The sequence below is a fragment of the Enterococcus malodoratus genome (assembly GCF_027659535.1).
Lineage (GTDB): Bacteria > Bacillota > Bacilli > Lactobacillales > Enterococcaceae > Enterococcus_A > Enterococcus_A malodoratus.
On record NZ_JAQDPG010000001.1, the window covers coordinates 1 to 230,686 of the forward strand.

Sequence of the window (230,686 nt, forward strand, 5' to 3'; positions counted from 1 at the left end):
AACGAATAAGGATGCCAGTTCAACTTTTGGCAGTTCGTTCAGTGATAAGCTCAAAAAAAAGGTTGAAGTAAATAAAAGTGACCGATACTAGTAGAATGGTATACGGCATGAGAATGAGAATAAAATCTATTTTTTGTTTTTTGAAAAATAGATACTTAAAAACGAATAAGGAGGAGCCGGTTTGAACAAAAAAACAATCGGTTGGGTGTTATTAGGACTGGTTGTGTTTGGCGCAGTAAGTTTTGCCAGCTACCACATCTATCAAGAAAAAGTGATCCAGTCAGAGAAAGAGAACAAGAAAGTCCTGAATGATCGTCTTACGGATCTTTATGAGGATCAAAAGTCGGGCTATTTTAAAGCGGATATCTCGGCGGAGGCTTTTGATGACTTAGCCTCTGAGGTGAAGAATCAACGGGGAGAAAGCCAAACATTAGAAGACATTGATCAAGCCAAAAAGAATTTTGAAATTCAAGTTGGGCTGAATGATCTGTTTGAAAGCGACGTATTAAACGGGTTAGACTTGTCTGCTCGCCCTATTTTAAAAGATCCTGAGGAGAACAAGATTAAGGCGTTGAAGGAAGAGTTGGGTGAAAGTCCTGCGAAGGATAAGGACTGGGGCCAAGATATCAGCATGCTTTTGGGCATAGCAGAGACACAATCAAAAGATTTCGCTAATGCTGAGAGTGATGTGACGAATTTAGTAAATAAAGGAACTAGTTTGACCTTAACCGACTATTTGGCAGGGGTTAAAACATTGGCGGTCTTGCCAGATGGTAAATTTAAAGGACAGTTGTTGGATAAATTGGCTCCGGTCAAAAACCAGCTAGCAAACGAAAATGATAGTTTTGCTTCACAGATTCAGCAGAGTGATGCTTCAATGGCAGCGGCAGAAAAGAGTTATCAGGAGCGCCAAGCCAAAGCATTATCAGAACGTAACAAAGAACTAACAGAGTTGAAAAAAGATTTAGCTGAAAAACAGGAGACATATGACTCCTATAAAGAGATATTGGATTCTATTGATAATAGTGAGAAGGACGAATCTTCCCGTAAAAAAGCGGAGTCTGATTCTCGTTCACGTGAATCGGATTCTTCACGATCATCTAGTTCATCAAGCTCTAGTTCATCTTCATCCGATGAACATCACCCAGATGACAATTAAAAAAAGAGCAACGATTTTTTATGAAAAATCGTTGCTCTTTTTTAATGTCATTTTTTCACTGGAGGAGGCTTGATAGTCTTCAAAAAGCGGAAAAATCTGTGTGCGCTTCTTGATATCAAGTTTAATAAAAATATTGTGTACGTGGGTCTTGACTGTTCCAAGAGAAAGGAAGAGCTGATCGGCGATTTCTTGATTGGTTCGATGGAACATCAGCAGTTCAAAAACTTCAGTTTCCCTTTGCGTGAATTGGTGAGCATGACAAAATCTTTGAATCATGATTGATTCTTCTTGCTCTTCAGGGCTTTCCTCTTCAGAAATTTGCCGCTCTTTTAAAAAGAAGTGGAAGAGCAGCAGGCAAACGGTAATAGAAAAAATGTCTTCAGAGATGCTCCGATTATATATTTTGGTCGTTAAAGAGCTGTATTGGTCAACATTGAAGATTACAAAGCTATCCTCTAGGACGATCAGAATACTAAACAGAAAATTGATGATCGCTAATTTTTTTAGATAGCCTTTATTTAAATCGGGCAACTCTTTTTTAGTTCCTCGCCAACAATAAAAGCCCAAATAAAGGAGAAAAATTTGATTTCCTAAATAATAGAGCCAAACTTTGAAGGCTGAATTTTCTAATAATGGAATAGAGACCATCCAAACGGCTAAAGCAATGAGCAGGCCATAGTGGAACGGTTTGAGTTTTTCTTTACGCAGTTCGGCAATGATGGAAGCGGAGAAGAAGGCATTTCCCATAAAGATGATGGTCTTAACCGCAGGGGCACTCATAAATGCTTGGTCATAACTTTGGGCAAAGGAATTGATGAATTCGGTCATATAAATAATGATGTTGTCAAAAATGAAGAAGGCTAGATAGAAACTGATCAGCAGAAACACTTTGTTTTTTTCTTTTAGATAGGAATTTATAGCAAACGCCATGGTGATGGAATAAAGAATGATCAAAAGAATATTGTAAACGAAGATAGCTATCATATTGAATCCCCTTTCATTTTAGAATCAAGATTCCTGTTTTTCACTCTAAGTATAACACCATTTATTCCCTCTTCGTTCCAAAATACGCTAAACTTTTCCCTAAACTTTTCTAAACCCTTGAAAAATAAAAGGTTTACATCTAAAAATAAACCATCTATGTAATGGTGAATTACGCAAATGATAGCGTTTACATCCTTTAGCTTATCGTAAACTAGAGCTTTTTATCCTAAGGTAAAGATGCAAAAGCAAACAAATTACTTAGGAGGCGTCAACATGACAAAAAGAGATTTCATTACAACAGAAAATTACACACGGGAGGAGATTCAATACATCGTCGATTTATCATTGAAAATCAAAGCTTCTATTAAGAACGGTTTTTATCCGCCATTATTAAAAGATAAAGTGTTAGGCATGATCTTCCAGCAATCTTCTACTAGAACACGGGTTTCATTTGAAACAGCGATGACGCAATTAGGCGGACACGCAGAATATTTGGCACCTGGTCAAATCCAATTAGGCGGACACGAAACAATTGAAGATACAAGTCGTGTACTATCTCGTTTAGTCGATATCTTGATGGCACGGGTTGAACGTCACCACAGTGTGTATGACTTATCCAACAACGCAACCATTCCAGTTATCAACGGCATGTCAGATTTTAACCATCCAACGCAAGAATTAGGCGATCTTTGTACAATGATCGAACATCTGCCGGAAGGCAAGAAAATCGAAGACTGTAAAGTTTCCTTCATTGGTGATGCGACACAAGTATGTTTCTCATTAGGTTTAGTCGCAACAAAAATGGGTATGGAATTTGTACAATTCGGTCCTGAAGGGTTCCAATTAAACGATGATCATCGTGCAAGATTAGATGCGATCTGTAAAGATTCAGGCGGTTCATATACGGTTTCTGATCAAATCGAATCAATCGAAGGCTCAGACTTTGTTTACACTGATGTTTGGTACGGATTGTATGAAGCCGAATTATCAGAGGAAGAACGCATGAGCACTTTCTATCCGAAATACCAAGTAAATGACGAATTGATGAAACGTGCCGGAGCCAATGCGAAATTCATGCACTGCCTGCCTGCAAGCCGTGGTGAAGAAGTAACAGATGAAGTAATGGATGGACCAAACTCGATTTGTTTCGATGAAGCAGAAAATCGTTTGACATCGATTCGCGGCCTATTAGTTTACTTGATGCACGATTATGCAGAGAAGAATCCAATCGATGAAAAGAAAAAAGCAGAAGCAAAAGCAGATTTGGAAGTCTTTTTAGGCAAAGCGCTATAGACCCCAGAGGTGAGGACGGAAATGATCTGCTGCAATAAAACCAATCAGGATTATTTCCATTCGGGGGTTGAGGCAATCCTCAATCCCTGTTTCCCTTGTACCGGAAAGGAAGAAAACAATGGGAGAAAAAAAGAAGAAGTTTAGTTTGATGAGTGCAATATTATCCGTTATCTGTGTCGTGTTCGTGGCAGAGGCAGCGGCGCCGGTTGCGGCGATTGGAAATTCACAATTTTTTTGGTGGATCTTCCTGCTGATCGCGTTCCTTTTGCCATACGGCTTAATGTCTTCAGAATTAGGCACAACATATATTGGCGATGGCGGGATCTATGACTGGGTGACACAGGCCTTTGGACATCGCTGGGGGTCACGTGTTTCGTGGTACTACTGGATCAATTATCCGTTATGGTTGGCTTCGCTGGCAGTTGTTTGTCCCGATCTGTTAACAACGATCACAGGGGTTGAATTCTCAACATTACCAGCTATTTTGATTGAATTAGTGTTTATTTGGGTAATTGTTTGGATCAGTTTTTATCCAGTCAGTGACAGTGTATGGATTCTAAATGGTGCGGCTGTCATTAAAATGATCTTGGCCATTTTGATCGGCGGATTAGGTGTTTACACCGCTGTTACGAAAGGTGTAGCTAATGAGTTTACCTTGTCATCGATGCTGCCAAGTTTAGATTTAAATAGTTTATCCTTTATTTCGGTTATCATTTTTAACTTATTAGGTTTCGAAGTTATTTGTACTTTCGCGGATGATATGGAAAATCCTAAGAAACAAATTCCACAATCGATCATTGTCGGCGGTATCGTAATCGCGGCAATCTACATCTTCTCAGCATTCGGGATCGGTGTAGCGATTCCAACGGATCAAATCAGTACCGGAAGCGGACTGATGGACAGCTTTAAACTATTGACTGGTTCAACTGGCGGCTGGTTTATTATCTTGATGGCGTTCTTGTTCTTGCTGACATTATTCGGCAACATGATTTCTTGGTCGCTTGGTGTGAACAATACGGCCTGCTATGCGGCTGAAAATGGCGATATGCCGAAATTTTTCGCAAAACGCGGCGGGAAATACGAAATGCCGATTGGGGCCGCGATTATGAATGGGATCGTTGCGACTGTCGTCGTAGTGATTGCGCCGATTTTACCAAATCAGGATTTATTCTGGGCGTTCTTCTCATTGAACCTAGTAATGTTCTTAATGTCTTATGTACCAGTATTCCCAGCTTTCTACAAATTAAGAAAAATCGATCCAGATACACCACGACCATTCAAAGTTGGCGGAAGCGATGCTTTCTTGAAAGTTTTGGTTGCGCTGCCAATGATTATGATCGTCATTTCATTGATCTTTACAGCATTACCGTTGCAGTTTGACCCTGCGACACTAAGTGAACAACTGCCGATCACGATCGGAGCTGTCGTCTTCACCGTATTTGGTGAAGGGATTATATGGGTGAAAAAAATCAAAAAAGAGGGAGTAATTTATCATGGCGAAAAGAATTGAAAAGACAACACCGAAACAAGACGGATTTAGAATGCCCGGCGAGTACGAACCACAAGAGAAAGTTTGGATGATTTGGCCTGAACGTCCAGATAACTGGCGCGATGGCGGGAAACCAGCACAAGAAGCTTTCACTGAGGTTGCTAAAGCGATCAGCAAATTTACACCAATGAATGTGGTAGTTTCACAACAACAATTCCAAAACTGTCGTCGTCAATTACCAGAAGATATCACTGTTTATGAAATGTCGAATGACGATGCTTGGATTCGCGATTGCGGCCCAAGTTTTGTGATCAATGATAAAGGCGAATTACGCGGAAATGACTGGGGCTTCAACGCTTGGGGCGGTCTTGTTGACGGATTGTATTTCCCATGGGATCAAGACGATTTAGTCGCACAGAAAATTTGTGAGATTGAACATGTAGATTCTTATCGCACGGATGATTTTATTTTAGAAGGCGGATCTTTCCACGTTGATGGAGAAGGCACTGTTTTAGTAACAGAAATGTGCTTGTTAAGTGAAGGGCGCAATCCTCACATGACAAAAGAAGAAATCGAACAAAAATTATGCGATTACTTGAATTGTGAAAAAGTCCTTTGGTTAGGCGATGGGATTGATCCAGAAGAAACGAATGGACACGTGGATGATGTGGCATGTTTCGTTCGACCTGGTGAGGTTGCATGTATCTATACAGAAGATAAAGACAGCCCATTCTATGAAGCGGCTCAAGATGCGTACAAACGTTTAAATGAAATGACGGATGCGAAAGGCCGTAAACTAAAAGTTCATAAAATTTGCTGCCCGATCGAAAATGTAACGATCGACGGCAACTTCAAGATCGACTACGTGGAAGGAACGATGCCGCGGGAAGATGGCGATATTTGTATCGCTTCATACATGAACTTCTTGATTACGAATAACGGTGTGATCGTTCCGCAATATGGCGATAAGAATGATGCATTAGCGCTTGAACAATTAGAAATGATTTTCCCAGATAGAGAAATTGTGGGTGTTAATACTGTAGAAATCGTCTACGGTGGCGGAAATATTCACTGTATCACACAACAACAACCACAAAGATAGGAGACGCTCATGTCAAAAATCGTTATCGCATTAGGCGGAAATGCTTTGGGCAATTCCGCGAATGAACAGTTAACTAAAGCCGAATTAGCGGCGAAATCAATTGCGGATTTAATTACTGCGGGGCATCATGTTGTGATCGCTCACGGAAATGGACCGCAAGTTGGGAAGATTCGTTTAGCGTTTGAAGAAACTAGCCAAACACCAGAAGATACCATGCCGTTTCCAGAGTGTACGGCAATGAGTCAAGGCTATATTGGGTATCACTTGCAGCAAGCCATTGATGAAGAATTGGTAGCCCGCGGCTTGGGGGATATCCCAGTTGTCTCGATGTTGACACAAGTCGTGGTTGATCCTGCTGATCCGGCATTTGCCAACCCAACGAAACCAATCGGCGGGTATTACAGCGAAGAAGAAGCGAAAAAATTGATGGCCGAAAGTGATGATGTATACGTAGAAGATGCAGGACGCGGCTGGCGACGGGTAGTGCCATCACCAAAACCGGTCGATATCTACGAAAAAATCAGTTTAAAAACCTTAGTCGATGCGGGGCAAGTCGTAATCGCCTGTGGTGGAGGAGGTATCCCGGTAATTTATGAAGGGACCCATTATAAAGGGGTCGATGCTGTAATCGATAAGGATTTTGCCGCAGCAAAAATGGCGGCACTGATCGATGCGGATGTCTTCATTATCTTAACGGCGGTTGATCATGTCTTTGTTAACTTTGGCACGCCAGAGCAAAAAGCCTTGGAAACAACAACGGTAGCGGATATGCAAAAATATATCGAAGAGAAACAATTCGCACCCGGCAGCATGCTGCCGAAAGTCGAGGCCGCAATGGATTTCGCTGAATCAAAGGCAGGCCGACAAGCCATCATTGCCTCATTGGAACAAGCGTCAGAAGCAGTTAAAGGCACTAGCGGAACAATCGTACAAATGTAATTGCGTATCCCCAGATATTTGGCAAAAAACCAAATATCTGGGGATTTTTGTGTTGTTTAAAGGAGTACAATAAAAGTAAAAAGGGAAGTGAAAGGAGTCATGAAAAATCAAACAGTTGAAAAGCTCTGGAATGTCATGATTTGTTTAGGATTGGGCGGCTTAGTTCTCTTGTTCTCTGTACTTTTTTCAATGTTTTTGTGGGCGGCTCAAGGAAACAATAGTCATAATTGCTCAGTCATCGAAATCTTTGCGATGTGTTTTTTCAGTCTGTTTGCTTCATTTGTGATGCTGCGGCTTTCCGAAAGTTTAAAGTTATTCTCTTTTGATTTGAAGTTTTTTTCAAAGAAAAATGGACGAATACTGTTTCTCTGTACGCTTTTAATGTTGACACTTTTATTTGCCGAAATAGTTCTCATGAATCAACACCTGATCAGTGATAAGACCATGAATCCACTTGCAGCTCAAGTTTTTACGAATGTACCGCCGCTGATCATGGTGCTCTTCTCCTTTGTTTTTGCCCCAATTATGGAAGAGGTCGTTTTTCGCGGTGGAATCATTGGTTTGGTTTTCAATGATCATTTGCTGTTAGGTGTCTGCATGTCCAGTCTGATTTATTGTTTGCTCGTGCGGCCGGAAAATATTTTTGATTGGCTGCTATGTTTTGCCACGAATGCTGTTTTGGGGATTTCCTATGCAAAAACAAAACGACTAGAGGTACCGATTATTATTAAAATGATTGCTGTTTTATTTATCGCACTATCTATTTAAGTTGTAGAAGGAGAAGGTATGAGAGAGAAAACAAGTGAAGGTTTATCGAATATTTTGACTATGTTGGTTTTGGCGGGAACCTATTTGCTGCTGTATACGGTGTTGATTTTTCTGATTCAGAGTTCTTATAATCCAGCAACAAAAGATTTTTCAGGCTCATCAAGTTTATTGATCTGTCTTTTCGGAGCGGGTAGTTCCATTGTATTATTACGGCAATTAAAAAAATCGGAGGTGCTATTATATAATCCAGCTTTTTCTGTGAAGAAAACGATCAGCGTCATTGTTTTGGGGTGTCTAGTGAAACTATTATTTATTTTAGGCATGGCTACACTTATAACAAAAAATAGTGAATCTATGGCTTCTAGTGAACAAACGCTCAGTCAAATGATGCAAGGCCTGCCCTTTGCAGTATCGATTTTTATTTTTTGCGTGTGCACGCCAATCATGGAGGAAGTTGTTTTTCGCGGAGGTATTATGAGCGTGGTCTTTAAGAATCGGCTCATTATAGGAATCATTGTTTCGAGTTTGATCTTTGCATCGTTTCACTTGCCGCAAAATCTTTTTGAATGGATTCTTTATATAGGTGCTGGTTTGATCCTAGGATTGTCCTATGGAAAAACGAATCAACTTTTCATACCGTTTGCGATTCATTTTTTTACCAATCTTTTCTCGAGCTATATCTAGAGTGAGTAAAAATATATCCCTTCATTGCGTCGAGAGGTTAGCGCAATGAAGGGATATGAATGATGAATTAGTCAATTTCTGCCAAAAGCTTTGCACTATCACGTTCAATCAAACTCCGCATACTTTCTTTGTATTGGCTCAAATCCAGGTTGGCCAACTTCGTTTTGATCGTTGGAACTAATTCCGGCTTCGCTTGGGCTAAATGAGCCAAGTAGGGGATACATTGGCGAACGACGGGTGCTTTTGAGTCATCTAGGACTGCCAGAATTTCTTCAAGATGGGTCTCAATAAATTTCTGTGAATCCCAGCGAGCATTGATCATAAAAAATTTGAAAGTGCGTCCGCGTCCGCAAGAACGGCTTGTGTTGAGTGCAGGCAAGAATGACGCTAAATCATCGGCATAAATAGGTGCGGTGCTGGCTTCGACTTCCAATTGCTTGAAAGCGGTCATCGCTTCTTTGGTATCTTTTGCAGTCAATAATTCGAATAAATCTTCCATATTTTCACTCCTCAATACTTAGTTGTTTTGTCCCATTTTCTATAGCAAAACAGTCGTCAATTGACGACTGTTTTTTAATCTTTTTCTTCAAGCTGCTTCTTCAGATCATTGATTCGTTTATCTAAATCTTTGCTTTGATTTTTCGTATCGTCGATTTGATCTTTGACCGTGTTTATTGCAGAATCGCGAGCGGCCTTTTCGTGAGCGTACTCGGCTTCTTTATTCCGATAAACATTGGTATATTGATCGGAAAGTGTACCGCCAGAAGGTTCGACCTGCTGAACTAAGGCGAAGACTTGCTGTGCATATTGGTCGAATGTCTGCCAATTGTCTTGCGTATCGGTCACGATGAGTTCGAATTGACTCAGCGTATCGATTCGTTCAGAGATCAATTGATTGCTGAAGGTAGAAGCTTCTTCCACCATCGGCGTGTTTAATTTCGCCGCAGTCAGCTCATTGGCTTTTTGCTTAGCTAATGTGTCAATGCTTGCCGTAGCTGTTTGCAAAGCATTTTTTCGCGTTGCCAAAACTTGTTTTGTTTGGCTGGAGCGGGTGACTAATTGTCCGCCGGCTTTTTGTACGGAAGACGGCATTTGGAAATCGACATCTTCTTTGCCGTTGTTTAACAGATCCATTGTTTGTTTGAATATTTCTTTGGTTGCTTGCCCGACACTGGCATTATCCTGCGGTTGCGGCGTGTCATCACCGGCCCAAACTGCCACCGTATAATACGGTGTGGCACCGACTGTCCACAAATCTTTCGCTTCATCAGTCGTCCCAGTTTTGACTGCCCAATATTGATTGTGAGCCAAACTTAAGCCCGCGGCGGTTCCGTCCGCATTTTGATGAACAGCCTTCATGGTATCAATTGTTAAATAAGCAGCATCATCGCTGTAAACCTTTTGCTGAGCCAGATCGTTTTGAGTGAAAATTTCCTGGCCATTATCTTTACGCTTGATGGTTTGAATGTTCAAAGGTGTTCGATAGTTCCCTTGATTCACTAAGGTAGCGATCCCGCTGGCCATTTCCTGCGTAGTTGCCCCATAAGTCATCCCGCCGACCGCGATGATTGGATTATCATCCGCAACATCTAGTCCGGTAAATTGCATTTGGGCCAAGGGCTGATAAATCGGCTCTTTCAATTCATCCCGATTCTCGCTAGCCAATTTGTACGCCACGACGTTAGATGAAATCGCCAAAGCATTGCGTAAGGTCAAATTGCCTTTTGATCCATTATAGACATTATTCGGATACGTATTGTTTGGCCGATCATCTGAGACGGCACTGGATTCTAATAAGCCGCGTTCATAAGCGGGAGCATAGGATACCAGCGGTTTGATCGCCGAACCGGGTTGTCGATAGGAAAGAAAGGCCCGATTATAGTGATTGCCTTCTTCGCCGCGACCGCCGACACTTGCGACAACATCGCCGGTTTGATTATCGATGACTGTTAAGGCTGCCTGTTTAGTATAGAAATTATTTTCGCCTCCGCGGTCTTGCCAAGAATTCATTACGTTGCTGAGAATTCCCTGCAATTGATCATGCAATCCAGGATCGATGTTCGTGCTGATCTGATACCCCCCAGAAAGGATTCGTTGATACACTTTGTTATAAGCGGTGGTGTATTCTTCGTTATAACGATCTTCTTCTTCTTTCGTATCAAACTGATATTGGAAACGGAAATCCTGTTGCCCCATCAAAATTTTGGTTGTTGAATCGACCGCTAAGGCCACTTCGTTGTTGTCTAATTGATTATTGAGAGCGTTGCTATGAACCTCGGCATTAAAATCATCCTTCACAGCTTTGTCATATTGTTCTTTCGTAATATATCCCTGCGCGTTCATTTCTTTTAGGATCAATTTGGCACGTTTTAACGCATTTTTTTTGTTGGTCGTTGGATCGAAAATCCCGGGATTATTGGTAATACCAACAAGGGTAGCCTTTTCTAGAAGACTCGTATCGTTGATCGATTTACCAAAATACACTTTGGCCGCGGCATTGATTCCGTAAGCTCCGTGACCGAAATAAACATTGTTCAAATAGTATTCTAAGATTTGATGTTTAGTGAATTTCTTTTCTAAAGATTGTGCCATAACCATTTCTTCGATTTTACGAGAGATCGAAACTTCTGGTGTCAGGTAAATATTTTTAACTAACTGCTGAGTGATAGTAGACGCTCCGCGGACGCCGCGTCCGGTAGCAGCATTCAGCGCCACAGTCAGTAATCCCTGGGTATCCACACCATGATGCTCATAAAATCGCTTATCTTCTATTGAAGTTAACGCCTGCGAAACCAACGGGTCCATCTTGTCATAAGTCAGATAGTCGCGTTCCTGCGTTTTAAGCTCCTTGATGACTTGACCATTTTTATCTAAAATCGTCGTTGGATGGTATTGCTTGAAGTCGCTCTCTTGTATTTTTGCGGCATGTTCTTCACCCGCATCAATCGCTGCTGTCACTTCTTTGCCATATTTTTGGAAGAAGAAAATAGAACCTGCAATTACAAGTAAAAGGATAGCCGCAAGAATACTTAGAGAGATTTTGGTAGACTTCGCCAATTTTCCTCTGGGTGTTTTGACTCGCGAAACTTTTTCCTTATTTTCTTTTTTTCTTTGATGTCGTTCTTGTCTCTTTGCCATTATCGCCTGTCCTTATAAAATCATTTCTTCTAGTGTAATAGAAAATCATCAGAATAACTATCATATTCATATTTTTCCAAGAAAAAATTTAGATTATTTCATAAAAATAGGCAGATATTCACTAGAAATACTTGACGCTCGCTTAATTAGTCGCCACAATAAGGAGGAGACGAGGTGACCTATGAACACATCAAAAAAATGGTTGATCTTTTGGGGCGTGCTGGCGGCTTTATTTGTCGGGACTTTCGGCATCGTTTTAAGCGGGAATTTTCCCCAATTCACGATTCCCTTCAGCGTTTTCGCTAGTGATGATAAAGGCAAGAAAAAAGAAGAATTGCCAAAATTAAAGACACTAGCTTTAAGAGATGTCAATGATCAAACATTATTGGAAGAACAAACTGAAAAAACAGAGGCCTTAAACAAGGCATTTGCGGACAATAACAGCTTTTCCAGTTCCCAAGCGATGGCAGAGGCGATCGAAAAAATATACGGCTCTGCTAAAGACAGTAAAAATATTTTTAATCTCTATCGAAAAATCTATCCGATGATCAGTTCAGATGAGAGTGGTTTTGTCAGTGTGAATCTGATTGGTTTTGGCCAACGGCTAGTGAATGACCAGCCGATGATGACTCAACGGCAAGTCTGGAGCTTCACGGATACGGGTGGGACAAGACATGATTACACTATAAGCTTGCGGTTTAATGACAAAGAGTTGAATGAATTGAAGGCTGAAGATGGCAGCGACGTGAAATCTGTAATTACAAAGGATGATACGTACCTTGATAAATCAGCCGATTTCGAGACGGCTTGGACAGAATTAGTTCGTCGAGGCACGGATACCCAATTGTATCGCCAAATGAAGAAGGCCGGGATGGATAGTAACCAAACGGAGTTCAAGGCGTTGGAAAAAAGTATCAATATGACAGATCCAAGCGGGTTCTTTGAACTATTCAAGGATACTCGGGGAGATATAGCACACGCATATCTATCTGGTTTTTATCATACAAATACACCGAATGATGGACAGTCGGATTATTATTTCCGTGTGCCAACGTCAGAAAAGGCTGTTGCGGAGTTTGTCGTTGTTTATGACCGTCTGCAGCAAAAGATTGTATCAATCAATCGACAATAAAGGATTAGTAAAAATAATAATTATATAAGAAAAGGATCATCAACTTTTTGATGATCTTTTTTTTGTTCAAAAATTGATCGGGTATTAAAAAAAGGCCGCTTGGTTTATAATGTATCGTGGATTTTCGCAGAAGATACTGCCAATTAATTTATTAAAAAAATTATAAAATATATGGTATTTAGCAAATTCTTTTTGTCATAATCCAAATATATTTTTTATTTTTTGATGAAATATGGATATATATCACAATAATTGTTATATTCGATGTAACAGGAAAATACCTGTAAGATCACATTTCTTAGAGGCGGGGAAAGATTGAGAGAGCAATTCCTGTAATCAGACATACCGATGTGTATGTACGTGATGGGGGGTGGTATATGGGACGCTACTTCTGTTTTTGGCCAAAAACAATCTCCAAAAATAAACGACTACTATCTTTCGAGGTAGTAGTCTCAATAATTAGGGTAGGTTTATTTGTTGTGCATTTTTTGCACTTGGGTGAGAGCAGAAAAGGAGAAAGAAATGAAAAGAAAGAGTTTAATGAAAAAGTTAAAAGGGATCATGTCGTTGGTAACGTTATTGATCATGACTGTTTCTTCGTTAGGGGTGCCAGCTGAAGTATTTGCGGCAAATGACAATGTACCAGGAAATCTGACGGTTAAGCATGATGAAAATCATCAAACAACAGAGCTTCGGTTTGATAAAGTAGAAAATGCTGAAAGTTACAAAGTTTATCGGTCGGAAACGGAAGATGGAAAGTTTGAACATATTCAAACGTTGAAGGGCGACGAAACATATTCACTTGATCCGTACACAGAACTCAAAACAGACGGCACAATCAAGGCTGATTTTCTTTACTACTATAAAGTCTCAGCTGTTGTCGAGGGTAAGGAACAAGATGCAGCTGGACCAATAGCCAATCAAGATGTTGTTACAAAAACAAGTGAAGCGCCAACAGTTCCAACAGCAGCAAGCGAAGCGGCTACTGAGGAAACAACGGAAGAAGCAGCTGAAGAAGCAGCCGAAGAAGCGGCGGCCGTGCAAACTTATGGGTCATCGAAACATAAAACAGGATGCGATGGCAAACATAGCGGCCGTACTTGTAACAATAATTCTGGCAAACATGATGAACATTGCGACAAGAACCATAAGAACGGCAGAAGATGCAACTCGAACAACTGGAAACATGGCGACAACTGTGATAAAAACCACAGCGGCAAAAACTGTAACGAAAACAAATGGCAGCATGGTTCAGATTGTGATGAAAAACATAGTGGTCATGGTTGTAACCATAACTGGAAACACCATGAAGACTGCGACAAAAAACATAGCGGCAAACATTGCAACCAAAACAACTACAAAGAAAAATGGGATGCAGTGAAGAATGTTTGTGTGACTGAAACACAACACCATTGGTTAAAACTTAGCTGGGAATCAAAAGGCAGCAATGCTGAATATAAGATTTTCCGTGCAACCAACAAATGTAACGATTACAATTCTGGAAACTTCAAAGAAATCGCTACAGTAACTGGAAAAACAACGTATAACGATATCAAGTTGAACCACAACACCACGTATTGCTACAAAGTGATGGTGAAACGTCCAAAAGTTTGTCCATATACGATTGAAACAGTTGGCAGTTCAAACATCGGCAAATTTACTACTTGCGGAACAACATTGAACCCAAGTATTAAAGCAGCGGCTGTTTCTGAAAGAGCCATCAAAGTAACATGGACAAATACGAAGAGTGATAATGCGTCAACACGCTACGCAACTAGCTACACATTGTACCGCAGCACAACGAACAACATTAACAACGCGACTGCGATCAATGTGAACGGTAAACAAGACGGTTCAGAAATGTCATACACTGACGATTGCTTGAACCAATGTACAACTTATTATTACTGGGTGAAGGCAAATTATGGTCAATGGAGTAGCTGGGTTAGTCCTCAATGGGGACCAAGCTGTGCCACAACACTTAAGAAAAAGGAAATTGGTAAAGGATTGAATGGCTGTATTAAAAATGTTCTTAAATGCGGCTGTATTCCAACTCGTTACTATGGAGCACAAATTTTCTTAGGTACTCAAAATCCAAATTCATTAGACTACACGAAAGTGCGTGTTTACCGCAGAACTAGCAGTGGTGGTTACGGCTCTGCCTACAAGACTATTGATGTTCGTTATGCGAGATATATGAACGGCGCTTTTGGAAAAGGATATTATCTTGATTACTCGTTAAGTCAAGTTTGCCTATCAAGAGGAACCTATTACTTCGCGATTCAAGCAGTTGGTTCAGATTGCGGAAAAGAAATCACCGGACCAATGAAAGAAATCGGCTGTGTTACTGTGAGATGGTAAATAGATAAAACGTGTATCAATTTAGGGTCGGGGGTTAAAAAGTGTTTTAAGTAGGAAAGAAATCCGTTTTTGGTGAACTTTCCAAATAGCAAGAAACGTCCAAAAAAAGTGTTAGGGGAGGGGGCCCCTAACACTTTTTTCATGTCTTTTGCTTAATCGATAAATACTGCTTCGTGTCCAGTATAGGGCAAAAATTTCTCAAATAAATCGGCCGTCTTTAATTTCATATAGTTCGTTACAGAACCCGAACTGCAGCCATACCATTCGCGTTCAGCGACGGATTTATCAAAGACTAATTGAATCTCATGTTCAGGGTCCTTTAACAGCCCAAAGATTGTTGCGGCTCCCGGGATGACGCCAAGCCGTTCCTTTAGTAAGTCGGCTGAGGCAAACGATACACGAGGGATTTCCATTTTTTTACCAAACTCTTTTGTGACAAATTTGAAATCAGCCGGTGTAATGTACAGATAGAACTTGGTCTTCTTTTGATTACACAAGAAAATCGTTTTTACTACTTCAATTCCTAAACGGTTATCGATGTCGATACAGTCTTCCATCGTTAACGCTTCACCGGTAGCAACTTGATAAAAAGGGATCTCCAACTTTGCTAACGTCTCATAAGTCTTTTCCTCTAACTCAGAACCAAATTCAGCTGGCGGGGTAGTATGCATTTCACTAACGTAAACCATAGCGGCCTCCTCTTTGCTTGTAATAAATACTACGATACCCGTTTTTGCGCAACATCTCAACTGTATTTTGTTTATTTTGACGATTGTGCCAAATCTTTTTTTACAAGCTTTTCAAGAATTGCTTCGATATCGTTGTAGTCGGTATTCGTGATGTTCGAGCGAATAATAACGACCTCTTGACTATCATGTAAAAAATTCTTGCAGGTTGGAGAGGTTCCAATGATCAGCTGGGCATCTCGCGGATTTTCAACAAAAGTTAAATGGTAGCGATTCTTAAAATTCAAATTGATTTTCTCTTTAATAAAAATACTGAAAAGCTCGCTGCTTTCAGAGAAAGCATAGACAGAAATTTCGGGCAGACAATTTTCTAAGGAGAAGAGGGTGACGCAAGTTAAAAATGAATACAGTCGTAATTGTCTGCGATTGTATTCAGGAACGGCTTGTGTGAAGTCCTGCCAAAACGCCTCAAAGCGGCGGAAATAGTAAGGAAATTGAGTTCGTACCTTATGTAAAGCGATGCTGCGGCTAAGCTGTTCGACCATGGGATCGTTCAAGCGGAAGAAAGCCAATGCTGCGTAATGTTGTTTTACTTTTCGAGTTACAAACTTTTGCTCGGGGCCATTCAGCGGCCTGAAATGAATGGAGAAATAATCTATCCAGCGAGAAACAGCTTGATTAAAAAAAAGTTCCCTAGAGCCGTTTTTCGGCTGCAGTTCAAAATCATTCAAGAGCGAACTGTAGATGGCATAAAGAAAGAACCTCCATTCCTTCACATCCCAGGTTTTCAAGAATTCCGGTTTTTTCGGATATTTGAAACGGCCAAGCAATTCCTTTTCAGCGCTATTAAACGCTAGTACGCCTTTTTTACTAAGTGATTGATTCGTGATCAATAGCCAAAAACTGAGCATTTCCAAATTAGTTGGATTGTTCATAAGTTTTAAGTAGTCTTCTATTTGTTGAGCCAGCAGAAAATAATTGTCCGTATTGATCCAATCTATTTGCGCGAATTGATGGTACAGGCCGCGAACAAATATATAGTAGAAACGGCGAATATCAACTTCGCGTCCCTTTAAACTAATTTTGGCCGAACAGGAAATATACAGATCATAATCTGAAAGCTCTTGATTGATTTCTTTGATTTTACGTCGTAATTTTGATTCGCTGATATTATTGTCCATGCAAAACTGAATCGCAGAAATTTTCCGTTTTGCTAAAATCGAGCGGATTATTTCACAGGCGAGGTCATGCTGGTACAAATAGCTTGTCAAGGATTGGAGATTTGTCGAGAAACGGTCCAATTGGATGCCGCGACCATTATTCATACGAAGTTTCAACGAATAGTCTTTTCCTGTATAAAGATCGTCAATAATTGCTTGTAATTCCTTGCAATTCACACGAATCGTACCAAGACTGGCGTAACCAATTTGTTCCTGTAATTCCTTCAAAGAAATGGGCATTTGTAAGCCATCTAAAATCTCAATGATTTGAATCTTTAGCACCGTGTTTCTATCCATTCCTAGCATGAATAATTCCTCCCATTCTTATTTAATAAAAAATAACCACACTGACTTATATAATAGATTAGAATATCATTTAATACAAATAATAACCTAATAAATGGTAAAAAATAAAGCTTTTACCTAAAAAAAGCATAAAAAGCGCCTCTTTTTAAAAATTACCTATGTTATATTTTACTTTTCAAATCTAGATAAAGATTTTGAAAAGAAATTTCCGATAAAAATGATACTTTTTTTTATATATGACGAAATCTGTTCGAAATGAGATTAATGAGAAAAAGCTAATTTTTCAGCTATTCATTGTGATAATAGTTAAATAGGGTGGAAGGCGTTAAAGGATGGATCAAATGAATGAAAAAGATTGAAATAGGTGAAAGAATGAGCTACATAAAAAGCTTTCTTAAATAAATTGAAAAAAATGGTTTATTTAGTGATTTATATCACTTGATTGTTGATCTTCCTGCTCTTTTTATTCAACAAAAAAGGAATTCTCCGCAAATTTTAATGAAAGCGGTCGTTTCCTCTTTCATTCTAAGGTATAATATATCTAAAAGGAGACGGCAATGAGAATCTCAGAAATGAAAAATATTGGTGTGGTAAATGAAGAAAAATTGGCACAAGTAGGGGTCGTTACGCCAGAGGAGCTGCGAGAACTTGGGACAGAGGCAGCTTTTTTGAAAATCCGCCATTTGGTGGATGACGGGGCATGCTTGCATTTGTTATATGGTTTAGAAGGAGCGATTCAAGACATCCCTAAACGTGAATTGACGGAACGGCGAAAAGCGGAGCTGCGTTCATTTTTCAAACAATTGGATTAGAGTTGTTTGACTTTGCTTGCTGACAAATTTTTTTCACGTTACACTACATACAAAAAGGAGAGTGGCTTTTTGTATCTAATGGCATTAGTAGTATTTATTATTTTGGTGGGCGCCTATAATATTTTTATCAATCTTGCCCGTCGCAAGAAGAAAAATGTGACGCCGCTAATGGTGAATATCCAAGTAACGTTGAATTTAGTACTGATTGTCGCAGGTTTGCTTTACTTGATTTTTGGATAGAAAAAAGAGGAAGACAGCAGTCATTCCTCTTTTTTTAACGAATTGAAACAATCTGAGCACCAAACGGCATTAATGCCAGACGAGCAAGCTTCAAGGATTGCGCGGCAAACGGAATACCGACAATCGTGATGCAGAGTAAGACGGCGCTTGCTAAATGACCAAGTGCTAACGGTACACCAGAGACAATCAACCAAATAATATTGACAATGAAATTTACACCCGTTGTATGGTAGACGACATCTTTGCCGAACGGGGCAAAACTTAGACTGGCAAATTTGAAACACTGCAAACCGATTGGGATGCCGATGATTGTGATACACCATAAGATTCCCGCAAGACACCAAGTCAATCCGCCAATCAGGCCGCCAAAGATGAACCAGATGATATTACCTAAGCAAGACATATTTCATCCCTCCCATTTACTAATAGTGTACCATCTTTTTATAAATACACATCCAACTTAGGATGGATTTACATAGCGAAGAACGATTTACATAAAAACTTTTTTAGAAAGGGGTCTATTCGATTGAAGAAATTTGAAATTCTTTCTGTTGATCAAAATACAGTATTGAGAGGCTATCATTGGCCTTGCGAGAACCCGTGGGCGGTTCTGCAAGTGACTCACGGTATGGCAGAACACCTATTACGATACGAGGGACTTGCCGATTATTTAAATAAGCAAAAAATTGCGGTGATTGGCCATGATCATCTAGGCCATGGTGCTTCTGTCCAAGAAAATCCGCAGGGCTATTTTCATGATGAAAGAACAAAACATGGACTGGTTCAAGATTTGTATCAAGTAACAAAATGGGGAAAGACCGCTTATCCTGATCTGCCATTCTTCATTTTAGGTCATAGCATGGGATCATTTGTCTTGCGCAATTATTTATACGAGTACGGTGAGGCGATCGATGGCGCTATTTTAGTTGGAACCGGGCAGCAGCCTGTTTGGCTGACCCGTTTCGGTCAACAAGCAGCAAAAATACTAAGCAAAATTCAAGGAGAGAAGCACCCCAGCAAGCTGATCGACCAATTGGCTTTCGGCAATATGAATCGCAAGATCAGCAATAAACGAACCGATAAAGATTGGCTGAGCAGCTTAACTGAAGAAGTCGATGCTTATTTAGCAGATCCGAACTGCGGATTTCTCTTTACGTTAAGCGGCTATCATGAGCTTTTTTCATTGATCATCCGCTCTCAGCAACCGGAATTACTACAGAAGGTACCTAAAAATTTGCCTTTACTATTTTTGTCTGGCAAGGAAGATCCAGTCGGTGAATTTGGTAAAGGGGTGATGAAAGCGGCGAAATCTTATCAAGCTGCTGGAGTAAAAAAAGTGACGATTCAACTCTACGAAAATGCGCGGCATGAGCTGCTGAATGAAACCCAAAAACTTACAGTTTTTCATGATATTTGCAAATGGATGGAAAATATTTCTGGAAAATGATATCATTGTAAAAATTTTAGGTAATTGAGGGATCATATGAAAGCAGAATTTTTGATTGATTATTGCCACCAAGGTGATTGGGAACCGCAAGGCGGACAACGCCAATCACCCATTGATATCCAAACATCTCAAACTGAAACCAATGATACTCTTGCAAATATAGAAGTAAATTTTTCGGAAACAACGGCTACTTTTTTTAATAATGGACAAAACCTGCAACTACTAGCTGCCGGACAAGCTAGCTTTAACAACCGCTTGTTTAATTTTGTCCAAATGCATTTTCACGCGGATTCAGAGCACCGCTTAAATGGGGCGATTTTTCCGTTAGAAGGACATTTTCTTTTTCAATCACCCAGCGGACAGCTGGGAGTGATCGGCGTGTTTTATCAGGTGGGAGAGTTTAACCCCGATTTCGAACACGTGCTGAATCAATATGATCAAGGAAAGGGAGAGGGAAACTTCTCCGTTGAGGGATTGATTCCAAAAGACAAAAGCTATTATCACTATATAGGTTCTTTGACGACGCCTCCGCTGACAGAAGGGGTCGAATGGTATGTGATGCAAACTGTTTTGGAAGTATCGGCAGAGCAGGTTCTGCGTTTTATTGCTATTCATGGGAGAAATAGTCGGAAATGTCAGTTGATAAATGACCGAAAGGTATTAAGCTATAAAGAATAAAGTCGTTGCCGGATTGACTTCTGGCAACGACTTTTTTGTTAAAAATTAAGCGAGATATTCTTTAAGGATGAAGGCAACGCCGGATTCTTCGTTTGATTTTGTCAGCTGATCGGCAATTTTCTTTACAGCCGGTGCGGCATTTTCCATTGCGATACTGTTTCCGCTGAGTGTAAGCATTTCTAAATCGTTCTCCTGGTCGCCAAAAGCTAAAACGTCTGATAGCTCTATCGATAAATGGCTAGTTAAAAAGTTTAGTGCCGCGCCTTTATTGACTCCTTCAGCCATGACCTCCAGCCAATATTTATCAGAGTAGGAGCTATTGATTTGCTTTCTTTCCAGCTGTGCGCGCAATTTGACTAACTTACTAGTATCTTTGTCTGTAAAAGCCAGCTTGAAATAGCTGATCGCTTCTTTTTCAAGCTCTTCCCACAGGTCGTCTGCTTTTGATTCTTTTAGATTGAATTGCGCATAGTAGGGACTGTTGACTTCGTTTTTATCCTGTGCGAAGGAAATTCGGTCATCTTGGGTCGCACGGCTGGCTACGACCGTGACCTCTGTTTTCATTGCAAGGGAAAGTGCAGTTTTCACTGTATCTGGCAGGATCGTATAGCTTTTCAAGACTTCTTTGATTTCGCCATTTTCGATTTTCGCAACATAGGCGCCATTAGAAGCTAAGGTATAACCGCTAAGATTCAGTGTTTCGAAAACTTCCTTCGCCGATTGGATAGACCGTCCAGTCGCTAGAGCAACCGTGCCTCCTTGACGATCAAATTCTTTTAATGCCCAAGCATTTTCTTCAGAAACACGACCTTCTTTATTTAACAAGGTACCATCAAGATCTACTGCTACCAATTTCATCTATATCCGTCCTTTTTTATTCGTCTACTATAAGGGTAGTTCAATTTTCAGAAAATGAACAATCAAACGCTCATGTGATTACAAGTTCAAACTTAAAGCAATAAACAATATGAAAACTTTATAAAAAATTAACAAATAGCGAAAAACCTTCAAATGATGGGAGTTTTTACTATTTTTTTGAGTAAATAATAAGGCTCACAAAGCATTAATTTTGCTAAATCACTGCGAGGGGACTAAGCTATATTTTGAAACATGTGTTATTAAAATAAAAAATATTAGATAGGAGTGAAGGTTATATGTTCTCGAAAATTGAGGAAATTCCCGTGGTCACAGCAGCTGATGAAAATTATGCTCCTTATCTGAGTGTGATGATCTCAACATTGCTGGACAGAACTTCAAGGAAAACCCCGATACGCTTCATTATTATTGACGATGATCTTTCGGTCCAAAGTAAGGAGAAATTAATCCAAACAGCGCACAAGCATTCTGATTCCGCTGTTATTCAATTCGTAAAAGTCGATGAGGAGGTATATGAGGACTTTCTTGTAAGCGACCATATTACGACGACTGCATATTTCAGAATTTCAATGCCGAAGATCTTGGCTAAAAAGAATTATCGAAAGATTCTATATATTGATTCAGACACGTTGATCCTCGACGATATTCAAAAACTTTATCAACAGGATTTAGCTGGAAAAACGATTGGAGCGATCATTGATCCTGGACAAACAGAAGCCTTAGAGAGGCTAGGCGTCGAGTCCGATGACTATTACTTCAATTCTGGGGTCATGGTAATCGATGTCGAACGTTGGAATCAGCAGCAAATCACTGAAAAGACGATTGATTATTTGAAAAATAATGGCGATAAAATCATTTATCACGACCAAGATGCCTTGAACGCAGTACTTTATGAACAGTGGCACCCGTTCCATCCTAGGTGGAACATGCAATCATCGCTGATCTTTGATAAGCATCCCGCACCAACACAGCAATATGAGGAGCTGTATAAAGCGGGGCGGAAAGACCCGGCAGTTGTCCATTTTACAGGACATGATAAGCCTTGGAATACGTTAGAAGGGCATCCTTATCAAAAATTGTATATGGATTTACTAAACGACAGTATTTTTATGAAGACGGTGAATGTAAAATGAAAAAAGAAAAAATTACGGTAGTATCAAGTTGCAACGACGCATTTGCTGAACATGTATCCGCACTTTTTGTTTCGGTTTTAGAAAATACGGATCATTCAACAGCAATCTTTGATTTTTATGTGATTGACGATGAAATCAGTATTGCGAACAAACGCTTGATGAGAGAAACGATCAATGAATATGCGGCAACACTGCACTTTTTAACGATCGATAAAAAATATTTTGCCGATGCGGTAGAAAGCGACCGCATCCCAGAAACGGCCTATTATCGCATTGCGATCCCGGAATTATTCAGAGATCAGGATCTTGAAAGAATTCTTTACTTAGACTGTGACATGATCGCCTTGGCGGATATTTCTGAGTTGTGGCGAATTGATTTGAGCGAGTATGTTTTGGCGGCGGTAGAAGATGCCGGTTTCCATCAACGCTTGGAGAAAATGGATATCGCATGTGCGTCAACGAAGTATTTCAACTCTGGCTTTATGCTGATCAATATGAAAAAATGGCTGGACGAGGACGTTACCAATCGAGTATTGCGTTTTATCCATGATAATCCTGAAAAACTAAAATTCCACGATCAGGATGCCTTGAATGCGATTTTGCATGATCAATGGCTGCAGCTTCATCCTAAATGGAATGCGCAAAGTTATATCATGAAGCGAGAAGTGGAGCATCCAGATCCTGAAGGTGAAAAAGAATATTTCGAAACCCGCCGAGATCCTAAGATCATCCACTACTCAGGCCATATCAAACCATGGAGTCCCGAGTTCACCTCATCGATAAAAAAATACTATGAAGAATATGAAGAGATGACCGCCTTCACCGATGATGATGAGGAAAAAGGCTCCGCAAAATTATCATCAACCCAAAAGTTAGGCTAATCGATTTTTAGAAAACCAATTAAGGAGTGTATTCAATGAAATCTATGATAAAAAGCAAGTGGGATCAACCTAAAGGGCATTTCCACCCGCAACGCAAAACGAACAAAAAGAATGAGCCGCAAAAAAACAGTGCGGTTCGCTCACTGATGTTCAAGATTCTATCAGTCTTTGTGATTGGTTTTATCACGAAGAAAATCAATAATCGAAAAAATAAATAATTACTTAGCTGCTGCTAGTTGAAGCAGCACAAAAGCCTTAGGGATTCAGTGTCCTTAAGGCTTTTTTTGTGTGAAAAATTTTATGGACGGCCCCACCGATCTCTGGGGCGATGTCTGACTTGCGGTTCAAGCTCATTGATCAATTTCGTTAGAATATGGTCAAACTGCTCCTTTTCTTCATGAGTCAAAGCTTCTAGTACCACGGGTTGGAAATCATCGCTCTGCTGGGCCGCGATCTTTCCGCGAGGAGTCAAATGAATGTTCATCACCCGCTTGTCTTCCAATGATTTCTCTCGAGTAATGTATTCTTTCTTCTCCAATTTACGAATCATCTCAGAGGCAGACTGCGGACGCATATCTAAGCGGCTGACTAGATCCTTTTGGGAAATGGTTCCGTGTTCGCGAATAATAGATAAAATTTGTCCCTGACCACGATTTCGATTTTCAAATTTGAAAGGACCACGAGAATTCTCCCGGAAAAATTGCATGAATAGACTGCTTAATTCAAAATATTTTTGGGTCACAGTCAAGTTTAGTTCTTTTTCATCCATTGAGTTATAACTCCTATTCATCTAATAGAAAAAATGGTTTAGCATGTCACCCATCATTTTATCAGGTTACCGAAATAAATTAAAGATTTTCCTTTATGGGCCATCGCTTTTGAAAATGGATAGATGGTATGATAATAAAAAAGCGTTTTTAAATGAGGTGGGAAGCAAGATGACCAGTGATAAACAGGTGCAGGTGCAAAAAGTGGGTAAGGGTTTATTGCAAGGATACTATTTAAAAAATAGAATAAGGAACTCGGCAGGAGCGATCCTTGTTTTTGGCGGTTCAGAAGGCGGCTGCAATTATCAAAAAGCCGAGTGGTTGGCTCACCAAGGCTATGAGGTCTTAGCGCTTTATCTTTTTGGCAAACCGTATCTGCCGGATGAATTGAAAAAAGTCCCGTTAGAAATTTTCGAAGCAGCTTTGTCTTTTATTCGCGAGTCATTTAGCTGTTCGACGTCCATTACGGTTATAGGAGAGTCAAAAGGGGCGGAATTCTCATTGCTGCTGGCGAGTAAATATAGTGATTCCATTGATAAAGTTGTTGGTATTGTCCCAAGCAGTTTCGTGTTTTACGGTTTGGGAGAAATGGATAATGAGGTCTCATCGTGGACGCAAGCAGGTGTGGAAATTCCGTATATTTCATTAGCGGCCATTCGAAAAGGTGTTCACTTGGCGACAATCAAACCTTTCTTGCGCTATTTTTATGGCACGTTACGAAAAAAGCCGATCGCTTTTCGGACGCTTTACCAAGCCTGTGTACAATTGAGTGATCACGGAGAGGAAGCTCGCATTAAGGTAGAAAATTTTCAGGGAGACGTTTTATTGATTGCCGGGAAAGAAGATCAGCTTTGGCATTCAGATAAAATGGCGATGGAGATAGCTGAACATAGAGGACAGTTAAGAACAAAGGTGATCATTTATGAAAAAGCCGGCCATTCAATTGGCGGACCGTATCAAACGAGTCAGCTTATTCTTGGTGGCAATGAGGAACAGAGTAAACGGTGCTACGAGCCCATGATGCAGGCAATTCAGTCATTTTGTCAAAATAGTTAATAAAAAGTTTGTCCTATCGATTGCCGGTAGGACTTTTTTTGCAAGAAAAGTCGAATTAAGGTGTAAAGTGAAAGCCGAATTTTTGACAGAAAGTTCCTTCTCTTCATACAATGTGACCAACGTGAAACGCAGTAACCGTTTTCCGTTGCGTATTTCTCAGAAACATTTTTTGCTAAAAATATTGGACTATGAGGAGGAAGAAACAATGACAGAAAGAATTTCATTAGAACAAGCAGCGATTGAATTTAGTGAGGCAAATGCCCCGCACCCGAGAATATATGAACTGCCGCCTGAAGAAGGCCGGGCTTTGCTGGAGCAGGTACAGGAATCGCCTGTGGCAAAGCTGGCGGTTCAGATAGAAGATCAAACAATCAGTACGGGCCAATGGGGCGAGATCAATGTTCGATTTATCCGTCCTGAGGGAGCTGTTGGACCTTTACCCGTCATTTTCTATATTCACGGGGCCGGCTGGGTCTTCGGCAGCGCAAAAACACATGACAAGCTGGTTCGCGAGTTAGCCGTTCGAACCAATTCGATCGTTGTTTTTCCAGAATACAGCCGTTCGCCGGAAGCGAAATACCCTACCGCCATTGAACAGAATTTTGCGATTTTGCAGCAGCTGCCGAATTTAGCAGCGGAGAAAAACATGGATATTGACCGTTTGACTGTGTCCGGTGATTCAGTCGGTGGAAACATGGCGACAGTCATGACGATCATGACAAAACAGCGCGGCGGCGTTCCCATCAAACAGCAGGTTTTATACTATCCAGTGACCGATGCAAACTTTGAGACCGATTCTTACAATCAGTTTGCGGAAGATTACTTCTTGACCAAAGAAGGGATGCAATGGTTCTGGGATCAATACACGAAGGATAGAGGCGAACGGGCAGAAATCACCGCTTCACCGCTCCGAGCATCACTTGAGGAGTTGTCTGGATTGCCGCCAGCTATGATTTTAAACGGCGAGGCAGATGTCTTAAGAGACGAAGGTGAGGCCTACGCTAGAAGATTACGCGAAGCGGGCGTAGAAGTGGCTCAAGTTCGTTTTCAAGGGATGATTCATGACTTCGTAATGGTCAATTCGCTGGATCAAACCAACGCGGCACGCGCGGCGATGACCTTATCGACTGAGTGGATCAAGCAAAAAAATAAATAATACAGCCTAAACTCCTTTCATTAATTTGGAAGGAGTTCTTTTATCGTCTATTTTTTTCTTTTAAACGACTTTATTGATTGAGTCTTTGTCTATATAGGTTTTCAGCACTATATGGGGAGTGGCGGCGAGCTCTCCAATCCGGATTTTTCTGGATATATTTCCTTCATGGTAAGCTGATTTTATCAATTGATAAAAATACAATTGAGCGTTTAGTTTGGGGGAATAAGAATGATTTCATGGGTAAAAATATTTGGTGTTGCGGCGGTCTCATTTTTAGCATTGGATGCTTTTTGGTTATTGATTATCGCTAGAAAAATGTATCAGCAATATTTAGGAAATTTAATGGGGCAGACTAAGTTTGCACCTGCAGCAATTTTTTATGTACTTTATTTGATTGGACTGCTCTTTTTCGTAATTAATCCAGCTTTGGAAAAAAGCAGTTTGTTTTATGCGATTGCGGCTGGCGGATTTTTAGGACTGTTGTGTTATGGAACGTACGATCTGACCAATTTGGCAACTATTGGGAAATGGCCGGTTTTTGTGACGGTAGTGGATCTAATTTGGGGAACATTTGTAACTGCGGCAGTATCCGGGATCACGGTATTCGTCGCGCAGCATTTCAATTGGAGGTAGGCCGTTATGGAGATGAGTCAGCAAACGCAGCGAATTGATCCGAAAGAATTGCTTTTTGCTTTTCAGCAAGGAGCAATTCAATTAATCAATCAAAAGCAATTATTAAATCAGATCAATGTCTTTCCCGTATCGGATGGCGACACGGGCAGTAATCTGGCTTCTCTGATGCAAACGATTTTGGAAGAGACAACAGAAGAAAGTCATTCTGTCGTGGAGGTTTTTGAAAAAGTAGCAGATGCTTCTTTATTGGGTGCACGAGGAAATTCCGGGATCATCTTTGCCCAATATTTCAATGGCATTTACAATCATCTACTGCAGCTGGAGGAAAAAGGCTCCGTTCAAAGTTTTATCGAAAGTGTTAAATCGGCCATCAATGAAGCCTACCAAGCAATCGAACAACCCGTCGAAGGAACGATTATCACAGTGATTCGTTCGTGGGCGGAAGCGTTGGATGATAGTGAGCAATTATTTAGTTTAGAACTTTTGCTGCCTAATGCGTTAGACAAGGCCAAATTAGCTCTAGAAAATACGACCAATCAATTAAAAGTTTTAAAAAAGAATCAGGTCGTTGATGCCGGAGCAAAAGGGTTCTATTTATTTATTGAAGGCTTTACCGAAGCCTTTGTAACCAAACGAACGGCGCTTCATTTAGTCCAAGATTCTGCGGAGTCTGTCAAAATCGAACGATCGGAACAGGAGCATATCCATACAACAGAACCAACTTACCGTTATTGCACGGAGATTTTGCTTGATCAAGTAGCCCTGTCAAAAAGTGAGCTTCAGCAGAAATTACGACCATTTGGCGATTCGCTGATTGTTGCTGTCAATCGAGGAAAAGCCCGTATTCATATCCATTCGAATCAACCGGATGAAGTTTTAAAGTATTTGAGCGGTGTCGGACAACCGATCCAGCAAAAAGCGGATGATATGCTGCTGCAATACCAAGTGAATAAACAGCGAAAAGCGTCGATTGCTTTAGTGACTGACTCGATCGCAGATATTCCAGCAGACTATTTATTGGAAAATCAAATTCACGTATTACCGATGAATATTTTAATGGGGGATACCAGCTATATTGATAAAATCACCTTGCAAACCAAGCAATTTTTCGATTTAGACCGGCAAACGGATGGACGTGCGACCAGCTCGCAGCCCACGCTAAAAACAGTCGAAAATCTGTTTTCATTTCTGGAGACACGTTACGAAGCGATCCTAGTGATCACAGTAGCGGGAAAACTGAGCGGGACCTATTATACGGTCAAAGAAGCGGCGAAACGCAACCGTACGATCCCAATCGAGGTTATTGATTCCAGACAAAATTCAGCGGCGCAAGGTTTATTGGTCATGAACGCGAATGAATGGATTCAAGCAGGGGTACCCTTTACGGAAATCGCATCGCGCGTTGTCGAAAAACGCGAGCAACTGAAAATTTTGGTCAGTGTCGATGATTTAGATCCGATGATTCAATCCGGACGAATCCCGCAGTTTGTCGGCAAAGTCGCTAAGCGGGTTAATTTGAAACCAATCGTCAGTCTGGATGACTTTGGTGAAGGAAAATTAAGTAATTTCGCATTCAGCCGCAGCGGAAATGAAAAGAAAATCTTCCGCGAGCTATCGAAGGTGAACGAACAGCATACAATCAAACGGTACGTAATCATTCATGCCAATAATGAGGAAAAAGCCAAATTGTGGGGCAGAAAACTGCGCGAACAATTAGCGCTGTCACCAAGCTATATCACGGATAGTTCGACCGTGATCGCGATGAGTGCGGGCGCTGGCAGTGTTGCAGTGGCTTACGAATTGGAAGGAGAGGAGTAGCAATGATCGTTTGGACAATTTTATTACTACTATTTGTGTATTTCACAGCGCTATTCTTTCTCGCGCAAAAGCTTCATAATAATTCCATCGTAGATATGGCTTGGGGGCTCGGTTTTGTGATCGTTGCAGTCACCGGCTATCTCTTGATGCCGGAGAAAACGATGGCGGCAACCTTCGTTTTGCTTCTCGTGACTATTTGGGGACTTAGATTATTTTTCCATTTAGCGAAACGAAATATCGGCAAGCCCGAGGACTATCGTTACGTCAATATGCGAAAACGCTGGGGCAACCATTTTGCGAAATTGAAGGCCTATCTGAATGTCTTTGTTTTACAAGGTGTGCTTCTGAGTATCGTTGCGTTGCCGATTTTCTTTGTTACCACCGGGTCGGAAAAAGCGTTCCACTGGTGGAACTGGCTAGGCGTGATCGTGTGGCTGGTCGGCTTTGGTTTTGAAACGATTGGCGATTATCAGCTGACAGTCTTTAAACGACAGGCTGAAAAAGGCGAGCTGTTAACAACTGGGTTATGGTCGTTGACCAGACATCCGAATTATTTCGGTGAAGCATTGAGCTGGTGGGGGATCTTTTTGATCAGCTTGAATGAAATGCGAAATTTTTGGGGCATCATCGGTCCGATCGTGATCACATTATTGCTGCTATTTGTTTCGGGCGTACCATTATTAGAAAAGAAGAACAAAGAAAAGCCCGGTTATCGCTCATACGCGAAGCAAACACCGAAGTTTGTGCCCTTTATTGGGAAAAAGGGACTGTAGTTTTAGCTTCATGAATGAAAATAGTAAAAACGGTAATCGGATTTCTAGTTAGAAACCCGATTACCGTTTTTTGTTACATTAATGATTTGTCTGATATCTAACCAATGAGGTTCTAAAAAAGCCCTCGGCAATATAATACTTATTTTGCGCCAAGATTTTGCCATTAGTTGAATAGAGGTCCTCAGTCATTAAAACCAGCTTTTCTCCTTCAGCAAAGTTTCGTCTAAAACTATCTGGTTTTCTGGAAGAGATACTGATCGTCAGCTTTGAGTTAGCAACTTCATGATAAATATCCTTCTCTAAAAACTGAATGATCTGCTGCTTGTCCTCCAAATCCAAATTGAATTTTTCGACTGTTTCAGGCAGTAAAATAGAGAAAATATTCGCGATGTTTAAATCATCATCCATTTGATACCAAACATTCAAGGTGAAGTAGGAAATGTCCTTCACTTCAAACAGTTTATCGGTAAAAACGCTGCTGGGATTTTTAAAATAATAGGCATCTTTTTGCGAAATTTGTTCGATTGGAACCGTCAAGCTATCTAGAATCGGACAGCCTAACGAACGAATTCCTTGATCGCTTTTTTGTGTTTCTGAAAGATTAACAAAATGCCCTTGTCCGTGAACACTGCTGATCACGCCATCTTCTTTTAACAAAGATAGAGCGGTTCGAAGTGTCACCCGGCTGACGTTAAAATCATTAGTCAGTTTTTCTTCTGAAGGCAATTTGGAACCTGGCGCAAACTGGGATCGTTTGATCATCAGTAAAATTTGATTATAAACTTGCACATATTTTGGCGTACGATGCATCTTTTTCACCATTCCTCGTAAATAAATATAGTTGCATTGTAACACAATCCTTATTTACATATTCTTATCGGATAAGTAAATTCCAGAAAGTTCCCGAATTGTTCACGGCCGGGCATGCGATATTTTCTACTTGGAATAAAATTCAAGCTAGTCAGCAGATGCTGCATGGGGCTATTAGAATTATTTGTACTTATTTTTAATTGATCTACTTGTTTTTCGCTTTCGGCCTGCTGAATAATATCTGTTAAAATGAAGCGGGCGATGCCACTTCGCTGATAATGCGAACTGACAACTAAGCGTTGAATAAATGCCGTGTGGTCAGTCTTTTGAACAGTTACACAGGCTTCGCAATGACTTCCATAAACCCATAATTGTTTTTTCTCAATGTCTTGCAAAATGACGTTCTTATTAGGATATGAGTCATCCCATTGGTTGATTCCCTGCGCATTCATTTGCTGTTTTCCGTCATTGATAAGAGCCAGAATAGTTGCTGCCTCATTGCTAGTCGCGATCCTTTTAATATGAAACATTTCTTCTATTGAAATAGAATCAGCGATAAGACTAAGGATAGCACGACACCGAAAATCATTGGAACCGAAGTTCTGCGAACAATTTGCATAGGAGACAGCTTGGTCGTTCCAGCCACAATTAAGATAACTGCTGCGACAGGAGAGACGGCCCGCAATAAATTACCAGAAAGCTGCATTGGAATCGATAAAGCGATCGGATCAATCCCCGCGGCTTTGGAAAGCGGAATCATTAATGGAATCATCGCAAATAATAAAGCTGTTCCACTTCCGCTAAGCAAGACGATCACGGCTGTAAAGGCGACCATAATAACTGGTAGAAGAATTCCCGCGCCGCTGATGTTTTCCATTGTCTTTTGAACCAATTCGATAATTCCAATCGATGTAAGACCTTGTACAAATACCTGAGCAGAGACTAAAAGAGCAACAATACTCATCACACCGCCCATGCCATCAAAGAAGTAGCTAGTTTCTTTGAGAACAGAATTTACTGAACGGCGAGTCATGAATTCAACGAGTACAGCGATGATAAAGCTGATTAGGCTGACTACTTGAACACTGATATTTAGCGTAGTGCCCAGAACGATATTTAAGACAAAGACGATCAGTAATAGAATGATCGGCAGCAAAGGCAAGATGCCGTAGACAAAGGCTTGAATACCAGAATAAGAAGTTTGCGTATCCACTTTTGTTTCAGCAGGATCGTTTGCTGCGATTTCTTCTGCATAACTCAAGGTTTCTTTTTGTTTCGTATCTTCACGCTTCTGCCAGAAATAATGAACGAGCGCGATAGCTAGCAAGGTAGGGATCGAAACGATCGCGTGACTTTTAAAAACATAGTCGGTCACGTTGATATTTAATAATGAAGCAATGGCGACATTATCAGATCCTAAAGGTGTAGGGACGATCGTAGCGGATGTTCCGATAATCGCCGCCGCACTTAGGCGCGACATTCCCGCTGTACGTAGAACAGGATAAAGTGTTGCTAACAAAATAATTGCTAAATTAGAAGCACTTGGAATTACTAAGGATAATAAATTCCCAATCAAGAAAACGATCGGAATTAAAATGTAAATCGATTTTATTTTGGCGATTGGTTTCGTCAAAGCTTGTACTGTTACTTTGTTCGCACCGATGTGATTCATGTAGGCACTGTAACCGCCTAAGATCAGAATGACAAAACCGGGGCCAACCAAAGTATTCGTAAATTGATCAACGATTACTTGGAAGGGATCAAGTAAAAGCGCGCCAGTTGTTTCGCTTATTTCAAGTTTTCTTCCCATTAATAGGGCGATATACATCAAGACAACACCCAAAATCAGCAAAGTCATCTTTATATCATTTTTCTTTAACAGCATATAAACCAAAATTCCAACTGCCAATATACCAACAACACAGGTCAATACAACGTTCATCTTTTTTCATCCACACTTTCTTTACAAAGTTTTTGCAATTGACTCTACAAACCATTTTTCAAACTGCTCGGGATCTACGCTGATAGCTACCTCAGCGTTCGCCGGCAGCTTCAAGTATCCTTTAAGATCGATTAGTGACGCGCCGGCGGTCAAATCTCCGGTTGTTTCTATCTCAACTCTGGTATTTACGATTTCGAACATTTCTGGGTTTAGAACTAAACCGATTGCTAGGGCATCATACATACTTAAGCCTGTCGCGAAACTGCCGCCGCGATATTTTGAGAATAGCTGGTAGAACATATCGCCGATTTTACCAAGCTCTTTAATTTTTTCAGAGACTTCAGGCATGACTTTCACTTGTCGGCCGACTTCCATAGGAGCGACCTGAATAGCGAGACCGCTATCAAAAACCATCTTGGCAGCTTCAGGATCGGCGGCGAAGTTGAATTCTGATAAAACGCCATAATTGCCTCTGCCTAAACTACCGCCCATAACAACGATCTGTTCAATTTTTTCCAAATCTTGCGGGTATAAATGAATAAACAAGGCGATATCCGTCAATGGACCAATCCCGATTAGAGTTGTTTTGCCTTCAGTTTGATTGACCACTTCATGCATAGCGGCTACAGCGGTTAACGATTGCTCGGTGGAAATCGTTGGTTCTGGGAATGAATAGCCGTCCATCCCAGTCTTTCCATGAACTTCGCTGGCGTTGATCGATTTTCTTAGAAGTGGGCGACGGCTTCCTAGAACAACACGAGGAGCTTTTCCATAAAGCGTTAACAATTTTTCCGTATTTGCTTTTGTATTTTCTAAACTAACGTTGCCGAAGATCGGGCAGATCAGCTTGACGTCAAGCTGTTCACTAAAAAGTGCCAAAGCAATGGCGACGGCATCATCGATTCCTGGGTCGGTACTAATAATTACTGATTTTTTATTCATAGCATTCACTCTTTCTTTGTTAGATTGAAACGTTTCCAAAGAAATAATACAACATAGTATCTTTTAAGTCAACGTTGTATTAAAAATAAAACAACGTTGACTATTAATGGATTTATTAGAATGCGAATTTGGCTGTTGTTCTTATCGATAAAAATGGTTTTAGTTCGCAGAGGGATGGTGAACTAAGCCCTTGGGCGGATGGTTATCTTCACGATTTCATGTATAGTAAGGTTGAACCACAAACCGATTCGTGAAGGGAAGGATGAAAAATGCTTTTTTTATGGTGTCTGATTATTGTTTTAGCATTGCTAATCATTTATCTTTTTCTGCCAGGCGGTCCTGCTTGGAAAAACTATCTCGCGGATGTCGAAAATTCCTTTCAACACGAGCAGACTGCTGAGAAAACGCAAACGATTACGGAAGAAGCAATCACAGAAATACCGCAATTATTGAAAAAATATTTAAGGAAAAACGGTTATGTCAATCAACCGATGATGCGCAATATGTACGTCCGTTTTGCAAATACGAAGTTTAGGATGGCGGCGGATAAAGCTCCGATAGCGATTAATTTTTGCCAAGTAAATTTTGTTAATCGACCGGATCGCTACGCTTTTTTGAAGGCCCGGATGTTTGGTTTACCTGTTCAGGTCAGAGACAGTGTTCAGGATGGCCGCGGGGCGATGATCGGTGTAATTGCCAAACACTTCCAATTGTTTCACTCAACTGGACCTGAGCTGGATCAGGGGCAATTGATCACAGCTTTGGCCGATGCCGTTTTTATGCCGAGTTTGTTTTTACAAGACTATGTCGCATGGCGCACGTTGGATGATCGTACGATTGAGGGAACGATTACTTGGAATGCTGTGAGTGCCAAGGGTCGTTTTACTTTTGATGATTCAGGAGATGTCATTCGTTTTGATACTGAGGATCGCTATATGGATGAAAACGGAAAAGGCACGTCCTTGGTTCCCTGGTTTGTCCTTTACGAAAATTACGAAAGCGATCAAGCGTATCGCAGACCCGGATGTGTCAGCGTCAATTGGAAGCTGCCTCAAGGAATCGATAATTATTTTGTGAGTGATAAGATTACAGTGAACTATTCCGTTGATTTAGAGGATATAAAATAAGTGATAATACCGATCCCGCTAATCATGTATACTGAGTTTATAAATTGAAAGCAAAACTATAATAGTGGAGGGTGGAATTCATGAAAACGAAAAAGCAAAAAGAGCTGGTGGCGTCATTTTTGGTAACGCTAGGAGATGATGATCAGTCCTTGTTCCGTGAGATCATTCTTTATTTATCCGAGCTTGGTTATCATCCGAAAAAAGAGCGGTCGCAACTCTCATTCAAACATGCCTTGCATAATAAGCAGATAGTAAAAATGGGAGTCAGAGGCAAGAAAGAACCAGCCCCCTTTTTCGCTTTAAGGTTTTCTGCCTGCAAAGGGTATTCCCAAAGATTTGCGGAGGTTGTCAGATCCTCTATCATCAAATTCCCTAGCAGAGGTTCCAAATGCATGAGTGGAGACTGTGACTATTGTGCCGGTGAGCCGGATACACACATTTATACATACGCATTTTCTGACGGGGAAAAGAAAACGCATTGCGGCGCCTATTCACTTGAGATACCAAGTATCGCCGCTGAGGATTTAGAGGAGATAAAAAAACTCATTAAAGAAGAGCATGAGTATTTATTAAAACACGAAGCTAGTGCATAATGGCAATACTCATTGTCGACAAAAAAATACAGCCGCGGCTGTATTTTTTTGTTTGGTTTCATGAACGAAATTCATTCACGAAACAGTTTTAATGTCCTTTATGCTTTTCACGTTTCTTGGCTTGCTTCTGCTGAAAACGAGCTTCGGCATAGTCGGCTTTTTTTTGACGCTTTTGCGCTTTGTTCGCCGTTTTTGCCTGTTCACGTAATTCACTGATCGCAAGCTGGGCTTTCGTGGAAACGACCGGCTGCCGTTTTTCACGATTGATCAATCGCTGGATACGCTTCGGATTCATTTTCTTTTCAGATTTTCGCTCCGCAGCGACAGTACCGGATTGTTCCAATAAACGCGGCAAACAATTGGCAATGAATTCTAAAACATCCGCATCTTTTGGTTCAGCCCCAAAAACATAACGGATCACTTGGTAATGGCCGTCGGATTCAGCTTCCACCAAGCCACACCAAAAACTGCCATCGAAGTAAATCGTCAACTTCATGATGACACCTCCCTTGAATTTTATTTCAAGCAATGGACAACCCGGGAGGGCAGGTTACTGACATTTTCATGCGGCGGACTACCAACCGCCATGTGTTTTTGTGCTTGATTTAAGTGTACTATTTCTAATCAGAAAATCAATGGCAACCTGTGCGAAGGGGATAGTGGTTGATCAGGGTGATTTTTTGAAGTTGAGAAGCGGAAAGTGTTCAATAATATCCTGCCTAAAGCAGTTCATAATTATTACTGAAAAAGATAAAAAATATCAGATAATCATATTTTTACTTCTCGGAGAAATAATTGAGTCAATAATGGATTGTATATATTTGCTTGTTATAAGTTCCCTCAATATGAATAGTTTTTCGGCTTAAACAAAGGGTTTTGGAGGTTTTTAAGGCTCTGTTTAAAACTTCCATCGTTATAAAAATGAAGTATTTCACTACATTTTAAATGCTATTTTTTAATACTTTTTAAAAATTAGATTAACAAGGGATGATAAGTGCTGTATCGTAATATGTGTAGATAACAGAACGTATTTAAAAAAATGAATTTGTAGAAGGGTGATTATTAAAATGATTAAATTATATGGTTCGGCTAGTTGTAATTCGTGCAGGAAAGCGAAAGCATGGTTGGAAGAACAAGGGCTGACATTTGAAGAAAGAAATATTATTACTGATCCGTTAACGAAAAGAGAACTGAAAGAAATTCTTGCTTTGACTGAAACAGGTACGGAAGAAATCATCGCGACACGTTCAAAAGTTTATAACAAATTTTCTTTTGATTTCAATGATTTGTCTTTCAATGAGTTGGTAGAAGTGATTCAAGAGAACCCTAGTTTGTTAAAACGTCCGATCGTAATGAATGAAACTAAGTTACAAATCGGATTTAATGAAGATGAGATTCATCAATTTATTCCGCGTGAAGTCCGCAAGTTAAATTCGAAGCGCATGACAGAAACTTTGTTTTATATGGATTTGGAAAATCAAAGATTCGCTTAAAATAAGCGGATATCACTTGGAGCAACGTAGTCAAAAGGGATGAGTAATATTGAATAGTCGGCTGCACCACCACCTGTAACCGATGCGTTACGAGTGGTGGTGTCTTTTTTCACTAGCATTTCATCGCTGGAAATTGGGAGAGGAATTCTGGTGTTTGTGCTGAAAGGGGCTTATGGATGACATGACGACGGATTTTGAACAGAGAGCAATTGAGATCATGGTGCAGGCAGGAATCAGCAGGGCGCACATCCAGCTGCAAAAGAAAAATGTTTTTCAAGCTGCATCGGTAGAGAATTATTATGACAAAGTAGAGGACAGCGAGAAGCTCTGCGAAAACATTCCTGTAGAGAAAATTCTTGCGATAAAAACAACTTGGCCCATCGAAGGGAAATCCGTTTATGATCTCTTTATGGGGAGAGTGAATGAGGAAATAGATGCTGAAAAGATCAATCAAAGTTTGAAATCACTAGAAGAAAATGGTTTGGCGTTTCAACAAGCCTTTTATTCTGGGGAGTTTGATCCGCCAATTAACTTTAATTACTATAAAGCAGATGATTGTTATATTCTTCAGCAAGAGGGGCTTCATCGAACAATCGCGGCGAAGATGTTTAACGCTCCGGAAATGTCAGGTCTGGTTACCTCATACGAGCTGAATGAGGAAAAAAAGAAGCAATATGACGATTATATTTCGTTGAAGGAAATCTTGCGTTTAACAGATATCAAAGGCTTGACCCTTGATTTATTTCAAGATAAAAAGGACAAATAAAAGACAACTGCCTCCGTCTAGCGCAATAGAGGCAGTTGTCTTTTTGTGTAACTACATATATCCCTCAGCTTCTTTTCTAGTTAGCCAGAAATGAATGCCGCCCGTGGAATCGGCCCAGCGATTGGGATTAAAATTTTCAGCAACCACATATTCACCCGTCCGATAAATAAAATCACTGTCTACATAAGACACCGCTTCATCGTAAGGCTCGTTCGTATACATATCCTTAATAGACAGGACCTTCGCTTTATCGCAGCGGCAGCAAGAATTGGTCGCGGAAGTTCTGCGAGCATCGGCCGGAATTAATAACTGAACGATCCGGAAATCAAAACACTTTTTATACCCGATAAAAGGACCTTCAGCAGGACAATAAAGATCGAAAAACTTTGTCCGATCATCATGAATAATATCTGTTAAATCGGCGTGCTCCAGCATAGCAAAAAATAAATTCGCCCCAGAAATATCAGCCCCGCGCAAACTGCATCCTTGAAAATCGGTTCCTTGTAAAGACGCATCCCTCAAAATGGCCTCAGAAAAATCACAATCAATACATAGGCAGTTGCTTAAGTTCGCACCGGTCAGATCCGCATTGGAAAAATCTACATGTTCAAAGGTCATGTCATGAAAATTGGCCTGTTGCAGCTTGCGAAATGAGTAATCATGCTCTTTTAGTGTGGCAGTCACGGGAATCCCGTCCTTTCTCAAAGGTCTTTTCTATTATCATTTTAGCATTCTAAAGTCGAAGAAACTATCGCTTATAAATTGATCCAATAAACTTGCACCATTTTTCCATCGACATGGGTAAATTCTCTTTCTAAAGTACCGCCGTTTTTCTGAATCATTTGGGCTGAAGGGCTATTTTCTTTGTAGCAGGCGACCATTGCTTTTTCTAACCCAAGCGTTTGACAATAGGCTAATCCCAGACGCAAGATTTCTGTCGCGTATCCTTTTCGCCGCTCGGATGGACGTACGCCGCAGCCGATGTGACCGCCAAACGCTTGTAAAAAGTCGTTCAATTCATGGCGAATATCGATCGTACCAAGGATTTTTTGATCGCTTTTGCGAATAGCCAGCAGAGTAGTGGAGACTACCCAATCGGAACTTACTGTGGTTTTGTCAGATTGTTTGGCTAAATGCTCTAACCAGGCATCGTAGGATTCCATTTCTATAAGCAGCGAAGAACCGTGTAAAAAGTTTTCGCCATTGGAAAAATGTTCCTCTATGTAGTCAAGAACAGCCGCTTCATGTTTTTTGGCGGGATGGACCAATTGAATTGTTTCCATGAGTTTCTCCTTTTTAATCACTAAGTCTCTTATTGCTAGTGTAGCATGATTGACTTGAATGAAATAGCATAAAAACAGCTTGACCTTCACCTGAAGTTGAATGTTAGGATAATGAAAAGGAGGCGATGAGATGTGGACGATTAAGGAGTTTTCTCAATTGACCGGCGTTTCTCCAGTGGCGTTGCGCTATTATGACAAAGAAAAGATTTTACCCTCTAAACGTTTAGCGAATGGGTATCGTTCGTATGATCAAACGGATTTATTGATAGTAAAAAATTTGGTGGTATTAAAATATGCGGGTTTTTCATTAGAAGACATCAAAACGATGACCTCTTTGTATCACGAGCCGGAAGGGCAGGCGTGCAACGATCAAGCAAATGAAGTGTTAACGCGCAATTTGCAGGAAATGAAGGAGCGGATCAAGCTGTTCAATCAGATTATCGAAGTCGTTGAAGGGATCATGCCACTGTTTGAAAATCACGAATTGTATAAGCTAAATCAGAGCGAACTTAATCAAAGTATTGATCAGATTTTTGATCAAATTTCGACAGGAAAAGGGACGATCACATGAAGAAGAAGGTGAAAATCATGCTGCTGATTGGGTTGGTAGTCTTCGTTTTATTAGGCGGGTACAGGCTGTTTTATTATCAACGGGTTCTGAATTATAAACAGGCTGTTCAGGCGATTCATTTCACGGAACCTGATTTGACTGAGGTGGAAGATGGCGAGTATATTGGTGAGCACGATGTGGATTTTATTCGTGCTAAGGTGAAGGTCAGTGTAAAGGATCAACGTTTCACAGCAATCAAAATGCTAGAGCATTATAATGATCGTGGGGAAAAAGCGGATGCTCTACCAGAAAAAATGCTGGAGCAGCAAAAGATTTCGGTCGATGCCGTTTCGGGGGCCACAAACTCGAGCAAGGTGATTCAAAAAGCAGTTGAAAAAGCATTGATAAAAGAGTAAAAAAGATCGAATCCTTCTCGTTTAAGACAAGAGGATTCGATCTTTTTAGTCATCAATATAAAAGCCGACGACGTTGTACCAATGTCGGTCGTCGTAACTTGTGCGATAGCGGTCAGCAGAGAAGCCTGATAAGGCATAGCCTAACATCATCAAGATAACACCACAACCAATCAGATAGGTAGCGACTTTTGGTAATAAAAGTTTGGATTTCATACCTGGACCACCTTTCTTTGGAAAATGTTTCTGCGAATGATACGCATCAAGCTGCGATGCATGTTCATGAAGACTGCGCTGAATTTATAGGTCAGCCACATGCACAAAAGACCGAAGCCGAATAGGAACATTCCCGCACCAAGTTGTGTTACACCCATAAAGAATGAATCGAATAGGACAAATGGACTGGTGAATGCCGCAGCAACACCGCCAATAATTGTACCGCCAGCCAAACATGCTCCTGTAAATGGAATACACCAGATTACGATATCGATACTCAACAAAACGAGGAAGGCGGCTAGTGCCAAACTACCCCATAACGGGAATCCAAGAACTAAAAGGCTGATCCATAGCCAGTTAAAGCGCCGAGGAACCTTTACTTCCGTTGGGATGCCCGCAGCTTCATAAGCCAGCTGCTTAGGGTCCCCTAATTTTTTGACGGCCGCTCTTTCAGAATAGCCATCCTCCATCAAGTCTAAAATCATTTCATCATAATATTCAATCAAGCGATGGACTTCGCTAGGTCTGACTTCATAGGCTAAATAATTGCTTAACTCCTTGATAAACTCCACTCGATTCATTCTTCAACACTCCTTCTGATATAATTGTGAACCGCTTCTACATCGTTCCATTCTTGTAAAAATTTCTGAATACTGGCAAATCCTAAATCTGTTAAGTGGTAGTATTTTCGCAAGCGACCATTGTGGACTTTCGAATAGGTAGCCACCTTCTTATTTGTCTCTAACCGTTTTAAGATCGGGTAAAGCGTTGATTCGGTAATCGCGATACGTGGATGGATTTCTTTGACGATTTGATAGCCATAGGAGTCAACATCTACTAGCGAGGCCAATACACAATACTCAATCAAACCCTTTTTCAATTGACTATCCATCAACAACACCTCTTTATACGTTATACTATACATTACATAGTATAGAGGAACTATAGGACTTTAGGCCTATTTTCAAATTAATTAAATAAAATCAGCAAGACCAAATGAAGCCCAGCGATTATCCCAGCAGAATAAATTATCAACAAAGAAATAAAACCGGTAAGCTGATTATTCGGATGTTTTCTAAACAGGAAATGTAGAACCAAATGACCGATCAAAAAAATATCAATTACATAAAAGAGGGCTGTATTCGCGGACAGAAGCAGGAAAAATAAAAGGGCATACAGAAGAATATGAGGCAGAGTGAAGACCCAATAAGCCGTTTGTTCAGGCAAGTTTCTTATGCCAATGAACAGCATCCATTCTTTATGACGGACGGCATCCATTTCATGAGTCAGTAATAGCGCCAATTCGATAGCGAAAAGCAGGGTTAAAAAGATATTCATGGATTTCTCCTTTTTATTAATGGTGTGCCTCCTTTCATTTTAGAGGACATGGTGCATGTTGAAAAGGGTGTACGGGTTAAAATAGAATGTCGCAGGAAATAAAAAATCTCCTTTTAATTGATGGTAAACTATAAATAGAAGGAATTTAATCATGCCGATTATTTTAGTGGAAGAAAGAGGGAGTCGATTCAATGACAGAGATATTTTTAGTAGAAGACGATCAGGTGATCGCCAAAAATTTAATCATCTTACTTCAAGCGGAGGGCTTCGTTGTTACGCATGCCGCCAATATGAATGACGCGTTCGCAAAGGTGCGTGAAAATAAATTTGACCTGGCCTTGGTTGACGTTTCTTTACCCGATGGCAATGGCTTCACGGTTTGTACAGAGATCAAAGCGTTGCAGGAGATTCCGGTCATCTTTTTAACGGCTTCTGCTGATGAATCTAGCGTGGTCACTGGGCTGACGATGGGGGCGGATGATTATATTACCAAACCGTTTCGTCCTAGAGAATTGGTCGCGCGGATCAAAAACGCCTTACGAAAAAGTGGACAGGTACAAAACGCTTTTGAGGTTTTAGGACTGAATGTGGACAGTACAAGCGGGAGCGTGCGAAAAAATGGCAGTGACGTTTTTCTTTCGGCTTTAGAATATCGTTTATTGCTGGTTTTTGTGAATAATCCGAAAAGTATACTGACTCGAGAACGATTATTGGATGAATTATGGGACGCGGCTGGCGAATTTGTCAATGACAATACGTTAACGGTCTATATCAAGCGACTGCGGGAGAAAATTGAGGATGAGCCGGCAAAACCGCAAATTATTCAGACCGTTCGCGGGATAGGCTATCGATTAGGAGGTAGTAATGTTTAGAAATCAAGAGATCCGCAGGCTAGTTTGCGTTTTTGTTGCGGTTTCGCTTATTTTTACAATCATCGGATTTTACTTGAGTTTGCCTTCGGGTATCCTCGTTTTATGTGCCAGTCTGATTTTTGGCGGTATCTTTTTTCTTTCAACGAAAGCACGCTATGAACGAATCGCTCAAATTTCTGATCAAATTGATCTGGTCTTACATAATGAAGAGCATTTATTTATTGAAGAATTGAAGGAGGGCGAGCTGTCGATTTTACAAAGTGAAATCGCAAAAATGACGCTGCGGATTCGCGAGCAGAATGCGGCCTTGCGGAAGGAAAAAGAAAATCTGGCGGATTCGTTAGCGGATATTGCCCACCAGCTGCGGACACCACTAACCTCGGTCAATCTCATCTTGTCTTTAGCGGCTGAGAGCACGGATGAAAGAGAACGTAATATGAGTCTCCGCGAAGTGGAAGCATTGCTTTTACGCATGGATGGCTTAATTACTGCTCTGTTGAAGTTATCTCGTTTGGATGCGGATGTCGTGCAGTTTCAAAATGAGCCGATCAATCTTTTAGCATTGGTCGACGCGGCACTGCAGCCATTTTCCGCTTCTCTTGATTTACATGAAATTCAGACAACGATGGTCATTTCTTCAGACATAACGATTCAAGGTGATTTTATTTGGCTGTCAGAAGCGCTGCAAAATATTTTTAAAAATTGTATCGAGAGTATCGGAAAACAGGGAAAGATCGATATCCAGGGAGTCGAGAATCCCTTATTCATCGAAATCACCATTCATGATACTGGCAAAGGATTCGAAACGGCGGATTTGCATCATGTCTTTGAGCGCTTTTACCGTGGGGAAAATGGCAGTTCAACAGGATTTGGCATCGGGATGTCGCTTAGCCAGTCGATTATTCGGCGCCAAGGCGGGACGCTCGTTGCTAAAAATCATCCAGAGGGCGGTGCGCTTTTTGTCATTCGTTTTCCAAAGTGACGGATCTCTCACTTAGAAGTCACCGTGCTGAAAGGTGAATGTTCTATTCTATAAGTGAACCATAGGGAAGGGGGCTCATAGTATGGAGCTGTTGAAAATCGAACACCTCAGCAAGGTTTATGGCAAAGGGGAGAATCAAGTCGTCGCGCTGGATGATGTGTCGTTGACGATCGAAAAGGGTGAATTTACCGCGATCATCGGCGCGTCGGGTTCTGGGAAATCGACGCTGCTGCATATGATCGGCGGAGTGGATATACCTACCAGTGGAAAAGTATATCTGGATGGACAAGATGTGTATGCGCAGAACAATGAAAAACTAGCGATTTTTCGCCGGCGCCAAGTTGGACTGATCTATCAATTTCACAATTTGATTCCAACGCTAAATGTGGTGGAAAATATCACGCTGCCGGTCTTGATGGACAGGCGTAAAGTGAATCAAGGACGTCTAACTGAATTATTGGAGCTTTTAGGCTTGAGTCAACGAAAGGAGCATTTGCCGAATCAGTTATCCGGCGGGCAGCAGCAGCGGGTTTCAGTTGGTCGGGCACTAATGAATGCACCAGCGGTTTTATTGGCGGATGAACCAACGGGCAGTTTAGATAGTAAAAATGGACACGAAATTATCAATTTGCTGAAATTGAGCAATCGAAAATATGGTCAAACGCTAATCGTTGTGACCCATGATGAGGAGATCGCGCTGCAGGCGGATCGGATCATCGGAATATCCGATGGCCGAGTGACTCGTGACGAGAGGATGATGCAATCATGAACATCTTCAATAAAGTCACACTGCAAAATTTGAAGAAGAATCGCACGCGGACATTGGTGACGATCATCGGTGTTATCCTGTCGACTGCTATGATTACGGCAGTCGCGACGTTCGCTATCTCGCTTCAACAGTATATGGTAAAGGGCTCGGCGCAAAAATACGGAGATTGGCATGTGGAGTTTTTAGCAGCGGATTCGAATTTTGCGAAACAACAAGCACAGAATAAGGCTGTCTTAAAGACAACGTCATTCGCCGATATTGGTTATAGCAAGTTGGCCGGCGGTAAGAATCCAAATAAGCCCTATTTGTTTGTGGCGGGATTCGATCAAACGACCTTTGATACATTACCAATAAAACTGCTTTCCGGCAGATTGCCGAAAAACGGTCATGAGGTAGTGATCCCAGCCCACGTTGCGGCTAACGGCGGAGTGAAATATTCAATCGGAGAAACACTTTCTTTGTCACTTGGGGAACGAGTGTCAGGCAATAAACAACTCAATCAACATGATCCTTACGAAAATCCGAAAAAAAAGCAAGAAACGTTGAGAGAGACGAATCAGAAATCGTATAAAATCGTGGGTATTTGCGAACGACCGGGCTTTGAAGAAAAGACGGCGCCAGGCTATACCTTGCTGACGATCGCAGATCAAGCTGAGAAACGAGGACGACTCAGTGTTTTTGTCACGCTTAAAAATCCGCGAAAAGCTCGTTCCTACGCTAACAGTATCGCCAAGAATCAATCATACACACTTAATGATGATGTTTTACGTTTTATGGGAGCTTCGGATGATCGGGTTTTCAACCTATTACTCTATTCGATCGGGGCCATTTTAGTTGCATTGATCATGTTAGGTTCAGTTTTTCTGATTTACAATTCTTTTACGATCTCATTAAATGAACGGATGCGGCAGTTTGGAATTTTGGCATCGGTTGGCGCAACGCCCAAGCAGCTGCGAAACTCTGTCCTGTTTGAAGGATTTTGTATCGGAGCGGTAGGGATTCCAGTGGGATTATTTGTGGGGATCGGAAGTATAAAAATTGTGATCGCCCTTGTTGCGAAAAATTTCAACAATATTTTATATGCAGATATTCCGCTGGTTTTATCGCTGTCCATTCCTGTGTTGCTTGCGGCGGCCGTCATCAGTCTGATTACGATTATGATTTCAGCGTATATTCCGGCTAGAAAAGCGGCCAATACACCAGTGATGGAAAGTATTCGTCAATCCAACGAAGTGAAGGTATCGGCGCATGAAATCAAGCTAACAAAGTTTTCTGAAGGGCTTCTTGGATTAGAGGGCATGCTGGCTTTAAAAAATTTCAAGCGCAACAAGAAACGTTACCGAACAATTATCTTATCCTTAGCCTTGAGTGTCGTTCTCTTTGTATCGGCACGGGCGTTTGGAAACAACTTGCAGCAATCGGCCAAACAAATGGTGGTCGATTCGGACTATGATATTATTTTGACAAGTTCCGAAATGAAGGAGAGCGAAATGTTTCACCTTTATGATAAGCTTCAAAACGTTACGGGCATTACGGAAAGCTCCTACCAAGCCATTGCCTCCTATACCAGTCCAATAAAAACGAGTGATTTTTCGCCTCGTTATCGTCAATCGGAAAATGATTTAACAATGGAACAGACTACGCGGGCGGTGGATGTTCAATTTATCGAAGACAAAGAATACCTGAAATTTATCAAGGAGCAGAATTTTTTGCCCGTCAAGGAATACACAGGTGACGGGAGCAAACTAATCGCGGTTGCTAAGAAAAGAATCGAGCAGGAAAAAGGCAAAAGCGAACTGATTGATTTGTTTGCGAAAGATAGCATGGAATTATCGATAATTCCAGAAATCGATGGCAAACCTGCACCAAGCCAGCAGAAAACGGTCTCGGTCAAATTTGCCGATACTTATCCATTAGATACGCTGCCGCGGCAACCTGCTGCAAAACAGCCTTACGTGTTTATGCTGATTGCGCCATATGCCATGAAGGCTAAGTTTTCTCCTGCCGGGATTGAGCAAACGATGGGACTAACTTTTCTGTCAAAACAGCCCGCGCGTTCAACGGCGACTATAAGAAAAATCATTGAACAGGAGGGAGTTACAGCCTCCTATGATCTCTACAATCTCCATGAAATATTTGAACAAAATCGCAATACTATTTTTGTGGTGAATATTTTCAGCTATGTTTTTGTCGCGATGATCTCATTGATTGCGATCGCGAATGTATTTAACACAATTTCGACCAATATTCAGTTGCGGCGGCGAGAACTGGCGATGCTGCGCTCGGTGGGAATGACTGATCGTGAGTTTAATAAAATGATGATGATCGAATGTGCCTTTTACGGTTCGCGTTCATTGTTGTGGGGCGTACCAATCGCGGGCATTATTTCGTGGCTGATTTATAAAGGGATGACAAAGGGTGGTGCGGAAATCGCGTTCCAATTTCCTTGGAGCAGTATTTTGATCAGCATCCTAGGCGTATTCTTAATTGTAGTAATCACAATGCTTTATGCAGTAAACAAGATCAAAAAAGAAAATATTATTGACGCGCTGCGGGATGATTTGACCTGATAGACGCAATAAAAAAATCAAGTGTGATAGCCGCACTTGAATTTTTTTTGCTTTAAAAACAAACCAGATATACTCGGATTATCTATGCCGCAGGTTGTTAATCTTCATTCGCCGGATCATTTCTGTGGTAATTTGTTCTACGATGTTGATCGTTGTTTTGGGTGATCGTTGGCTTCTTGGAATATCGATTTGATAGATTTGCGCCACACGGCCAGGATTTGAGTCCATTAAGACGACACGATCGGAAAGCTGAACAGCCTGTTGGACATCATGAGTGATCATGACAATCGACTTCGTGGCAATTTGATTGCCAAGCCAAATTTTCAATAGATCATTGGATAATTGACTAGAGGTAATGATGTCCAGTGCTGAGAAAGGTTCATCCAGCAATAACAGGCTAGGCTCAATGGCCAAGGCACGGGCGAAGCCGACTCGCTGCTTCATGCCGCCGGAGAGCTCGCGGGGATAAGCCTTCTCAAAGCCGGTGAGTCCAATCATGTCGATCAGATTACTTACACGTTTTCCCATTTGCTCACGTGAGATATCGTCGCGATTTTCCAGTCCAAAGCTGATATTCTTTTCTACAGTTAACCATGGAAATAAGGCGAAATGCTGGAATACCATGCTGATGTTGGCGTCTGGTTCGGTAATGGTTTTATTTTCAAATGTAATTTCGCCTTTGGTTGGTTGAAGCAGTCCGGCAATACTTCTTAGCAGGGTTGATTTTCCTGTCCCTGATTGTCCGATAATACTCAGAAATTCGTTGTTTTTAACGGTCAAGTCGACATTTTCCAGTACCTTTAAATGTTCCTTATGTCCTTCAATTTCAAATTCTTTGCAGACTGATTTGACGTTTAATAATTCGTTATTTTCCATTCTTCTATTTTGTATAGCTGAAGCAATCGGCTTCAACCTACTTCTCCTTTCGTTTGAACGCTTATTAAATTTTGATGCGTTTTAATAATGAAATTTTTCTTTAGCCACTCGATATAGGGGCTGCCAGATGAAGGCAATGCAGAGGCCTACCATAAAGCACATCGCCAATGTTCCAAGAGCAGACTTGTCTTTGATGCCGTCATTGACGGAAATATAGTGGCCCAATCCTGTGACATCGATCGATTTCTTTCCCCATTGAATACTTTCAGCCGCAATGTCGGCATTCCAAGCAGCTCCAGCAGCATTGATAATCGCAGTGATGATGTAGGGCAAAATGGAGGGAATAAGGTATTTTACCCACCATTGCCATTTAGATAATTTAAAAATTTTCGTGACATCTCGAATATCGTCCGGGATCGCTAAGTAACCAGCGATAACATTGAAGAAGTAGTACCATTGACAGCCAACCATAATCAAGGGCAACAGCCACCATTCCAATCTATTGAAGCCCATGCTGATAAAAATAACGATAAAGGGCGTGTAGACATTAGATGGAATCGATCCTAGGATTTGACCGATTGGCTGAACAAAGTTTAAGCGGCGATTGTCACTCGCTACCCAAATCGCTAAAGGCGTAAAGATCAATCCGGCAACAATCATCGCCAATGTAACCCGTAAAGTAGTATACAGCGTCAATTTCGGGATCATCCCAAAATCTTGATGGGGCAAGAAATGATAGAGCTTGATGGCATAAACGATCACTAAGATGGCCAGACCGACGTACCACAGAGTTTTAAAGAAATTACGAAACCTCGCCACTAGCTTATAGAGCCGATCCAGCTTTAAGAAATACCAAATTTTCGGCAGTTTATAGATCCAAAAGTGACTGAAGGCCGAGAAAAAACGGGAGCAGCGTTTGGTTAATGTCGCCTCTTTGAGCACTCGATAAATAATAGATTTTGGCGGAACAGAGCTTTCGACATCGGTCTCATACTTAAAATAATAGGTTGCGCGAACTAACGGCTGAAAGACTAAGAAGTTGAGAATCACAACATTCAGCAGCAGTGCCAAGACAGCCCATAGACAGGCCTTAAAATCGGCACGATCCAATGCAATCTGAATGTACGAGCCGATTCCAGGTAAGAAAAGTGTCGTGTCTTTCGGAATAGCCACGGAGGCCTGCTCACTGGCGACTAAGGCGAACCAAGCCGCTGTTTGAGAAATAATCACGTTCCACAGCAGTCCTGGAATCGCGTAAACAAACTCTAAGCGCCAAAATTTTTCCCAAGGGTTGTATTTGAATTGATCCGTGACATTGGACAAGTCAGAGGGGATGACCTCCATGATTTGGTAGAGGGTCAACATAATATTCCAAGCTTGTCCGGTGAAAATCGCAAAGATCGCGACACATTCCGCGCCTAGTACGTTTCCGGGGAAAAGCCCCAACAGCCAAGCGGTGGTGAAGGTCAAGAAGCCCAGCAGCGGCACGGATTCTAAAAAGTTGACCATGGGCAAAATGATTCGTCGAGCAGTTTTGTATCTCACTGCCAGTACGCCGAACACAAATGAAAAGAGAAAGGACCAAAACATCCCGACAATCATTCGAAACATTGTCCGAATGGAAAAGTAAACTAAGTTCGAAGCAGCAAGAAAATCGTGGGTTTTACTTGCTGTTGCTAAAAAGTCTTCTGAGGGCAGTGAATGGAGCGGTCGATTCATTTTTATCAAAGAGAAGATCAAGATGAATGCAAACAACACTACGATCACTAAGAATGTAAGATTTCCGATCCCTTTCTTTAGTGTGCTGTTTTCTTTGGATGGTGCGCGTAAAACGTTCAATGGAAAAACCTCCTAAAAAATCATATTAAGGAGGTCGCCGAATAAACAGTTTTATCAGGAAATCACGTTAATTGAGCTTTGGCTTTCTGAGACGTAAGAAAAGATCTTCTAGTTATCTTAGGAAAGCCTTAATTCGACAATCCCTGCTTTACTCGTTACTGTCTCTCGACATTTCCGAGCGATAACCTATGTTCTTCAGAGTAACCTCACCTAATATGATTTTTATTTTATTGTGCACACCCATCATACTCGTGAAGGGGGAGAAAGCAATTGCCTTAAAGCGGCCGGCTGATTTCTCGAAAGGGAGAGTCAGTATAAATAAAGGCTTTCTGCGACTTTTCGCTTTTTGGATAATCGCTTTCCAGATTATTGGAACGGGCAGCTATTGATGCGTTCAATCAATGATCCTGTTTTTCGTTCAAAAAGTTATTAAAAAAATATCAATCAATCGTTAATCGCTGTTAAAGAACTTCTGTTATCAAATGTTTTTCCTTGATTATTTGGGGTGAGTAAGAGCAAAATTAGGTTGACCTAAAATATTGCGTGCTTGGAAGTGAAAAAAATGTCAATTGAAAAATTAGAGTATTTCTACCTTATCGCTAAATACAACAGCCTTTCTAAAGCTTCTCAGGAGCTGTATGTAGGCATTTCCTCATTAAGTTCGGCACTGAAAAGTCTTGAAAATGAACTTGGCTACGATTTATTTCTTCGCCATGGGAAGAAATTGGTATTAAGTGAAGAGGGAGAAAAAATCCTGCCGTTTGTTAAACGGATTATTGAGGAGGCCAAGAAAATTCATTTTCCGCTCTATCAAATGATTGATCGGCCTTCCTTTAAAGTAGGAATCAGCGAATCAGTTTTGATATTCGAAGCGGGGGAGTGTGCTTGCAGGGATGAATCCTACACAATCAACTATATTAATGCGGCTCCGCTAGAGCTGTTTAATCAGTTAAAGCAAAAGGAAGTCGATCTGGTAATCACCAGCAGTGTGGTGGAGGACCCACAATTTGAACGAACGTCTTTGATCCGTTCAAAAATGGTCTTGGCCGCCAATGCCTCCCTAGTGAAAAATGAACTGAAGCAGGCAACCGCCGAAGATTTAGAAAAAATGCCTTTTATTGTCTTAACAGATCATTTAGGGCATCGGCAGCTAACTCAACGAACAGCGAACTTTTTCAATATTGCACCTGATTATCTTTATTGCCATGACAGCTTAGGGATTCATAAATGGCTGAAGGAGAAAAAAGGGGTTTTTGTGATCCATGCGATTGAAAAGGAGCTGTTAGCCAGCGAGTCGATTCATTTTCTGGCTTTACCTAGCGCCTTAAGCCTGGAATTCTATTTATATAAAAATAAAACCAGTCATCATGCTTTTGATATTGAGGCGGTCGAAAATGACCTAAAACGGATTTTCAAAGAGATAGAAATTAAAGGGAATGGCCGACCGGCCCTAAGCAGCCAATAATTTTAAACAATAAAAACAGCGTATGAGTGTCTCCGTCAGAGAACTTATACGCTGTTTTCGTCGTTATCAAGGGACAAACCCATTTTTAGTTTTAACAGTAGGCAGCGCACCGGTTTCTGTATTATCTGGTGTGCCGATGTAGGTATTGCCGTTGAGGGAGGTAGATTCCTTGTCTTCGGCCGCTTCATCTTGAACAGAGTAGTCGCTTTGATAGAGATAGTCGCCGTCGGTATGGAAGACAAAACCTTTTTTGTCTTGTTCATTTTTTTTGTCAATCCCGAGACTCACTCTCAGTTCGTGGCTTACATAATCGATGCTATCTGGATACAGCTCCACCATGCTGCGACCTTGGTTGCTGAAGGTTCGCCAATCAAAAGTGAGACGCTGCTTTTCGTAGTCACTGTAAACCAAGCCGTTTTTCATCAGCGCCAGCAGCTGATCGGTGGTAATGTCTGTTTGGATATTGTTATTAAAGGAATCAATGATACCTGTAAGATTTTTGACGGCTTCTTTGGATTTTAATTTATTTCCGACGGATTGGATGATTTCCTGCTGGCGGAATCCGCGCATGATATCGTTATCGCTGTGGCGTTCCCGCGCATAAGACAGGGCCTTTGTCCCGTCGACATGTTGTTTTCCTTCGTCAAAGTGAATCGCGCCCGGGCCGTCCTTCGTCACACCGTCAAAAGAATGCTGGACATCAATATCGATTCCGCCGATCGCATCAATGAACTTAATGAAGGATAAGAAATTGAACACGCAATAATGATCAATCGGAATGTTCAATAATTTTTCTACCGTATTGATAGAAGCGGTCGGTCCGTCAAAGGTGTACGCCGCCTCAATCCGCTGGTTGCCGTGATAATTTTTTGAATCAATCGGCACAAAGCTGTCTCGAGGCAGACTGCAGAAGGTAATCTTTTTGGTCTTATTATTGAGCGTGACGACCATCATGGCGTCAGTCCGCGTGGTACCCAGCTTTCTTTCGATCGTATTGTCCAAACCCATGATCAAAAAGGCTTCAGTATCCTTTTTGTTCTTAGTGTGATACTCATTTTTTATAGGATGATAGCCGTTATCCAGCGTTTTCCTTAAATGCTGGTTGGCGAGTAAAAAATAGGCGGAAACAGAAATGGTGCACATTAAAATCGCTGTGAGACAAAGTAAAATAATCTTTTGCGCTCGTTTCATGATAAGACTTCCTTTCGATATAAAACGGATTTGTATTAACAAAAAGGATAGCCCTCTTACATACAATAAGAAGGCTATCCTTTCGTGTCCTCTCATCGTCTGAGTTTTAGCACTATACAACGTAAAGAAGATCCTTAGCTATATTTAGAAAAGCCTTAATTCGACAGTTCCTGTTTTACACATTGGCATCTTTCGATGTTTCTGCGCAATAGCATATGTTTGTATAGAAGCCTCACCTAACAAGGTATTTGCTGCTGTTAACTGAGTATATAATAACGGTATTGGATAAAAGAAAATAGTTGGATACTTTTTCTTAACAATATATTTAAAATTGAAATTACTAAACAAACATTGTTGAATAGGCGAAAAGGCTTTACGAAAAAAACGAAAAGAGCGTATTAAAAGAACGCTTTTCATATTTTTGTTTTTTAAAAATAACTATTTTAAGGTAATTGAAGCTGCTACTGACCCAATAAGTAGTAAGGCCAGAAAAGAAACGAGGGGACATTAGGGAAAAATTTTATGATTGAGAAAGGAACATTCTGACATAACACTTTCAGTTCAAAAAAAGTCAAAGCTGGGGTCTTTTAGGCACCACTGCTTATTGCGAAAAAAGGTTATCTGCGATATTTTAGGTTTGCCTAAAATAATTATAAGAGCTTTTTTTGAAAGAAGGAATTTGATTGAATGATCCGCATCCAAACAAAAGAAAGGTGACGCACACGAAGCATCACTTAGTAGAATATGCAAACGGACCGTCACTGGAAGAAATCAACGGAACTATCGAGGTTCCCAAAAATATGGGCTTCTGGAAAACTCTATTCGCTTATTCAGGCCCTGGGGCATTAGTTGCCGTTGGCTATATGGACCCGGGAAATTGGTCAACCTCGATTACCGGGGGACAGAATTTTCAATACCTGCTGATGTCGATCATCCTCATGTCTAGTTTGATCGCCATGCTGCTGCAATATATGTCAGCCAAATTAGGAATCGTGTCTCAAATGGATTTGGCTCAGGCGATTCGAGCGAGAACCAGCAAATCATTGGGCGTCGTTCTGTGGATTTTAACGGAGCTGGCGATCATGGCAACGGATATCGCTGAAGTAATCGGGGGAGCCATCGCTCTTTACCTTTTGTTCCATATTCCCTTATTCATCGCGGTGTTCATTACCGTTTTTGATGTCCTGCTGCTGCTTTTATTGACTAAAATCGGATTTAGAAAAATCGAAGCAATCGTCGTAGCATTGATTGTCGTCATTTTTATTATTTTCGCCTATCAAGTAGCACTGTCAAAACCGGCTTGGAACGAGGTTATCAAAGGACTGGTGCCAAGTGCTGAGGCATTTTCAACGAGTCACCCCGTCGCTGGACAAACACCCTTGACCGGCGCATTGGGAATTATCGGAGCAACCGTGATGCCGCACAATCTTTACTTGCATTCTTCGATAGTACAAAGTCGAAAAATCAATCACAACGATCCGGAAGATATTGCGCGGACCTTGCGCTTTTCAAAATGGGATTCGAATATTCAGTTGACAATGGCCTTTTTTGTCAATTCTCTGCTCTTAATTATGGGAGTGGCGGTTTTCAAAACAGGCAGTGTCGCAGACCCGTCATTTTTCGGTCTGTTCAAGGCTTTATCAGATCCTACTGTAATGAACAACTCCATCTTGGCCCACGTAGCAAGTTCAGGTATTTTGTCGATTCTTTTCGCGATTGCTTTATTGGCTTCGGGACAAAATTCAACGATTACCGGGACACTTACGGGGCAAATCATTATGGAAGGCTTCGTTCATATGCGGGTGCCAATCTGGTTGCGGCGGTTGGTCACCCGACTCCTGTCAGTTATCCCTGTATTGATCTGTGTGTTGATGACCAGTGGGAAAAGCGACGTAGAGGAGCATATCGCGATCAATAATTTGATGAACAACTCGCAAGTCTTTCTGGCTTTTGCCTTGCCATTCTCGATGCTGCCGCTGCTGATGTTTACCGATAGTCGGATTGAGATGGGCGAGCGTTTCAAAAACTCTTGGCTGATAAAACTCTTGGGCTGGCTCTCAGTTTTAGGCCTGATCTTTTTGAATATGAAGGGCTTGCCGAATCAAATTGAAGGATTCTTTGGCGATGCAGCGACGACGAGCCAGCTTCAATTCGCTGATAATCTGTCGTATGGAATCATTGTCCTGGTTCTGCTCGTTCTAATTTGGACCATTATTGAGCTGTACAAGGGAGACAAACGCTATGCCCAGCAACTGAAAACGACTAGAGCAGAAGGGAAGAGTGAAGATGAATTTTAAGAAAATTATGGTTGGTGTAGACGATAGTCCAGATGCACTAAAGGCATTTCGTTATGCCATCCAAGAGGCGCGTCAGGCGATGGCTGAATTGATTATTGTTTCTATATTAGAGGAAAAAAATATCAATGTGTATCAATCCTTGGATAAGAATTATTGGGAAAAGGAAATGAATGAGTTGAGAGAGCGAAGCGAGAAGTACAAACAGGAAGCGCTCGCCTCTGGGGTCGTTCGTGTTACCACAATCGTCAATGAAGGCAATCCGGGGGAATTGATTGTCAATAAATTTATTCCGATAAACCAGCCAGATCTGCTGGTCATCGGAGCGAAATCGACGAGCAGAATAAGAGATTTTTTCGGAAGCCAAGCTGCTTATATGGCGAGATACGCCAAAATATCGACGATTATTATCCGCTGATTTTTAAAAAAGATTCGCCTGTCAGAGCTGACGGGCGAATCTTTTTCGTTTCTATTAACGCGGATCAATTACTTTTAATGCTTTCTCTGGGACTTGGTCACGCCGGATTTCTTCATAGGTTTCAATGTGAGCCCCTTTATTAATGAGCTTCAAGTAACGATTAGTCTGGAGTTCGGACATCCCGTCAAATTGCACGGTTCGTGTTTTGCCGTCCTTGTTTGCCGCAATTTGCTGATAGCTGGCAGCCCCATGGATATCCACCGATTGGGGCTTCGTTGTTTTCACATAGATTTCGCTTTTCGGAACTAAAGGATTAAGTTGATCCAAAACCCCGGCGACCTCACTGGTTGAATGTTTAGAATAAAGCATGGTACCGAATAATAAAATGAGGGCTCCGATAAGGACACCAAGTATTTTTTTGATCATAACTCTTTTTCTTCCTTTCACCTTTGATACCTTTAGCTTACCAATGATGAAGGTATCAAAAATCGGGCGAGGGACCTATCTGCGACTAACAAAACTGTCACACAGTCGGCGGCGGAGATTGAAGAAACTGCCGGGAGTGAGTATACTTATACAATAGTAGGAAAGTCATTTATAGGCAGACAAGTCAGACAGGTGCAATCGGTGTTGCAGGCGATGGAACAAGTGATTATAGGAGGAAATTATGAAATTTTTTCTAGACACAGCGAATATTGAAGAAATCGAACGAATCAATCAGCTTGGCTTAGTGGATGGTGTAACGACAAATCCCACGATTATCGCAAAAGAGGGCAAAGATTTTGAATCCGTTATCAAAGAAATTTGTGCGTTGGTAGATGGGCCGGTCAGTGCAGAAGTCACCTCGTTAGATAGTGATGGGATGATTCGTGAAGCGCGGGAGATCAATCAATGGGCCGCCAATATCGTGGTGAAGATCCCGATGACAGAGGCCGGACTAAAAGCCGTTCACACAATTTCTAAAGAAGGAATCAAAACCAATGTCACCTTGATTTTTTCGGTAGCTCAAGGGTTGATGGCCGCAAAAGCTGGGGCGACGTATGTCAGTCCGTTCTTAGGGCGGCTGGATGATATTGCCTCTGACGGGATTCAATTGGTGAGTGATCTAAGAGAAATTTTTGATATCTATGACTTTAAAACTGAAATCATTGCGGCAAGTGTTCGCAATCTTGGGCATGTCGAAGCCTCTGCATTAGCGGGTTCAGATATCGCTACGATCCCAGGAAATCTATTCGAGAAATTATGGAGCCATCCATTGACGACGAATGGGATCGCCCAATTCGAAGCCGATTGGCATGCCTACCAAGCAAAACAATAAAAAATCAGTGAGCAGATTTTTGCTCACTGATTTTTTTTATTTTTTACGATTTCGACGAACCATGATAAAGGCAATTAGAGCTAAGATAATGACGCCAGCCACCGTTAACCAGGTTCTTCTTTGTTCACCGGTTTTTGGTAGGAAGCTAGAACCGCTGTTGTCTTTTTTATCGTTTTTAGCCGGGGCGTTGTTCTCAGCGCTTTTTGTCGTTGAGGCTGTTGATTCTTCGGTTGTCGAAGTATCTGTTGTACTTGAACTTGTCGTTCCAGCCCGAACAGCATCATCTTTCGCATACCGCGCGATCCAAGCAATAATCCCAGGGAAAAAGTTTCCTTGCGTTCCAATCATTTGTTCTTGAAGCGGTGAAATGTGTTTTAGGACATTTGTTAACTCCTGATTGCTCATTTGACGAATCGGCATAAAGGAGCTATTGCTAGGGTACAGTGCCGCTAAGTATGCCTGCAAGCTGTCAAGTTGATCAATCATTTCAAGAGCATTGGTGTAATTATTTGGATTGTAATTTAAAATATTTTCGATTTTACTCCAAGATAGCGTGTTGTCTTTATAAAGTGCCTGTAAGATTCGAGCATAACCGCCGACATCCAAGCCGTAGGTATCTGCGCTGATTCGTTGGCACAAATTCATTGCATTCAATAATTGCTGGTCAGAATAACCGTCAACTTCGCTTGATGAAATTAAACTTTTCATTGATTCGTCTTTCAACATTTCGCGAATTTTTTCAGGATCTTGCTCGTTGCCGACAGGATCGTTACTCTTTTTCACGCCAGTCTCTTTTTCAATTTGCTCAACCGTTTTATCTTTGGCTTTCTGAATATCTTTAACTTCGCTGTTATCAGCAGGCGCGGCTGAGGTTGATTCAGTAGTCACACTAGAGTCAACAGTTCCGTTGTCACTGCTTGCTTCAACGGGAGTCGTCTGTTCGGTTGCGGCTACAGGGGAATTCTCTGCTGGAGCCGAATTCTCAGTTTCAGCATTCGCGCTGATGGGGAATAGAATGAATAGCGATAAAGCAAATAGTAATTTTTTCAAAAATCTCACTCCTTAGTCAATGTTGTGAATGTCCTTCATGCCGTGTCTCATCCAACGAGATCTTTCAAACAATTTGTCGATAAGAACTTTTTATACCTCCAATTATTTCAAGCTGCAATGAGTTAAACAGGCAATTTAATCTTTTCGTAACATTATTGTAACATAAGAAATGTATCTGTAAAGTATTAATGTGAATTTTTTTTCAAATTTATTTTGCGGCGCGATATCCGGCTTTTTTTGCTTCATCAATTGTCTTGAACCACGCTCTTGGATTCGTAGTATTGTCGTAATATTTGCTGCCGGGCAAGTGGTAGACACCGCTTTTTGAACCCTTGATCAATCCTTTGCCGGAGCTATCAACGTATTCTTTCTCGGGAGAAGCAGTCGAGGACGTTAATGAAGTTGATGATTGCGACTTAGTGCCGATCGTACTAGTGCCGTCCGCATAATTTAAGTTGACGCCTTCTTGCACATTAAAAATGTAGACATTGAAATGAATATCGTCGTTGCCGATAGATTGAGCCATCATGTGGACGCCACGAGCTAACAGTTCATCGCCGCGAAAAACAGGAACGACAGAATAGCGAACGTAATTTTTATTACTTTTTTCTAAATAGTATTTGATATCCATTTCAAACCGCAGCATCTCCGGACTGTTCAATTGCCGAGTTCCAGTGATCAAGTTTTTCCAATTGGCATTTTGTCCGGTTAATTGATACCCGATCAGGTGAGAACGATTGAAGAGATATTGGCCGTTGATTTTTTTATTGTGCCAACCTGTCGGCGTGACGCTGGAAATCTCGCCGCGTTTCTCAGTGGGCATCAATTTTTTATTTAGTAAAGCTTCCGCATCAGTCGCTCGATTCAAATGATCCAAGTCGCCGAATTTTTCCCAAGGACCATTCGCAGTGGAAAGGTCCTCTTTAGAAAAAGTCGGTTTATTTTGATTGATCTCGATCGTCTGAGTATCTTCATAGTTAAGCTGAGCCAAATCCTGCTGTGCTGAAACGACTTGCGATTGTGTTTGTGTCGTTGCTGGTGTGGTCGTTTTTGGTTCTTGAAGATGATCTTTTACGCCGTAGACAGCGAAACTAGCTGCCGCAATCACGATTGCAGCAACTAGTTTAGTTTTTTTTGACAAGGGGAATTGCTCCTATTCTTTCAAGTTATTCGGGCGCGCCGATGATCTTGATGTATTCATCAGGATTCATAATTTCAAAATGTTTCGCAACTAATTGATTGCGCTTGTTGCGGCGACCTTCAATATGAATCATATATTTGTTTTCCGGTAAGCGAAAAACATAACCGGAAAGATAACGATCTTTGATCAAAACTTCGGTCTTCGTTTCGCCATCGCTCATAATCAGTAAAGACATCATGATCGGCTTTTCTTGCAGTAAAATCGTTTTTTCTAGTAAGCCGCGATATTCTTCCAAAAAATCACATCCTTTTAAAAATCTATAGGTCAATTTTAGCATTTTTAAGCAATTAATGCTCTGATAAAGAAATCGCGCTTAAATCTGTTACTTTTAATTATGATTTAAAAATGTAAAACTAATTATTACAATGGCTGCTAGCTGGAACAGTTCATTTCAAATTTTTTGAAATGAACTGTTCTTTTTCATGACGATTGTGATGCCTTATACTAAATTCAGGAGGAAAGCTTATGGATAATCGATTATCAAATTTATATACTTTGCTAGCAAAACAAGGAAAAACCGTTGAAATCAATCAGTTGGCCAAACGATTTCACGTGAGTACTCGAACGATTTATAACGACATCAATAAATTAAATGAAACACTAAGTTCGGTTTCCGAGAAGACAATCATCATTGATAAAGCGCGTGTTGAGTACAGCGTTGATAGTCCGGTAGATATCGAGAAACTATTGCTCAATAATAGTGATTTTGTCAGCAGTGATAAGCAGATCAGGCGGATTCGCGTTTTAGAGTCTATCTTACTTTCAGCGGGTATTTTTAGTTCTGAAGATTTGCTGCAACGGACATTGGTTTCTAAAAATACCTTATTGAGTGATTTGCAGAAGATTAAAAAGAAACTTGAGGAAAACGGAATCGAACTTGAAACACTCCCATTCCGGGGGTATCGAGTGATTGGCGATGAAATCATTATTCGCAATCTGCTGGCCGCAACACTTGAACAAGATCCGTTACTATTTGAAACGGAGCACTTTGAGCGGGAGCAACAATTATTGGGCGATATTGAAGCATTCATTGAAAAAATTTGTGATCGATTGGGTATTCAATTAAGTGATGAAGCTTTTCAAAAAGTACTAATCCATTTCTGGATTACGAAGAAACGAATCGAATTGGGAGAGACGCTTTCGACAATTAGTGAAAAGGACTTTTTGAGTAAAGAAGAACAGACTTTATTTGACTATCGGAGGGAATTGGTTGAACTTTTTGGCCAACCTGTCAGTTCAACCGAACAGATTTATTTAGCCAATAAATTGTCCGAAGCCTCGATCACAAAATATCAGGAGTTGATTTCTGATAAGTGGGTAACCTTCAATCTGCTAGTTGAAACGTTTATTACCGCAGTGAATAGTGAGTTGCCTGAGTTAGATTTCAAAGGGGATCAGAAATTGTATGAGGGACTGATCAATCATTTGCGGCCAGCTTATAAACGAACGTTGGCGAAAGAATCGTTAGAAAATCCAATGTACGATTATGTGTTAGATCATTACTGTGACTTGCATTTGATTATTCGTAAACAGATTTCGTCGATAGAAAAAATGTTGGAGATCACGTTTTCGGATCATGAGATTAGTTTCTTTACGCTATTTTTCGCCGCTTCGTTGGAACGCAAAAAGTTTTATGTACCTCATAAAACCAAAATAGTTATCATTTGTCATGCCGGAATCAGCACGTCGGAAATATTAAAAAGCAAAATCAAAAATATTTTTAACGTTGACGTCATTGGAACTTTTGGGGCTAAGGAAGGAGTCAAATGGCTGACGGATCACAAAGTTGATTTAGTGATTACTACGATTTCTTTAGAGATCAAAAGTGTCCCGTTTGTTCAAGTGAATCCTTATTTATCTGAGGAAGACATCAGCATTATCAGCGGCTTTATTAAACCCGTTTTCCATGAGGTTGAGGTTGGAAAATTGTTGGAAATAGTCAAGCAGTATGCGGTGCTGAGTCCGCAGCAGGTACAAAGTCTCTCGAAGGAATTTACGAATTATCTTAATCTCAAATCAAGTGAAAATATAACAAGGGAGTATCAGCCTATGCTTAAAGAAGTATTGACAGAGGAATTAATTGACCTGCATTATCGTGCTGAGAATCGTGATGAAGCAGTTAGAAGAAGCGGAGAATTACTAGTAAAAAATAATTTAGCAACAGACGCTTATATTGAGGGCATGATAAAGAATGTTGAAGTTAATGGCACTTATATTGTGATTGCGCCTGGGATCGCCATGCCGCACGCGCGTCCAGAAGAAGGCGCTTTGGCTATCGGTTTTAGCGTCGTCACTTTGGCAGAACCTGTAGTATTCGGGCACCCTAAGAACGATCCGGTGAAGATCGTGATTGGTTTATGTGCGGTGGATCATCAGACCCATCTGAAGGCCTTAGCGGAACTAGTGGAGATATTATCCCATGAAGAAAATGTCGAACGTTTCTTGAAGGCTAAAGAAGCAAAAGAAATCTTAGCGATGGTTAAAGGAGGAAATGAATCATGATAAAAATTGTAACCGTTTGTGGCGCCGGTGTCGGCAGCAGTATGATGATGCGTTTGTTTACCCAGCAAATTTTGGATGCCGAGAGTGTCGAGGCCACGGTTGATGCAGCCGATATTGGTTCGGTGGATCCTAATAGTTATGATATTTTGATTACCACTTCGGATTTTGCCGATACTTTACGGGACTCAACGGCTAAAATCATCCGAATCGATAACATGATGGATAAAGAGTATCTGAGGGAGCAGCTGTTGAGGACGATAAATGAATAGGGGGGCTTAAAAAATGTCGGTCTTTTTATATATTGTAAATAATGTACTGAGTCAAGCAGTGTTTATTATTGGGATGGTAGTGATCGTCGGGATGGTCGCTCAAAAGAAGAGCTGGGATCAAATTTTACCTAGCACACTCAAAACAATGATCGGCTTTACTATGATCAATGTCGGAGGGCAAACATTGGGCGGGGCCTTGCTGCCGCTGCAACAAATGATCTCGAAAATTTTTAATATGAAAGCTTTCTCTTCAAATATTGGTGCCGCTCAAGCTGAAAGTTTTGCGGATATCGGAACAGAAATGGCGTTGATTTTTGCTTTCGGCTTTCTGATCAATCTTTTGCTGGCCCGGTTTACCCGCTTTAAGTATGTACATTTATCTGCGCATGTCTCTTTCTTCTTTGCGGGATTGATTGCGGCCTTATTAAAATTTAATACGACGTTACCGTTTACTGGTATTGTTGCTGTCGGCGCGATTATGTTAGGGCTGTACATGACCTTTAGTTGTGCGTATGTGGCTGTTTGCATGAAAGGGGTCAAAGGCGGGGAAGGATTTACCTTAGCGCATTCTAGTTCTTCTGGTTTATTAGTAGCTACTTTATTGGCTAAGCTATTCGGAAATAAAGAAAATGATCTGGAAGAAATGGAAATTCCTAAGAAGCTGAATTTTCTAAGAGAGATGACGATTGCTTTGACCTTAGTTATGACTGTTCTATTCTTGATCGTCAGTCTCTTTGCAACGCCTAGCTGGACGATGGAAAACATTACGGGTGGCCAAGATATTATTGTCTTTTCTTTATTACGAGGTGTTGAATTCGGGATGTGGATTACCGTCATCATCACAGGTGTACGTATGATGCTTTCTGAAATTATTCCAGCTTTCCACGGAATCGCCAATAAGATTATTCCTAACTCTAAGCCGGGGCTGGATATTCCCTTGCTGTTTCCTAGTTATCCTACTTCAGTGATCGTCGGCTTTTTATGCAGTTTAGTCGCTGGTTTAACCGGAATGTTGATTTTAGGAGCAATAAATTATCCAGTGGTTGTCTTTCCGGCGTTAATTCCTACTTTCTTTACAGGAGCTGCGACAGCGATTTTCGGCAATGCTCATGGAGGACGCAGAGGAGCAATTTTAGGTTCTTTAGCAAATGGATTCATTTTGATTTTTGGTCAAGCGTTCTTGCTTCCGATGGTCGGCAGTTATGCACCGATTATGCGAATCTTAAGTGAGACAGATTATACCGTCTATGGGCCAATTCTAGGATGGATTCTGCAATTACTTGGAGGTGCTTAATGAAAAATTTAGTCTTATATTTAACCATCAATTATCCGACGCGCCAAACTTTTTTTGAAATTTTAGATGTCGTTGAAGAATTTAAAATCGGCTATGTTGAGATTGGGATTCCGGTTGCTGATCCTTATTTAGATGGCGCCATTGTTAGAGAGTCGCAAGAGAAAGTTTTTCCAGATTTAACTATGGAAGAAATCACATCGGTGTTAACTGAAATACGCGAATGCTATTCATTCAAAATAATCTTGATGACTTATAACGAAGGGGTGGAATCTTTCAAATTGGAGCAGCTTTCTCAAAGTACTTATGATGCAATTTTATGTGTAGATAAAAAATTAGATACGGAGAAATATCCGGGACTGGTCCATACGTTTAGTAAACAGTTGGATAAGACGGCGGTAGCCTCACAATTATCGCAAAGCTCCCAATTCATTTATCTAGTTTCTGGTGAAGGGAAGACCGGCGAGTTTGATCAGCTGCCGAATGACTATATTGAATTGCTGCCATATGTCAAAAAGAATACCGACCTGCCAGTATTTGTCGGGTTTGGTGTTAAAGATCCTGAAGATATCGCCAGCATTTTAGCGAACGGGGCAGATGGCGCGATAATCGGATCTGAGTTTATAAAACGCTTTAATCAGGGCGGAATAGCTAATTTAAAGGCTTATTTAACTGAAATACGTACAGTTTATTAAGAATACGCGAGTCAAAAGCCATCAGAAATCGGTCTGATGGCTTTTGACATGCTCTACATTGGACAAAAATCATTGGAAAGCTGCTGAAGCTCTGCATAAAGTTGTGAAATATGATAGCCGTCAGCTGCCGCATGACTGATTTGAATGGTAAATGGCAGCATGAGTCGTCCATTGATAGACTGATATTTTCCCCAAGTAATAATTGGCTCCAAATTGGGGCGCTCATTGTACATTTGCAGACTAAAATCTTTATAGTACATCCAAGGAATGCAGGAAATATAAAATAAATTGCGGGGGGTGTTGCTCCAATCAATTCCGGCAGTGTCGCGGTTTGCTTCAATGTCACCAACGGCATTTTTATAAAATGTGGCGAAAGAGGGATCATAGGCCGTATAAAGGTTGTGAAAAGAATGATCTTCGTCGTGAAACATCGTGTATGATGGTGACACATTTTGCCAGATTCCAGCATTTCCCTGTTCGTCATAGCCCATCTTAAATTCGTCAAATTTATTTACGGCAGCGGATACCAAATGAATAAATGACGCATAAAAACGAAGCTGTTTTTCTTTGCATTGGACGACGACATTTGTGACATCAATATCCGCAGTCAATGTGATGGTATTTTTGACATTGTGAGTGAAATGCTCATAGGCTTGCTTGCGATTCCAATCAGTTAGATCCTCAATTTTTCTGAATTCCATAGTTTGATGCTCCTGTTCTTGATTTTCCTTGATTATACCAGAGCAAAATATCTTTAGGATAAACGCAGTAAAAGAGGTGTATTTTTGGGCGAATAAAGAAATCGCTCACGAAATTTGATATGATAAAAGAAAAAAGCAGGTGAGAGTGCATGGGAGCTTGGAATCCATGGCGAGGCTGCCGCCGCGTCAGCGAAGGATGCAAATATTGTTTTATTCATGAAGGGGACAAAAAGCGCGCTGTCGATACAAATAAGATCGAAAAAACAGCCCAGTTTGATGCACCGATCAGAAAAACGAAGAATGGCTATAAAATGAAGGGCGGCCAAAGAGTTTTCGTTTGCTTTTCTAGTGATTTCTTAGTCGAAGAGGCAGACCCGTGGCGGGATGAGTGCTGGCAAATGATTAAAGAGCGCAGCGATTTGAACTTTATGTTTTTGACTAAGCGAATCGAACGATTGATGGATTGTGTGCCGGAGAATTGGGGCGATGGCTATGAGAATGTCACGATCGGTGTCTCGGTAGAAAATCAAGCCAGAGCGGATCAGCGGTTATCCTTACTACAAAAATTGCCGATTAAGCATAAAACGATTGCCTGCCAGCCTTTGCTTGAAGAAATAACGATCCGTGATTATCTGACGGATATTGAAGTGGTCGTAGCCGGCGGGGAGTATCATAAAAATGCTCGGTCATTAAACTACGATTGGATGTTGAAATTACGTGAAGAAGCAATTTCTAAAGGTGTTGCCTTTGAATTCCGTCAATGCGGCACCCATTTTATTAAGGACGATCAAGAATATCAACTGAGCTATCGGCAATTGTTTTCGCAAGCCAAAAAGGCGGGAATCAATTGGTATCCGGACAAATAAAAAGCAGAAATCCTATCATCAGGGATTTCTTTTTTTTGTTTCGGCTGGTAAAAATGATTCCAATTATTGAGATATAGCGGATGAAAGTCAATTTCTCAATTGACAAGACCAAAAACGATTGCTAAACTTATAAAAACCGACCGTTGGTTTTTTATTTAGGAGGTATAAAAATGCCGAGAAAAAATAATCCAAAACAAACAATCGAAAATATTGTTTCTGTTTCTTCAAAACTATTTATCGAAAAAGGATACGATAAGACCAGTATGCAAGATATTGTGAATGCTTTGGGGATGTCAAAAGGGGCCATTTTTTATCACTTTGATTCTAAAGAAGCGATTTTTAATGCAGTGATGGAGAAGGAATTTGAGCGTGTGGCAGAAACAGTCAGCGGATGGCTGATGGACATGCAGGGACTAACAGCTAAAGAAAAACTTAGCCGTTTACTCAAACTAAATTTAACTGATGAAACAGTTAATGAGTCCAGCACGATGATTGCCAGTGTTGCAGGCAGTCCCCAAGTCATACTAGGATCTATTCAAAACAGCCTAGAAAAATTAGCACCCATAATTGCAGCTGTTATACGTGAAGGGATAGAAGATGGAAGTATTACCACAGAGTTTCCGGATGAATGTGCGGATGTATTTTTACTGATGCTCAATTTCTGGTGTGATACGGACGTATTTCCCGGTGATAGTGAGGTAGTTGTAAAACGTTTTCGCTTTTTACAGCACATGATGAAACAATTGGGTGTTGATATCGTAGAAGATGAAATCATTGAAGCAGTTGCAAGTTTTTATCAAAAGGGCTCTATGTAGTAGACTGATTCAGGTTCAATAAAGCTGAAATTGACTAAGTTTTTTACTCAGCTTTTGAAGAATAGATACATTGAACCATTATCTTAAGGAGGGATTCTATCATGTTGATTCTATTAATAATTGCCGGAGTCATTGCTGTCGTAGTTTTATTTTTAGCTGTATTGACGGTTGTTCATCAAACGCGCTCATCGTCGGAGTATGAGCGATTGGAAGCACCTGGCGAAGTTGTGGAAGTGGCTGGGCAAAAGATGCATGTCTATTTAGAAGGCGAACACGCAAATGAAAACGCGCCATTGTTAGTCTTTCTAGTGGGAAGCAGCGATCCATTTCCGGTTTTTACTTTCCGTCCATTGTATTCAAAGCTTTCGAAAACCCACAGAATCGCGTTAGTAGAGAGGCCTGGGTTTGGCTATTCTGAGGAAACCGATCAACCGCGAGATGTTGATAGGATTCTTTCGGAAACTCGTACAGCGTTAAGTCTTGTCGGGGAAGGTGATCGGCAATATATTCTGCTTCCTCATTCGGCAGCAGGATTGGAGGCTCTTTATTGGGCACACAGATACCCCGATGAAATCGCCGGTATTCTAGGATTAGATATGGCTGTTCCCCAAGCCGTTTCAGCTAGCAAAATCAATCCATTCGTACTTAAACTGGTAAAGCTTTTAGCATTTATTGGAGTGCACCGATTATCGGGTGTCGCCATGATGAATGGGATAGTGGACTTATCGGCCATTGAAAAAGATCTGTCTGTTCATGACAAGGAACAAATGAAGCTGTTGTTTAACACAACAATGTATAAAAATGTCGACAAAGAAACACCGGAATATCTCAAGGCTGCTCAGCTTATAGAGGAACAAGGTATTTTAAATAAACCGATGATTTTATTCTATTCAGGTAAATTCGAAATGATGGGAAGCAAGCCGGGATCTTGGCTAAAGCATAAAAAGCAATTCGCACTTGAACATAATGTCCCATTGATTCACATAGATGCCGGTCATTTATTGATGTCTGAAAAGCCTGAGCTTATCGCCCAACAAGCCTATGATTTTATGGCCGCTTTGTGAGGCGAAAAACGAACCGTTTGCGAGAGAATCGAATAAAAAAACCTTTCGATCGAATAGGCTGCGAATCACGAGCTTAATTGATCAAAAGGTTTTTTCTTTAGTGATTTAAAACGCATCATTTACAGAAGGAAGAGTTATTCCGACAAATCTTCTTCCATTTCCTTAGTAGCAAGTGCGACGCGTTTATTACCTTTGTAGAGTTCGACAATCGTCCAAACGAGCAAAGCAAGAACAGCGGCGATTAATACATAAGCAATCGTATCTGCCGTGATGATTTCCGCAGCGGAAGGGGTGTCACCGAAGAATCCTTCGACTTGACTAGGTAATCCGATCAAGTTCAGATAAGTCAATCCGATAACGGATACCCAACCTAGGAGTTGAACGAACCATTTGTTCTTAAAGCGTTCCCCCATTTCCGCCGAGCTGTTCGTCATCATTAATAACGGCAGCATAGAGAACGGTAAGGCGAAAGCTAGGAAAACTTGCGAATTGTTCATTAAATTGTTCAATGCTTCATGTTCTTCAACCACGGTACTGCCGCGAGTTAACAGCACACAGATTAATACGGGAACGACTGAGATCAGCCGAGTGACTAAACGACGCAACCAGATTGGCATCCGCATATGAACGAAGCCTTCCATAATAACTTGTCCAGTCAAGGTACCAGTGATTGTTGAATTTTGACCAGAAGCTAGAAGTGCGACTGCGAATAAGGTTGATAACGCGCCAGTCTTAGCGACACTTCCTAAAATACCGTTACTCAAAGTATCAGGATTAGATAATGCTTCATACAATCCGAAGAATGACGGATCTTTGACGGTTCCTGTTTTGAAGACCGCCACACCCATGATCAAAAGCAAAGCATTGACTAGAAAGGCTAATGACAATTGGATGTTTGAATCCCAAGTTGTGAAACGAACCGCACTTGCGACTTCTTCTTCATCGTCATGATCGATGGCACGTGTTTGTGAAACGGCTGAATGCAAGTAAAGGTTATGGGGCATTACGGTTGCTCCGATAATACCAAGAGCTCCAGTCAATGGTGTTTGTCCGCCAATCGCAGGAGAGTCGGCGAAGGTTTCATGAGTTGGAACGAAACCTTTCAACACATTGCCCCAATCGGGATTGGACAGGGCTACTTGATAAATAAAGACGAAGAGAATCACGAAAATCAAACATACCACGATGGCTTCGATTTTTCGAAACCCGACTTTTGTTAACAGCAGCAGTAAGAATACGTCAAAGACCGTGATGAAAACGGCGATGACTAGTGGAATGTTAAACAATAAATACAGCGCGATGGCTGCCCCGATAACTTCCGCAATATCGGTTGCCATGATAGCCAATTCGGTCAAGATCCAAAGGACGATTCCTAATGATCGGCTGGTTCTCGCACGGATTGCTTGGGCCAAGTCCATTCGAGTGACGATTCCTAGTTTAGCAGCCATGTATTGCAGCAGCATCGCTACCAAACTAGAAAGCAAAATGACCGACATCAATAGATATTGGAAATTTTGACCACCAGTGATAGAAGTTGACCAGTTACCTGGGTCCATATAGCCGACAGCGACTAACGCTCCCGGTCCTGAATAGGCGAGGAGTGTTCGCCAGAAACTTTTTCCTTTCGGTACTTTGATCGTACCGTTGACTTCCTCTAATGAAAGTCCGTTTGTATGTTCTAAAAGGGGATGATTTTTTGTACTCAAGACGCTCCCACCTTTCTCTAAACTTTTCTACGATGCAATAATACACCCAAAATCAGGAAAAGAAAAGAAAAAGATTCGGTATGCCTAAAATTAATTAAAAGCATATTTCTTTGGCATAAATCAGTTTTAATTTACACTTAAAAGAAGAATATGAGGTGAGAATATGACAGATTGGCATACTCAATTAGATGGCACCTGGGAAATAAAAGGGACGAACTTTCCAATGTGGCTGACCGATAAAAGAAAAAATCCCCGAATCACGTATAAACGAACCGAGAAAAATGCGGTGGAATTACTTGATTTAGTTGAATACGAAGCGAATGGCAAAACAAAACAAATCAAAGGCATCGATCGCTTAGTTGCGGAGCAATTTGTTTGGCGCGGTTTAGGAATTTTGAAGCTTTTAAGCAGCCGCTGGAAGGTCGTGACGGTGAAGGGCGATGTATTAGTGATTCGTTTTGAAAAATCGTTGGTGACACCGGCCGGAGTGGACGTATTAGTCAAAAAAGGTGCGGTGATCCCAAATTTACAGCAGCGAATACAGGAACATTACAAAAGTTTTGGACTGACTTTACAAGAAAGAAACGAGCTTCAATGGAGCTAAAGCAAAAAGGCCTCTCGAATGAGAAGCCTTTTTCGTTTGTTCTTATAAGCCTGTAGCTCTAGACTGACTTTCGTACCAAAGCTCTTGTGGTGAGTAGCTGTCTTTACCGAATAGCAGAACCGTACCATCCTCCAGAATCTCGATGTCAGTGCCTAGCCACATTATTGTCGGACCACCGCCAATTAATAAGCGGCGTTTGCCTCGGCCTTTGGTTAATGAATAGGCATCTAGGTAATCATTCAGATAATGTGATTTCAAGTAACGTATATCGCCATTGTCAAAGGTGATGATCAGAATATTGGCGGCATTTTCGACTTTCACCGCTTTTGGAACGTCTCCTTCTGGATAACTTGGTTTAGAATCGGTCTCTTTCTTTTTCATGGTATTTTCTCCTTTTTTAGAAAAGAGTGCGTGAAGAAATGACGGCTTGGAATTTCCCAGCAGCTTATCTGTTGAGATCTGGAAAAATTCACTTAGCTGCAGCAGCGTATCCAAATCGGGATAACTTTTATTAAGCTCCCACTTAGAAACAGTTTGGGGAGTGACATGCAGGTGGTCCGCCAATTGCTTTTGCGACATTTCCTTTGCTTGTCTCAATTCTTTTAATTTGGTTCCGATCTCTACCATAAGTTTACCCTCCGAGTCATTTGATAAGCAATAAACTGTTGATTGAAAGGGCGAAAAAGCCACTCAACCAACAGTTGAGTCCGTGATTGACTAATTAAATACTATCATAAGCCCATTTATTAGTGATAGAGCGAGTAAAAAAACCTTCATTTTATTCAAAAAATTTTATTAATCAAACAACGAAAGTTTTTTTATTTTTTAATTATAGATTTAAATAAAAATAAATTCTTCCTGTCGATGGGATAATACGTAGCATGCTCATTTGTGAAAGCGCTATTTCGGGTGATTTGTAAAATGTTTGCAAATGATTTACAGTGTAGGCGTAAAGCTAGAGAGGAGGAAGCAAGACGAAAAAGCAATTATTCACGCCACAGCAATTATTTCACTTGAAAAGAAAAACGTTGGAAAAAAGAATCACCAATTTTTATCAGGAAACAGAAAATGGGGACATGGCCATCAAGTATTTGATAGCGCTGCAAGTTCGGGATGAGTTAGGGACGGAGGACTTTCGCTGGATGCTGAAGGATTTGGCGCGCCATGTATTTTTGAAGACCAAGGCTACACGGACGCTGCGCCGCTATTTTAACTATTTCAAGGATTATTTTACTGCTCAGGAATGGCGGAAGATGGTTGCTCGTTTGCTTTCTTCGAAGAACTGGTTGGCAGAAAAAATAGCCAAATTAGGAACGAAAATCACTGGAATGACTGCACAAATCTTTAACAGCGCAGTTCAAACGTCAGAAGGAGCTGTGATCGGTGAACAGTTTTTTGCTGGAAATCAATTGCTTGAATCTCCGCCAAATCAAATAAAAGCTCCAACAGAGCCGCCGAAAAAAAGGCGCTGGCGACTGTTGGAGCGATTAGGCATGGTTCATTCGAGTTAATTTATTTGATTATTGGCTGATCTCAATAACACGATCGGTCCAATCTTGATAGAAGCCCTCTTCATGGGAAACCACGATAACCGTACCAGCGAAATTCGCTAGGCTTTCACGCAAACTATCTTTTGTGGCTTGATCAATATGGTTGGTCGGTTCATCGAGAATCAGGAAGTTGCCTTTTTGCATCGTCAATTGGCAAAGCTTGACTTTGGTTTGCTCGCCACCGCTTAGGGTACTCAAGGGTTCTTGAGCTAACTGATTCGGCAGGCCAGCTTTCGCCAAATGCTTGCGCAATTCTTTGACCGTTTCTTTCGGAAAATGCTCGCTTAGATATTGTAATGGGGTTTGGTAAGGATTTTCCCATTGCAGATCTTGCTCGAAATAATTGATCTTAGTATTGGCCGGAAAATGAAATTCCCCGTCAATTTTCGGAATTGCTTCGATCAATGTTTTCAGCAGCGTTGATTTACCGATACCGTTGAATCCGCGAATCGCGACTTTTTCGCCATAACGCAGCGTCATATTGATGGGCGGCAATAAGGGTCTTTGATAGCCGATCTCGAGATCGGTCGTTTCAAGCGCCAAAGTTGTCACGATCGGTGCATAAGGAAACTCAAAGTGTGCGATCGCGTTAGAAGAAGGCGGCGTCAAACGTTCGACTTTGTCTAATTGTTTTTGCCGGCTTTTTGCCATGGTTGAACGAGAACCAGCTTTGTATTTGCGGATATATGCTTCGGTTTTTTCGATCTGCTTTTTTTGTGACGCGTACTGTTTCATGTACGTTTCTTGGAATTGTTCTTTTTGTTTTAAGGCTTTTGTTAAATTCCCAGTGTATTTGGTTAATTTACCAAATTCAATATCGGCAATATGGGTCGTGATCTGATTTAAAAAATCGCGATCATGGGAAATTACTACAAAGGTGCCGTTAAAATCTTGTAAAAACTGGCTTAACCAAGCGACATGCTCGTCATCTAAGTGGTTGGTCGGTTCGTCAAGAATCAAGACGTCTGGTTTTTCCAGCAATAATTTTGCCAGAATCAGTTTTGAGCGTTGTCCGCCGCTCAAATCTTCCAATGGTGTGTCCATCCCTAAGACATCCAAGCCTAAGCCGCTGCTCATTTCAGCAATCAAGGTATCGATCTGATAAAAATCGCCTTGGTCCAACTCGGTTTGCAAGCGACCGGCTTTTTCCAGCAGTTTATCGTTCATAGATTCGCTGTATTCCATGTAAAGTTCACCGATTTGCGCCTCTTTGGCAAAATCCGCTGCATAAGCGGTTTTCAAAAAATCCTTGATGGATAAGGTTGGATCGACTTCAACATATTGATCCAAATAACCGACATGGATATTTTTTTGCCATGCGATGGTGCCTTCATCAGGTAATTGTTCCCCCGTAATGATTTTGATCAAGGTACTTTTTCCGGCCCCGTTCTGTCCAATCAGCCCTAGATGTTCCCCTTTATTCAAATGCAATTCTAAATCTTCATACAAAATCTTATCGCCAAATTGTTGAGCGATACCTGTTAAATCTAAGATACTCATGTTTCTCCTACTTTCTTACTCAATTTCTCATCATCTAATAAAAGCAGGGGATAGTCAAGCAAAAAAGAGCCCTTTTTAAGGACTCCGTGAATTTTATAGCTGGGCAGAAAATAAATAGATGAGGATATCAGAAACAACATCGATCATTTGCCCAAAGAATTCGACTGCCCACTGGATCAGACCGCCAAAAAATTGCATCATCATTTCAACCATTTTTCCCGCTCCTTTTTCTCTTTTGTTTTGCCAAAACTGGAAGACTTACTTATTGAATAGATTAGATAACCAATCAATCGGATAAAGTGACATATGTAATGTTATGTGAGCCAACAAATAACTTACTGCGAAGAATGGAAATAACAATTTTTTCATGATTTTTCAACCTCCGTATTTTTCGTTGCTTTAGTATAACTTGAAAGGAGAGGGAAGAAACATTGATTTAGCTTATAGGCAACGAACAAATATGTAAGTTGAGCACACAAAAAAGCCCCTGCTTTCGATTCGTCAGCAGAGGCTTTTAATTATAGGCTTCATTCATTGAGATGTGCGCTCCTTAGGCAGGTTTTTTTAAATCATAGATCGCTTGTTCAATGGTGATTCCAGTTCCTTGTTGGCCGGTAACAGTAGAGTAAACGATAAAGATGTTTTCTTCTAAGTCAAATGTTACGCGGTATGGTTTTTCTTGTTCAAAAAAAGTCATCAGTAATCCTCCTTTCATTTAATAACAGACTTACAAATAAAATTATAACACATTAAAATGAAATAATAAAACAAATTTCCATTCATAAAATATTTTAATTATTTAAAATTTGGACCACAATAAGTAATGCAATCATGCCGAAAAAAAAGACTACAGCAGATTTTGCTGTAATCTTTCTTATTATTTCGCGGGTGATTGATTCAGAGTTGCTGTTTTTTGTTCATTTTCATTCTCTAAGTTGTAAGCTACCGTATCCGCGCGATGCTCAGGGGTTGGGTTAAGGTTGCCGCGATCCTTGAAGAATTTGGTTAAGGCCGGCCAAGCGTAACAAATGGTCATAAGAATCGCCATCATGCCGACCATACTCCACGTGATGCTGTAGCCCTTCGCTGATTCCCCCGTTAAATCGCCAGAGAAAATCGGAACGAGATTATTATTTAAAAAGTGCATGGCGACGACTGTCCAAATGTTGTCGGTTTTCATATAGGCGTAAGCATAAAAAATCCCTAAAGTCAGACAAACAACGACTTGATTAGTCACTGAGATAAGGCCATCCGCCGGAGAAGTATAAAAGAAAAAGTTCAGCGGCAAGTGCCAAAGGCCCCACAATACGTCGAGAATCAAAACACCTTTAAGTGATCCGTAGCGCTTTTGCAAAATTGGCTGGAAAAAGTAGCGCCAGCCATATTCCTCCCCAAAGTATGGGACGAAGAGCGGAATGTAGGAAACTAAGGTGGACAATAGGGCGATCCAAACCGCTGATTTAGTGAATATCTCCAACATCCCCGAAAAGTTCCCCTCAGCAGCATACGCGACGACCATCCGAGCGGTATACAAAATCACGTAAAGGGCGACCATCCAAACCGTGGCCTTCCAATTTTTACGGCTCAGGCCATAGGCTGCGCGCCGATCTTTTTTGGCAATGAGCAGGCAGAGCCATAATAGCAGTCCGCCAACGATCATCAATAATCCTGACAGTTGCGGAAGGGCTTCGCTATTAGAAAATAGACTGAAAAGACTGATGCCGATCATCATGGCCGTTTGCAGAAGATAGCAGATAAAAAAAGGTTTAGGGATCAGCTTATGATTGCTGTTGCTGAGCAGCAGGGCGATCATCGCACCAGCAGCGGGATAGTACATGTGAGCCATTGAAAAAAGATCCAGATTTTTATTATTGCTGTACCCATACCACATAAACAACCCCATAATAACAGGCAGACCAAAGGCGATCATAGAAAAGATTGCCAGCTGCTTTTTTTCATTTCGTTCCTTCATATACATTGTTTCACTCCTCAATAAAATAGTTTCGGTCTTGTATAAAAAAGTTTACAAGAAAAAACCGACCATTGGGACAGGTCGTCCTAAATGGTCGGTTTATCATCCTAAAGAAACTTATACGGATTCGAAAATGGCCAGCTCCTGAATAAATTCGCCATTTTGCTGTTTGGTTTCGCTTAAAATATTGTTGTATTTCTGAACAACTTCTTGATAGATCGATAACCCTAGCCCGCGATAGGGTCCTTTGGTGGAAAAACCGCGATTTCTGATTTTGGCGAGATTGACCTTTTCGGTACAAGGATTTTTGACAACTAAGGTAAGCTTGTCCGTTTCTTTTATTAAAAGAATATCGATTCGGCGGTTCACTGCTTCTTTTTCGACCGCCTCGACAGCATTATCTAAAAGAATACCAATGCAGCGGAGAAAATCAGAAATCGACATTTTTATTTCATCCACCGATTCGGCGACTTCCAAGTTGAAGAGAATATCATGCTGTTTGGCTAAGATCATTTTTGAAAGCAAGAGCCCTTTAAGCTCAGGGGAAGAAATGCTGGCCAATTGGCTGCTCCATTTCATTTCTTCTTGAATCCCTTCATCCAAATTCAAAAGGGACTTTTCAATGTATGTCTGAATTTTTTCGTTGTCTCCATCTTTGGCATGCAGGTAGAGACCTGTGATCAAATTTTTATAATCGTGCTGAACTCCTCGCAGCTCAAACTGAATTTTTTCAAGCTGCTTCATATAGGATTGCTGCTGAAGAAGCAACAGTTGGGATTGTTCTAGTTCCAGTGTTTTACTCAGGTATCTTGAATAGAACACAAAAAGCAGCAGGCACAATAAAAAACCGGCAGTAACAATGACCAGCAGCATCATATTCCAATTATTCGATCCTCTTTCATGATGAAGCAGGAAATAGAAAGATAAGTCAATCATTGCAGCCAGCCAAAATATTTTTAGACTGAGTGAGCGGTTTTCAAGGATATCATTCAAGCCAGCGAGAAAGCGGGTCCGAAGCATGAAAAAAAGCAGGGCAAAAAGAAAGACATTATTGGTCAGATAAATCAATAAAGAAATCCAGAGACTGGAGAACGGGATCAGATCGCCGTGCCCCATTGCTAGAATAATAAAGACGATTACTAAGGAAACAACCACTTCAACGACAATACTAATGTGCATTATCAGCATCGCAAGCACCATGGTTTTATAGAGCGCAATATTTTTTACGTACAATCGAATAACTAGAGACAGGGCAACGATAAAAAGAAAACCCTCGGCCGCAAAGAAAAGGACGCGATGCGTGAGCAACAGGCTTGATTCTCTGAGTTTAAATTGAATAAAGACTTGTAGAACAATTAGCAGACCCAACAGGATGAAACTGGCCGGCAGCAAACGTTTCATCTTCACGTGACCGGTGAGTACTTTAAAAATAAAAAATAGAGCAATGATATCGTTTAACAGCAAGGGCAGGGCGAGAAAAGGAAACGATTTAAGATAATCAATCAGTTCAACCATCAGGCACCTCCTTTTTGTTCACTCAGACGTATGTTGACATCATTTATCTTGTTTCTAGAGAGTAAAACAGTATTGCCATTGGTCAATTGCACCAGCTTTTCCTTTTTAACAATACCGGCAATATAGTCGCAATTGACGAGATAAGAACGATGGGTCCGAATAAATTTCTCCCCCAGCTGTTCCTGAATATCCGCCAGTTTACCATAAAATTCAATAAAGGCTTCCTCAGTAACCAGGTTCAACACATGTTTCTTAGCAGAAGTCTCAAAGTAAATGATCTCCGCCAGCGGAACATAGGAACTATCGTTCATGCGCTGGACAGAGAAAAATTCTTTTTCCGCGCGTCGATCCTGTTTACAGCGATTGTTGATCTCCGCTAAACTCAGAGCTATCCGTTCCAGCAGGTGCTGGCTGTCGTCCTTTGCGATATAGTCCATCGCTTCTACTCGGTACTTGAAGGTTTCGCTTAATAGCTCGGTATGTGTCGTGATATAAACGATAAAGCCTCGGGTATCGAGCTGGCGGATCTGTTTTCCCAACTCAAAGCCATTCAATTTTTCATCCTGCAATTCCACATCAAGAAAATAAATTCCTTGTGTCGGATTAGCCGAAAGCTTGTTCAGCAATTTTTCCGGCTGAGTGGCTGCTAGGGTGACTTCAAAATCGTATTCTTCAAACATACAGATGTCCGTGATTTTTTTTCGTAAAAAGTCCAACATCCCTTGATCATCTTCGCAGATGTGAATAGGTATCATAATCGGCTCGCTTTCTTAACGGGTAAACGTGACACTTACAATGATACACTACTTCAAACGGCATAAATATTCTTTTTAAGGAACTATTTTTTTGCGATTTGACGAAATTCATTTACGGTAACCACTTACTAGAGGATATACCTATTTTAATCCTGCTATACTATAGAAGAAAAGTGTTTTTGGGGAGGTAAAATACATGCGGCGTAAAATAATTGAACAATTCGTTGAAGCGATCAATCAGCAGAATGTTCCGCAGCTGATTGAAATGATGGCAGAGGATTTTCAATTTATTGATACGTATGGGAAGAGCGAAAATAAAGAAGCGATGAAGAGCGGGTGGTCAGGTTATTTTGAATGGTTCCCGGATTATCAAATCGAGATTGAAGAATACCTGGCTAATGAGTCATGTGCGGTACTGATTGGGAGGGCGAGCGGCTCTTATTTAGGACAAGCAGAAAAACAGTGGGCACTTCCCGCTGCTTGGAAAGTAGTTGCAGCAGATCAGCAAATAAAAATCTGGCAGGTCTTTTGCGACTCAAAAAAACAATTGGATTCAATGAAGTGAATAAAATCAGGAACGAAAGGAATCCACTCTTCGTTCCTGATTTCTTTTTATAAAGAGGTTGCCGCAGGTACTCGAAACTTTGGATAGATGATCAAAAAAGCAAGATAGCTGATCGATAGAAGAGAAACGGCCCACAAATTTTGCGCCAACGATCCGGGCGCTGATAGTGAGGCGAAAATATTAAACAAAGCGTGAAAAGTGATGACGGTATAAATGGATTTTGTTGAATAATACAAAAGCGAGAAGACGCCGCCCAGCAATAACGCGTTAATGATTTGCAGAACAACTAGGGCTGGAGCAGCCTCAGGATTCAAACCGCTGGCGATATGCAGAATACCAAATACGATACTGGAAAAGCAGATGTAAACCTTCGGATCGCGTCCCTTTAAATAGTAGAAAAAGATGCTGCGAAAAAGAGTTTCTTCAACAAAGCCCACTAAAATCATTTGCAGAACAATCAGTAAAAGTGTCGAAACGGACAATGAGAAATTAATACCGCAAAAAAGCGGTTGAATCAGAACGATCAAAGCGATGAAGGCGATCAATTTTTTAGTTGCGTTTCCGTTAGTGAAGCCGAATTGTTTTAAGGTTGGATCTTTTTTCTTCATATAGAAAATCAGGAAAAGCGCAAAAAGCAGGAAGGCCGCGATTTGAAACAGAATTGTGCCATTTTCACTTACGCCAAGGATGACGCTTGCTGCTGAAAAAAGACTGATGATGAGGGTTAGGCTGATTGCCAAACCGATTAATTTAAGTGCTGTTTTAAACATAGTTTATTCCTCCAAGAGTTCGTTTTTTAAAATATAGCATGGGCAGGCCAGCAAAATACCGTTATAATTCCTGTATACAGGAATTTACGAATCGGAGGATGCAATGTACAGCGAAATAATTAAACAAATTCGAAAGGCCAAAGGTTTTACCCAAAAAGAGGTCTATACGGGGATTGTATCAAAAACCTTTTACAGTGATTTCGAAGCAGGAAAATATTCAGTGGAAATCACTAAATTTGAAGCGTTTCTCACTAATCTGGGAATCACATATGAAGAGTTTGAGTATTTCAAAAATCAAAGCCAAACGAACGATGCGGCATTTTCGCAAAATACAATCGATCAACTTTATAAAAATGGGAAGTTTGAGGAACTGTACGATCTCTATGAAGAATACTGCCGTGACTCAAACAAAGAGTTACGATATTTAGCTATTCAGGCCTATCTTTTAGTGCTGATTACCAACACAAATTTTTATAAATTTTCACGAGCACCGTTTAGTGAAATCGTCTCTGAACTTGAAAATGCCAAAATGTGGACCTTAAAAGAAATCAAATTGAGCAAATTGGTGCTGTTGTCACTTTCTGAAAAGGAGCGAGACAAAGCGGCGGAAATCTACAAACGAATCATGCATGAATTGGAAAAATACGCGGACTTAAATCTAAAAATTTATTATGAAGAAATAGGGGATCTGCATTTCAATCGTGTCCAAAGTTTATTGATCATCAATGACATTGAAGCGGCACAAGCCGCCTTAACTACCTATAAAGAAATCGTCCAAGCGTCCGACGATCTGTATTTGCTGATCCAACTGAAATTTATCGAAAATTTGGTTCAATTGTATCTAGCTTTTCCAGAATATCAGCCAAAAATGAAGGCTTTATTGGCGCAATTGAGTGAGACACCGACCTCGGAAACTCATTTCTATACGATTATTTTTCAGATTCATCAAGAAAAGGCCAAAAGTTACTATGAACGGTATAAAATTTAGCTAAATACAAAAAGACCGCAGCGTGATTGCTGCGGTCTTTCGTATAAGCTTTCGCCCCTGCCAAGGAAGCTTAGTATAGCATTAAACGGGCTGATTGTGAAAGATCAATTGCATCGCGCGTCTTAATGGGAAGAACACGAGGCTGACGATCAAAATGGTCGAAAAGATATTGATCACAGTCGCAGGCATGGTTGCGATCGCCGCGAAGAAGGCCGGTTTCAGTTGAGCACCGGCGATCATTCCCATGACGGTCACTTTGATCACGGACATGATAAATTTGGCGATGCCGGCAAAGATTCCGATCACGATAATTTGGTAAACACGGCTGGGTTTGCGTTTGAAAATAGCAAAGGCAGCATAAGCGGCCGCGCCGACCACAAAACTCTCAATTAGAAAATAGGGGGCCTCGCTAGCAAAGCCGTTCATGATATCAAAAATGAAAAAGCCGATCCCGCCAGCCAGCGATCCTTGCCAATAGCCAATCAATAAAACTGCTAAAAGAACCACCGAGTTCCCGAAATGAATAAAGGCTCCCGTCGGTAAAGGAATCTTGATCATCGTGCCAATAAAAGTCAATGCGGCAAATAAGGCAATCAATACTAAGTTTTGAATTCGTTTATCACTGTTCATCTGAATACTCCAATCGTTTTTCTCCGTGAGTGTAGGCACCATGCCAAACATGACCTACATAAGGATTGATTTGTTCCCCCATCGCAATCGCGGCCTGAACAAAATCAATCGCCAGTTTGATAGCCCGTTCAATTGGGTAGCCTTTGGCAATCGCTGCGGTAATCGCCGCCGCAAAAGTACACCCCGCGCCATGATTGTAGGGGGTGTCGATAACGGGATGCGGATAACGGTGAACATTCAAGCCATCGTAATACAGATCCAAAGTTTGTTTGGAATCGAGCCGAGCGCCGCCCTTGATTACGATATGCTTCGCGCCAAGCAGGGCGATCTTTTTTGCGGCCTGTTCCATTTGCTTCTCGGAAGTCAGTTCGCCCATTTCCGATAAAATGCCGGCTTCACGCAAATTTGGCGTGGTAACCAATGCCATCGGCAGTAGTTTTTCCCGCAAAGCTTGCACCTGTTCGTTTTTAATAAAGTCTTGCGTGCCTTTGCCGCCGATGACCGGATCAACGATCAGCGGGATATTTTTAGGAATCAGATCACTGACCAACCCGATAATTTCCTGCGAGGGAAGCAGTCCAGTTTTGATCGCGTCGATCGGTCCCGCGAAGACTGAAGCGATTTGTTCTTGAATCAGGTTAGATGGGAGACTTCGTAAATGATGGGCCCCGTTTTCCGGATCAAGGGTGACGATCGAGGTGATCGCCGCCAAGCCAAATGTCCCAAATTCTTGAAAGGTCTTCAAGTCTGCTTCTAATCCGCCTCCGCCAGTGGCATCTGAGCCGGCGATTGTTGCTACTTTTTTCATTAAAAATCCCTCCGATTCACGCTTAATCATTTATTTACTATAATACATTCATTCTTCATTTTAAAACAGCCAATTGGCTCTTGTTTTCCTCATCCAATTAATGAACTTTGATCAGGTGGTGTAAGAATCGGCTGAAAATTTACTAATCCAAGACCAAGTTTAGTTTGTTGGGGATATTTTCACGGATAAAGTTAGTTACTGTCAAAGATGTGTGTAAGAATATTTATTGAAAAACGTCTGTAAAATGATCATTAATATTATCTTTATCGATAAAAAAGAACACAAACGTTAATCAATCTGTTATTATTGAATAATATAAATAATAATATGCGAATAGAATACTATTCAATAATTATTTTAAAAAGGGTAGGAGGAATCAATGTGAAAAAAAGGATTAAGGGTCTTGTTCTTACTGGAATGTTGTTAGGCGGAATGGTTCTCCCCAATGTGGCTAATGCTGCGAAGTGGCGGGCGAATTTAGTCAGTGAAATTGAAATCACCAGTGGTCAAAAAGAATATACGTTAAAACGAGGGGACACTCTTTGGGCGATTGGTCAAAAGATCAATATTCGCTATGAACGTCTTGCTGAAATCAACGGCATTGACTTAAGCTCGGGTGAGGAGTATCGCTTGCCTGTTGGTCGGATTATCAGTATCGATGGAAACGTAGTGACGATAAAAGAAAAAGATGGTTCAATCTATTCTCAATCCGTTATTACACCAGAACAAAAAATTGATGATACAAAAGCAGTTGGCGAATCAGTCGCAGAACAACCGGCTTTACCAGAAGTCAAAGAGCAGCCTGCTGCGCCTGAAACGGAAGATCTTTCTGCGTATCCCTATGCAGTGAGGGTTAATACCTTAAGCAATCCGCTGACATTTACGTTTACTGGGGCAAATGTGCCAGTTTCGGCTCGCGTGAATTTCAATGAAGGAACAGTAACTTTTGTCGACCAATCATCTGGCGGCAAGACTATTATTGAATCGGAAGATGATTATTTTCTTGTTGAAACGGTCTATAGTATGACTGTCAGCAATGTCGAAACAAAAACGATTCGGGTATTTGGTGCAGGAGGCAACCCCATTCGCAGTGTTAACGCAAATACCATGATCACTTTGACGGGACGTCTAACGAATCCAGATGATCGTGATTATGGTGTGGGCAGAAATCTTTACTTGATCGTCAATCAGGCAGGTACGCTATCACTGCTCACACCAAACTATGCTGGAAATGTAACGGAAGAAGACTACGATGTTATGATAGAAGTTTTACAATAAATACTCGTTTTCATATCTGACCTTTCACGTTTGTGGAAGGTTTTTTTCTTGGTTAAAAAAGGATTGTAGGAAAATACAAGGTGTTTCAGTCAATGAGCGGGCATAAGAAAAGGCTTGAGATACCCAAGCATCTCAAGCCTTTTACGCTATTTCGTTTTCATCCATTGATCGCGGATATCATCGGTCAAACGAATGATGCGTTTGCCAACTTCCGGATATTGATTGGTGGCAAGGTTGGCTAAGGAAACGCGAACGGCCCATTCACTGCTGCCAAAGGCGTTAGCTTTCAAAAGCATCAATTGTTCTTTTTCCGCTAGGGAAGTTAGGACTTTCGTTACGGTCCATTTATTCTTCAAATAATCAGCGAAGGCGTTGCCGTAACGTTTACGGGTCCAGTCTTCGTAATTGATTTCGCAATAGTAGGCGGTATCTAAATCTTCCAACGGTTCTTGCAAGCCTAATGTACTAAATAATAATTTTTCCCGTTGGCGGCAAATATCCATGACTTCGGCTTTGTAGGCTTGGCCTTCATCCAACAGGCTGTACAAGCTGAACATTACCATCATCACCTGTTGCGGAGCTGAAAGTCCAGCAGCGTGGTTCAAGGCAACGTCACGGCTGTCGGCAACGATCCGATCAATGAAGGTGATCGTTGTTGGATCAGCGGTCAACGAAGCGTAACGTTCGTTCAATTGTTCGATTTTTTCTTGCGACAGATTAGCGATCAACTCGTCAAACAGATTGTGTTTGGCTACAGCGATCGTACCTACACGCCAGCCGGTAGCACCAAAATATTTTGAGTACGAATAAATGCAGGCGGTGTTGTATGGAATCTCTGAAAACAGAGAAGTGAAGACAGGGACGAACGTGCCGTACACATCGTCGGTCAAAATCATCAATTCAGGATTGTCCGTCGCTACGATGTCCTTCAACAGATCGATCGTTGGTTGGGCAAGCGCATTGGCTGTCGGATTGCTTGGGTTGACCACAAAGACCGCTTTGATCTCAGAATCCCGCAGTTTGTTGATTTCTGAATCTGGGTATTGATAGGTCATTTTGCCGTCGACCATGGTTTGTTTTGCTTGAACCTTGACGATGTCAAAGGCATATTTTGGCAATTCAGGAATTTCCAAATAAGGCGCAAAGGTTGGCAGCATCAAAGCAATTTTATCTCCGCGATTCAATAGAAAATTATTCAACAGCGTGTCAAAAATGTAGCAGATACCTGCTGTTCCGCCTTCCACGGCAAAAATGTCAAAAGGCGTTTTGCTGTCAGAGAAAAGTTCTTGATTCAAATAAGCTTTGATTGGTCCTTCGCAGGCAGTTAAACAACGCACTGGATTTGGGTAATTGTCGCCAATAATATGATCCAGCATGTCTGTTAGCCAAGCTTCTTTGGGCATACCTAAATAGTTATTGTCAGAAAACCAGATTTTCTTTAAAAAGTCGGCGCCTTTACCAGGGTGCGCAGCTAAAAATTCAACGAAACGTTCACTGCGGCCGCTATTGGCTTGGATCATTCCGGCGGTTAGTTCGCCCGGCCCGAATAAGGTTTCTTGCGTGGCGAATTGACCTAGTAAGAAATAGGCTTCCCGCGGCGTAGGGGCGGTCCAGTTTGGATTTCCCCGTCCGGCATTCAAAAGGTTGGTAACATTCTTATTCTCATGGATCTTTTGTTCCAAAAAGAGACTCAATTCAAAGGGACTTAGTTCTTCTAAGGCTTGTTCTGTAATTGTTGACACAAATACGACTCCTTCAACGCTTTATTTTAATTCTATAGTAACGAGAATAATTTTTAATACAGCGTAAATACGCTTAGAGTTTGTGAGAAAATTTCTGTTAAAATACAAAGAAATAAAGTCTGTTTTCTTTTATTGTTTGTTAAAAGTCTGATTACACCGATATAAACAGCGCTTACATAAACCTGAACGTTTATTTTTTATAAATTTCCCGAATAGATATCAGACTTTCGACCCATGTCAGCGAGTAAAAAAAGAGGCATACTATTCCTATAAGTTAATTGATGTGCAATTGGATGGACATTGCAGTATATAAAGAGGTATCCACGAAAGAGGGGGAATTCAAGATGGATCAGTTGATAGCTATTGCATTTATCGCGTTGCTGGTTTTCTTTGTTGTAAAGGTCGGGTCAGTCTTATGGCGCATTGCCGGCGTATTGTTCTTGCTATTTATCATTTATGTATATAAGGATCAGGTCATTTCACAGGTCCAAAACTTTATTGCCAATCCAGACTTTGGCGGATTATGGCAGAGTGTTTCAAGTTTCTTTGGAAATTTGTTTGATAAAGTCGTCAGCTTTGTCGGCGCGGTAATTGAATAGCTTGAGTAGGATAAAATCAGTGATTGATTTTATCCTTTTTTTTACATTAAAATAAAAAAAGACTATAATATCAGTCTTTCTAACCACCAACAACTTCAACCAGTCGAAAAATTGATTCATGAATAAGTATAAAAGTTTTATCAAGGCAGATCGATCCGATCTGTCTTTTTGAGCCGGATTTTTGCTTTTTATTGAAAACGTATTCTATGATGGATAGATAATAGGAGAGGTGGAGAATATGGAAAAACAATTCGACAAACAATTTATTGGCGGAAAATGGAAGCAAGGTAATGATTCAGAGCATGTGAATGAGGATAAGAATCCCTACACGCAAGAGACGTTCCTGAAGATCCAAGGAGCGAATACAGAAGATGTCGATGAGGCCTATCAAGCCGCTCAAAAAGCACAGAAAGAATGGATGAAGCAAACGCCTCAAGAGCGCAGTGCCGTTATCAGCAAAGCGGCTGAATTGATGGAAGAAAAACAGGCGGAGATCGTCGAATGGCTAATCAAAGAAGGCGGTGCGACACAAATCAAGGCTGGACTTGAAGTCAGTCTGGCCAGAGGAATCACCGAAGAAGCAGCGAGCTTCCCGATGCGAATGGAAGGAAAAATACTTCCTACCAATACACCGGGTGAAGAGAGCTTTGCGACCCATCGTCCAGTTGGTGTGATCGGGATCATCAGTCCCTGGAATTTTCCGTTCCATTTAACGATGCGTTCATTGGCTCCGGCGCTTGCGGCAGGGAATGGCGTCGTTATCAAGCCGGCGAGTGACAGTCCAGTAACAGGCGGACTTCTGCCAGCCGCAATTTTTGAAGAAGCAGGTGTCCCAGCGGGCTTAGTAAATGTGACTGTCGGCAGCGGGAGTGAAATTGGCGATTATTTTGTCGGACATCCGATCCCAAGCTTTATTTCCTTTACGGGCTCTACAGCTGTTGGCAAAAACATTGCCAGTCATGCGATGAGCGGGAAGAAGATCAAACAAGTCGCTTTAGAACTCGGCGGCAATTCACCCTTTATCGTATTGGACGATGCAGATATTGAAGAAGCGGCGCAATCATTGATCGTCAGCAAATTCATGCACTCAGGACAAATCTGCATGGCCGCTAATCGTGCGATCGTGGTGGAATCAGTCTTTGACGAATTTGTTGCTAAAGTCGTTGAACGAGTGAAAAAACTAACTGTTGGAGATCCCGCAAAAGAGGGAACCGTTGTTGGTCCGATCATTAATCAAAAACAAACGGATCAAATCCAAGAAATCATCCAACAGGCAAAAGATTCAAACGCGCAGTTCCTAGTAGAAGGATCAATCAAAGGGCAAGTAGTGGAACCAGTGGTACTGGTCTCGGAAGATCCTGCGTTGGAGATTTTCCATCAGGAAATTTTCGGCCCCGTTTTGCCAATTTTGAAGGTAAAGGATACGGATGCAGCGATCCAAGCAGCCAATGATACCGAATATGGCTTGTCCAGCGCACTATTTACAAAAGATTTAACTAAAGGGCGAGCATTAGCGAATGAAATCGAGGCTGGAATGTGCCACATCAACGGCTTGACCGTCGATGATCAACCAAACGCACCTTTCGGCGGAGAAAAGAATTCCGGTATCGGACGTTTCAACGGTGAATGGGTATTAGAAGAATTCACTCGAACACAATGGGTAACCACCAAATCAGGCAAAGGCCAGTATCCATTTTAAACGTAATTATAGTGTTGAGAGGAACCTTCAGCGTTTCTCTCAATACTATTTTTTTATGAACTGACTTTTTCTGTAAATTTTTTTGCTGAATCCTCTTTATTTTCGTTAACCTTTGAATTATAATTGGTTAACGAAAATAAGGAGGGCTTTTTTTGACAGTAACAGCTGAAACGAAGGCGGCGATTTCTAAAGCAGATTGTTTAGAAATTTTGCATTCCGATAATAATTGGTGGCAGTATTATGCGGCCGCCCTGCAAATCAAGGCAACTAAATCTGGGAACCGGATTCGCTTGAATTCACTGCTGAACGCCAAAAGCGGATTATGCAGCGAGGATTGCGGCTACTGCTCGCAATCAAAGAAAAGTACCGCGGCGATCGACGAATACGATTTGCTGCCAAAAGAGGAAATTTTGCGCAAGGCTTTGATCGCCAAGAAAAATCATTCCAGCGTTTTTTGTATTGCATTGAGCGGGAAACGTCCGTCACGACAAGAGGTGCTGGTTTTAGGCGAGACGATCCAGGCAATCAAAAAAATGATGGCGATCGAAATTTGCTTGTCGATCGGGTTGGTGACGGATGAACAGATCGTTTATTTGAAAAGCTGCGGCACCGACCGCTTCAATCACAATTTAAACACCAGTCGAGAAAACTATTCTTCGATCGCAACGACCCACAGCTATGATGATCGGTTGAATACGCTGAAAAAACTGCGCGAACATGAGTTAAATATCTGTTCTGGTTTTATTTGCGGCATGGGCGAATCGAATGAACAATTGGTAGACTTGGCCTTTGAATTGAAGGAACAGCAGCCATACTCGGTTCCAATCAATTTTTTATTGCCGATCGAGGGGACAGCCCTTGAAAAGCAGCAGCCATTAACGCCTCTAAAATGTTTGAAAATTTTAACCATGCTGAGAATGGTTTTTCCGGAGACCGAATTGAGGGTGAGTGCCGGAAGAGAATTCCATTTGAGCGAATTGCAGCAACTAGCCGTTTTAATCGTTGATTCGATCTTTCTGGGGGATTATTTGACGGAAAAAGGGGCGGCGATCTCAACGGATCAAAAAATGCTGGATCTACTGGGTTTAGCTGTTGAAGGAGCGGCCGATGAGTAATCAGTACATCATTTGCGGAATTGGTACGGATTGTGGAAAATCCGTCGTGAGCGTTCTGCTCTATGACTATTTGAAGAAGCGGAAAAAACTAGAGCCAATACTGGTTAAACCTGTTCAAACAGGCGCTGCTTTAGACACCGATTTTTATCAAGCCTGTCAAATCAATCGGCAGAATATCTTCAATTTTTACACGATGACCTCAGAGACATCGATTCACACAGCCAGCCACTTAGCTGAAAAAACAATTGATGTGGATCAAATGGTACATGAGACGGTCTTATTACAAACGAAAAACCGGCCGCTACTGCTTGAAATGGCCGGGGGATTAATGTCGCCGCTCAATGAAACTACGTTGATGATTGATTTTGTCGAAGCACTTCAACTGCCGGTGATTGTGGTGGTTGATAATTACCTTGGGACGATCAACCACGCGCTGTTGACGACCGAGGCTCTGAAAAATCGAGGGATTCCGATTGCTGGATTGATTAATAATACCTCCAAGAAAGAGAACGCTTATGATCAGACTTCTCTTGAAATTATAGCGAGCTATAACGGTTTATCGGTGATTGGAAGGGTGCCCTATTTAACAAAAATTGAGGGTCAACTAACAGAACCCGATAAAAAAAGCGAGTTGGTAAAGGAGTGGCAATTAAATGTATCGCAAGCGAACTAATGAAATGACACGGATGGCGCTGTTTTTCGCCTTATTGATCGTAACCGCAAAATTGGTGATTTCATTGCCCTTGTTAGACTATTTATCGTTACAGATCATCACCGTTTTTCTGATCTATCCATTTCTAGGAAAAAAAGACGGATCAATCATAATGATCAGCTATCTAGTTTTGGGTGTTATCGGTTTGCCAATTTTTGCCAGCGGCGGAGGTTTCGCTTATGTTTTTAAGCCGACCTTTGGCTTTTTGCTGGCCTTCGCAACGCTGCCACTGATTCAGGCGTTGCTGACTCAACTTGTTCGACAACAAAAGTGGTCGCCGCTAACAAGAATGCTGATAATCAATTATTCAAGTCTGCTTTATATTCATCTAATCGGAATCGGCTATAAGCTGGTGATTTTACGACTGGCAACGCAAAATTTTGCCGCACTTTCCAGTATTTTGACAGTTACGACACTGATCGATCTTTCCTGTGATATTCTGCTGGTCTTTGTCGCGAGCGTAGTGACACTGAAAATGAAGTCCTTACTTGGTGTCAAAGCGAGTGGACTTTTCAATTAGCAATAGAAAAATGATCCTGCACTTCTTTAATAGAAGAAATCAGGATCATTTTAAAATTTCTGGCTTTATTTCCGCACATTTCCGGCCAAATATTTCTGGCAGCGGCGATAACTCATCAACACTTTTTCTGGAACATCGACATGCGGGATAAAGTTTGCGCCATTTGGTCCATAGCCTTCTTTGTCATCATTGAGTCGGCGAATCTCGCCAATCACTAACGATAAGAAATACTCCGGCGCCCACCAAGTATCCATTTGCGGATTTTCAAAATGGGGGCGAGTATCAAAATCAATTAATTTCGGCTGTTCGAAAAAGAGTGGTTGGATCGCGGCTAAAGGCAATCCCCATTCTTTACTGAAGGTAACATGCGATCGTTTTTGAACTAACGGATCTTGGACGAGCCAAAAATTTTGCGGCGCAGCTTGGTCAAAAAGTTCATAAGAGAAGCGAGCGTTTTCTCCAGTATTCGTTGATTTCTTTTCTAAGCGTAAAGTGAGCTCGCGAGAACAGTAATGCAAGAAGACTTCCTGCGTGATTTCCGCTTCTGAAAGGTCTGACCACTCAGAGCGAACCAACTCAGGATACATCTTTTTACAATTCGCGATCAACGGGGCGGTGCCGTGACCGATCCCGCCAACAAAAAGCACCTGCTGAATGCTCGCTTCACTTTCACAAAATTCTGCGGCGGAAACAATCAAGCTTGGTAAGCTGTTGCCGGCAATCACTAATGTATCGGATTGAAAATGTTCGTTTTCGGGAATCGTCGTCAGATAATCGACGAGGGTAGCAAAATCAGACATGGCTGCCTCCTTAAAAATTTAGTCAATAGAATCTCCTATATAATAGTAGCAAAAATTCAGACAGAAAAAAACTGCCAGTAAATATCTACTGACAGCAATTTGTTAAAATAGGTATTTGATAAAAAAGAAAATACATGAGGCAAAAAGCAAAACGGATATGGTTAGCCAAGCTTTTTGTTTGATCCACAGGAATTTTCCGTAACAAAAGGCGGCCGCAGCTCCGGTAAGAAGACTAAACAGATCCATAATTTCTCGATGTTCGACAACACGTGCCAGCATCAGGATACTAAAAAGGATCAAACTAAAAATACCCGCGGTAGCCAGAGCCAAATCCGTACTGGTCTGTTTCCGTTCCTTTTCCATGCGTTGCCCTCCATTCTATGAATACGTCAAGCTAATTTCTTCGTTAATTTTGCGTTAATAATTCCGAGTTATAAGGGTGGTTCTCCTGCAAATTAAGTAAAATCAGAACGATATCATGTACATTGTTGTTTTTATTATAAATGAATCCGGTTGCAATGTCACGTCTTTAAGAACTTACTATTTTATAAAATAGTTATTTTTTGGGCTTTTAAGGAATTCGGTCGCTCTTTTTGGTATAAATCACTGATTAGTAGTGTATACTTGGTGGGTGAAAGTTGCCGAACCGACTTTTTCAGCTCAGCTGGACAAGCGGAAGGGAACACGATAACGATCATTTTTCGTATGTTGAAAGATGACGCTTTAATAATGACTAAGGAGTGAGGGTGTGACACAGTTTTATTTTGTCCGACACGGGAAAACAGAAATCAATGCAAAAGGGCGCTTCAATGGCGGGACCGTAGATTCTCCATTAATCGAATCAGGCGTGGAAGCCACCAAGCGAATGGCTCAACATTTGAAGGATGTTCCTTTCGATCGCGTATTAACCTCTCCGCAAATGCGCGCGCAAACGACAGCGAAAATCATTCTAGCAGAAAATATCAAAGCACCAGAGTTGACGATCGTTGAAGAATTACGGGAATTGCGCTTAGGAGATTGGGATGGCAAAAAAATCGATCAAATCACCGCAGCCTATCCTGAAGAAATAAAAAATTATCGCACACGACCTGATTTGTTCGATGCAGAAAAGATCCACGCGGAATCTTACAATAGTCTGATCACGCGGAGTACTAAAGTAATTGAGGAAGTCACGGCCGCGCATCCGAAGGAGAAAGTTTTAGTCGTCAGTCACGGCATCCTTTTGATGGCATTGCTAAATACGTTAAAAGGAATTCCATTGGCCAAAATTCGTGAGAGCGGAATTGTTGACAATTCCAGCCTGACGATTTTAAATCATTCAAAAGAGCAGACGGTATTTGAAACATGGGGACAAACCTTCTAAAATAATCAAGTGGAAACTAATGAAAAAATGTCACGAAAATTATATTAGAATAGTCAATTTAGCTAGCGATTAGAGATTTTTTAGACGGTCAAAAAGAACTTTGCAAATTTAAGAAATGATCTCGACAAAACCACTATGTAATTGTTTAGGTTATTTGTTGGTTTTCTTATGTGATTTAAAATAATAAAAATTAACATAAAAGAACAGGGCGAAACTTGAGTGAATCACTTAATTTTTGCTTACAAATGATTCATTATGAGATAAGTAAGAGTTTAAATTCCTCAATTTTCTCAATCAATTAAAAAACGAACTACAAATAACTTTTAAAAAACTCTTTGGCGTTTTTTGCTAAAGTGTTTTTTAATAGATCAAATGAATTCTCGCGTAAGAGATAAAAAAACGGTCTTTTTATTTGCTAGAAGACTTTCTAAAGATAGTTAGACAAAAAGGAGCCCTTCAAAATTTATATTTTGAAGGGCTCCTCATTCTATTTTAATGTGAAAATAAAAATCAGGTAGTTAATAAATCTTTTCTTTTGGGACGATAGGTTAATTCAATCATTGTCTCTTGATCGTCTAAAGGAACGGAAGCATCTGTTAAAAAGTACTCGTAACTGCGGAAGGTGAAGATCCCATTTTCTTGCTTGATGGCATCAACCAATTCTTTATATGAATCTGTCAGTTCCTCGTAATCGCCGACATAAAGTGTTCGTACAGCTTGATAGCCTGGCAGCACATAGCTTTGGAATTTTTCTGTTGATGGGATTTCCTGATTGATCGGGAAGCCGATCTCGACCGCTAACAGTTCATCCTTAGCATTGCCCGTTTCATCCAGGTTCAAGTAGGAAATAAAGGGTGTTCCTACAAGTTCAGCTCCATTTTTTTGAATATATTCTAGCAGATCGACAAATGAAGTTCCGATGTAATTAGGTATGTGCTCATGTGAAATATGAGTGGACATCGAAACGATTGTCTGTGCTGGTTTAGTAATCTTCTCAATTTGCATACTCATCCCCCGTTTCTAAAACTCCTACGGTGATTGTAACAAGGAATGAAATCGAATACAAATAGGAACTATTCTTCCTGTGAAGGGAAGCCTAGGACTTGTCTATGCTGATTCAAGTAATTGAAGAAGATCGGAAATAAGTCTACGTCAGCTTTTGCTAGACGTTCTTTCGCTGCGAGCCGCTGCCAAGTGGCGGGAGAGATTCCTTTTTCCAATCTTTTTTTGGCCTGCTGAAAGGTCGGTTTACGCTGATAAACAATGCGAGCCAACAGTTCGCCTTTAGCGTAAAGGTAACAATAATAGGCGCCTTCCCCGGGTAAGATCCCGACAAACGTCTGATTTTGCATGATCTGGATCAACTGCTTATTGCGTCGTAAAAAGCGCTGAACAGTCAAGTAATTATCCCACCATTGCGCGGAGCCTTCATAATCATGCCGCGCGTTAGCAGCTTGAACACGCTGGTCAATTCGGGTAAGCAGGGCAGTTGACTGGCCTAATAGAGTCTCCTTGATTTCTTGAATCCGCAGCTCAAATTCTTCCTCAGGTGAAAGCTCCTCGTAGCTTTTAACGATTCCGGCGACATATTTCAAAGGGCCGTCCAGGCGGTAAGTACTGTTAATGATCTGCTTTAATTCTTGGATCTTGCTTTGCTTGAAGAAGGGGCCGATGACTAACCCCTCCTCAGACCATTCACTCAGGACCTTCAGGTAAGGAGCCTTGTCTATGAACTGAAAGTAGCCGTATCCTTCATAATAATTCATCATGCGGTTGTATTGCGGCCGAATTTGATGAATCAAATGGTATTCTAATAAGAGCGCATCAAATTCTGTGTCTACTTCTTCGTAATCAAAGTCGGTAATCCAGCGGACCAGCTCCTGAGTTTTTCGAGAATGCTGCTTATTTTGGACAAAATAGGAGCTGACTCGCTGCTTCAAATTTTTGGCTTTTCCAACGTAAATAATATCCCCATTGGCGTTTTTCATTTTGTAAATACCAGGTGTTTTTGGCAGATTTCTGATTTTTTCTTTTAGCATATGCGCACCCCATTTGTTCAAATTAACAAAAAAGATTTTTAAACATCTTTTAAAAGGTCGGTTTGGGAATCAATTTTTTAAGGAAAATGAAAATAATTGAAAAATAGGCCTTTTTGGTCTATTCTCTGAAAAAATAATCTAAAATATCAAGAAATGCAGATCGTAACCAATGACCAACCATTTCTATTGTGTTATAATTAATTATGTTAAGAAAGCAATGAGAGAGAGAATGGAGAGATGTTAAATGTCAAATAAAGTTTTAACCAGGCGCGAGCTGCGTCAACAGAAACGACAGAAGACCAGTAATTATCGCTACCTTAAGAAAGGGTCTGCTGTAGTAGGTACGGCGTTAGTGACGGTTTCAGTAGCGGCACCATTACTAAACACACATGAAGTAGAAGCAGTTGAAGGAAAAACGACAGCAACCACCTCAAATGTTGATAAGAAAGCATTTATCAATGAAGTTTCAAATGAGATCAAACCGTTAGCCGAAAAGCATGACCTTTATGCTTCGATTATGATCGCTCAAGCCATCGTTGAAAGTGACTGGGGACAAACGGATTATGCGCAAGCCCCTTATTACAATCTCTTCGGTTTAGAAGGTCAATATCAAGGCAAATCGGCAATGCTGGATAAAAAAGACGCAGAAACTGGTCAAACTGAAAAGAAAGAAATGAAACAATATGGTTCTTATAAAGAAGCCATTCAAGACTATATTGAAATCATAAAAACAACTTCTCGTGACGGTAATGAAAATTACTTCAGCGGTTCTTGGCGCAGCAATGCGAATGATTACAAAACAGCTGCCGCAGCATTAGAAGGCCGCTTCAATGATGACAAGGGATATGTTCAAAAATTAGTTTCTACTATTCAAGAACATGATTTGACTAGCTATGATGCAACAGAACCAGTGACTCCGCCAGTAGCGCAACCAGCTGCTGCAGCACCAGAACAATCAAAAGAATACACTGTTCAATCTGGTGACACGGTCAATTCTATCACGAATCAATTCGGGATTGGTGTTCAAGAGTTCACTGATTGGAACAATATCGACGACAGCGGGAATATTTATGAAGGACAAAAAGTCGTTGTTGGCAACGGTACAGCTAGCGAAGCAGCACCAGTTGCTCAAACTGCACCGGTAGAAACAGCAGCGCCAGTTGAAAATACGACTCCAGTCGTTGAACAACAGCCAGTTGCTAATGTTACACCAACACCGGAAGTAACGCCAGCAGCACCTGCTGAAGTACCAACATCAACTACGGATGCTTTGAAACAAGAACCAGCAGCACCGGTTCAAAAAGAAGAAGCTCCGGCTCAACAAGAGCAAACAACACAAACACCAGCGCCTGCTGAAACGCAAACGCCGGAAAAACAACCAGAACAAACACAGCAAGAACAACAAACTGCGCCAGATCAAACGCAGCAAAATCAACAACAGCAACAACAAGAACAACAAAATCAACAAAATCAACAACAACAACAGCAAGATCAACAGCAACAACAAAATCAGCAGCAAGATCAACAACAATCAACGGATGCTACTCGTGGACAACAAGTTGTTAATGAGGCTGAAAAATATATCGGTACACCATATGTTTGGGGCGGAAAAGATACGAGCGGTTTCGACTGTTCTGGTCTTACTCAATACGTTTACAAGCAAGTAACCGGTAAAGATATCGGCGTTTGGACAGTTGCACAAGAATCATCTGGTACGCAAATTGCCGTAGATCAAGCGCAACAAGGCGATCTATTATTCTGGGGTGACCAAGGATCAACTTATCACGTAGCAATCTCCGCTGGGGGCGACCAATATATTCACGCACCTCAACCAGGCGAAAACGTGAAATACGGTTCAACTCAATACTACACACCAGACTTCGGTGTTCGCGTATACTAAAAGTAACTTAAAAAAATATCCAAGAAGACTTAAGAACATTTCGTCTTTTTGGATATTTTTTGTTGCTTTATGGAATTAATTGCCGCTACAATTAACAAAGATCATTTTTAGCAAAGCGAGGGAGAATCTATGCGAAAACGACAATTCGAGACAGAACGGCTCTTTTTTTCTTATTGGTTGGAGTCGGACAGTGCATTAGCGGATGAATTATGGGGCGATGAACACGTCACTCAGTTTATTGCCAAAAATGGACGCTTCTCAAAGGATCAAGTACTCCAGCGCTTGCATACAGAAATTCAGAGTCAAAAGGATTTTGGCTATCAATATTGGCCGCTATTTTTAAAGCAAACCGAAACGTTTATTGGCTGTTGCGGATTACATGCGTATGACTTAAATACCCAAACGGCCGAATTAGGCTTTCATTTATTGCCTTCTGCTTGGGGAAGAGGATTCGCTGAAGAAGCTGCTCGCGGCGTAATAAATTTTGCGGAAAGCAAAACCGATCTCGTGTTCCTATTCGCGGGACATCATCCAGACAATCGCGCATCAAAAAAATTATTGGAAAAGCTGGGCTTTCAATTTCAAGCAAACACTTACTATGAACCCACAGGTCTGGAACATCCATCTTATCTTTTGAAATTAACATCCGTTAGTTAGCTGGTGAGGAAGAGCTCATCAGCTTTTTTTATCTGATAGATAATCTTCAAAATTATCCAATGCTATAATAAAACTAAAAAGAGCTGGAGGTGGCACGATGGTCTATCAACTAAATCATACAGAACATAAGATTTATCAGAAAATAATGAAAGCGATCGCAAAAGGCGAACTGCCTAAATTGACCAAAGTCGCTGAAGAGAACTATGTGTCAACGACCTATATTGTTAAGTTCGCTAAAAAATTAGGGTATTCGGGCTTCAGTGAAATGATCTATGTCAATAAATATAAACAGCGCCTAGGAAATACCGCCAGCAATTCGGAGATCGCGCTTTTTGATCAAGAGGATGTCCATAAATTGGCCGCGTTGATTTCGCAGTTCTCGGATAAAATTATTTTTGTTTTTGGGATCGGCTATTCGGCGATCATCGCAGATTACCTGCAAAAGAAGCTCTCGAAGTTAGGGCTATTTGTGAATAGCAGTTCGCCGATCGACATGACGATTCCTTATCAAGAATATTTGGTGATCTTCATTAGCAAAAGCGGGGAGACGGATGATGTTTTAGAGATTGCCAAGAAAATAAAATCGACTGTTTCAGCCTCGATTCTTTTAACGGCCGCATCAGACAGCACGATTGGTCGACATGTTACGCACACTCAGGTTGTAGAGACAGAACGCGAACCAAATGCGCCAGATCTCTTTGACAGCAAGTGTCTAGCACTTTTCGAATACATTTTATTGGAGCTTAATCAGTAGTTACAATTGTAACTGGTCTAAAAAAATTTAATCCTTCCGGCTGTTGTATAGTGAGTTCAGATACAAGAAACGACTTAGACAGACAGGAAGGATGAGGCTAGATGAAAAAGTTTAACGTAGTATTTGTGGGAGGCGGAAGTACCTATACGCCCGACATGATGGAATTGATGTGTTTGGTAAAGGAAACCTTTCCGGTGAAGAAAATCGTGCTTTACGATAATGATGAAGAACGGCAAGAACCGATTGGGCAATATGGCGAGGTATTGTTCCGCGAGTATTATCCCGAGTTAGAGGAATATGTATATACAACCGATAAAGCGACAGCTTTTAAAGACATGGACTTTGCGTTTGTTCAGATTCGGGCCGGCGGTTTGCCGATGCGTGAACAGGACGAAAAGATTCCATTGAAATATGGTGTGATTGGACAAGAAACCTGCGGACCTGGCGGGTTTGCATACGGAATTCGCAGTGTTCTGGCGATGAAGGATTTAATCGAAGACATTCGCCGGTATTCACCGGATACGTGGATCTTAAATTATTCTAATCCGGCGGCGATCGTCACGATTATTTTAGCTTTAGGAACCCAAGTGATGGCGAAAAGAAATTCAGTTATTCGAAAATTACCGGCAGTGGAAACGTTGGGCAGTACCGATATTATTGCTTCAGATAAAACAGGAACCTTAACGCTGAATCAAATGACAGTAGAAAAACTTTATACGGATTTTCAGCAAAAATCAGCCAAAGCCGCGATCGAAAAGGACAATATGGCGTTGAAGATCATGAACTATGCCAATGATACGAAAATCGCGCAAGATGGCACACTGATCGGCGATCCAACAGAAACGGCTTTGGTTCAGTTCGGAATTGATCAGAGACTTGATCTAAAAGAGAGTCTTGGTAAGGAGCCGCGAATTGGCGAACTGCCTTTTGATTCCGATCGTAAATTAATGAGTACGATCCATCAGCTTTCAAATGGGAAATATTTGGTCGCGGTAAAAGGTGCCCCGGATGTCTTAATTCAGCGAACAACCCGAGTGCTCGCTGAGGGACAAGAAACCGCAATGTCCGAAAAACAAAGAAATGAAATATTGTTCAACAATGCAGACATGGCCAAACAAGCCCTGCGTGTGTTAGCGATGGCTTTCAAATATCTTGATGAAATTCCCCAAACGCTGACTTCTGAGCTGCTTGAAAATGACCTTTGTTTTGCTGGGTTAGTCGGAATGATTGATCCGGAACGAGCAGAGGCGGCAGAAGCTGTCAAAATGGCAAAAGATGCAGGAATACGTCCGATCATGATCACGGGGGATCACAAAGATACCGCGGAAGCCATTGCAGTCCGGTTAGGAATCGTTCACGCAGGAAATTCGGATGCGGTCTTGACTGGTGCGGAGCTAAACGAGATGAGTGATGAAGAATTTGCCAAACAAGTCTATCACTATTCTGTTTATGCCCGCGTATCCCCTGAACACAAGGTGCGTATTGTCAAAGCGTGGCAGCAAGAAGGCAAAGTCGTGGCGATGACAGGAGATGGGGTCAACGATGCACCATCGCTAAAACAAGCAGATATCGGAATCGGTATGGGAATCACAGGGACAGAAGTTTCAAAGGGAGCTTCCGATATGGTCTTGGCCGATGATAATTTTGCGACGATCGTCGTGGCAGTAGAAGAAGGGCGAAAAGTCTTCTCAAATATTCAAAAAACAGTGCAATATTTATTAGCGGCGAATTTAGGTGAAGTGCTGACGTTGTTTATTGCGACAATGTTTGCTTGGGACACGTTGCTGCCAATCCATCTATTATGGATCAATTTGGTTACAGATACTTTTCCGGCGATTGCTTTAGGAATGGAACCGGCAGAAAAAGATTTGATGAGTCATAAGCCAAGAGGGCGGAGGTCTAATCTATTCTCCGGCGGCGTTTTCAGCAGCATTATCTATCAAGGAATTTTGGAAGGCGGTCTTACGTTATTCGTCTATTGGTTTGCGATTCAAAATCCAGCACATACGGCTTTGAACATGCCGGGACTTTCGGCGCAGGCTCTTTATAGCTTGCAGCACGCGGATGCTTTGACGATGTGTTTTGCTACACTTGGGTTTATGCAGCTGTTCCACGCATTTAATGTGAAGTCTGTAAAACAGTCGATTTTCAAAGTCGGGCCTTTCCGTAATAAAACCTTTAATTGGGCGATCTTGCTTTCCTTTGCTTTGATGGGTGTGATCATTCTCGTTCCGGGACTGAACGATATTTTCCGAGTAGCGTCACTGAATGGAACTCAATGGGGTGTCGTGGCGGCAGCCTCCTTCTCGATTATTCCAATCGTGGAAGTCGTTAAGTTCCTACAAAGAAAGACTTCAGTTGAAAAAGTTGAGGAAGCCGTGATCGACTAGACGAATCTAAATAATGAGTAGAGGATTTTCTTTTCTCCTAAAATAAGGAAGGCAACGTACGCTAAATCAGTACGCTGCCTTTTTATGTTATGAACGATTACTTAGGACAAACATATTTATCCGTATTATTTCCGACAAGTATGGTGTTTACATAGATCTGTTCGATGATTCCGGTTACTTTTTCTCCATAGCAATTGATTGTGGTAATCTCATTTCCAATAACAAAGTCCATCTAGAATCAATCCTTTCCTTGGACATGCTAACACTAGAAGAAGGAATATTCTTTTCAACTTTTTATTAAAGGTAGAAATAAATAATAGTGCCTTTTACTTGTCAATTTCCTATTTAAAAGGCTTGTTTTTCATTTTCTAAAATATTTTTATTGAATTCAAAATTTATTAGGTTCAAAACAATGATAAACGCTATAATGAACGTACTAGATAAAGGTTCGTGATATAGAGGTGTTTTGATGAAACAAAAGAAAAATGAACAGGCGCTAACAGTCGGAAAACGAGAGCTGTCTTTGCCAACAGGCATTGCCTTGCCGCCAGAATTGGCTGCTCGAGTTGAGCTGTATCCAGAGAATAAACGGCGGCCGGTGAATAAAACGTTATTCAAAAACGATTATTTCCAGCTATCTTACAATACAAGAGATCAATCAATGGCGATAGCCTCTCAAGGAAATCTCGTGTATTCTGCGATTCCCTATGATACGGCTAGAAATTATATTCAGCGGGCGGCGATCCAATATTTGCTGCATCCGGAAGAAATTCGCCGTTATATCGAATTACACCAGACGACATTGGAAAAATACCTGACGCTGAGTATTTTTCAGGTGACAGGAAATCGTGTGGATGAGCAATCTTTTGAAGTGAAGCAGGCCTATAATGCGATCTTGCAAAATCCTTTGTTGGAGATTCAGGTGGCGGGCCGCTTGATGCAGCACGATGAGACGGGACCACTCTCTGCGAATCTGGCCGGGAAGTTTCTGTTTAGTGAAAATGCGAAGACAGGGATCGCGGGGTATATCTCTGAATACTTGAATTTCGTTGTGCAGCTTGCGAACTCTTTGCCATTAATGATCGATGGCAAAGCCGTTCAGTTATTATCTTCTACCGAACAAGATCAACTGCTGATCGATCAAGGGTTAACAATTCATTCAGATATTGATTCTGCTTTGTCGTTATTACCACAAGAGGTAAAACAGGGACTAGAAAACGCACTTGTTGTTATGGGGTCAACGCCGGTGGTCAATACTCAGCCGCTTTTACGTTCCGAATACGGCGAAGAACTGACCAGAGTTCGCGAGAATTATATTGCTCATAGTGTCCATCCCGATGAGGCTGAGAAATACTTCAAAAATGTTCATTCCACCGAAAACCGAAATATCGTAAATGTGGTGTCAGACATTCATGCCAAAGACGGGAAGCTGCCATTTCTCAATCGCAACTTTAATGTACTGGCGGGGGATGTTTCTGATTCGCATGTAACAGATGAAGAAATAGCGGGTATCTATGTGATCGGCGGTCATGAATTGGTCGATGTATTACCTGAAACCTCCGATCAGGAAAACGAGCAGTGGGATAAATGGCGGCCTTATTTCAAGTACGAATGGTTCAAGGAGCTGGTTCAAGATCCCGATGAAGCGTGGTATTTGCTGCCGACAGGAGAGCATGCTTTTTATGAGGTTGTAAAGACCGAGTTAGCGGAGCGTTTTCCGAAAATGCAGCTGCTGAATAATGGCAGTCTCGTTCATGATGGGGTTCGCTATATCGGATTAACCGTGCCAGTCGCTTTAGTGAAACGCAAGAAGGCACAACAGCGATTCATCTTAAACTCGTTAGAAAAATTACTAGACCAAGATACGAATATTCCAACGGTGATTGTTTCACATGCACCATTATTCAATGAGTTGAGTCTATTGCCGGAAACTAGCGAGGCCTATAACAAAGAATATATCTGTGAGGAACCGAAAATCGAAAAACTCTTTGAACAGTACAATATTGTTGGGGCAATCCACGGTCACCACCACATCCCGGCCTCTTCTAGACGATTCAAAAAAGTCGAATTCGCAGGAAAAAATCTATTTGTTGTATGTTCGATCTATTCAAAAGTAAATACCGGTTTTGAACTGATGAGTCTGTTGGATGTGAAAAACTAATACAAAAAAAAGGAGAGAACTTTTTCGAAAGTTTTCTCTTTTTTATTTCTAATAAGGCAATCGCTGGTAAATAGGATGAGATGGTATACTTGCTTTGAGGTTTATCGAGATCAAAGGTTTGGAGGAGAAGCTATGAGAGTCGTTGTTTCGGGAAGTATTGCTTTTCAAGCGGAGTATCAGAAATTGCTAAGATATTTTGAAAAGACTGGAGTAGAGCTGATCGATTATCCACGTCCTAGTCAGAATCTAACAGAGGAGTACCCTCAAATTCTGACGACTTTCTTTCGGAATATTGAAGTTACTGATATTTTTTACTTATATAATCAAGATAAAAATGGCGTCTCAGGTTATATCGGCGCGGCGAGTTTTTCTGAATTGACCTATTGCTTAATGCAGAACTTGATTCATGGAAAAGCGATCAGAATAGTTTTATTGAAAGAGCCAGCAAAGGAAAATTTTTGCTTTGATGAGGTTAGTATGTGGTTTAAGAATGGGTGGGTGGAAGTAGGAAATCCCCTAGTAGCGAATTGAAAAAAATTTGAAAAATAGACGGGATGAAATTAGCCGAGGCACGGCCTCAATAGTTTTGCTATAATGGATGGAATTGACGCCAAGAAACTTGATTCAAGCGTAAATTTATTATAAAGGAGTTTCAAAGATGTTAAAACGTTTCTTTAGCTATTATCGTCCGTATAAAAAACTGTTTATTCTGGACTTCACTTGTGCGGTATTTGCTGGTTTGTTAGAGCTGGCATTTCCGGTTGCGGTGAATCAGGTCATCGATAAAATCATGCCGCGAAAAGAATTTCGGATCATTTTATTGGCCTGTCTCGCACTGTTTCTTTTTTATGTATTAAATACGATTCTCCAGTATATAGTGGTCTTTTTTGGACACAAATTGGGGGTCAACATTGAAACAGATATGCGCCGAGAGTTATTTGCTCACCTGCAGACTCAGCCATACGAGTATTACGACAATCAAAAGACGGGGAAATTGATTAGTCGTTTGACCACCGATTTGTTTGAAATTTCAGAGGTCGCTCACCATGGTCCAGAGGATGTTTTTATCACGATCATGACGCTGGTCGGAGCCTTTCTATTGATGCTCAACACCCATGCAAAACTAGCGCTAGCGACGTTTGCTGTATTGCCGCTGATTACGATTGCGTTAGTGTTTTTCAATAAGAAAATGACCAATGTGAATACTAGGATCTATGAAGATTTGGGTGAATTTAATGCGGGTGTGGAGGCTTCCGTCAGCGGGATTCGGGTGACGCAATCCTTTGCCAATGAAGAATATGAGTACCATCGATTTGGCGGTTTGAGCGAGGCTTACCGCAAGTCAAAGATTCTATTTTATCGAATAATGGCTATCAGTTCGGCCTATAACTATTTATTGATTCGTTTGATTAACCTGTTCACGCTGATTTTTGGTTCGTATTATGTGATTCAAGGGGAGCTAACTAATGGTCAATTCGTTGGGTTTATTCTTTTAGCCAATGTTTTCGTCCGTCCGATTGAAAAGGTCAATAATATGATTGAAAGTTATCCCAAAGGAATCGCAGGGTTTAAACGTTTGACAGAAGAATTGGATAAAAAGCCAAACATTGTAGACCGGCCAAATGCGCTGAATGTGACTCATTTAGCGGGCAATATCAACTATGATGACGTGTCCTTTTCTTATGCGGATGGGAAAAAAGTGCTGAATCATGTTGACCTGACGATCAAAACTGGGGAAACGGTGGCGTTTGTTGGTCAAAGCGGGTCAGGGAAAACGACGTTGTGCAACTTATTGCCGCGCTTTTACGAAGTGACCGATGGAAAAATTACAATTGATGAGATCGATATTCGGGATATGACGCTCGCGTCTTTACGAAATCAAATCGGAATTGTTCAACAGGATGTGTTCCTATTCCCAGGAAGTATTCGAGAAAATATTGCTTATGGTCGTTTGGATGCAACAAATGAAGACATTCTGACTGCCGCAAAATTGGCTCACTTGGAGGGCGTATTAGAACAAATGCCAGAGGGGATCGATACTCAGATCGGTGAACGAGGGGTTAAACTTTCTGGCGGACAAAAACAACGGGTAGCGATCGCTCGGATGTTCTTGAAGAATCCACCTATTTTGATTTTAGATGAGGCGACTTCCGCTTTGGATACCGAAACAGAACAAGTGATTCAGGAATCCTTGAACTCATTGGCGAAAGGGCGGACGACTATGATCATTGCGCATCGCTTAGCCTCGATTAAGCACGCAACCCGGATCGTCGTCGTTAGTTCGGACGGTATCCTAGAACAGGGCACCCACGAAGAGCTGATGGAAAAAGGCGGAGCCTACCGCAATTTATACGAGGCCCAATTTAGAAAATAAAAACGATCACTGAAAAACTCTTCCGAGAATTTTCAGTGATCGTTTTTTATTTTGCATATAATTCAGCAATATTCTGTATTCTTCGTTTCATTTCTTCGCGAATATGCGGTGGTTCTAAGCACTCGCATTTATCCCCAAAACTGAAGAGAATATTGTAGTTGTAGTCATTTTCGATGAAAGGGAATTTGACGAGGTAATGCTCCTCACCATCCGGCTCAAATTGTTCATAAGTACAATAATCAAGTACGCCGTCCATGACAGATCGATGGATTCGAATGATGATCGTTGTTTGCATACTTTCTATAATATCAGGGAATTCCAGCTGCGGTTTTTGATATTCTCGCGGTGTAAAAGTTTTTTCTTGCAACTGCAGGCTTGTGATACGAGAGAGCTTGAATAAGCGGAAATCTTTTCTTTCGCAGCAATAGCATTGACAATACCAATGGCTGTTTTTTAAGACAAGCTGATAGGGCTCGACTGTTCGTGCGGTTTTATTGCCATGGCGATCCGCATAATCAAAGGAGAGCAGTCTATTTTCCTTTAGAGCAGTTTGAATCAGCTTTAAATAGGGTTTGATATTCTTGTTGCCCATCCATGTACTTAAATCTACGTATAGTTGGTTGGTTTTTAATTCAATATCTTTTGCTCTGTCGGCCGGGACGAAACTCTTGACTTTCGCAAGTGCATTCGCCAATTCTTCACCATGTCCCATATTGGAAAGGCTGGAAAGACCCATCAAGATAGCGGAAAGATCCGTCGTCGAAAAGACCTTGCGATCCACCTTATAGTTCTCCATGATCTCAAAGCCGCCGCCTACTCCTGAAGTCGAACGAATCGGGATGCCAGCCAAATTGATAGAATCTATATCGCGATAAATCGTGCGGGGGGAAACTTCAAATTTTTCTGCTAACTCCTGTGCGCCGATTCGTTCTTTATCAAGCAGGATCATAATAATGCTGACAAGCCGGTCAACTTTCATCGAATGCCCCTTCCAAAAATATTTTTCAGTTCAGTATAGATTGTTGCCATACAGATGTCAACGATTGCTAGGTATACTAAACATGTAATCAAATCAAACACAACGAAATTGGAGGAAAATTATGAATACAATCTATGTTTATGTTCTTAATACTTTAGCTGACTGGGAAATTGGGTATGTGACTTCAGAACTGAATTCTGGACGATTTTTTAAAAAGGATGCACAAGCTGTATCACTCAAAACAGTCAGCCATTCCAAAGAGCCAATCAACACAATGGGTGGGATGACAATCGTGCCTGATTGTTTAATTGATGATATTCTAGTGAACGAAAATAGTGTGCTGTTACTACCAGGAGCAAATACGTGGAATGATCCAAAACATGCGGCTATCCTAGAAAAAACCAGCGAACTTCTTGCTGCAGGTGCTACGGTAGGGGCGATCTGCGGAGCAACGGCTGCATTGGCTAACTTAGGTTTGCTGGATGAGCGTCCTCATACTAGTAACGGAGCAGGATTTCTTGATATGGTTTCGCCAAGCTATCAGGGACAAAGTTTTTATATCGACGAGCCCTCTGTAGCAGATAATAATCTGATCACTGCCAGTTCGACTGGAGGATTGTTGTGGGCAAAACAAATCATTGAACGTTTAGATGTTTTTCAAGCGGACACATTGGAAGCTTGGTATAACTATTTTAGTACTGGTCAGTCAGAACACTTCTTTGCATTGATGCAGACATTGCCAGCTAATGAGGAAGGCTAAGCTTATCTCCTATATACAGAGTAAGCAAGAAAGATCGCGTAAATGTATACCATTCTAACGATCGAACGACGGTTTTTGAAATCGTCGTTTTTTTGATAGTTGTTAAATTAATAAAAATAGTAATATCTTGCTTTATCCTTTTCAAATTTGTGAAATTTTGGCTGACCTATTTATGATTCATAGGATTCTTCAGCGAACTCCCTTATAATTCAATGAAAGAAAACGCATTCAATAAAGGGAATGAGGTGAAAATCCTCAACAGCCCCTTTCTACTGTATACGCAGACGAAATCATTGACGCCACTTTACGGGAAGGCATGAGAGTAGGATGAAGCGAAGTCAGGATACCTTTGTTGAAAGCGATAAGAGAATGGATTGGGAAATTCTTTTATACCGCAAATGAGCAGAGGACCGGATAAAACTGTTTTTTTGTCGTATAAAGGCACGCCCTAATTCATTGGATTAGGGCTTTTTTGCATGTCAAAAAGTCGCACAGACGACTTATACGGGAGAGAAAAAAATGAGTATTCAGAGGAGCAAGCAGCGAATCATTCAAATGGTGATCGTATTATTCGGCATTAGTTTTTTGACCTTTCTATTGGTTTACTTATCGCCGGGTGATCCGGCAGAAATCATGCTGACGGAATGTGGCAATATTCCAACGCCAGAAACATTGGCTCAGGCCAGAAAAGATTTAGGTTTGGATCGGCCGTTCTTGATCCAATACGGCAGTTGGCTGAAGGGGGTAGTGACCGGTGATATGGGGATGAGCTATTCCTTCAAGGTCCCGGTCTTTCAGAAATTGCTCTCGTGCTTTATTCCAACGGTGGCTTTGGCCGTTTCTTCCTTGCTGCTGATGATCGTCGTATCGATTCCCTTGGGTATTTTATCGGCGGTTTTTCATAACAAACTCTTGGATTATCTGATTCGCGGATTTTCCTTTATTGGCATCTCAATACCGAGTTTTTGGATCGGGCTTGTTTTGCTGCGGATCTTCGGTGTGAATCTGGGCTGGGTCTCGGTTTCGGGCGGCACAGCAGATATTCGATCGCTGATCTTGCCGGCAGTCACGTTGGCCTTAGCGATGTCAGCCAAGTATACGCGGCAAGTTCGAATTACTGTTTTAGAAGAATTGAATAAGGACTATGTGATGGGAGCTCGGATGAGGGGGATTTCGGAAAATAAAATCCTTCTTCGCCATGTGCTGCCGAATGTCTTGCTGCCGCTGGTCACGATTTTAGGGTTGTCCTTTGGAAGTCTGTTAGGCGGCACAGCTGTTGTAGAGATTATTTATAATTGGCCGGGATTAGGCAATATGGCGGTAAAAGCTATCGCTTGCCGGGATTTCCCGCTGATCCAAGGCTATGTATTGATGATCTCATTGCTCTACATGACGATCAATATTCTGGTCGATCTGTCTTATCCGTTGATTGATCCAAGACTGAGGGAGAACGAGTCATGAAAAAAACTTTGGCTTTGTTGAAGAAGAACAAACAACTGACGATCTCATTGATTTTGCTGGCGCTGATCTTTTTAGTTGCGCTCTTTGCGAAACAGCTGGCGCCCTTCGATCCATTAGCTGCTGATATGAACAAATCGCTGACCGCGCCAAACAGTGTGAATCGATTCGGCACGGATAAATTGGGACGAGATCTATTATCACGTATTATTTTCGGGACCCGTACATCCGTCGGTTCAACGATTATTATGGTGGGGATCATTTTTGTACTAGGAACTTTTGTCGGGATATTGGCCGGTTTTTTCGGCGGCTGGGTAGATCTTGTTATCATGCGGATCGCCGACATGATGATCTCTTTTCCAGGATTAGTGCTGGCGATTGCGATTGCGGGAGTATTGGGGCCGAACTTGGTGAATGCAGTGATCGCTATTACCGCGGTCAGCTGGACAAAATATGCGCGATTGTCCCGAAGCTTAGTGTTGAGAATCAATGAAAGTCTATTTATGAAGGCGGCATTGGTGACGGGAACCAGTAACAGTCGACTAATGTCTAATTATATTTTGCCGAATATTTTTCCCCCCATGCTAGTCACTGCGATGACTGATATGGGCACTCTGATGCTGGAAATCGCGGCCCTGTCCTTCTTAGGATTTGGTGCACAGGCACCTGCGCCGGAGTGGGGATTGATGCTGAATGAAGGGAGGACTTATCTGACAACCGCACCATGGCTGATGATTTATCCGGGTCTGGCGATGGTGATTGTGGTGGTGACGTTTAACCTTTTAGGCGACAGTGTAAGTGACTTGATGGAAACAAAGACAGGATAAAGGAGGAAATCAAATGAAAAAAATGGCAACTCGCGGAATTGCAGCAGCATTATTGCTTTTGGTGGTTGGTGGATTGGCCGGCTGCGGAAATGACAAGGAGGCCGCCGAAAGTGACGAAAAAAATCTGACGATCGGCGTAACAAGCTTCGCGGATACTTTAGAGCCGACGGAGCAATATTTTGGCTGGGTCGTTTCGCGCTATGGGGTTGGGGAAAACTTGGTTCGATTTGATAAGGACGGGAAAATCGAACCCTGTTTAGCAGAAGACTGGTCGGTCAGTGATGACGAGTTGACGTGGACCTTCACGCTTCGTAAAGATGTGAAGTTCTCCAATGGCACGAAAATGACCCCTAAAATTGTGAAAGAATCCCTTGAACGGGCATTCAAGCTTAATTCACGGGGAGAAACTTTTTTCAAACCAGAATCAATCGAAGTGAAAGAGAATCAATTAGTGATCAAAACAGAGAAGCCTTCTGCTGTTGTTCCGGGAAGCTTGGCCGATCCGCTCTTCTTGATCGTCGATACGACGGCCGATATGGATTCCTTTGCTAAAGACGGGCCGATTTGTACCGGACCATATGTGGTGAAGAAGTTTAATCCCACCGAAGATTGCGAGTTGGTCAAAAACGAACACTATTGGGATGGTAAAGTCCCGTTGGATAAGGTCACGATGAAATGTATCGATGATCAGGCTACTCGTTCGATGGCGTTGCAAAATGGTGAAATCCAAGCTGCCTATAACTTAAAAACGGAAAATCTAGCCGAGTTCAAGAAACAAAAAGATATCAAGTTTCTAGAACTAGATTCGTTACGTTCAACCTATTCCTTTATGAATCAAAACGGACCGCTAAAAGACTTGAAATTGCGGCAAGCGTTGATTCGCGGATTGGATCGTGAAAGCTATGCAAATAAACTGTTAAAAGGCGGTGCAACACCAGGCAAAGCACCGATCCCGCCGACCTTGGATTTTGGCTTTGATGACTTGAAGGATGAAAATGCCTATGATCCAGCTTCAGCGAAAAAATTATTGGCAGAAGCGGGGTACAAGGATACCGATGACGATGGTTTTGTTGAAATGCCGGACGGCAAACCCTTGGAGCTGGAATTCGTGATCTACACCAGTCGTGAAGAATTAAATATCTATGCGCAGGCAGCACAGGCGAACTTAAAGGATATCGGGATCAATGTCAAATTGAATACAGTCAGCTATGAAACATTATTGGATATGCGGGATTCCGGCAGCTTCGATATGCTGATCTGGAATGTGTTAGTCGCAAATACCGGTGATCCAGAAAATTATTTACGCGAAAATTGGTACAGTAAATCGCCATCGAATCAAGCAGGCTACAAAAATGAACAGGTGGATACGCTGATTGATGAATTGACAATTACGTTCGATGAGAATAAACGCCGTGAGTTAGATATCGAGATCCAGCAATTAATAATGAATGATGCGGCAACGGTCTTCTTTGGTTATGAAACAACCTACCTGTTCCATTCGGATAAGGTAACCGGACTAGAATTGTATCCAATGGACTATTATTGGTTAACAAAAGACGTGAAGTTTAAATAGAGGGTGAGCGCTTATGCTGAAGATCGAACAATTATCCGTTCAATATCAAGGAAATCCACAGCCTACACTGCACGATTTCAATCTGTCCATAGACAAGGGGGGGATTGTTTGTATCGTAGGAGAAAGTGGAAGCGGGAAATCCACCGTATTGAAGACGATTATAGGCGCATTGCCAAAAAAAACACAGATTTCAGGAATGATTCAATTTGAAGAAATGTCACTCTTGCAGCAGTCAGTTTCTGAATGGCAGAAAATGCGTGGTACTGTCTTTTCGATGATTTTTCAAGACAGTACCGCCGCGTTGAATCCTATCCGAAAAATCGGAAAACAATACGAAGAATATATTCGCCAGCATGAATCAGTCAGCTCTGAGGATGCCCGAAAACAAGCGGAAGCGATGCTGAAGAAAATGCAGCTGCGGGATGCTCGCAGTATTATGGACAGCTATCCCCATCAATTGAGCGGCGGAATGTGCCAGCGGATAGGGATAGCGCTGGCGATGACGTTCAATCCTCGTCTGCTTCTGGCCGATGAACCAACCAGTGCGCTGGATGTCGTGACGCAGGAACAAATCGTGGAGCAGCTGCTGCAGGTCAGAGAACAATTTTCTGTATCGGTCCTGCTCGTTACACATAATGTGGCGATGGCGGCACACATGGCAGATCGGTTGATCGTGATGGAAAACGGCAAAATTGTTGATCAGGGTTCTCCATTAGAAGTGATTACTCAGCCGAAAAGTGCCTATACTAAAAAACTGTTAGCCTCAGTTCCCGAACTGAAAGGAGCCGCTTATGTCTGAGTTGATTTTAGATATTCAAGGATTGACCAAAGAATTTATCTTACCAAATAAAGAAACCTTAACAGCCTGTGATCAGCTTTCTTTTACTGCCAAAAAAGGCCAAACAATAGGTATCGTTGGCGAAAGCGGATCGGGAAAATCGACGCTAGTCAATATGCTGATGCTGATGGAAACACCGACTCAAGGTAAGATTCATTATCGAGAAAAAAATATTCTCAATCTAAATCGACGAGAAATCTGGCAGCTGCGACCCAATATCCAGATGGTCTTTCAATCGCCCACCGCCTCGATCAATCCAAAAATGAAAGTCATCGATGTCGTGACCGAGCCGTTGTTTAATTACAAAAGATTGAAAGCAAAGGATAAACGAAAGAAAGCACAGGAGCTGTTGGCGCTAGTCGATCTTTCTGAAGAATATTTGGAACGATATGCGCATCATTTGAGCGGCGGGCAATGTCAGCGCGTGTGTATTGCTCGAGCATTAGCGTTGAATCCAGAAATTTTGATTTGCGATGAAGCGACCTCCGCACTAGATGTGTCCGTACAAAAAAATATTATCGACCTCTTGATAAATTTACAGAAGAAAAATAATATGACAATCCTGTTTGTCAGCCATGACTTGGCGTTGGTCCAGTCCTTTGCCCATGAAATATTGGTGATGCAAAATGGGGTGATCGTGGATCGGCTGTCACAGGAACAGAATCTGAATGCTTCGGAAGTGACGTATACACAATGCTTGCTTAACTCAGTTTATTCGCTATCCAAAGTAAAACAGCGTCTTTTGCTGGAGAACTGACCAAAGGAGAAAATCTATCGTGAAACATTTACTGGAGCAGCAGTCCTCTGCTAGTGCCAAAAATTATTATTTCCAAGTTCGAGGAACAAAGCTAGAACTTCCCGTATCGATCATCAAAGGTAAAGAATCGGGGCCGACAGTATTGATTACCGCAGGCATTCACGGGTCTGAATATCCTGGGATCGAAGCCGCGAAACGATTGATTCAAGAGATAGATCCCGATAGGCTTGTTGGAAATTTGCTGATTTTTCCTTGTATCAATCAACGCGCTTTTTTTGAACGCGCCGCATTCATCAATCCCGCCGATGGAAAAAATCTTAATCGCTGTTTCCCGGGAAATCCGACAGGGACAGAATCAGAAAGACTCGCTTATGCGCTGGAAACAGAGATATTTTATTTGGCGGATTTCTATCTGGATTTTCACAGTGGAGATTTGTCAGAACAACTAGAATCATTTGTCTTTGTGCCCGGCTTTGGTGAGGACTCGGTCATGCAAAAAGCTCGGCAAGCAGCGAATTATTTAAATTTGCCTTTTGGCGTAGCTTCCCAAAGTCGTACAGGCGCATACAATCACGCTTCTATAATAGATGTTCCGTCCTTGTTGATCGAGCGCGGAGGGTATGGCGAACGATGTGCCAAAGATATAGCCGGATTCGTTGACGATGCTAAAAGAATCATGACGCATTTAGGAATGCTGGAGCACTCACTACTAAAGAAGAAAGAGCTGAAATTACTCACCCAAATCTGCTATTTTGATAGCACATTAACAGGTTTATGGACACCTGCTTGCAAAATAGGAAACGTAGTCAAAAAGGGTCAGCTTTTAGGAGTAACAGAAGATTTCTTTGGAAATATTTTGGGAGAATATACTGCTGAACAAGACGGACAGATCTTGTATCAAGTCACAAGCTTGCCGATTGTTAGCGGAGAAGTGCTGATTGCTTATGGATATTAACAAGCTTTACAGGCAACTTGTATTTTATTGCTGATTTAAAAGAAATCATTGATCAAAAAAGCTAGCTTATCACACCGTAAACAAAGAGCTGAATTGAGAAGAATGATGATTTCTAAAACAAAAGGTATACCTATGACCCCTGCGATCAAAAATTGCAGGGGTATTTAACGTCCACTGAACTAGTTCTTGATGAGAGCTACAATCAATCCCATAAAGGCATATCGAATAAACTTACTCAAAGTCGCATCACCTCCCATCCGGAGTAAGAGGGATGACGACTAAATCAAGTTTATCTACGCATATTCAGTTAGAGAAGGCAAAATTTAGTTTTTTAAGTTTTATCAGACTTTATTCAAGAAGGGCCTTCCTTATTCTTGAGGTTTTTATGTATAGAATAAAGGTTTGGCATAACGGAGATTAGTTGAAAAATTGATAGGATGGATGAAGAAATGCGAGCTTAATTAGGGTAGTGAGATGAAAATGTAGATTCACAGTATGGGTGATTATGGAGTGACAAAATAAGCCACACTATGAATGAAATCACGGCAAAAAAACTCAAACAGTGATTAAGAAAATGAAAAGAATCAAAAGGGCATAAATTAGTAGTCCCATTGGATTTCTCGGATTTATGGTTAATCCATATCCTATAGGTCTAGACACAAATAATTTATTCTGTTTCTTTGGATTTAAAATGAGAACAAGCACGGCATTCATAATAAGAACTAAAGCAATGATGAGACCAATGTAGTTTATGCTCATATTTGATAGCAAAGTATTCTTTAAGACGTATAGAATGATAATAATTATTGCAAGTATGGCAAGCGCAACACCAATTACTTTGTCTTTGTTCAATTAAAATTACCTCCAATAGTTGCTCGGTAAAAATTTTTTTGAGAATTTATATCTTTCGGGATGGACTAGAGTGCCTGCAAGTCAATGTGGCCTCCGCCAACGTATGGTTTATGGACTGAATCAATAGATATGGCGGAATTTCTATTGATTTGAGAAGTACAGGTCGTTACTAGAAAACATACGCTTAATACTAAAATGACTTTTATCTTTAGTGGAAGACTTGTTGGGTATTCTATTTTTTATAATCTGCTTCCGTAAGCGTTTGTTTCGAACACTTCTCCTAGAGGGGTTACTCTGTAAAATCCAACTGTGCCAGAGCCTCCTTGCTGAGCTATTTCTAATGAGTGTAGTGAGAATAAGAAATGTGCATCAATTTGCATATAGAAATCTAGTTGCAGATTTGGATTTGAAACTAATGGTTGTGTATCGATAATTCTTTGTTTAGCTTGTTCTGCTGTAGTTACGTAAGTTGTTTCTTGTAGCTGAGCTTCAGTAGGCACTGTCGACGATGCTTGATTAGGGACAGTTGATGCTGTGTCTGAAATTTGTTCAGTAGATTCCACAACGGTGGACGAGCTGGTAGTTGATTCTGGTAATTGAGAGCTTGAAGATGTTGCTGTTACTGTTACAGATGCTTTTGAAGAAGACGTCGAAGTTTTAGTGTGTGCTGATTTTTCTTTTTCACAACCAGATAAAGCTATTAAACTTAAAAGAATGATGCATAAAGTTATTCTTTTCATATAGAGACCTCACTTGAATTTTTAAGTAATAATAACAATAGTTTATGAATTAACAGCAAGGAAATAATAAAATAAAAAGAACAACATAGTGGTGCATTACTAATAAAAAAGGTTTTTCAGGTAAGGTCAATATTGCTGGTTTAGTTGTTTAAAATAACTGGTCATATTAAATCGAATCGAAAAAATACAAGAGAATTTTCTCTTGTATTTTTTGTCTTAGTTAGTAGCGAAATAATTATCAATATGATTCTTTATTTCTTCAAAATCGTTAGTCATAAATAATTTTGCAGGAACTTGAATTATTGGAAGATTATTTTCGTTATCAAAAGGTGTAAATGGGTTAGGGACTACCAAATAATCAACGGAATCCTTATCTCTAATGTAGTTGATGGAGACGTTGTAGTCTTTTGAAAAATAATCTTTCAAATCCTCGTTATTCCTGACACGTGGGTTCGCAAATATTGAACCATAGTTAATTCCTGTGCTGACAGTTAATACAAAGCATATTTTCTTCATAATATATCCCCTTACATATAAGGATATATTTATGAAAACGCTTTGTAAATATAAAATTTACCAACAGATGAAACAGCGTATATTGAGTGCTACCAATGAACTTTTGAATTAAAACAAATAAAAAGGGACAGTCGTCCCTTTTTAAAATCTGTTATTCTTAGAAACCAATGATTTGGCTAAAGTTACTCCTGTAACGATTACACCAACGTAGACTGCAATGATTATCGTCATGATAACGGCCTCCTCTTTTACATTAAGAGTAAAGGAATCAAAAGAAAAAATCAATGGACCTTAGTTACGGATAATTCGGCTAACGGAAGATATCAATGACAAAAAAAATAAGCATCTACCATGATTAACATGTAGATGCTTTCAGTACGAACAGTAATTGTCCATTAGAGATTTACACTCCTTATGCGATTTTTGCTAATTCTTGTACTGCATTTTCAATTGTGGTACCTGTAGCACTTTTGTTTTCGTTGTTTTTGTCGAAAACAATAAATAGATTCAAGTCAGTATCTAAAGTTACTCGGTACTCTAATTTTTTGTTAGTGAATGTCATATAGCATTCTCCTTTCTCATTAGTGACGAAAGGCAACTAAAACGTTCATAACGAAATTCCATTTATTAATATACCACAATTCAAGAAATTCTCCTAATAAGTAGGTCGAGGGTTAATACATAAACTTTATAGACCAGTTGTTGGGAGACTTTAGATGAAACTCAAACCGACTCTTGACGAAGTTCGACTTCGGGAATGATTTTCTATTGTTTAGGTTTTTTTACCCTGAGCGAAATTATATATGATAGTATTTCTTTGTATAGAAGGCGAGTATTGAGTGATGCAAAACTCGAAGAAATTGAATGTTCTGTATATCAAAAAAGATATTGAAAGAACTAGTTGTACTAATGAAGCGATAAGAAAATCAGTAGCAAGGGAATGTATATCGAGTCATGGATGGAAATAAAAAGATTTATATCCGAGGAGTTATTCAAGTAATAGTGTTCATGTTAATTGTTGGGTTACTGCTTTACGGATCTCAAAATTTTTCACTAAAAAATTTCTTATTAGGAACACTAGTCTTTTCATTAGGTGTATGTGTCAGTGTGTATTTAAGGGTGAGTAAACGGTGATCTCTTTACTTCACTAAAGCAAAAAAATGAACGAGATTATTCAAGTCTAGTTATTATTCAAAGGGCAAATATTTTTTATTTATTATTACTTATTTGTGTTATCTAGCCCAATTGTTTGCTGAATGCTTCTGAACCTTTATTTTATTAAGTAAATCTGTTATTTTGAATATAGATAAAGACGCTTTCTGCGAGGTTTAGAGTTATGAAATAGAAGATGAACAATACTATTTAACTTGAAAGTTGTGGTTTATCTAAAACTGAATAGTTCAATCGGCGGTTAGGAAAAAGGTGAAATTCCTTTACAGTCCCTTTCTACTGTAATGCATGAGGCAAAGTCAGACACTAGCGTTGATTGATTCGAACAAGCAATATCAGGGTCGTTTGTTTCAATATTTATTCAGACACCCATGATTTTGGGTGTCTTTTTAGTTAATAAAGTTAAAGGGGATAAGGATAATGAAGAAAAGAAATTTAGTTTTTGCGGGATTAGTGAGTTTGATGTTATTTGGCGGATGTTCATCAGATCAAGCAGATTCGACAGATAGTTCGTCTGCCAAAGAGACAGTTTCAAGTACGAAAAAAAATGAGCTTCACTCAAGTATCACGTTATTAGATGGTGACAAGGAGCTGTCGAAAAAGGAGATCACGTTTAAAGAAGGACAAAATTTATTTGATGCACTAAAGGATAACTACACTATTGAGGATGATGATGGAATGATCACCTCGATCGATGGTCATGCTCAAGATGCCAAAAATAAGAAGTATTGGGTCTTTACAATAAACGATGAGCAAGTGAACGCTGGGGCAAAAGATGTCGTGTTGAAGAAGGACGATCGTGTGGTGTTCAAACTTGAACAATTCTAGATCAATCTATTCCATCTTTTCATTAGGGGTAAAAGAATTAAGTCTGTTGTCGATGATGGTCGCTTTATGTGTCGTCAGTCGAACGTTCTTCCAATTTATTGTGAATGTGCAGCCTGTTACGGCGATATTATTGATTATCACGATCTATTGGGGCGCCTATCAGGGATTATTAGTCAGTATTCTATCCATTCTGATTACAAACTTTTATATGGGGATGGGTGTTTGGACCATCGCCCAAGTCGCGACCTATTTTCTACTTATTTCACTGACCGGATTGTTAAAAAAAATTCCGAAATTTAAACAGAGTATCCTGATCCAGGCGGTCTATGCAGGGATCACAGGCTTGCTATTTGGATTTTTGATATCAGCGATTCAAGCACCATTTTTGGGTATCTCAGCATTTTTGCCTTATTATTTGGCAGGTATCCCTGTAGATGTAATGCACGCCGTTGGAAATGTTGTGTTCTATCTATTATTGACGCCTGTTTTGAAAAAATTATTAACAGAGACGATACGAAAGTGGCGCAGAGCAAGCAATGGATAAACAGTTTATAAGTTCAAAGCTTGTCTGCGTGAGAAAATGATTTACAAATAGTCGGCCTTTTTAATGAATTATCATGAATCCATTTTTAAGTTGATTTTCTATACCTTTTTCTATAATTTCGAATGATAAAATTAGCTTAGAAAATTCCGGATAATTGCTGAAAAGGTGGGAAACGATGATAGGAAGTATTGCAGGATTATTAACAACGATTGCCTTTGTCCCTCAAGTAATCAAGATATTGAAAACAAAGGATACGCGATCAATCGCATTTGAAACATGTCTCTTACAAGTTGCAGGTGTCTTTTTGTGGATCATTCATGGTTTAGTGCAGTCAGATACCGCGATTATCATGGCTAATGTCGTAACACTGTGCTTAACCAGTATCATCCTAGTTTGCAAACTGCTGTCCAGAAAACACGGTGTGGAAGTTGAGGCTGATGTTTTGAAGGATAAGTGAAATAGCAGAAATAGTGATAGTTTTTAGGGTGAAATTTCAATCATTTCTAACCCCCCTTCGATTATATTATCGAAGGGGGTTTTTATCTGTGTTGAAACATATTTGCTTATCCAAAGGCCATGGCGAAAAATTCCAATAAAAACAATATTCCGGAGAGTGAATTTGGTAAACACAAACAAAAATATCTATTTATAGAATTTATTCACTTTTTTTATATTTTAAACTTAAATTTTTGTTCTTTTTTACGTTAGAATATGATATTTTAAAGTGATTGAAGAATTTCTATCAAAAAGTATTTGTTCTTATAGAGAGTCAAAAAGAAGAAACTTATGAGGTATTCTGAAAAATGTTAAGGGTTTTGTTTGGATATGGTGAACATAAATAAGTGATTAATATTGGATAATCCCATTAAGTCATTGATTTTGTTAGATAGTGAAAAATAAAAGTGTTAGGAGAAGAAAATGAAAAAATGGATTGTGTTGGTATTGTTGGTAGGAATTTTGTCAGGTTGCGGGTCGGGTGGAGCGAAAGAAACAAGTGAAACAAAAAAACAGACAGAAACAGCCTCTACAACTGCGGCATCGAGCTCTAAAAAGGCGACATCAAGTTCTGAAAAGAAACTCAAGTTGACAGATGTTGATTTTCAAGTTGAAGGAACAGCCTACAAAATGAAAATTTTGGATAAGTGGGAGATCCTTGAAGACGAAGAATTCTCATTTAGCGCAGGTAATGAAGATGAGGCGGACGGTGTAATGGTTTATGGCATAAAAAAGACAGATGTCAATGATATTGAGATATTAAAAAATTCTTTGAGAGATGAATATGTTGCAATGGATGATTTTCAAATAAAAGAGGAAACGATCAAAGAAGAAGCGTATCAAACTTCACATTATACCGGTGAGTTGCATAGTTTTGTTGGTGTAGCTGAGGGAGCGAATGCCGAACTTCGTTTCTATGTATTAGAGACGGAGACAGATTATGTCGTTGTTAACTTCTTTGGTCTGCCGTCATTCTTTGATAGAAACGAGGAACTTGTCACTGAGATGATGAATTCTTTTGTGGCTGTATAAGTAGAATGCGCATGAAGCTTGGATATACATATTCGAGTTTCATGCGTTATGTGTATACAAGACATGATTGTTGCACTCTGATAAAAGCAATGCAAAGGTGGTTTCTAAATGAAGAAATACTTATTCCCCCTCTTAATTTTATTTGCTATTTTAAGCGGCTGTTCAACAAAGTCCCCATCAATGATAACTCATGTAGATCAAAGCGATGGTCGGTTTGATTACATCACAGGAGAAGCACTGTCTGATATAAAAGGCGTTGTTTCTGTCAGAGAGGATGGGTTTAGAGATCAAGTTTCGATAAAAGGGAAAAAATTTGATCTTGCTATTCCGTCAGAAATTAGTGATAAAAAACTGAGACTCAAAGTTGCTTTAAAAAACGGACAAAAAACAATTCTTGAAATTAAGCTGCCGAAGAGAGCAGTAATTGATTCATACGATAATTTCGCTGATCGAATGAACGGGACTATGAATGACCTAGATGAAAATACTGAAACGAGGTTTCCTCTCACTACAAATGATGGCACTTTTATTGCTGATGACGAGAATGAAGTGCAAACCTGGATTCATGTTCGAGATAGTAAATTGGTCGGATTAAGTATGACCGCTGGAGCGGAAGCAGAGGAAGAACTAGCAGCGATTATTGTCTCTTTTATTTTAAGTTATGAGGTCAATAACGATAAGGTATATGAAGCGTTCAATAATTTTTTAGATTCTGGAAAAACAACCACGGTCATTGCTAGTGGGTATAAATTTAAATTTGATCATGGCGATAACAGAGTAACTATCGATATAATCAAATCAGTTGATTAAAGTGAACGATTAAAGGAGTTCTTGTGTTGATAAAGATTAATAAGGATATTTGTTATGTAAGTTTTCCTGCAGCAATTAAGCAATTCTTTACTGGTTATTTCGATTTTAAAGGCAGAACAACTAGAGCGGGGTATTGGTGGGTTATGGTAGGTTTTTTAATCCTCTCACTTCTTTCGATTCCTGTTCTCGTTTATCAATTTGTAAGTATGACAAGCATGCTCCTTCAGGGTATAGATGATGAACAGGCTCTGGATTACGGAACGAATAATTTGATGATGTTGATGATGGTCGCACTGGTCATATATTTATTAATCTTTTTTATTCCAAGCATGGCCTTGTTTACTAGACGATGCCGAGATGTTGGCTTTAGGGGACGAGGTGTTTTAGTGTTGTGGATCGTGTCTTTAGTATCAACGATATTTGCTTCAATGGGATTTTTTCTTTATATATTTCTTATTTATTTCTCTTATCAATCGGGGGCAGATATTCTTTTTGTGTATTTAAATTATATTATCGGAGTCTTCTTCTTCATTTTGACCGTACTCCCATCCGATTTCTTAACTACTAAATCTAAAAGTAAAATTGTCCGGTTCTTTTTTAGAGTAAAAATGTAGATATAACTGTACGAAGGAAACATACTTAGAAATATCTCCAGAATATAATGATCATTTCGTGGAGCATGAGCTAGGCGGAAATTTGTTCCAGTTGAAGGTTTTTATTAGTTAAGAAACTTTTGACAGGATGGTGTTAGACCAAACCATTGATGAAGCGGGAGCTATTATGAATAACCTATAAAGGAGAAAATATGATAAAGAAGTTAGTTGTATTGGGATTATTATTGTTGGTAGGTGACGGGTGTGCGACTGAAGATTCGGGAGCTACTGAAGAAACCCAGAAATCTCAAATGGTACAAGAAAGTAAACGGAAAATAGAAAAAAGAGAAGTAGTGGATGTGGTGGCAGAAAATGGGGAGATTTTCCATTATACGTTGCCAAAGGGCTGGGAAAAAAGAGTAGATGAAAAGTCTGATTTCTTTGCCAGCTCGAGCAAAGAAGGGGTGAATATTTTTATAAGTGATCATGGAGATTTTGAAAACTTTATGGCTTACCAAAATGCATTTATTAAAGGCATTGAATCTTTAGGAGATAACATGGTTGAGCAAGGAAACACGGTGGGAAAGGCGGGTATGTCAGGTGTTGAATTTGTGGTTGAAATGGATAGAGAAGGACAAAAATTCAAGACATTGATGTATGTTTTAGAAACGGAAAAGAATTACTTGGAAATCCATGCATCGACACATCGTAGTCGTTTCGATGGTAACCGAGAAGTACTTAAGGAAGCGGCTGACTCGCTTGAAAGAGCAGAAAAATAAGTGTTTTTTGTTATTAAAAGTCCTTACGCATTAGATATAGTGACACCAAAAAAGAGCGCTCAAAGCATTAATCTGCTTTGAGCGTTTTTAAAATAAAAAAGGTTACATTAGTTCATTGTTTATTTTTCGGACAACAGCACTGCTTAGCCCTATAGCTTCGGGTACTTGCGGATTTTTCAGCAAATTTTCGAGAGTTTTGTGGGAATAATCGTTCAGGAAAAATTTAAAAAGCGTGGTATACGATTGTTATTTTAAAAATTCTTCTGTTGACGCCTCAAAAAAAGAATAGTAGTATTTTTGGTGAATTGAATAGTAATCTTCGGGGCAGGGTGTAATTCCCGACCGACGGTGACAAGGCGTGCCTTGAAGTCCGTGACCCGCATATTTGCGGTTGATCCAGTGAGAATCTGGAACCGACAGTTAAAGTCTGGATGGGAGAAGAAAAACTTATCAGGAAATGGATGGGGAAAGTGTACACTTTTTTTGTCATCATTTCTTTGAGTTTGTCTGTTACGGCCTCGTGTATGTGCTTACACGGGGTCTTTTTGTTTGGAAAGGAGGAGATTGGATGCATGAAAAGTACATGGAGCTCGCGATTGATGAGGCGCTGAAGGGAAAGGGTAAAAATTTTACCAATCCATTAGTTGGCGCAGTCATTGTAAACGATAATCAGGTCATTGCAAGAGGCGGACATCTAGCTTATGGAGAGCCTCATGCAGAGAAAAATGCGATCCATTCATGTAAAACTCCCGAAAAACTATTCAACTCAACGATCTATGTGACACTGGAACCGTGTAATCATTATGGGAAACAACCGCCTTGTACGCAGGCCATTTTACAAAGCGGAATCAAACGGGTGGTGATCGGCCAGCTCGATCCGAATCCTTTAGTTGCTGGCAAAGGCAAACAGTTTTTGGAGGATCATGGAATCGAGGTGATCACCGGGATTTTGGAAAAAAAGGTCCAAAAATTGAACGGACACTATAATTTTTATTATGAGCATCAGCGTCCTTTTATTACGTTGAAACAGGCGATTTCGCTTGATGGGAAAATTGCTTTGGCCGGTCAAAGAACGGCTTTAACTGGAGCGGAAGCATCGGAAAAAGTTCATGAAGAACGCGGCGATTATCAAGCGATTTTGATTGGGAGCAACACAGCGCTGATCGATAACCCATCGCTGGGAACAACGAAATCCACCGCCTTTCCGCCTTATCGAATAATTTTAGACCGAAAAGGAGAGACTCTGAGTCATAAAGAACTGACTATTTTTCATGACGGAAGCAGTCCGGTGCTGATTTTTACTGAGAACATGCAAAAAGCTGATGTGCCGAAGCATGTAGAGGTTATCTGTGAAAAAGCGCTAACAATTCCCGTGGTTGTCTCGGAATTATTTAGTCGGACGATCCAATCTGTTTATGTTGAAGGGGGAGCGAAGATTCACGATGCTTTCCTGGCTAGCGGTTATTGGGATGAGCTGATTACCTATTTGACGCCGAAAATTATTGGCGGTGATGGGACTGCGAGTTTTACTAGCTCGCGGAGGACAGAGCAGGTGACGGCGATAAAAACTATTGCGATTGAAACCTTTGGCGAGGATCTAAGAATCACGGGAAGGAGAGGATAGAATGTTTACGGGACTCATTCAAGAAACCGGAAAAATTACCCGGCTCGTTTCTAGCGGCCGAACGATTTTACTGACTTGCCAGGCCTCAAGCGATTTATTGGTGGATTACAAAGTGGGAGATAGTATGGCGATCAATGGGGTTTGTCTGACGGCTGTGAAAAAAACGGAGCAAACATTTACCGTTGAGATCATGCCGGAAACTTATCAGCGAACGACCTTTTCCAAAGCGAAAATCGCTGACGAGGTAAACCTTGAACGTGCTTTAGCTTTCAACGGCCGCATAGAAGGGCACTTTGTCGCAGGGCATGCGGATACGACGACTAGATTGGCAGAAAAAAGAGTATTGGAGAATGCATTGATTCTGACCTTTGACTACCCGCAGGAGTTGGTGGGCGAGATCATTCCTCACGGCTCCATCGCGATCAATGGTGTCAGTTTGACTGTGACAGGAGCAAACGCGCGCCGTTTCTCAGTTGGTTTGATTCCTCATTCGAAGGATCAGACCAATCTAGGGAAATTGAATCGTGGCGAGTTAGTAAATATCGAGACGGATTTGTTAGGTAAATATGTCAAAGCCCAAAGAAAGGAACAGCCTTATGAGTAAAAATAGTATAGATGCAGCAATCGAACACTTACGAAAAGGACAGCTGGTGATCGTAGCAGACGATGATGATCGGGAAGCCGAAGGGGATTTAGTCGGGATCGCGAACGTAGCGACCACGGCCACGGTGAATTTCATGACGAAGCACGCCAGAGGACTGATCTGCGCACCGATTTCCGAAAAGGTTGCCCAGCACCTGCAGCTTTCTGAGATGGTCGAAAGAAATACGGACAGCTTTGGCACAGCTTTTACTGTAAGTGTGGATCATCGTTCAACGACGACAGGAATTTCGGCAGGTGAACGCGCGCAGACGATTCAGGCATTGGCAGATCCGCAGACACAGGGGGCGGATTTCAACAAACCTGGACACATTTTTCCGCTGATCGGAAAAGCTGGTGGAGTATTGGAGAGAAGGGGACACACCGAAGCAGCTCTAGATTTGGCCAAATTGACCAATCAAAGTGAAGCCGCCTATATTTGTGAAATTTTAAATGACGACGGCTCAATGGCGCGGCGTCCGCAATTGGAAGAATTAGCGGAGCAGTGGGAAATGCCGCTGATCACGGTCGAAGAGCTGGCGAATTATTTTACGGAACAAGACCCAATTACCGTTCAATTACCGACAGAATACGGCGAATTCGAATTGACATTGTTTGAGGATTCGCAGCAACGAGAGCACTTGGTTCTTTCAAAAGGCGATATATCAAATCCAGCACAACCGTTGTTGGTACGTATTCATTCAGAATGCCTGACCGGCGATATTTTTGGCTCACATCGCTGTGATTGCGGCGAGCAGCTCCATGAAGCGCTGCGTTTAATCGAAGCAGAAGGAACTGGCGCTGTTTTATATTTGCGTCAAGAAGGCCGAGGCATTGGACTGAAAAACAAGCTGCGGGCTTATCAGCTTCAAGAACAGGGCCTGGATACCGTTGAAGCAAATGTTGCGCTTGGTTTTGAACCAGACGAACGCGAGTACCAATTTGCTTCAGAAATTCTATCGTCCTTCGGCATCAAGGACATCCGCTTATTGACGAATAATCCGGAAAAAATGAAGGAATTAGAAGCAAACGGCATCCATGTAAGTCAAAGAGTTCCCTTGGAAGTAGCCCCAGTCAAAGAAAATGTTAACTACCTAAAAACTAAGAAGGAAAAGTTTCATCACCTATTATCGATCTAAGAAAGGGAGAATTAAAATGCCACAATTTGAAGGAACATTTGAAGGTCAAGGAATCAAGGTTGGAATCGTTGTTGCCCGCTTCAATGAGTTCATTACCTCCAAACTTTTGAGCGGAGCGGTGGATAATTTGCTACGGCATGGAGTGCGAGAAGAAGATATCGATGTTTATTGGGTACCAGGCGCATTTGAGATTCCATTTATCACCAAAAAGCTAGTCAAATCCGATAAATACAGCGGCCTAATCACACTAGGCGCAGTCATCCGAGGCGCCACCACCCACTACGAACTTGTCAGCAATGAAGTCGCTAAAGGAGTCGCTCACATCGGTTTAGATTCAGAGATTCCCGTCATGTTTGGCGTCTTAACCACTGAAACGATTGAACAAGCCATCGAACGAGCAGGAACCAAGGCTGGAAATAAAGGTTCGGAAGCCGCACAAGGGCTGATTGAGATGGTTTCGTTGAATAGTGTTGTTTGATAGAGATTTTCACTTAAAAAATGACTACAAAACCTGCGATCGTTTAAATCGCAGGTTTTTTATTAAAGCAATCTTGTCGAACACCCCCATAAATCATGATAAAATCAACGATCAATTTCATGTTAGATTATTTCGGAGCATAATATCAAACTATCGGGCGAGGCGTATTGATTTATTATATGTACGAATGAAGTTTTACGTTAAACTTCATTGAAAAAATTTTTATTCTGATGATTATCTTAGAAATTACTAATTATCCACTCCTACGTTAGTTCAAGCAAACAAGAAAGTTTGATTTATCAAGGGTTTTTGGTGTTTATAAAGGAAATAAACATTTTTCTTGATAAAAGGGCTTTCATGTTTTATAATGACCTTGTAAGTTAGTTTAACGTTAAACCAAAAAACTATTAAAGGAGAGATTTTTATGCCGATTGCAGTTGCTCGAATTGACCAAAGAATGATTCACGGAATTGTAGTAAATCAATGGTTCGCTCATGTGCAGCCGAAAAGGTACATGGTGGTGGATGATTTAGTAAGTCAGGACGAAGTGCAAAAAGCCGCGATGCGTTTGTCAAAGCCTACCGGAACAGGGATGAGTATTATTGATACGAAAAAGGCCATTCATAATTTTAAAAATGGAAATTATGATAACCAAAAAGTCTTTTTGATTGTCAAGCAGCCAGAAACATTGATCAAGTTTTTAGAGGCAGGAATTGAGATTCCTCGGGTTGATTTAGGAATCATGTTTGATGCTGACGGAAAAGAGAAAATTTCTAAGTTCATTTCTCTTACTGAACAGGAGAAAAAGGATCTTGAGCGAATTCAAAACTTGGGTGTCCCGGTCTATATTAAGTATGTACCTGATGACCAAGATGAGCCTTATAGTACAAAATAAAAAATGATAACGCTTTATGTGAGCGGATAAAGAGAGGGATAACGATGCCAGATTTATTACAAAATATTTTAATTATCTTATTGGCGGTAATCATGACGTTGGATGTACAAGGGATCGCGGTAATGACAGGGTTTCCAGCAATTATAGGTTTATTTGCCGGGTTAATAATGGGCGATATGCAAACTGCAATGGTTATAGCTGGTACGTTTCAATTAATGAATTTAGGTGTTGCTGGTTTGGGCGGCTCTTCTGTTCCAGATTATGGGCTGGCAACTATTATTGGAACTTTTGTAGCTGTTCGAGCAGGAGTTGGAACGGGGACAGCGTTAGCAGTGGGGTTGCCAGTCGGCATGTTGGCTATTCAATTAGATGTTTTAGTAAAAATGGTCAATACTGCCTTTGCAATGAAAGCGAAGGAAGCCGCGAATGCCGGACACTTTAAAAAAATGAATTTATGGTTATGTGTCGGACCGATGTGTTTTGCTCTAAAACAAATTATACCGACGACAATTATGGTTTTCTTTGGAACAGATGCCGTTGAACTTATTTTAAAAGTAATTCCAAAATGGATGACAGAAGGGTTGAATATTGCTGGGGGAATGCTGCCGGTAGTTGGTGTTGCTTTGTTGCTCCACTATATGCCAGCTAAAAAGTACTTAACTTTTTTAGTTGCCGGATTCGTGTTTTCTGCCTATTTGAATCTGCCGGTTTTGGCAATTGGTTTGTTAGGCTTTAGCGCCGCATACTTTATCTTTAATGTTGAAATGAACAAAGCCGCAACAGTGACAAGCGGAACAATCAATACTCAAGTGGAGGGTGACGATTATGATGAATAATGCAGTAGAAGGCAAGCGACCGAATGAACCAATCTTGACCAAAAAGGATCGTCACAAGGCGGCGTTGCGCTATATGTTTATGGGGGTAAATAATTTTAATTATGAAACGCAACAGGGTCCAGCAGTGGTCTTTTCATTGAACAAAGCTTTACGAAAAATCTATTCGGATGATCAAGAATACATTGAATCGTTGAATAACCATTTTAAATACTTTAATACGACGACTGCCATGGCTAATATCATTCTCGGTGCTAGCTTGGCAATCGAGGAGCGAGACGGCGGTAAGTCAATTGAATCGGTGAAATCACTGAAAACGTCATTGATGGGGCCGTTTGCAGGGGTTGGCGATACGTTGATTTGGATCTTGATACCCACGATTTTGGGTTCGATTTCTGGTTATATGGCCTTAGAGGGAAATCCAGTCGGAGCAGTCATGTGGCTTGTTTTCAATCTTATCTTTGCCTTTGTGAAGCTAAAGCTTTGGGATTTAGGCTACTCATCGGGGGTCAAGCTTGTGACCACTTTAGGTGAAAAATTGACTATTTTTACTGAAGCTGCCTCTGTTATGGGATTAACCGTAGTAGGAGCGTTAATTTCTACCGCAGTAAAAGTCCAAACTGGTCTGACTTTTAAAACAGGTGCTGTAAAATTGCCGCTTCAGTCAGATGTTTTGGATAAAATCATGCCCGCGTTATTACCAGTATTGCTGACGATCGTTGTCTATAAATTAATTGGCAGTAAAAGATGGACGACTACCAGAATTATTGTTTTGCTAATTGTCATTTCAATGGTTGGTGCATTTTTCGGAATATTAAAACCGATGTAAAAAAATCAACTAAAGGACTGAATAAAATGAGTGAAATCCAATTAATTGTGATTGATCTAGATGGTACCTTATTAAATGCACAAAAAGAAATAACTGCAAGGAACATAGAAGCCATTCGACAGTCCTCTGCTAAAGGGATAAAAATCGCGATTGCTTCTGGGAGACTTTATCCTGACATTGTTCGACTATTCAATCGGGAACTGCAGGTTTCAGGGTACAAAATTTGTTTGAATGGTTCGTACATTTTAAATGAAGAAAATCAAGTGATCTCAAAAACTAGGATCGAGCGATCATTGCTGAATAAAATTTTCGAGATCGCCTACAACAACGAAGTCAGCCTCTTTTGTAACGGTCTGATATACAGTGTCAATTTTGCCGGTATAGATTCGGATGAAAGTGTACTTAATGGTCGTACTCTATGGGTGAAAGACAGCGACGAATTTAATCAAAAATTAGATGAGATGGCTTTAAATATATATAAGTTTGGCCTTCACTCGACAAATTTGGATCGACTAAAAGAAGCTGTAGAAGACCTCCGAGCTTTAGGAATTTCAATGGTACGAACAGAGACTTATTTTTTTGAAGGTGCCAATCAAGGCATCAATAAGTTCGAGGGAATTAAACAGGTTGCTCAATCATTAGGAATTTCTACTAAAAATATCCTGGCGATCGGTGATCAAGAAAATGATTTCGAAATGATTAGAAATGTAGGATTTGGTGTTGCTATGGGAAATGCTATTCCCGCCATCAAGTCTGTTGCGAAATATATAACAAATACAAATGAGAGAGACGGAGTAGCGCAAATCATTCATGATTTGATACTCAAGGAGGATGACGCATGAACATTGTCCAAGGAGCGTATTATCGCTTTACAGTGATTACAAATAAATTATGTCGCGTAGAATATTCAAAAACGGGGAAATTTGAAGATCGGCCGACGCAGTTTGTTCAGGAACGGGATTTTGGAGAAGTTGATTACACCGTTAAGGAAAATAATGGGGGACATCTCGTTGAAATTATAACGGATTCATTTCACCTGTATTATGATGGGGGAGATTTCTCGGCATCCAGCTTATACATCGATGCAAAGTATAATTATGGCACCTATTTTTCAAGGTGGCATTTTGGCGAAAGTGATAAAAAAAATCTGCTTGGAACGGTTGAAACACTAGATGGCATTGATGGGGAGGTTCCGTTAGAGCCGGGGATTCAAAGTAAAGATGGTTTTAGTTACATTGATGATACGGGGTCATTTGTTCTATTGGAGGATGAATTTATTCCAAGGAATCCACAAGAAGTCGACGGATACTACTTTGCTTATGGACATGATTATCGCAAAGCATTGAAGGATTTTTATCGTTTATCTGGGAAAACGCCTATGATTCCGCGCTATGCGTTAGGAAACTGGTGGAGTCGTTACTATAAATACACCCAGGAAAGCTACTTGCAATTAATGGATCGGTTTGAAGCGGAGCAGATCCCAATCAGTGTTTCGGTAATTGATATGGATTGGCATAAAACGGATATTCCTGAACGTTTTGGTTCTGCTTGGACAGGGTATTCTTGGAATAGAGAGCTGTTTCCAGATCCTGTGAAATTATTTGAGGAGCTCCATTCTAGGGGAAAGCATGTCACGTTGAATGTACACCCAGCAGCTGGAATCAGAGCATTTGAAGATAGTTATCCTGCGGTTGCCGAACGGCTGCAGCTTGATCAAACCGCTGAAGAGCCGGCAATCTTTGATTTCAGTAATCCTGTATTTAGAGAGAGTTACTTTGAAGATGTTCATCATCCAATTGAAGAACAGGGTGCAGATTTTTGGTGGGTAGATTGGCAGCAAGGAGATAGTCGTGACAAGTCGAAGGTAGAGCCATTATGGGCGTTAAATCACTATCATTTTCTGGATAACAGCAAACGAAATCATGGCGACGGATTATTACTTTCTCGTTATGCAGGACCGGGTTCACATCGCTATCCATTAGGTTTTTCGGGAGATACTCAAATAACTTGGGCATCGTTAGCTTTTCAGCCATATTTTACTGCGACAGCAACGAATATTGGGTATACTTGGTGGAGTCATGATATTGGCGGTCACTACAAAGGTTCCTACGATGCACAATTGTCGTTACGATGGTTACAGTTCGGAGTTTTTAGTCCAATCAATCGTTTGCATAGTTACGATAATCCTTTTGTTGGAAAAGAACCATGGAGTTTTCCTATCCAGATCGAACGAGCCATGAGCAATTTCTTGCGCCTTCGTGGAAAACTGATTCCTTACTTGGATACAGCAAATTATCATACGAGTTTCTCTGGTCAAGCACTGATCGAACCAATGTATTATCAATATCCTGATGAACGAGAAGCTTATGAGTTTTCTAATCAATATCTTTTCGGCAGCGAGATGTTTGTTGCACCGATTACAACGCCGACAATAGAAGATATTGGCATGAGTACGGAAAATGTCTGGCTGCCTGAAGGAGTTTGGTATGATTTCTTTAGCGGTCTAAGGTATCAAGGCGGAACGAAAATCAAAGTGTGCCGAGATATCGATTCGATCCCCGTATTTGTCAAAGCCGGAGGGATCGTTCCATTAAATGAGAACTATATGGAAGACCCAAGCAAGCTGCCAGAAACAATTAGTGTTCAGGTTTTTCCTGGAAAAGACAACTGTTACTCTATGTTTGAACATGTAGGAGAACATATTGCAGAAACAATTTTTGAATATAATGAAAAAAGTAGACAGTTAACCTATACTGTAAATGATCCAGAAAACATTCTTCCAGAGAACAGAGAAATAAAAACGATCATTCATAATGTTGAAGAAAACCAAAATGAGTTGGTTAAGGCGGAGATTATGAGACGGTTGCAATTTACTAAAATGAGTTTCACAGCGAAAAAAGAGGTTTTCCGTTTTCTTCCGACAGCTTTCGCCAATCCGCAAAAATTCTCAAGTTATATTGAAACAATCGAGCATTCTGCAATTCGAACAATGCTGGCGGAGATGAGCTATCTAATCGAATAATGGAAAGTTTAGAAAGGTTGATGAAATGAAAGTAACGATCAAAAAAATAGCTGAAGAAGCCGGCGTATCAGTTACGACCGTTTCAAATGTAATAAACAATCGCTCGCATCGAGTCAGCAAGGAGAAACTTGCGCTGATTAACTCGATCATAAAAAAATACAATTACACGCCGAATCAAAATGCTCGGTCGCTCGTTAAAGCTCCAAGCAAGCTAATTGGACTGATCTATTATTCCAAACGTCATAGTCGGAATATTGTGAACCCCTTTGTATCTGAAATTCTTTCAGGTGTTGAATATGAGGCGAAAGAACAAGATTATTTCGTGCTCTTTCACAATGTTCAAAAAGCTGAGGATTTAATCAAAATTCAAACAAACTGGAAATTCGCAGGGTTTGTCATCGTCGGTGTGCCTTCTGGAATGTTTAAGGAAATCGATCAATTATTAGAGGTTCCTGTGGTGTACATTGATACTGTATTGGACGCACCAGACTTGCGAACCGCTTTATCAAATCCGAATACGATGTTTGTCAACACAGAGGATTCTGAACTAGAGGCTATTGCAACGAGGCATTTGATTGAGAAAGGACACAAAAAAATCGGGTTTGTTTCTCGAGGATTTGATGAACAGGAACCGAGTGTCAATGAGCAGCGGTATGCTGGATACAAAAAGGCGATGCTGGAAAATGGTTTGACAGAGCTGTCAAAAATTGAGCGTTCACAAAAGGTTCATTTTGAAGACTTTTTATCAGAGTTAAACGAGTTGACTGCGGTCGTCGTCACGGAAGATTTTCTTGCGATTGAGTTGATTAAATTTTTGAAAGATCATCAGTTGATGTTATCTGTAGTAGGAATCGATGATATTGAGTTCGCCTCGTTGGTAGAACCACCTTTAACAACGATTCGAATTGACCATGCGGAAAAAGGGTCGATTGCGATCAATAAATTGATTGCTAATATTTCTGAAACGTTCGCGGGGCAATTCACAAGTGTGAACGGAGAATTAATTGTTCGAGAATCGGTTAAGGACATCTCCGAATCAATCGATTAAAGCTGCGAGAAATAGGAGGAAATATGAGAAAAATTATTTTAGCAAGTCATTTGAATTTTGCCAAAGGCTTAGAAGAAACGGTAAAGTTTATTATGCTGAATACAACTGAGATCATCACGATTACGGCATATACAGAAAACATTCCAGTAGAAGAAGAAATTGCGGAGCATCTAGCAGATTTAACGACTGATGATGAGGCAATAATTTTCACGGATCTACTTGGAGGGTCAGTTAACCAAGCCTTTGTCCCATATTTATCCAAACCACATATCCATGTAATTACAGGAATGAATTTGCCGGTCATTATGACTGTTTTACTGGGATTGACCGATGATTATGCGGATCAAGCATACTTTGAAAAGGCCGTTACAGAAGGTCGCGAGCAAATACTGTATGTAAATTCTTACCTATCAGAGCAGATGCTCGATGAAGAAGACGAGTAAACTATAAAAAGCTCTAGAAATGACGTGAAAACAGTCATTTCTAGAGCTTTTTTCTGTGTAAATTTCTCCATCTATTATGGCTTCCGCTCACTCAAACTATAGCTGAAGAAGTGAGTGGAAGTAACCTACGCAAATGTATTTAATTTAGAGAAAGGCAGAATTTAGTTGGATGATTCTGGATCACGGGAATGAATATCCGGGTCGTCCTTGTTTCGATTCTTCTTTCTTCGAATCCATTGGAGAAAGCTTTTTCGTGTACGTGATTGTTTAACAGAATCAGGTTGTGTGACATCTTCTATAGGCTCGCTGACAGAATTGTCTTCTATTTTCGGAATGGCCGGTTCTCCGATTTGTGGTGTATTTATTAATAACGAAGGGTGTCTACTCGGTATTTCTGTGGGGCCTTCAAGCTTCTTTGCGATCGCATTTCTTGAAGGTTCGAATAAATAGTCGTAATTGTTTCCAGTTTTGACACGTGGCAACTCCGTTGGTTGTGCTGTTTTTACAGATGCTTTGCGCTGTTCGAGAGATTCATTTTTCTCGATTTTCGGATCGTTTTTCACATCAAAAATCTCAGTCTCTTTGGTTGTCACGATCTTCGCCGTCACTACGGAATCAAATAGTTTTACGCCGTTTTGTTCAAAAATATCTAAGCTGGTCAATAATTCGCAAGCCTCTTTGATCACTTGTGGCGGCAGATCGGCATTCACATCTTTATATGTCCAATCGTGTTCTTTGCCCAGACCGTTGGTAAATGTTGTCACTAAATCCTTTTTCATTTTTTTGCTTCCTTTCTTAAATTTTTATTTGCGCAGGTAAGTTAATCTCAAGGTTCATTTGTTTCGTCGGGGCGGGCAAAGGGTATCAATGAGCGGAAGAATGACATAGCCTTCTGACCAAAATTACGGACAGGAAACACTTTCGAATTCAACGCTCGCCATTCAGGTGCCATAAAGTAATCTTTGAAGTAATAGAAAAATCGCTTCATCGTGCGAGTCGCTTTTGTATGCATGAAAATTTCTCGGACAAGATCCTTTAGAATGTGGGCAAACTCCTCTGCACCGAGTTGATACCGTACTCGCAAGGTTAAGATATATTTGATTGTTAAGCTGCTGTTTTGTGTCTTGTAATAGTTTTCAGTAATTCTTTTTTCTAAGGTTTTTGATTTTAAGTTGAAAAGTTGTCGGTGAGACAAAGTTTGTTCATTCATGGGATTCTTATCCTCTCTTTCTTAGTTGGAGGAGGGCGGATGCGCCGCCGCTCCTCATTCACCTAGTTTAAAAAATAATTGTTTCTACCGTTTCTACATATTTCGCGCTAACGACTTCGTTAAAAAGTTTTTCGTCGTCCTTTTCAAATAGGTGAAGCAGGGTGAAGCGTTCTAAAATGCCTCGGATTTCTTCGGTTGATTTTCCTTCGCCAGGATCGGCATAGCTCCATGTTTGTGAGCGGCCAGCGCTGGTTTTAAAGATTGATACGATTTTTTTCATTTTTTGTTTTCCTTTCCATTAATTATTTAGTCACTCGCGATTGGCTAGTGATGATCACGCCATCAAGTAATGTGCCGTCTTTGTCTAAGTCCTTCATGATTTCGCCTAATTGGATGATTTCATTTTCATCTGGATCATCGACCACATTTGCGAAAGTGACCTTCTTTAATTTCTGTACCCCTAGTTGAGATAAGTGAACTTGTAATTTAGTGCCTAACTTTTGAATCATTTTAACGCCTCCATGTTTTGTATTTTTTGTTCCGGCCGGTGACTCAACGATAAAGCACAAAACAAAACTAGGTCAAAGTCGCGAAAATTGCATTTCGGGAACAAAATTGCAGGCTTTTTGTGCATTTATTTTTCAAAAACCTTGATTTCATCGGGTTTGTAAAAAAGAGAGAGGAGAAATGGCTGTATTTTTCACGGCGAAATGCAAGTTTGCCTAATTTGACATAGAGTACCTCTATGTGCATAGTAGATAAATATTGATATAGCAGTGTTCTTATTGAAAAGAGCGCACGATTTCCGAGAAAACAGCAGCAGAATTTTTCTGTAACTGATACCCAATTTAATCTTTTCTTAAGGGTTTTGAGAATACCGATAGGAGAAAAGATGGACAAAAAAACTGATCACAAGGCATTTCATCTAGTATAATGATTCAATACTCCTGACTAATGATTCTGCAGGAACGAGAATACGACGAACAGAGAGGAGAACAAATGAAGAGAAAGAATAAAGCTTGTACGACCCTATTAGTTGGGAAAAAGGCTGCCAGTGATGGTTCAACAATGATCGCGCGTATCGAGGACGGTTTTGAGAAGCCTAATCCGCAACATTTCGTTGTGGTTTCCCCAGAGCAGCAGCCCCGCCGCTATTGTTCTTCCATTACTTCATTCGAGCTTGAACTGCCGCAAAATCCCTTGCGCTATACATCTACTCCTGATTTGGATGATCGTTTCGGCATTTGGGCCGGTGGAGGGATCAATAGTCAGAATGTGGCCATGACAGCCTGCGAAACGATCACTAATAATGATCGGATATTGGCGATTGATCCGTTGGTTGATACTGGGATAGGTGAAGCGGATTTCATTACCTTGGTCTTACCATACATCCATTCTGCAAAAGAGGGCGTGCTGCGTTTAGGAAAGCTGATCGAAACGTACGGAACCTATGAAATAAATGGCATTGCGTTTTCAGACAGTGACGAGATCTGGTATTTAGAAACGATCGGAGGCCATCATTGGGCGGCGGTTAGAATTCCAGATGAGGCATTTGTCCTTGTGTCGAATCGTTTAGCGATCGATCACTTTGACTTTAATTCTCCAGACAATTTATCCGCCACGGGACTACAAGATTTGATTGAAAAACACCAGTTGAATCCAACGAATGATGAACTAAATTTGAGGGATATTTTTGGGACTTTTACAAATGGGGATCAGCGCTACAACAACCCTAGAGTTTGGTATATCCAGAAAGTCTTTTGTAAAAACAACTCGTCCCATCCTGAAGATCAGGACTTGCCATTCCTAGCGTATCGGGATAAAAAGCTGACTATTGAAGATGTTAGATGGGCTCTTAGCTCCCATTATCAAAATACCCCTTACGATCCTTACGGAGAAGGGGAGATGAGCGACAAATCACGCTACCGTTCCATTGCTTTGAATAGAAATGAAGAGACACATATTCTTCAGATCCGAAATAATGTTTCCAAAGAAATAGCGGCGATTCATTGGTTGGCCTTTGGACCGAATACGTTTAATACGCTGGTGCCTTTTTATGCAAATATCACTCAGACACCAACGATATTTAATGAGATTGGGAGCACATTTAAGGCGAATGACATCTATTGGTTGAGTAAGGCAGCGGCACTACTTGGGGATTCAAATTTCTCTCGGTTTGAAACTTTGAGGGATGAAACAGTCTCAGAAGCAATGATCGAATATAGGAAAATCCAATTAGCAACTGATTCATGCGAGGTGGAGGACGGTCAAATGATTCAAGACCATCTAGAAATCGCCAATAACAAAATGGCAGAGATTGCACTCACAAAGATGAATGAACTTTTGGGAGAAATGATAAAAAGATTGGGAAAATAGTTCATCATGTGATGGATACCGAAAAGGTTCCTAAGAAATTGATGGTTCCTTCAAACATTTTTCCCTCCAAAGTACTGTAGGATATTCGCAGAGAAGTAGTAGTGATGCAAATGAGAAGGCCTATTTAATGGGTCTAAAAATTTGTGATCGTGATTGTCGAAAATACAGAGGTAGAAAAAAAGTTAAATACTGAGCCACACTACGCAACTCAGAAATTGAGTTGCGTAGTTTTTTGAATATTAAAAGAACTTCCTAATCAAAAAAATCCTGTCAATGTAGGTCATGATAAAAAAGACAATATATTCAAATGGAAGAGATTCATTACATAGCAAAAAATGCTATCATGGGAAATAGTGATTGTTTGTTTTATTTAAGAAGCAAACACAGCTAGTTCATTTTGAAATTTCGTCGATATATTTGGCGCGTCACAATAATAAACAGGATTATATAAGGAGTTGCTTATTTATGGAAAATAAGAATGAGGAGCGGGCGTTGGTCTTTTTGCCGCAGGCTGCTAATGGGAAGCCTCAACATATGGGGGCTGAAAAAAATGGTTGTCCTTTTTGCGATTATGCAGAAGAGGAGAATATTTTAAGAAGAGAAAAAGAAATGCTGTGGATTCGCAATAAATACCAAACGCTGCAGGATACATTTCAGACGATTATTATTGAAAGTAATGACCATAATAAGGATATCTCCACTTATACAACAGCGGAAAATCGAGAATTATTCAACTTTGCATTTGAATGCTGGTTAGAAACGAAAAAAGATCCGCAGTTTGAATCTGTGCTGTTTTATAAAAATCATGGGCCGTTATCAGGCGGCAGTTTAAAGCACCCGCATATGCAAGTTGTAGGATTAAAAAAGCTTGATGGAGAAGCCCAGGTTCATGCTGATAACTTTACTGGGATAAGCGTTTTGTCGCAAGATAATGTGGAGATTAATTTCTCAACCATGCCTGTAATGGGATTTTTAGAAATCAATATTATTGTTGATGCGAAAGAGCCAACAGCTATCAATAGTTTGGCGGATTACGTACAAAAGACAGTTGGTTATGTATTGAAGGACTATCATCATGGCCGATGTGATAGCTACAATTTATTTTTCTTTGAAGAAGCAGGCAAGTACATCGTCAAATTAACTCCGCGTTTTATCGTATCGCCATACTATGTCGGATATAAAATAGCTCAAAATTTTTCTGAGGAGCATCTGCTGGCTTTGCGAGAAGAGTTTAGAGAAAGTTTGTTGGATGAGTAACGAATACGTTAAGAACTAAAAGATCAGAAACAGAGCTGCGTAATAGAGATTTAACGATGGCGGATTCGCTAGATAAATTGAAATAAGGTTAAGGCAAAGTTGTAGTTTTTACTTTGCTTTAACCTTTTCTCTTTTTGTTCGTTAATTCGTTATTAACAATGACTTATAGATCTTCATCCACAAGTTTTGTCTTATTATTTTCCATAACCTTGAAAAATGGATAGTAGATAACGGCGCTAACAAGGATCAATACTAAGCAGAATACTACATTTCGCCAATCCATACTTGAAAGATAGGCTTGCGCAAAGAAAGGAGTGAAGGAAGGATCGACAATCAATCCTACTCCAATCAGACCGATACTTTGAGCGAAATACGTCAGCAGCAAAGAAACAATGGGTGTTATCAAAAATGGAATTGCTAAAATCGGATTAAAAACAATCGGAAGTCCAAAGATTACTGGCTCGTTGATTGAGCAAATGCCTGGTATAAGCGACAGCTTTCCAATCGTTCGGTATTCCGATACTTTACTTCGCATCATTAAAATCACTAAACCCAATGTTCCACCAGCTCCACCTAAAACGGAGATCCGAAACATTTGTAAATTCATCAGGTGGGTCATGGTCTCACCGTTAGCCATTTGCTCAGCATTTAATCCCGTTTGGGCCATGCCTAGAGTGAAGACGATTGGAAAAATGATGGATGATCCGTTAATGCCGAATAGCCACAGGATATTTCCTAAGGTTACTATTAACAAGAATCCACCAAGACTTCCGGCGATATTAGTTGCGGGTGTCAAAACTTGCATCACGGTTTCTGGGAAAATCTTTTTTGTTGTTATTAGGAAAATCAGATTAATCCCATAAAAGAGAATGATATTCGTTAATAAGGGGACTAGCGTGTTGATAAAGGTCGCAACCATAGGCGGTACAGTATCGGGCAATTTTAATTTGATATTTTTCACTTCAAAGAATCGATTTACTTCAACCACTAGCAAACCAATAATGATTGCTACGAAAAGACCATTCGTCCCTAAATAATTTAAGTTGATACTGCCTTCGCTAACGGGTGTACATACCATTAGAAAAATGACTGACGCCACCATACCATTCATTGATGGATTGATCTTGTATTCGCTGGACAGAGAAAAAGCAATTCCGAAAACACTGATCAGCCCGATGATGCCCATGGTTAAATTGTATGGGGCTGTAATCAAATCATAATTCGCTACAGCAAAATCCTTCCAACCAGCCATAAATTTCATGAAAAAATTAGCTGTCTCCGGATTATAACGATCGATATTGATTGGCGGATTCGCAAAAATCAGAAAAAAGGATCCAATAACAATAAATGGCAAACCAAACATCATGCCGCTAGATATTGCTTTAAGATGGCGTTGATTCCCGATTTTTGCAGCAACTGGGCTGAGTACTTCATTAAGTTTCGTTATGATCGTAGAATTTTCCATGAGTATGACCTCCTATACTTGCCAAGGGTTAAAAACAAATGTACTTGGTACTACATGATCCGGGTCATATTTTTCTATGATTTTTTCATATTGCTCTTTATAGTCATTGTCGACTTTTGCTTGTGGGATGACTTTACTGGCTTCATGTAAGAAATGTTCTGAACCACGACCCATTTCCTGCCCGCGAGTTGTGTGTTTATCCAAGGCAATATCGGGTATCTCAGGCACATACCCCATAGCGAAACTCTTTATCACAATATTTTTGAGCAAATCGGACGAACGATCCTTTTCTGATCCGCACAAGTAACGAATAGCATGGAAGAAAAACATCGCGCGGTCGGATTCATTATACTGAAACTCTTTGCGCATCATATTCAAGTTATTAATCATAATGGCTGCCATCGCATTTCCCATACCTACATCTTCAACACTGATGGCCAATAAACGTCTCCATAATTTTTCTTCAAATTGCGGTGAGGTGATATACATTTCATAGGCAAACTCACAGGCAGCTTTTTCTTTTCCTCTCCGGACGGATTTCTGTAATGCTGAAATGACTTCATCACCTCGCAAGCCGTTGCGTGTAGTCATTTTTGCCCATGGGTCCTGAATAAAATTATTTTCTGTCATGATATAATACTCCTAACTAAAGAATTTGAGGTGGATCTTATGGATACTGAAACGCTAATTGATAAATATCAGTTGAATGATTCAGAAGCTGAGGTTTTGCGATTTATGGATAAAAATCGTGATTCGTTGAGAGATTTAGGAATTCGCGATGTAGCCAAAGCGTCTTATGTCTCAACTGCGACAATCGTCAATATGGCGAAAAAAATAGGTTATTCCGGTTATAGTGAATTGGTTTTTGCCTATGGCAGCAGACATTCAACGATCAGTCTCCCTAAGCATTTCTCAAATGAAGAAAGGGACGAATTTATCCGTTTACTATCTGATTATCGAAATAAACGGATTATGATCCTAGGATCAGGTTTCTCGCAAAATATCGCAAATCACTTTTCTGAAACACTTAATCTTTATGGTTTTCGTGCGACTGCCAACAGCCATCTGGAGTTCCTGCGAGAACGGGTTGAAAGGGATGTTCTGATTTTTATTATCTCTAATTCAGGCGACACTTTTCGTCTAGCTGAGCTTGCAAAAATGGCAAAAGATCACCATATTGATTTAATTGCTTTTGTCGGTGAAAAGAAATCGAGAATTGGACAGCTGGCAACATTAACAATTAGCACAGATACCTATACTCCACGGGTTCTATCGGAGTATCAGCCTAACCTTTTCTTTGGAACAACGTTGAATCAATTCGAGATATTATTAAGCGAAGCATTATCAGCTATCTTTGATTAGAAGAACGATGTGGCCACTGTTTCTTCAAGTCCTAGTATAAGTGCTGTACTTAGAAATGTAAGTGTTTACTAAGGGTTGTGAACATGTTTAGGGATTTACAAACCTGTTTACTGAATCAAGTGAACTAGGGGAAGGACTGAGGGCTCATTCTCTTATAACGTTAAAACAAAAAAGGAACTCCCAGATTGGAGAGTTCCCATTATGAAATATGTGTATAGGATAAGAGAAAAAGGGTTCATGACACTGACGGAAAAAAATAAGTTGCATTCAATGCCGACTGCGAATAGACTGAGAGAGGTTTTTCTCAAAACAATAAAAAGGGCTGCCAGTTACCGAAGCAACTGGCAAAATGAAAAAGATTTTTGGGTTGAGTATACTATAATAGATGGAACTTAATTGAACCTTAAATAGAAAAATGTCTATGATCAAGAATCTGACGATGGATTCTATTCATATATAGGCCATACCTAAAAAAACAATTTATACTTTGGAGGAATAACGATGAAAATAAGCAGTATTTTAGTGCTAGGGCTTGGTTCGGTATTACTATTATCCGGCTGCGGCTCTACGAAGGATAAAGGAGAAAGCACTCCTGTGAGTTCGACAGAAATCAAGGTATCCGTCACAGCAAAAAGTGACTCATCAACTTCAAAAACATCATCCGAGACATCTTCAAAAATATCATCAACTCCGTCCTCTGAAACAAAAGAGACGCAGAGTATGAGTCAGGAGGAAAGTATTGCCAGTAAGGGTGCTCGGTTGAGTGACAGTCAAAAAGCTCAAATTAATTTAGCTTTTCTTGATTGGGCAGGGCAGCGTGCCGCGATAGGAAATATGGCAGTTAGCGATTGGTTCTTTGATCATGGAGCAGCGGGGCATGGAGATTGGTATGCCAATACACCAGATGGTCAGGTCCAGGTTCAAAATTTTGATATGCCGGGAAAAAGAGCCTTTCCTATTCGGGCAATAGGCGGGTGTATCTTCTATACAGCGAAGGATGGCGGCGTCGGCAAACAAGAGCTTTATGCGGATTCTTTTGCCGCGAATTATTCTGTTAAGCTGGATAAGGATAAACCTGTAAGCAAATATTTGCTGGGGGATAATGGCGTGGTCTACGAGTTGAAAACCGGAAACGGAGTACCAGTAAGTACCAATACAGGATTTGGTGAATACGCGGATGATGGCACTCAAGGAAGTTATACACCGGATTTGGACTTTCAAATCTCAGAGGACAGTGCGGCGCAAGAAAAACTTCAGGAACTTATTCGAATTTATTAAACGAACCTGCTCATAAACTTTTTAGAAGTTTTTTGTCATAACCGTTCTTTTATTACCTATTTTCATTTTCTAAAACGGTAACGAATGACTCTCATTGAGAGATTCGTTGCCGTTTTTCTATTTAAACGGCCATCCTTCTTTCCCAACTAAATGTATGTGAAAAAAGACAGCGTTTTTGATATATTCAAATCGATAATTAAAAGGAAAAAGAATGAAATTTACCTAGATTAAAGGGAATGCTACTATTTTACATAGAAGGAAGAATAAAACTTTTAGAAGAGAAGGAGTAAGTCAATTGGATTACAAAAGATTATATGCTATTTATTGCAACGAAGAAGATAACAGCGGTTACATTTCAGGAAAGTACTATTTTTCACGAACGAAATACCTGCATATTACTGAATTGTACTTCGATCAATATCCTGACGATGATGTACCGATACAGGTGCTGCAAATCGCGAATATAGAGACATTTTCATGTAAATCAACAGCACAACGACAAATCAAGAAATATACTCTATGCACGAATATTGAGGATATAGAAAACTTAGTGGTGAGAGAATTAAGTTATAGAGAAATCGAACTGATTGATAGGTGTCGGAGGTTTATGGAGGGTCGCAAGAAGGCTCAATTGTACTTGAAACAATTCGAAAATAAAAATTTTGAATGCTCTGCTTGTGGAAATAAGGAAATATCGGAAATGATCGTGGGTGAAATGACCTATCAAGTGTTGGATGAACACGAAACAACCAGAGTTGACGTCCAGATACCGAAAGAGGTGAGTGTGTATTGTAATAAATGTGCAGCGAAGATTTATAGTGAGAATCAAGCGACTCCTGCGTAGTCCTGATGAAACAGATCAATAGTAAGTAGATAGTGTGGGGAGTTAGTTAAAAATAGTTGATGAATGCTTAAAAAAACGAGTCGGCTGTGTAATTTTGCCGCTCGTTTTTTTGTTATATAGCAGGAAACCCACAGCTACAAAATCACTTGAAAATTATGATTAGCTTCGGCTTTGATGATTGGATGTTCTTTTAGATAATCTGCGATTAGTTCGGTCATGTCGACTTGGATTTCTCGCACAATTTTATCAGCGCTGAACATATTGTAATTGCCGCCGCCGATTGCACGGTATTGATTGGTCACGACTTCAAGTTCTTGGTCAGTGGTGATGGGAAGGTTGTTGAAATTTAGTCTCGTTATTCGTTGTCCGGCGGGCCGGTTCATATCGATTGTGTAGTCAATTCCTTCGTACATATCGTAATTATAGTATTGTGGTTTGGGCTGGATAAAGGCCGGATTAAAGATGATTTTGCCATCCTCCACCGCCAAATAATTGGCGGTTTGCTCTAATGCATCACGCAGGTCTGCGCCGCTGGCTTTGATTACTGCCAAAGTATTTGGATAGATATAGTTTGTAATGACATCCCGCATAGTAATCGTCTGGCCAAACCCTTTTCCTTCATTATTAAAAAGTGCGGTGCCTGATATTGCGGCTCCACTGGCGAACAGCTGGACTCGATTGATAAATTCTACATAAGGATGTTCGATCAGGCGAGCCTGCATCGGATCATCAATCCGCATATCACCTTCAACTTGTCCTAATGTTTGATCAAGCCAATGTTCCAATTCTCTTTCCATAGGTTCAATCGCGCTGAGAATTTGGGGATCGGGCGCGACATCTTCAACAGAATGCAATGTCGCATGGCTGTCCGTGACAACGAACTGTTCGTCCTTTTTTTCGACGGTTAATTGAATTTCTCCGATATGATTGCCTTGGTAACCAGGCTGAACTACCGGAACGCCGTTGATTTTCGTCGCGATTGTTCGATGCTGGTGCCCAGTAAAAAGAGCGTCGATGCCCGCAACTTCCTGCAGCAATTGATAGCCTTCGTTTTCCCCAGTTAGCGCCTCGGTTGCTTCACCTGTTGCTAGATCCTTTTCAAATCCGCCGTGATAGCTTACTACGACTAAATCTGCTTGTTGCTTCAGGAGTGGTACGTATTTTTTGGCTGTCTTAACGATGCTTTCAAAGGTCATTCCTTTCAGTGTCTCTGGCTTTTCCCAATGTGGGATGTATTGGGTGGTGAGTCCTAATACCGCGATTTTTAATCCTGCTTTTTCGAGGATAGTATAGGCCTTACCAAAATAGGGATGCCCAGCTTGATTTAAAATATTCGCCGCTAGAACAGGCGCCTGATAATTTTTGATGGCCTCTTTTAAATAATCAAGCCCATAGTTAAACTCATGATTGCCAATGAGCTGAACATCGTAATTTATCAAATTAATCAGGTTTGTCAGTTCTTTCGCCGAGTGCTGTTCTTTGGCGAGATAATAGCTCAGAGGGGAGCCCTGAATAAAGTCGCCGTTTTCGATTGCAATCACAGGCCCATCTGCTTGCGCCCGCAATTCGTTTAATTTAGCAGCAGCCTTAGCCGCACCGATGGGCAAGTCTGCTTTGCCGGAATAGGTGGTTGGATATACGTACCCGTGCATATCGCTCGTTTCCAGAAGAGTAATGATCACTCTCGTTTCTCCTCCTTTTTGAATCGTTTTTTTGATAGTGAAGAGACCGATGCATCAAGCCAATCGGTCTCTTTTTTTATTTACTCATATCGAGGGTTTTTAGAACATGGCCCGGCATAAAGTTCTCGGATGTCTGTCGAGTCACTCTGCCATTTTTGAGCTGATAGAGATTGTACCCGTGGCGTTCTTCAAAACGAACGAGGCCATCGCCTTCATCCTCGCCAACAAAGGACATGCTGGAGACGGTGAAATAGGGGATGCCATTAATCTCATCACTGAAGGTGTGATGAGTATGTCCATTTAGAATACAACGAATATCATAGGGAACGAGCAATTCTAAGAATCGTTCGGTTCCCGGCCATTTAGGCATCGCACTTTGTTGCGCCAGCAGGTGATGGTGGGTCACTAAAATAATCGGCTGATTTTTCTCTTGTTCCAAGGCGTGTTCCAGCCAGTGGAATTGCTGTTGGTCAACGATTCCATCGGCATAGCCGTAACTAGAATTATCAAAGGAAATCACGCTGAACTCAGGATATTTCACGATCCGATTGTAAGGAGCAGAGGAAGCCGCTTCTTGACACCAGCCAACATGAAAATGCTCTTTGATATCATGATTGCCTAAAGTGACAATAATTTCCGTATCGCCCAGTGCCTTTTTCAGCCAGTCCTTCAAATAGCGATAATCGTCGATTTCTCCATCCTCAGTCAAATCCCCGCTGATGATCACAAGATCAAGAGCGGTTTGGCTTTGCAAATGGGTCAAGCACTCACCTAAGGGAATGAGAGGATTCTGCATTTTCGCCAACATGCCTTTATAGCCCTCGTCACAGGCTTCATATTCTCTGCGAAAATGAATATCTGATATATGCAATATGTTCATAATTATCTCAATTTCTTTCTTATGATTCCGGTTATTTGATCTAAAATAAACACGGTAACAACAACACCGATCAAAATAATGCTGACTTTGCTCCAAGAGCGTGTCTGAATCGCGAAAATCAGCGGTGCGCCGATTCCGCCAGCGCCTACTAAGCCGAGTGTTGCTGCGCTGCGAACAGCGATTTCAAAATGATTCAATGCTAACGAACAATAGATCGGCATCAGGTAGGGGATTCGTACAAAGAAGATTGTTTGCCAAAAATTGGCTCCCACCGCATGCATCTCTTCCACTAAACGTTCATCCATCGCTTCCATTTCTTCGGTAAACAATTTCCCCAGCATTCCAATCTGGTGAACGCCGATCGCCATGACGCCAGCAAAAGGTCCTGGTCCGACGACTTTTACAAAAATAATCGCAAAAACTAATTCAGGAAAAGCCCGTAAAACGTTACAGACAAATTTCCCCAGCTTCGTCACCCAAGGATGGGCCTGCCATAAATTTACGGCACTGATTAATGTTATCGGGATAGCCAAAACAGTCGCGATCATCGTTCCTAGACAAGCGATCCCGATCGTTAGCAGCAGCAGGCTTAGCAAATCTTCACCGCTGCCGTCATATAAAAAGCCCCAATCAGGCTGACCTAGCCCGCGCAGTACATCCATTCCCATAGCAGGGGAGAAGGTACTTAGACCAGAGTAGTCTAGAGTTGCTGCTGATAAGACAACAAGGATGACTAATACGGCTAATGACACCAGTGTTTTTCTGCTCATTTCGCGAATCATCATAACAGGGACCTCCTGACACGTTCACTCATTTTGTCCACGATCGCTACTGTGATCAAAATCGTCAAGATAATGATCGATACCCGTTCGTAATTCAACAATGCCAAGGAAGAGTTCAAGATGACACCAATCCCACCGGCACCTACGTAACCAAGAACGGTCGAGGCCCGAACATTAACTTCAAACGCATAAAAGGCATAGCTGGCAAATTGACTCAATACTTGCGGCGCAATCGACCAAATCGCGATCTGCATCTTGTTGGCAACGACTGCCGCAGCGGCTTCGATCGGACCAAAATCAATCGTTTCGATCGCTTGGAACATCAATTGTGAGACCATTCCAAAGGTAAAAACAGCGATCGTTAGTACCCCTGTTGCTTCACCAATGCCAAAAACCGCAACAAATAATGCCGCTAAAAGCAGGGTAGGAATCGTTCGAACCAACCCTAAAAGAAAACGGAAAATAGTAGAGATCCAGCGGTTTTCAGTGACAACGGTCGTCGCTAAAAAGCTGACAGGAACGGCGAAAATCAAGCCGATCACAGTTCCCAACAGAGACATCTGCAGCGTCTTGATCATCGGTTCCACCAGTTTAGGCAGATAGCTGAAATCAGAATGAACAAAGCGGGATAAGAAGGCGGTCATTTGACTAGAATTTTGAAAGACCTGTGAAAAATCGGCCGCGGTGATCCAGACGCTTCCCTGAAAGCAGGCAACTAGGAATAAAAGAATAAGCAGGTGTTTGTACCATTTAAAGTGAACTGTCTCTTTCAAGCTCATCGATTTCGCCTGCCTTTTCTTCAAAAATTGCTTTACCGTAAATTTGATTCAAACGTTCATCGGTCAAAGCTTCTGGTGAGCCGTCAAAAACGACTTGACCAGCATTCAGCGCGATCACACGAGTGGAAAACTCACGTGCCAGCGGAACCGAATGCAGATTGACGATGACGGTTTTGTCCATCGTTTGATTGATTTTTTTTAAGTCCTCCATGACTTTTTGCGTCGTGATGGGATCTAAAGAGGCGACTGGTTCGTCGGCTAAAATGATCGGCGCTTGTTGAACCAGTGCACGGGCAATCGAAACCCGCTGTTGCTGACCGCCGCTCAGCTCGTCACTGCGGGTCTGTAATTTGTCAGACAGACCGACAGTTTCCAGTGCTTGTTTGGTTTGCTGATAATCTTCTTTTGTGAAGAGGCCGAAAATACTTTTCCAAGTCGAATAATAACCCAAACGTCCAGATAAGACATTCTTCTGAACGGTACTGCGTTTTACCAGGTTAAAACTTTGCGAGATCAAGCCGATCTGGCGGCGAATCATTCGTAATTCCTTTTTGTTTGCTTTTGTAATAGAAGTCTCGTTAATCCGGATGTCGCCTTCAGTCGTAGAGACCAGGCGATTGATGCTGCGCAGCAGAGTACTTTTTCCGGCTCCGCTCAATCCGATGATGGAAACAAATTCGCCATCTTCAATAGTTAGATTAATCTCCTTTAGTCCTACGACGCCATTCGGATAAACCTTCGAAACATTGTCAAAAATTATCATTATCGTTCTCCATTTTTTAAAGTGTCAGCAAAGAAGTTTGCTGACACTTACTGATGTATTATTCGGCTGCTTTTTTCGTGTAATCTCTGATCGTGTCGTACGCAGAATCGGCCGCTTCTTCATAGCCTTGATGTCCCCATAGTGACATTGCTTCGGCGCCATCTTCGTCATCCTTCATTTCAAGGAACGTCTTTTTGATCTTCGCTTTCAGGTCTTTCGACATATCTGGTTGAACAGCGATCGCGTCATTTGGAATGTCGCCTTCAGTTAAATACAATACTTTCAAATCTTTAAATAAATCATTATCTGAAAAACTAGAGGCAAATACATTTCGGGCACCTTCAAAAACAAAGGCCGCATCCATTTGTTTATTCAACACTGCGGTAATCTCACTAGGAATATCGTTGACAGTCGTCATTTTTGTTTCGGTCGTTGGATCAACGCCTGCATCTTTAAGTTCAGCAACGGGATAGATATAACCGCTGGCAGAGTTTGGACTTAATGTCGCGATATTTTTTCCTTTAAGATCAGCAAGTTTCGTCATATCGCTGTCCGCCCGAACTAAAACTTCACCCTTAAAGGTATTCGTCAATTTGTCTTTTAATGGAAGACCAGTTTTTTGATCGTAATCGCCTAACTGAGAAGTTAGGATAGCTTCAGCAGCATTTGCGTCCTTTGCTTGAACATAAGCAGCGGGGGGCATAATGCCGACATCGACTTGACCTGAAGACATTGCTTCGACAATCGTTGAATAATCAGTAGCTAAGGTAACTTCTACGTCGCGATCTAGTTTCTTAGATAGGTATTTAGCGAAGGGCTTAGCCTTTGCTTCCATGCTGCCGTCGTTGTTTGTCGGAACGAATTGAACCACCAATTTTTCTTTACTGTCCTTATCGGAACTGCTATTTGTACTGCCTGAACCGCAACCCGCTAAAGCTGTAAGTAACATGACTCCGATAAACCCTTTTGCTAACTGTTTTAACTGCATTTTTTTCCTCCTGTTAGGTATGTATTTCTATTACGTCTAAATCATAGCAAGGAATGAAAAATAAAGAAGTGACGCACGTCCTATTTTACACAATTTTTACATACAATTTACAAACAATTATAAAAATCGTTCGTATTGAGCGGATATTCAATCTAGGCTATAATAAAGAAAAAACTCTTTAGAGGTGACCTTTTGATGAAAAAGATTCAAGACGCTGAGCAACTATCTGCCTACGTTGAGATGCATCATTTGCAGGATTATATGGACTCAGATATTTTGGCGATGGCTTCTTTACAATATTTCGAAAAGGAAGAGCACCTCATTCGAACGGGAACGACTTCTGATTTTCTTTACTTTTTAGTAGATGGAACGGTCATGGTCTATTCCTATTCTTCCGATACGCAAAATATTTGTATCGACCATGCAAAGCCCGCGACACCGCTGGGAGAAGCCTCTTCATTATGGGGTCTGCTGCCAAAAAGCAGTGTGAAGGCTGTCTCAAATTGTATATGTGTCAGTATCCCGCTGAACCAATATCGGGAACAGCTGCAGCAGGATGTCCGCTTTTTACAAAATATTTGTCAGCTGCTTAGTTACCGGTTGAACTCAGGAATCAACTTGGCGAACTCGTTAACAGAACCAGTGGAAACACGGCTAGCTAAATTCATTTTAACGAACCATGAAAATGAAAAATTCTCTTTTCGTCTGACGACTTGCGCCTCTATCTTAAATGTCAGCTATCGCCATCTTTTACGAACAATCACGAATTTTCGTGATGCGAATATCTTGGAAAAAAAGAAAAATTATTATTTAATCCATGATTTCGACGCGTTGAATGATTTGGCTGAAAATCTTAGCAGTCCGGCAAAATCATAGAAATCAATCCTAAAGTAAGACGCATTCTACTTTAAAAATAAAAAGAGCTTTAACCACCATCGTCCAAATGAATTGCGATGGTGTTTTTTTGAGTGAAGAGAAAAAATAGAAGTGCCAGGTCAGCATCATTAAAAGATAATAATTCTTAGAAATACAATAGTGTTCAGTATATAGGTATGCTATACTTTAAAAAAATGTGTCAAGACACCTATTGTGAAGGGGAGAAAAATAGTGAAGAAGGTTCTCGTTTCATTCTTATTTTTAGCGTCATTTTTAACGCTAGTCGGCTGTTCTCAAAATCAAGGAGAGGAAAAGGCCGAAAAAGAGGGGAGTAAAATAGCGCTAGTTTTAGGGTTTGGTGGAGTCGATGATCGTTCCTTTAATCAGGCCGGTTGGGAAGGCCTTGAGACTTGGGGAAAAGACAAGCAGTTAACACCAAAGAAAGACTTTACCTATATCGAAACAAATAATCCTGAAGACAATAGTACGAACATAGATCAAGCCATAAAGAACGGGTTCACAACGATTATTAGTTTAAGTTATTTGCAGGCAGAGGAATTGAAAAGCGCGGCCGAAGCGAATCCTGAATTGAATTTTGCTCTGGTCGATGGTGATATTTCCGGTAAAAAGAATATTTCTTCAGCGACGTTTAAGGATCAGGAAAGTGCCTATCTAGCCGGACTATCCGCCGCCTATACGACCAAAAGTAATAAAGTTGGATTCATTGGCGGAATGGAAGGACCGGTCATTCAGCGTTTTCAAAGCGGCTTCGAAGCCGGAGTTAAGGCTGGTGCAACCGCTCAAAACAAAGAAATAAGCGTGAATAGCCAATATGCAGCATCCTATGATTCGCCAGATAAGGGAAAAGCAATCACGGCGTCTATGTATAAGGACGGTGCAGATATTCTTTATCAAGCAGCAGGAAGTACCGGTGCCGGCGTCTTCCAGGAAGCGAAAGCCCGCAATGAAAATGATTATAGTAAAAAGGTTTGGGTCATCGGCGTCGATCGTGATCAAGCGGATGAAGGTGACTATAAATTGGAAAATGGCGACACGGGTAATTTTACGTTAACTTCCACTAAAAAGAATGTTGGTGCGGCGGTAAAAGAATTTGCGGAGACCTCTTATAACAACAAATTTCCTGGTGGGAAGCACTTAACCTTTGGTCTAAAAGAAGAAGGTGTTGATCTAACGAAAGGGCAGCTATCTGAAGAAGCCTATAAAGCTGTTTCGGATGCCAAGGAAAAAATTATTAACGGAGAAATGTCTGTGCCGGATAAATAATTTTTCTGACATAAGCTATTTAAGTATAAGTGATAAAAGATTCAGCATAGATGCTGAATTCTTTTTATAATTGTAATAGTACAGATAAAAAATTCAAAAACAATTACGGGAGGCTTCGAAATGGACAAGAGTGTATTAATAAACGATAGCATCGACTATATTTTGTCTCATTTAGAAGAACCCATCACGATAGCTGATGTGGCCGATCATCTTTCTTACTCAAAGTATTATTTTTGCCGCATGTTTAAGGACGTAACTGGCGAGAGCGTCTATTCCTTCATCAAGCGAGTCAAGCTAGAACAAAGCGCGATTGATTTAAAGATAAAAAGGGAGAAACAAATTTCGCAGATCGGCCTGGAATATGGCTACAGTGCCTCAAATTATAGCTCTGTATTCAGAGAAATGTATGATCAATCGCCCATTAAATTTAGGAAATCTGTCCAAGCCAATACAATCCAAAATCCATTCGATTCACAGAAGCAAGAGCATCTATCCTCGTACGAAGAATATCAAGAAAAGATTCAAATACGCGAGGTCAATCACCTATTTGTTGTTTACAAACGACAGATTGGCAATTACATCGAGCTAAAGCAAGAATGGGCGTCCTTTATTGCTGAGAATGCCTACTATGATGAATCGGCGATTTTGATGGAAAAATATTATAGTGATCCTTCTGTAGCGCTTGAAGATCATAGTATTTGCGATCTATGTTTTACAGTGGACAAAGCCTTTGATGCTGAGAATACAAAACAGGTCGAAGGTGGACGATGTGCGGTTTTTCCTTTTCAAGGAGCTATCGAGGATATCTTTTCAGCGATCCAAGGACTGTTTACGATTTGGCTGCCGCAAAGCAAGTATCAAATGAGCAAGAAATATGGGTTGAATATTTATCGCAATATTGATTGGGAAGCGGGCTATGTTCAAATGGATATTTGTATTCCAATAAAATAGAGCAAGAATTCAGAAGTTTCACAAGCGATTCTTTTCTACAATAAAGTTATCTAAGACAGATAATTTTTATGTAGAAAAGAATTTTTTTGTAAAGGAGGTATTTGTATGAGAATGGTGATTCCACCTTATCTTGGGCAATAGTTTGATTGCCCAGGAAAGGAAGGATAAAAGGTGAGAAAAGTTGTCTGGACGATAAATTTTTTGAGTACTCCGACGATAACGCGTCATTGCAAGAATTGTAACAGAGATATGGAATTTTCTTGTTCAGAACGTTTTCGCATCAATGCTCAGGGAAAGTATCTGGATGTCTGGCTGATTTATAACTGTAAAAAATGTAAAACTAGTTGGAATTCAACCATTTTTTCAAGAGTTCATACGAACAAAATGGATCAAGAATTACTGGCACTTTTCCAAAACAATGATCCGATGCTTGCAAGACAATACGGCTCTGATCGCACGATTTTAAATCAAAACGGCGTGACTCTTCGAAGAGTTGAGTATGAAATTTTAGGCGAGAGGTTCGAACTGGATGAACCCGTCATTTTAGAAATTCAAAGTGACTTTCCACTAAAGATTAAATTGTTCAATCTGCTTAAAGCTAAACTGGATCTTTCAACTAGCGAATTGAAACAGTTCTTAAAAGAAGGAGCTATTCAAGGGGCAGCTGTGAATTGTTTTAAGAAAAAAGTACATGAGAGTACGACCATTATTTTTAATCAAACAGAGGAACTTATTGATTCTTAAATGAAATACGTTTCGTCGAATATAAAAAAACCATCGAGTTGATCAATGATCGATTGCCCGATGGATTTTTTGATTTTTTACATTCTGTGTATCTTATTACAGTCTTAAAACAAATAAGAATATTTCATGATATATTAAAGAAACAGGTCCATAAAATATCTATGAGAAGGTGAGCCTATGGTAAAAATTTTGATGGCCGAGGATGAGCAGGAAATCAGCGAGCTGGTTGTCTTTTATTTAAAAAACGAAAATTATGAAGTGATTACTTGTGAAACTGGGCAAGCTGCCTTGGAAAGGATTCACACAGAAGATTTTGCGCTGGCGATTTTAGATGTGATGCTGCCGGATATTAGCGGATTCGAATTGTGTCAGGCGATTCGAAAAAAATATACCTATCCGATTATCATGCTGACGGCTAAGGGTGAAGAGATCGATAAGATAACCGGGCTTACACTTGGAGCAGATGATTATATGACGAAGCCGTTTCGCCCCTTGGAGTTAGTCGCACGGGTGAAGGCGCAGTTGCGAAGAGCAACTCAATACAGTAATTTAGGTCGTAATATCCTGATGGTCAAGGGGATCGAACTGGATGTGGAGAAACGGAAAGTGTTTCTGAATGAGCAGGAGCTGTATTTGACACCGATTGAATTTTCAATCCTAAAACTATTGATGGAGAGACAGGATCAGGTGGTGAGCTCGGAACAAATATTCAGAGAAGTCTGGGGCGAAAAATACTACGTAAACTCCAATAATACGATCATGGTACACATTCGTCATCTAAGGGAAAAGCTGCAGGATACCGGCGAAAAATACAAATATATTCAAACCGTTTGGGGCATTGGCTATAAAATCTGACTCCTTAAGAGAACTTAAGATAGAAATAAGTGAATATTAAAAATTGCCTTTCTAGTAGATGCTTAAATAGGTCTATAGGGAGGTTTTTTTATGAAAAGGCAATTTAAAAATTGGATGGCTTTGCTCTTGCTAATTTTTTTCATCCTAGCAGGTGTACTTTTGTATCGGGTAGGAAATACATTTAGCAGTGCCAATTTATCAAAATCGGAATCGTTGATCTTAAACAAACAAATTTCGTCCGATCATTATTTACTAAAATCAAGAAACGGGTCGGAGATTTATCGCAAAGGCGAAACACAAAGAATTTCGATCGCTTCCTTGACGAAAATAATGACGGCAATTTGTATTATTGAACATGCAACGGGTCTTGATCAGTCCGTGACCGTCCCTCAGAATATTTTTTTCGAAATTGAACAAAATAATTTGGCTGTGGCTGGATTAATGCCCGGTGAGAAGATTAGCTATTGGGATTTATTGCACGGCATTATTTTGCCTTCGGGTGCAGATGCAACATTGACTGCTGCTTTAGGAATCTGTGAAGATGAGCAATCATTTGTTGAAATTATGAATGAAAAAGCGGCACAGCTCGGAATGACAGCCACTCATTTTGCCAATTCAACAGGATTGGATGCGGCCGGTCATTATTCGACCATCAAGGATATGATGATCCTTGTGGAATACGCGCTCAAAAATGACTCCTTTTATCAAATTTTTACTTCATTGAATTATCAAGGTTCAGCAACCAACAGGCATCCAGAAGGAAATTATTTCACCAGCAGTATGATCAGTCGAGGAGAAAGTCTTGAGCTTTCAAAAGGGAATATTATCGGTGGAAAAACGGGTTATACACCAAAAGCTGGTTTATGTTTGGCTAGTTTAGCAGAGATTGATGGCGAGGAATATTTATTGATTATCGCAGGCTGTAAGGGCAGCGATGAATCTAAGCAATTCAATGTGATCGAGAGTCGTACTTTTTATAATAGTATTCAATAAAAAAGCGTAGAATTTTCTACGCTTTTTCTAAAGGCAGTGCGATCGTAAAAGTGGTGACTCCATTATCACTAGTTACTGTAATCGTTCCTTGATGAGCCAAAATGATTTCTTTCGCGATCGCTAAACCTAGCCCAGCGCCGCCGGTTTTGGTCGATCGTGATTTATCCAATCGATAGAATTTTTCAAAAATATTTGATAATTGATTTTCAGGAATAGTCATTCCTTCATTCGAGATACTAAAGGTCATCCTTTCAGCATCACTTGAAAGATGCAGCCGAATCGTTGAATGTGCGGTCCCGTAGTTCATCGCATTTTTTAATAAATTATTCAATACCCGAGCCAACTGTTCATTGTCCGCGAAGATGGTCAACGTTTCGGGGCCTTCATAAACCAGAGATTGAGTTTTTTCTTTGAGTAAAGGATAAAATTCATCCGCCAGCTGATTTAATAGAAAGACAAAATCAAGTTTCTCTTTATACAGCTGAATATCATGCAGATTAAAGCGGGTGATATCAAAAAAATCGTCAATCAGATGTTCCAGCCTTGTCGATTTTTCCAAGGTGATCGCCAAAAAGTGCTTCTTTTGTGCGTCTGTTAAATCATCTGAATCGATCATCAAATTGAGATAGCCGATAACGGATACTAAAGGCGTCCGTAAATCGTGAGCCAAATAAGTAATCAAATCTTTGGTTCGCTGTGTTTCGCGTTTTAACAGAATTTCGTTGTTCTCAATATTCGACTTAATTTTCAGCAGCTCATTATCAATCATCAGTTCGCCTGTCGGAGCGGCAGAAGGTTCTGAAAAGAAAACAGCGATTCTCCCCGCAAGCAGCCGAGTATTCTTTGTCAGTTGGATGCGATGGATAATATAACTGACCAATGACACAATGAAGATGATGGTGAGCGCATAAAGAATAAGAAACAATTTGACGTTCGGCCAGTCAATATAGGTTTGAGTGTACTCTGCGCCATCAGAGGTAGGAACAGAATTTGAACGAACTAAGGTATTATAAAAACCGTCAAAAATAGTATGATGCAAATCGGTTCGATTAAAGAGAAAATACAATCCGACAAAAAGAACGATGCTTAATAAAATAAACGCTAGGATACTTGTTTTTCTGCTCATTTACGCTACCTCACTTTATGGTCTCTTTATAAGTGTAGCAAACGCATAGAGCAGAAAGAAGTTGAGAAGTCTTAAGTTTTCTTCATTTTTTTACGAGTCAGACAGAGGAAAGAGGAATCAAGAAAACTTTTATAGACAAATCATTTTGAATCGATTAAACTACAGATGTAGTTTGAAGGGAGTCAGTGATGGAAAAAGAGATAAAAATTACCGATGCGGAACTAAAAATTATGGAATACGTTTGGAAAAGAGCCTCTGTTGATTCAAAGGAGATTATCCGAGCATTTGAAAAAGAGGAAGAGTGGAGTCCGAATACGATTCGAACGCTATTGGTTCGTTTGGAACAAAAAGGGGTTGTCGACCATTCAAAATCAGGCAGAGTGTATGTCTATCACGCACTAATCCCGAGAGAATATTTCGTGAAGCAGGAAAGCCAAAAGTTTATTCACAAATTTTTTGATGGCAAGGTCAGTGATTTCGTTTCGAATTTTGTTGAGGATGAATCGATTGATGAAAAGGAAATCGACGAGTTGCGGGAATTATTAAATAAAAGGAGAAAATAGATGACTCATTTTCTTTTGAATATCATTTCTGCCAACCTGTACCTGATTCTTTTATTCATACTTAGAAGGCTGCTCGACAAACAGCTTTCACCAATCTATCAAGGCAAATATTGGAATCTAGCGGGATTGACCGTCTTCTTCTTTATTCCCAATCAGCTTCTTACGGGATTCAGGGATCTTATTTATTACCGAATGCAAAGTGTAATGCCAGGTCGAGCACTTCCGACTTCGCTTCATTTGGATAATGCTCAAAGTTTCATGGGAGAAACGGCCTCTGGCTGGATGAATGACAATGCACTTCCAGCGAATGATTTCGGCTCTATTTTTTTATGGTCGATGGCAGCTGTATGGTCGATCGGTGTTGTGATTTTTCTGGTTCGAGCAATCTATTCTTATAGCCAATTTCGGAAAATGATTCGAGCGGCTGTACAAGTAGATGATCAAAGAGTTCAAAAACAATTGGCAAAAGCAGAGAACTGTTTGGGATACAGCAGAAAAGGATTGGTTCTCCTACAGACTGATGGAGTCGATAGCCCGGCGACATTTGGTGTTTTTCGCCCCAAGATTGTTTTGCCGAACAGCTTTATTGCTAAAGCTTCAAATGAACAGCTATTTTTCATTTTATTACATGAACTGGTTCATCAGAGAAATAGGGACACGGTTCAAAATAATCTTTTATTTGGGCTGTCGATTCTAAACTGGTTCAATCCCGTAAGCTATTGGCTCGTCAAACAAGCAAGAAGCGACCGAGAAATTTCTTGTGATCAGTCTGTGATGCGTTTATTGAATGAAGAGGATGTTTTCTTTTATGGAACGACATTGCTGGATTATGCGCAAAAAAATCAGAATTCATATTTGCTTGGTTTTTCCGGTAAGCGCAAAGAGCTGACGAGAAGAATCGAATGCATCAGCAGCTTTCAGCCCTCATCGACCAAAAAATTGGCTGCTAAATTCATGGTGGTGATCGCTCTAGTTGTCGGTATTTTCTTGATAGTCCCGCAAGCGCGGACTGACGAAACGGATCAATTTTCGCGGCAAGAACCGCTGGTTGAACAGAAATCCGATCCGCTTTTTGATCAAAACGAAAATAATTCGCTGGTCATTTATGATGAGAGCAAGGATCGCTATCTGACCTACAATCAAGCGGCAGGGCATAAACGCTATTCGCCTGACAGTACCTACAAAATTTGGAGTGCGCTGTTCGCACTTGATGCACATAAGATTGATCAGACAAGTAATGTACGGGCTTGGGATGGAACGGACTATCCAATTGACAGCTGGAATCATGATCAGAATCTTCAAACAGCCTTAACGAATTCCACGAATTGGTATTTCCAGCAGCTTGATTCGGAATTGGGAAAAACGAAGTTAAAAGAAAACTTTCGTTCAATCAACTATGGAAATATGAATCTTTTAGGTGGAATTGATAATTATTGGCTGGAATCGTCCTTGAAAATATCGCCATTTGAACAAGTGGATCTGTTTAGAAAGCTGCTGGAAGGAAAGCTGTCATTTTCGACCGATAATGTGGCTTTTGTAAAGGAGGCCATTCATTTACAAACACAGCCGGAATATGCACTTTACGGAAAAACCGGGACCGGCAACAGTGTAACAACGAGTACAGGCTGGTTCCTTGGGTCGATGGAAACGAATAAGGGAAACTATTATTTTGCCTGTCATTTACAAGGAGCAAAGGCAACTGGATCAGCAGCGGCTGAAAAAACATTAGCAATATTAAAGGAGCTAGAAATTTATTGATTTCTAGTTTCTTATTACTATCAAAAACTACAGATGTAGTATATGGAAAGGTGCAGAAAAAATGAAACGAAGTGAGAAACACAAGCGCGGCAAGGGAATCGTTATCGTTACGGGAATTTTGATTATCGGTTGTCTTTTCTTTTTCGGCTACCGCACGATAAATGAACAACGGATGGAGGCAAAAGGTAAGGAAACGATTAAGGTCTTTGTTGATCGACTTTCGAAAGGGAAATATCAGGAGTCTTTAAAATATCTTTCTGAAGACTCGTTAAAGGCGCTGGATTTTTCAAAGCAGCAAGTAAATGAAAAGTACCAAAATATTTATGGCAGTATCGGTGTTCATGATATCAAGATTAAGAATCTTAAAATAAAGAAGAATCAATTTGCGTATACGGCGGTTCTTTATACAGGCTTAGGAAAGTCGTTGAAGCAAAATTATCAAGGAACATTCACGAAAGGAAATAGTTTAATCGAATGGGCGCCGAATTTGATTTTTTCTGGAATGAAACGAACAGATAAGGTGGCTTATCATTACCTTTCTGCCACAAGAGGAGAGATCGTGGATCGAAATGGACATGGCCTAGCCAATAATGGTGAGATCGTTAACTTTGGGGTCGTGCCTAAAGCGCTGGGCGAAGGGGAGCAAAAACAGGAAAAAATCAAAAAAATCAGTGAAGCTCTAGGTTTGACTGAAAAAGCCATCAATACGGCATTGGAGCAAAGCTGGGTCAAGGAAGAGTATTTTGTTCCATTAAAGACTGAAACGAAGGTACCAGAAAACTTCGAGGCCCCAGACGGATTAGAGGTGCAAACGGATATTGGGAGAACCTATCCAATCGGTGAGGCGGCCGCGCATCTTATTGGATATGTTGGAGCGGTAACAGCAGAGGACATGAAAAAAAATAAAGGTTTATCCGAAGGCAGTATTATTGGTCGGACTGGGCTGGAAAGAGTATTTGATAAAAAACTGCGAGGTCGCGATGGCGGGTATATTGCTATAACGAACAGCGAAGGGAAAGAAAAGGAAATTCTGCAAAAAATCAATGTCGTTGAAGGGAAAAAGATCCAATTAACGATCGATGTCCAAGCGCAATACTTGGCCTATAAATCATTAGATAATGAGCGAGGATCAAGTGTAGTGACGGAACCGAAAACGGGAGATTTGCTGGCTGTCGCCAGTTCGCCGAGCTTTGATCCCAATAAATTCGTTCATGGAATTAGTCAAACGGATTACGACAAACTTTCGAAAGACGAAGCTTTGCCATTTTTAGCAAGATATTCAAACGGTTATGCGCCAGGATCGACCTTCAAGTTGATCACAGCCGCAATCGGATTGGATGCCGGAACAATTGATCCGAACCAAGCTTTAGCGATCAATGGATTAAAATGGCAGCAGGATGCTTCTTGGGGAGGATACAAAGTAACTCGTGTTTCCGATGTTTCGCCAGTCGATTTAAGGACGGCGATGATTTATTCCGACAACATCTACATGGCTCAAGAAACTTTAAAAATGGGGGAGAAAACATTTCGTGCGGGCTTAAACAAATTTATTTTCGGAGAAGAGCTAGATTTGCCGATCGAAATGAATCCCGCGCAAATATCCACCGAAAAGAATTTCGGCTCAGATATTTTATTGGCCGATACCGGTTACGGACAAGGGCAGCTGCTATTAAATCCGATTCAGCAAATCGCGACCTACTCAGTTTTTCCTAATAATGGAACGATCGTTTATCCGAAACTTTTGCTGTCGCAGGAAAATAAAACAAAGAAGAATGCAGTCTCTGCTGAAACGGTCGCCCGTATTAATCAAGACATGCAGGCAGTTGTGGAAGACCCTAACGGCACCGCCAATAGTCTGCAGTCCTTAGGGATTCCGCTCATGGCAAAAACTGGAACCGCAGAAATCAAAGAAAAACAAGATGAACGCGGGCAGCAAAACAGTTTCCTTTACGCCTTTGACAGTCAGAATCAAAAATTTTCGGTCCTGCAATTTTTAGAAGACCGTCCAGACAGCAAGTCGGCCGTGGGAATGGTTCCAGAATTGTTGAAATATCTAAAAGAGAATTACAACTAAACAGTACGTACAAAAGCGAGCTGTCCGACTCTTGGATCAGCTCGTTTTTGCTATTGTATGGGCCAAAAAAGCTTTTGTGATGCCTTCTCATTTTAGCGTATACTTGATTTATAAGAAAAATCGAAAGAGGAGGAACGAAATGAATTTCACGAAAATCACCGCGATTTATACGATGATGTATGCGATTATCAGCTTTATTCTGTTAGTAACGATTGGTGTCTTTACGGTTGCTTCCAGAGGAGCCGTTATTTTGACGCCATTTGTTGGACCGTCTTTTTTCATCGGTTTTCTGCATATTGTCGGCTTTATTTGTGAAATTATTTGTTTCCGTGTGAATAAGAATTTTCCTGCGAAAAGGAGACTCGTCCTTCTTTCCCTAATTTTTTATATCATCGAAATAGTTGCTTTGGTTCTGCCATTTATCGGTATGTTTGCAAAAATGAATACCTATCTTATACAAAATGTGGTTCTTTACGCAATGGGAAGTATCCCGGTGACGAAGGTCTGTTTATTGGTTTTGTCGCTTATTATTTTGGTGAAGTTTCGCAAGAGAAAGGACACTATTTAAAAAGATCGAAAAAAAGGTCGCTTCAAAAAAGAAGCGGCCTTTATATGTTGGGAAAAATCTATTAAATTAGGTCGTTTTGCCTTGGATGAGTTTGATCGGCAGCGCGTAGTATTGCTCCAATTCTTTTTCTGGGTCTGTAATTCGCTGAATCAATAAATCTACCAATAAATCAGCAAAATCAGAAATTGGTTGGGCAATCGTCGATAATTGCGGGAAATAATTTTGAACAAATTTTGTTCCATCATAACCAATCAATTTTAAGTCCTCTGGAATAGAGATCTTCATTTCTTGGCAGATATTATAGACTAAGATAGCAGTTAAATCGTCTGTACAAAACAAGCTGTCCAAATCTTCATTTTCCAAAATCCGCTTGATTTCTAAAGTCTTCAGAGCCATTGAATTCGCTCTGGAATCAATCGCAAACACTCTAGACTCCAATTCTTTCTCTGCTAAAAATTGTTCATAACCTTCTAAACGTCCGTTAGTAGGGGAGTTTGATTTTAAACTTCCAGTAAGAATCCCGATTTTTCTGCATCCACGCAAATATAAATTTTCGGTTGCTAGATAGCCGCCGTGGAAGTTATCGCTGCCGATAATCGGAATTGATTCAGACAAATGGCGGTCAAATGAAACGATCGGCAAGCCGATGTCTTCATACTCTTTGATGCCCAAATTATGTGCGCCGGCGATGATCCCATCCACGCGATTTGCGGAAAGCATATTGATATAGGCACGTTCTTTTTCCTTATTGTTGGCACTGTTGCAGAGAATGGTCTTGTAGCCTTGCTCAAATAAGGTGGTCTCCAGCTTATCGACCAGCTCACCAAAAAAAGGATTGGAAACTGTTGGAAAAATAACTCCGATTAATTGAGTATTTTTTCCCTGCAAAGAACGGGCGAGAGAATTTGGCTGATAATTTAATTCCTTCATCGCTAAATGTACTTTATCAATAGTCTTTTGACTTAATGATCCATAATTATTGATTACGCGCGATACTGTAGTGGGAGAAACGCCTGCTTTTTTTGCGACATCTGTCAGTTTGATTGCCATCGTATCATTGTACTCCTTAGTCGTTTTTCATATTGCGCAAACACCAGAAATCACCAGAAAAATCTCCGGATGTTCCTTCAAGGTAAACATCCTTTTCATTTTCAGCCGGAAATACTCGCGCAGTCAAAACGCGCTGTCCGCCATTCACGAAAATTTCGCAAACAGAATGATCCACAAAGATCTGTAAGGACAATGGTTTGTTCTCTTCAAGTGAGAGGCTGCGAGTTGTGCCGTATTCCTGAGCAAATGGATTGCTGACGTGTGTACGATCTACACTAATCATACCATTTTTTGCGTCGAAATCGAGGACTAATGAGTGCTCCATTTCCTCATCTGAGTAAAGTAGAAGACGCCCTTGACTGTCTGCGGAAAAATCGAGCACTAACTCATAACAATTATTGGTTTTATCAGCAATCACAGCGGCTTTTGGTGACAACTTTCCACTAACAGAGGTTTGATCTTGTCTCAACTCGATCAGTTCCTTTACAGGAGTTTGGTACAATTGACCATTTTTAAGCTGCAATTCTTTGATGATACTGAGGCAATGAGCCCAGCCTTCTGAATCACTAGGGTATTCCACTTCAGGAAGTCCGATCCAGCTCACCGCTAAAGCTCTTCCGTCTGGCGCATTAAAGGCTTGAGTAGCATAGACATCAAATCCATGGTCTAAATTGCTTAACGAACTTGCGTTTTTTAGAGCAGGCTGCTCACCGTCAAAGGTATCAGCAATAACGTAAGTATTTGGATAAATATTTTGATAGTCCATAATGTTTTTATCAAGACCTTGCGGGCAGAATAGTAAAACCGGTTTGTCTTCAATAAAGATTAGGTTTGGACATTCCACCATGAAGCCCATTGACTGATTTGTGAAATCTAAAGGCCCCTCAAATTGCAGATCTTCTAATGTTTCACCAGAGTAAACCAATACTTTTCCTTCAAGCTCTTCGGTTTGTGCACCAATCAGCAGCCAATATTTATTTTGATAAAAAAGAACCTGCGGGTCACGAAATTCATGAGTATATCCTTCAGGCGGTGCAGGAATAATCGGTGTGGCATCTTTAGTGATTACGCCATCTTTACCCATATGGGCCAACATTTGATAAGAAGTTCGCGTCCAATCAGCATCACGGACATTTCCTGTATATGCCAAAACTAACTCATCGCCGATGACGATTCCTGAGCCTGAGTAAACACCATGCTTATCATAAGGCGAGTCGGGGAGCAGAGCGATTCCTTCAGATTGCCAGTCTACGAGATTTTCGGATGAAACGTGGGCCCAAGATTTCACTCCATGAACGGGTCCCATCGGATAAAGCTGATAGAAGAGGTGCCACTTGCCATTGAAATAAGAAAAGCCATTGGGATCGTTTAGCAGTCCGCTTTTTGGTTGGACATGGTAACTTTGCCGCCAATGAGACTTGCGAATAGTTTCGTTCAAAAAAAGTTGATATTTATCGTCCCATTGATGGTAAGGCAGGTAGCGCAGGTCATCGGTCCATTTTTTTATTAGTTCCATCTTTGATATCTCCTTTTATACAGATGCAAAGTTTATTCGTTTGTTAAATGTTCCATATCTTTTTTAGCAAACGCATTCTTTCGCTATAAAGATACTTCAAAAACGGATAATTGTCAAACGTATATCAAATGTATAAATCTTATATTTGCTTGATTTATTACCAATAAAATTTTTTATTAAAATCATTTTGATAAACGTTTGACATTTATGAAATATGTTGTATGATAAAAGTGAAAAAAGCGATTACATTGGAAGGGGAAAAATTATGAATCATAAAAAAGTAGCCGCAGAAGTAAACAAAGCATTAGGAGAGGGGAATATTCAAGCCGCCGCTCATTGTGCGACTCGATTACGGTTAGTGCTAAAAGACCCTAGCAAGGTTGATCACACTGCTTTAGACAATAACGAGGATGTCAAGGGGACATTTGAAGCTAATGGTCAATTCCAAATTATTATTGGTCCGGGAGATGTGAACAAGGTTTATGCGGAATTGGTAAAATTGACGAATGTAAAGGAAGCGTCTACAGAAGATTTGAAGGCTGTCGCTGCCGAGGGTAAGAAACTAAATCCGATTATGGCATTTATCAAAGTCTTATCAGATATTTTTGTACCGATCGTTCCTGCGTTAGTAGCGGGTGGTCTATTGATGGCGATCAACAATGTGTTGACCTCGCCGAATCTATTTGGTCCGCAATCAGTAGTTGAAATGTTTCCCAATATTAAGGATATTGCCAGCATCATTAATTTATTAGCTTCAGCACCGTTTGCCTTTTTACCGATTTTAGTTGGATTCTCGGCAACTAAACGCTTCGGTGGTAACGGGTATTTGGGGGCAGCGATGGGTATGGTTATGGTTATGCCCGATCTGATTAACGGATACGGTGTTGCCAACGCGATTACAGAAGGAACGATGCCTTATTGGAATATTTTCGGCTTGCAAGTAGCGCAGGCTGGATATCAAGGTTCTGTATTACCAGTGTTAGCTGTTTCTTGGATTTTAGCAACGCTAGAAAAATTCTTCCATAAAAAAATCTCTGCCGCATTTGATTTTACCTTCACACCAATGTTAGCAATTATTATTACTGGTTTCTTGACCTTTATTTTCGTGGGACCTGTGATGCGGACAGTTTCAGATGGATTAACCGATGGCTTAGTCTGGTTATATCAAACGACTGGAGCAGTCGGATTAGGAATTTTTGGTCTATTTTATTCACCAATCGTAATTACCGGTTTGCACCAAAGTTTCCCAGCAATTGAGACGACTTTGCTAGCGGATGTTGCCCGAACAGGGGGATCGTTTATTTTCCCTGTAGCTTCCATGGCTAACATCGCGCAGGGGGCTGCGACCTTGGCAATTTTTGTTTTAACAAAAAATGAAAAGCAAAAAAGTTTAGCTTCTTCTGCAAGTATTTCTGCACTGCTTGGGATTACAGAACCGGCGATTTTCGGGATTAATTTGAAACTTAAATTCCCATTCATCTGTGCCATGATCGCCTCTGGCGTAGCAAGTGTTGCACTTGGATTATTTCATGTATTATCTGTAGCGATGGGGCCTGCGAGTGTGATTGGCTTCATTTCAATCGCACCAAAATCGATCCCATTCTTTATGATTGGTGTCGTAATTAGCTTCGTATTAGGGTTTGCTTTAACCTTTGTTTACGGAAAAAATAAAATGGATGTTCCTGCAACTTCAACAGCTGACGGTCAAGAAGCTGTTGTGATCAATGAAGATCCTGAACAAGCGATGGCTGTTCAAGATGATGTATTGGCGGCAGTGGTTTCTGGAAAAGTTGTTCCATTGAAGGATGTCAATGATCCCGTGTTTTCTACTGAAATGATGGGTAAAGGTATTGCGATTGAACCTGAAAGCGATCAGTTATTCGCACCAGCGGATGGTGTGCTGACGGTCATGTATGATTCGAAACATGCCTATGGAATTCAAGCGGACAGTGGTGCGGAGATTCTCATTCACATCGGTATCGATACGGTTAATTTGGCGGGGAAATTCTTTACGACCGATAAAAAGAAGGGTGAACGAGTTAAAAAAGGTGAATTGTTAGGAACCTTTGATAGAGCAGCGATTAAAAATGCCGGATATGATGACACCGTCATGATGGTGATTACGAACTCTGCTGCTTATGGTGAAGTCAGCGGCTTAAATAAGATACAGGTCGTTTCTGGCGATGATTTAGTCGCAGTGAGTGCCGCCAATGAGTAATAACTGGTGGCAAAAAGCAGTCATCTATCAAATCTATCCACGAAGCTTTCAAGATAGTAACGGCGATGGAATCGGCGATTTAAATGGAATCATCCAAAGATTGGATTATCTCGCTTTTTTAGGGGTTGACGCTCTTTGGCTGAGCCCGGTATATTCTTCGCCGAATGATGATAATGGCTACGATATCAGTGATTATGAAGCCATTGGATTTGAGTACGGCTCGATGGCTGATATGGATCGATTGATTCAAGAAGCTGCGCAGCGAAAAATTAAAATTATTATGGATTTAGTGGTGAACCATACCTCAGATGAACATGTATGGTTTCAAGAGGCATTGAAAGGTAAGGATAATCCTTATCATCAGTTCTATGTTTGGCGAAGTCCAGTTGATGGCGGCGCGCCGAATGATCTGCAATCAAATTTTAGCGGTTCTGCTTGGACCTATGTTCCACACTTAGATGAGTATTATCTGCATCTGCATTCAAAAAAACAGCCGGATTTAAATTGGGAAAACCCGCAAATGAAGCAGGCGATCTGGGACATGATGAATTTCTGGCTGGCTAAAGGAGTCGGCGGTTTTCGCTTAGATGTGATTGATTTAATCGGCAAAGAACCTGATCGCGGGATCACGAAGAATGGTCCTAAGTTGCATGATCTGCTGCAAGAAATGAATCGCCACACCTTTGGCAAGCATGATGTTGTCACTGTCGGCGAAACGTGGGGAGCCACACCTAAGATTGCAGAACTGTATTCGAATCCAGCAAGAAATGAATTATCGATGGTTTTTCAGTTTGAGCATATCAATTTGGACAAACAATCAGGTAAACGAAAATGGGATTTAAAACCCTTAAATCCGCAAGAATTGCATGAAGTTTTTTCAAAATGGCAAACCGAGTTGGATGAAAAGGGCTGGAATTCTTTGTTCTGGAATAATCACGATTTACCGCGCATTATTTCCCGCTGGGGTGACGATTCAGAAGAGTTTCGACTAGTGAGCGGCAAGATGTTGGCGATCTATCTACATTTTATGAAGGGGACTCCTTATATTTTTCAAGGGGAAGAGCTTGGGATGATTAATTATCCGATCAAGGAAATTCAAGAAGTTGATGACATTGAAAGTATTCGAATGTACAATGAACGACTTGCGCAGGGGTATCCCGAAAGTGAGTTGATTACATCAATCAATGCAAAGGGACGCGACAATGCACGCCATCCGATGCAATGGGATGGACAATTAAATGCCGGGTTCTCATCGGTCGAACCTTGGCTGCCGGTACATCCGAATTATCCAACAGTCAATGTAGAGGATGCATTGGCAGATGAAAATTCTCTTTTTTACACGTATAAACAACTCATTCAATTAAGAAAAAAATATGATGTGATCGTGTATGGAAAATATCGGGCAATTAAAACAAACAATCCGTTAGTTTTGGCTTATCAACGATTTGATCAGAACGATGTAGTGACAGTGGTGGTCAATTTTTCGAATACCACTCAACATTACAGCTTAGAGATTCTATTGTCGGATAATGAACGATTAATTCATAATTATCCTGAACGCCCGGAACAGTGGCATGAATTAGCTCCCTATGAAGCGTACGCTGTTCGAAAAGCAAAATAAAAGCATTGCCCGCTATATTACTTGCGGGCAATGCTTTTTCTTTTACACTTTCTTCCAATGGAATAGGAGTGTGGAGAAGTCTTCTTTGATTCGTGGAATTGCGATGCCGGCATAATTTAATTCGGCTCCAGACACGCGTTGTCCTGTATCTATGAAAACATAGATTGCTTGATCGTCTAAATAATGTGTTTTCAAATTTTTCACAGGTACGGCTGGTCGAGCCAATCCATTAAAATAGATTACCGCAGCTTCTGTATCATTGACAAACAACCAGGCGGAAGCAAAGAACTCATTTGGTGCCTGCAGGCGATAGAATTTTCCAAATTGGAATAAGGAGCGATGCGCCTTATAGAAATTGATTTGCTCAATAATTTCATTTTTTTCATTGTCTGGCAGACTAGTAAGATCTAATTCATAACCCAGATTCCCACTCATAGCAGTCAACCCGCGAGTATGCAAACTCGTTTTTCGACCTACTTGATGATTTGGCACAGGAGAAACATGGGCTCCCAACATGATCGGCGGATATAAATAGCTATAACCAGCTTGGATTTGACTGCGGCAAAGCGCATCGGTATTATCGCTCGTCCAAGTTTGCGGCATGTAACACATCATTCCTGGATCAAAGCGGCCGCCGCCGCTTGAACAATTTTCGAATAAACAATTTGGATACTGCTTAGTGATTGTTTCAAGTATGCGATAAAGGCCGAGTACGTAGCGATGCGAAATTTCCTTTTGCTGAGCTGCTGGGAAAGCCAAACTACCGACTTCAGTTAAATGACGATTCATATCCCATTTGATATAATCAATTTTTCCCGTTGCTAAATAGTTGCTCAAAACCTCAATAAGATAATCTTGGACAACAACTTGGCTTAGATCCAGCACCAGTTGGCGGCGTCCTTCAGTCATTGGATAATCAGGAACCTGTGAAACCCAATCTGGATGCTTTTTATATAAACGACTGTTTTTCGAGATCATCTCAGGTTCGAACCACAAACCGAATTTCATTCCTTTTTGCTGGATTTTTTCTGCCAAGCCGGCAATACCCTGCGGCAGTTTTGCTGGATTTTCGAACCAATCCCCCAGTGAAGAAGTGTCATCATCACGGTAACCAAACCAGCCATCATCTAAAACAAAGAGTTCGATCCCTGTATCTTTAGCCAAGTCCGCTTGGTCAAGCAAGTCCTTTTCTTTAAAATCGAAATAGTTGGCCTCCCAAGTGTTTAGCAGAATCGGCCGTTCCTGTTTTTGCCAAGAAATAGGAACCAACTGTTCTTGATAAACTTTGTGGAATGTTTGTGACATGCCGTTAAACCCTTCGTTCGAATAATTAATTACGACTTCTGGTGTCTGAAAGGTTTCTTCCGGAGCCAAACACCATTCAAACGTTTCAGGTTGGATTCCCAACTGCACACGGCTAGAGCCGTACTGTTCAACTTCCACTTGAGCAGCAAAATTTCCGCTATAAACTAAATGAAACGCGTAAACTTCTCCTTGAAATTCATCAGTTGTAGAATCAGCTAAAGCCAAAAATGGCTGGTGCTGCGGGCTGCTGGTACCGCGAGAGCTCTCAATTTTTTGGATACCAGTATGCAGAGCTTGTCGAGCTATGTTGGCTTCATTAGTGTGAGAGCCTGTTAATGTGACCATATCAAAATCATTTCGCGGCAGGTCGAGCATCATCGAACCGGCATTTTCGAGAAAAACAGTTTCTTTTCCGTGATTAATAAAGCGAACATTGCGGGTGATGATGGGATGATCTTTATAAAGATTGTAGACAAGCGTCATTTCTAGCTGTTGGATCTCATCAACCAGCATGATTTCTAAAGTTGTGGTATTTTCCCCACGTAAGCTGGGCAGTCCATTCAAAGGCGCTTTCCCAGAAGAGATAGTGTGATCACGATAAAAGAAATTTGTAACATTTGATCCGTTCATTCGTCGGATTTGATAATTGCTGATCCGATGATCTCCGGTTCCTTGAGTACTTGTTTCCATAGGCAAAGCATTTAATGAAAAGGTTCGATCCGCTATATCTGGATTTGTCGCAAAGCCACGATCGATTCGCTGCAAAGCATTGCTTCCAGTATAAAAGGGGAGTGCTTTTCCAAAATAACGATGGGTAATATATTTTTCTTTTTCTATTCCGATAATGTAACTGATATGTGAATTAGACAGATGAAATAGTTGTTTTTCAAAATCAAATGTAATAGGCATGGATATCGCTCCTTTCTGCTGTATACTATAATCATAAGTAAATAGACAGAGGCGAACAAGAATAAAAAATTTGAACTAGGAGGTAAAAAATTGCAGGATTATTTTTCAGAGAGCTATTATTATTTGGAAAATTATGGGTTGCCTTATCTCAAAGGACTTGGATTTGGACATGGTGGGGAACACTATTTCTGGGATAACAAAAAGCGAAAAGATCATTTAATTGTGCTGCAATATACGTTGGCAGGAACAGGGTATTTTGAAATGGAGGGGCAACGGACCATTCAAAGAAAAAATAGTTTTTTTCTGGCCGAGATTCCTAGCGATTGTTGTTATTATGGCAAAGAAGACTGGCAGTTTCTGTATTTTGAATTGTCTAAGGAAGCTCTTCAATGGTTCTTTCCAATAAATCAAACGCATCTGGATAGTTCCTCGCGGTTTCAAGAATTGCTGTTGATTATACATGATCAATTGAAGAAACAAACAGATGTCGATTTTTTTGAAAATTCTCAGTTGGCTTATTCCTTAATCGTAGCATTAAAAAAAGAATTGCTGACGGTGCGGGTAGAAAAATATCCGTTGGCAAAAGAAATAAAAGATTATTTGGAGCAGCAGTATCAAAAGGAAATTGGTTTAATGGATATCGAAGAGCACTTTGAATTATCTAGGTATAAAGCGATTCGCTTATTTGAAAAAGCCTATACCGTTTCTCCAATTGCCTATTTAAAAAAATATCGAATTAAGCGAGCATTGCCTTTTTTGCTGGATAATCAGCGAACTATACATGAGATTGCCAAGCTAGTTGGAATGTCGAACGGAAACTATTTTGCTAAGGTTTTCAAGGCAGAGATGGGGATGTCTCCAAGCGACTATCAAAAAAGCCGACATAATTTCAAATAAGACTACTTGTCAGTAATAAAACGTGCACCTCTTATATACAAGAAGTGCACGTTTGTGTGCCAATGATTATAAGAAATCTTGAATGAAGTCCCGATTTTCGGGTCTTTTTTTTAGCTCTAAATGAGCAATTTTTTGGATCAGAGTATCTAAAGTGACTCCGTTCATTTCATCTTCGACCTTTTTCTGCAAGGCATCATAGTTCTCGTTCAATACATCTTGGATATTGGCGCCGACGATACAATCAGGATTGGTTTTTGGATCTACTTGAATCAGCTTTGTATTGCCCTCAATACTCTGATAGACATCCAGCAGTGTAATTTCCTCTGGTCGTTTTGCCAGCGTTGGATTGGGTTTTCCTATTTGTGTCAGAATCAGACCAGATTTTTTCAATTGGCTCATGATTTTTCGAATATTGGCGGGATTGGTCTCCACGCTTTTAGCGATCATATCACTGGAGAGAAACTCCGTATTTTTATAAATTTCGATATAAGTGAGAATGTGGAGCGCATCACTAAACTGCATCGAATATTTCATTTTTATTCGTCCCTTCAAAAACTCTTTCTTGACATATCTTATCATACTACGTATTATCAAAGGTGTAAATTATAAATGTACAGCAAAAAAATAAAGGAGTGGCTATTATGAATTATTTAGTAACAGGAGCAACTGGTGGATTTGGCGGTTATGCCTTAGATTTCTTGAAGGAAAGTGTATCTGACTCTGAAATATATGCCTTAGTTCGCAGTGAAGAAAAAGGCGAGGCATTAAAGAAAGCTGGTTTTAATACACGTATTGGTGATTACGCGGATGCGGAATCGATGAAAGCAGCCTTAAAGGGTATCGATCGTTTGCTATTCGTTTCCGGTGCGCCAGGCAATCGGCAAGAAGAACATGGAAATGTTGTTGATGCAGCTAATGAAGCCGGTGTATCGTATATTGCTTATACAAGTTTTGCAGGAGCGGATCACGCAACAAGTCCTCTAGCTGCTGATCATCTCTTTACTGAAAAACGCATTGAAGAATCAGGAATCCCTCATACCTTTTTACGAAATAATTGGTATTTAGAAAATGAAATGCCGATCGTTCAAGCGGCATTGACTGACGATAAATTTGTCTACGCGGCTGGCAATGGGAAGACTGGTTGGGCATTGAAACGCGAGTATGCAGAAGTTGCGGCAAAAGCATTATTAGGTGAAGATTTCCCAGCAATTCTTGAATTATCAGGAAAACCTGTGACTTACGAAGTATTGGCTCAGGCATTAAAACAAGCAACTGGGAAAGAATTCGACGTGGTCAATTCAGACGATAAGGGCTTTGTGGCAAATTTAGCAGCGAGCGGTCTTCCTGAACCAGTGGCGGAAATCTTTTTATCTTTCCAATATGATATTAAGAATGATCAGTTGGATGTCGTTTCCGCTGATTTTGAAAAGGCATTGGGCAGACCGCTGGTTAGTTTAGAAGCTGGATTTAAAGAATTATTAGCCTAAGTGATGAGGATAGGCGTGTATTTTGATTGAGGAGAAGGAAGTGGATGGAATGAACTTTGCAGTAACTGGTTCCGCTGGAAATTTAGGGAGTCGTGTGGTGACTAAGCTGGCTGCTTTAGTCGATAAGAAAAATATCGTGGCGCTCGTGCACACACCAACTAAAGCACAAAACTTAAAAGAACAGGGCGTAACAGTCAGAACAGGCGACTATATGGATGTTGACAGCATGATTGCGGCATTGAGGGAGATTGATCTGGTGATTTATATTCCCAGCAAGACTTATGATGTGGTTCAGCGTGTCTTGGAACTGGAGAATACGCTGACTGCGATGAGGAAAGCAGGAGTTAAGAAGATTATTTTCGTTAGTTTCTTTGCCGATCAGGAAAAGAATCCTTTCACTATGTCTCCTTATTATGGTTACGCGCCAAGACGTTTGGCCGGCTCTGAATTTGAGTATACGGTCGTTAAAAATGCGCTGTATGCTGATCCGTTGGTTCCGTATTTGCCGGAATTGATTGAAAGAAAACAAATCATCTATCCGATTGGGGCAGAAAAACTGTCATTTATCTCACTGGACGATAGTGCGGAAGCGTTGGCCAAGTTAGTTGTTCAGCCGGATTTACGAGACAATGGGCAAACTTATTTGCTCAGCCAGAAGGGAAACTATTCGATGGATCAGTTGGGCTCGATAATGAGCGATGTGACGGGAAAAGAAATCGGCTATCAGCCTGTTACGCTGGAAGAATTTGCGGAGATTTATCGTGGTGACGGCGATGGCAAAGAACTGGCTTCCATGTATCAAGGCGGTGCATTGGGATTATTAGGAGAAGTGACGAACGATTTCGAGACGATTACTGGACACGCACCGCTGGATATGAGGCTCTTTTTACAAGAAAATTATAATAAATAGTTAATCGGCTCTCTTATCTTATAAACAAAGATAGGAGAACCGATTTTTGTTATTCTGTTTTTTTCGTAATAATACGAAACATAGTGGCAAGATCCTCAGACGCCATTTGCACCTTTGACTTTTCAATCAAAATGTTTTTGCCAGTCATGATATATGAGGGCATGATTCGAATGTCCTGATAGAAAATTTCACTTTTCCGTATTTTGTAAGTAGAGATGGCAGGAACGGCATTTTTCTTGGTCGCTTTTTTTGTTATTCGATTAAAGCATTTCTTTGCGACATCACCCATCAGCATAATAACCTTAACATTTGGAAAAAGGGACAGTTCTTTTTCCAAATAAGGCAAACTTTTCTCGATACTGGCATTATCGACTGCGGATTCTGTCTTAGGCATCTTTATCGCATTTGTCAGATAGATGCCTTGATCTAAAATTTCCTGAACCGTTGTGACCTCGATACCGGCCTTTTGAAATAATGGAATTGTCGTTTCTAGATAGGTTGCATCTTCTGATCCATAGAAATCATTTTCTGGATAGGCTGGAACGACTTCATTGATCATGATTGCCTTTATCGATGCTGGATCGATAGTGATGTCGTTCAAATAGGCCAGCGGATCGCTGCCAACCTCTTTTTCAATTTCCTGTTTAATATTCATCTTCTAACCTCCTATAAAATCAGTGTACTATACAAATCTTGACAAAGTATGTCCAGTTTTCGTAAATAACGGAATAAGATCAGTTTTTCCTTTGTGGTCCGTCTTTTCGAAATTCTTTACGCTATAATAATGTATTAGGAAAAAAGGAGAGAAGAGGGAATGGAAGAGACATACTTAACCAACGATCTCTTGTCAATCACAGGTATGACGAGGGATACGTTGCGGCATTATGAATAAAAAGGGCTGATTCAGCCAGAAAAGGACACCTACAATAACTATCGCCAGTTTCGTTTCGCAGATATTTACCGTTTATTGGTGATCGACTTTTATCGCAAGCGCGGCTTTACCATTAATGAGGTCAAGGAGCTGCAGGAAAACTTTCAGGAAGAGAATTTCTTGCAATTGATGCAGCAAAAAAGTACGGAAATAGAAGAACAGCTGCAGCATTATTCTGGGATTTTGGAGCGTATGAATAAGCTGGCGGCCTTTCATCAGCGTTTTATGAAACAGGGTGCTGAATTAACTGTGGCGCGTATGCCGCTGTTTGAAATTTTAGGCAGTTTCAATGAATTCGCTGAGTTTGACGAATATCGGCAGATTTTGACGCATTGTTCGAAAGAGGAAGATATTCTTTCCGCCATCATCCGCAGCTTTGAATTTACTGAAGACGGAATCACAGACTCACGAATGCTGATCGTCAAAGAGGTCAGCGATAATCAGCTGCAAGAGGGGAAAGAGTACTTGAACTTTTCTCAGTGTCTCCATACAATCATGACGGAAAACTTGGACGAGGAAAACAGTGAGCAGATTCCCCAACAGATGTTTGAAAAAATATCAGACTATTCTCAAAAGAGGCGGCTTGTTCCGTTAGGACGGGCATTTGTTCTGACTAAAATGATCACTTATCGCGAGCAAAAAGAGCAGGCCGTGCTAGAAATATTTGTCCCAATAAAATAATCTCTTGACCCGGGGGCTGCCCCCGCCTCTAGACTAGGTTTACAGGGGGAAATTATTATGACAAAAACAGCTAAAAAATTTATTCTTTATACGTATTTGATTTTCTGGGGAATGATCCTTTTAATGGGTTCGTTGATGGTCGTGACAGGAAGTCCGCAGCCTTCCGCTATCTTGCAGATCATCTCTTCATGGTCACCCACATTTGCAGTCATCTTGTTTTGGAAAAGATTGCGGCCAGTTGGAAATTTGAAAATATTCATTAAAGAAAAATTTTCAACACCTGTAAAGATGAAATCACTAGGAATGGTGATTGGCCTTCATTTAATCTTTTTTGTCGGTTCTGTCGTGATCGTTTCGGTGTTAGTAAAGAAACCAATCCATGAAATGGTCATGTTAACGCCAAGCTTTCTGTTCGTTTCTGCGTTGAGTCATATCGTTAGAGGGCCGGTAGGAGAAGAATTGGGTTGGCGTGGATTTTTACTGGGAGAATTAGAAAAGAACCATCGACCGCTGATTGCTTCAATCATTTTAGGTCTAGTTTGGTCAGGCTGGCATTTTCCTTTGTGGTTGATGTCTGGCTACAGTGGTCTGGATTTAGTTCAATACATTCTATTCTTCACGATTTGGTGCATCGCGCAATCAATCATCATGACGCTGCTTTACAAAGGCTGTCCGAATTTATTGATCCCGATGATCTTTCATTTTTTTAGCAACTATTTTCTAGGCTTGCAGACGGCTGATTTATTATTGCTGTTGAGAATCAATGCGAGTTTATGTTTGGTCGCAGCTGTGGCCTGCGGTGTGGTACTTTATCGAAAAGGAAAAGAATAGGAATAAACCAAGCAATCCACAGTCATCTGTCGATTGCTTTTTTATGGTTTAGAAGAAAGGGTCTCCGAGCAGATTAGTTTCCTTCGAAAATTAATCGTGTTACGGTAATTTTATCAACTGATAAGTGGAGGTCTTTTTTATGTTTTTAGCGATTAATGAAATCAAACATTCCAAGCTGCGTTATACGTTAGTGATGGGTGTCATGTTTTTGATTGCCTATCTGGTGTTCTTTTTAACGGGGTTGGCTTATGGGCTGGCACAGGACAATCGGACGGCAGTAGACAAGTGGGATGCCGACAGCATTCTTTTGACAGAGGAAGCGAATAATAATTTGAATATGTCTATGATCCCTTTGAAAACCTTTGATGAGGTGAAGGCGGATGAAAAAGCGTATCTTGCTCAAACGGCCGGAGTCATAAAAGGCGAGGGCGGAGAAAAAATTGATGTCAGCTTTTTCGGGATCGATAAGGATCAATTTTTAGCGCCGAAATTGACCAGCGGAAAAATGTTCTCCTCAGATGATGAAGCTGTCGCTGATATTTCTCTGAAGGATGAGTACGATTTGAAAATCGGTGAGACTGTTAAAATGGCCGGGAATGATAAAACATTGAAAATCGTCGGTTTTACAAACAACGCGAAATTTAATGTAGCACCGGTACTTTACACAACGATCGGCGCATATCAGGAAATCCGCTTTGAAACGCAAGGAACCAGTGAGAATACTCGAATTAACGCGATCATCACTCGTGGAAAAGTTCAATCCATTCCTGACGATTTGGATAAGACGGATATAAAAAGTTTTATCAATGATCTGCCAGGCTATAGTGCTCAAGTATTGACCTTTGGCTTTATGATTGGCTTTTTGATCGTAATTGCCGCGATCGTAATTGGTATATTTATCTATGTATTAACGATGCAAAAGGCAGAGATCTTCGGTGTTATGAAGGCCCAAGGTATTTCTAGCAGATACATTTCCAATTCCGTAATTGCGCAAACCTTTTTACTTGCGACCGTTGGGGTAGTGATCGGATTGGCTGCAACGTTGGGTACAGCACTGGTGCTGCCCGATGCGGTTCCTTTCCAAGTCAATATGCTGTTCTTTGGCGGTATTAGTTTGATGATGATTGCGGTAGCGTTGATCGGTGCGTTCTTCTCAGTTAGAACAATCGTCAAGATCGATCCATTGAAAGCAATCGGGTAAGGGGGAGAAAACATGAGTGCAATTGAATTTAAACAAGTAGAAAAAACATTTAAAGATGGCGATTCAACGATCGAAGCGTTAAAGGAAACCAATTTTTCAGTCGAAAAAGGAGAGTTTGTCGCGATCATCGGTCCTTCTGGTTCAGGGAAAAGTACCTTTTTGACGATTGCGGGCGGTCTGCAATCACCCTCAAGCGGCGAGGTGTTGATCAATGATGAAGACTTTAGCGAAAAGAAAGAGAAAGATCGGGCGAAGCTGCGATTTAAAGAAATCGGTTTTATTTTACAAGCATCGAATCTTGTTCCGTTTTTGACGGTCAAAAAGCAATTAAAATTGGTCGATAAAGTCAGCAAAAAGGAGAATTCCGAGGTTGCTGAAAAGCTGTTCGAACAGCTGGGCATCGACAGTTTAGAAAATAAATATCCAGAAGAATTATCCGGTGGGGAACGACAGCGTGTCGCAATCGCTCGCGCATTGTATCATGATCCAACGATTATTTTGGCAGATGAACCGACAGCCAGTCTGGATTCCGAGAAAGCCTATGAAGTCGTTAAAATTTTGGCGAAGGAAACCAAAGAAAAAAATAAGGCGACGATCATGGTGACCCACGATACTCGTTTAGTGAAATATTGTGATCGCGTGTTGGAGATGAAGGACGGTCAATTAAAAGAAAAGTCAATGAATAAGGATGAAAAGGAGTCTTATAGCGTATAATAAAGTATCAAAGAAAAAATGAGGCGATTCGATGTACGAAGAGATTTTGGATGTTGCCGAAGAACTGTTTATGAAGCAAGGCTATAATGACACTTCCACTCGGCAAATCGCAAAGATTCTTGAGATTACGCAACCGAACATTTACTATCATTTCAAAAATAAAGAAGAGATTTATTATCAGGTGATGCTGCGTCTGGCAAATGAGGTTGGAAAAAATTTGATCGAACTATCCGCTAAGCACACAACCTTTGAAGAGAAAATCAAGGCAATGGCTTTTTATTTACAAGAAAGACATCCGTTCAGCTTGTTTATGATGATGCATGATATTCAGCACACTGTTTCACCAGAAGTATCAAAAAAACTCTTTTCGCTGTGGGAACAAGGCTATAAACAGCCTTTTGTCACTGTTTTTGAGCAAGAAGATAAGATTCGATCCACGGTCGATTCGGAGTTTGCGGTGCGCCAATTGTTCATTTTAATCTCCGCATACCTTGATCTGCCAGCAGAGATTAAGCAAGAAAATCTAAACAAAGCCGTGGAAATTTTTTTCTACGGGGTGTTGGAGTAATAGAAAAGTCCCATCGTCAATTATGGCGATGGGACTTTTGCTTACGCTAAGACAGCTGCGATCATATCTGGCAATTCTTTTTTCATAACGCGTTTTGTTGATAGAGCGTCAGTATAAGTAATTGTTTGATCAGCGGCGACCGTTGCTAATAATTGACGGTCTTTTTTAGGCGGGTTATAGAAAACCTCGATTGATTTGTCAGTGTCTGACCATTCTGCAGAGTAGTTTGTCTTTGATTTTAATGATTGATTCAAAGCTTCTGCTTGTTCGGCAGTTACTCCAGTACTCGCTGGTTCTTTGACTACATCAGTTAAGATATCTTGAGCAAGTTCCGTTGCTTTATCAGTATCAACATCGACAGGAGTCTTTGTTTTGAAGCTTTCTGACCATAGGTTATAGATACTATTAGTCAATTGGTTCAACGTATCTGTTTGCGGCTTTTTAATATGCGCATCAACTAGATCCTTGAATGAGTGATCTTGCTCAGCACTTTGAATATGACGTTTTTTTCCGTCAGGTGTTTTCTCATCGAGATGGATTCGGTGAGTTTCTGCTTTGTCGAAATAAATCTTTACATCACTATGGATATGACTAGCTAATGTTTCTTCGACTTGAGCAAAAGTTTTGTTAATTTGTTTGTTGCGATTTTTGATTGTTTTTTTGATACTTTTTAAATTCACGAGTATAATTCAGTCGCTTTCTTTTAAGAATTGTTCTAATCCGATTGTATTATAGCATACTTCGCTAAAAGTGCAGTAAGAATAAGGTAAAAGATGTTATTTGATTCGAAAAAATGAACGAAATTTTGGTTAAATAGAGTTTAAATTAGATTTCATTAACTTGTCGACTATTTGAACGTTGTTCAGTATAATAGAACTGAACAACGTTCAAGGAGGCAGAATCATGAGTGAAAAAAACAATGTTAAAGAGGAAATTATTAAAGTAACCACTGAACTTATTGAAGAAAATGATGGAAACGTAGATCGTATTACCGCCCGAGTGATCGCAGCAAAAGCCAATATTGGATTAGGACTGATCAATTATCATTTTGGCAGTAAGGAAAAGTTAATTTCGATTTGTGTGGAACGAATTATTAGCGAAGTGATTTCAAATTTTGATCCGACAAAGGAATATTCGACAGATAGGGAACGACTTATCGCCAGTGCGACACATGTTTTTCACTTTCTGTTTGAGCATCCAGCCATTGCCAAAATTTCAATTCTATCTGATTTGCAAAATTATACGCTGAAGAGCAACTCGGTATCTACTCAATTAGGGTTTAAAAATGCATTGAAAAAAGAAATGGATAGTTCGAAAAAAGCAAATGTCTCATTTATCCTAACAGCTGCGATGCAGGTCGCTTTTTTAGGCGGCGGTACGATGAAGGATTTATTGGGTTACGACTTCAAAAAGTCAACGGATCGAGCGCGATACATTGAGATGTTAGTAACTACAATTTTGGTCGACGAATAAAAGGGGTGAGCCGATGAATAAGCAAATTGCAAAAATTTCCTCGTTGATCAATGTTCTGGCAGTTTTCAGCTTTGCATTATCTATGATTGTGGGGTCAGATTTTTTAAGTTACTTCAGTGCCATTTTTATCGCTTTTAGTTTTGTCCCAATGATGTGTGCCTTTTGTTTTTACGCAAAGCCGGAAGTTAAATTAGCGGGAAATTTGGCTATAGTATTGTCGGTAATGTATGCTTCGCTGATTTTGTTGGTTTACTATGCTCAGGTGACAACCGTTCAGGCTGGCGGTTTATCTAATGAAATGTCGGCTACTCTTGATTTCCAGCAATTCGGACTGTTTTTCAACTACGATATGTTAGGTTATGCGTTAATGTCATTAGCCACTTTTTTTGCTGGATTAACGTTAACCGCGAGTAGCAGGTCTGACAAATGGTTGAAAATTTTATTATTGATTCACGGTATTTTCTTTTTCAGCTGCTTCTTTATGCCGATGCTTGGTTTATTTAAGCCAGGAATGGTAGGCGGGGAGTGGATCGGTGTGGCAGTTTTATTGTTTTGGAGTATTTATTTTATACCGATCGGTCTTTTGTCCTTTTATCATTTCTCGAGGTATAAATAAAAAGGAGTTACGAAATTAAAGTACCATTTCGTAACTCCTTTGCTTATCTTAAATCATCCAAAAATTCAGTTTTTCCTGGGTCGATCTCGTCTTTCATTTTAATGATCTTAGCAGGGGTACCCGCAACGACTGCGCCAGCAGGGACATCTTTTGTAACAACTGCACCAGCTGCTACAACGGCATCTTTGCCAATGTGAACACCTTCTAAAATAACGGCGTTGGCACCAACTAAAACATTATCTTCCACAACGACCGGTGAAGCACTAGGTGGCTCAAGGACTCCTGCCAACACTGCACCTGCGCCAATATGCGCATGCTTTCCAACGGTTGCTCGAGCACCTAAAATAGCTCCCATGTCAATCATCGTACTTTCACCAATTGACGCGCCGATATTAATGATCGCGCCCATCATGATGACTGCTTTATCACCAATTTCCACACGGTCACGAATCAAAGCACCTGGCTCGATTCGTGCATTGACGGATGAGATATCCAGCATCGGTATCGCTGAGTTTCTACGGTCATTTTCTACATGAACATCTGTGATTTTGCCTTGTTGTTCATTTAATACTTCTTGTACGGCCTGACTTTCACCAATCAAGATCCAAGTCTTTTCTTGACCGAAAAATTGAACCTTTTCTTTTGTAATCCCCGCTAAGTCTCCTTGGATATAGGCTTTCACCGGGGTCATTTTTTCGGCGTTTTTGATATATTTGGCAATTTCATAAGGATCGGTTAAAGTCATTGAATCTGCTCCTATCTCGTATATAAGTAATTATTTTTTCTGAAAAGTGAAAAAATAAGTTTGATTCTCATCACGTATATCATCCAACTAAACATTGAATACGAAGTTTAGCATTCGGCGGTTATCCTGATATAAAATCAGGCCACACTGCAAAAAGTTGGACTGACATCCTATCTCGTATAAAGGTAATTATTTTTTCTAAAAAACGAAAAAATAAGTTTGATTCTCATCACGTATATCATCCAACTAAACATTGAATACGAAGTTTAGCATTCGGCGGTTATCCTGATATAAAATCAGGTCTTACTGCGAAAAGTTGGACTGACATCCTATCTCGTATAAAAGTAATTATTTTTTTCAACAGCGAAAACTAGCTTTCGTCGATTAATTTTTCCATGTCGTATAGGCCGGTCGTTTTATCACTTACGTATTTTGCGGCTTTGACTGCTCCGCTAGCAAAGATATTACGTGATAAAGCTAAATGATTCAACTCAATCACCTCATCAGGACCAGCATAGATTACTGTATGTTCACCTGGAATCGTTCCTCCGCGAACAGCGTGGATACCTAACTCTGACAAAGGATTTTCTAAATCGTTGCCATGACGGCCATAGATATAGGTTTTCTTTTCTTCGACTGCGTCATTGACCGCATCGGCCAGCAGAAGGGCGGTGCCGCTTGGAGAATCCTTTTTCTGATTGTGGTGCTTCTCAACGATCTCGATATTGAATTCGTCCTCTAAAACAGGAGTGATTTCACGAATCGCTTTTGCTAACAAATTGATTCCCAAAGACATATTAGCTGAGAAGAAAACTGCCGTTTGTTCAGCCGTTTTTGTAATTTGTTCTTTTATCTCATCAGTCAGTCCGGTTGTCGCTACGACGACCGGGATTTTTTTTGCCGCTGAATAGTCCAATACCGCAGGAACGGCTGAATAATGAGAAAAATCAATGATTACGTTCGCTTCTACCTGACAATCTGCGATGGATTGGTAAGTAGGGAAGTCAGCGGAAAACGTTTCGCGGTCGATTCCGGCCACGACTTGCATTTCAGGTTGTTGTGCGATCATTGTCTGCAAAACATGGCCCATTCGACCATTGGCGCCGCTTAAAATAATGTCGATCATTTAGCGACCTCCAAACCGTAAGCAGTCATTTCCTTTTTCAAACCTTCAACTGTTTCTGCTTTCGCAGCTGAAAGGGGAAGGCGGAAGTTCGGTTCGATTTTTCCTAATAGGCCAACGCCAGTTTTGACTGGAATTGGATTTACTTCAAAGAAAATTGCATGGATCAATGGTAATTGAGCTAATTGCAGGTCCTTCGCTAATGGGAAATCACCGTCCAGTAATGCTTGGGTCAATTCATGGGTCTGACGGGGAGCAATGTTTGCGATTGTTGAAATAGAACCGCGTCCGCCAAGCGCCATAATTGGCAATACTTGATCATCATTTCCAGAATAGATGGTGAAATCTTCCGGCATGATCCGAGCGATTTCAGCGATCTGGGAAATATTTCCGCTGGCTTCTTTGATTGCTACCACATTTGGGATCTCCGCTAAGCGTTTAACCATTTCTGGCGCGATATTCATATTGGTACGTGAAGCTACAGAATATAAAATGATCGGTAATTTCACGCTTTGTGCGATTTTTTGATAATGTAAAAACAGGCCTTCGTCTGAGGCTTTATTGTAGTAAGGAGTCACGATTAATAGGGCATCGGCGCCAACTTTTTCCGCACCAGTCGATAACTCGATAGCGTGCTGTGTGTCGTTTACACCTGTTCCAGCAATGACTGGAACTCGTCCGTCGGCCTTTTTGACGACTGCCTCAATTACAGCAATATGTTCGTCATTGGCTAAGGTAGATGCCTCGCCGGTAGTTCCGCAAGCGATAATTGCATCGGTTCCTTCGCTGATTTGCCACTCAACAAGTTCCTCTAATTTCTTGTAATCAACAGCACCATCGGCTTTCATAGGTGTAACTAATGCGACACCAGATCCTTCAAATATTCTCAAGGGAAACAACTCCTTCTTCATTTTTTATTTTTTAGAAAAGGCCTTTCTATAAGAAAGGCTCTTTAATAGTAGAATTATATCTTAATTATGAGTGAATGCCAACGTAAATCTCATGGATTTTTTAATCAAGGGCAATCAAAAAAACAAGGACAATTAGTGTCCTTGTAAGTTTAAGAGATACATCAACAATAAATCCAGACTGGCAATCAAAAAGTAAGCGATCCCGATTTTATTGCCGAAAAGCGAAAAGAAGGCGAATGTACCGATTGAATAAACGGCAAGCTCCAAAATTAATTTTGCGCCGCCCGTCAGTACAGTAGATGATTTTGGCGCACCATATTTTGCCCAAACGATCGTAATGATCACCGCTAAAGCAACGAAAATTAATTTTTGATAGATTTCCTTTTTAATAAATACACCGCTGAAAAGTCCAATAACCGTACAGACTTCGAGTAAAAAGCGGATTCCTAAGACTAAACCAGCCAACAGCACGACCTCCAAGAATTTTTCTTTCTATTCTATAGAAGGAAGTTCTTGATGTCTATAGAATAAATACCCTAATTGTTTAAGCAAATAAAACAGAATGACTATTTTATTTATAAAAAATCTCACTTTACATTGGCTAAAGTGAGATAGATCAATCAAAAGGTTAGGCAAAAATTCTTTCTTGCGCAGATAGAATGGATTCTCTTACATCGACTTGAAGCTCATTATTATCTGGGAACACCACAATAATCGTATCATCAATTTCTTTTTGTTTAAAGAAATCAAGATCAATGTTTGCAATTTGTGTTTTTTCCGAAACCTGCTGGCCCTCTTTAACAAGGATATCGAAGCCTTCTCCATTTAGAGAAACGGTATCCAAGCCCATGTGAATTAAAGCTTCTGTGCCAGTTTCAGACTGGATGATGATCGCGTGTTTTGTTGGAAAAATTGATTTAATAGTTCCAGCAATGGGGGAGTAGATTTCTCCATTTTCTGGAATAACTGCAAAACCATTGCCCATCATTTTAGTTGAAAAGACATCATCATTCACTTTTTCTAAGTTGATGACATTTCCTTTTACCGGATTAAAAAGGTTCGTACTGATTTTTTCAGATACATTAGACAATTCATCTACCTTGCTGTTTTGTCTTTTTCCGATAAGAATCGTTAAACCCGCCGCGATGATGAACGTAGCTGAGATTGCGATGACTTCATAAATCATTTTTGATTCCGGACCATTGAACATTCCTAGCATGAAGACATTCAAAACAGGGGCAAAGCCATAAAGTTTTACTCGGAAGAATCCAGTTAACGCGCCACCAACAGCCGCACCAATACAGCCTGCAATGAATGGATACTTTTTCTTCACATTCACACCGTAAAGTGCAGGTTCGGTAATTCCGAAGAAAGCAGAAACGGCAGCGGAAATAGAGATTTGTCTTTCATCACGATTTTTTGCGGTGGCAATAGAACCCACGACTGCACCAAATTGACCGAAGACGGCTGACATAAACATAGCCATGATGGTATCAAATCCCAACACTTGCGTATTGATTTGCCCAATTGGAATGATTCCCCAATGTACACCGAAAATAACGAAGAATTGTCCGATTCCCGCTAACAAGCCACCGGAGATCGTTGGACTTAACTCATAGAGCCAAGCATATCCGTTCGCAATTCCAATCCCAATATAGTTGGCAAGGGGACCGATGAATGCAAAAACGACAAAACCAGTAACTAATAGAGAAAAAGTAGGTACGAAGACTAAGGCCGCAACTTGAGGAATGATTTTCTTCATCCATTTCTCAACGTGAGCCAAAAAGTAAACAGCGAAAACAGTCGGTAAAACGGCGCCGCCATATATTTTCAACGGAATCGTGAATGCTCCCAGGACTACCTCGCTTGGAAAATCTGCGGAAGTCAATGGAAAAATTAACGCTGCAGCAAGAGCGACTGCAGTATAGCGACTAACTTTAAACTTGTCAGCAGCAGTGATCGCGATAAAAATAGGTAATAAAGTAAAAACTCCGGATGATAAGGCATTCAATACGGCGAATACAAAAGAAGCCTCATCGATTACTTGAGTCATTTGTAAAAGAACAACTAATCCCTTTAGCACGCCGACAGCGGCTAGAATATTAATATAAGGTGTAAAAATTGCAGAAATTGTTGATAGTAAACGATCTGAGATTTTTTTCTTTTCTTGCGGTTCCGCCGAAGATTCTCCTTCGGCAGTTCCTAGATCACCTACGAATTGAGTGAGTGTCTCGTAGACATCTGTTACTTTTGGTCCGATAACTACTTGATATTGTCCGCCGGTTTTTAGAGCTTTCATGACAATCGGCAGATTATCTAATTGACTTTGTTGAACTTTTCCATAATCTTTTAACGTAAAACGAAGTCGTGTTGCGCAATGGGTCAAACTCAAAACATTTTCTTTTCCGCCGACATTACTTAAAATCACTTTAGCAGTTTCATCATAATTTGCAGTCATTTCATTTTCCTCCTAATTTTTTATGCATAATCCCCAGGTTTCGTTTTACTGTTCATGGCTACGCCAAAGTCAGTATAAATTCGTTTGGGTAAATTATTACCTAATGCTTCAGCGATATGATGAGCCAGCAGTTGGAAGGGAACGATCATGAATAGAGGTGCTTTGTACTCATCAATCTCTAAGTCCAGTCCAAGTGTTCGGTCATCATTGCTTTTGTTCAAAGTCAGAGTATAGAGATTTTTCACATGCTGCTGTTCATAGTCACGCAATCGCAATAAGCGATCATTGACCGGAGAATTCGTTTCGATAAAAAATAGTTGATGATTTGGATTGACTTCCAAATAGGGTCCATGCATGAATACTTCGATATCCATTCCTTGGCTAGGAACTCGAACGGTTTCACAAAATTTCGTTTGCATTTCTAATGCAGTGCCGATTGCTGATCCACAGCAGAGAGAAGTGAAGCGGGAAGCTTGAACTAACTGAACTGCCCAACGATCGAAGAAGCGTTCTGTTTTTTCAATCACGGCAGGCAACTCTGCAATGGCTTTTTTAAACTCTTGTAATTCACTTTCTTCTTGAGAAGCATCCAATAAGTTTACGTTTCTTGCTGTTTTCAATCCCATAAGCATTAATTTTAAAATAGTGGCTGAAAAACCCTTTGTGACGTAGCCGACACGTTCTTCACCATTTTCAATGTCAATTACTGTATCAACAACAGTAGCAATTTCGCTAGTTGTTTTTCCAGTAAGTCCAATGCGTTGAATCTGGGGGTGTTCTTGACTGATTTTCTGCAAGGCATTGATTGTTGAAGTGCTTTCGCCACTCTGAGAGATACCGATAATCACATCGATCTCTGGCCGAAGTTTCTCGTAATAATCGAACTTGAAAGGTTCCTCGATCGAAATATGGATATTAGTCATTTTCTCGATGTAATATTTTGCGCTGAAAGCGGCATTGATACTTGAACCAGTAGCCAGAATTAGCCAATTTGTTCCCGTAATGCTAGGGACATTTTCTGGATACCCTTTCAATATGGTGTTAAAGATTTCAGGTTCTTCGTTGATATAGGTCATCATGGTTGGATTTTTTTGAATCATAAAAACTGCCTCCTTATTTTCGGTAACGTTTCCGGAATCAGTGTATGATATTTCACTCAGTAATGCAAGAGTTTTTTTCATATTGTTTTTATAATAATCGGTAACGTTACCGATATTTGATTTTAATTTGACCTGGTTATCGTTTTAAAACATAATGAGTAGAGAACGTTTCATGAATGTGAGGGTGTATATGAATACTAAAGTGACCATCAAAGATATTGCTCGAATTGCTGGAGTTTCAGTGAGTACTGTTTCACGCGCAATTAATGATGATAATGAGGTATCAAAAAAAACAAAAGAAAAAATTGACGCGATTATTCGTGAGCAGAACTATCGTCCAAGTATGTTGGCTAGAGGAATGGTCTCAAAACGAACAAATATGATAGCGCTGATCGTTTCAGATATTACGAATCCTTATTTTTATCAATTTATTGCCAATATTGAGGAGACATTGATCGATCAGGGATACACACTTTCGCTTTTTGATACGCAAACTGCCAACGCCCATAGTGATTCAAAGAAAAAAGAAATCGAAATAAATATTTTCAAACAGATTCAGGAAAACAATTTTGATGCAGTGATTCTTTTAGGCGGTCTCATTGATCGAGTCACTTTAGATGATGAGTATTTAACAGGTTTGCAAAATTTAGCGAACGATATACCTACTATCATAGTAGGCAGGAGAATTTCTCAGCTGAACAATAAAAATGCAAAGATTATTTTTATTGAGCGAGATCAAGAATTAGTAACACAATTTTTGGTTACTCATGTAATAAAAAAGGGATATAAAAAAATTGCTTTTATAGGAGGAAATGCATCAGGGTGGGTTACAGTTGCTAGAGTAAATGCTTTTAAAAATACGCTAAGGCAACATGGACTAGCATTTAATAAACAGCGTGTTGTTAACAATAACTTTTATGCTCAGGATGGATATGACGGTGTTCTGCATTTGCTAGAACGTAATGTTGAATTCGATGCGATCATTGCTATTAATGATCGCGTTGCCCAAGGCGTGATACGCGGCTTGATTGACGTAGTCGAGGAATCAACTAAAATCGGTGTTGCCAGCTGTGAACATTTTACAGAGAGTATTTTCAATAATCCAAGAATCACCTCTGTTGACCATAACTTGAAGGATCTAAGTAAATTGACGGTTGAGACGCTGATTTCTTTAGTCGAAGGCAGTGAAATGGTTGAGGAAGCCCAAAAAATTCTTCCTAGACTAGTTTTGGGAGAATCAATCTAATTCTATTTTTGTATATTAAAGCAAGTTCATCTAATTTTGAGTTTTTGGAAGATTAGAAGAGTTTGCTTTTTTAACTTTACTTTCTTCCAAAGAATCCGCTACACTAATATTGTGATTGATTGAACGATGCTGTTGTTATGAATTGTCAGGAGGTGGGGAAAATGCAGAAGTATACGACTGCTTTTACATGAGTGTGAGGAAGTCCTTACTTAGAAGTTTCTAAGGAGCACTCTATTTTCCCTGCTCAACAGAGTCTTTCCCAGCTGAATCGGGAAGGATGTTCATAACAAGAGGAGAAATGAACTATGATTTATTTAGACAACTCTGCGACAACACTAAAAAAACCGGCTGTCGTAATTGAGGCCGTGACAAATGCATTGAGTCAATTAGGAAATTCTGGGCGCGGTGTGCACGAGGATTCTTTGAAGTCATCGGAAGTGATTTTCCAAACGCGTCAAGGGTTATGCCGTTTATTCAATGGCGAACAGGCACGGCAAATCGTCTTTACTTCGGGTGCTACAGAAAGTCTGAACTTAGCGATCGAAGGAATGCTATTTGGCAACGATCATGTGATCACGACTGCGCTTGAGCATAATTCAGTCTTGCGGCCGCTTTATCGAATGCAAAAAGAAAAAGGATTAGAGCTGACGATAATTCCAGCGGATAAACAAGGTAACTTGGACTATTCTGATTTTGAGTCGGCAATCAAGGAACAGACGAAGGCGATCATCGTCACTCATGCCTCAAATGTAACCGGAAATATTGTGGATTTGGAAAAAATCAGTGGAATTTGTGAAAAGCACGGACTCTATTTGATCGTAGATGCTTCGCAGTCAGCGGGTGTTTTACCAATTGATGTTCAAGCATTGAAGATTGATTTATTGTGTTTTACTGGACATAAAAGTCTTTATGGACCACAAGGGACTGGCGGATTGTACGTTCGGCCGGGTATTTCTCTGCGCCCATTAAAGATTGGCGGAAGCGGGATCGATACGTTTAATCCGCAGCATCCCACAAGTTTTCCAACAGCGTTAGAAGCGGGAACTTTGAACGGTCATGGAATCGCGGGATTAGGTGCCGGTGTGCACTATTTGTTAGATCAGACTATTGAAAAATTGAGTCAAGAAACTGGTCGGATATCACAGCTTTTTTATGAGGAGGTTTCAAAGATCGATGATCTGATCGTGTATGGTGATTTTTCAACGAATCAACGTTGTCCGATCGTGTCATTAAACCTTGGTCAAAGAGATTCTGCAGAGATTAGTGATTTGTTGTCTTATGAATATGGGATTGCCACTCGTTCTGGTGGTCATTGCGCACCTTTGATGCATGAAGCGCTAGGAACAAAAGAACAAGGGGTGGTTCGTTTTAGTTTATCCTCCTTTACGACTGAACATGAGATTTGGGAAGCGATTGCGGCTTTACAAAAAATTAGTCAAAAGGAGTAATGATCAATGGCAAATAAGAAAATGTATTTGACGGTTGGGGTAGGATTTGGTTTAGTAGCAATTATGTTGGCCTATTTTGGTAATCCAGCAAATATGGCAATTTGTGTCGCGTGTTTTATTCGTGATATTGCTGGTTCGGCGAAGCTTCATGGAGCGCCGCCAGTGCAATATTTACGACCTGAAATTATTGGTATTATTTTTGGCGCGATGCTGATGGCAATTCCTAGAAAAGAATTTCAAGCCAGAAGCGGCTCTTCTACGGCAACGCGTTTCTTACTAGGATTTACAATGATGATTGGGGCATTGGTTTTTCTTGGCTGTCCATTGCGGATGGTCTTACGGATGAGCGGCGGCGACTTGAACGCTTATGTGGGATTAATCGGATTTGTTGGCGGTGTATTTACGGGAAGCATCTTTTTAAAACAAGGCTACTCATTGGGGAAACCGCAAGAGACTAAAAAATCTAGCGGATTTATGGTGCCGGGCTTCTTCTTAGCGCTGTTTCTATTATTCTTAGTTGTTCCATCACTATTTGTAGTGAGTAAAGAAGGACCGGGGAGCTTCCATGCACCTGTAATGATTTCATTGGTCGGCGGGTTAGTTTTTGGCGGGCTGGCGCAATTGTCTGCGATTTGTTTTTCGGGCAGTATCCGAGATATCTTCTTAATGAAGAATTTCAATCGAATTACAGGGGTTCTGACATTGTTTGTGGTGGTCTTAATCTACAATATCGCGACTGGAAACTTTCATTTAAGTTTTGCTGATCAGCCGATCGCTCATATGGAGCATCTATGGAATATTCTTGGACTATATGTGGTTGGTTTTGCCGGAGTATTGCTCAGCGGCTGTCCATTGCGCCAATTGATTTTGACGGGACAAGGTTCTTCAGACGCTGGAGTGACAGTGATCGGAATGCTGGTCGGTGCGGCTTTTGCGCATAATTTTGGTTTGGCCTCGTCTGGCGAAGGAACGACCAGTTTCGGGCGGATCGCGATCATTCTATCGATTGCGTTACTGTTTATTATCGCGTTTACGAATTTAGGGAAAAAAGCGGAAGCTTCCGCGAATTAATGAAGCAGGGAGAGATTTCTGGTGGTAAAAGAATGGCTTATCGTGACTTTTGAGACTGAATATGATGCGTTGCATTTTTCAAATTTATGCAAACAAGCAAAGTTAGAGGGGCGCTTGATGCCGATACCGCGTAAATTATCCGCAGGTTGTGGGATTTCGTGGCGTGCGGAGCCCGAGCTTGAATCGGCCATTCAAGTGTTGATTCAACAGCATTCAACAGACCTTTCCTGTGAAGTCGTAAAAATTAATCTTTAAGCTATAAAGTGATTCGCTCTTGATTGAGTTGAATCACTTTTTTTGTCATCCTTATTGTTTCCTTATATTTGTTTTTCATACTAAGGGTACAACAAGGGGGAATCAATGATGAAAGAAATGATTATAACAACCGAAAATTTGACTAAAACCTATCAGCGGCAAAAAGCCGTTAATAATTTATCCTTAGAAATTCCTAAAAATGAAGTCTATGGACTTTTGGGTGCGAACGGTGCCGGGAAATCGACAACCTTGAAAATGATCGCGGGACTCATTCAACCATCGGAAGGAGCAATTTTTTATAACAATCAACTGTGGCAGCGAAAGAACTTAGCAGAGATCGGTGCCTTGATTGAAAGTCCTCCGCTTTACGGAAACTTAACGGCACACGAAAATTTGTTGGTACGCACGACGACTTTAGGCTTGCCGGAGACACGCATAGCAGAAGTTTTGGAGCTGGTGGATCTGCGAAATACTGGTAAGAAAAGAGCGCGGCAATTTTCAATGGGAATGAAGCAGCGATTAGGCTTGGCGTTGGCTTTATTGAACCGTCCTAAATTATTAATTTTGGATGAGCCGACGAATGGGTTAGATCCGCTAGGGATTCAAGCACTGCGAGAATTAATCCGATCTTTTCCAGCACAAGGAATATCGGTGATTCTTTCCAGCCATATATTATCAGAAGTCGAAAATACAGTGGATACGATCGGCATCATTGCCAATGGTCAGCTGGGCTATCAGGGCGAACTGCCAGAAAATAGTGCGGCATTGGAAAAATTGTTTATGGATGTTGTTAGAGAAAAGCAAACAGAGGAGGCGCTATATCATGGGTAGACTAATTCAGGCTGAACTATTGAAGGGAAGGCGCAGTTTTGGCAGAAAAGGTCTGGTTATCTTTCCACTGTTAGTCAGCGGAATGGCAATTTTTTTAATGGGCGGGCAGTTCACTCAAATTGGTGCCTATAATTGGTGGTACATGCTGCTGTTGCCAATGGTAGCAGCGCTGATTTGTATCAATCTGATTGATTCAGATAAGCAACTGTCCTTTTTCAATGTCAACGTAGTGCCGATTTCCGCTGCAGAAATCTGGCAAGGGAAGATTTGGACAGGCATTCTGTATTTACTATTTGGCAATGGATTAGTTTTTGGGCTTACAACGATTTCGGGCATTTTTTTTACGGCGCAATATCCTATCTGGCGAGGGCTTTTAGCAGGATTGGTTTTAACGCTTTCTTGGGCATGGCAAATCCCTTTTGGTCTGTTTGTGGCTGCTCGGTTTAACTCGATCGTGACCTTTATCAGTTTTTTATTTCTAAATATTGTTTGTTCGATTCAAACTATTGCGGGCGGAACCCTTTGGTATTTGCCGTTTGCAATTGCACCGCGTGTAATGACTCCGATTCTTGGGATCAATCCGAATGGTGTCCCTTTGGAAGCAGGAAGTCCCTTGCATGACACTAGCGTGATTGTTCCGGGATTAATTATCACGAGTATCTTATTCATTGTTGGTTATTTGTTGACAACGAGGTGGTTTGCTAAGGGGAGGTATTCCCATGAGAGGGCTTAAGCAGGACATACAGGCAGATTTATTTAAACTAAGAAAAACAGCATTTTTCTGGCTACACTTAGTCGTTCCATTCTTGGGTATTATTATTTTCTTTGGTTATCAAAAATTGTCGAATTATCCAGCGGACGCGTTAACGATAAATTACTTTCAGCTTCTTGCGCTGATCTACCCGATACTTACAGCATGGATGACGACTATTTTAGTTGATCAGGAAATCGAAGCAGGCGGCGGCTTTTTTCTCCTCAATGCGTCTTCTAAAGCGCGTGTGCTGTTCTCAAAAATAATCTTGCTGTTAACGCCGGGCTTATTTTCTTGTTTGTTTATCGGGCTGGGCTATCATTTGGTTCTTTCGCAAATCAGCTCGGACTATTCACTGCCGCTTTCTTTGATTTTTATCTTAACAATAGTGATCTGGGGCAGCGCGCTCTTTCTCTATTTTTTTCATTTGTGGTTAGGATTTTGCTTTGGCCGAAATGTAAATTTTGCGCTTGCAGCAGTCGAGTTTCTACTTTCCGCGCTGCTGCTGACGGGATTAGGTGAAACGATCTGGTTCTTTTTCCCATGTGCATGGGGGATTCGATTGGTTCCTTTAGTTACGACTTATTTTAGCGGAAACACCCTTGAAGCTTTGCCAAAAATCGAAATGGGGTTAGGCAGTATAATCAGCTTAACAGGAATTATGCTGATTTTTCTCTTTGTTTGGTTCAGCAAATGGGAAGGACGAGGTAATGAAGCGTAATGCGCTTGTGGCAGAGCTTTTTTAAACGTATGATGGAAGGAGTGGGGTGAGAAGATGGCAACAATTTTCGCAATTGACGATGATGAAAAAATTTTGACTTTTATCAAAACCGCTTTGACGCGTGAAGGGTATCAAGTGGAAACATTTACGAGCACGGCAGCAGTCACTTCGGAGAAAACCAAGTTTGCTGATTTATTATTATTGGATGTCATGATGCCGGGTGAGGATGGCTTTGAGTATTGTCAAAGAATCCGCAATGAAGTTGATTGTCCGATTCTTTTCGTAACAGCTAAAACGAATGAGAGCGAAATGATTCACGGCCTGGGCATTGGCGGCGATGATTATATTCGGAAACCCTTTTCTGTTTCAGAGTTACGTGCTCGTGTTTCGGCTCATTTACGAAGGGAAACGCGAGGGCATACAAATAGTTTGCGAGTGGGAAATTTTTCTTTAGATTTTGCGGATAAGAAAATCTTTTATGGTTCAGAGGAAATTTCTTTTACAAAATCAGAATACTTGATTTGTGTTCATTTGCTGAAATCTGCGGGACAGGTTTTTTCCAAGACGCAGTTATACGAGGCGGTCTTCGGGTATGAGGGAGAGTCAGATGAAAGTGTGATCGTTGAGCATATTAAAAATATTCGGGCAAAATTGAAAGTCTACGATGAAGATCCAATTGAGACAGTCTGGGGGATTGGGTACCGATGGCGAAAATAAAAACGATCGGGTTAACGAGGTATGTGACCAACGTTTTATTATTGGCTTTTTCAGGAATCGTTGCGATCTTATTAGTCGCATTAGTCTCTTTTCAATTGTTGATTTCATCAGGAAAAATCGCGCCAGCCAATGCTGGTGAAACGGAAGCGCGAGCAGAAGTGGTCAAACTAAAAGAGAGTCAGTCATTTCCGGATAAATTGACACCTAAGTTTTATGACTATATCCATTTTGCAGAAAATGGAACGGTCAAGTCTGCTTCAGTATCCGGAGATGCGTTAAAAAAGACGATTAAGGATTATAAGGATAGAAACGATTCTTATTCGACGGCAACATACGTCACATTTTCTGACGGAACCTATGCGTTGCTTTTCTGGCAATACAAAGCTCAATTTACAAATGACGCATTAAGGAAGCTTTTTCCCAATTTCGAGATTCTTTTCTTTATTGGAATAACGATTGCGCTGCTGCTTTTTTTCAGTTTATTTGTTCGAAGGACGAGTAAACAATTGAAAGCAAAACTGATCTTAGTCGAAAAGGCTAGTCAACAAATTGCGCAAAGAGAGCTTGATTCCGATATTAAGACTGAAACGGGAATTGTAGAATTTGATCATGTGCTGCAATCGATTGATGACATGCGAGAGGCATTAAAAGAATCACTGGTGCAGCAGTGGGAAACACAGCAGCAACGTAAACAGGAGATCGCGGCTTTAACGCATGATATTAATACACCATTGACGGTCATCAACGGGAATGCGGAGCTTTTATTGGAAGATCAGCTGGGAAATGAACAACGACAATTAATTGAAAACATTCATGATTCCGGAATAAAAACAAAACAATACATTGAACTGCTGCAGCAAATTTCAAATTTTGACGTGATTCAAGAAGAAAAAGTCGCGGTTTCACTTGAAAGTATTATGGAAGAGTTGACCAAGACATTGTCCCCGTTAGCGAAACAGAAAAAGATCACTCTGACTGTTCGCAATGAAAGTGCAGTAAAAACAATTTTGGTGGCGCCAGTCATGTTGATGCGCGCTTTGGTGAACATCGGTGAAAATGCGATTCGCTTTACAGACTCAGGCGATGTGACGATCAAAGTCCAACAAGCCGAGCAAAAAATAGTGTTTATAGTTGAAGACAATGGCCCCGGTTTTTCTGGAGAAGCCATCCTGTATGCAAAAGAAATGTTTTGGCAGCAGGATCAAAGTCGCACCTCTGACCATAATTATGGGATTGGTCTGTCGATCGTTGATCGAGTAGCAAAATTCCATAATGGACAATTGAAATTGGAGAATACGAATGTTGGCGGAAAGGTAACGCTCATTCTGCCGATTGATAAATAAAAGAAAAGAAGCCTATTCAAAAAATAGGCTTCTTTTCTTTTAAATTTAATTTCCCTTCATATCTAAATAGGAATAATCACGAACGTCAAAACGATTGCGGCTGCGAGAATACTCGATCGGATCACCGTTTTGCTGATAGGCGATTTGGCGGATCTCCAGAACAGGATCATCTACCGCACAATCAAGGTAAGTTTGATCATATTCAGAGCTCTTGTCTGCTCGAATCGTTCGATAGGCACCAGTGATTTTTATGCCAAGTTCTTTTTTGATGTACTGGTAGATCGAAGATTCAATAATTTCTTTTTTTAGGTTTGGCACCGCTTGGATCGGCATATACGTATGCTCCAAGATAAAGGGCTTATCGTCTAAAATTCGCAAACGAATGATTTTATAAACAGGTTCTTCCTCCGAAATGTGCAATTTTTCTTGGATCGCTGCATCAGGAAACTCGACATTGAACTCAATGACTTTGCTTTCTAATTTCCGATTTGCTTTTTCCATCTCAGTGCTTAATCCTTCATAATAAGAAAGGACAGAGGTATCCTTTGTCAAAAACGGATGGTTTAAAATAGTGGTTCCAACGCCTTTTTTTGACGCTAATAACCCTTCTAACGTTAAAATTTCCAACGCTTTTTGAACGGTCATGCGACTAACTGAGAATTCTTTGACCAACTCGATTTGTTTTGGCAGCAAAGACCCCGCGGGATAAGTATCATTTTTTATTCGATTCCGTAATGTATTTGCGATTTCTTCGTATTTTGGCAACGTCATCACCTCAATATGATTATACCTAAGTTCATATGTCTATACAATGACTAAAAAAGTTAAGACAAACTTTTTAGGCTTGTCTTAACTACTTATGGAAACTATTCGATATCGTAGGATTGCTGGCGATCAAGGATACGCAAGAATGGGTACCAGATAAAGCCAACGATGATGAAGTCAAGAACTTGTAAGGCTCCGCCTAACCAAGAATTGGTTGCCAAGATTCCGCTGGCAACAATCGGCACGGTCCATGGAACAGAGACGCCGGTTGGCGGGGGAACAATGCCTGCAGCCATGACTAAATAATTAAGTGTTGTAACAACCAAAGGTGCTAATACCCAAGGAATCAAGATCGTCGCATTTAAAACAATCGGCAGACCGAAAATTGCAGGTTCATTCACATTAAAAATACCAGGGGCCAGAGCTAAACGACCGACATCGCGGTATTGCTTTTTCTTCAATACGAAGGCCATTAATAGTACAACGGCTAGAGTCATACCGGAACCGCCTAAACCAACCGTGAAGGTTTCCATGAAGGGTTTTGTAATAATATGCGGTAGAGGATTGCCTGCCTTATAGGCTTCCAAGTTGTCTAACATTAACGTGTTCCAAATCGGGTCCATCACAGAATTGACAATGATTTGCCCGTGAAGACCAAAGAACCATAAAAACTGAACTAGGAAAAGTGCTAACAAAGTCGCTGGCAGGCTGCTGCCTAAACCAGTCAATGGTTTTTGAATGACTTCATAGATAACATCGTGCAGATTCGCATGGAATACGCCGGTCATAATTGCATTAACGATCAGGAATACAGTCAAAGTCACGACTGCGGGAATTAAAGCGGCGAAAGATTTTGTGACAGCAGGGGGAACACCGTCAGGCATCTTGATCTGCCAGCCCCTTTTGGTAACACGGCAATAGATTTCAGCAGCTAAAAATGCGGCCAGCATACCGATAAACATTCCCTTTGCCCCTAAACGATCCAACGTCAAGATACCGCTGATCTGTTCGCCATTTTCTAATGTCATGACGAAGGGAGTCAAAATTAGAAAACTGGCAAACGAAACCGCACCGCCAAAAATTCCTTCTACTTCATATGATTCAGATAAATAATAGCCGATCCCGAATGTGACAAAGACGGACATGATGCTCATTGTGGCATTTTGTCCATTACCAAAAAGCTCAGACAACGTTCCTTTAGTCGCATCATTAAAGAAAGGTAGATTATTAACAACGACAACAATTGACCCAAACATGGTCAGCGGGAATGACAGCATAAATGCATCTCTTAGGACAGTCAAGTATCGATTTTGCCCTAACTTGTTCGCTAGGGGCATGATTTTTTCCGCCAGTTTATCCATAAACCCATTCATTTTCTTCACCTCTATATTTTTTTGTAATCGATTACAGCTATAATTTATCATGATTATTTAAGTATGTCTAGTCATATATTTAATTATGATTGATTTTTACTTAGAAGTTGTTTATCATAATGATGAAAGATAGGATGCTCATTCGAAAAGATTCATTGAGTAATATCCATGATAAGTATTAAAAAGAAGAATTTGGAGGAGAAGAAGATGAAGTATACATTTCCAAAAGAGTTTTGGTGGGGCTCTTCCGCCAGCGGGCCGCAGACAGAAGGCAGAGTTGAAGGAGATGGCAAAGGAGAGAATATTTGGGACTACTGGTTTGAGTTGGAGCCAGAAAAGTTTTTCAATCAGGTAGGTCCTAATAAAACATCTCGTGTCTATGAAAAATTTCGCGAGGACATTCAGTTGATGAAGCAGATTGGTCATAACTCTTTTCGTACATCAATTCAATGGAGTCGTTTGATACCAGAAGGAACGGGAGCGGTGAATCAAGCAGCAGTTGATTTTTATAATCAGTATATTGATGAATTAATCGCGAATGATATCGAACCATTTTTAAACTTATATCATTTTGATATGCCGTTGCCGCTGCAAGAAAAAGGCGGTTGGACCAATCGCGAAACAGTTGATGCGTATGTTGCTTACGCAAAAACTTGTTTTGAGTTGTTTGGTGATCGAGTGAAAAAATGGTTCACTCATAATGAGCCGATCGTTCCAGTGGAGGGCGGCTATCTTTATCAATTTCATTATCCAAATCATGTCATTATGGAAGAAGCGGTGATGGTGGGGTATCATGAAAATCTGGCTAGTGCAAAAGCGATTAAAGCCTATCGTGAACTGGGTCTTGATGGAGAGATTGGGATCATTTTGAATCTAACGCCTAGCTACCCTAGAGACGAGAACAATCCTGACGATGTCAAAGCTGCAGAAATGGCTGACGTCTTTTTCAATCGTTCTTTCCTTGATCCAGCAGTGAAGGGCGAGTTTCCCGCAGAATTAGTAGCTGTAGTGAAAGAGTTAGATATCGCACCGGAAGTTCAAGCGGGAGATTTGGAGATCATTAAAAACAATACGGTTGATTTGCTGGGGATTAATTATTATCAACCGCGACGGATCAAAGCAAAGGAAACGCCGATCGATCCAAGCCATGGTCCGATGCCGGATGATTATTTTGATTACTATGATCTGCCTGGAAAGAAAATCAATCCTTATCGGGGATGGGAGATCTACGAAAAAGGGATTTATGATATCTTAACGAATACACGGAAAAATTATGGAAATATCCGCTGCTTCATTTCGGAAAATGGGATGGGGGTTGAAGGCGAAGAACGCTACATCAATCAAGATGGACAGATTGAAGACGATTACCGGATTGAATTTGTTTCAGATCACCTGAAATACGTTCATCAAGCGATTCAAGAAGGAACCAATTGTCTCGGTTACCATATGTGGACTTGCATGGATAATTGGTCATGGACCAATGCCTACAAGAATCGCTATGGCTTTATTTCGGTCGATATCACTAATGAAGGCAAACGAACGATCAAGAAATCTGGTCACTGGTTCAAAACAGTGGCGGACAATCATGGTTTTACAGAATAAATGAAAACTGACGAAAACACTGTTTAGGTGTTTTCGTCAGTTTTTTTGGCTAAATAAAAATAATCAGAGAATTTGCTAAGTTATAGCAGGTATGCAGCAGCACAGATCCCCATAAACTGCCAGATTTTCGGTAGGTATAGGAACAGGTGAAATGCAAGGTAAGCAGCAATAGAATATGCGGAAATGTCAGTGCATTGAACTGCTGACTACTGATCCACTTAACAGGGTAATGGGCAAGAATGAATAGGATAGCGGTAACGATGGAAGCGATATGCTCATTTCTGAATAGACCTGTTAGACGCGTTTCGATATATCCGCGATAAATGGTTTCTTCCACAAAAGCGCTGTTCAAAAAGAGAAGTACCATGGTCAAATTTGTCGATCCTAAAATAATTTTAGTCACATTATTAAAAGAAAATGTAACGATGAAATAAAATACGAGCTGTACTCCGAGCAAAAGAATTCCCCAAAAGATACTTCTTTTAAGTCGATTTGAATGCAAGCCAATCGACGACAGTCTGTCTTTAAACGCTCTTAAAAAAATAACCAGAACAAGCAGATCCAACAAAGGAAAAACAAAATTTAAGCTATTTATCAGCGCTATGGGAAGCGAGCTCATTATTAAGAAGCCATGAAGAAAAGCGAAAAGAAAGACAATCAGAAAAAGCAGGAACGCACTGAGTCCTTGTTTTTTAGTGTAATGATCGGGTTGAGAAAGCATTGAAAACCTCCGCAGTTTTAATTTTAGTATAGCAGAACATAAAAGGGTTGTGAGGATGCTCACGGATAAATGGTCAATTTAATTCAAATAGTAGGATGCTTAGTCTGTCCGAATAGGCCTATTTTACAGATAGAAATACTTTTCTTTCTATATACTGAAAATTTGCGAAACAAATTAATGACCAAAGAAGCAATCTGTACTATAATATGAGAAACTATCAATGGATTTCTAATCTAAAAAGCATTATTCTAAGAATATTTATGGAAATGAGTGAGACGATGATCGATACGGAAGTCAAAGAATTAGAAGAATTAGTTACTACCATGCGCCGCGAATTGCACCAAATTCCTGAATTGGGATTGAAGGAAAAGCAAACGGCTGCGTATATTCGAAAAAAGTTGGCAGCCTTTGGTGTCACGGAAACGTACGAAGTCATCGAAACAGGTACGATCGCGGTCTTACGAGGAGAAAAGCCGGGAAAAACCCTCGCTTTTCGTTCAGATATTGATGCATTGCCGGTAGAGGAACAAACAGGGTATGACTTTGCCTCAAAAACACCGGGAAAGATGCATGCTTGCGGGCATGATGGACACATGTCAACACTTTTAGGTTTCATTGCTTATTTACACAAACATCCTGAAAAAATTCAGGGAACATTAGTATTTGTTTTTCAACCAGCGGAAGAGGGGCCAGGCGGAGCAGAATTAATCATGCAGTCGGGGATTTTACAGAAGCTGGGTGTGGAGGAAATCGTCGGATTGCATGTTTTTCCTGATTTGCCGGCGGGAAAGATTTCCTGTCGCCCAGGGCCAATGATGGCTCGCAATGCGGAGGTAACGATTACGATCAAAGGAGTCAGTACTCATGGCGCTCAACCTCAGTTAGGCGAAGATGCGATTGTAGCTGCTGGCGGTGTAATTTCTGGTTTAAATAGCATTTTAGCAAGAAATATCGGACCGTTGGACAATGTTGTTTTGACATTTGGCACGATTCATGGCGGCGAAGCGATGAATATCGTGGCGAAAGAAGTCGTTTTGCATGGCACTATGCGGGCTTTTGATGATCAGGTCTACGATGAAGTCGTTCGTCGAGTGAACTTATTAGCGGGTGAAATCGCAAAAGGATACGGTTGTGAAGCAGTGGTTGATTTCAATCACATGTATCGAGTGGTAGACAATGATCCGAAAATGGTGGAGACACTGGAAAAAGTTGCGGCAGATTATTATGTAGAGACACCGCCGTATTTGATCGCGGAAGATTTCTCGATGTATCAGCAAGAGATTCCGGGGATGTTTTTCTTTTTAGGCATTCGGGATGAAGCTAAGGGCTACACGTATCCGCTGCATAGCGGAAAAATGAAATTTGATGAAGTGAATCTGCTTTTAGGGATTCAGACGTATGTAAATTTGATTGCTGGATTGAACGAAGATTAATTGAGGGGGCTTATAATGGAATTTGAAACACAAAATGGACATTTGATGTGGGATGGCTGCGACACCGTCGCTTTAGCAGAGAAATTTGGCACACCGCTATATGTATTTTCGCAAACAATGATCGAAGAAAAATGCCAAGAACTGCAACGAGATTTTGTCGAAAAATACGAAAATGTACGAGTGGCCTTTGCCAGTAAAGCATTTTCGACCTTAGCGATGTTAAAAATCGTGCAGCAACAGGGGTTTTCTTTGGATGTTGTTTCGGATGGAGAGTTGTATACCGCAATTAAAGCTGATTTTCCGGCCGCGCATATTGAGATGAACGGCAACAATAAATCAATCGAAGAATTAGCGATGGCGATCGACTATGGTGTCGGTCGGATCATCGTCGACAGCTTACAAGAAGTGGACTTAATTGCCGCGATTGCCAAAGAAAAAAACAAAACGGTGGATATTCTGTTCCGAATTACGCCGGAAGTCAATGTTCAGACACATTCATTTATTTCGACCGGGCAAAAGGATTCGAAATTCGGTATTCCAATTGATGAAGCTATTTTGTTCCCACAGATTCAAAACGCCATTGAAACACCGGAAGTGAATTTCCTAGGCTTCCATTTTCATGTGGGCAGTCAATTGTTTGATAATCACGCGCATTTGTCAGCAGTCACAATTGCTTTGGATCTAGTTAAATTGGTAAAAGCTCGTTTTGATTATACGATCAAAGAGCTGAATTTTGGTGGAGGCTTCGGGGTACAGTATACCGATGCGGATCAACCGAAACCGTTTAGCTATTTCACAGATCCAATGATGGAAAAGGTTCTGGAATTTTGCGAAGCAGAGCAATTCCCGCAACCAGCAGTAGTTATTGAACCGGGCCGCAGTATTGTTGCGGAAGCAGGGATCAGTTTACACACGATCGGCGCGATCAAAGAACTTCCGGGCTTGCGAAAATATGTAAGCATTGATGGCGGAATGACTGACAATATTCGTCCGGGACTTTATGAAGCAGAGTATACGGGGATTTTGGCCAATAAGGCTGACGATGCGACGGTTGAAAAAGTGACTGTTTCTGGGAAAGCTTGCGAAAGTACCGATATTTTAGTGAAAGATATCGAGTTGCCGACGGTTGAGACAGGCGATATTTTTGCTACTTTTTCAACGGGCGCTTATGGTTTCTCAATGGCCAGCAACTATAATAAACTGGCAATTCCGGCAGTTGTTTTGACAAAAGCGGGACAAGCGGAGATTATTGTAAAAAGACAGACGTTGGATCAAATCATTCAAAATGAGGAGATTCCTGAATTCTTGAAATGAGGCTTGGAGCATGAAGGTACCTTTTTATAAAATGCAGGGCGCTGGAAATGATTTTATTCTGATCGATAATCGAGAATTGAACTTTTCCAGTGACCAATTAACAAAGTTTTCAGCTCGTGTTTGTACCCGGCGCGTTTCAGTCGGTGCCGATACATTGATCGCGGTTGAAGAGGCCCGCAGCGCAGGTGATTTTTATGCTCGTTTTTTCAATGCGGATGGATCAGAAGCAGAAATGTGCGGGAACGGCGCTCGTTGTGTTGCTCGTTGGGCTTACGAGACGGGGATCGCGAAAGAAAAAATGATTATCGAGACGATCGCGGGAGATGTGCTGGCGGAACGTTTAGATGTCCGAACGTATCGAGTGCAGCTGAATTCGTCAACTGTTTTTGAAGCAGATAAAACGATCCAAGTGGATGGAAAAGAAGTAATTGTGGATTATGTCGAGTTGGGCAATCCAGGGATTCCGCACTTAGTCGTTCACGTGCCCGATCTTGCTATGACGGAGTTAGAAACGATTTTTGATTTTGCCAGAAAGTTGCGAAATCACGCGGCTTTTGAGAAAGGCGCGAATGTAAACTTCTATGATATTTTACCTGATCAAACGGTTGTGGAGCGCACCTATGAACGTGGTGTTGAAGACTTCACTTTGGCTTGCGGAACGGGAACTGGTTCGACCGCTTTTGCTTTAACTAAAAAAGGCCTGGTTAAGAATGATCCGGTAGTGATCGAAGTTTTAGGCGGGCAGCTTCAGGTGAACGTCATAGCTGATGAGCTTTACTTGATTGGCGATACAAATATCGTGGTTAATGGAACGATTTTAGATGAAGATTTAGCTTAAAAAAGACGATGACCAAAATCTGGTCATCGTCTTTTTTGTGTAATAGGATTAGTCGATCAAAACAATTTTTTGTTTGTTGTATTCCTTGCGCACCTTATCTGGAATTTCTTCTGAGATCAAATAGGTCAAGTCATCGACTGGACCGACGATGTGGTTGCTGATGGTACCGAATTTGTCGTTAGTGATCATGCCTAGGACTTCGGTCGAAATGCGGACCATCTCGCGTTTGATTTCTGATTCTTGTGTAGTGGGAACGCTGGTTCCGGCCTCTAAATCCAAATTATAAATCCCCATGACATAAAGATCGGCCCGAATATTCTGGAGCTGTTTATAGGCTTGTACACCGATATTGATCATCGATTGTTTATAAAAAACGCCGCCGATATTAATAATTTCGAGGTTAGAATGTTGGGCCAGTTCCAAAGCAATCGGCGGGCTGTTCGTAATGATGGTTGCTCGAAAATCCTGCGGAATCTCTTTAGCCAAAGCTAGATTCGTCGTGCTGCCATCAATAATAATGACGGAATCTTCTTTTAAGAAAGGGAGGGCTTTATGAGCCAGCTCCTTTTTTCGGTCACTAGCTACAGTCTCACGATAATTAAAATCTGTGATCGGCGGTCCAACACGCAAGGCGCCGCTGTGAACTCTTTTTAAAAGCCCCTGATTATCCAACTCCTTCAAATCTCGTCGAATGGTATCTTCAGAAACGTTAAAGCGCTGACTGAGATCGCTGGCAATAACTTTTTGTTCAATATTTAATAGATCGACAATTTTTTGATGACGTTCTTCTTTTAACATTGTGCGCACTCCTTCTGGTTTCTTCCTGTTCATCATGCCATGCATGCGGTTTTGTGTCAATATAGATAGCGATTTAGTAATTTTTCGTGCATAAACACGCAAATAAAAATAAAAAATACGCATGTTTGTATTGACTTGTAATTGTTAAGCGGTTACACTGGGTTTGTAAATGAAGGATGTACGGCATTCGAACCACGCTGATTTTTTCCGGAGAGAATCGGTGTATTGAAAGTAGGAGGAATTTTATGGAAAAGAAAATCATTCTATCGCCATCCATCATGTGCGGAGATTTAGTGAATTTAGAAAAAAGTATCAATGAATTGGAAGCTGTCGGCATGGACACTTTGCATATCGATGTCATCGATGGCTCATTTAGTCCAAGCATGCCATTAGGAATTGAAACAATTAAAAGAATGCGGGAGATCACTTCAATGAACTTCGACGTCCATATTATGTCGAACGACAATGAATTCTTCATTGGTGAGATGTTGAAGATCGGCGTTGAAGGAATCACTTTTCACCATGAAACAAGCCTGCACGTGGATCGCTATATTCAATTAATCAAAAATACGGGAACCAAAGTTGGCGTAGCATTGAATCCGGCAACACCTTTAAATGTTTTGGATTATGCTCTACCAGAAATTGATCGGGTATGTCTGATGCTGATCAATCCAGGGTTTGCGACCAATAAGGCTGAAAAACAAATTCCTTATGCCTTGAAAAAAATTACTGATCTACGTCGATTGGTCGAGGAACAAGATTTAGAAATAGATATTCAAGTTGACGGTCGGGTATCGTTAGCGACGATTCCCGATTTATTGGATGCTGGAGCAACGAACCTAGTGTTAGGCAGTACGAGTCTCTTCATTGCCGGCAACACATTAGCAGAGAATCGTCAGTTATTGTCTGAAGCAGTGAACAAATCAGTCTTAGTGAGATAAGGAGGGAAAACGTTGGGGTATACAGCAGTCGAACAAAAAATCGTAAAAGAGATTGCGGCAACATTAGATAATATCGCAGCAGAGGATGTAAATCGGCTAGTATCAGAGGTTGAAAAGGCGGAACGAGTCTTCTTTGTTGGTGTCGGTCGCGTACTGCTTTCATTAGAAGGGATCGCCAAGCGCTTAGCGCATTTAGGTGTTCAAACAGTAGTGGTCGGTCAAATTACAGAGCCCGCGATCACAAAAAAGGACCTGTTGATTGTCGGATCAGGCAGCGGAGAAAGCTCTTTCCCATTGGCTATTGCCAAAAAAGCCAAAAGTTTTGAAGCGACGGTCGCACATATTGGATCAAATGCTAATAGTTCAATGAAGGAATATACGGACCTTTTTGTTCGGATTCCAGTACAAACAAAACTGGCTTTACCAGGTGAGATTCCTTCGGTTCAGCCGATGACGAGCTTATTTGAACAATGTTTACTTTTATTAGGAGACAGCGTTGCTTTGATGATGGTAGAAGAAAAAGCGATAGATATGCCTAGTTTGTGGCAATATCATGCTAATCTGGAGTAGGTGAAGAAAATGAAGGCGGTACATTTTGGCGCAGGCAATATTGGTCGAGGTTTTATCGGACAAATTTTACATCAAAATGGATTTGAGCTTTGTTTCGTTGATACGAATGAGACTTTGATTCAACAACTGAATAAGGCTGGCGGTTATTCGATCGAGATCATTGATGAAGATGCGACAACTGATTTTATTGATCAAGTGACAGCTTTAAATAGTATCACCGAGACAGAAAAGGTGCTAACAGCGATTGAAGAAGCAGATATTTTAACTACTTCTGTGGGTGCGAATAATTTAGTAAGAATTGCTCCAGTTATTGCACAGGGGTTAAGTAAACGGTTTGAACAAAAGCGCAGTCTCAATGTTTTGGCGAATGAAAATATAATCAACGCCAGTGATATTTTGAAAAAAGAAGTTTATGCCTTATTGACTGAAGCAGAGCAAACTACTTTTGATCAGTATGCCTATTTTGTGAATACGGCAATCGATCGCCAATCTCTTGGGAAAATCGTTGACGGAAAAGCGATCGCGATCGTCGAACCGTATTATGAATGGGTGATTAATCGGCAGCAATTCGATCCGGCGACACCGTTTGAACTGGAAAAAGCTGTCATGATCGATGAGATGCAGCCGTATATCGAACGAAAACTTTATATCGTCAATGCGGCTCATGCGGCAGTAGCGTATTTAGGCGCATTGCAAGGCTATAAGACCATTCAAACAGCGCTTCAGGATTCAAAAATTCTTCGTTTGGTCAATCAGTTTTTAGCGGAAAATTTAGAGTATTTTGTAAAAGAATATTCGTTTTCACGAAAAGAATTAAAGCAGTTTATTGAAAAAACACTGAAACGCCATGGAAATCAAAAGCTTTCAGATGAGATTGCTCGTGTGGGCGGCTCGCCAATCAGGAAGCTGGGCCCAGAGGATCGTTTAGTTGCTCCAGTAGCAAAACTAACTATTGAGGATTTGCCCCACGATGTGGGCGTAAAAATTATCGCGGCCGGTTATCACTATCGTAATTCCGCTGATCCAGAGGCCGAAAAGATAAAGTCATTGATTGCTGAAGAAGGTTTGGAAGCCACGATTAAAAAAATTTCCAATTTGGATGGAACGTTGCTTGAAGAAGTGGCTGCTGCTTATGAATCGCAGAAATAGGAGGCAGAAATGTTAAAAGAACAGTTAACAGGACAGACGATGTTTGTTGAGGCGATAGATTCTTGGCAGGAGGCCATTCAAATGGGCGCCAGACCGCTCCTGAAAAAAGGTGTTATTGAAGAATCGTATGTTGAGGCGATGATCCAAAATGTTTTAGATAACGGTAATTACATCATTCTATTGCCGAAAGTTGCGATGCCTCATGCACGTCCGGAACATGGAAGCAACGGCATTGGGATGACTTTCCTACATTTGAAGGAGCCCGTGATGTTTCCGGGTGAAGAACCGGTCGAGGTATTATTTACCTTATCATCCGATTCTCCCGACGGGCATTTGGAGTTGATCGCCAATTTAGGCGAACTATTGAGTAATGAGGAATTATATCAGAAATTATTTGAGGTTGAAACTGAGCAGGCGTTGTTGGATTTGATCAAGGAATAAAGGAGAGAAGGAAATGGATGTAACGAATGAAGGTAAACAGGTATCAATGCGTGCGAGAGTCCAAGCATTTGGCGGCTTCTTAACGAATATGGTGTTACCAAATATTGGCGCATTTATCGCATGGGGGATCGCGACCGCATTATTTATTCCAACAGGTTGGTTTCCAAACGAATCATTAAATGAATTAGTCGGTCCGACAGTCAGTTATTTATTGCCATTATTGCTTGCTTATACTGGCGGCCGTATGATCGGCGGACATCGCGGAGCGGTGTTGGGGTCAATCGGAACAATCGGCTTGATTATCGGTTCGGATATTCCGATGTTCATGGGCGCGATGGTGATCGGTCCATTGGGTGGCTGGATCATGAAGAAAACGGATGACTTTTTAGATGGAAAGATCCCGGCTGGTTTTGAAATGGTCGTTAACAATTTCTCGATCGGGATCATTGGATTTGTCTTAATGTGTTTGTCCTATCTAGTGATTGGCCCAACGATTCAATCAGCCAACCAATTTGTGACGAATGCGATCGAGGCACTAGTTTCAACTGGATTTTTACCATTACTGTCACTGATCAATGAGCCGGCGAAAGTCTTGTTCTTAAATAATGTGATTGACCAAGGTGTTTATTATCCATTAGGGATGCAGCAGACACTAGAAGCAGGGAAATCGATCTACTTCATGGTGGCTTCAAACCCTGGACCAGGTCTAGGATTACTATTGGCTTATTCGTTCTTTGGCAAGAAAGTAGCGAAACGGACAGCGCCTGGCGCGATCATTATTCACTTCTTCGGCGGGATTCATGAAATGTATTTCCCATATGTATTGATGAAACCGATTACGATTTTGGCGATGATCGCAGGTGGTATGGCAGGAACGATGACGTTCCAGCTGCTTGGGGTTGGTTTAGTGGCTGGACCTAGTCCCGGTTCGATATTCTCTTACTTGGCGCTGACTCCTCGAGGAAATTTCTTTGGCGTAATTGCCGGAGTGGTGATAGCGACAGCCGTTTCATTCTTAGTGACCGCTGTAATTTTGAAGGCGGACAAGACGGCCGACGACGATGAAAGTTTTGAAGAATCTGTTCAAAAATCAAAATCAATGAAATCAGAAGGAAAAGAATTATTGAATGGCGAAAACTCTAAAGCAGCAAGCATGATGACTGCTGAAGTAAATAAAGTTTCGTTCGCTTGCGATGCGGGAATGGGCAGCAGTGCGATGGGGGCCACAACATTTAAAAAGAAACTTCAAAAAGCGGGTATCACGGATATCGAAGTGAAAAATTATCGCATCGAGGATGTGCCGACAGATAGTGATATGGTGGTCGTTCACCAAGACTTGGAAGAACGAACCCGTAAAGCCCATCCGAAAATGACGATTGTGACGTTGAAAAATTACTTGCAAGATCCAGCGATTGATGAATTAGTCGATGAGATCGTTGAAATCAAGTCCAAAAAATAAAGTGAAAACATCAGCAGATTATTCTGTTGATGTTTTTTTATCATTTTTTTGAAAAAAAGTGTAATTATAAAGGTACGCAAATAGAATCTCTAAAAGTTGAAATACCCAAACTTTTTATCATTTATTTTAATTAAGAGTATTTCTAAAAACTGTTTACATTGTTGCATTTTTAGTTATATTATTAAAGCATAAAATGCAAGCGGTTTCTTGAAAGGTGGAAGATGGAGGATGGAAGCAGTAAAGTTAGGGCAAAGACAGTTGTTCGCTATGGGAGAAAAAAGCTTAAGTAAACGCCTAGGCCAATTTTATCAACGAACGGGAAATACTGCGGAAGTAGTGGAGTTTGCTGTAGCGATCCTCATAAGACACACTTTATGTTTAGCAGATTTTTCAAATTGCTGCAAAACGTTGCTCCGCGAGATTTTTCTTACTTCGAAACCCAATAACACGCTGCGTCAGTACTGCGTCCTTTTTCAAGATTATTTTGAAGCTGAGGAATGGCAGCAGGTTCTTGATCGCCTTTTTCAAAACCGTAAGGAATACAAGAAGTTTACCAAGGAGACTTGTTTATATAAAAAGCTTTTAGATAAGAAAAATCAAGAGGTACCTGAACCTTCAGAGTATCAATTCAACATTGTGTCCGTTTTTAAAGATGCCGCTGGCAAAAAACACACCTGGACTCTGCGCGATGCCAAACAAGTTCGTTCAGAAGTTGAAACGAGTGAGGTCTTAAAAATGTTATCGAGCCTGACAATTTTCCAAGTTGCCGGTGTTCGTCGTTTCACGGAATATGTGAAATTCAAAAGCCATAAAACGTATCTTGATGCGGAATATGAGATGACTCAAGAGGAGCAGGAAAGTTCTGCTCAAAATGGCTCAGCTGACAAGACCGATGTATTGAACGCTGATTATGAGCCGTCGTCTCAGCAACCGAAGAGCGCTTCGACTGTTGGGTCTGGTAAAAAAACCGCAGAGAAAAAGGACGCAAAGCCTCTACTTTCAGAAGAACCACTGTCAAATGGACTGAAATCGCCAGTCGCAAAAACGGCATCTTCGGCTGAGAAGAATAAAGGATCAAGTCAAGTGGGTACAAAAACACAAGCGGCAAAGTTGGATAATCCATACGGACATGATCGCAAAAGCATGGAGCGCATTAAGAAAGGACGCGAAGCTAAGCGTCTTAAGCGAGTGGTAGACAGGCAGCTTGGTAAAAAGAAAAATAGAAAGTAAATAGATTTCGTTGCCTTTAGGACTCAGAATCGTTCTTCTTCATTGACGCAGAAATTTGTAGGACTTATCATGAAGGAAGTATGATTATCTAGGAGGCTGACATGAAGAAATTTAAAAAAATGGTGGCGATTGAGCCAACCAAATTATTGCCTGAGTGGGATGAAAAGTTGAAAGCGTTGGCGGAGGAAACCGTCTTTTATGAAGATATTCCAACTGAATCATCAACAATCATTGAACGTATCGGCGATGCAGATTGTGTGATGTTGAGTTTTACCAGCTTTATTGACAAAGAAGTATTGGATGCTTGTCCGAACATTCGCTACATCGGCATTTGCGCCAGCTTATATGCACCTGAAAATGCAAATGTAGATATTCTTCATGCGGAAAAAAAGGGAATCGTGGTAACTGGTGTGCGGGATTATGGCGATGAAGGTGTGAAGGAATATGCCATCAGTGAATTGGTTCGCCTATTGCAAGGCCGTGGTCCTGCAATGTGGAAAGATGAACCGATGGAATTGACGAATGTCAAAGTTGGGATTGTCGGTATGGGCACAGTGGGCAGTCTATTAGCGCGGACAATGAACTTTTTTGGGATGGACGTCAGTTATTACAGTCGCACGCGCAAACCCGAAATAGAAAAAGAATTAGGTATGGACTATCTATCATTGGACGATTTATTAGGGAAGGTCGATATTTTAATCACTTGCCTGAACAAGAATGTTGTCTTGCTAGATGAAGTAGCCTTTAACAAATATGGCAATGGAAAAATTTTGATGAACGTGTCGATTGCACCCTCCCATGAAGTTTCGGCGCTAAAAACTTGGCTGGCGCAACCGGGAAATTATGCGTTCAGCGATACGGAAGCAGGGTTAGGAGAAGACGTAATCGGTTTGCCGAATGTTTTTGCTGGGAAAACCAACGCTGGACTGACCTCTATGGCAAAAGTACGCTTGGCGCAGAAAGTAATCGATAATATCGAAAATTTTCAAAAGACCAACTAATACGTATGAGTGTAGGAAACGGTTCAAGCAGATTTGCTTGAACCGTTTTTTTTGCCAATTTCATGTAATGAAAAGTTACACAAAATGTTGCAAAATGAAAATTATTTTTATTCTATGTAAGTAAATATAACATAAGTTATTGAAATCCCGATAAAAACTCGCTATGATTATAAAAACAGAGTTAGGGACTGACTGCTTAAGCCACAGAAATAAGTAGTTAGGTGATCCTGGCCTAAAGTCTCGCTATGAATTTTGCTCGCTGCCGGTTTTGAAAAGAAATGGGGAAAAGATATGGAGTATCAGTACTTAGTTCAAGTCGAAACAATTGTTGGGGAAATGACGGAAGAAACATTCACGACTCATCGAGAAGCACTTTGCTATGCGACAAATTACGGAAGGGTCAAGATGAGTAAAGTGTTTAAAGCGGGTGAACAGGTAAATGAATTCAATTATTAATCGTAAGTTATGAGAAGTATTCGGCTAAAAGAGGGCTCGTCTTTACAGACGAAGCCCTCTTTTACGTGATTCGATAACATTTCCGGCAACAAAAATTAAAATTCCCAGCCAAATAAAGGCGAAGGCGATAAATTGCGGCAGTTCATAAGGCTCATGGAATAGAAAGATTGCCATGGCCAGCATAATAGTAGGATTGACATATTGCAAAAAGCCGAGAGTGATATAAGACAATTTTTTTACAGCTGTCGCAAATAGCAGTAAAGGAATTGCTGTAACGATCCCAGCTCCAATAAGTAGTAAATTAGTGTTCATCGGATACTGCATAAATCCCGTTGGTGAAAGGAAAAACAGATAAATCAATCCAAAAGGAGCGATGATCAATGTTTCCAAAGTAATACTTGTAGCAGCGCTCAACTGCAATTGCTTTTTAGTCAGACCATACAAACAGAAACTAGCGGCTAAAAAGAGCGAGTTGAAGGGGAAGACCCCGGTTTGAATCGTCAATAACACGACACCCGCGAGAGCCGAAAAGCTTGCGAGTTTTGCCTGTTTAGATAGTGGTTCTTTCAAATAAATGGCGCCTGCCAAGACATTTAGCAAGGGATTGATGTAATAACCCAAGCTGGCTTGTTGAACCTGCCCAATCGAGACAGTATAAATATAGATTCCCCAATTGAGAGAAATAAAAATCGCGGCGATGATAATGGCGAGGGTATTTCGTTTACTTTTCAATAGTTCCTTAACTTCTCGAATAAAAAGCGGAATTTTTCGAAATATAACTAAATAAATCGTCATAAAAATCAACGACCATACGATTCGATAAAATAGAATATCCACTGACCCGACATTCCCTAATAATTTCCAGTATAGCGGCAGGATGCCCCAAACTATATATGCACTAAACCCATAAACCAACCCAGAATCTTTTTTCATTGGAACCTCCTTCATTGAACAGTATTCATCATTTTAACATAAAAAAAACGGGGATTTTAATAAAAGATAAATTAAGGTTATTGATAAATTGAGTAAGTTTGAAAAAATAGGGCAAATAGCACAATCATCCATGTCTGAAATCTGACTGTTTGAGATTAACGGTTTCAAATTATTAGGAGAAAAATGGAACATAAAAGACCATCAGCTAATGATGGCCTTTGAGACAGTTATTGTTTGATTTATTGTGGTATCGAAGAAGTCATGACCGCTGCCACTTCATGGATAATTCTATCTCATTTGTTTCAGCATCTAGTTTTTGTTCTTGAATCGTAAACTCTTTTTTCAGGTAGAATTGTACGGCATTCTCGTTCTTTTTATAGACATTCAGAGTTAACTGAGTATGATCAGATTGTGCTTCCTCTAATAACTGGGTACCAATTCCCAGTGAGCGGTATTCATACAAAACGAAAATGCCCGCAATGTATTCGTCAATGAGACCAAGAAAACCAACAATCTTTTTATCATGATAGTAGGCATAAATGGTTGCACTTGGAAAAGAATTCAGCACAAACTGGTAATTATTATGCCAATACTCCTTACTGATGAAATCATGGGCCTCAATATTGCTCTTTAACCAAATTTGAGCGATAGCTTGTAAATCAGTACTGCTTAACTGGTCAATTAGTTTGATCATATTTTGCTCCTTAATTAATAATAAAACTAAAATTCTAAGCTCTAGTCTTTGAGTATTTTATCTATCTAAAAGAATTAATAGCCCAATTGTCGGACACTATTTTCAATGTAATCACTATATTGCGGGTATTCTGTTTTTAACACATCACTTTCAGCAATTACCGCCGATACAGCGCTTTGAACGTCATTGGGCGAACCGCCGGCTGCGACTGCTTTGTTTTGATTATCGATTGCTGCATCCCTGGCTGCTGTTAACCGATTTTGGATATCCGCATATGCTTGATTTTCTTTTGAAGCTTGATCATTTATTTCTGAAGAAGATTCAGCAACATCATTTGTAGAATTATTTGTACTAGTATCTGTTGGTGTGAATTCTATTGCTTGGTATACGGCAGCTTTGTGGGAATCGCTATTTTTGCTAGTAAATGCTAATGCAATATGATCATTGTTCATAGTATAGGCAAAAATTTTAGTATCGTTTCCGTTAAAGGGAGTGAAAAAGTCGGCACTAACCGCATTTGTTGTATCAGAAAGTTTGAGTTCGGTATTAACTTTAACTGTTTTTTCTGTTCCGTTTTCTACCACGTTTATTTTTTTAGTCGAGATATTTTTTGGAACAAGAGAAGCATTTTCTCCCATATGTGCTGTAGGATCGGGATTGGCTTTGGTTCGAGAAGCAACCATTATATCGCTGCGATCGCTATATGTTGTTATCGCAAAACCTAATTGATCATAGTTTCCTTGATAAATCTGATTGCCTGGAAAAGCAACACTATATGGATAATCATTTTTTTGCGAGCTGCTCCTATCGTTAGCTTGCGAGGACGTAATAGAAGACTCACTTGATGTGTTGTGGGTTGAGTCTTTGTTGCTTTGCCCGTAGAAAAACATACCTAGCAGAGCTATGATTATTATGACTGCTATTATAATGAACCATTTCAGCTTGGATTTCTTCTTCATCATTTGATTTTGGTTTCTTTGCATGATAGACACCCGCCAAAAAAGTATTTTAATCAATTATATCGCAACATGGCATAAACATATCGTCGGACCACTCGATTCTACTTGTCTATCAAGTAATCGGTTAAAAAAATTCTTTAGAGGGTAATCGCTAAAGCGAGCCACCTGAGCCCACGGCTTTAAAACTAATCCTGATAAGAGTTATATTTAGTCAAACGCTCCTCCAAACTCCCTGTGTGCAGCTCAAACAGATGATTGTCATAATCATAAAAGTAAATAGATTCACCTTCGCCAGTGATTCTTGACCGGCCTTTTTCAATTTTTAGACCGGCTTTTTTAATGCGAGAGCGATACCCTTCCAGCTCTGAAATGGGAATATTGAATGCAATATGGTTATAACTCTTAGGCAAGTCCACTGTTGGATCTTCCATTAATGCGATCCAGAGAGAATCAAGCAGAAAGAATTTTTCTGGATGAACAGAAAATTGAATAGCCTCACTAGAATAAATTTCTTTCGCACCAAAGACATTTTTTAACATATTAGAGGAACGTTCAAGATTTTTTACGATAAACGTGATGTGACTGATTGAAGGCAATAAGAGCCGCTCCTTTCGTTTGAAAATACTTAATAAAAAAACCATTCAATTGGATGAATGGTTAAGAATTCAATTTATTTCTAAATTTAGCAAATACGACAGCGGTACCGATAACCACACCGTAATACAAAAGCGGTATGAGTGGCGAGCCGAATCCTTCGAAATAATAGTAATAGAATACCAATGATCCGCCAGAGAAAAAATAAGCAGCAAACATTTGGAATAGGGAGGGTCTTCTTTTGAACAAAGCGATCGTATATGCGCCTAAAACAGCACCAAGTGCACAAATTAGAAAAGCAGCAACATCTCTAGGTAACATGATAACCACCTCCAATTTTATTATACACCGTGATATTAATTCAGTAAAACGGATTCTGAGTTAAGCGGATGGGCGATCTAACAGTCAAAAACAGCGCAATTTTTCGTTTTACAAAAATACTCCTCTAGCTAAAAAACTAGGGGAGTACTTTTATTAAGCAAATTAACCGATCTTAGTTGTTCCGCTGCCGATATGAGCAACGTAAAAGTCTGGAGCATAACCGACAGTCTTCATGTAGTCGTCATAGACGTTGTTTTTGAAGACGGGAATATTTTCTTCCTTAACTAGGGCAATGGCGCAACCGCCAAAGCCTGCACCTGTCATGCGGGCACCAAGGACGCCGTCCTGAGCTTGGGCAGCATCGACCAATGTGTCTAATTCGATTCCCGTTACTTCATAATCGTGGCGCAGGGAATAGTGAGACGCATTCAATAATTTTCCGAAAGCTTCTAAGTTGCCTTGAACTAATTCTGCTTTTGCTTCTAATGTTCGTTGATTCTCCGTTACGGCATGGCGTGCACGATGGATCAAGGTGTTATCACCGATCAATGCGGTATTGGCTTCAAAGGTTGCTTCATCAAGATCACCTAATGATTGGATGTCTAATTGTTTTTGCAGCCGAGCCAAGGCTTCTTCACATTCGCTGCGGCGTTCGTTGTATTTGGAATCCGCAAGCTCACGCCGTTTATTGGTATTCATGATGACTACCGCATAGCCGTCAAGTTTTACCGGCACCATTTCATATTTCAACGTATTCGTATCTAAGAGGATCGCTTGGTCAACATCGCCAAAGCCGATTGCGAATTGGTCCATGATTCCTGAATTTACACCGATAAATTCATTTTCGACTTTTTTACCGGTTTTAACGAGTTCAAGGCGGTCGGTATCTAAGTTAAATAGATCTTCCAACATCACTCCGACTAATAGTTCTAATGAAGCACTGCTGGAAAGTCCCGCTCCATTAGGAATCGTTCCTTCGACCAATAAGTCAAAACCGTGGTCAATCGTATGACCTGCTTCCTTCAGCTTTAAGACCATGCCTTTAACATAATTGGCCCAATTGTCTTTTTTAGCGTAAGTTAAATCGTTTAGATCAAAGGTAATAACACCGATATCCTCAAAGTTGGTAGAATAAACCAACACCTTCGTGTCTTCGCGAGGAGCTGCCACGCCATAAGTACCGTAAGTGATTGATGCAGGGAAGACATGTCCGCCGTTATAATCCGTATGTTCACCGATCAAGTTGATTCGACCAGGAGAAAAATATTGCGTTGTTTCTTTTGGACCAAAAATTTCAGCAAATTTTGTGTTGAGTTCGCGTTTAATTTCCATGCTTATTCGCTTCTTTCAAGTTTATTTTAAATTCTGTGGTGGTTTCGAAAGGTTCATTCGCCGCCAGCTTTATCGAGCCGAATGCTGGGTATTGCTCAGCGCCAGGGGCGATTTGCGTTTCAAAGGTAATTCCACCGTGATCCGCTAATTTTTTTCCGCGCATCTCTGGGGCGTTATCCCCGAAGTTTGCGGTAAAGATCACGACACTCGAAGCATCTGTTGAAACGACAACTTCGACTGTGCCATCCGGACTGACCAGCTTAGCAGCGGGTGTGTTCAAGTCGTTTTCCTTTAGGAAGAAGGGATGATCAATCCCGTTGAACTGATTTTTTTGTTCAAAGTCGCTAGTAAATACGCCAGCCAAATTCTTTGGCGTTTGAAAATCAAAGGGAGTACCGGCAAGAGCCGCTTTTTCGCCTGTTGGAATACTGTCTTGACGCAGCGGAGCGAAGTCGGCACTATTCACCCAAAGCTGATGATTATCGATTGACTGGGTAACGTCTCCAGTCAAATTGAAATAAACATGGTTCGTCGGATTGAATAAAGTCGTTTGATCGCTGAAGCCTTTTGTCGTTAAGCGCCAAACATTTTCTTGAGTCAGGGTATAGCGCACCTCAACATTTAAATTCCCAGGGAAGCCATGTTCGCCGTCGGGACTAACAGTTGTAAAAATAATAGAGGCTTCTTTTTCCCCTTCTTCAATCGTATAGTCCCATTTCTTTGTTTCGAAGCCTGGTTGGCCGCCATGCAAAGAATGACCGTTCAATGGATCTGTCATGACTTGATAGTTTTGGCCCTCAAGTGTGAAACGACCAGCTTCGATTCGACCGGCTGTTCGGCCGATTGAGGCTCCGATAAACGCATCCTTTGCTAAATATTCCTCGGCAGAATCAAAGCCTAAGATCAATTCCATTTCGCGCCCAAGACTGACAATCCGTGCTCCCAAATCCGTGACGGACAGATGGAAACCGGCTTCATTTTCAATAGTGATCAGGTGGTAGTTTTTGCCAAAATCTTTTTCTGTAATATGCATCTAAAAACCTCTCTTTTTGTGTATTGGAGAATTCCTCGTGTCCCAATAATTCTATCGATTTCTGGCTAAAGTGACAAGGACTAGCTGATCCATCACTAGTGGATGCCTTCAATTTATCAAGAAATCGCTTTCTTTGTAACGTATTTCTGTGACGACTATTTAACTTTTTGTTGCATTTTGTCCATAAATAAAACGGGCCAACGCAATTGTTGGTCCGTTTAGTAATTATATCCGAGCGTTTCCGTTCCGATTGAAAACCAGTGTAAAAATTGAGGCCAGCGCTAAGACGACCCACGTGAAAATTGGAATGAACCAGCTAATGAAGAAGGACAGAAGCCCACCGCCAATAAAAATAATCAGATCTTGTTTATTCAAGAAACCGATTTGTTTGATTTTCCCAGCATTTTCGGGATTTGATTGCGCAAGGCAGTAGGTAAGGTAGACGTAGCTGATTACCCATAAAAAAATATTCGCTAAGTACAATAACGAAGCTCCGCGATAGGCTGGAAATTTTCCAGCGAAGGAGGTAGTAAACGGGATAATGGACAAAAAGAACAGCCAGAAGGCATTTGCCCAAAAAATGTTCTTCGTCATCTTATTTGAAAGTTTAAAAAGCTGGTAGTGGTCATACCAAGTGGTAAATATCAGAAAAAAACTAACGATATAAACTAAAAAACTTCTCCAATTTTCCATTACTAAATGAATATCAGGGGTATCAGGAGATTTGAATTCTAACACTAAAATAGTTACAACAATGGCAATTACGGCATCGCTCGACGCTTCAATACGGGTTTTCATATGGACACTCTTTTCTATTAAATAAGATTAGTTTAAACAAAAAAATAAAAAAAGAGTATTATTTACACTTGAAGTCAAGGGATTTGTTGAGTTAGCGCCAGAACTTCGTGTAATCTGCCTTATCTTGAAGGTTAAACGTGATCATATCCTTTAAAAGAGTGTAATTGATCTGTTCCGTCCATTTAATGCGAAAGATATTGTTTGTATGGCTATAGCCGATTTTTTGAATAGCAGGTAAAAACTTATTTAGACAGGCGACTTCTGGGGAAACAGCCAGGTGCTTTTTGGCCGTACTGATCCCAAGAATAAACGTTCCGTGGTGAGTAAACATCGGTTCGTTCCAAGCGATTCGCGTATTTAATTCAGGAAATTCAGACAAAATCCATTGAAAAAGCTCCCTGAGTTTGTTTCTGTGATCGTCATTTTCAATGTGGGTTAGGTAATCTTCGAAAGTATCCATCGCTGTGCTCCTTTTTCTTTTAGTATACCAGCAGAAGGAGAAAAATCAGAGCAAAAAAGACCAGCAAGTGTGCTGATCCCTGGAATGAATGGAAGGAGATAACAAACCATCAGTGCTGAAATAGCACCAATAAAATCGTACTAAAATCAAATAAGACATGAATGATCCAGCTAGTCCAGATCGAATTGGTTTTGATTGCGGCACGATTAAAAATTAATCGTGCGACTCCTTGAATGAGCAGGATATGGGCCAAGGTGTGAAGAACATTCCCATCATTGTAGGTCGAATAGTGAATCAATCCGAAAATGAGTGCAGACAGAAGGCTGGCGATGGGCAATGAGAATTTACTAGAAAAAATACTTAAGAAATAGATCGAAAGCAGCTCTTCACCCATAAGCATGATTGGAATGGTAAAAAGCAACAACCAGTTTGGATTATCATTGATCGGATTGCCTTGCAGATGCCAGCCCAAACCATAATTCAATAGAAGCGAAACGACGATGCTGACGAGCCAATTAAGCAGAAAGTAACCAATGATGATTTTTACTGGATGAAGCGGTTTTCCGAAAATCGCTTGAACGGACTTCTTAGGATAAACGATAAGCAGCGCAATCAAACTAGTCGCTGCAACCGAGAAAAATCCAAGGTAGCCTGGGCCAAAAAGTAAAATAGCCAAACCAGCTATTAGGATGGCGGTGGCGATGCCGATATTTTTAAATGAAACTTGTTTATTCAATATTTTATCCATGATCTTGCTCCTCGTGTGAGTTTTTTTGCTATCGTGAACTATACGCTTCTTTTTTAAATAAACCAGCTTATTTTATTTGTTTCAGAAAACTGACGGAAGAGAACGATTGCAGCGAATCAGTCAATATGTCTGGTTCGTTACTTAAACTATCATTATTGAAACAAAAATTAACTGATCGCGCAATTTTTTTGATTATTGAAAATAATTGGATTCGCAGCGATTACGCGGTATTCTGAGTTGATTTCATGTATAATTTAAAATGAAAAATCAGGCTGGAGGAAGAGCTGATGGAACAGACGATCTTTTTAAAAAAAGAACAACATCAATTGAAAACTGATCTTCATTTTGATTTTTGCGGGATTTCAAAAACGCTGCCGTTTCACTCCTTTGGACCGGCGATTCGGCAAAATTATATTTTGCATATTGTGATGGAAGGCAAGGGAACCTACCAAGTAAAAAATCAGCAGTATCATTTAAAAAAAGGCGACCTGTTCTTGATCCGACCGGGGGATTCCACCTTTTACTTGGCTGATGGGGAAGAGCCGTGGATGTATTGCTGGCTGTCGTTTGGCGGTTCGGCTGCTGATGAGATTATTCGTCATTCTCAGTTTAAAGACGATCAATATACGATGATTTCTTCAGATATTCAAAAATACATCGATGTGATTTTGGCATGTCTTCCTTTCGCGGAGGAGACACTAGAGAATGAATTGCATTTGAATGAGCTGACCTATCGTTTTTTAGCGGCTCTTTTGGCTGATGGTGGGAAAATTCATTTAGGCGAGCAAAAAATTTATTCGCCTTTAGCAGTAGAAACGGTGGAATACATTGAGTCGCATTATGCGGATCAATTAACTGTGGAAGGGATCGCGCAGCACTTAGCGGTCAATCGCAGCCACTTATCGCGGGTCTTTCGCAATCATATGGCTATTAGTATTAGAGATTACATTTTAGGTGTGCGGATCAATCGTGCCGCCTTTCTGCTTTCCATGACTGATGAATCTGTTGAGCATGTCGCGGAACAAGTGGGATTTAATAGTTTAGTTGTTTTTAGTCGAATGTTTAAAAAACTGACCGGAGAAACGGCGACGACTTATCGCAAGCGAATGAAAAATGAGGATTTTAAAAATGTCTCGCTAAATGAATTGAAACAGAAGCTGGAAAAGCAGGCAATCGTTAATCGCGCCACCTGATGAAGTGAGCGTTTACAAAGAGAAACGGATACCCTATACTTAATTTAAGAAGTGTAGGGCATTTTTTTGTAAAATACCTGAGATGCCGGATTTTATTTGTGAATGGGATCACTTTTGTTGCAACTAGGAAAAGGCAGGCGCGTTGAAGACCAAATAGGAGGGATCCAACTATGAAAAAAGCGAGTGAGATGACTGTTGAAGAATTAGGTGCTTATATTGATCAGTCGGTGTTGAAGCCTGATTTCACTGAAGCCGAGATTCGCCAATACATCCAAGAGGGGATCGATTATCATTGTGCGACCGTTTGTGTCAACCCGTCTTCGCTAGACATTGCAGCGGAGCTGACTAAGGGCACAGATACAAAGATTTGTGTCGTTTGTGATTTTCCTTTCGGGACCAGTACAACTCCGTCCAAAGTTTTGCAAGCTGAGACCTATTGCCAGCGGGAAGATATTGATGAATTGGATATTGTCGCAAATTTTGGTTGGATTCGCAGCGGAAAATATGATGACGTCATGAAAGAACTTTTAGTGATCGTTGAAACCTGTCATGCTCACGGAACTGCAGTGAAGGTCATTTTTGAGACCGATACATTAAATGAGGAACAAATTCGCCAAGCATGTGAATGTGCGATCGCGGCGAATGCCGATTTCGTTAAGACAAGTACGGGATTTCTTACCGGCTATGAAGGCAAAGGGGCGGCGCCGGAAGTGATTCAGATCATGATGGATCAATGCAAAGGCCGGATCAAGATCAAAGGCAGCGGCGGTATTCGTACGCGGGAGGATTTCTTAAGATTGATCGATATGGGAATTGACCGCATGGGGATCGGCTTTAGGTCAACACCAGTTGTGTTAGGATTAGATAAATAATATGGATGATAACTTACTTTTTGAAACGCGCGATGATTTTCGAACTTGGCTCACAGAAAATGCTCAAACTAGCGGAGGTGTGTGGCTGAAGTTCGGAAAAACGAAGGAACTCAAAACAGTCAAAGCTGGAGAAGCATTGGAAGAAGCATTGTGCTTTGGTTGGATCGACGGTGTGATGAAAAAACTCGATGAGCAGGCGTATATCAAATATTTTGCTCCTCGCCGTAAGAACAGCAAATGGTCTGAGAAAAACAAAAAAATCGTTGCGAAGCTGGAACAACAAGAGTTGATGACTGAACTCGGACGGGAAAAGATCGCTGAGGCGAAGAAAAATGGACAGTGGGACAATGCTGCAAAGCCATCAGCGATTACTGAGGAGCAGATCTTGGAAGTAGCGATACTGTTAAAGGAAAATGCTGAGGCCGCGAGAAATTTTGAAAATATGCCGCCATCAGTTAAAAAGACCTATACGCGAGCCTATCTTGATGCCAAAACGGAGGCTGGACGTGCAAAACGTTTGGCTTGGATGATGGATCGTTTGGAAAAAAATTTAAGACCGATGTAAGCAAAGACGCTGGAATCTCAAGAGGATTCCAGCGTCTTTTTTTGCGGCTTGCTAGTATCAGCGAATATAATTCGACAATTCTTTTTGATAGTCTTGCCAATTTTCTGCGCCGGTATTTAAATAGTGAGCCAGCAAATAACCGATATATGGTCCAGTCGTCAAACCAGAGGAACCTAATCCGCTAGCGACGAGCAGTTGATCATTCAATTGACCGAAAAACGGAGCGAAGTCAGAGGTATATGCGCGAGTTCCGACACGGTAATGAGCAGGAGCCGCTAATAGTTTTTCTGGATCAGCAAGGAAACGACGAGCCCCCTGCGTAAGCTGATCAAAAGCTTCTTGAGTTTCTGCCAAATCCCAAGCGGCGTCATTTTCGTGTGTCGCTCCCAACAAAATTTTTCCATCCAAGAAGGGGATCAAATCCGCTTCGCCGTCCAGCATGGCGACGGGGAAGTCTCCGCTATTTTTAAAGGTCGTTTGGAAAACTAAAAGTTGTCCTTTTTGCGGACGCAAATCTACTTGGTAACCTAAGGGAGTCAGCAGTTCTTTTAAATGCGGACCGACAGTCAAAATAAGTTGATCGAAAGTTTTTTTTGTTTCTCCAGCGATGACGGTTTGAACATTCGCTAACTGAACACGTTGAGAAACAAAGTCCACACCTTTTTCTTCCGCTTTTTTACGCATCCAGAGTAAATAGGCTTTGCCATCTAAACGACCGCCGCCGCTGATTTTTAGAGCGGAGAAAGGTTTTAACAACGGCAGTTCCTGTTGTGTTTGTTCGCCAGACAGTAGGGTGATTTGACCAATTTCTGGGGCTTCCTTTTTTCGTTCTTCCGCTAATGCTAAAAGTTCATCCAATTGTTTTTCTGGACGTAAGAGGAGCGTGCCAGATCGCTGATAGATGGTATGATCCAGATGGAAATCTTGGATCAATTTTGGGAAAAAGGCTGCGCCGTCTTTGGCCAGCCGATACCATTGTTGGTTTCGGCGTTTTGAAAGCCAGGGAGAAATGATTCCGGCACTGGCTTTAGTTGCTTGTCCGGTCGGTTCGTCAAACACTGTTACCTGATATTTTGTTGGGTCTAAATAATTTGCCAGCGTCATACCAATAATGCCGCCGCCAATAATTGCGATTTTTTTCATGGATTGTACTTCCTCTTTCTATTTAAAGAACTTATTTTCCAAAAATCATGAAAATGAGTCCGTTGATCGTTGAAGCTGTTTTTTACCTTTAGATCAGGCCTGCTTATTATTTAAGACTTTGGAGCAGACAAAGTAAAAAGCAACCGAATAGCTTTCCGTTGTTGATTTTGACACACTAGAAACATTTTTTCAATAATTCTGAAATATTTTACTTTACCTGTCGTAGTAATTGTCGTACAATGATTACAACGACAGATGAAGTAATTTCAGGAGGTGGCAAAATGATTTCGAGCGATGGAATTCGCGGCTACAATGATGTCATCATCTTGTCCGTACTGAAGGATGGGGATTCGTATGGTTATGCTGTTTCCCAAAAAATTCGTGATGTGAGTGAAGAAGTCTATATTATCAAGGAGACGACACTCTATTCCGCGTTTAATCGTTTGGAGAAAAATGGCTATATCCGATCTTATCCGGGAGAAGTTACTCATGGAAAAAAGCGAACTTATTATCAGATTACAGATAAAGGTCTAACTTTTTTAGAAGAGAAACGGGATGAGTGGCAGCAAACTAAAAAAGTAGTGAACCGATTTATGAAAGAAGGGTAAAAAATGGATACGATTAAAAATTATGTTGAGACATTGTTTCTCGAATTTCCCAATACGAAAGAAGTGCAACGAGCAAAGCAAGAGATTTTGACGATTATGGAAGATCATTATTTGGCATTATTAGACGAGGGAAAAAGTGAACACGAAGCGATTGGACAGGTTATCAGTGAATTTGGTTCTGTCGACGAATTACGAGAAGAATTAGAATTTGCGACGCGTGAAAAGGAACCAGATAACGCGATTGAAGAAGAAGAAATGATTCAATATTTAATGGGTCGCAAGAGAGACGCAAAGGGCTTGAGCCTAGGAATCAGCGGCTGTTTGTTAGCGGTTGGAACATTGATTGGACTAAGCACACGTGGGGCTGAAATGATGGGCTTTTTACTATTCTTCATTATCATAGCGATCAGTGTCGGGATCATTATTTATAATGGGATGCAATTTTCGAAAAATGGCTTAGCCTTGAATGACCGCTATGTTTCGGTTGATTTAAATAAAGAAGCGCAAAAATTAAAACAAGGGTATCAAAAAAGTTTTCAAGTGAGTTTAGTATTTGGTATTTGTTTGTGTGTATTGAGTGTTTCGCCGATCTTCTTTTTCCAAATGTTTACGTATGCGGAATACGGTATTCCGGTTATGTTCTTCTTTTTGGCAATCGGGGTATTCTTGATTATTTACGGCAGTATCATTTTCAGCAGCTTTGATAAATTTATCAAGGAAAAATATTTTATTGCAGATGAAGATACGCTGGGACCAAATGCAATGCAGGAAAAGTACGGCGATTCAGCACGTACGAAGCATTTGCTGGAACGTGTTTACTGGCCAATTATTGTGATGATTTACTTTAGCTGGTCGTTCTTGACGCATTCATGGGGCTACAGCTGGATGATTTTTGTCATGGCAGGAATCTTTTATAGTGTTTTGGAGGCAATTTTTGTAAAAAAGTAGCATAGCTTTACTTAATGAAACTGTCCTAAGTGTTGAAGGCTTAGGACAGTTTTTTTTTGCTGCTTTTCTCGTCAGATCTTTATGCGTAAATGATTGACAAAAAATCAGAATAAACTTAAACTAAAAGCGAACATATGTTTGTATTTTAGGAGGTGGTTTTGATGAATGTTTACGAAGGAGAGCCCGTTAGAGATATTTTTTGTATGGATTCCAAAAGTTTTTATGCCAGCGTTGAATGTATTGAGCATGGTTGGCATCCGCTAGAAACATTATTAGTCGTAATGAGCGGCGATCGAGAGAACGCAGGATTGGTTCTGGCTGCAAGTCCGAAAGCGAAAGAGGTTTTAGGCATCAGTAATGTCAGTCGCGGCTTTGAAATTCCCAATCATCCTGACCTTAAAATCGTGCCGCCGCGGATGACGCTCTATATTCAATACCACATGCGCATCCAAGAAATTTTTCGTTCGTATATGGCAGAAGAAGATATTCATACATATAGCATCGATGAACAATTTGGTGATTTGACTCACAGCTGGAATTTATTTGGTGCCAGCTCGGCAGAAGTGGGTAAAAAAATTCAGGCTGAAATTATTGATAAGCTTGGTATTTATACGTCGTTGGGGATGGGGGACAATCCTCTATTAGCGAAAATCGCGATGGATAATGAAGCGAAGCATGAGAAAGAGCGCTTTGCTCAATGGCACTATCAGGATGTCCCAGCAAAAATTTGGCCGCTTCGTTTGAGTGATTTTTGCGGAATCGGCAGTCGAATGGAACGCCGGTATCAAATGATGGGGATGAAAACGATGGGAGATTTGGCTCACACAGATCCTTTTGTTTTGAAGAACCATTTTGGTGTAATGGGCATGCAGCATTATATGCATGCTTGGGGAATCGATCGTTCTGTTTTGTCGCAAAAAGATTTGTACCCTACTAAGGAAAAATCGATTGGAAACTCCCAAGTTTTACCGAGAAATTATGCGCATAAGGCGGATATTTTGACCGTTGTGGCTGAAATTTGCGAACAGGTCGCTCAACGTTTGCGCAAGGCGGATGTTTTGGGCGGAACGCTGCATTTGGGAATGGCTTATGCTTATTTCGGCAGCGGAAAGCGCGGCGGTTTTCATCATCAGGTGAAGATTCCGCCAACCCACCAAGCAAGAGAGCTGACGCGTGTTGCATTTTCATTGTTTGAAAAATATTGGGATCATTCGGAAGTGCGAAATATTTCCATTACTGTTTCTTCCTTGCGGCCAGCAGGAAACCTGCAGCTAAATCTGTTTGAAGATCCGCAGCAGACGATCAAAGAAGAGAAAATTGATGAGGTCATTGCGCAAATTCGCAGCCGCTACAAGTTCACGTCGATCGTCCGTGCTCATTCGTTAAATGAAGGAGCAACCGCAATCAAGCGAGCTGGGTTGGTCGGCGGTCATGCGGGCGGAATGGAAGGGATGGATTAATCATGATTTATGATGATGAAAGTGCGGAACAACTATTTATGGACGCCAAGCGGGTGTATCAGGATCGCGGGATGATGAAATGGATCGGGTTTTATTTATCAGATCATACTGCGGTGCTGGATAAAGAGTCCAAAGAACGCAATCGGATTAATGATGAAAAGGAACAAATGACCGTTGAAGAAATCGGCGAGACCCTGCAAAGGGCGTATCTGCAAAATAAGCGGATTGCTATTCAATTGGAGGCTTTGGACAGCGAAGGGAATTTCTTAGATGACCTTGTGGGAAAAATCGTTGGACAACGAGAAGAACGAATATATTTGAACGAGGAGGAACGCGGGATGCTGCATCTGGAGATCGAACAGATCCATCATGTAGAAGTATTGAATCCTAAGAAAATTCTTTCTCAAAAAATCATTAAGTAACGAGAAAAACAAAAAAGCCGCGGCGGGAAGCGTCGCGGCTTTTTGCTTAGAATATTTTGAATTCGTTTAATGGCCAGAAACGCAAGAGCACTTTTCCTTGGATCAATGATTTGTTGACGAAGCCGAAGATGCGGCTGTCTTTGGAAATCAACCGGTTGTCACCTAAAACAAAATACTGATTTTTAGGAACGGTCACATCAAAATCAGTCGTAAAGCTGGTGGCATTTGCTGCCTGTTCTTGGAACGCGGTACTGTAGGAATATTCATCAGCAAGCTTATCTTTTTTGAATTTCTCTTTAAACTCATCCAGATACGGCTCCGCATATTTCTTTCCATTGATCGTTAGAACGTTATCTTTCATCACCACATGATCACCGGGCAGGCCGATAATCCGTTTCACCACATAAAGATTTGTGTCATCAGGTTCTTTCGTCGTAATAATATCTTGCCTCTCTAAATTGGATATTTTAGACGTAATCAATCGTTGTTTGTCATGCAGCGTCGGGTCCATGGAATGGCCTTCGACTCTTACTGGAGAAAAAACAAACATCCTGGCAAGAAAAATTAGTACTATGAGAATGACTACGGGCAGCCATTCTTTGATTTTATTGTTCATAGATTCACCTCATTGCTAGATTTTATCATTCTTCAAAACAAAAAGCTCTTTTCAGCCTCTATCGGATAGAAAAGTCATTTAGGGCTAGAGAATTTGTAGCGTTTATGGGAAACTGAGAACATGAATAATTTATTAGGCTGTCGGTTTTTTTGAGTAAGATCAGAAAATTTAGACATTCCTTAGGTTCAGAGGAATGATCGACAGCGGGATGAAAAATAAAATATATGACTATACAAGGAGTAAGGCAATGATCAAAAATTATCCGGCACCACCGATTCTACCTAAAAATTTTTCTGAAGATTTTTATCTGGAAGACGAAGCCATTATTGAAGAGGTTCACGGCATTGATTTTGACTACAGCTATTTGACTTGTGAAAATCTGGTATTGCGTCGTTCGATCTTAGAAAAAGTCACGATGCAGCGTTCAAAACTGGTTCGCTTTGAGGCTAGTAATGTAATTTTTAAGAATTGCGATTTTTCCAATCTTGAATGGATCGGCGGGAGTTTCCATCAAGTTGTTTTTGAAAACTGCAAATTGACGGGCTGTAATTTTGCGGAGAGCTATTTGCGAGATTGCCAGTTTCAAGACTGTCTGATCAGTTTTGGTTCCTTTAGTGCGACAAACTTGAAAAATGTAGCTTTTGAAAACTGTCAATTAGGCGATAGCGAATTTTTTGAAGTGACTTGGAAGCATCTCTTTTTGAAAAATAATGAGTTGGATAATAGTAATTGGATGCGGACCAACTTGTCTGGCCTGGATTTTACGACCAATCAATTTAGTAAGATCGCTTTTTCGATGGAGCAGCTGAAAGGTTTGAAAGTCGATTCCTATCAAGCGATGATTATCGCGGCAGGTTTGGGCCTGCAAATTGTGGAGGGCTAAAAAATGAAAAAAGAGTCAAAGAAAATTCAAGGAATTCCAGTTATCTGTTGGGGTGAGTCGAGTAAAAAGGTAATCTTGGCCTTTCACGGCGATCAATCCTATAAAGAGGATACTGTGATCCAAATTTTGGCGGAAACAGCAACAAAAAAGGGCTATCAAGTTTGGAGCTTCGACCTGCCAGAACATGGGGATCGAAAAGCGGAGGACTATCCACTGAATCCGCAAAATGTCACAGCAGACGCGGATAAAATACTAGTTGAGATAGGGCGGCAGGCAGAAAGTATTTCATTATTTGGCTGCAGCATCGGGGCCTATTTCGCAATGATGGCTTGTCAAAATAAGAAAATTGATCAAAGCTTTTTCTTGTCGCCAATCGTTGATATGCGAGAATTGATCGAAAATATGTTGAAATGGTCAGGTCTGACACCAGAGGATCTGCAACGAGAAAAACAAATCGAGACACCCTTTAAAACATTGGATTGGGAGTATTACACTTATGTTGCAGCTCATCCGATCAACTGGACGATTCCGACAAAGATTCTTTACGGCGGGAAAGACAATTTGACCACAAGGGCAACTATTGAAAGGTTTTCTGAAGCGCCCCAATGTTCTCTGACGGTTTTCGAAGCAGGGGAGCATTTTTTTCACACACAGGAACAATTAGATTTTTATCAAGCATGGTTGGAAAACAATATATAAAAAATCCATCTAGCTGAATCGGCTAGATGGATTTTTTTTATTTCGCTTTTCGACGGTTAAAAATCAATAAGATACTTGATAGAATCAGCATGCCGATTCCTGCGATAAGATAACTTGGCGTGATTGTTTCACCAGTTTTTGGCAGCTTGCGAGTTGTTGTGTGTGTACCAGCTGCAGCAGGGTTGCCGGGTTTCTTAGTTGAATTGCCGTCTACGATATTTCCAGCAGCATTTGTTGAATCTGTCGTTGTGGATTCAGCGGTTGCGCTAGTATCAGTAGTTGACGTTGAATCACTGCTAGTAGTTGTATCGGTCGTTGGTGCCGTTTCAGCTTTGTAGACGTAAGTTATTGTTTGCGCTTGATCACTAAATTTGCCTTTAGCATTTTTAGGAAGCTGATCTTTGTCTAAGATATACCCCTTGATAGTTGGCTGGTACTTTTCATCAGAAAAATCAAAGGATTCACCAAGTTTACCCGTTTCAACTTGTTTCTTATGGATTTCTTTGCCAGTTGAATCGACGTATTTGATTGTGACAGGTTTTACTTCGGCCTTATCAATGACTGTTACTGTTGCCGTCGCGGTAGCTTGATCGCCCGACCAGCTTCTGTTAGGAACGCGGCTGTAGGAATAGGTAACTTCATATTTTCCGACCTTTTTATTATTGACATCATCAACGGCTTTAACGTCGTCAATCGTAATGGGATTCCCATTGGGATCAGTGCCGCCATCGAAATTATCTTTCGCCGACCATTCATCACCGACAGTGATCGTTGAATCGTGCGCCTTCAGAATAACAGCGTTTCGTTTGTAAACATAGGTAACCGTTTGCGGATCGGCGGTCAACGTACCGATCATATTTGACGGCAATTGATCTTTATCTAAGGAGTATCCAGGAATTTCTAACTGATATTCTTCAGTTGTTGCATCGTAATCCTTATCCACATTGCCAGTGATTTTTTGTTCTGGATGGATTGGATCGCCTGCTTCATCGACATATTTGACGGTCACACCTGGCGACTCGATCGTGTGCTGAACGTCAAACTGATGCAAATAGGTGCCGGACGAAATGGCGTAAAAAGTGAACCTTTCCGGCGTTTGGTAAGTTCCAGCGGGGTTATTCAACCGTGCATTGTACTTAAAGGTTTTCAGCTGATTAAATTCTTCCTGTGTTACACCTGAAACTGTAATTCCTTCATCCGTGATAGCTAAGCGACTGCTCGGCAGCTGTTCGCCGTTGAAATCAAAATACGTTTGACTGTCACTATTGGAAGTACTGAAGGGTGGAATGTAGCCATCAAAATTAACCATTCGATTCGGCATGATTGAAAAGGGAACAAAGATTGTTTGCTGCTCTTCATTATAGTTCAAATTTTTGGCATTGATTGCGGTAGCTGGATCATTCCTGCCAGTGTTTTGTCCAAAGGCTGCTAATTGAGTAAGAGCGGGCATGTGATTGATTGGTTTGAAATCAGTGATTCCGCAAAATTGTACGCGCAGTTCATTGAGCTTGGTCAGTGCAGTGACCGGTTCAATTGTGGTAATCTTCATATTCGATTCGAAAGTTAAGGATTCCAAATCAGTCATTTTAATGATTTTATCGTAAACACTATCCGTGACACTAGTGCCAGATAGATTTAGACGAGTGAGTCCAGCACCGAAATTCGGAACGTTTTGATCCGTGACATTCGATCCCATCAGATAGACTTGCTTCAATTTCGGCAGAGCAGTCAATAACGAGAAATCAGTGATTTGATTATTGGAATTCATATAAAAAAATTCAAGATTTGTAGCTAATTCTAACCCTTTTAAACTAGCGATTGCATTATCAGCATTTTGAATATATAAACTAGTGACTTTTGGCATATCCTCTTGAGTCAAGGTTTCTTTTGTCTTGCCGATGGCCTTTGCGACGATCTGCTGCAAGACTGGATCTGGCATCCAATCTGCTATAGTTGAAGCTCGTGTTTCTGGCATGTTCGTCGTTGAACTTGTTGTTGCTTGCGAACTAGTAACCGAGCTTTCAGTCGTCGAAGGCGTACTAGTTGAAAGTGTGGTATCCGAATTTATGACAGAACTTGCTGTTGAAGGCACAGTGCTGTCTGTTGAATAAGCGGGAGACGACGTATCAGAAGCGGTCGACTGGGTGGGTTCAGCAGTATCAGTCGTTGCTTCCGCCGCACTTTTTAATGGCAGGCCTGAAAAAGTACCTAATACCATAGAGTGGGCAAGTAATATATATAAACTTTTCTTCACAAATATAACTCCTTTATAAATATAATATAGCTAGTAAATAATAAAACTGTTTTTAGTTTTAAACTGTTCAAGTTTTATTTTTTTAATTTATTATTTTGAACATTTTTGTTCATCTTTTAATAAAAAACCTCTAAACTTTTAAAAGTTTAGAGGGAAGAATTTTATTTATAACAGGTTGCCAGGAAAAGATCAGCCGCTTGGTTCATGAAGATTTTTTCACCATGATAAAAGTCATGGATGTTTACTTTAGAAAAACCGATAGTTTTTAATAGGCTGGTCAATTCCGCCGGATCAAAACCGCTGTGAACTTTCGGGTGGCTCACACTGGAATTTTTCATGAAGTCCACGATCAGTAATTTACCGCCGTTGGGTAGAAGCTCAAATAATTCAGTTAAAATTTTTTTCGTATCGGGAATATGCAGCAGTACTAAAGACATCATGATTGTATCAACAGATATTTTGGGTGCTCCGTCTGTAAAGTCGGCATGCAGCACGCGCGCATTGGTCAATCGCTGTTGTTGAATTTTATGTTCGGCAACAGCCAGCATATTTTCAGCGGCGTCGACGAGGATCAATTCTTCTGCTCGGTGAGCTAAGGGTAAACTGACCAGTCCCGTTCCGCTGCCATAATCCATGATTTTTCCGTGAAATTCAGGTTCAATTTCTTTCGTAATAATTTGTGCTAAACTCTTTCGTTCGGCAGTATCGTATCTTTCTGCCATTTTTTCAAAGACATTTTCGGTCATTTCGAGTCGCTCCTTACATGATATCTATCTGGTTGTTATTGTATGATAACCACTCTGGAAAGTGAATTAGAAGCTTCTATTAAGGAAACGTTTAGTCTAGTAAATTTTTCATAAACTGTTTTATAAGCAAAATTAAAGAAATTAGGATTATTTACGAAAGGTTTTGATATTTAATGGCAAAATAAGTAGTATTCGTTGTGAAAGTAAATATAAGTAAACTTGTTAGGTGAGGCTCCTAAACAAACATAGGCTATTGCGCAGAAACGTCGAAAGACGCCAATGTGTAAAATAGGAATTGTCGGATTAAGGCTTTTCATAAAATAGCTAAGAGTAATTTCTTTACGTTGTTTAGTGCTAAAACTCAGACGATGAGATTGTGTGAGACGCCAAACTTGTTAGTTCTTTTTGCTAACGTTTGGTGTCTTTTTTTTGAGGTTATTTACAGTGGACTCTCTCGTCTCGAACAGTTGCTTGATGAAGGGGAGAGATGAACATGATGAAAAGAAAACAGATCGATTGGCTATTGTTGTTGCCCTATTTAGGGACTAGCTTAATCGGTCTTTTAATTGTCTTCAGTGCGAGTTCATACCGCTTAATGGCAGCTGGAGAAAATCCATTGTCGTTATTCAGCAAGCAGGCCATTTTTATGGTGCTCAGCTGGCTGGTCATCGCAGTGATCTATCGCGTCAAAAGCGATGTTTTGCTGAAGGGAAGACCCGTCAAGATTTTATTGGGCATTGGGTTATTCAGTCTGTTGCTGGTAAAAATAAGTGGTGTGAGTATCAATGGCGCTCAAAGATGGGTATCGTTATTCGGCATCCAGTTTCAACCTTCGGAAGTAACGAATGTCGCGTTGATTTTCTACTTGGCTTATTTTTTTCGGAAGAAGCGATCTCGGCACGAGCTGATCACGCCAAGTGTGCTGGTTTTTCTAAGCGGCCTGCTGATCTTATTGCAGCCGAAGGTTACGGGGGCGATCATTCTCTGGATCGTTGCGCTAGTGATTATTACAACGGCTCAGCTTCCGTATCAGCTGACCGTGATCCTCTTTTTGGCTATTTTTCTAGGAATTGCACTGGCAGGAGGGATCATTCTTTTTTTGGGAAGTCATTCTCTTTTGCCTGAACTGTTTGCTCATACCTATGATCGGATTCGCTTGGTTAGAGATCCTTTTTTAGATCCTTATGGCAAAGGATTTCAAATGAGCAATTCCTATTACGCCCTCTATAACGGCGGATTTTTTGGTCGCGGATTGGGCAACAGCATCACTAAAAAGGGCTATCTGCCTGTTGCAGAAACGGATTTTGTGTATTCGATTTTGATCGAGGAGCTCGGTGTGATTGTCGGACTTATTGTGCTGGCGCTGCTCTTTGTGATCGCACTTCGTCTATTTGTTCTGGCTGCCAAAGAACCAAGCCAGCAGGTGAGTTTGGTTTATTTCGGGGTCGGAACCTTATTGCTGATTCAGACGAGTATCAACATTGCGAGTATTCTAGGGCTGATTCCTATGACGGGGGTCCCATTGCCGTTTATCAGTTATGGGGGCACGAGCTACCTGCTGCTCTCAGTGGCCTTAGGCGTCTGCCTAAAATTTTCTTCGGAGGTTCGACCACATGTTGAAACGCTTAAACAATGATTTTAATTATGCTTTGTTTTTACCGATCCTGCTCTTTTATCTGATCAGTATCGGCGTGCAATCAATGGCGGCTGAGCTGGATGGGGTCGATGTAAAAAATGTCGTGACGAAACAAATCATTTTTTGTGTCCTCTCATTGGTCGCGATGATGATAGTCAGTAAAATAAAAACAGCGACTCTATTGAAGTATGCGCCTTTATTTTATGTGCTTTCACTAGGCGTAATGGCACTTTTGTATTGGTTTTATGATCCTGCCATGTATTCTGTGACCAGTACGAAACGCTGGTTGCGCATCGGCAGCTTTTCTTTTCAACCTTCGGAGCTAATGAAGCTGAGTTTTACACTTTTTATGGTGCGGTTGACAGTAGTCAATGAAATGCGCTGTCGGCAGCGAAGTTTGAAAAGCGATCTCTACTTTCTTGGAAAAATCGCGCTTTATAGTTTGCCGACCTTTTTATTGATGTTCATGCAGCGGGATTTTGGAACTAGTCTGGTTTTTATCGCGATTTTAGGTGCCTTGTTTGTTATTTCGGGTGTTCATTGGAAGATCCTTGCTGTGATCACCGGAAGCGGGGCGGCAATTGGAAGCCTGCTGCTGGTTTTAGTATTTAGCAAGTGGGGCAATCAGCTGCTTTATGGGATGCATTTCAAAACCTATCAATTGGATCGTGTTCGAGCTTGGGTCGATCCTTTTCAATACCAAGATTCGATTGCTTACCAGCAGGTTCAAAGTTTGTACGCTATTGGATCAGGCGGGCTGACTGGTCGGGGCGCAGATCAGGCCGCGGTTTATGTACCTGTGCGAGAATCCGACATGATTTTTACGGTGATTGGCGAAAGCTTTGGTTTTATCGGCGGAACGATTGTGATCTTTCTTTATTTCTATCTGTTTTACCAGATTCTTTCGGCCGCGATAAAAACGAATAATAAGGCAAATCTTTACGTGGCGGTGGCCTTCGTTTTTGGCTTGTTGTTTCAAATTTTCGAAAATATCGGAGCCGCGATTGGCGTTTTGCCCTTAACTGGGATTCCTTTGCCGATTTTGAGTCAAGGGGGAACCTCTCTGATTGTTTTAGGCATTGGTTTGGGAGTCATGATGGGGTTCAAAGAAAAAACAAGTTCATTTTGAAAAATAGTGTGGAAGAAACGAGGATAATTATGCGAAAAAAACTATTTATTGCCAGCGGCGGGGCGCTTTTTGGACTGCTGATACTGACAATTGCTGTAACGATGGATGCCCATTGGCTGAAAGGCCTTGATGGCATTTTCATCCAAAATCGATTGCCGAACATTTTTTATTTAACCGCTTTTGCAGGGGCCACAGCAAAATTGGCTACGATCGGTCCAATGATCATTATTTTTAGTATTTTGGCAATCTTTTTATTGCGGGTCCATCAGCGGACTTGGGTGATTTGGCTATTTGGCAATTTATTGTGTGTGAGCGGAGCGGGATTTGTGCTAAAACAATTGATCCAGCGAGCACGTCCCGACCAGCTTCAATATATTGCGCGTTCCTCGTATAGTTTTCCTAGTGGACATTCTGTGCTGATCGCGACGTTTATCTGTTCGGTGATCTTGCTTTATTCCTTTAGTGAGAAAAAAATGCCGGCGCTAGTAAAAATTTTATTAGTCCTGTCATTGATCATCATTACCGGCGGCAGAATTTATTTAGGTGTGCATTACAGCAGTGACGTTTTAGCGGGATTATTCCTTGGTTTCGGTCTGACCTTTGGCAGTGCTGGCCTATTTTATCCCTACTTGAAACCGAATACCATTGGTTTAAGAAGGAGACGAAGAGCGTCAATTTTTTCTTGGCAAAAAATGTTATTAAGCGGTTTGGCATTTTTAGTGGTGCTGGTTTCAGGTATAAGTGTTTTTGCACTAAAGTTTTATCACAGTTCGCAAAAAATGGCGGATTCCATGTATGCACCGGTTGAACGAAAAAATAAACTAAAATCTCCGGAAGCTTCAGAACCTATGAGTATTTTAATTTTAGGGATCGCCAATGACGCAAAACGAAAAACAGATTTTCGGGCAAATACGATTATGGTGGCGACCTTGAATAATCAAACAAAGAAAACCACTTTGGTGAGTATTCCGCGGGATTCCTTCGTGGAGATTGTTGGCGCGGATTATCAGGATAAAATCAACCACGCTCATTCAATCGGCGGACCTGAGATGATTATGGACACTGTTGAAAAATTCTTGGACATACCGATCCATCACTATGTATCCGTAAATATGGATGGATTACAGACATTGGTTGACGCGGTTGGTGGCGTAACGGTCGATAATGATTTTGCATTTTCGGCGGAGGGAATCGATTATCCTAAGGGCAAACAGCATTTGAATGGCTGGGAGGCGTTGCAGTATTCTCGTATGCGATACGAAGACCCAACCGGAGATTATGGTCGCCAAGGCAGACAGCGTGAGGTCATGGAACTGCTGATTGCTAAAATGCTGTCGACTAAAAGTTTGTTTAGCTACCAAAAGATTTTGGACGGAATCGGCGAGAACGGCAAGACTGATTTGACGTTTGATCAAATGCAAAAAATCATGACAGGTTATCATTCTTGTCTCACAAAAATCGATAGTCAG

236 protein-coding genes and 5 riboswitches (1 of these 241 cut by a window edge) are annotated in these 230,686 nt (G+C 40.8%); of the genes, 145 read left to right on the plus strand and 91 right to left on the minus strand.

Annotation, left to right across the window (positions count from 1 at the left end):
- The first annotated feature begins 181 nt into the window (after positions 1-181).
- The gene (locus PGP85_RS00005) at positions 182-1,159 is read left to right on the plus strand and encodes a hypothetical protein (protein ID WP_010741730.1); all 978 of its coding nucleotides are present in this window, start codon (positions 182-184) and stop codon (positions 1,157-1,159) included.
- 18 nt (positions 1,160-1,177) lie between these two features.
- On the opposite strand, the gene PGP85_RS00010 is transcribed toward PGP85_RS00005, so the two are convergent.
- A complete protein-coding gene (locus tag PGP85_RS00010) occupies positions 1,178-2,143 on the minus strand; it encodes a response regulator transcription factor (protein WP_010741731.1) in 966 nt (321 codons plus the stop codon).
- 273 nt (positions 2,144-2,416) lie between these two features.
- Between PGP85_RS00010 and ptcA the strand changes: the two genes are divergently transcribed.
- From ptcA to PGP85_RS00040, 6 genes are all read left to right on the plus strand, one after another.
- Positions 2,417-3,436 (plus strand): putrescine carbamoyltransferase, encoded by a 1,020-nt coding sequence (gene ptcA, locus PGP85_RS00015; RefSeq protein ID WP_010741732.1) that lies wholly within the window; start codon positions 2,417-2,419, stop codon positions 3,434-3,436.
- A gap of 118 nt (positions 3,437-3,554) precedes the next feature.
- Complete coding sequence (locus PGP85_RS00020) at positions 3,555-4,946, plus strand: APC family permease (RefSeq protein ID WP_270325491.1); 1,392 nt, start codon at positions 3,555-3,557, stop codon at positions 4,944-4,946.
- Positions 4,930-6,027 (plus strand): agmatine deiminase, encoded by a 1,098-nt coding sequence (gene aguA / locus PGP85_RS00025; RefSeq protein WP_010741734.1) that lies wholly within the window; start codon positions 4,930-4,932, stop codon positions 6,025-6,027. The genes PGP85_RS00020 and aguA overlap by 17 nt, the downstream gene beginning before the upstream one ends.
- A gap of 9 nt (positions 6,028-6,036) precedes the next feature.
- The gene (arcC, locus tag PGP85_RS00030) at positions 6,037-6,966 is read left to right on the plus strand and encodes a carbamate kinase (RefSeq protein WP_010741735.1); all 930 of its coding nucleotides are present in this window, start codon (positions 6,037-6,039) and stop codon (positions 6,964-6,966) included.
- 99 nt (positions 6,967-7,065) lie between these two features.
- The gene (locus PGP85_RS00035; RefSeq protein ID WP_010741736.1) at positions 7,066-7,734 is read left to right on the plus strand and encodes a CPBP family intramembrane glutamic endopeptidase; all 669 of its coding nucleotides are present in this window, start codon (positions 7,066-7,068) and stop codon (positions 7,732-7,734) included.
- A gap of 18 nt (positions 7,735-7,752) precedes the next feature.
- Positions 7,753-8,418 (plus strand): CPBP family intramembrane glutamic endopeptidase, encoded by a 666-nt coding sequence (locus tag PGP85_RS00040; protein ID WP_010741737.1) that lies wholly within the window; start codon positions 7,753-7,755, stop codon positions 8,416-8,418.
- Positions 8,419-8,485: 67 nt separating this feature from the next.
- Here the strand turns inward: PGP85_RS00040 and PGP85_RS00045 are convergent, their stop codons facing one another.
- Together PGP85_RS00045 and PGP85_RS00050 are read right to left on the minus strand one after the other, a co-directional pair.
- Positions 8,486-8,917, minus strand: a complete 432-nt coding sequence (locus PGP85_RS00045) for a hypothetical protein (protein ID WP_010741738.1) — start codon at positions 8,915-8,917, stop codon at positions 8,486-8,488.
- Positions 8,918-8,991: 74 nt separating this feature from the next.
- Positions 8,992-11,556 carry a transglycosylase domain-containing protein gene (locus PGP85_RS00050; protein WP_010741739.1) on the minus strand — a complete coding sequence of 855 codons (2,565 nt, stop codon included), beginning with the start codon at positions 11,554-11,556 and terminating at the stop codon, positions 8,992-8,994.
- A 181-nt stretch (positions 11,557-11,737) separates the two neighbouring features.
- On the opposite strand from PGP85_RS00050, the gene PGP85_RS00055 reads away from it, so the two are divergent.
- Both PGP85_RS00055 and PGP85_RS00060 read left to right on the plus strand, forming a co-directional pair.
- A complete protein-coding gene (locus PGP85_RS00055; RefSeq protein ID WP_010741740.1) occupies positions 11,738-12,688 on the plus strand; it encodes a hypothetical protein in 951 nt (316 codons plus the stop codon).
- A gap of 522 nt (positions 12,689-13,210) precedes the next feature.
- The gene (locus tag PGP85_RS00060) at positions 13,211-15,049 is read left to right on the plus strand and encodes a fibronectin type III domain-containing protein (protein WP_010741741.1); all 1,839 of its coding nucleotides are present in this window, start codon (positions 13,211-13,213) and stop codon (positions 15,047-15,049) included.
- A 152-nt stretch (positions 15,050-15,201) separates the two neighbouring features.
- Here PGP85_RS00060 and PGP85_RS00065 read toward each other — a convergent pair whose 3' ends face one another.
- Complete coding sequence (locus tag PGP85_RS00065; protein WP_010741742.1) at positions 15,202-15,738, minus strand: prolyl-tRNA synthetase associated domain-containing protein; 537 nt, start codon at positions 15,736-15,738, stop codon at positions 15,202-15,204.
- 71 nt (positions 15,739-15,809) lie between these two features.
- On the minus strand, positions 15,810-17,261 hold the full coding sequence (locus PGP85_RS00070; protein ID WP_010741743.1) for a helix-turn-helix domain-containing protein: 1,452 nt from the start codon (positions 17,259-17,261) through the stop codon (positions 15,810-15,812).
- Positions 17,262-17,818: 557 nt separating this feature from the next.
- On the opposite strand from PGP85_RS00070, the gene PGP85_RS00075 reads away from it, so the two are divergent.
- A complete protein-coding gene (locus PGP85_RS00075; RefSeq protein ID WP_010741744.1) occupies positions 17,819-18,073 on the plus strand; it encodes a TfoX/Sxy family DNA transformation protein in 255 nt (84 codons plus the stop codon).
- Between the two features lie 69 nt (positions 18,074-18,142).
- Positions 18,143-18,313, plus strand: coding sequence for a hypothetical protein (locus PGP85_RS00080; RefSeq protein ID WP_010741745.1), 171 nt, complete (start codon positions 18,143-18,145; stop codon positions 18,311-18,313).
- A 34-nt stretch (positions 18,314-18,347) separates the two neighbouring features.
- On the opposite strand, the gene PGP85_RS00085 is transcribed toward PGP85_RS00080, so the two are convergent.
- A complete protein-coding gene (locus tag PGP85_RS00085; RefSeq protein ID WP_010741746.1) occupies positions 18,348-18,716 on the minus strand; it encodes a YccF domain-containing protein in 369 nt (122 codons plus the stop codon).
- A 123-nt stretch (positions 18,717-18,839) separates the two neighbouring features.
- On the opposite strand from PGP85_RS00085, the gene PGP85_RS00090 reads away from it, so the two are divergent.
- Both PGP85_RS00090 and PGP85_RS00095 read left to right on the plus strand, forming a co-directional pair.
- Entirely contained in the window at positions 18,840-19,760 is a 921-nt protein-coding gene (locus tag PGP85_RS00090) for an alpha/beta fold hydrolase (protein ID WP_010741747.1), read from the plus strand.
- Between the two features lie 36 nt (positions 19,761-19,796).
- Positions 19,797-20,438 carry a carbonic anhydrase family protein gene (locus PGP85_RS00095; RefSeq protein WP_010741748.1) on the plus strand — a complete coding sequence of 214 codons (642 nt, stop codon included), beginning with the start codon at positions 19,797-19,799 and terminating at the stop codon, positions 20,436-20,438.
- A 45-nt stretch (positions 20,439-20,483) separates the two neighbouring features.
- Here the strand turns inward: PGP85_RS00095 and PGP85_RS00100 are convergent, their stop codons facing one another.
- Positions 20,484-21,296 (minus strand): Cof-type HAD-IIB family hydrolase, encoded by an 813-nt coding sequence (locus PGP85_RS00100; RefSeq protein WP_010741749.1) that lies wholly within the window; start codon positions 21,294-21,296, stop codon positions 20,484-20,486.
- A gap of 296 nt (positions 21,297-21,592) precedes the next feature.
- Here PGP85_RS00100 and PGP85_RS00105 point away from each other — a divergent pair, with 296 nt between their 5' ends.
- The 3 genes from PGP85_RS00105 to PGP85_RS00115 are packed head-to-tail and all read left to right on the plus strand — an operon-like array spanning position 21,593 to position 23,546.
- Entirely contained in the window at positions 21,593-22,447 is an 855-nt protein-coding gene (locus PGP85_RS00105; RefSeq protein WP_270325492.1) for a glycosyltransferase family 8 protein, read from the plus strand.
- Positions 22,444-23,328: a glycosyltransferase family 8 protein gene (locus PGP85_RS00110; RefSeq protein ID WP_010741751.1), complete on the plus strand. Its 885-nt coding sequence runs from the start codon at positions 22,444-22,446 to the stop codon at positions 23,326-23,328. Before PGP85_RS00105 ends, PGP85_RS00110 begins: the two co-directional genes overlap by 4 nt.
- A gap of 35 nt (positions 23,329-23,363) precedes the next feature.
- Positions 23,364-23,546 (plus strand): hypothetical protein, encoded by a 183-nt coding sequence (locus PGP85_RS00115; RefSeq protein ID WP_010741752.1) that lies wholly within the window; start codon positions 23,364-23,366, stop codon positions 23,544-23,546.
- Between the two features lie 80 nt (positions 23,547-23,626).
- On the opposite strand, the gene PGP85_RS00120 is transcribed toward PGP85_RS00115, so the two are convergent.
- Positions 23,627-24,097: a MarR family winged helix-turn-helix transcriptional regulator gene (locus tag PGP85_RS00120; protein ID WP_010741753.1), complete on the minus strand. Its 471-nt coding sequence runs from the start codon at positions 24,095-24,097 to the stop codon at positions 23,627-23,629.
- Positions 24,098-24,266: 169 nt separating this feature from the next.
- On the opposite strand from PGP85_RS00120, the gene PGP85_RS00125 reads away from it, so the two are divergent.
- From PGP85_RS00125 to PGP85_RS00145, 5 genes are all read left to right on the plus strand, one after another.
- Positions 24,267-25,151: an acyl-CoA thioester hydrolase/BAAT C-terminal domain-containing protein gene (locus tag PGP85_RS00125; protein ID WP_010741754.1), complete on the plus strand. Its 885-nt coding sequence runs from the start codon at positions 24,267-24,269 to the stop codon at positions 25,149-25,151.
- A 205-nt stretch (positions 25,152-25,356) separates the two neighbouring features.
- Positions 25,357-26,307, plus strand: coding sequence for an alpha/beta hydrolase (locus PGP85_RS00130; protein ID WP_010741755.1), 951 nt, complete (start codon positions 25,357-25,359; stop codon positions 26,305-26,307).
- 228 nt (positions 26,308-26,535) lie between these two features.
- Positions 26,536-26,940 (plus strand): DUF2177 family protein, encoded by a 405-nt coding sequence (locus PGP85_RS00135; protein ID WP_010741756.1) that lies wholly within the window; start codon positions 26,536-26,538, stop codon positions 26,938-26,940.
- Positions 26,941-26,946: 6 nt separating this feature from the next.
- Positions 26,947-28,758, plus strand: a complete 1,812-nt coding sequence (locus PGP85_RS00140; protein ID WP_010741757.1) for a DegV family EDD domain-containing protein — start codon at positions 26,947-26,949, stop codon at positions 28,756-28,758.
- Between the two features lie 2 nt (positions 28,759-28,760).
- A complete protein-coding gene (locus PGP85_RS00145) occupies positions 28,761-29,531 on the plus strand; it encodes a DUF1295 domain-containing protein (RefSeq protein WP_010741758.1) in 771 nt (256 codons plus the stop codon).
- 78 nt (positions 29,532-29,609) lie between these two features.
- Here PGP85_RS00145 and PGP85_RS00150 read toward each other — a convergent pair whose 3' ends face one another.
- The 4 genes from PGP85_RS00150 to PGP85_RS00165 are packed head-to-tail and all read right to left on the minus strand — an operon-like array spanning position 29,610 to position 33,225.
- On the minus strand, positions 29,610-30,341 hold the full coding sequence (locus tag PGP85_RS00150) for a winged helix-turn-helix domain-containing protein (RefSeq protein WP_251864961.1): 732 nt from the start codon (positions 30,339-30,341) through the stop codon (positions 29,610-29,612).
- Positions 30,342-30,391: 50 nt separating this feature from the next.
- Entirely contained in the window at positions 30,392-30,871 is a 480-nt protein-coding gene (locus PGP85_RS00155) for a GNAT family N-acetyltransferase (RefSeq protein ID WP_270325493.1), read from the minus strand.
- A 5-nt stretch (positions 30,872-30,876) separates the two neighbouring features.
- Complete coding sequence (dcuC, locus tag PGP85_RS00160; protein WP_090402561.1) at positions 30,877-32,283, minus strand: C4-dicarboxylate transporter DcuC; 1,407 nt, start codon at positions 32,281-32,283, stop codon at positions 30,877-30,879.
- A 21-nt stretch (positions 32,284-32,304) separates the two neighbouring features.
- A complete protein-coding gene (locus PGP85_RS00165) occupies positions 32,305-33,225 on the minus strand; it encodes a nucleoside hydrolase (RefSeq protein WP_270325494.1) in 921 nt (306 codons plus the stop codon).
- A 269-nt stretch (positions 33,226-33,494) separates the two neighbouring features.
- Between PGP85_RS00165 and PGP85_RS00170 the strand changes: the two genes are divergently transcribed.
- Both PGP85_RS00170 and PGP85_RS00175 read left to right on the plus strand, forming a co-directional pair.
- Complete coding sequence (locus PGP85_RS00170) at positions 33,495-34,352, plus strand: DUF6544 family protein (protein ID WP_270325495.1); 858 nt, start codon at positions 33,495-33,497, stop codon at positions 34,350-34,352.
- Positions 34,353-34,432: 80 nt separating this feature from the next.
- Positions 34,433-34,945: a hypothetical protein gene (locus PGP85_RS00175; RefSeq protein WP_270325496.1), complete on the plus strand. Its 513-nt coding sequence runs from the start codon at positions 34,433-34,435 to the stop codon at positions 34,943-34,945.
- Positions 34,946-35,033: 88 nt separating this feature from the next.
- Here PGP85_RS00175 and PGP85_RS00180 read toward each other — a convergent pair whose 3' ends face one another.
- A complete protein-coding gene (locus PGP85_RS00180; RefSeq protein ID WP_270325497.1) occupies positions 35,034-35,441 on the minus strand; it encodes a YjdF family protein in 408 nt (135 codons plus the stop codon).
- A gap of 571 nt (positions 35,442-36,012) precedes the next feature.
- Here PGP85_RS00180 and spx point away from each other — a divergent pair.
- Both spx and PGP85_RS00190 read left to right on the plus strand, forming a co-directional pair.
- On the plus strand, positions 36,013-36,438 hold the full coding sequence (gene spx, locus PGP85_RS00185) for a transcriptional regulator Spx (protein ID WP_010741766.1): 426 nt from the start codon (positions 36,013-36,015) through the stop codon (positions 36,436-36,438).
- A 172-nt stretch (positions 36,439-36,610) separates the two neighbouring features.
- A complete protein-coding gene (locus tag PGP85_RS00190) occupies positions 36,611-37,204 on the plus strand; it encodes a hypothetical protein (protein ID WP_270325498.1) in 594 nt (197 codons plus the stop codon).
- A gap of 51 nt (positions 37,205-37,255) precedes the next feature.
- Here PGP85_RS00190 and PGP85_RS00195 read toward each other — a convergent pair whose 3' ends face one another.
- Together PGP85_RS00195 and PGP85_RS00200 are read right to left on the minus strand one after the other, a co-directional pair.
- Entirely contained in the window at positions 37,256-37,888 is a 633-nt protein-coding gene (locus PGP85_RS00195) for a pentapeptide repeat-containing protein (RefSeq protein ID WP_010741768.1), read from the minus strand.
- Between the two features lie 71 nt (positions 37,889-37,959).
- Positions 37,960-38,487 (minus strand): GNAT family N-acetyltransferase, encoded by a 528-nt coding sequence (locus PGP85_RS00200; RefSeq protein WP_270325499.1) that lies wholly within the window; start codon positions 38,485-38,487, stop codon positions 37,960-37,962.
- A 130-nt stretch (positions 38,488-38,617) separates the two neighbouring features.
- Here PGP85_RS00200 and PGP85_RS00205 point away from each other — a divergent pair, with 130 nt between their 5' ends.
- Together PGP85_RS00205 and PGP85_RS00210 are read left to right on the plus strand one after the other, a co-directional pair.
- Positions 38,618-39,058, plus strand: coding sequence for a MerR family transcriptional regulator (locus tag PGP85_RS00205; protein WP_090402545.1), 441 nt, complete (start codon positions 38,618-38,620; stop codon positions 39,056-39,058).
- Positions 39,055-39,453, plus strand: coding sequence for an FMN-binding protein (locus PGP85_RS00210; RefSeq protein ID WP_270325500.1), 399 nt, complete (start codon positions 39,055-39,057; stop codon positions 39,451-39,453). The genes PGP85_RS00205 and PGP85_RS00210 overlap by 4 nt, the downstream gene beginning before the upstream one ends.
- A 45-nt stretch (positions 39,454-39,498) precedes the next feature.
- On the opposite strand, the gene PGP85_RS00215 is transcribed toward PGP85_RS00210, so the two are convergent.
- The 4 genes from PGP85_RS00215 to PGP85_RS00230 all read right to left on the minus strand — a co-directional run bounded on the left by PGP85_RS00215 (position 39,499) and on the right by PGP85_RS00230 (position 41,004).
- Entirely contained in the window at positions 39,499-39,666 is a 168-nt protein-coding gene (locus tag PGP85_RS00215; protein WP_010741772.1) for a hypothetical protein, read from the minus strand.
- Positions 39,663-40,247 carry a DUF1700 domain-containing protein gene (locus PGP85_RS00220; RefSeq protein ID WP_010741773.1) on the minus strand — a complete coding sequence of 195 codons (585 nt, stop codon included), beginning with the start codon at positions 40,245-40,247 and terminating at the stop codon, positions 39,663-39,665. Before PGP85_RS00220 ends, PGP85_RS00215 begins: the two co-directional genes overlap by 4 nt.
- Entirely contained in the window at positions 40,244-40,558 is a 315-nt protein-coding gene (locus PGP85_RS00225; RefSeq protein WP_010741774.1) for a PadR family transcriptional regulator, read from the minus strand. The genes PGP85_RS00220 and PGP85_RS00225 overlap by 4 nt, the downstream gene beginning before the upstream one ends.
- A gap of 77 nt (positions 40,559-40,635) precedes the next feature.
- On the minus strand, positions 40,636-41,004 hold the full coding sequence (locus tag PGP85_RS00230) for a DUF6713 family protein (protein ID WP_270325501.1): 369 nt from the start codon (positions 41,002-41,004) through the stop codon (positions 40,636-40,638).
- Between the two features lie 191 nt (positions 41,005-41,195).
- Between PGP85_RS00230 and PGP85_RS00235 the strand changes: the two genes are divergently transcribed.
- The 4 genes from PGP85_RS00235 to PGP85_RS00250 all read left to right on the plus strand — a co-directional run bounded on the left by PGP85_RS00235 (position 41,196) and on the right by PGP85_RS00250 (position 46,197).
- Positions 41,196-41,876 (plus strand): response regulator transcription factor, encoded by a 681-nt coding sequence (locus PGP85_RS00235; RefSeq protein ID WP_270325502.1) that lies wholly within the window; start codon positions 41,196-41,198, stop codon positions 41,874-41,876.
- The gene (locus tag PGP85_RS00240; RefSeq protein WP_270325503.1) at positions 41,869-42,858 is read left to right on the plus strand and encodes a sensor histidine kinase; all 990 of its coding nucleotides are present in this window, start codon (positions 41,869-41,871) and stop codon (positions 42,856-42,858) included. The genes PGP85_RS00235 and PGP85_RS00240 overlap by 8 nt, the downstream gene beginning before the upstream one ends.
- Positions 42,859-42,940: 82 nt before the next feature.
- Positions 42,941-43,627 carry an ABC transporter ATP-binding protein gene (locus PGP85_RS00245; RefSeq protein WP_090402535.1) on the plus strand — a complete coding sequence of 229 codons (687 nt, stop codon included), beginning with the start codon at positions 42,941-42,943 and terminating at the stop codon, positions 43,625-43,627.
- A complete protein-coding gene (locus tag PGP85_RS00250; protein WP_270325504.1) occupies positions 43,624-46,197 on the plus strand; it encodes an ABC transporter permease in 2,574 nt (857 codons plus the stop codon). Before PGP85_RS00245 ends, PGP85_RS00250 begins: the two co-directional genes overlap by 4 nt.
- A 78-nt stretch (positions 46,198-46,275) precedes the next feature.
- On the opposite strand, the gene PGP85_RS00255 is transcribed toward PGP85_RS00250, so the two are convergent.
- The gene (locus tag PGP85_RS00255; protein ID WP_034709093.1) at positions 46,276-47,073 is read right to left on the minus strand and encodes an ABC transporter ATP-binding protein; all 798 of its coding nucleotides are present in this window, start codon (positions 47,071-47,073) and stop codon (positions 46,276-46,278) included.
- Between the two features lie 81 nt (positions 47,074-47,154).
- Entirely contained in the window at positions 47,155-48,912 is a 1,758-nt protein-coding gene (locus PGP85_RS00260; protein ID WP_010741781.1) for an ABC transporter permease subunit, read from the minus strand.
- A 56-nt stretch (positions 48,913-48,968) separates the two neighbouring features.
- Positions 48,969-49,137, minus strand: a riboswitch (M-box (ykoK) riboswitch).
- A 337-nt stretch (positions 49,138-49,474) separates the two neighbouring features.
- On the opposite strand from PGP85_RS00260, the gene PGP85_RS00265 reads away from it, so the two are divergent.
- Positions 49,475-50,377 carry a LysR family transcriptional regulator gene (locus PGP85_RS00265; protein WP_010741782.1) on the plus strand — a complete coding sequence of 301 codons (903 nt, stop codon included), beginning with the start codon at positions 49,475-49,477 and terminating at the stop codon, positions 50,375-50,377.
- 66 nt (positions 50,378-50,443) lie between these two features.
- Here the strand turns inward: PGP85_RS00265 and PGP85_RS00270 are convergent, their stop codons facing one another.
- On the minus strand, positions 50,444-51,568 hold the full coding sequence (locus tag PGP85_RS00270) for an LCP family protein (protein ID WP_010741783.1): 1,125 nt from the start codon (positions 51,566-51,568) through the stop codon (positions 50,444-50,446).
- Between the two features lie 83 nt (positions 51,569-51,651).
- Positions 51,652-51,819: riboswitch (M-box (ykoK) riboswitch) on the minus strand.
- A 462-nt stretch (positions 51,820-52,281) separates the two neighbouring features.
- Between PGP85_RS00270 and PGP85_RS00275 the strand changes: the two genes are divergently transcribed.
- Positions 52,282-53,865: an Nramp family divalent metal transporter gene (locus PGP85_RS00275; RefSeq protein ID WP_034709095.1), complete on the plus strand. Its 1,584-nt coding sequence runs from the start codon at positions 52,282-52,284 to the stop codon at positions 53,863-53,865.
- Entirely contained in the window at positions 53,855-54,280 is a 426-nt protein-coding gene (locus tag PGP85_RS00280; protein WP_010741785.1) for a universal stress protein, read from the plus strand. The genes PGP85_RS00275 and PGP85_RS00280 overlap by 11 nt, the downstream gene beginning before the upstream one ends.
- A 54-nt stretch (positions 54,281-54,334) precedes the next feature.
- Here the strand turns inward: PGP85_RS00280 and PGP85_RS00285 are convergent, their stop codons facing one another.
- Positions 54,335-54,706: a YxeA family protein gene (locus PGP85_RS00285; protein WP_010741786.1), complete on the minus strand. Its 372-nt coding sequence runs from the start codon at positions 54,704-54,706 to the stop codon at positions 54,335-54,337.
- A gap of 241 nt (positions 54,707-54,947) precedes the next feature.
- On the opposite strand from PGP85_RS00285, the gene fsa reads away from it, so the two are divergent.
- Complete coding sequence (gene fsa / locus PGP85_RS00290; protein ID WP_010741787.1) at positions 54,948-55,598, plus strand: fructose-6-phosphate aldolase; 651 nt, start codon at positions 54,948-54,950, stop codon at positions 55,596-55,598.
- A gap of 36 nt (positions 55,599-55,634) precedes the next feature.
- Here the strand turns inward: fsa and PGP85_RS00295 are convergent, their stop codons facing one another.
- From PGP85_RS00295 to PGP85_RS00305, 3 genes are all read right to left on the minus strand, one after another.
- Positions 55,635-56,648: an LPXTG cell wall anchor domain-containing protein gene (locus PGP85_RS00295; RefSeq protein ID WP_010741788.1), complete on the minus strand. Its 1,014-nt coding sequence runs from the start codon at positions 56,646-56,648 to the stop codon at positions 55,635-55,637.
- Positions 56,649-56,856: 208 nt separating this feature from the next.
- A complete protein-coding gene (locus PGP85_RS00300; protein ID WP_270325505.1) occupies positions 56,857-57,789 on the minus strand; it encodes a DNA/RNA non-specific endonuclease in 933 nt (310 codons plus the stop codon).
- A 25-nt stretch (positions 57,790-57,814) separates the two neighbouring features.
- Positions 57,815-58,084, minus strand: a complete 270-nt coding sequence (locus PGP85_RS00305; protein WP_010741790.1) for a hypothetical protein — start codon at positions 58,082-58,084, stop codon at positions 57,815-57,817.
- Positions 58,085-58,314: 230 nt separating this feature from the next.
- On the opposite strand from PGP85_RS00305, the gene PGP85_RS00310 reads away from it, so the two are divergent.
- From PGP85_RS00310 to PGP85_RS00325, 4 genes are read left to right on the plus strand one after another with little or no spacing between them, the layout of a single operon-like run.
- Positions 58,315-60,351 (plus strand): BglG family transcription antiterminator, encoded by a 2,037-nt coding sequence (locus PGP85_RS00310; RefSeq protein ID WP_270325506.1) that lies wholly within the window; start codon positions 58,315-58,317, stop codon positions 60,349-60,351.
- Positions 60,348-60,620, plus strand: coding sequence for a PTS sugar transporter subunit IIB (locus PGP85_RS00315; RefSeq protein WP_010741792.1), 273 nt, complete (start codon positions 60,348-60,350; stop codon positions 60,618-60,620). Before PGP85_RS00310 ends, PGP85_RS00315 begins: the two co-directional genes overlap by 4 nt.
- A gap of 13 nt (positions 60,621-60,633) precedes the next feature.
- Positions 60,634-61,914, plus strand: coding sequence for a PTS ascorbate transporter subunit IIC (locus tag PGP85_RS00320; RefSeq protein WP_270325507.1), 1,281 nt, complete (start codon positions 60,634-60,636; stop codon positions 61,912-61,914).
- Positions 61,914-62,606 carry a tryptophan synthase subunit alpha gene (locus PGP85_RS00325; protein ID WP_270325508.1) on the plus strand — a complete coding sequence of 231 codons (693 nt, stop codon included), beginning with the start codon at positions 61,914-61,916 and terminating at the stop codon, positions 62,604-62,606. The genes PGP85_RS00320 and PGP85_RS00325 overlap by 1 nt, the downstream gene beginning before the upstream one ends.
- A 53-nt stretch (positions 62,607-62,659) precedes the next feature.
- On the opposite strand, the gene PGP85_RS00330 is transcribed toward PGP85_RS00325, so the two are convergent.
- Entirely contained in the window at positions 62,660-63,307 is a 648-nt protein-coding gene (locus PGP85_RS00330; RefSeq protein WP_270325509.1) for a CatA-like O-acetyltransferase, read from the minus strand.
- A 149-nt stretch (positions 63,308-63,456) separates the two neighbouring features.
- Here PGP85_RS00330 and PGP85_RS00335 point away from each other — a divergent pair, with 149 nt between their 5' ends.
- The 3 genes from PGP85_RS00335 (at position 63,457) to PGP85_RS00345 (ending at position 66,052) form a co-directional block, all read left to right on the plus strand.
- Positions 63,457-64,173, plus strand: a complete 717-nt coding sequence (locus tag PGP85_RS00335) for a DUF5131 family protein (protein WP_270325510.1) — start codon at positions 63,457-63,459, stop codon at positions 64,171-64,173.
- A 170-nt stretch (positions 64,174-64,343) separates the two neighbouring features.
- On the plus strand, positions 64,344-64,988 hold the full coding sequence (locus PGP85_RS00340) for a TetR/AcrR family transcriptional regulator (RefSeq protein WP_010741797.1): 645 nt from the start codon (positions 64,344-64,346) through the stop codon (positions 64,986-64,988).
- Positions 64,989-65,089: 101 nt separating this feature from the next.
- A complete protein-coding gene (locus PGP85_RS00345; RefSeq protein ID WP_270325511.1) occupies positions 65,090-66,052 on the plus strand; it encodes an alpha/beta hydrolase in 963 nt (320 codons plus the stop codon).
- Positions 66,053-66,186: 134 nt separating this feature from the next.
- Here the strand turns inward: PGP85_RS00345 and PGP85_RS00350 are convergent, their stop codons facing one another.
- Positions 66,187-67,758 (minus strand): Nramp family divalent metal transporter, encoded by a 1,572-nt coding sequence (locus PGP85_RS00350; RefSeq protein ID WP_010741799.1) that lies wholly within the window; start codon positions 67,756-67,758, stop codon positions 66,187-66,189.
- A gap of 163 nt (positions 67,759-67,921) precedes the next feature.
- Here PGP85_RS00350 and PGP85_RS00355 point away from each other — a divergent pair, with 163 nt between their 5' ends.
- Positions 67,922-68,362 carry a hypothetical protein gene (locus PGP85_RS00355; RefSeq protein ID WP_010741800.1) on the plus strand — a complete coding sequence of 147 codons (441 nt, stop codon included), beginning with the start codon at positions 67,922-67,924 and terminating at the stop codon, positions 68,360-68,362.
- 42 nt (positions 68,363-68,404) lie between these two features.
- Here the strand turns inward: PGP85_RS00355 and PGP85_RS00360 are convergent, their stop codons facing one another.
- On the minus strand, positions 68,405-68,989 hold the full coding sequence (locus PGP85_RS00360; protein WP_270325512.1) for a helix-turn-helix domain-containing protein: 585 nt from the start codon (positions 68,987-68,989) through the stop codon (positions 68,405-68,407).
- Positions 68,990-69,390: 401 nt separating this feature from the next.
- Between PGP85_RS00360 and PGP85_RS21310 the strand changes: the two genes are divergently transcribed.
- Complete coding sequence (locus PGP85_RS21310) at positions 69,391-69,873, plus strand: hypothetical protein (protein ID WP_333490231.1); 483 nt, start codon at positions 69,391-69,393, stop codon at positions 69,871-69,873.
- A gap of 9 nt (positions 69,874-69,882) precedes the next feature.
- On the opposite strand, the gene PGP85_RS00370 is transcribed toward PGP85_RS21310, so the two are convergent.
- The 5 genes from PGP85_RS00370 to PGP85_RS00390 all read right to left on the minus strand — a co-directional run bounded on the left by PGP85_RS00370 (position 69,883) and on the right by PGP85_RS00390 (position 75,654).
- Positions 69,883-71,412 carry an ABC-F family ATP-binding cassette domain-containing protein gene (locus tag PGP85_RS00370; protein ID WP_010741803.1) on the minus strand — a complete coding sequence of 510 codons (1,530 nt, stop codon included), beginning with the start codon at positions 71,410-71,412 and terminating at the stop codon, positions 69,883-69,885.
- A gap of 550 nt (positions 71,413-71,962) precedes the next feature.
- The gene (locus tag PGP85_RS00375) at positions 71,963-72,109 is read right to left on the minus strand and encodes a hypothetical protein (protein WP_010741806.1); all 147 of its coding nucleotides are present in this window, start codon (positions 72,107-72,109) and stop codon (positions 71,963-71,965) included.
- A gap of 180 nt (positions 72,110-72,289) precedes the next feature.
- Positions 72,290-73,390 (minus strand): CPBP family intramembrane glutamic endopeptidase, encoded by a 1,101-nt coding sequence (locus PGP85_RS00380; protein WP_270325513.1) that lies wholly within the window; start codon positions 73,388-73,390, stop codon positions 72,290-72,292.
- 111 nt (positions 73,391-73,501) lie between these two features.
- On the minus strand, positions 73,502-74,899 hold the full coding sequence (locus PGP85_RS00385) for a sensor histidine kinase (RefSeq protein ID WP_270325514.1): 1,398 nt from the start codon (positions 74,897-74,899) through the stop codon (positions 73,502-73,504).
- On the minus strand, positions 74,899-75,654 hold the full coding sequence (locus PGP85_RS00390) for a LytR/AlgR family response regulator transcription factor (protein WP_010741809.1): 756 nt from the start codon (positions 75,652-75,654) through the stop codon (positions 74,899-74,901). Before PGP85_RS00390 ends, PGP85_RS00385 begins: the two co-directional genes overlap by 1 nt.
- Positions 75,655-75,850: 196 nt before the next feature.
- On the opposite strand from PGP85_RS00390, the gene PGP85_RS00395 reads away from it, so the two are divergent.
- Positions 75,851-76,219: a nuclear transport factor 2 family protein gene (locus PGP85_RS00395; protein ID WP_270325515.1), complete on the plus strand. Its 369-nt coding sequence runs from the start codon at positions 75,851-75,853 to the stop codon at positions 76,217-76,219.
- Positions 76,220-76,266: 47 nt separating this feature from the next.
- Here PGP85_RS00395 and PGP85_RS00400 read toward each other — a convergent pair whose 3' ends face one another.
- Positions 76,267-76,989, minus strand: coding sequence for a CPBP family intramembrane glutamic endopeptidase (locus PGP85_RS00400; RefSeq protein ID WP_010741811.1), 723 nt, complete (start codon positions 76,987-76,989; stop codon positions 76,267-76,269).
- A gap of 103 nt (positions 76,990-77,092) precedes the next feature.
- Here PGP85_RS00400 and PGP85_RS00405 point away from each other — a divergent pair, with 103 nt between their 5' ends.
- Positions 77,093-77,977 (plus strand): helix-turn-helix domain-containing protein, encoded by an 885-nt coding sequence (locus tag PGP85_RS00405; protein ID WP_010741812.1) that lies wholly within the window; start codon positions 77,093-77,095, stop codon positions 77,975-77,977.
- A gap of 81 nt (positions 77,978-78,058) precedes the next feature.
- Here PGP85_RS00405 and PGP85_RS00410 read toward each other — a convergent pair whose 3' ends face one another.
- Both PGP85_RS00410 and thiD read right to left on the minus strand, forming a co-directional pair.
- Positions 78,059-78,607: an ECF transporter S component gene (locus PGP85_RS00410; protein ID WP_010741813.1), complete on the minus strand. Its 549-nt coding sequence runs from the start codon at positions 78,605-78,607 to the stop codon at positions 78,059-78,061.
- On the minus strand, positions 78,597-79,415 hold the full coding sequence (gene thiD, locus PGP85_RS00415) for a bifunctional hydroxymethylpyrimidine kinase/phosphomethylpyrimidine kinase (RefSeq protein ID WP_270325516.1): 819 nt from the start codon (positions 79,413-79,415) through the stop codon (positions 78,597-78,599). The genes PGP85_RS00410 and thiD overlap by 11 nt, the downstream gene beginning before the upstream one ends.
- 381 nt (positions 79,416-79,796) lie before the next feature.
- On the opposite strand from thiD, the gene PGP85_RS00420 reads away from it, so the two are divergent.
- On the plus strand, positions 79,797-80,693 hold the full coding sequence (locus PGP85_RS00420; RefSeq protein ID WP_010741815.1) for a LysM peptidoglycan-binding domain-containing protein: 897 nt from the start codon (positions 79,797-79,799) through the stop codon (positions 80,691-80,693).
- A gap of 146 nt (positions 80,694-80,839) precedes the next feature.
- Here PGP85_RS00420 and aspD read toward each other — a convergent pair whose 3' ends face one another.
- Positions 80,840-82,435 carry an aspartate 4-decarboxylase gene (gene aspD, locus PGP85_RS00425; RefSeq protein WP_010741816.1) on the minus strand — a complete coding sequence of 532 codons (1,596 nt, stop codon included), beginning with the start codon at positions 82,433-82,435 and terminating at the stop codon, positions 80,840-80,842.
- Positions 82,436-82,779: 344 nt separating this feature from the next.
- Between aspD and PGP85_RS00430 the strand changes: the two genes are divergently transcribed.
- The 5 genes from PGP85_RS00430 to PGP85_RS00450 all read left to right on the plus strand — a co-directional run bounded on the left by PGP85_RS00430 (position 82,780) and on the right by PGP85_RS00450 (position 87,080).
- Positions 82,780-83,034, plus strand: a complete 255-nt coding sequence (locus tag PGP85_RS00430; RefSeq protein ID WP_010741817.1) for a hypothetical protein — start codon at positions 82,780-82,782, stop codon at positions 83,032-83,034.
- 238 nt (positions 83,035-83,272) lie between these two features.
- Positions 83,273-84,733, plus strand: coding sequence for an aldehyde dehydrogenase family protein (locus PGP85_RS00435; RefSeq protein ID WP_270325517.1), 1,461 nt, complete (start codon positions 83,273-83,275; stop codon positions 84,731-84,733).
- Positions 84,734-84,885: 152 nt separating this feature from the next.
- Positions 84,886-85,848, plus strand: coding sequence for a biotin synthase BioB (gene bioB / locus PGP85_RS00440; protein WP_270325518.1), 963 nt, complete (start codon positions 84,886-84,888; stop codon positions 85,846-85,848).
- Positions 85,841-86,521, plus strand: coding sequence for a dethiobiotin synthase (bioD, locus tag PGP85_RS00445; protein WP_270325519.1), 681 nt, complete (start codon positions 85,841-85,843; stop codon positions 86,519-86,521). The genes bioB and bioD overlap by 8 nt, the downstream gene beginning before the upstream one ends.
- Positions 86,502-87,080 carry a biotin transporter BioY gene (locus PGP85_RS00450; RefSeq protein WP_010741821.1) on the plus strand — a complete coding sequence of 193 codons (579 nt, stop codon included), beginning with the start codon at positions 86,502-86,504 and terminating at the stop codon, positions 87,078-87,080. The genes bioD and PGP85_RS00450 overlap by 20 nt, the downstream gene beginning before the upstream one ends.
- A gap of 65 nt (positions 87,081-87,145) precedes the next feature.
- Here the strand turns inward: PGP85_RS00450 and PGP85_RS00455 are convergent, their stop codons facing one another.
- The gene (locus tag PGP85_RS00455; protein WP_010741822.1) at positions 87,146-87,880 is read right to left on the minus strand and encodes a YdcF family protein; all 735 of its coding nucleotides are present in this window, start codon (positions 87,878-87,880) and stop codon (positions 87,146-87,148) included.
- A gap of 102 nt (positions 87,881-87,982) precedes the next feature.
- Positions 87,983-88,243, minus strand: a complete 261-nt coding sequence (locus PGP85_RS00460) for a DUF6442 family protein (RefSeq protein WP_010741823.1) — start codon at positions 88,241-88,243, stop codon at positions 87,983-87,985.
- A 385-nt stretch (positions 88,244-88,628) separates the two neighbouring features.
- On the opposite strand from PGP85_RS00460, the gene PGP85_RS00465 reads away from it, so the two are divergent.
- A complete protein-coding gene (locus PGP85_RS00465) occupies positions 88,629-89,243 on the plus strand; it encodes a histidine phosphatase family protein (RefSeq protein WP_010741824.1) in 615 nt (204 codons plus the stop codon).
- Between the two features lie 510 nt (positions 89,244-89,753).
- On the opposite strand, the gene PGP85_RS00470 is transcribed toward PGP85_RS00465, so the two are convergent.
- Both PGP85_RS00470 and PGP85_RS00475 read right to left on the minus strand, forming a co-directional pair.
- Positions 89,754-90,248, minus strand: a complete 495-nt coding sequence (locus PGP85_RS00470; protein WP_010741825.1) for a GyrI-like domain-containing protein — start codon at positions 90,246-90,248, stop codon at positions 89,754-89,756.
- A gap of 68 nt (positions 90,249-90,316) precedes the next feature.
- A complete protein-coding gene (locus PGP85_RS00475; protein ID WP_270325520.1) occupies positions 90,317-91,282 on the minus strand; it encodes a GIY-YIG nuclease family protein in 966 nt (321 codons plus the stop codon).
- A 244-nt stretch (positions 91,283-91,526) separates the two neighbouring features.
- Between PGP85_RS00475 and PGP85_RS00480 the strand changes: the two genes are divergently transcribed.
- The 4 genes from PGP85_RS00480 (at position 91,527) to PGP85_RS00495 (ending at position 96,983) form a co-directional block, all read left to right on the plus strand.
- On the plus strand, positions 91,527-93,182 hold the full coding sequence (locus tag PGP85_RS00480) for a C40 family peptidase (RefSeq protein WP_010741827.1): 1,656 nt from the start codon (positions 91,527-91,529) through the stop codon (positions 93,180-93,182).
- A 129-nt stretch (positions 93,183-93,311) separates the two neighbouring features.
- Positions 93,312-93,839, plus strand: a complete 528-nt coding sequence (locus PGP85_RS00485; protein WP_270325521.1) for a GNAT family N-acetyltransferase — start codon at positions 93,312-93,314, stop codon at positions 93,837-93,839.
- A 97-nt stretch (positions 93,840-93,936) separates the two neighbouring features.
- A complete protein-coding gene (locus PGP85_RS00490) occupies positions 93,937-94,593 on the plus strand; it encodes a MurR/RpiR family transcriptional regulator (RefSeq protein WP_010741829.1) in 657 nt (218 codons plus the stop codon).
- 101 nt (positions 94,594-94,694) lie between these two features.
- Entirely contained in the window at positions 94,695-96,983 is a 2,289-nt protein-coding gene (locus tag PGP85_RS00495) for an HAD-IC family P-type ATPase (RefSeq protein ID WP_270325522.1), read from the plus strand.
- Between the two features lie 97 nt (positions 96,984-97,080).
- Here PGP85_RS00495 and PGP85_RS00500 read toward each other — a convergent pair whose 3' ends face one another.
- Positions 97,081-97,215: a hypothetical protein gene (locus PGP85_RS00500; protein WP_010741849.1), complete on the minus strand. Its 135-nt coding sequence runs from the start codon at positions 97,213-97,215 to the stop codon at positions 97,081-97,083.
- A 237-nt stretch (positions 97,216-97,452) separates the two neighbouring features.
- Between PGP85_RS00500 and PGP85_RS00505 the strand changes: the two genes are divergently transcribed.
- The 3 genes from PGP85_RS00505 (at position 97,453) to PGP85_RS00515 (ending at position 101,518) form a co-directional block, all read left to right on the plus strand.
- A complete protein-coding gene (locus tag PGP85_RS00505; RefSeq protein ID WP_010741850.1) occupies positions 97,453-99,144 on the plus strand; it encodes a metallophosphoesterase family protein in 1,692 nt (563 codons plus the stop codon).
- 132 nt (positions 99,145-99,276) lie between these two features.
- Positions 99,277-99,675, plus strand: coding sequence for a hypothetical protein (locus PGP85_RS00510; protein ID WP_010741851.1), 399 nt, complete (start codon positions 99,277-99,279; stop codon positions 99,673-99,675).
- Positions 99,676-99,802: 127 nt separating this feature from the next.
- Positions 99,803-101,518, plus strand: a complete 1,716-nt coding sequence (locus tag PGP85_RS00515; protein WP_010741852.1) for an ABC transporter ATP-binding protein — start codon at positions 99,803-99,805, stop codon at positions 101,516-101,518.
- 46 nt (positions 101,519-101,564) lie between these two features.
- On the opposite strand, the gene PGP85_RS00520 is transcribed toward PGP85_RS00515, so the two are convergent.
- Complete coding sequence (locus PGP85_RS00520) at positions 101,565-102,497, minus strand: helix-turn-helix transcriptional regulator (RefSeq protein WP_010741853.1); 933 nt, start codon at positions 102,495-102,497, stop codon at positions 101,565-101,567.
- Between the two features lie 121 nt (positions 102,498-102,618).
- On the opposite strand from PGP85_RS00520, the gene PGP85_RS00525 reads away from it, so the two are divergent.
- From PGP85_RS00525 to PGP85_RS00555, 7 genes are all read left to right on the plus strand, one after another.
- Positions 102,619-103,257, plus strand: coding sequence for a type 1 glutamine amidotransferase family protein (locus PGP85_RS00525; RefSeq protein ID WP_010741854.1), 639 nt, complete (start codon positions 102,619-102,621; stop codon positions 103,255-103,257).
- Positions 103,258-103,457: 200 nt separating this feature from the next.
- Positions 103,458-103,621, plus strand: a riboswitch (cobalamin riboswitch).
- A 155-nt stretch (positions 103,622-103,776) separates the two neighbouring features.
- Positions 103,777-104,718, plus strand: a complete 942-nt coding sequence (nikB, locus tag PGP85_RS00530; protein WP_010741855.1) for a nickel ABC transporter permease — start codon at positions 103,777-103,779, stop codon at positions 104,716-104,718.
- Positions 104,715-105,542 carry a nickel transporter permease gene (nikC, locus tag PGP85_RS00535; RefSeq protein ID WP_270325523.1) on the plus strand — a complete coding sequence of 276 codons (828 nt, stop codon included), beginning with the start codon at positions 104,715-104,717 and terminating at the stop codon, positions 105,540-105,542. Before nikB ends, nikC begins: the two co-directional genes overlap by 4 nt.
- A gap of 13 nt (positions 105,543-105,555) precedes the next feature.
- Entirely contained in the window at positions 105,556-107,115 is a 1,560-nt protein-coding gene (locus PGP85_RS00540; protein ID WP_270325524.1) for an ABC transporter substrate-binding protein, read from the plus strand.
- Between the two features lie 13 nt (positions 107,116-107,128).
- A complete protein-coding gene (locus PGP85_RS00545) occupies positions 107,129-107,914 on the plus strand; it encodes an ABC transporter ATP-binding protein (protein WP_010741859.1) in 786 nt (261 codons plus the stop codon).
- Positions 107,907-108,710 carry an ABC transporter ATP-binding protein gene (locus tag PGP85_RS00550; RefSeq protein ID WP_010741860.1) on the plus strand — a complete coding sequence of 268 codons (804 nt, stop codon included), beginning with the start codon at positions 107,907-107,909 and terminating at the stop codon, positions 108,708-108,710. Before PGP85_RS00545 ends, PGP85_RS00550 begins: the two co-directional genes overlap by 8 nt.
- A gap of 19 nt (positions 108,711-108,729) precedes the next feature.
- The gene (locus tag PGP85_RS00555; RefSeq protein WP_270325525.1) at positions 108,730-109,665 is read left to right on the plus strand and encodes a M14 family metallopeptidase; all 936 of its coding nucleotides are present in this window, start codon (positions 108,730-108,732) and stop codon (positions 109,663-109,665) included.
- A gap of 555 nt (positions 109,666-110,220) precedes the next feature.
- Here the strand turns inward: PGP85_RS00555 and PGP85_RS00560 are convergent.
- The 4 genes from PGP85_RS00560 to PGP85_RS00575 all read right to left on the minus strand — a co-directional run bounded on the left by PGP85_RS00560 (position 110,221) and on the right by PGP85_RS00575 (position 112,335).
- Positions 110,221-110,517 (minus strand): hypothetical protein, encoded by a 297-nt coding sequence (locus PGP85_RS00560; protein ID WP_010741862.1) that lies wholly within the window; start codon positions 110,515-110,517, stop codon positions 110,221-110,223.
- A 239-nt stretch (positions 110,518-110,756) separates the two neighbouring features.
- Complete coding sequence (locus PGP85_RS00565) at positions 110,757-111,257, minus strand: hypothetical protein (protein WP_010741863.1); 501 nt, start codon at positions 111,255-111,257, stop codon at positions 110,757-110,759.
- A 216-nt stretch (positions 111,258-111,473) separates the two neighbouring features.
- On the minus strand, positions 111,474-111,773 hold the full coding sequence (locus PGP85_RS00570; protein ID WP_010741864.1) for a hypothetical protein: 300 nt from the start codon (positions 111,771-111,773) through the stop codon (positions 111,474-111,476).
- Between the two features lie 412 nt (positions 111,774-112,185).
- On the minus strand, positions 112,186-112,335 hold the full coding sequence (locus tag PGP85_RS00575) for a hypothetical protein (RefSeq protein WP_010741865.1): 150 nt from the start codon (positions 112,333-112,335) through the stop codon (positions 112,186-112,188).
- A gap of 1,028 nt (positions 112,336-113,363) precedes the next feature.
- Here PGP85_RS00575 and PGP85_RS00580 point away from each other — a divergent pair.
- The 18 genes from PGP85_RS00580 to PGP85_RS00665 all read left to right on the plus strand — a co-directional run bounded on the left by PGP85_RS00580 (position 113,364) and on the right by PGP85_RS00665 (position 128,974).
- The gene (locus PGP85_RS00580; protein WP_010741866.1) at positions 113,364-113,771 is read left to right on the plus strand and encodes a DUF4430 domain-containing protein; all 408 of its coding nucleotides are present in this window, start codon (positions 113,364-113,366) and stop codon (positions 113,769-113,771) included.
- Entirely contained in the window at positions 113,743-114,315 is a 573-nt protein-coding gene (locus tag PGP85_RS00585) for an ECF transporter S component (RefSeq protein ID WP_010741867.1), read from the plus strand. The genes PGP85_RS00580 and PGP85_RS00585 overlap by 29 nt, the downstream gene beginning before the upstream one ends.
- 175 nt (positions 114,316-114,490) lie before the next feature.
- Positions 114,491-114,772, plus strand: coding sequence for a SemiSWEET transporter (locus tag PGP85_RS00590; RefSeq protein ID WP_010741868.1), 282 nt, complete (start codon positions 114,491-114,493; stop codon positions 114,770-114,772).
- 461 nt (positions 114,773-115,233) lie between these two features.
- Positions 115,234-115,842 (plus strand): hypothetical protein, encoded by a 609-nt coding sequence (locus tag PGP85_RS00595; RefSeq protein ID WP_090402421.1) that lies wholly within the window; start codon positions 115,234-115,236, stop codon positions 115,840-115,842.
- A gap of 108 nt (positions 115,843-115,950) precedes the next feature.
- Entirely contained in the window at positions 115,951-116,652 is a 702-nt protein-coding gene (locus tag PGP85_RS00600; protein ID WP_270325526.1) for a hypothetical protein, read from the plus strand.
- A gap of 23 nt (positions 116,653-116,675) precedes the next feature.
- The gene (locus PGP85_RS00605) at positions 116,676-117,266 is read left to right on the plus strand and encodes a DUF805 domain-containing protein (RefSeq protein WP_270325527.1); all 591 of its coding nucleotides are present in this window, start codon (positions 116,676-116,678) and stop codon (positions 117,264-117,266) included.
- Positions 117,267-117,457: 191 nt separating this feature from the next.
- Positions 117,458-118,024 (plus strand): hypothetical protein, encoded by a 567-nt coding sequence (locus PGP85_RS00610; protein ID WP_010741872.1) that lies wholly within the window; start codon positions 117,458-117,460, stop codon positions 118,022-118,024.
- Between the two features lie 311 nt (positions 118,025-118,335).
- Positions 118,336-118,471, plus strand: a riboswitch (FMN riboswitch).
- Between the two features lie 121 nt (positions 118,472-118,592).
- Positions 118,593-119,648: a bifunctional diaminohydroxyphosphoribosylaminopyrimidine deaminase/5-amino-6-(5-phosphoribosylamino)uracil reductase RibD gene (gene ribD, locus PGP85_RS00615; protein WP_010741873.1), complete on the plus strand. Its 1,056-nt coding sequence runs from the start codon at positions 118,593-118,595 to the stop codon at positions 119,646-119,648.
- Between the two features lies 1 nt (position 119,649).
- Complete coding sequence (locus PGP85_RS00620) at positions 119,650-120,252, plus strand: riboflavin synthase (RefSeq protein WP_270325528.1); 603 nt, start codon at positions 119,650-119,652, stop codon at positions 120,250-120,252.
- On the plus strand, positions 120,215-121,426 hold the full coding sequence (gene ribA / locus PGP85_RS00625; protein WP_456298785.1) for a GTP cyclohydrolase II: 1,212 nt from the start codon (positions 120,215-120,217) through the stop codon (positions 121,424-121,426). Before PGP85_RS00620 ends, ribA begins: the two co-directional genes overlap by 38 nt.
- Positions 121,427-121,442: 16 nt before the next feature.
- Positions 121,443-121,904, plus strand: coding sequence for a 6,7-dimethyl-8-ribityllumazine synthase (ribH, locus tag PGP85_RS00630; RefSeq protein WP_010741876.1), 462 nt, complete (start codon positions 121,443-121,445; stop codon positions 121,902-121,904).
- 424 nt (positions 121,905-122,328) lie between these two features.
- Positions 122,329-122,799: a PTS sugar transporter subunit IIB gene (locus PGP85_RS00635; protein WP_010741877.1), complete on the plus strand. Its 471-nt coding sequence runs from the start codon at positions 122,329-122,331 to the stop codon at positions 122,797-122,799.
- Between the two features lie 44 nt (positions 122,800-122,843).
- Complete coding sequence (locus tag PGP85_RS00640; protein WP_010741878.1) at positions 122,844-123,635, plus strand: PTS mannose/fructose/sorbose/N-acetylgalactosamine transporter subunit IIC; 792 nt, start codon at positions 122,844-122,846, stop codon at positions 123,633-123,635.
- On the plus strand, positions 123,625-124,461 hold the full coding sequence (locus tag PGP85_RS00645; protein WP_270325530.1) for a PTS system mannose/fructose/sorbose family transporter subunit IID: 837 nt from the start codon (positions 123,625-123,627) through the stop codon (positions 124,459-124,461). The genes PGP85_RS00640 and PGP85_RS00645 overlap by 11 nt, the downstream gene beginning before the upstream one ends.
- A 26-nt stretch (positions 124,462-124,487) precedes the next feature.
- Positions 124,488-125,303, plus strand: coding sequence for a Cof-type HAD-IIB family hydrolase (locus PGP85_RS00650; RefSeq protein WP_010741880.1), 816 nt, complete (start codon positions 124,488-124,490; stop codon positions 125,301-125,303).
- On the plus strand, positions 125,300-127,483 hold the full coding sequence (locus PGP85_RS00655; protein ID WP_270325531.1) for a glycoside hydrolase family 31 protein: 2,184 nt from the start codon (positions 125,300-125,302) through the stop codon (positions 127,481-127,483). The genes PGP85_RS00650 and PGP85_RS00655 overlap by 4 nt, the downstream gene beginning before the upstream one ends.
- A 25-nt stretch (positions 127,484-127,508) precedes the next feature.
- Positions 127,509-128,531, plus strand: a complete 1,023-nt coding sequence (locus tag PGP85_RS00660; RefSeq protein WP_010741882.1) for a LacI family DNA-binding transcriptional regulator — start codon at positions 127,509-127,511, stop codon at positions 128,529-128,531.
- Between the two features lie 23 nt (positions 128,532-128,554).
- Complete coding sequence (locus PGP85_RS00665; RefSeq protein WP_270325532.1) at positions 128,555-128,974, plus strand: PTS sugar transporter subunit IIA; 420 nt, start codon at positions 128,555-128,557, stop codon at positions 128,972-128,974.
- Between the two features lie 161 nt (positions 128,975-129,135).
- Here the strand turns inward: PGP85_RS00665 and PGP85_RS00670 are convergent, their stop codons facing one another.
- From PGP85_RS00670 to PGP85_RS00685, 4 genes are all read right to left on the minus strand, one after another.
- Positions 129,136-129,753, minus strand: coding sequence for a DUF2922 domain-containing protein (locus PGP85_RS00670; RefSeq protein ID WP_010741884.1), 618 nt, complete (start codon positions 129,751-129,753; stop codon positions 129,136-129,138).
- A gap of 47 nt (positions 129,754-129,800) precedes the next feature.
- Positions 129,801-130,184, minus strand: a complete 384-nt coding sequence (locus tag PGP85_RS00675; protein ID WP_010741885.1) for a hypothetical protein — start codon at positions 130,182-130,184, stop codon at positions 129,801-129,803.
- Positions 130,185-130,251: 67 nt separating this feature from the next.
- Positions 130,252-130,464 carry a DUF2922 family protein gene (locus tag PGP85_RS00680; protein WP_010741886.1) on the minus strand — a complete coding sequence of 71 codons (213 nt, stop codon included), beginning with the start codon at positions 130,462-130,464 and terminating at the stop codon, positions 130,252-130,254.
- Between the two features lie 22 nt (positions 130,465-130,486).
- Positions 130,487-130,693: a hypothetical protein gene (locus PGP85_RS00685; RefSeq protein WP_010741887.1), complete on the minus strand. Its 207-nt coding sequence runs from the start codon at positions 130,691-130,693 to the stop codon at positions 130,487-130,489.
- A 490-nt stretch (positions 130,694-131,183) separates the two neighbouring features.
- Between PGP85_RS00685 and PGP85_RS00690 the strand changes: the two genes are divergently transcribed.
- Positions 131,184-132,560: a C69 family dipeptidase gene (locus PGP85_RS00690; protein ID WP_270325533.1), complete on the plus strand. Its 1,377-nt coding sequence runs from the start codon at positions 131,184-131,186 to the stop codon at positions 132,558-132,560.
- A gap of 465 nt (positions 132,561-133,025) precedes the next feature.
- Entirely contained in the window at positions 133,026-133,817 is a 792-nt protein-coding gene (locus PGP85_RS00695; RefSeq protein WP_010741889.1) for a DUF4931 domain-containing protein, read from the plus strand.
- Positions 133,818-133,980: 163 nt separating this feature from the next.
- Here PGP85_RS00695 and PGP85_RS00700 read toward each other — a convergent pair whose 3' ends face one another.
- The gene (locus PGP85_RS00700) at positions 133,981-135,282 is read right to left on the minus strand and encodes a PTS sugar transporter subunit IIC (RefSeq protein WP_270325534.1); all 1,302 of its coding nucleotides are present in this window, start codon (positions 135,280-135,282) and stop codon (positions 133,981-133,983) included.
- Between the two features lie 12 nt (positions 135,283-135,294).
- Positions 135,295-135,912 carry an AAA family ATPase gene (locus PGP85_RS00705; protein ID WP_270325535.1) on the minus strand — a complete coding sequence of 206 codons (618 nt, stop codon included), beginning with the start codon at positions 135,910-135,912 and terminating at the stop codon, positions 135,295-135,297.
- 39 nt (positions 135,913-135,951) lie between these two features.
- Between PGP85_RS00705 and PGP85_RS00710 the strand changes: the two genes are divergently transcribed.
- From PGP85_RS00710 to PGP85_RS00720, 3 genes are all read left to right on the plus strand, one after another.
- Positions 135,952-136,644 (plus strand): MurR/RpiR family transcriptional regulator, encoded by a 693-nt coding sequence (locus tag PGP85_RS00710; protein WP_270325536.1) that lies wholly within the window; start codon positions 135,952-135,954, stop codon positions 136,642-136,644.
- Between the two features lie 501 nt (positions 136,645-137,145).
- The gene (locus tag PGP85_RS00715; protein WP_270325537.1) at positions 137,146-137,922 is read left to right on the plus strand and encodes a hypothetical protein; all 777 of its coding nucleotides are present in this window, start codon (positions 137,146-137,148) and stop codon (positions 137,920-137,922) included.
- 295 nt (positions 137,923-138,217) lie between these two features.
- Complete coding sequence (locus tag PGP85_RS00720) at positions 138,218-138,766, plus strand: hypothetical protein (RefSeq protein WP_010741894.1); 549 nt, start codon at positions 138,218-138,220, stop codon at positions 138,764-138,766.
- Between the two features lie 134 nt (positions 138,767-138,900).
- Here the strand turns inward: PGP85_RS00720 and PGP85_RS00725 are convergent, their stop codons facing one another.
- The 6 genes from PGP85_RS00725 to PGP85_RS00750 all read right to left on the minus strand — a co-directional run bounded on the left by PGP85_RS00725 (position 138,901) and on the right by PGP85_RS00750 (position 144,640).
- Positions 138,901-140,448: a bifunctional metallophosphatase/5'-nucleotidase gene (locus tag PGP85_RS00725; protein ID WP_270325538.1), complete on the minus strand. Its 1,548-nt coding sequence runs from the start codon at positions 140,446-140,448 to the stop codon at positions 138,901-138,903.
- A 76-nt stretch (positions 140,449-140,524) separates the two neighbouring features.
- Positions 140,525-141,328 carry a metallophosphoesterase family protein gene (locus PGP85_RS00730; protein ID WP_270325539.1) on the minus strand — a complete coding sequence of 268 codons (804 nt, stop codon included), beginning with the start codon at positions 141,326-141,328 and terminating at the stop codon, positions 140,525-140,527.
- Positions 141,329-141,330: 2 nt separating this feature from the next.
- Complete coding sequence (phnE, locus tag PGP85_RS00735; RefSeq protein WP_270325540.1) at positions 141,331-142,113, minus strand: phosphonate ABC transporter, permease protein PhnE; 783 nt, start codon at positions 142,111-142,113, stop codon at positions 141,331-141,333.
- Positions 142,110-142,889 (minus strand): phosphonate ABC transporter, permease protein PhnE, encoded by a 780-nt coding sequence (gene phnE, locus PGP85_RS00740; protein ID WP_270325541.1) that lies wholly within the window; start codon positions 142,887-142,889, stop codon positions 142,110-142,112. The genes phnE (PGP85_RS00735) and phnE (PGP85_RS00740) overlap by 4 nt, the downstream gene beginning before the upstream one ends.
- A complete protein-coding gene (phnC, locus tag PGP85_RS00745; protein WP_270325542.1) occupies positions 142,861-143,652 on the minus strand; it encodes a phosphonate ABC transporter ATP-binding protein in 792 nt (263 codons plus the stop codon). The genes phnE (PGP85_RS00740) and phnC overlap by 29 nt, the downstream gene beginning before the upstream one ends.
- A gap of 58 nt (positions 143,653-143,710) precedes the next feature.
- A complete protein-coding gene (locus PGP85_RS00750) occupies positions 143,711-144,640 on the minus strand; it encodes a phosphate/phosphite/phosphonate ABC transporter substrate-binding protein (protein ID WP_010741900.1) in 930 nt (309 codons plus the stop codon).
- A gap of 195 nt (positions 144,641-144,835) precedes the next feature.
- On the opposite strand from PGP85_RS00750, the gene PGP85_RS00755 reads away from it, so the two are divergent.
- The 6 genes from PGP85_RS00755 (at position 144,836) to PGP85_RS00780 (ending at position 150,343) form a co-directional block, all read left to right on the plus strand.
- Positions 144,836-145,516, plus strand: coding sequence for a cyclic nucleotide-binding domain-containing protein (locus tag PGP85_RS00755; protein WP_010741901.1), 681 nt, complete (start codon positions 144,836-144,838; stop codon positions 145,514-145,516).
- A gap of 231 nt (positions 145,517-145,747) precedes the next feature.
- A complete protein-coding gene (locus PGP85_RS00760) occupies positions 145,748-146,800 on the plus strand; it encodes a BMP family lipoprotein (protein ID WP_270325543.1) in 1,053 nt (350 codons plus the stop codon).
- Between the two features lie 120 nt (positions 146,801-146,920).
- A complete protein-coding gene (locus PGP85_RS00765) occupies positions 146,921-147,751 on the plus strand; it encodes an AraC family transcriptional regulator (RefSeq protein WP_010741903.1) in 831 nt (276 codons plus the stop codon).
- A gap of 249 nt (positions 147,752-148,000) precedes the next feature.
- Entirely contained in the window at positions 148,001-148,495 is a 495-nt protein-coding gene (locus tag PGP85_RS00770) for a DUF1062 domain-containing protein (protein ID WP_244266002.1), read from the plus strand.
- 177 nt (positions 148,496-148,672) lie between these two features.
- Entirely contained in the window at positions 148,673-149,350 is a 678-nt protein-coding gene (locus tag PGP85_RS00775; protein WP_270325544.1) for a response regulator transcription factor, read from the plus strand.
- 90 nt (positions 149,351-149,440) lie between these two features.
- Positions 149,441-150,343: a D-alanyl-D-alanine carboxypeptidase family protein gene (locus PGP85_RS00780; RefSeq protein WP_270325545.1), complete on the plus strand. Its 903-nt coding sequence runs from the start codon at positions 149,441-149,443 to the stop codon at positions 150,341-150,343.
- 16 nt (positions 150,344-150,359) lie between these two features.
- Here PGP85_RS00780 and PGP85_RS00785 read toward each other — a convergent pair whose 3' ends face one another.
- Positions 150,360-151,469: a sensor histidine kinase gene (locus PGP85_RS00785; protein WP_270325546.1), complete on the minus strand. Its 1,110-nt coding sequence runs from the start codon at positions 151,467-151,469 to the stop codon at positions 150,360-150,362.
- Positions 151,470-151,657: 188 nt separating this feature from the next.
- On the opposite strand from PGP85_RS00785, the gene PGP85_RS00790 reads away from it, so the two are divergent.
- The 4 genes from PGP85_RS00790 (at position 151,658) to PGP85_RS00805 (ending at position 156,432) form a co-directional block, all read left to right on the plus strand.
- Complete coding sequence (locus tag PGP85_RS00790) at positions 151,658-152,032, plus strand: BlaI/MecI/CopY family transcriptional regulator (protein ID WP_010741908.1); 375 nt, start codon at positions 151,658-151,660, stop codon at positions 152,030-152,032.
- Complete coding sequence (locus PGP85_RS00795; RefSeq protein WP_010741909.1) at positions 152,033-153,790, plus strand: BlaR1 family beta-lactam sensor/signal transducer; 1,758 nt, start codon at positions 152,033-152,035, stop codon at positions 153,788-153,790. It abuts the gene before it with no gap.
- 61 nt (positions 153,791-153,851) lie between these two features.
- A complete protein-coding gene (gene pbp4, locus PGP85_RS00800) occupies positions 153,852-155,864 on the plus strand; it encodes a penicillin-binding protein PBP4(5) (protein WP_010741910.1) in 2,013 nt (670 codons plus the stop codon).
- A gap of 139 nt (positions 155,865-156,003) precedes the next feature.
- Positions 156,004-156,432: a hypothetical protein gene (locus tag PGP85_RS00805; protein ID WP_270325547.1), complete on the plus strand. Its 429-nt coding sequence runs from the start codon at positions 156,004-156,006 to the stop codon at positions 156,430-156,432.
- Between the two features lie 66 nt (positions 156,433-156,498).
- On the opposite strand, the gene PGP85_RS00810 is transcribed toward PGP85_RS00805, so the two are convergent.
- The gene (locus tag PGP85_RS00810; protein WP_010741912.1) at positions 156,499-157,482 is read right to left on the minus strand and encodes a LacI family DNA-binding transcriptional regulator; all 984 of its coding nucleotides are present in this window, start codon (positions 157,480-157,482) and stop codon (positions 156,499-156,501) included.
- Positions 157,483-157,498: 16 nt separating this feature from the next.
- Positions 157,499-158,998: a sucrose-6-phosphate hydrolase gene (locus tag PGP85_RS00815; RefSeq protein WP_270325548.1), complete on the minus strand. Its 1,500-nt coding sequence runs from the start codon at positions 158,996-158,998 to the stop codon at positions 157,499-157,501.
- Between the two features lie 265 nt (positions 158,999-159,263).
- Here PGP85_RS00815 and PGP85_RS00820 point away from each other — a divergent pair, with 265 nt between their 5' ends.
- Both PGP85_RS00820 and PGP85_RS00825 read left to right on the plus strand, forming a co-directional pair.
- On the plus strand, positions 159,264-161,216 hold the full coding sequence (locus tag PGP85_RS00820; protein WP_010741914.1) for a sucrose-specific PTS transporter subunit IIBC: 1,953 nt from the start codon (positions 159,264-159,266) through the stop codon (positions 161,214-161,216).
- Positions 161,209-162,837, plus strand: coding sequence for a glycoside hydrolase family 13 protein (locus tag PGP85_RS00825; protein WP_270325549.1), 1,629 nt, complete (start codon positions 161,209-161,211; stop codon positions 162,835-162,837). The genes PGP85_RS00820 and PGP85_RS00825 overlap by 8 nt, the downstream gene beginning before the upstream one ends.
- A gap of 42 nt (positions 162,838-162,879) precedes the next feature.
- Here PGP85_RS00825 and PGP85_RS00830 read toward each other — a convergent pair whose 3' ends face one another.
- The gene (locus PGP85_RS00830) at positions 162,880-165,051 is read right to left on the minus strand and encodes an alpha-galactosidase (protein WP_270325550.1); all 2,172 of its coding nucleotides are present in this window, start codon (positions 165,049-165,051) and stop codon (positions 162,880-162,882) included.
- Positions 165,052-165,141: 90 nt separating this feature from the next.
- On the opposite strand from PGP85_RS00830, the gene PGP85_RS00835 reads away from it, so the two are divergent.
- Positions 165,142-165,948 carry a helix-turn-helix transcriptional regulator gene (locus PGP85_RS00835; protein ID WP_270325551.1) on the plus strand — a complete coding sequence of 269 codons (807 nt, stop codon included), beginning with the start codon at positions 165,142-165,144 and terminating at the stop codon, positions 165,946-165,948.
- Positions 165,949-166,014: 66 nt separating this feature from the next.
- On the opposite strand, the gene PGP85_RS00840 is transcribed toward PGP85_RS00835, so the two are convergent.
- Positions 166,015-166,482: an Rrf2 family transcriptional regulator gene (locus PGP85_RS00840; RefSeq protein ID WP_270325552.1), complete on the minus strand. Its 468-nt coding sequence runs from the start codon at positions 166,480-166,482 to the stop codon at positions 166,015-166,017.
- A 107-nt stretch (positions 166,483-166,589) separates the two neighbouring features.
- On the opposite strand from PGP85_RS00840, the gene PGP85_RS00845 reads away from it, so the two are divergent.
- Positions 166,590-167,435, plus strand: a complete 846-nt coding sequence (locus PGP85_RS00845; RefSeq protein WP_270325553.1) for an SDR family oxidoreductase — start codon at positions 166,590-166,592, stop codon at positions 167,433-167,435.
- 49 nt (positions 167,436-167,484) lie between these two features.
- Positions 167,485-168,345: an SDR family oxidoreductase gene (locus PGP85_RS00850; protein ID WP_270325554.1), complete on the plus strand. Its 861-nt coding sequence runs from the start codon at positions 167,485-167,487 to the stop codon at positions 168,343-168,345.
- Positions 168,346-168,394: 49 nt separating this feature from the next.
- On the opposite strand, the gene PGP85_RS00855 is transcribed toward PGP85_RS00850, so the two are convergent.
- Positions 168,395-169,000, minus strand: a complete 606-nt coding sequence (locus PGP85_RS00855) for a uracil-DNA glycosylase family protein (RefSeq protein ID WP_270325555.1) — start codon at positions 168,998-169,000, stop codon at positions 168,395-168,397.
- Between the two features lie 246 nt (positions 169,001-169,246).
- Here PGP85_RS00855 and PGP85_RS00860 point away from each other — a divergent pair, with 246 nt between their 5' ends.
- From PGP85_RS00860 to PGP85_RS00880, 5 genes are all read left to right on the plus strand, one after another.
- Positions 169,247-169,957, plus strand: coding sequence for a helix-turn-helix domain-containing protein (locus PGP85_RS00860; RefSeq protein WP_270326108.1), 711 nt, complete (start codon positions 169,247-169,249; stop codon positions 169,955-169,957).
- A gap of 57 nt (positions 169,958-170,014) precedes the next feature.
- Positions 170,015-170,788: a CPBP family intramembrane glutamic endopeptidase gene (locus tag PGP85_RS00865; RefSeq protein WP_270325556.1), complete on the plus strand. Its 774-nt coding sequence runs from the start codon at positions 170,015-170,017 to the stop codon at positions 170,786-170,788.
- A 139-nt stretch (positions 170,789-170,927) separates the two neighbouring features.
- Positions 170,928-171,989 (plus strand): ABC transporter permease, encoded by a 1,062-nt coding sequence (locus PGP85_RS00870; RefSeq protein ID WP_270325557.1) that lies wholly within the window; start codon positions 170,928-170,930, stop codon positions 171,987-171,989.
- A gap of 12 nt (positions 171,990-172,001) precedes the next feature.
- Positions 172,002-172,703, plus strand: coding sequence for an ABC transporter ATP-binding protein (locus tag PGP85_RS00875; protein ID WP_270325558.1), 702 nt, complete (start codon positions 172,002-172,004; stop codon positions 172,701-172,703).
- Between the two features lie 31 nt (positions 172,704-172,734).
- On the plus strand, positions 172,735-173,271 hold the full coding sequence (locus PGP85_RS00880) for a TetR/AcrR family transcriptional regulator (RefSeq protein ID WP_270325559.1): 537 nt from the start codon (positions 172,735-172,737) through the stop codon (positions 173,269-173,271).
- A 41-nt stretch (positions 173,272-173,312) separates the two neighbouring features.
- Here PGP85_RS00880 and PGP85_RS00885 read toward each other — a convergent pair whose 3' ends face one another.
- Complete coding sequence (locus tag PGP85_RS00885; RefSeq protein WP_270325560.1) at positions 173,313-173,951, minus strand: hypothetical protein; 639 nt, start codon at positions 173,949-173,951, stop codon at positions 173,313-173,315.
- A 223-nt stretch (positions 173,952-174,174) separates the two neighbouring features.
- On the opposite strand from PGP85_RS00885, the gene PGP85_RS00890 reads away from it, so the two are divergent.
- Both PGP85_RS00890 and PGP85_RS00895 read left to right on the plus strand, forming a co-directional pair.
- A complete protein-coding gene (locus PGP85_RS00890) occupies positions 174,175-174,744 on the plus strand; it encodes a TetR/AcrR family transcriptional regulator (RefSeq protein WP_270325561.1) in 570 nt (189 codons plus the stop codon).
- A 13-nt stretch (positions 174,745-174,757) separates the two neighbouring features.
- Positions 174,758-175,360, plus strand: coding sequence for a hypothetical protein (locus PGP85_RS00895; protein WP_270325562.1), 603 nt, complete (start codon positions 174,758-174,760; stop codon positions 175,358-175,360).
- 43 nt (positions 175,361-175,403) lie between these two features.
- Here the strand turns inward: PGP85_RS00895 and dapD are convergent, their stop codons facing one another.
- The 6 genes from dapD to PGP85_RS00925 all read right to left on the minus strand — a co-directional run bounded on the left by dapD (position 175,404) and on the right by PGP85_RS00925 (position 181,697).
- Positions 175,404-176,105 (minus strand): 2,3,4,5-tetrahydropyridine-2,6-dicarboxylate N-acetyltransferase, encoded by a 702-nt coding sequence (gene dapD, locus PGP85_RS00900; RefSeq protein WP_010741928.1) that lies wholly within the window; start codon positions 176,103-176,105, stop codon positions 175,404-175,406.
- A 370-nt stretch (positions 176,106-176,475) separates the two neighbouring features.
- Positions 176,476-177,231, minus strand: a complete 756-nt coding sequence (gene dapB, locus PGP85_RS00905; RefSeq protein ID WP_270325563.1) for a 4-hydroxy-tetrahydrodipicolinate reductase — start codon at positions 177,229-177,231, stop codon at positions 176,476-176,478.
- On the minus strand, positions 177,228-178,118 hold the full coding sequence (gene dapA, locus PGP85_RS00910; protein ID WP_270325564.1) for a 4-hydroxy-tetrahydrodipicolinate synthase: 891 nt from the start codon (positions 178,116-178,118) through the stop codon (positions 177,228-177,230). The genes dapB and dapA overlap by 4 nt, the downstream gene beginning before the upstream one ends.
- Before the next feature lie 153 nt (positions 178,119-178,271).
- Positions 178,272-178,604, minus strand: coding sequence for a DUF2568 domain-containing protein (locus tag PGP85_RS00915; protein ID WP_408639885.1), 333 nt, complete (start codon positions 178,602-178,604; stop codon positions 178,272-178,274).
- Positions 178,605-178,767: 163 nt separating this feature from the next.
- Positions 178,768-180,597, minus strand: coding sequence for a glucose PTS transporter subunit IIA (locus tag PGP85_RS00920; RefSeq protein WP_270325565.1), 1,830 nt, complete (start codon positions 180,595-180,597; stop codon positions 178,768-178,770).
- 20 nt (positions 180,598-180,617) lie between these two features.
- The gene (locus PGP85_RS00925) at positions 180,618-181,697 is read right to left on the minus strand and encodes an SIS domain-containing protein (protein ID WP_270325566.1); all 1,080 of its coding nucleotides are present in this window, start codon (positions 181,695-181,697) and stop codon (positions 180,618-180,620) included.
- A gap of 190 nt (positions 181,698-181,887) precedes the next feature.
- On the opposite strand from PGP85_RS00925, the gene PGP85_RS00930 reads away from it, so the two are divergent.
- From PGP85_RS00930 to PGP85_RS00970, 9 genes are all read left to right on the plus strand, one after another.
- Positions 181,888-182,943, plus strand: coding sequence for a LacI family DNA-binding transcriptional regulator (locus tag PGP85_RS00930; RefSeq protein WP_270325567.1), 1,056 nt, complete (start codon positions 181,888-181,890; stop codon positions 182,941-182,943).
- A gap of 305 nt (positions 182,944-183,248) precedes the next feature.
- Positions 183,249-184,391 carry an aminotransferase class V-fold PLP-dependent enzyme gene (locus tag PGP85_RS00935; RefSeq protein ID WP_270325568.1) on the plus strand — a complete coding sequence of 381 codons (1,143 nt, stop codon included), beginning with the start codon at positions 183,249-183,251 and terminating at the stop codon, positions 184,389-184,391.
- A gap of 6 nt (positions 184,392-184,397) precedes the next feature.
- Positions 184,398-185,462 (plus strand): YedE family putative selenium transporter, encoded by a 1,065-nt coding sequence (gene yedE, locus PGP85_RS00940; RefSeq protein WP_251865146.1) that lies wholly within the window; start codon positions 184,398-184,400, stop codon positions 185,460-185,462.
- 21 nt (positions 185,463-185,483) lie between these two features.
- On the plus strand, positions 185,484-185,717 hold the full coding sequence (locus tag PGP85_RS00945) for a DUF3343 domain-containing protein (RefSeq protein ID WP_010741937.1): 234 nt from the start codon (positions 185,484-185,486) through the stop codon (positions 185,715-185,717).
- A gap of 108 nt (positions 185,718-185,825) precedes the next feature.
- Entirely contained in the window at positions 185,826-186,548 is a 723-nt protein-coding gene (locus tag PGP85_RS00950) for a lantibiotic protection ABC transporter ATP-binding protein (RefSeq protein ID WP_270325569.1), read from the plus strand.
- Complete coding sequence (locus PGP85_RS00955) at positions 186,541-187,281, plus strand: lantibiotic immunity ABC transporter MutE/EpiE family permease subunit (protein ID WP_270325570.1); 741 nt, start codon at positions 186,541-186,543, stop codon at positions 187,279-187,281. The genes PGP85_RS00950 and PGP85_RS00955 overlap by 8 nt, the downstream gene beginning before the upstream one ends.
- Positions 187,268-188,020 carry a lantibiotic immunity ABC transporter MutG family permease subunit gene (locus PGP85_RS00960; RefSeq protein ID WP_270325571.1) on the plus strand — a complete coding sequence of 251 codons (753 nt, stop codon included), beginning with the start codon at positions 187,268-187,270 and terminating at the stop codon, positions 188,018-188,020. Before PGP85_RS00955 ends, PGP85_RS00960 begins: the two co-directional genes overlap by 14 nt.
- Positions 188,021-188,074: 54 nt before the next feature.
- Entirely contained in the window at positions 188,075-188,737 is a 663-nt protein-coding gene (locus PGP85_RS00965) for a response regulator transcription factor (RefSeq protein ID WP_270325572.1), read from the plus strand.
- Positions 188,725-190,080, plus strand: a complete 1,356-nt coding sequence (locus PGP85_RS00970) for a sensor histidine kinase (protein WP_270325573.1) — start codon at positions 188,725-188,727, stop codon at positions 190,078-190,080. The genes PGP85_RS00965 and PGP85_RS00970 overlap by 13 nt, the downstream gene beginning before the upstream one ends.
- Before the next feature lie 45 nt (positions 190,081-190,125).
- Here the strand turns inward: PGP85_RS00970 and PGP85_RS00975 are convergent, their stop codons facing one another.
- Together PGP85_RS00975 and celB are read right to left on the minus strand one after the other, a co-directional pair.
- Positions 190,126-190,845, minus strand: coding sequence for a GntR family transcriptional regulator (locus tag PGP85_RS00975; protein ID WP_010741943.1), 720 nt, complete (start codon positions 190,843-190,845; stop codon positions 190,126-190,128).
- A 101-nt stretch (positions 190,846-190,946) separates the two neighbouring features.
- A complete protein-coding gene (celB, locus tag PGP85_RS00980) occupies positions 190,947-192,218 on the minus strand; it encodes a PTS cellobiose transporter subunit IIC (protein WP_010741944.1) in 1,272 nt (423 codons plus the stop codon).
- 207 nt (positions 192,219-192,425) lie between these two features.
- Between celB and PGP85_RS00985 the strand changes: the two genes are divergently transcribed.
- Positions 192,426-193,820 (plus strand): glycoside hydrolase family 1 protein, encoded by a 1,395-nt coding sequence (locus PGP85_RS00985; protein WP_270325574.1) that lies wholly within the window; start codon positions 192,426-192,428, stop codon positions 193,818-193,820.
- 49 nt (positions 193,821-193,869) lie between these two features.
- Here PGP85_RS00985 and PGP85_RS00990 read toward each other — a convergent pair whose 3' ends face one another.
- Positions 193,870-194,187, minus strand: coding sequence for a CPBP family intramembrane glutamic endopeptidase (locus tag PGP85_RS00990; protein WP_270326113.1), 318 nt, complete (start codon positions 194,185-194,187; stop codon positions 193,870-193,872).
- Between the two features lie 632 nt (positions 194,188-194,819).
- Here PGP85_RS00990 and PGP85_RS00995 point away from each other — a divergent pair.
- The 3 genes from PGP85_RS00995 to dapF are packed head-to-tail and all read left to right on the plus strand — an operon-like array spanning position 194,820 to position 198,126.
- Positions 194,820-195,974: a M20 metallopeptidase family protein gene (locus PGP85_RS00995; RefSeq protein WP_177184064.1), complete on the plus strand. Its 1,155-nt coding sequence runs from the start codon at positions 194,820-194,822 to the stop codon at positions 195,972-195,974.
- Positions 195,975-195,989: 15 nt separating this feature from the next.
- Positions 195,990-197,288, plus strand: coding sequence for a diaminopimelate decarboxylase (gene lysA, locus PGP85_RS01000; protein ID WP_270325575.1), 1,299 nt, complete (start codon positions 195,990-195,992; stop codon positions 197,286-197,288).
- 10 nt (positions 197,289-197,298) lie between these two features.
- A complete protein-coding gene (gene dapF, locus PGP85_RS01005; protein WP_270325576.1) occupies positions 197,299-198,126 on the plus strand; it encodes a diaminopimelate epimerase in 828 nt (275 codons plus the stop codon).
- 48 nt (positions 198,127-198,174) lie between these two features.
- Here dapF and PGP85_RS01010 read toward each other — a convergent pair whose 3' ends face one another.
- Positions 198,175-198,924 carry a DeoR/GlpR family DNA-binding transcription regulator gene (locus PGP85_RS01010; RefSeq protein WP_010741950.1) on the minus strand — a complete coding sequence of 250 codons (750 nt, stop codon included), beginning with the start codon at positions 198,922-198,924 and terminating at the stop codon, positions 198,175-198,177.
- A 245-nt stretch (positions 198,925-199,169) separates the two neighbouring features.
- Here PGP85_RS01010 and PGP85_RS01015 point away from each other — a divergent pair, with 245 nt between their 5' ends.
- The 8 genes from PGP85_RS01015 to PGP85_RS01050 all read left to right on the plus strand — a co-directional run bounded on the left by PGP85_RS01015 (position 199,170) and on the right by PGP85_RS01050 (position 206,171).
- Positions 199,170-199,865, plus strand: coding sequence for a ribulose-phosphate 3-epimerase (locus PGP85_RS01015; protein WP_270325577.1), 696 nt, complete (start codon positions 199,170-199,172; stop codon positions 199,863-199,865).
- Positions 199,866-199,877: 12 nt separating this feature from the next.
- Positions 199,878-200,435, plus strand: a complete 558-nt coding sequence (gene hxlB, locus PGP85_RS01020) for a 6-phospho-3-hexuloisomerase (RefSeq protein WP_251865133.1) — start codon at positions 199,878-199,880, stop codon at positions 200,433-200,435.
- A gap of 9 nt (positions 200,436-200,444) precedes the next feature.
- Positions 200,445-201,584, plus strand: coding sequence for a mannitol-1-phosphate 5-dehydrogenase (locus tag PGP85_RS01025; RefSeq protein ID WP_270325578.1), 1,140 nt, complete (start codon positions 200,445-200,447; stop codon positions 201,582-201,584).
- A 9-nt stretch (positions 201,585-201,593) separates the two neighbouring features.
- A complete protein-coding gene (locus PGP85_RS01030; protein WP_270325579.1) occupies positions 201,594-202,025 on the plus strand; it encodes a PTS sugar transporter subunit IIA in 432 nt (143 codons plus the stop codon).
- A gap of 13 nt (positions 202,026-202,038) precedes the next feature.
- Positions 202,039-203,484, plus strand: a complete 1,446-nt coding sequence (locus tag PGP85_RS01035) for a PTS mannitol transporter subunit IICB (RefSeq protein WP_270325580.1) — start codon at positions 202,039-202,041, stop codon at positions 203,482-203,484.
- Positions 203,485-203,712: 228 nt separating this feature from the next.
- Positions 203,713-204,714: a hypothetical protein gene (locus tag PGP85_RS01040; RefSeq protein WP_270325581.1), complete on the plus strand. Its 1,002-nt coding sequence runs from the start codon at positions 203,713-203,715 to the stop codon at positions 204,712-204,714.
- Positions 204,715-204,815: 101 nt separating this feature from the next.
- Positions 204,816-205,715: an NAD(P)-dependent oxidoreductase gene (locus PGP85_RS01045; RefSeq protein ID WP_270325582.1), complete on the plus strand. Its 900-nt coding sequence runs from the start codon at positions 204,816-204,818 to the stop codon at positions 205,713-205,715.
- Positions 205,716-206,006: 291 nt separating this feature from the next.
- Entirely contained in the window at positions 206,007-206,171 is a 165-nt protein-coding gene (locus PGP85_RS01050) for a hypothetical protein (RefSeq protein WP_010741959.1), read from the plus strand.
- 42 nt (positions 206,172-206,213) lie between these two features.
- On the opposite strand, the gene rarD is transcribed toward PGP85_RS01050, so the two are convergent.
- From rarD to PGP85_RS01100, 10 genes are all read right to left on the minus strand, one after another.
- Positions 206,214-207,104 (minus strand): EamA family transporter RarD, encoded by an 891-nt coding sequence (gene rarD / locus PGP85_RS01055; RefSeq protein WP_270325583.1) that lies wholly within the window; start codon positions 207,102-207,104, stop codon positions 206,214-206,216.
- Positions 207,105-207,363: 259 nt separating this feature from the next.
- Positions 207,364-207,798, minus strand: a complete 435-nt coding sequence (locus PGP85_RS01060; RefSeq protein WP_270325584.1) for a GNAT family N-acetyltransferase — start codon at positions 207,796-207,798, stop codon at positions 207,364-207,366.
- A 74-nt stretch (positions 207,799-207,872) separates the two neighbouring features.
- A complete protein-coding gene (locus PGP85_RS01065) occupies positions 207,873-208,781 on the minus strand; it encodes a hypothetical protein (protein ID WP_270325585.1) in 909 nt (302 codons plus the stop codon).
- Between the two features lie 161 nt (positions 208,782-208,942).
- On the minus strand, positions 208,943-209,353 hold the full coding sequence (fosX, locus tag PGP85_RS01070) for a FosX/FosE/FosI family fosfomycin resistance hydrolase (protein WP_010741963.1): 411 nt from the start codon (positions 209,351-209,353) through the stop codon (positions 208,943-208,945).
- A gap of 61 nt (positions 209,354-209,414) precedes the next feature.
- Complete coding sequence (locus tag PGP85_RS01075; protein WP_270325586.1) at positions 209,415-209,672, minus strand: hypothetical protein; 258 nt, start codon at positions 209,670-209,672, stop codon at positions 209,415-209,417.
- Between the two features lie 162 nt (positions 209,673-209,834).
- Positions 209,835-211,004, minus strand: coding sequence for a galactokinase (locus PGP85_RS01080; RefSeq protein ID WP_270325587.1), 1,170 nt, complete (start codon positions 211,002-211,004; stop codon positions 209,835-209,837).
- Complete coding sequence (locus PGP85_RS01085) at positions 210,994-212,037, minus strand: aldose epimerase family protein (protein WP_270325588.1); 1,044 nt, start codon at positions 212,035-212,037, stop codon at positions 210,994-210,996. Before PGP85_RS01085 ends, PGP85_RS01080 begins: the two co-directional genes overlap by 11 nt.
- Before the next feature lie 225 nt (positions 212,038-212,262).
- The gene (locus tag PGP85_RS01090) at positions 212,263-212,835 is read right to left on the minus strand and encodes a TMEM175 family protein (protein WP_010741967.1); all 573 of its coding nucleotides are present in this window, start codon (positions 212,833-212,835) and stop codon (positions 212,263-212,265) included.
- A 91-nt stretch (positions 212,836-212,926) separates the two neighbouring features.
- Complete coding sequence (locus PGP85_RS01095) at positions 212,927-213,295, minus strand: iron chaperone (protein WP_010741968.1); 369 nt, start codon at positions 213,293-213,295, stop codon at positions 212,927-212,929.
- A 109-nt stretch (positions 213,296-213,404) separates the two neighbouring features.
- Positions 213,405-214,043: a CPBP family intramembrane glutamic endopeptidase gene (locus tag PGP85_RS01100; RefSeq protein WP_270325589.1), complete on the minus strand. Its 639-nt coding sequence runs from the start codon at positions 214,041-214,043 to the stop codon at positions 213,405-213,407.
- A gap of 287 nt (positions 214,044-214,330) precedes the next feature.
- Between PGP85_RS01100 and PGP85_RS01105 the strand changes: the two genes are divergently transcribed.
- The 3 genes from PGP85_RS01105 to PGP85_RS01115 all read left to right on the plus strand — a co-directional run bounded on the left by PGP85_RS01105 (position 214,331) and on the right by PGP85_RS01115 (position 216,673).
- Positions 214,331-215,236: an AraC family transcriptional regulator gene (locus PGP85_RS01105; protein WP_010741970.1), complete on the plus strand. Its 906-nt coding sequence runs from the start codon at positions 214,331-214,333 to the stop codon at positions 215,234-215,236.
- Between the two features lie 170 nt (positions 215,237-215,406).
- Positions 215,407-216,108, plus strand: a complete 702-nt coding sequence (gene deoC, locus PGP85_RS01110) for a deoxyribose-phosphate aldolase (RefSeq protein ID WP_270325590.1) — start codon at positions 215,407-215,409, stop codon at positions 216,106-216,108.
- Position 216,109: 1 nt separating this feature from the next.
- Entirely contained in the window at positions 216,110-216,673 is a 564-nt protein-coding gene (locus PGP85_RS01115) for a YdeI/OmpD-associated family protein (protein WP_090406558.1), read from the plus strand.
- Positions 216,674-216,730: 57 nt separating this feature from the next.
- On the opposite strand, the gene PGP85_RS01120 is transcribed toward PGP85_RS01115, so the two are convergent.
- Complete coding sequence (locus PGP85_RS01120; protein WP_270325591.1) at positions 216,731-217,816, minus strand: NAD(P)/FAD-dependent oxidoreductase; 1,086 nt, start codon at positions 217,814-217,816, stop codon at positions 216,731-216,733.
- A gap of 281 nt (positions 217,817-218,097) precedes the next feature.
- Here PGP85_RS01120 and PGP85_RS01125 point away from each other — a divergent pair, with 281 nt between their 5' ends.
- The 4 genes from PGP85_RS01125 (at position 218,098) to PGP85_RS01140 (ending at position 221,254) form a co-directional block, all read left to right on the plus strand.
- The gene (locus PGP85_RS01125) at positions 218,098-218,424 is read left to right on the plus strand and encodes a PadR family transcriptional regulator (protein ID WP_010741974.1); all 327 of its coding nucleotides are present in this window, start codon (positions 218,098-218,100) and stop codon (positions 218,422-218,424) included.
- 3 nt (positions 218,425-218,427) lie between these two features.
- Positions 218,428-219,372 (plus strand): permease prefix domain 1-containing protein, encoded by a 945-nt coding sequence (locus PGP85_RS01130; protein ID WP_010741975.1) that lies wholly within the window; start codon positions 218,428-218,430, stop codon positions 219,370-219,372.
- A 161-nt stretch (positions 219,373-219,533) separates the two neighbouring features.
- A complete protein-coding gene (locus PGP85_RS01135; protein WP_010741976.1) occupies positions 219,534-220,832 on the plus strand; it encodes a Y-family DNA polymerase in 1,299 nt (432 codons plus the stop codon).
- 2 nt (positions 220,833-220,834) lie between these two features.
- Positions 220,835-221,254 (plus strand): hypothetical protein, encoded by a 420-nt coding sequence (locus PGP85_RS01140; protein WP_010741977.1) that lies wholly within the window; start codon positions 220,835-220,837, stop codon positions 221,252-221,254.
- Between the two features lie 46 nt (positions 221,255-221,300).
- On the opposite strand, the gene lepB is transcribed toward PGP85_RS01140, so the two are convergent.
- Entirely contained in the window at positions 221,301-221,870 is a 570-nt protein-coding gene (gene lepB / locus PGP85_RS01145; RefSeq protein ID WP_010741978.1) for a signal peptidase I, read from the minus strand.
- A gap of 247 nt (positions 221,871-222,117) precedes the next feature.
- On the opposite strand from lepB, the gene PGP85_RS01150 reads away from it, so the two are divergent.
- A complete protein-coding gene (locus PGP85_RS01150) occupies positions 222,118-222,753 on the plus strand; it encodes a pentapeptide repeat-containing protein (RefSeq protein ID WP_010741979.1) in 636 nt (211 codons plus the stop codon).
- 3 nt (positions 222,754-222,756) lie between these two features.
- Positions 222,757-223,452 carry an alpha/beta hydrolase gene (locus PGP85_RS01155; protein ID WP_010741980.1) on the plus strand — a complete coding sequence of 232 codons (696 nt, stop codon included), beginning with the start codon at positions 222,757-222,759 and terminating at the stop codon, positions 223,450-223,452.
- Positions 223,453-223,489: 37 nt separating this feature from the next.
- On the opposite strand, the gene PGP85_RS01160 is transcribed toward PGP85_RS01155, so the two are convergent.
- A complete protein-coding gene (locus PGP85_RS01160) occupies positions 223,490-225,706 on the minus strand; it encodes a MucBP domain-containing protein (protein ID WP_010741981.1) in 2,217 nt (738 codons plus the stop codon).
- Between the two features lie 161 nt (positions 225,707-225,867).
- Positions 225,868-226,452: a class I SAM-dependent methyltransferase gene (locus PGP85_RS01165; RefSeq protein ID WP_270325592.1), complete on the minus strand. Its 585-nt coding sequence runs from the start codon at positions 226,450-226,452 to the stop codon at positions 225,868-225,870.
- A gap of 211 nt (positions 226,453-226,663) precedes the next feature.
- Positions 226,664-226,832: riboswitch (M-box (ykoK) riboswitch) on the plus strand.
- A 113-nt stretch (positions 226,833-226,945) separates the two neighbouring features.
- On the opposite strand from PGP85_RS01165, the gene PGP85_RS01170 reads away from it, so the two are divergent.
- The 3 genes in view from PGP85_RS01170 to PGP85_RS01180 are tightly spaced (at most 29 nt apart) and all read left to right on the plus strand, a layout consistent with a single transcriptional unit that may run on beyond the window.
- Positions 226,946-228,088, plus strand: a complete 1,143-nt coding sequence (locus PGP85_RS01170; protein WP_270325593.1) for an FtsW/RodA/SpoVE family cell cycle protein — start codon at positions 226,946-226,948, stop codon at positions 228,086-228,088.
- Complete coding sequence (locus PGP85_RS01175; protein ID WP_010741984.1) at positions 228,066-229,217, plus strand: FtsW/RodA/SpoVE family cell cycle protein; 1,152 nt, start codon at positions 228,066-228,068, stop codon at positions 229,215-229,217. Before PGP85_RS01170 ends, PGP85_RS01175 begins: the two co-directional genes overlap by 23 nt.
- 29 nt (positions 229,218-229,246) lie before the next feature.
- On the plus strand, positions 229,247-230,686 hold the 5' portion of the coding sequence (locus PGP85_RS01180; RefSeq protein WP_270325594.1) for a phosphatase PAP2/LCP family protein. The gene runs 135 nt beyond the window's last position; 1,440 of the gene's 1,575 nt are visible here — the first part of the coding sequence; the start codon lies at positions 229,247-229,249; its stop codon lies off the right edge, out of view.

Excerpts from the sequence above, each read along its gene's own strand:
- PGP85_RS00010 (WP_010741731.1), bottom strand. The coding sequence starts at position 2,143 with ATGATAGCTATCTTCGTTTACAATATTCTTTTGATCATTCTTTATTCC.
- ptcA (WP_010741732.1), top strand. The coding sequence starts at position 2,417 with ATGACAAAAAGAGATTTCATTACAACAGAAAATTACACACGGGAGGAG.
- PGP85_RS00020 (WP_270325491.1), top strand. The coding sequence starts at position 3,555 with ATGGGAGAAAAAAAGAAGAAGTTTAGTTTGATGAGTGCAATATTATCC.
- aguA (WP_010741734.1), top strand. The coding sequence starts at position 4,930 with ATGGCGAAAAGAATTGAAAAGACAACACCGAAACAAGACGGATTTAGA.
- arcC (WP_010741735.1), top strand. The coding sequence starts at position 6,037 with ATGTCAAAAATCGTTATCGCATTAGGCGGAAATGCTTTGGGCAATTCC.
- PGP85_RS00035 (WP_010741736.1), top strand. The coding sequence starts at position 7,066 with ATGAAAAATCAAACAGTTGAAAAGCTCTGGAATGTCATGATTTGTTTA.
- PGP85_RS00040 (WP_010741737.1), top strand. The coding sequence starts at position 7,753 with ATGAGAGAGAAAACAAGTGAAGGTTTATCGAATATTTTGACTATGTTG.
- PGP85_RS00045 (WP_010741738.1), bottom strand. The coding sequence starts at position 8,917 with ATGGAAGATTTATTCGAATTATTGACTGCAAAAGATACCAAAGAAGCG.
- PGP85_RS00050 (WP_010741739.1), bottom strand. The coding sequence starts at position 11,556 with ATGGCAAAGAGACAAGAACGACATCAAAGAAAAAAAGAAAATAAGGAA.
- PGP85_RS00055 (WP_010741740.1), top strand. The coding sequence starts at position 11,738 with ATGAACACATCAAAAAAATGGTTGATCTTTTGGGGCGTGCTGGCGGCT.
- PGP85_RS00060 (WP_010741741.1), top strand. The coding sequence starts at position 13,211 with ATGAAAAGAAAGAGTTTAATGAAAAAGTTAAAAGGGATCATGTCGTTG.
- PGP85_RS00065 (WP_010741742.1), bottom strand. The coding sequence starts at position 15,738 with ATGGTTTACGTTAGTGAAATGCATACTACCCCGCCAGCTGAATTTGGT.
- PGP85_RS00070 (WP_010741743.1), bottom strand. The coding sequence starts at position 17,261 with ATGCTAGGAATGGATAGAAACACGGTGCTAAAGATTCAAATCATTGAG.
- PGP85_RS00075 (WP_010741744.1), top strand. The coding sequence starts at position 17,819 with ATGAGAATCTCAGAAATGAAAAATATTGGTGTGGTAAATGAAGAAAAA.
- PGP85_RS00085 (WP_010741746.1), bottom strand. The coding sequence starts at position 18,716 with ATGTCTTGCTTAGGTAATATCATCTGGTTCATCTTTGGCGGCCTGATT.
- PGP85_RS00095 (WP_010741748.1), top strand. The coding sequence starts at position 19,797 with ATGAAAGCAGAATTTTTGATTGATTATTGCCACCAAGGTGATTGGGAA.
- PGP85_RS00100 (WP_010741749.1), bottom strand. The coding sequence starts at position 21,296 with ATGAAATTGGTAGCAGTAGATCTTGATGGTACCTTGTTAAATAAAGAA.
- PGP85_RS00105 (WP_270325492.1), top strand. The coding sequence starts at position 21,593 with ATGTTCTCGAAAATTGAGGAAATTCCCGTGGTCACAGCAGCTGATGAA.
- PGP85_RS00110 (WP_010741751.1), top strand. The coding sequence starts at position 22,444 with ATGAAAAAAGAAAAAATTACGGTAGTATCAAGTTGCAACGACGCATTT.
- PGP85_RS00115 (WP_010741752.1), top strand. The coding sequence starts at position 23,364 with ATGAAATCTATGATAAAAAGCAAGTGGGATCAACCTAAAGGGCATTTC.
- PGP85_RS00120 (WP_010741753.1), bottom strand. The coding sequence starts at position 24,097 with ATGGATGAAAAAGAACTAAACTTGACTGTGACCCAAAAATATTTTGAA.
- PGP85_RS00125 (WP_010741754.1), top strand. The coding sequence starts at position 24,267 with ATGACCAGTGATAAACAGGTGCAGGTGCAAAAAGTGGGTAAGGGTTTA.
- PGP85_RS00130 (WP_010741755.1), top strand. The coding sequence starts at position 25,357 with ATGACAGAAAGAATTTCATTAGAACAAGCAGCGATTGAATTTAGTGAG.
- PGP85_RS00135 (WP_010741756.1), top strand. The coding sequence starts at position 26,536 with ATGATTTCATGGGTAAAAATATTTGGTGTTGCGGCGGTCTCATTTTTA.
- PGP85_RS00140 (WP_010741757.1), top strand. The coding sequence starts at position 26,947 with ATGGAGATGAGTCAGCAAACGCAGCGAATTGATCCGAAAGAATTGCTT.
- PGP85_RS00145 (WP_010741758.1), top strand. The coding sequence starts at position 28,761 with ATGATCGTTTGGACAATTTTATTACTACTATTTGTGTATTTCACAGCG.
- PGP85_RS00150 (WP_251864961.1), bottom strand. The coding sequence starts at position 30,341 with ATGCATCGTACGCCAAAATATGTGCAAGTTTATAATCAAATTTTACTG.
- PGP85_RS00155 (WP_270325493.1), bottom strand. The coding sequence starts at position 30,871 with ATGTTTCATATTAAAAGGATCGCGACTAGCAATGAGGCAGCAACTATT.
- dcuC (WP_090402561.1), bottom strand. The coding sequence starts at position 32,283 with ATGAACGTTGTATTGACCTGTGTTGTTGGTATATTGGCAGTTGGAATT.
- PGP85_RS00165 (WP_270325494.1), bottom strand. The coding sequence starts at position 33,225 with ATGAATAAAAAATCAGTAATTATTAGTACCGACCCAGGAATCGATGAT.
- PGP85_RS00170 (WP_270325495.1), top strand. The coding sequence starts at position 33,495 with ATGCTTTTTTTATGGTGTCTGATTATTGTTTTAGCATTGCTAATCATT.
- PGP85_RS00175 (WP_270325496.1), top strand. The coding sequence starts at position 34,433 with ATGAAAACGAAAAAGCAAAAAGAGCTGGTGGCGTCATTTTTGGTAACG.
- PGP85_RS00180 (WP_270325497.1), bottom strand. The coding sequence starts at position 35,441 with ATGAAGTTGACGATTTACTTCGATGGCAGTTTTTGGTGTGGCTTGGTG.
- spx (WP_010741766.1), top strand. The coding sequence starts at position 36,013 with ATGATTAAATTATATGGTTCGGCTAGTTGTAATTCGTGCAGGAAAGCG.
- PGP85_RS00190 (WP_270325498.1), top strand. The coding sequence starts at position 36,611 with ATGGATGACATGACGACGGATTTTGAACAGAGAGCAATTGAGATCATG.
- PGP85_RS00200 (WP_270325499.1), bottom strand. The coding sequence starts at position 38,487 with ATGGAAACAATTCAATTGGTCCATCCCGCCAAAAAACATGAAGCGGCT.
- PGP85_RS00205 (WP_090402545.1), top strand. The coding sequence starts at position 38,618 with ATGTGGACGATTAAGGAGTTTTCTCAATTGACCGGCGTTTCTCCAGTG.
- PGP85_RS00210 (WP_270325500.1), top strand. The coding sequence starts at position 39,055 with ATGAAGAAGAAGGTGAAAATCATGCTGCTGATTGGGTTGGTAGTCTTC.
- PGP85_RS00215 (WP_010741772.1), bottom strand. The coding sequence starts at position 39,666 with ATGAAATCCAAACTTTTATTACCAAAAGTCGCTACCTATCTGATTGGT.
- PGP85_RS00220 (WP_010741773.1), bottom strand. The coding sequence starts at position 40,247 with ATGAATCGAGTGGAGTTTATCAAGGAGTTAAGCAATTATTTAGCCTAT.
- PGP85_RS00225 (WP_010741774.1), bottom strand. The coding sequence starts at position 40,558 with ATGGATAGTCAATTGAAAAAGGGTTTGATTGAGTATTGTGTATTGGCC.
- PGP85_RS00230 (WP_270325501.1), bottom strand. The coding sequence starts at position 41,004 with ATGAATATCTTTTTAACCCTGCTTTTCGCTATCGAATTGGCGCTATTA.
- PGP85_RS00235 (WP_270325502.1), top strand. The coding sequence starts at position 41,196 with ATGACAGAGATATTTTTAGTAGAAGACGATCAGGTGATCGCCAAAAAT.
- PGP85_RS00240 (WP_270325503.1), top strand. The coding sequence starts at position 41,869 with ATGTTTAGAAATCAAGAGATCCGCAGGCTAGTTTGCGTTTTTGTTGCG.
- PGP85_RS00245 (WP_090402535.1), top strand. The coding sequence starts at position 42,941 with ATGGAGCTGTTGAAAATCGAACACCTCAGCAAGGTTTATGGCAAAGGG.
- PGP85_RS00250 (WP_270325504.1), top strand. The coding sequence starts at position 43,624 with ATGAACATCTTCAATAAAGTCACACTGCAAAATTTGAAGAAGAATCGC.
- PGP85_RS00255 (WP_034709093.1), bottom strand. The coding sequence starts at position 47,073 with ATGGAAAATAACGAATTATTAAACGTCAAATCAGTCTGCAAAGAATTT.
- PGP85_RS00265 (WP_010741782.1), top strand. The coding sequence starts at position 49,475 with ATGTCAATTGAAAAATTAGAGTATTTCTACCTTATCGCTAAATACAAC.
- PGP85_RS00270 (WP_010741783.1), bottom strand. The coding sequence starts at position 51,568 with ATGAAACGAGCGCAAAAGATTATTTTACTTTGTCTCACAGCGATTTTA.
- PGP85_RS00280 (WP_010741785.1), top strand. The coding sequence starts at position 53,855 with ATGAATTTTAAGAAAATTATGGTTGGTGTAGACGATAGTCCAGATGCA.
- PGP85_RS00285 (WP_010741786.1), bottom strand. The coding sequence starts at position 54,706 with ATGATCAAAAAAATACTTGGTGTCCTTATCGGAGCCCTCATTTTATTA.
- fsa (WP_010741787.1), top strand. The coding sequence starts at position 54,948 with ATGAAATTTTTTCTAGACACAGCGAATATTGAAGAAATCGAACGAATC.
- PGP85_RS00310 (WP_270325506.1), top strand. The coding sequence starts at position 58,315 with ATGGATAATCGATTATCAAATTTATATACTTTGCTAGCAAAACAAGGA.
- PGP85_RS00315 (WP_010741792.1), top strand. The coding sequence starts at position 60,348 with ATGATAAAAATTGTAACCGTTTGTGGCGCCGGTGTCGGCAGCAGTATG.
- PGP85_RS00320 (WP_270325507.1), top strand. The coding sequence starts at position 60,634 with ATGTCGGTCTTTTTATATATTGTAAATAATGTACTGAGTCAAGCAGTG.
- PGP85_RS00325 (WP_270325508.1), top strand. The coding sequence starts at position 61,914 with ATGAAAAATTTAGTCTTATATTTAACCATCAATTATCCGACGCGCCAA.
- PGP85_RS00330 (WP_270325509.1), bottom strand. The coding sequence starts at position 63,307 with ATGGAATTCAGAAAAATTGAGGATCTAACTGATTGGAATCGCAAGCAA.
- PGP85_RS00335 (WP_270325510.1), top strand. The coding sequence starts at position 63,457 with ATGGGAGCTTGGAATCCATGGCGAGGCTGCCGCCGCGTCAGCGAAGGA.
- PGP85_RS00340 (WP_010741797.1), top strand. The coding sequence starts at position 64,344 with ATGCCGAGAAAAAATAATCCAAAACAAACAATCGAAAATATTGTTTCT.
- PGP85_RS00345 (WP_270325511.1), top strand. The coding sequence starts at position 65,090 with ATGTTGATTCTATTAATAATTGCCGGAGTCATTGCTGTCGTAGTTTTA.
- PGP85_RS00355 (WP_010741800.1), top strand. The coding sequence starts at position 67,922 with ATGACAGATTGGCATACTCAATTAGATGGCACCTGGGAAATAAAAGGG.
- PGP85_RS00360 (WP_270325512.1), bottom strand. The coding sequence starts at position 68,989 with ATGGTAGAGATCGGAACCAAATTAAAAGAATTGAGACAAGCAAAGGAA.
- PGP85_RS00370 (WP_010741803.1), bottom strand. The coding sequence starts at position 71,412 with ATGAGTATCTTAGATTTAACAGGTATCGCTCAACAATTTGGCGATAAG.
- PGP85_RS00375 (WP_010741806.1), bottom strand. The coding sequence starts at position 72,109 with ATGACTTTTTTTGAACAAGAAAAACCATACCGCGTAACATTTGACTTA.
- PGP85_RS00380 (WP_270325513.1), bottom strand. The coding sequence starts at position 73,390 with ATGTATATGAAGGAACGAAATGAAAAAAAGCAGCTGGCAATCTTTTCT.
- PGP85_RS00385 (WP_270325514.1), bottom strand. The coding sequence starts at position 74,899 with ATGGTTGAACTGATTGATTATCTTAAATCGTTTCCTTTTCTCGCCCTG.
- PGP85_RS00390 (WP_010741809.1), bottom strand. The coding sequence starts at position 75,654 with ATGATACCTATTCACATCTGCGAAGATGATCAAGGGATGTTGGACTTT.
- PGP85_RS00395 (WP_270325515.1), top strand. The coding sequence starts at position 75,851 with ATGCGGCGTAAAATAATTGAACAATTCGTTGAAGCGATCAATCAGCAG.
- PGP85_RS00400 (WP_010741811.1), bottom strand. The coding sequence starts at position 76,989 with ATGTTTAAAACAGCACTTAAATTAATCGGTTTGGCAATCAGCCTAACC.
- PGP85_RS00405 (WP_010741812.1), top strand. The coding sequence starts at position 77,093 with ATGTACAGCGAAATAATTAAACAAATTCGAAAGGCCAAAGGTTTTACC.
- PGP85_RS00410 (WP_010741813.1), bottom strand. The coding sequence starts at position 78,607 with ATGAACAGTGATAAACGAATTCAAAACTTAGTATTGATTGCCTTATTT.
- thiD (WP_270325516.1), bottom strand. The coding sequence starts at position 79,415 with ATGAAAAAAGTAGCAACAATCGCCGGCTCAGATGCCACTGGCGGAGGC.
- PGP85_RS00430 (WP_010741817.1), top strand. The coding sequence starts at position 82,780 with ATGGATCAGTTGATAGCTATTGCATTTATCGCGTTGCTGGTTTTCTTT.
- PGP85_RS00435 (WP_270325517.1), top strand. The coding sequence starts at position 83,273 with ATGGAAAAACAATTCGACAAACAATTTATTGGCGGAAAATGGAAGCAA.
- bioD (WP_270325519.1), top strand. The coding sequence starts at position 85,841 with ATGAGTAATCAGTACATCATTTGCGGAATTGGTACGGATTGTGGAAAA.
- PGP85_RS00450 (WP_010741821.1), top strand. The coding sequence starts at position 86,502 with ATGTATCGCAAGCGAACTAATGAAATGACACGGATGGCGCTGTTTTTC.
- PGP85_RS00455 (WP_010741822.1), bottom strand. The coding sequence starts at position 87,880 with ATGTCTGATTTTGCTACCCTCGTCGATTATCTGACGACGATTCCCGAA.
- PGP85_RS00460 (WP_010741823.1), bottom strand. The coding sequence starts at position 88,243 with ATGGAAAAGGAACGGAAACAGACCAGTACGGATTTGGCTCTGGCTACC.
- PGP85_RS00470 (WP_010741825.1), bottom strand. The coding sequence starts at position 90,248 with ATGCAAATTGAGAAGATTACTAAACCAGCACAGACAATCGTTTCGATG.
- PGP85_RS00475 (WP_270325520.1), bottom strand. The coding sequence starts at position 91,282 with ATGCTAAAAGAAAAAATCAGAAATCTGCCAAAAACACCTGGTATTTAC.
- PGP85_RS00480 (WP_010741827.1), top strand. The coding sequence starts at position 91,527 with ATGTCAAATAAAGTTTTAACCAGGCGCGAGCTGCGTCAACAGAAACGA.
- PGP85_RS00485 (WP_270325521.1), top strand. The coding sequence starts at position 93,312 with ATGCGAAAACGACAATTCGAGACAGAACGGCTCTTTTTTTCTTATTGG.
- PGP85_RS00490 (WP_010741829.1), top strand. The coding sequence starts at position 93,937 with ATGGTCTATCAACTAAATCATACAGAACATAAGATTTATCAGAAAATA.
- PGP85_RS00495 (WP_270325522.1), top strand. The coding sequence starts at position 94,695 with ATGAAAAAGTTTAACGTAGTATTTGTGGGAGGCGGAAGTACCTATACG.
- PGP85_RS00500 (WP_010741849.1), bottom strand. The coding sequence starts at position 97,215 with ATGGACTTTGTTATTGGAAATGAGATTACCACAATCAATTGCTATGGA.
- PGP85_RS00505 (WP_010741850.1), top strand. The coding sequence starts at position 97,453 with ATGAAACAAAAGAAAAATGAACAGGCGCTAACAGTCGGAAAACGAGAG.
- PGP85_RS00510 (WP_010741851.1), top strand. The coding sequence starts at position 99,277 with ATGAGAGTCGTTGTTTCGGGAAGTATTGCTTTTCAAGCGGAGTATCAG.
- PGP85_RS00515 (WP_010741852.1), top strand. The coding sequence starts at position 99,803 with ATGTTAAAACGTTTCTTTAGCTATTATCGTCCGTATAAAAAACTGTTT.
- PGP85_RS00520 (WP_010741853.1), bottom strand. The coding sequence starts at position 102,497 with ATGAAAGTTGACCGGCTTGTCAGCATTATTATGATCCTGCTTGATAAA.
- PGP85_RS00525 (WP_010741854.1), top strand. The coding sequence starts at position 102,619 with ATGAATACAATCTATGTTTATGTTCTTAATACTTTAGCTGACTGGGAA.
- nikB (WP_010741855.1), top strand. The coding sequence starts at position 103,777 with ATGAGTATTCAGAGGAGCAAGCAGCGAATCATTCAAATGGTGATCGTA.
- nikC (WP_270325523.1), top strand. The coding sequence starts at position 104,715 with ATGAAAAAAACTTTGGCTTTGTTGAAGAAGAACAAACAACTGACGATC.
- PGP85_RS00540 (WP_270325524.1), top strand. The coding sequence starts at position 105,556 with ATGAAAAAAATGGCAACTCGCGGAATTGCAGCAGCATTATTGCTTTTG.
- PGP85_RS00545 (WP_010741859.1), top strand. The coding sequence starts at position 107,129 with ATGCTGAAGATCGAACAATTATCCGTTCAATATCAAGGAAATCCACAG.
- PGP85_RS00550 (WP_010741860.1), top strand. The coding sequence starts at position 107,907 with ATGTCTGAGTTGATTTTAGATATTCAAGGATTGACCAAAGAATTTATC.
- PGP85_RS00565 (WP_010741863.1), bottom strand. The coding sequence starts at position 111,257 with ATGAAAAGAATAACTTTATGCATCATTCTTTTAAGTTTAATAGCTTTA.
- PGP85_RS00570 (WP_010741864.1), bottom strand. The coding sequence starts at position 111,773 with ATGAAGAAAATATGCTTTGTATTAACTGTCAGCACAGGAATTAACTAT.
- PGP85_RS00575 (WP_010741865.1), bottom strand. The coding sequence starts at position 112,335 with ATGACATTCACTAACAAAAAATTAGAGTACCGAGTAACTTTAGATACT.
- PGP85_RS00580 (WP_010741866.1), top strand. The coding sequence starts at position 113,364 with ATGAAGAAAAGAAATTTAGTTTTTGCGGGATTAGTGAGTTTGATGTTA.
- PGP85_RS00590 (WP_010741868.1), top strand. The coding sequence starts at position 114,491 with ATGATAGGAAGTATTGCAGGATTATTAACAACGATTGCCTTTGTCCCT.
- PGP85_RS00595 (WP_090402421.1), top strand. The coding sequence starts at position 115,234 with ATGAAAAAATGGATTGTGTTGGTATTGTTGGTAGGAATTTTGTCAGGT.
- PGP85_RS00600 (WP_270325526.1), top strand. The coding sequence starts at position 115,951 with ATGAAGAAATACTTATTCCCCCTCTTAATTTTATTTGCTATTTTAAGC.
- PGP85_RS00610 (WP_010741872.1), top strand. The coding sequence starts at position 117,458 with ATGATAAAGAAGTTAGTTGTATTGGGATTATTATTGTTGGTAGGTGAC.
- ribD (WP_010741873.1), top strand. The coding sequence starts at position 118,593 with ATGCATGAAAAGTACATGGAGCTCGCGATTGATGAGGCGCTGAAGGGA.
- PGP85_RS00620 (WP_270325528.1), top strand. The coding sequence starts at position 119,650 with ATGTTTACGGGACTCATTCAAGAAACCGGAAAAATTACCCGGCTCGTT.
- ribA (WP_456298785.1), top strand. The coding sequence starts at position 120,215 with ATGTCAAAGCCCAAAGAAAGGAACAGCCTTATGAGTAAAAATAGTATA.
- ribH (WP_010741876.1), top strand. The coding sequence starts at position 121,443 with ATGCCACAATTTGAAGGAACATTTGAAGGTCAAGGAATCAAGGTTGGA.
- PGP85_RS00635 (WP_010741877.1), top strand. The coding sequence starts at position 122,329 with ATGCCGATTGCAGTTGCTCGAATTGACCAAAGAATGATTCACGGAATT.
- PGP85_RS00640 (WP_010741878.1), top strand. The coding sequence starts at position 122,844 with ATGCCAGATTTATTACAAAATATTTTAATTATCTTATTGGCGGTAATC.
- PGP85_RS00645 (WP_270325530.1), top strand. The coding sequence starts at position 123,625 with ATGATGAATAATGCAGTAGAAGGCAAGCGACCGAATGAACCAATCTTG.
- PGP85_RS00650 (WP_010741880.1), top strand. The coding sequence starts at position 124,488 with ATGAGTGAAATCCAATTAATTGTGATTGATCTAGATGGTACCTTATTA.
- PGP85_RS00655 (WP_270325531.1), top strand. The coding sequence starts at position 125,300 with ATGAACATTGTCCAAGGAGCGTATTATCGCTTTACAGTGATTACAAAT.
- PGP85_RS00660 (WP_010741882.1), top strand. The coding sequence starts at position 127,509 with ATGAAAGTAACGATCAAAAAAATAGCTGAAGAAGCCGGCGTATCAGTT.
- PGP85_RS00665 (WP_270325532.1), top strand. The coding sequence starts at position 128,555 with ATGAGAAAAATTATTTTAGCAAGTCATTTGAATTTTGCCAAAGGCTTA.
- PGP85_RS00670 (WP_010741884.1), bottom strand. The coding sequence starts at position 129,753 with ATGAAAAAGGATTTAGTGACAACATTTACCAACGGTCTGGGCAAAGAA.
- PGP85_RS00675 (WP_010741885.1), bottom strand. The coding sequence starts at position 130,184 with ATGAATGAACAAACTTTGTCTCACCGACAACTTTTCAACTTAAAATCA.
- PGP85_RS00680 (WP_010741886.1), bottom strand. The coding sequence starts at position 130,464 with ATGAAAAAAATCGTATCAATCTTTAAAACCAGCGCTGGCCGCTCACAA.
- PGP85_RS00685 (WP_010741887.1), bottom strand. The coding sequence starts at position 130,693 with ATGATTCAAAAGTTAGGCACTAAATTACAAGTTCACTTATCTCAACTA.
- PGP85_RS00690 (WP_270325533.1), top strand. The coding sequence starts at position 131,184 with ATGAAGAGAAAGAATAAAGCTTGTACGACCCTATTAGTTGGGAAAAAG.
- PGP85_RS00695 (WP_010741889.1), top strand. The coding sequence starts at position 133,026 with ATGGAAAATAAGAATGAGGAGCGGGCGTTGGTCTTTTTGCCGCAGGCT.
- PGP85_RS00700 (WP_270325534.1), bottom strand. The coding sequence starts at position 135,282 with ATGGAAAATTCTACGATCATAACGAAACTTAATGAAGTACTCAGCCCA.
- PGP85_RS00705 (WP_270325535.1), bottom strand. The coding sequence starts at position 135,912 with ATGACAGAAAATAATTTTATTCAGGACCCATGGGCAAAAATGACTACA.
- PGP85_RS00710 (WP_270325536.1), top strand. The coding sequence starts at position 135,952 with ATGGATACTGAAACGCTAATTGATAAATATCAGTTGAATGATTCAGAA.
- PGP85_RS00715 (WP_270325537.1), top strand. The coding sequence starts at position 137,146 with ATGAAAATAAGCAGTATTTTAGTGCTAGGGCTTGGTTCGGTATTACTA.
- PGP85_RS00730 (WP_270325539.1), bottom strand. The coding sequence starts at position 141,328 with ATGAACATATTGCATATATCAGATATTCATTTTCGCAGAGAATATGAA.
- phnE (WP_270325540.1), bottom strand. The coding sequence starts at position 142,113 with ATGATGATTCGCGAAATGAGCAGAAAAACACTGGTGTCATTAGCCGTA.
- phnE (WP_270325541.1), bottom strand. The coding sequence starts at position 142,889 with ATGAGCTTGAAAGAGACAGTTCACTTTAAATGGTACAAACACCTGCTT.
- phnC (WP_270325542.1), bottom strand. The coding sequence starts at position 143,652 with ATGATAATTTTTGACAATGTTTCGAAGGTTTATCCGAATGGCGTCGTA.
- PGP85_RS00750 (WP_010741900.1), bottom strand. The coding sequence starts at position 144,640 with ATGCAGTTAAAACAGTTAGCAAAAGGGTTTATCGGAGTCATGTTACTT.
- PGP85_RS00755 (WP_010741901.1), top strand. The coding sequence starts at position 144,836 with ATGAAAAAGATTCAAGACGCTGAGCAACTATCTGCCTACGTTGAGATG.
- PGP85_RS00765 (WP_010741903.1), top strand. The coding sequence starts at position 146,921 with ATGGACAAGAGTGTATTAATAAACGATAGCATCGACTATATTTTGTCT.
- PGP85_RS00770 (WP_244266002.1), top strand. The coding sequence starts at position 148,001 with ATGGAATTTTCTTGTTCAGAACGTTTTCGCATCAATGCTCAGGGAAAG.
- PGP85_RS00775 (WP_270325544.1), top strand. The coding sequence starts at position 148,673 with ATGGTAAAAATTTTGATGGCCGAGGATGAGCAGGAAATCAGCGAGCTG.
- PGP85_RS00780 (WP_270325545.1), top strand. The coding sequence starts at position 149,441 with ATGAAAAGGCAATTTAAAAATTGGATGGCTTTGCTCTTGCTAATTTTT.
- PGP85_RS00785 (WP_270325546.1), bottom strand. The coding sequence starts at position 151,469 with ATGAGCAGAAAAACAAGTATCCTAGCGTTTATTTTATTAAGCATCGTT.
- PGP85_RS00790 (WP_010741908.1), top strand. The coding sequence starts at position 151,658 with ATGGAAAAAGAGATAAAAATTACCGATGCGGAACTAAAAATTATGGAA.
- PGP85_RS00795 (WP_010741909.1), top strand. The coding sequence starts at position 152,033 with ATGACTCATTTTCTTTTGAATATCATTTCTGCCAACCTGTACCTGATT.
- pbp4 (WP_010741910.1), top strand. The coding sequence starts at position 153,852 with ATGAAACGAAGTGAGAAACACAAGCGCGGCAAGGGAATCGTTATCGTT.
- PGP85_RS00805 (WP_270325547.1), top strand. The coding sequence starts at position 156,004 with ATGAATTTCACGAAAATCACCGCGATTTATACGATGATGTATGCGATT.
- PGP85_RS00810 (WP_010741912.1), bottom strand. The coding sequence starts at position 157,482 with ATGGCAATCAAACTGACAGATGTCGCAAAAAAAGCAGGCGTTTCTCCC.
- PGP85_RS00815 (WP_270325548.1), bottom strand. The coding sequence starts at position 158,998 with ATGGAACTAATAAAAAAATGGACCGATGACCTGCGCTACCTGCCTTAC.
- PGP85_RS00820 (WP_010741914.1), top strand. The coding sequence starts at position 159,264 with ATGAATCATAAAAAAGTAGCCGCAGAAGTAAACAAAGCATTAGGAGAG.
- PGP85_RS00825 (WP_270325549.1), top strand. The coding sequence starts at position 161,209 with ATGAGTAATAACTGGTGGCAAAAAGCAGTCATCTATCAAATCTATCCA.
- PGP85_RS00830 (WP_270325550.1), bottom strand. The coding sequence starts at position 165,051 with ATGCCTATTACATTTGATTTTGAAAAACAACTATTTCATCTGTCTAAT.
- PGP85_RS00840 (WP_270325552.1), bottom strand. The coding sequence starts at position 166,482 with ATGAAATATTCGATGCAGTTTAGTGATGCGCTCCACATTCTCACTTAT.
- PGP85_RS00845 (WP_270325553.1), top strand. The coding sequence starts at position 166,590 with ATGAATTATTTAGTAACAGGAGCAACTGGTGGATTTGGCGGTTATGCC.
- PGP85_RS00850 (WP_270325554.1), top strand. The coding sequence starts at position 167,485 with ATGAACTTTGCAGTAACTGGTTCCGCTGGAAATTTAGGGAGTCGTGTG.
- PGP85_RS00855 (WP_270325555.1), bottom strand. The coding sequence starts at position 169,000 with ATGAATATTAAACAGGAAATTGAAAAAGAGGTTGGCAGCGATCCGCTG.
- PGP85_RS00865 (WP_270325556.1), top strand. The coding sequence starts at position 170,015 with ATGACAAAAACAGCTAAAAAATTTATTCTTTATACGTATTTGATTTTC.
- PGP85_RS00870 (WP_270325557.1), top strand. The coding sequence starts at position 170,928 with ATGTTTTTAGCGATTAATGAAATCAAACATTCCAAGCTGCGTTATACG.
- PGP85_RS00875 (WP_270325558.1), top strand. The coding sequence starts at position 172,002 with ATGAGTGCAATTGAATTTAAACAAGTAGAAAAAACATTTAAAGATGGC.
- PGP85_RS00880 (WP_270325559.1), top strand. The coding sequence starts at position 172,735 with ATGTACGAAGAGATTTTGGATGTTGCCGAAGAACTGTTTATGAAGCAA.
- PGP85_RS00890 (WP_270325561.1), top strand. The coding sequence starts at position 174,175 with ATGAGTGAAAAAAACAATGTTAAAGAGGAAATTATTAAAGTAACCACT.
- PGP85_RS00895 (WP_270325562.1), top strand. The coding sequence starts at position 174,758 with ATGAATAAGCAAATTGCAAAAATTTCCTCGTTGATCAATGTTCTGGCA.
- dapD (WP_010741928.1), bottom strand. The coding sequence starts at position 176,105 with ATGACTTTAACCGATCCTTATGAAATTGCCAAATATATCAAAAACGCC.
- dapB (WP_270325563.1), bottom strand. The coding sequence starts at position 177,231 with ATGATCGACATTATTTTAAGCGGCGCCAATGGTCGAATGGGCCATGTT.
- PGP85_RS00920 (WP_270325565.1), bottom strand. The coding sequence starts at position 180,597 with ATGACTGCAAATTATGATGAAACTGCTAAAGTGATTTTAAGTAATGTC.
- PGP85_RS00925 (WP_270325566.1), bottom strand. The coding sequence starts at position 181,697 with ATGATTCAAAAAAATCCAACCATGATGACCTATATCAACGAAGAACCT.
- PGP85_RS00930 (WP_270325567.1), top strand. The coding sequence starts at position 181,888 with ATGAATACTAAAGTGACCATCAAAGATATTGCTCGAATTGCTGGAGTT.
- PGP85_RS00935 (WP_270325568.1), top strand. The coding sequence starts at position 183,249 with ATGATTTATTTAGACAACTCTGCGACAACACTAAAAAAACCGGCTGTC.
- yedE (WP_251865146.1), top strand. The coding sequence starts at position 184,398 with ATGGCAAATAAGAAAATGTATTTGACGGTTGGGGTAGGATTTGGTTTA.
- PGP85_RS00950 (WP_270325569.1), top strand. The coding sequence starts at position 185,826 with ATGAAAGAAATGATTATAACAACCGAAAATTTGACTAAAACCTATCAG.
- PGP85_RS00955 (WP_270325570.1), top strand. The coding sequence starts at position 186,541 with ATGGGTAGACTAATTCAGGCTGAACTATTGAAGGGAAGGCGCAGTTTT.
- PGP85_RS00960 (WP_270325571.1), top strand. The coding sequence starts at position 187,268 with ATGAGAGGGCTTAAGCAGGACATACAGGCAGATTTATTTAAACTAAGA.
- PGP85_RS00965 (WP_270325572.1), top strand. The coding sequence starts at position 188,075 with ATGGCAACAATTTTCGCAATTGACGATGATGAAAAAATTTTGACTTTT.
- PGP85_RS00970 (WP_270325573.1), top strand. The coding sequence starts at position 188,725 with ATGGCGAAAATAAAAACGATCGGGTTAACGAGGTATGTGACCAACGTT.
- celB (WP_010741944.1), bottom strand. The coding sequence starts at position 192,218 with ATGAATGGGTTTATGGATAAACTGGCGGAAAAAATCATGCCCCTAGCG.
- PGP85_RS00985 (WP_270325574.1), top strand. The coding sequence starts at position 192,426 with ATGAAGTATACATTTCCAAAAGAGTTTTGGTGGGGCTCTTCCGCCAGC.
- PGP85_RS00990 (WP_270326113.1), bottom strand. The coding sequence starts at position 194,187 with ATGGTACTTCTCTTTTTGAACAGCGCTTTTGTGGAAGAAACCATTTAT.
- PGP85_RS00995 (WP_177184064.1), top strand. The coding sequence starts at position 194,820 with ATGATCGATACGGAAGTCAAAGAATTAGAAGAATTAGTTACTACCATG.
- lysA (WP_270325575.1), top strand. The coding sequence starts at position 195,990 with ATGGAATTTGAAACACAAAATGGACATTTGATGTGGGATGGCTGCGAC.
- dapF (WP_270325576.1), top strand. The coding sequence starts at position 197,299 with ATGAAGGTACCTTTTTATAAAATGCAGGGCGCTGGAAATGATTTTATT.
- PGP85_RS01010 (WP_010741950.1), bottom strand. The coding sequence starts at position 198,924 with ATGTTAAAAGAAGAACGTCATCAAAAAATTGTCGATCTATTAAATATT.
- PGP85_RS01015 (WP_270325577.1), top strand. The coding sequence starts at position 199,170 with ATGGAAAAGAAAATCATTCTATCGCCATCCATCATGTGCGGAGATTTA.
- PGP85_RS01025 (WP_270325578.1), top strand. The coding sequence starts at position 200,445 with ATGAAGGCGGTACATTTTGGCGCAGGCAATATTGGTCGAGGTTTTATC.
- PGP85_RS01030 (WP_270325579.1), top strand. The coding sequence starts at position 201,594 with ATGTTAAAAGAACAGTTAACAGGACAGACGATGTTTGTTGAGGCGATA.
- PGP85_RS01035 (WP_270325580.1), top strand. The coding sequence starts at position 202,039 with ATGGATGTAACGAATGAAGGTAAACAGGTATCAATGCGTGCGAGAGTC.
- PGP85_RS01040 (WP_270325581.1), top strand. The coding sequence starts at position 203,713 with ATGGAAGCAGTAAAGTTAGGGCAAAGACAGTTGTTCGCTATGGGAGAA.
- PGP85_RS01045 (WP_270325582.1), top strand. The coding sequence starts at position 204,816 with ATGAAGAAATTTAAAAAAATGGTGGCGATTGAGCCAACCAAATTATTG.
- PGP85_RS01050 (WP_010741959.1), top strand. The coding sequence starts at position 206,007 with ATGGAGTATCAGTACTTAGTTCAAGTCGAAACAATTGTTGGGGAAATG.
- rarD (WP_270325583.1), bottom strand. The coding sequence starts at position 207,104 with ATGAAAAAAGATTCTGGGTTGGTTTATGGGTTTAGTGCATATATAGTT.
- PGP85_RS01060 (WP_270325584.1), bottom strand. The coding sequence starts at position 207,798 with ATGATCAAACTAATTGACCAGTTAAGCAGTACTGATTTACAAGCTATC.
- PGP85_RS01065 (WP_270325585.1), bottom strand. The coding sequence starts at position 208,781 with ATGCAAAGAAACCAAAATCAAATGATGAAGAAGAAATCCAAGCTGAAA.
- PGP85_RS01075 (WP_270325586.1), bottom strand. The coding sequence starts at position 209,672 with ATGTTACCTAGAGATGTTGCTGCTTTTCTAATTTGTGCACTTGGTGCT.
- PGP85_RS01080 (WP_270325587.1), bottom strand. The coding sequence starts at position 211,004 with ATGGAAATTAAACGCGAACTCAACACAAAATTTGCTGAAATTTTTGGT.
- PGP85_RS01085 (WP_270325588.1), bottom strand. The coding sequence starts at position 212,037 with ATGCATATTACAGAAAAAGATTTTGGCAAAAACTACCACCTGATCACT.
- PGP85_RS01090 (WP_010741967.1), bottom strand. The coding sequence starts at position 212,835 with ATGAAAACCCGTATTGAAGCGTCGAGCGATGCCGTAATTGCCATTGTT.
- PGP85_RS01095 (WP_010741968.1), bottom strand. The coding sequence starts at position 213,295 with ATGGATACTTTCGAAGATTACCTAACCCACATTGAAAATGACGATCAC.
- PGP85_RS01100 (WP_270325589.1), bottom strand. The coding sequence starts at position 214,043 with ATGGATAAAATATTGAATAAACAAGTTTCATTTAAAAATATCGGCATC.
- PGP85_RS01105 (WP_010741970.1), top strand. The coding sequence starts at position 214,331 with ATGGAACAGACGATCTTTTTAAAAAAAGAACAACATCAATTGAAAACT.
- deoC (WP_270325590.1), top strand. The coding sequence starts at position 215,407 with ATGAAAAAAGCGAGTGAGATGACTGTTGAAGAATTAGGTGCTTATATT.
- PGP85_RS01115 (WP_090406558.1), top strand. The coding sequence starts at position 216,110 with ATGGATGATAACTTACTTTTTGAAACGCGCGATGATTTTCGAACTTGG.
- PGP85_RS01120 (WP_270325591.1), bottom strand. The coding sequence starts at position 217,816 with ATGAAAAAAATCGCAATTATTGGCGGCGGCATTATTGGTATGACGCTG.
- PGP85_RS01125 (WP_010741974.1), top strand. The coding sequence starts at position 218,098 with ATGATTTCGAGCGATGGAATTCGCGGCTACAATGATGTCATCATCTTG.
- PGP85_RS01130 (WP_010741975.1), top strand. The coding sequence starts at position 218,428 with ATGGATACGATTAAAAATTATGTTGAGACATTGTTTCTCGAATTTCCC.
- PGP85_RS01135 (WP_010741976.1), top strand. The coding sequence starts at position 219,534 with ATGAATGTTTACGAAGGAGAGCCCGTTAGAGATATTTTTTGTATGGAT.
- PGP85_RS01140 (WP_010741977.1), top strand. The coding sequence starts at position 220,835 with ATGATTTATGATGATGAAAGTGCGGAACAACTATTTATGGACGCCAAG.
- lepB (WP_010741978.1), bottom strand. The coding sequence starts at position 221,870 with ATGAACAATAAAATCAAAGAATGGCTGCCCGTAGTCATTCTCATAGTA.
- PGP85_RS01150 (WP_010741979.1), top strand. The coding sequence starts at position 222,118 with ATGATCAAAAATTATCCGGCACCACCGATTCTACCTAAAAATTTTTCT.
- PGP85_RS01155 (WP_010741980.1), top strand. The coding sequence starts at position 222,757 with ATGAAAAAAGAGTCAAAGAAAATTCAAGGAATTCCAGTTATCTGTTGG.
- PGP85_RS01165 (WP_270325592.1), bottom strand. The coding sequence starts at position 226,452 with ATGACCGAAAATGTCTTTGAAAAAATGGCAGAAAGATACGATACTGCC.
- PGP85_RS01170 (WP_270325593.1), top strand. The coding sequence starts at position 226,946 with ATGATGAAAAGAAAACAGATCGATTGGCTATTGTTGTTGCCCTATTTA.
- PGP85_RS01175 (WP_010741984.1), top strand. The coding sequence starts at position 228,066 with ATGTTGAAACGCTTAAACAATGATTTTAATTATGCTTTGTTTTTACCG.